The organism is Martinezella sp. CNPSo 3732 (genome assembly GCF_057784515.1).
Window position 1 is genome coordinate 115,343 of record NZ_JBXSOO010000004.1, and the last position, 230,686, is coordinate 346,028.

A 230,686-nucleotide genomic window follows, 5' to 3' on the forward strand; every position below is an offset into this window, starting at 1 on the left:
GGCCGCGCCGAGTTCATGCGCCGGAACGGTCGCGAATGCGCCGTTGAACGAACCGACCGCAGTGCGGGCCGCGCTGGCGACGACGATGGATGAACTGCTCATGGAAGCCTCCTCACAGAATGAACACGTATATGAGGCGAAACTGTCAAAGCTTTGCTCCTGAGTCAAACAGCAAGAATTTTCATCGTGCAGATTTCACGAAGCTGTCACCGCCTTCAAAAAATCCAATCAAAGGAAAGGCCTTGCCGCATCGCACAAACCGATTGTCACCAAGCTTCTTTTGCGTCTACACTCCGGAGTGGAGGAATATTCCATACAATCAGACGGGGCCAGGAGACTGATAAATGGCAAAGAATGAGGGCCAGATCGTAATCAAGAAATACGCCAATCGCCGCCTATACAATACCGGCACCAGCACCTATGTGACGCTGGACGATCTGGCGGAGATGGTGAAGAAGGGCGAGGAATTCACTGTCCAGGATGCCAAAAGCGGTGAGGACATTACGCATTCGGTCTTAACACAGATCATTTTCGAACAGGAATCGAAGACCGGCAATACGCTGCTGCCGATTTCCTTCCTCCGGCAGCTGATCGGCTATTATGGCGACCAGATGCAGATGGTCGTGCCGAGCTTTCTCGAGCACTCCATGCGCGCCTTCACGGAGCAGCAGACCCAGATGCGCGAACAGATCAATCGCGCTTTCGGCGAAACGCCGCTTGGAAAGAATCTTCAGCTGCCCATGCAGATGGTCGAGGAGCAGGTCCGCCGCAATACCGAAATGTTCCAGCAGGCCATGCAGATGTTCTCGCCCTTCATGAAGCCGCCGGCGAAGGAAAGCCGCAAGGCCGAAGCCAAGGACATCGACGAATTGAAGGAGCAGCTCCGCGCCATGCAGAGCAAGCTGGATAGCCTTTAATACATGGCAATGCGCTAATGAATCCGTGGAGAGTTCCCCCTCCGTCACTGACGTGACATCTCCCCCACAAGAGGGAGATCGGTAATTCGCGGCGCCTCCCTGCCTCAGCTCAACAGCCGATCTGTTGAAACCGGCACGTAAGTTCACATTGGGATGAGCAGCATACTCCCAACAATCTCTCCCTTGTGGGGGAGATGTCCCGAAAGGGACAGAGGGGGGAGCAGTCTTTCGGGATACCATTAAGCCGCTTTCACGCATCCCAGCAAACCCCCATCAAAACAGAAAAAGGCCGGCGAACCGCCAGCCTTTTCATTCATTTCATCAAGGCAGCGCTGGATTATGCGCTTTCCTTCGGCGTCAGGACCTGGCGGCCGCGATACATGCCGGTCTTCAGGTCGATGTGGTGCGGGCGACGCAGTTCGCCGGAGTTCTTGTCTTCGACATAGGTCGAAGCCTTCAGGGCGTCAGCAGAGCGGCGCATACCGCGCTTGGACGGGCTCGTTTTTCTCTTCGGTACAGCCATTCTCGTTACTCCATGTACGGACGAAACATATCCACGGCCAGCAAGGCGGCCGAAACAGACATGCATCAATTTCGGAAATTGGGCGGGCTTATACATGGCTTGACGGGCTTTGACCAGTCCCCAATAGCATTTTTTACCCGTCGCACCAGATTCGCGGATAGTCGAGGCCGAGTCAGTCCTCATCCTCCGGCACGGTCCATGTTTCCTGCAATGCTGCTTTCTCCCATTTTTGCCAGGCAGGCAGCGCCTTCATGGCCGCCATATAGTCCCGCGTATCCGCCGCAACCGCGATGTCATACCGCTCCAGACGGCTGACGACGGGGGCAAACATGGCGTCCGCGCCGGAAAAATTCCCGAACAGGAAAGGGCCGCCAGAAAAGGCTCTCGCTTCGCGCCAGATGGTCTCGATACGCGCCACGTCCGCCGTCACTCCATCGGGCAGATTGCGGCGGGCGACCGGACGGCGCATGTTCATCGGGCAGGCGTTGCGCAGGGCACTGAAACCCGACACCATCTCCATGCTGTAGGATCGCGCGAGCGCACGCGCCTGACGATCCCTCGGCAGAAGCCCGGCATCCGGGAAAAGCTCGGCCGCATATTCGATGATGGCGAAGGATTCCCATACCTTGAAGCCGCCGTGAACCAGCATCGGCACCTTGCCCGTCGGCGACACCTCCCGAATGCGCGGATTTCCACCTGGAAAATCGAAAGGTATCAGCACCTCTTCGAAAGGAATGCCGCACCCTTCAAGAGCAATCCACGGCCGAAACGACCAGGACGAATAGTTCTTGTTGCCGATATAGAGTGTGAGCTTGTCCACGATCGCATGTTCCTTTTCAGTGCCGGACTCTGAAGGGAAAGAATTCTTTGAAGTAATTCATATCGCCCTTTCATCACGGTTAAGAATGCCAGAGGACGACAAGGCGATCGAACGACAAGTTCTGATATCAGTCATAAAGGCATTTGATGTATGCGTCGGCATTGCGCGCGCGGCGCTGGATCAGCGCGGCGAGCTGGCTGAGACCTCTTCCCGGCTTGCTTGCCACCCGGTCGATCGGGTTCGGCAGCGAAACGGCAAGAAGCGCCGCCTGACGTGCCGTGAGCTTGGAGGCCGGCACCTTGAAATGGTAGCGCGCCGCCGCCTCGATGCCGTAAATGCCTGGCCCCCATTCGGCGATATTGAGATAAATCTCCATCATCCGGCGTTTCGACCAGACGGCCGAGGCGGAAACCGCAAGCGGTAATTCCAGCGTTTTGCGTACGAAAGAGCGGCCGTTCCATAAAAACAGGTTCTTGACGGTCTGCATCGGGATAGTGCTGCCCCCGCGGGTGGATTTGCCGCGCAGCGTTTCCTGGACCAACGCGCGCATTTCGCCCCAATCGACGCCGCCGTGATAACAGAATTGTCCGTCTTCCGAGACCATGACGGATTTCACCAGCACCGGCGCGATTTTATCCAGCGGGACCCAGCGGCGGCCATATCCCTGAAAGGTAACGGCGTCGCCTATCATCAGGGTGGAAACGGGGTGGACGAATGGCAGCAGATAAAGGACGATGAAGAGATAGGGCAGAAGCAGGACGCCGATCACCACAAGGACGACGCGCTGCCAGATTGGCCTTGCCTTGAAGCGCGCCAACGGGGAGGAGCGTTGCGGCACCTCGGCTTCCTCCTCCTCATTATCAGTCGATATGTCCAAGTGCCTGACGTCCACGATCGCTCCATCCCGGTACAACCCCTTCATGCATCCGGGAAACGCTCTGATGCTCCATCCCGTCATACCGTCTACACAAAGCGATGACCAGAGTGCGGCGCAATTCCCCACCCCGCGTCGACAATTGTCATTGCCAGCAACGGGCTCTCATGCCAAACAGCGCCCATGGACAGCACCCATTCCTCATTCGAGAACCGCCTCAAGGACAATGCCTGCAAGACCGAGGCACTGCTGACCCGGCTTCTCGCCGACGACAACCTGAATGACGAGATCGTCCGCCCCGACAGGCTGCTGAGTGCCATGCGCCACGGCGTCCTGAACGGCGGCAAGCGGCTGCGTCCCTTCCTCGTCATGGAATCGGCCGCCCTTCTCGGCGGCAATGCCGAGGCGGCGCTCAGGGTCGGCGCCGCACTCGAATGCGTGCACTGCTATTCCCTCGTCCATGACGATCTTCCCGCCATGGACGACGACGATCTGCGTCGCGGCCAGCCGACCGTACACATCGCCTTCGATTACGCCACGGCGATTCTGGCCGGCGACAGCCTGCTGACCTATGCCTTCGACATCATCGCTGCCCCTGAGACGGAGTTGCCGGCGGATCGGAAAATGGCGCTCGTGCTGGCGCTGTCGCGCGCCGCCGGCATCGGCGGCATGGCCGGCGGCCAGGCGCTTGATCTCGCTGCGGAGAAAGAAACGCCCGACGAAAACGGCATAACGACGCTGCAGGCGATGAAGACGGGCGCGCTGATCCGCTTTGCCTGCGAGGCCGGCGCCATCATCGCTGGCGCCTCGGCCGAAGACCGCAAACGCCTCAGGACTTTCGGCGAAAAGATCGGCCTTGCCTTCCAGCTCGCAGACGATCTTCTCGACCTCACTGCCGATGCCGCCACCATGGGCAAGGCAACCGGCAAGGATGCCGGCCGCGGCAAGGGTACGCTGGTCGCCCTGCACGGCCAGGAATGGGCAGAAACGACGCTCGCAAAGCTTGTAACCGAAGCAGCCGGCCTGCTGTCCGCCTATGGCCGCAACGCGGATATTCTGATGGAAACCGCCCGCTTCGTCGCAAACCGCAAAAGCTGATCCCGAAGCGCCGTCATGATATTGCCCGAGATGAGCCACCCACTCGGCAGCAGCGACCATCCCGTGGCCCGTTCAGCCATGGCCATCCATTCGGCCAGGAAATGTCACCATCACAAGAATCCATGATTGCGCCGGATGATTTCCGCCGTGATCTATGACACATTCCCGTTCCGTATTGGCCTGTAGACGCAGAATTCTCCGCGCCGGCTGGACACCCCCGGGAAATCTTCCATGCACGAGACCCTTGCCTACCTGCCGCAGATCCTGCCGGCATATATCGCCTACATTATCGCCGTCGTTAGCCCCGGCCCCGCCATCATGGCCATCATCGGCACCTCGATGACCCATGGCCGCAAGGCTGGCATGACGATTTCGCTTGGCATTTTCGGGGGATCGATGACCTGGGCGATTGCCGCAGCGGCAGGCCTTGCGACGCTGCTGCAAACCTATGCGATGGCGCTGGAAATTCTGAAGATCTTCGGCGGCATCTATCTGCTGTATCTCGCCTACAAGGCATTCCGTGCCGTGCGTGCCAATGGCGAGCTGCAGACAGCCACGATGGAGCAGAAGACGCCTGGTTTCAAATCGCTGGTCCTGCGCGGCTACGGCATCCACGTCACCAACCCGAAGGCGATCTTCGCCTGGCTGGCCATCATCGCGCTCGGCATGCCGCAGGGCGCGCCCGCTTCCGTGGCGGTGCTAATCATCGCCATCTGCGGCACGACCGGTCTTCTGGCGTTCATGGGCTATGCGATCCTGTTTTCGACATCGCATGCGCTGAAAATCTATCGCAATGCCCGCCGCTGGATCGAGGGCGCCATGGCCGGCTTCTATTGCTTTGCCGGCATCAAGCTGCTGACGAGCAATATCTGATCCGGCCCAAGCAATTTCAGGAAAAGCGCAAAGCGGTTTTCCACCCGGAATTGCATCAACGCAAATGGAGAGAGAGGCTAGGGCAATCGCCTATGGATAGGGGAGCCCCTCAATCGTCCTCTCACAGTCCGCTTCGCTTGACTGTTCGAGTCCACCTTCTCCCCGTTTTAACGGGGCGAAGGGGCTTGGTGATGTCGCTCCCTCGCCCCGTCAAAACGGGGAGAGGGCTGGGGTGAGGGGCACTTATTCACATGCGATAGCCGATCACTCCGCCGCAACGTTCTTCTGGCCAAACCGCTTTTCGATATAGTCAGTCACCAGTGCCTCGAAGTCCGAGGCGATGTTCGGGCCGCGCAGTGTCATGGCCTTCTGGCCGTCGATGAAGACGGGAGCCGCCGGCGTCTCGCCGGTGCCGGGCAGCGAAATGCCGATATCGGCATGCTTGCTTTCGCCCGGACCATTGACGATGCAGCCCATGACGGCGACGTTCAGAGCTTCCACGCCCGGATATTTCTCACGCCAGACCGGCATGTTCTTGCGGATGTCGTTCTGGATGTTCTGCGCCAGTTCCTGGAAGACGGTCGAGGTCGTGCGGCCGCAGCCGGGACATGCCGCGACGACCGGGATGAACTGACGAAAGCCCATGACCTGCAGCAGCTCCTGCGCCACCTGCACTTCGCGGGTACGGTCGCCATTCGGCTCCGGCGTCAGCGAAACGCGGATCGTGTCACCGATGCCGTGCTGCAGCACATAGCCCATGGCAGCCGACGAAGCGACGATGCCCTTGGAGCCCATACCGGCTTCGGTGAGGCCCAGATGCAGCGCATGGTCGGAACGCTCCGACAGCATGGAGTAGACGGCGATGAGGTCTTGCACCTGGCTGACTTTGGCCGAGAGGATGATTCGGTTGCGCGGCAGGCCGATTTCCTCGGCAAGATCGGCCGAGATCAGCGCCGACTGTACAATGGTCTCGCGCGTCACCTGCCGGGCCGAGAGCGGCGAGCCTTCGGCGGCATTCTTGTCCATCAGTGCGGTCAGCAGATCCTGATCGAGCGAGCCCCAATTGACGCCGATGCGCACCGGCTTGTCATAACGGATCGCCATCTCGATGATCTCGGCGAACTGCTTGTCCTTCTTGTCCTTGAAGCCGACATTGCCGGGATTGATGCGGTACTTCGCCAGCGCCTCGGCGCAGGCCGGATGATCGGCGAGCAGCTTGTGGCCGATATAATGGAAATCGCCGATCAGCGGCACGTCCATGCCGAGACGCAGCAGCCGCTCGCGGATCTTCGGCACGGCAGCAGCGCTTTCATCGCGATCGACGGTGATGCGCACGAGTTCCGAGCCGGCTTTATAAAGTGCGGCGACCTGGGCGACGGTCGAATCGACATCGGCCGTGTCGGTATTGGTCATGGACTGCACGACGACGGGCGCGCCGCCGCCGACGATCACGCCGCCGACATCGACGGCAACGGAGGAACGGCGCGGTTTCGGATCGAAATCGGTGGCGGACGACATGGAAAGCTCTCGCAGGCCTCGAAAATGGGTGCCTTTCAGGTGGATCACGAAGCGGTCGTTGTCAACCGCTCCGGCGATCTCTTTTGATCGGACGGAGCTTAGCCGTTACCGAGCAAAAGCGACGAAATTAATGCTTGGCATCCCCGATGCCGTCAGCGTAGCGCGCCAGTGAGGAGAAGGCCAGCACGACGAGCAGCAGCACCGGCAGTGCCATCAGGACCGGCGAGAAGCCGACATGCTCGGCGGCAAAGCCGATCGCGGACGGCGCGACCAGCATGCCGGAATAGCCGAGCGTCGTGACGACCGAAATACCGATGCCGGGCTGCAGCCCCGGAATATTACCAGCGGCGGAAAAAGCGATCGGTACCATGTTGGAAATGCCGATGCCGCAGAGTGCAAAGCCGAGAATGGCGATCGCGGCGTTTGGCGCAAGTGCTGCCGTCAGCATGCCGATGATGGCAAAGACCGTACAGACGCGCAATGTCTTGATCGCGCCGAGCCAATCGCGGACGAAATCGCCGGCAAAGCGCATGGTCGCCATGGTGGCCGAGAAAGCGGCGAAGCCGAAGCCCGACAGCGCCACCGACGCCCCTTTTTCCTGACTGAGATAGAGCGCGCTCCAGTCGAGCACCGCACCTTCCGGCACCATGCAGAACAACGCGACAATGCCGAGGAGCCAGGGCAGCGGAATCATCGGCAGCCTCGCCTTCGGCTTGGCCTCATCATGATGCGGCTGATCGCTGAGGACCATCGGCCAGGCAACGACCAGAAAAACAACGGCGATCGCGGTCGAGGCTTCGGCGTGGCCAAGAATGCCCCAGCGCGAGATCAGCAGGCCGCCAATCGCCGAGCCTAGCAGACCGCCGAGGCTCCAGAAGGCATGGCAGGAAGACATGATCGCCCGGCGCATGGATTTTTCGACCGAGACGGCATTGGCGTTCATCGCCACATCCATGGCGCCGATGAAACCGCCAAAGAGGAAGAGCGCGACGGCCGCCGTCCAGACATTCGGCGTCAGCGTCAGCGCCAGAATCATCGGCAGCAGCAGCACCGCAAAGGCACGCACGACGACACGCGAGCCGCGCACCGCGATCTGAGCGCCGGCAAGCGGCATCATGACGAGCGAGCCGACGCCGAAGACGAGGATCATCAGGCCGAGCTCGAATTTCGTCAGCTGAAGCCGCTCGGCGAATTCGGGGATTTTCGGCGCCCAGCACCCAACCATGAAGCCGTTCAACAGGAACATCAACGAAACGGCCGCACGCGGTTTGGTGAAAAATCCACTCCTGCGCACCTCGAGACCCTCGAATCCAGCCCTGTCGTTCATCAAAATTCCCCCCAGATCGGCATCGCAGTCTATTTAAATCGATTGAAGTCGCAACGACCGAAACAGACCGCCGCAGTCACATTTCGTCTCCGTCTGTTAAAGCGGAGGCAAAGACACCACAACCCCGAATAAATCATTCATATGTGCACGCCATCGGCGAAATGTCCTATTGACGCGAAAAAAGTAGGCTCCTATCGGTTGAGGCCTGAAAGATTCTTCGGCCGGCCCAAGCCGGGTCATCCTCTGGTGCATCCTCGTGAAAAACTCCATCGGCTATGGCATCCTGCTTACGGTGTTTGCCTACATGCTGTTCACTGCGCATGATTCGGCGGTGAAGCTGCTCGTCGCCTCCATCCCGGTCTGGCAGGTCCTGTTCATCCGAAGCTGCACCATCCTTGCCGGCTGCTTCGTCTTCGAAGGCCCGGCGCTCGTTCACAAGGTGGCGCGCTCGCCGATCATCAAGCCGATGATCGTGCGCAGCGTCATCATCCTGATCGCCTGGATTTCCTATTATTCGGCGGCGTCCTATCTGCAGCTCGCCGAGGTGACGACGCTCTATTACGCAGCGCCGATCGTCGGCACTATCCTCGCGACCATCGTACTGCGCGAGAAGGTCACCGTCGCCCGCTGGATGGCGGTTGGCGTCGGCTTTTGCGGCGTCGTGATCGCCTCCAATCCTGTGGGGCTGTCGATTTCCTGGCCGGTCTATCTAGCGCTGCAGGCGGCCGTTCTCTGGGCATGCGGCATGGTGCTCCTGCGCAAGACGGCGCTGCACGAGAAGAGCCATATCCAGATGGCCGTCTCCAACATCCTGTTCATCATCCTGACCGCGGGCATGGCGATCATCCATTGGCACACGCCGACGCCGTTCCAGATCGTCCTGCTCGCCTTGACCGGCATCATCGCCGGCGCCGGCCAGCTCGCCCTTTTCGAAGGCATGCGCCAGGCTCCCGTCTCGGTGCTGGCACCATTCGAATACACCTCGCTCGTCTGGGCCTTCCTGCTCGGCTACCTGATCTGGGGCGACATTCCCGGCGCCAACACCTTCATCGGCGCCATCCTGATCCTGAGCGCGGGATTCATCATCATTATCAGCGAACGGATGAAGCGGCGGACCGCGGTGGTTTGAGACGGATCAATGCGCTTCTCTCGGGCGCAAACCAAGATTGCTTGGCGAGCGATGTTTCCGATGCGCACCGAGGCGCTGAATTTCACTCCGCCACGGCGGCAGTTCCCTCGACGAGCTGCGGCCGCCGCATCAAAAGAACCTGCATCGGCCGCTCGAAGAACTTGAGAAGCACCACCGAGATCCCGATCGTGCAAAGCGTGACCAGCGCCAATATTCCCGTCACAACGGGCAGGGAGAGGTGCTTGCCCAGCAATTTGACCGGAAGCTGAAACGTATAGGGGTGAATGAGGTAGAGCGAGTAGGATGCGTCTCCCAGCAGAACCAGAATGGCCCATAGTTTCCCGGACGGCATCCGCATGAGCAGGAAGCCAGCGACGAACAGGACCGCAAACAGGCTTGAGGCAAAGAGACTGGGACCGGCAAGTGTCACGATGAAGAAGTAAGCCCCGCATGCCAGGAGAACGAGCACGAAGGCGGCAGCATTCGATCCGCTCCTGATGGCGCTGTAAGCCGAATATGCCTTGTGAAGCATCATGCCGAGAACGAATTCGATCAATATCGGATTTGTATAGAAACGCCATTCGACAGATCCCGCGGGCCAAATCTCATGCAGCGCGATCAGGAAGAGGATGGCTGCGGAGGCGAACCAGGTTGCCCTGGCGCCAAAGATCAGGCAGGCGCCGTAGATCAGGTAGAAAAACACCTCGTAACAAAGCGTCCAGCCCAGGAAAAGGATCGGTTGTACGGCGCCTCCGCTTTTCTGATAAGGGATGAAAAGCAGAGATTTGATGACCGTGTCCACCGTCACCACAGTCGAATTGAGCAGGTTGGGCTTCACGAGCGCGATCAAGACGATCACCAGCGTCAGCAACCAATAGAGCGGAACTATTCTCGCAACGCGCTTGCGTGCGAAATAGACAAGCCCCCGTCCCGGATCGGAGGAGTAGCTGATGATGAAGCCGCTCAGAACGAAGAAAATGTCGACGCCGGCAGCACCCATGTCGAAATAATTGCGATCGACATGGTACTCGAGCACGAGCGTGCGTCCGAAATGAAAGAGAACGACGGAGAAGGCGGCGACAAACCGGAGAAACTGGAGAGAGTCCAATTGTTTCGAGTTTGACCGCCGAATGGAAAGCACCTGCTCGTTAACCATGACGGCCCCGATCCGCTTTGATTGCTTGTTCCAACAAATCCGCCATTGCCGCCTGGGTGCTGCGGCTCGGATGCCAGTTGCATCCAAAATCCTTCGGTTTGACGCGTAAATTCAGATATCGAAGGCGGCTTTCGCCTTTCGCGACGCTCGTCTGGACGACGGCCTTGATTGCTTTCTCGGCCGTATCGAAGTCCTTCTGAGGCATCATCGGACCGAGCGCGGCGTAAAGATACGCTTTTGGAAACTGATATCTGAGCCTGGAGAGAAGCTTGGCGTATTCCCCGCCGAAATCGTCGGGATTCTTGCCGTCCGAAAAGTCGTTCGTCCCCAAATTGATGACGACGGCGGAAACGCGCTCGTCAGGAAGACTAGGTGCGCCGCCTCTCAACAGCGTCCCATTGTCGATGACGTCGAGCATGGTTTTCGTGCCCTTGCGAGCGCGCGAAAGGCCGATTCCCGAAACCGCGAGCGTCGTAAGCTCCATTCCGAGGCTACGCGCTGCGACAGCGGCATATGTCAGATATTGATTTTCAGTTCCGGGTGTGAATTTACATCCGGGACCGACACCCTCAATGCCGTAGCCTGCAGTGATGGAGTCTCCTATTGCGACCATCTCTTCGGCAGATGCTTCCGCTGGAAGAAACGACCCGTCGGTTTCGGCGGAAACGAATGCGGTATCGCCGACCCATCCTTCGGTGCGACGCGTCGCGCGAACGCTATGGACGCCTCGCGGCAAGCCATCGGCAAGCTGGTATCGGTGCTGCCCCGCCTGCAGGTCAAGGCGCTGAGGAACGCCGTCCAATTCGATCTCCAGGCTGTTTTGTCCGGTATCAACGAGGATAACCGAGAGCGAGGTGCCTTCGAAACGAAGCGAAAAACCGCTGCCGGGCCAGCCAAATGCCGCATCGCTGGCCGCAACGCGGCCGATCCATTTCGATGGCCGCTCGATCGTTTCCGCCGCAAAGGTCGGCGGAGTGGTGCACAAACTCAGAATCAGAAAAAGAGACGCGACCGCGATATCAAGCCCGGTAATCGGCCGAAGCCGCCAGCGCGCATCGATAGGCAATTCGTTACCTCTCCGGCTGTGTCAGATAGATTCTTGTGTTTTTGCTTTGTGATAGAAACGCCATTTGATCGCTGCCGGCGTCTCGCAGCGAGCCGCCAGGACGCATGTTCGACGCACATGCCTTGCGCGAAGGATGCCGCACCGGGACAATAATCAGATGACGACATAGGGCGGTGTTGAGAATTGTCACCACGCCGCTCATGTCACGCGGCCGGCGATTCTTGACGATAAGCGGGAGCGGCGGCGCTCTTAGCAGCGTAATCCCGATCTTTTGAGAAAAATATTCGCAATTGCCCATTTATCCCGCAGTTTTCTACGCTTTCGCGATGCAATTTTTCTGCGATGTATGCGACATTGAATGAAACCGCTCCAGAAACGGAAGAGAACGATGAACTGGTTGAAGACTGTTGCCGCCGCCGCCCTCGTGCAGGCTGCGTTCCTGCTCCCCGCCCATGCCGGCGAAAACCTCAAGGCGATCCAGTCGGCCGGCGTATTCAAGGTCGGCACGGAAGGCACCTATGCGCCTTTCACCTTTCATGACGAGAGCGGCAAGCTGACCGGCTTTGACGTCGAAATCGCGGAAGCCATCGCCGGCAAGCTCGGCGTCAAGGCGCAGTTCCTGGAAGGCAAGTGGGATGGCCTGATCGCCGGCCTCGACGCCAACCGCTACGATGCGGTCATCAACGAAGTCGGCGTCACCGAAGCGCGCAAGAAGAAGTATGACTTCTCCGAGCCCTACATCGCCTCCAAGGCCGTGCTGATCGTCAAGGACAGCAACAGTGCCATCAAGGATTTCGCCGATCTCAAGGGCAAGAAGGCGGCGCAGTCGCTGACCAGCAACTTCGGCAAGCTCGCAACCGAATCCGGCGCCGAACTCGTCGGCACCGACGGTTTCGACCAGTCGATCCAGCTCGTTCTGACCGGCCGCGCCGACGCCACCATCAACGACAGCCTTTCCTTCCTCGATTTCAAGAAGCATAAGCCCGACGCGCCGGTGAAGATCGTCGCCCAGCAGGCCAATGCCGATTTCTCCGCCGTCATCATCCGTAAGGGCGAGCCGGAACTGCTTGCAGCGATCAATAAGGCGCTGGCCGATATCAAGGCCGACGGCACCTATGACAAGATCTCCAAGAAATATTTCGGCCAGGACGTTTCGAAGTAAGAAGGCATAGGCAGAGACATAAAACTGTGAAAAAGATGCGTCCGGGGTCACCTCCGGACGCATTCTGTTATCGAAAGGCTTCTCCTTGGAGCATTGGCTGCAACTGATGTGGGAGTCACTGGGCACGCTGCTTTGGGCGGGGCTCGTCTTCACCATCCCGCTCACCCTGATCACCTTCGTGCTTGGCCTTCTGCTCGGCCTGCTCACCGCCGTCGTCAGGCTCTTCGCCCCGGCGCCGTTCGTGGCCATCGCCCGCTTCTATGTCTGGGTGATCCGCGGCACGCCGCTTCTGGTGCAGCTCTTCGTCATCTTCTACGGCCTGCCGAGCCTCGGCATCCTGCTCGACGCTTTTCCGGCCGCCATCATCGGCTTTACGCTGAGCGTCGGCGCCTATACGTCCGAAATCATCCGCGCCGTCATTTCCTCCGTGCCGAAGGGCCAGTGGGAAGCCGCCTATTCGATCGGCATGAACTGGCGCCAGGCGATGAGCCGTACCATTCTGCCGCAGGCAGCCCGCGTCGCCGTGCCGCCGCTGTCGAACACCTTCATTTCGCTGGTCAAGGATACGTCGCTCGCCGCCGCTATTACCGTGCCGGAGCTGTTCCAGGCCGCGCAGCGCATCGTGGCGACGACCTATGAGCCGCTGATCCTCTATATCGAGGCCGCCATCATCTATCTCGTGCTCAGCACCTTTCTGTCGACGCTGCAGGGCTACCTCGAACGCCGCTTCGCCCGTTCGGGCGGCACGCTGGAGGCACAGGCATGATCGAGCTTTCGCATATCGAAAAGCGCTTTGGCGACAATGTCATCCTCAAGGATATCAGCCTGATGATCCCGGAAGGGACGGTGACGGCGCTTGTGGGCCCTTCGGGCGGCGGCAAGAGCACGCTGCTTCGCTGCATCAACCTTTTGGAAATCCCAACCGCCGGAACGATCCGCATCGGCGGGGAGACGGCCACCTTCCAGCCGGGCAAGAAGCCCTCCTGGCAGGACATCCAGAAGATCCGCCGCCAGACGGGCATGGTTTTCCAGAATTTCCAGCTCTTTCCGCATCAGACCGCGATCGGCAACGTCATGGAAGGGCTGACCACTGTGCTGCGCTGGCCGGCAGACAAGGCCCGCGCCCGCGCAGTCGAACTTCTGACCAAGGTCGGCATGGCGCACAAGATAGATGCCTGGCCCTCGACGCTTTCGGGCGGCCAGCAACAGCGTGTCGCCATCGCCCGCGCGCTCGCCCCCTCGCCGCGCGTGCTGCTCTGCGACGAACCCACCTCGGCGCTCGATCCGGAACTGGCGGCCGAAGTGGTCGACGTGCTGGGCAAGCTCGCCAACGAAGGCACGACCATGGTCATGGCAACGCACGATCTGCGCCTCGCCTCCAAGATCGCCAACAATGTCGTGTTCCTTGAGGCGGGCAACATCGTCGAGACCGGCTCCTCACGCAATATCTTCTCCAACCCGGCACAGGAGCGGACGAAGCAATTCATCTCCACGCTGAATTCCGGGCTCAGCTACGATATTTGAGCCGCCGGCCCGCATCGAAAAGCGATCCTGCCTTGGAGCAGGTCGCGCATTGACGCTGGGCCGCTTTGCGGTTAGCTCTAATGCCATGAACACGGCACTCGTTCTCGTAGTGGTAGGAAGGCGCATGGGCAGGATGGTGTAACCATCCGGCGAAAGCACCCATGCGCGGTAAGCAGGCTCCTGACGGGGCCTTTTTTGTTGCCTGGAATCCGGGCGACGCCTCGTCAAATCCCCCTCGACTTCCCCACACACGACGGACAAGGCCATGACGCGCGCAGAAAATCGCATCGACCATTCAGCCAGGCAAGTAACCGAAGACACGATAAACGAAAAAGCCGCCGCACAACCGCGGCTGATAACCCTCGTCCTGCTCTCGGGGCTTGCCGTGCTGCCCGTGAATATGATCCTGCCGTCGCTACCGAAGATCGCAGCGGCATTCCACGCCGATTTCGCTCTCGTGAACCTCTCGGTCGCCGGCTTTTCCATCGTCACAGCATTCCTGGAGGCTATCGGCGGCGCGATATCGGACCGGTTCGGCCGCCGGCCGGTCGTCCTGACCGCGCTTGCGATCTTCATCATCGCCTCGATCGGCTGTGTTCTCGCTCCGACTATCGCCATATTCCTGCTGTGCCGCATGATTCAGGCCTGCATCGGCCCCTGCTACTCCGTCGCCCTCGTCATCATCAAAGAAACATCCGACGAGCGCCAGGCTGCCAGCAAGTTCGGCTATCTCGCCATGGGATGGGCATTGGCGCCGATGGTCGGACCGCTGTTCGGTGGTTCGCTGGACGAGATTTTTGGTTGGCAAGCAAGCTTCATCGTCCTTGCGATCTTCGGTAGCGCCGCCTTCCTCCTGTCCCTACGCGAGCTGAAAGGATCGAAAGCACCCGCGTCCGCTGCACGCAGAAACTATCTTGCCTCCTACACCCTGCTTTTGCGTTCGGCGCGATTCTGGGCCTATACGCTCTGCATGGCCTGTTCGATGGGCGTGCTTTATATCTTCCTCGGCGGAGCACCGCTGACGGTAGGCGATACGCTCGGCGGTTCGAGCGCCAAGCTTGGCTTCTATATGGGCCTCGTTCCCGCCGGCTTCATTCTCGGCAGCTATCTCGCGGGTCGCTATGGCGCAAAAATCCCCATCGGCACAATCCTCATCATCGCGCGGCTGCTGACCTGCATCGGCCTGTCAATTGGGCTCGCCTTGTCGCTATCGGGCATGACTGAGGTTCTGGCGCTCTTCGGCCCCTGCATCTTCATCGGTATCGGCAATGGCCTCACCATGCCAGCCGCCAATAGCGGCGCCATGTCGGTCAGATCGGATATTGTGGGAATGGCAGCAGGGCTCGCCGCCGCCATGCGGATATCGGGCGGCGCGCTCATCGGCTCGATCGGTGGCCTGTTCATCGCGCGATCGCCAACGATCCATACGCTCTTCGTCCTGATGCTGGCATCGGCGGTACTCGCGCTGCTGGCAGCAATCTGGGCCGCCATCGTCGAGCGGCGTACCCGCAAGCCGGATTAAAAGCAACTCCGTCGCAAAGCCGGCAATAGCCAGGCTTTGCGACGGAAGACATTCCGTATTTTAGTCGGCTGCCAGGATTGAAAGCCGTCCTTTGCCGCTCAGGCGCCATAGACGACGAGCAGATCCTTGGCGTCGATCTGGTCGCCGGCGCGCACCAGCACCTCGGAGATCGTGCCGTCCTTTTCCGCGTGCAGTGCCGTCTCCATCTTCATGGCCTCGATGGAAACAAGCACGTCGCCGGCCTTGATCGCCTGGCCGGGCGAGACAAAGACGGTTGAGATGACGCCCGGCATCGGCGCGCCGACATGGGCGGCATTGCCGGTCTCGGCCTTGCGGCGCACCGCACTGCCGGAGGCCCCATGGGCGCGATCCGGCACCTTGATGCGGCGCGGCTGGCCGTTGAGCTCGAAGAACACGGTGACCATGCCCTTCTCGTCGGTCGCCGTCATCGCCTGGTTCACGATGACGAGCGTCTTGCCCTTCTCGATCTCGGCAAAGAGCTCATCACCTTCCTTGAGACCGTAGAAATAGGCCGGCGTCGGCAGCACCGAGACCGGGCCATAGGTGTCGGCGGCCAGCGCATAGTCGGTGAAGACCTTCGGATACATCAGATAGGAGGCGAATTCGAAATCGTCGACCTTGCGCTCGAGCTTCGTCTCGATGACCTTGCGCTCCGCATCGAGATCGGCTTCGGCAAGCAGCGAACCCGGTCGGACGGTGTAGGGCTTGTCGCCCTTCAGCGCCTTCTTCTGCAGCGCTTCCGGCCATCCCGACGGCGGCTGGCCGAGATCGCCCTTCAGCATGGAGACGACCGAATCCGGGAAAGCGATGTCCCTGGCCGGGTTCTCGACATCGGCAACGGTCAGGTCCTGGCTTACCATCATCAGGGCCATGTCGCCGACCACCTTGGAGGACGGCGTCACCTTGACGATATCGCCGAACATCTGGTTGGCATCGGCATAGGCCTGCGCCACCTGGTGCCAGCGGGTTTCCAGGCCAAGCGAGCGGGCCTGCTCCTTGAGGTTGGTGAACTGACCGCCCGGCATTTCATGCAGATAGACTTCCGAGGCCGGTCCCTTGAGGTCGCTTTCGAAGGCGGCGTACTGGTGGCGAACGGCCTCCCAGTAGAAGGAGATGCGGCGGATCCATTCGGGGTCGAGGCCCGGATCGCGCTCGGAGCCCTTGAGGGCTTCGACGATCGAGCCAAGGCAGGGCTGTGAGGTATTGCCGGAGAGCGCGTCCATCGCCGCATCGACGGCATCGACGCCGGCGTCGACAGCGGCAAGCACCGTCGCAGCTGCAATGCCAGACGTGTCATGCGTGTGGAAGTGGATCGGCAGGCCAGTCGCCTCGCGCAGCGCCTTGAACAGCACCTTGGCCGCAGCCGGCTTCAGCAAGCCCGCCATGTCCTTCAGCGCGATGATATGGGCACCGGCCTTTTCCAGCTCGACGGCGAGATCCGTATAATACTTCAGATCGTATTTCGGGCGGGCGGAGTTGAGGATATCGCCCGTGTAGCAGATCGCCGCCTCGCAGAGCTTGTTCTCCTCGGCCACGGCATCCATCGACACGCGCATGTTCTCGACCCAGTTCAGGCAGTCGAAGACGCGGAAGAGATCGACGCCGCCCTTGGCCGCCTGGCGGACGAAATATTTCACGACATTGTCGGGATAGTTGGTGTAGCCGACGCCGTTGGCGCCGCGCAAAAGCATCTGCAGCAGCAGGTTCGGTGCACCCTCGCGGATCAGCGCCAGACGTTCCCACGGATCTTCCGTCAGGAAGCGCATGGAAACGTCGAAGGTGGCGCCACCCCAGCACTCCAGCGACAGAAGCTGCGGCAGGGCGCGGGCATAGGTGCCGGCGACGCTGGCGATATCATAGGTGCGCATGCGGGTCGCAAGCAGCGATTGATGGCCGTCGCGCATCGTCGTGTCGGTCATCAGCACGCGCTTCTCGTTGCGCATCCATTCGGCGAACTTCTGCGGTCCGAGCTTGTCGAGCAGCTGCTTGGTGCCGTCGGGAATATTGCTGTCGATATAGGGCAGCACCGGCTCCGCGACCTTCGGCGAGGGTGCCGGACGGCCGCGTGTTTCCGGATGGCCGTTGACCGTAACGTCGGCGAGATAGGTCAGAAGCTTGGTCGCACGATCCTGGCGTTTGACCTGCTGGAACAGCTCCGGCGTGGAATCGATAAAGCGCGTCGTATAGCTGTTGTCGCGGAATTTCTCGTGCGTGATGATCGCTTCGAGGAAGGTGAGGTTCGTCGCGACGCCGCGGATGCGGAATTCGCGCAGCGCGCGATACATACGGGCGATCGCCTCCTGCGGGTTCGGCGCCCAGGCCGTCACCTTCACCAGCAGCGGATCGTAGTAACGGGTGATGATTGCACCGGTATAGGAGGTGCCGCCGTCGAGACGGATGCCGAAGCCGGATGCCGAGCGATAGGCGGTTATGCGGCCGTAATCCGGAATGAAGTTATGTTCCGGATCTTCCGTCGTCACGCGGCACTGCAGCGCATGGCCGTTGAGGCGAATGTCTTCCTGCTTCGGAACGCCCGATTCCGGCGTGCCGATGGCAAAGCCGTCGAGAATATGGATCTGCGCCTTGACGATATCGATGCCGGTGACGACTTCGGTCACCGTGTGCTCGACCTGGATGCGCGGATTGACTTCGATGAAGTAGAATTTGCCAGTGTCTGCATCCATCAGATATTCGACCGTGCCGGCACCGACATAATTCGTCGCCTGGGCGATCTTCAGCGAATAGGCGGCCAGCTCCTGGCGCTGCGCTTCCGCGAGATAAGGGGCCGGCGCACGCTCGACGACCTTCTGGTTGCGGCGCTGCACCGAACAGTCGCGCTCGAACAGATGCACGACATTGCCATGCGTATCGCCGAGGATCTGGCTTTCGACATGCCGGGCGCGTTCGACGAGCTTTTCGAGATAGACCTCGTCCTTGCCGAAGGCGGCCTTGGCTTCGCGCTTGGCTTCCGTCACTTCCTTGGCGAGATCGGCCTCGGAGCGGATGACGCGCATGCCGCGGCCGCCGCCGCCCCAGGAGGCTTTGAGCATGACCGGATAGCCGATCTCGGCCGCCATCTTGGCGACTTCGGCCATATCGTCAGGCAAGGGATCGGTTGCCGGCACGACCGGCACGCCGACCGAAATCGCGAGATTGCGAGCTGCCACCTTATTGCCGAGCTGGCGCATCGTATCGGCGCGCGGGCCGATGAAGATGATGCCGGCGGCATCGCAGGCATCGACGAATTCCGGGCTTTCCGACAGCAGGCCGTAACCTGGATGGATCGCGTCGGCGCCGGAAAGCTTGGCGACGCGGATGATCTCGTCGATCGACAGATAGCTCTCGATCGGTCCGAGATCACGGGCAAGATGTGGGCCGCGGCCGACCTGATAGCTCTCGTCGGCCTTGAAGCGATGCAGCGCGAGTTTGTCTTCCTCGGCCCAGATGGCCACCGTTTTTATGCCAAGCTCGTTGGCGGCGCGGAATACGCGAATGGCGATTTCGGAACGGTTGGCAACCAGGATCTTGGAAATGGGCAATGCTGTCTCCTCACGGCATCGAAACGGGCAATGCTGCACCCGCGAAGAGAATTCTTAACTTCTTGTCACAGGAAGTTCAATTTCTCCTGCGACATCCGACATCAAAATAGTTGCCGTTACGGAATAAGTCCGTTTCTGAAAGCGATGGCAACGATGTGCTGCCGATTTCTGGCTTTCAGCTTGTCCTGGATGCTGTTCATATACCAATCGACGGTATGATTGGAGATGACAAGCAGCCGGCTGATCTCGATCGACGTCATGCCGTCCGCAAGGTGGCTGAGCACCTCCATCTCGCGCTTGGTCAGCTTCAGCTCGGCCGTTCCCGCCCCCTCGAACGATTGCGCCTCGTCACGCAGCTCCAAAAGTCGCCAGAAGATTTTTCTCGCGACCGCGTCGAAGACGGAGATCTCCGTCGGAGAAAGATCGACCGCCTCACCACCGATCGTCATGCTTCCAAGCAAGCCGTTGCGTCCATGAATCGGGAAGAGATAGCCATCGACAAGCCCATTGGCACGGGCATCCGCCATCATCTGCTCCATACGCCGCCGCAGCGGGTCCTTCTTCAGCGCCGCCACGGCATCGCTCCAGCGAAAGGGGCGCTGTGCCTGGCCGGCATAGCGCGCAACCGGGTCGACGAGCATGTACCTCTTGCGGACATAGGTCAGCGGCCATTGATCGGGCCAACGGCCCGCCAGGATGAAATTCGCGACATCGACACTCGGTCGCGTCTGTTTCAATACCCCATAGAAATCGAACTTATAGGAGCGGAGCACGAGTTCCAGTTCGGCCACGACGTCCTTGGCGAGCTTGCATTCTTCGATGACCACAAGCAATTGTATTAGCGAATGGATATTCACATTTACCCCTCGGCCTCGCAGCCTGAATTGTCGGCAGACGAGCGTTGCAACCCTGCTCGCCAGGCCCCATAGCGCGCTTAATCGCCGGCAACATACTCAGGCCGGCGCAAAATTGAACGCCTTTGGCGATTTTTTTGCCGTTCAACCCTGAATGGCCGCCTTCGGCGTGACTTAATAGTAACGGACGATGTGGCGGCAGGGTCGTCCCCAAATTGTCACATTTCTGCGGCGACCGATAGCACCTCGCTGCGGCAGCACGCGCCAGGCGGGAAATTCTCCTGAAAAAACAGCTTCAGATTCCGTTAATCGCCGGTTCAGGTACCGATCTGTAGTGTCGCAGCATTCCGAGTTTTGCTGATGCACAGAGGGTGCCTGACGTGTCACTGTTCAAAGTCTATGCAAGAGCCCTGAAGTATCTTGGCGCGTATCGATACCGCGTTTGGATGGTCGTAGCCGCAAACATCGCGCTTGCGATGACCACCATCTATGAGCCGGTTCTGTTCGGCCGCATCTTCGACGCCATTGCCAAGAAAGAAGCCGTCACGCCGACCATGATGCTGTGGGCCGGCTTTGCCGTCTTCAGTGCTGTCGCCTTCATCGTGGTGTCCCGCGAGGCCGACCGCCTTGCGCATGGCCGCCGCGCCTCCCTGCTAACAGAAGCATTCGGCCGCATCATCTCGATGCCGCTCTCCTGGCATAGCCAGCGCGGCACGGCGAGTGCGCTGAACACGCTGCTTCGCGCCTGCGAAGCGCTGTTCGGCCTGTGGCTCGAATTCATGCGCAACCACCTCACGACCGCCGTCGCGCTCGTCGTCATGATCCCGACGGCCATGGCCATGGACCTGCGCCTATCCGCAGTCCTCGTCCTGCTCGGTGTCTTCTACTGGATCATCGGTCGTCTGGTCATGAGCCGCACGAAGGATGGCCAGACTTCGGTCGAAAGCCATTACAATACCGTCTTCTCGCATGTGAGCGACTCGATCAGCAACGTGTCGGTGCTGCACAGCTACAACCGCATCGAAGCTGAAACCAAAGCGCTGAAGTCGTTCACCGAACGTCTGCTGGAGGCTCAGTATCCGGTTCTCGACTGGTGGGCGCTTGCCGGCGCGCTGAACCGCACGGCCTCGACCGTTGCCATGATGGCGATCCTGATGATCGGCACCGTTCTTGTCCAAGATGGCAGCCTGAGCCTCGGCGCGCTCATCACCTTCATCGCCTTTGCCAACGTGCTGATCGGCCGCCTGGAGCAGCTGCGCAACTTCGCCAACCAGATTTTCGAAGCTCGCGCCAAGCTCGAAGACTTCTACACGCTGGAAGATTCGGTTCGTGACCGCGAAGAGCCGGCCGGCCTTGCCGAAATCAAGGACGTCAAGGGCGAAGTGGAGTTCCGCGATGTCTCCTTCGGCTTCGCCAATTCGTCGCAGGGCCTGCACGACATCTCCTTCAAGGTGAAGGCTGGCCAGACCGTCGCCATCGTCGGCCCGACCGGCGCCGGCAAGACGACGCTCGTCAACCTGCTGCAGCGTGTCTTCGATCCGCAGAAGGGCCAGATCCTCGTCGATGGTCACGACATCACCAAGGTGACCCGCAAGTCGCTGCGCCGCTTCATCGCCACCGTCTTCCAGGATGCCGGCCTGCTGAACCGTTCGATCAGCGATAACATCCGCCTTGGCCGTGAAGGTGCGACGCAGGAGGAAATGATCCGCGCCGCCCAGGCCGCCGCCGCCAACGATTTTATCGAAACCCGCGAAGGCGGCTACGATACCCGGGTCGGCGAGCGTGGCAACAAGCTCTCGGGTGGTGAACGCCAGCGTATCGCGATCGCCCGCGCCATCCTCAAGGATGCGCCGATCCTCGTGCTCGACGAAGCGACCAGTGCGCTCGACGTCGAAACCGAAAACCGGGTCAAGACCGCGATCGACAACCTGCGCCAGAACCGCACGACCTTCATCATTGCGCACCGCCTGTCGACGGTTCGCGAGGCCGACATGGTCCTCTTCCTGGACAATGGTCGCATCATCGAGAATGGCAGCTTCAACGAGCTCAGCCAGAGCAACGGCCGCTTCGCCGCCCTGCTGCGCGCCAGCGGTATCCTGACGGACGAGGAAGTCCGCAAGGCACACGCAACGGAAAACGAAGCCGCCTGATCTTCGCAAGGGGCCCAAGATCGAAGCCGGGAGAGCGACGCTCTCCTGGCTTTTTGTTGCCTGGAGCGCGCCCATTTTACGCGAGGTCAATCCGCGCGCCGTGAAGTCGTCGGAGCATTCTTGGGGTTTGAGAAACGCAACGATCTCGCCGACTGTGTCCCACAGTCCTTCGACGGTGCGCTTTGCTCTGGCTTGAAGGAGCGCTTTGAGCTTGGAAAAGGCATTTCGGTGGGGTTAAAAGTCCAGGCTATAGGGCGGGTGGTAGAGCAGCTGGCAGCCGGCCACTTCAATAGCCTGCCGCACGCCTTCGGCTTTATGCGCAGGCCGGGTATCCATCACGATAGGTCGCCGGGGATCAGTGTTGGCACGAGAACCTTTTCGACCTAGGTACGGAACGCTGTGGCATTCACTACGTCGTCGAGCAGCACCATAGCCGACGATCCGGTCGAACGGTATTCGCCATCGTCCTCTTAATCCAGCATCTTCCCTTCGACAATTGCGCGCCATGCGGCCTTGATCTCTTCCACATCCAGCGTCGCAAGGACCCGATCTCGATACCCTTCGGCATCGGGCCACGAGGAACCCAGTCATCAAACGTTGAAATACAAGCTGGCCGCGGCTTCCGCCCGGCTTACGGCGCCTTGGATGTTGTCGATAGGAACACTAGTCCGCGATAAACGTTGGCCGCGTTTTGGTAGTTGGCAATGTGACAGAAATTATTTAACCCACTTTGATGGGTTGAATAAATAAAAAAGATGCGTTAATTGATCCACTGAAAGGGTCATTAAATGCGCCTAACGCTCCAAACCCATTTAAATCGTGAGTGGCATTACGCTGCCACCCTAGAGCTAAAGGACGACGACGCCGGCTTTCAGGGCGCGTCCATCGTCGATTACGATCTCGACTACTTCGTTACAATGGCATCGGCGGAATTTGCGGCCGGAAAGACAGTTCATGACCATCGCGCCTTGTCGGTCCGTTATCCCGTAGATCTCGAAAATCGATATAGCCGTAGCTGGCCGCCCTTCCTCTTGGACCTTATGCCACAGGGCCATGCAAGGCGAAAGCTTGCCGAACACCTCGGGCTCGCGGAAGGCTCGCGCGCCTCCGATCTCCCGCTGCTTCTGCGATCAGCTACAGGTGGCATTGGCAACATCCGCATCAGGGAAGCGGCTGAAGCCGAAACGGAAAGATTGCGAGGTGTTGAGCGTCAAGGCGTTACAGAAGCGGAGATTCTTGAGCGCTCAGATCGTTTCATGGAAGTCGCTGATCGCTTTGGAATGCTCGCCTCTGGCTCAAGCGGCCTCCAAGGCGAATGGCCGAAGGTCTCAATGACCAAGGCGAAAGACGGGCTCTACTATCCTGACAGTTTCGTCACCGACGATGAGGCCATGCGCCATGTCATCGTCAAGCTGGTACGCAGCAACGAGCCTGTAGACCGCCTCATTCTGGAAGGCGAAGCCCTCTATTCGCGGATCGCCCAAGAGATTGGTCTGAACGTCAGCGAACCCTCGACTTACGCCGAAGGCGTCTTGATCATTCCCCGTTTCGATCGGAGGAAGATGGAACGCGGGGAAACAGTCCGACTGGGTCAGGAAAGCCTGGTATCAGCGGTTGGAGTGGCCGACTTCGGCCATGTCGGCACGCATGAGGCCTATATTGAAGTTCTGCGTCAATTTTCAGCCGATCCCTTCGCGGACATAGTCGAATACCTAAAGCGCGACATCGCTAACCTAGCGCTCGGCAATCCCGACAATCACGGCCGGAATTCAGCACTCAGCAAGCATCAAGACGGCACGGTCCGCCTGTCTCCGCTCTTTGACTTCGCTCCTATGCGGCTCGCCAAGGAGGGAATTGTCCGTTCCACCCGATGGGCCATGATGCGCGACGGTGGTCGCGACCATCTTCCGGATTGGAAACGCATTTGCACTGAACTGATGCCCGTTCCTGCCGAGCAGGAACTCCTAACGGCTTCGATCTGTGCATTTGCACAACATCTACAGCACGCACCAGAGCTGGCGAAGCGCATGGGGGCATCTCCAGAGGTGTTAGAGCGTGCCATGGGGCGCTGTAAGGAAATCGCGGATAACGTTGTGGCGGCATGCCAGTGATGCCTGAGGAATGTTAATGGCCCGATGGAAGAAGCCCACGAAGGAAGAAATTCTTGAAAACAGACGAAAGCTGGCGGAGCGTGCTCGACAAGGGGACCTTAGGCTGCCGGATGCTGTGATGGAGATACGAAAAGGGTTCGGAATGACCCAAGAGGAATTCGCCAAGACCCTGTCACTTACAAGGCGCCAAGTTGCCGAGATTGAATCAGGTATGGCAAACCCCACACTTGAAACCTTAGAAAAGATTGGTCGATTGTTTGGGTTCGGAATTGGCTTTGTTCCTAAAAGCAGTTGAATCGCTGCCTGTTCCAGGAGTTTTCGGTGCTCGTCCCACATATGCGATAGCTCTGCCGCAGACGGGGTGAGGGTGAAGGGCCTCTACCTGCACGAACTTACGCCGGTCAAATACAGGCCAGCCAAAACGAAGAAAGACCCGGCGGGAAAACCGGGCCTTTCCGTTTCTGATCGGAGGTCAATACGGACGAATGCCGACTGGAGTTAGGGTCGGCACCCGACCGGCATCGGATCAGAACTTGCACTCGAAACTAAGCAGGCCGTCCGGTTGTCAGTGCCGATTCCCATGAGCCGGGCCGTCGCACGCTCGACAACGACGGGAGATCGACAGGCCGAACCGCGCAAGCACGCGGCGCGGAAGAACCCTTCAATGACGCTTTCCGAAATGAGCAGGCATTGCGATCGGTGCTGCAGGCGCCTTCGCCGCACGCTGGCCGGCAAGCTCAAGCCGCTTGTGCTCGAGATGATAGGCATAGAGGAACTGCACAGCGATGCCGAAGACGACATAGACAGCACCGACGACGGGGCTCTTGTTGGTCACGTAGAGAAGGACCTGGCCTGCCATGGCAAGGATGGTGCCGGCAACGAAGATGTTCAGCGAATGCCGCCCGAGGATCGTCAGCGGGTGATTGGCCGAGCGGCGCAAGAACGCGGAAATGGCGGGGATGCTAACGATCAGATACGCGAGCGCCAACACATGCAGCAGCCGCGGCAGGGACAGGAAGGTCTTGTCGAAGCCGGAGACGACGGTCGGCAGACCGAGCGTGGCGAGATAGTCGCCGAGTACCCATAGCTTGTCGGTCACCCAGATGAAGGACACGAGCACATAGGCACAGGCCAGCGCGATCAGGACCGGATGAACAGGAATTTGCCCGCCGCGCTTGACATGCATGCTGGCGACGAAGCCGATGACAAAAAGCAGCTGCCAAGATAGCGGATTGAGGAACCAGAAGCCGTCAAGCAATGTCGTATGCGGCGCGATGTAATAGATGCCGGATACCAACCAGACGGCGACCGAAATCGCGAGCAGAAGCAGGGGGCTCCTTGCCTCCAACAGCATGATCAGCGGCAGCATCAGGAACAGGGCGCCGTACATGGGCAGAATGTTATTGTAGCCGATCTGGTGCCCGAGCGTCAGCAGCGCGGGAATGCCGCGCGCCGGGTCCATCAGCAGGGCAAGGATGTTCACTTCGCAGAGCAAGCCCTTTTGGTGGAAAATCCACGCGCCGGAAATGAAGAGTACCAGCGTCACGAAGGTTGTGATCATATGCGCGGTATAGAGCGTGAAGGCGCGCCTGACCGCTTTCCAAGCCATTGTCAGCCGACTGCCCGGAAGAAACTTGGTTCCGTAGGCAAGACCGACGGAGATGCCGGAGATCAGCACGAAAGCCTCGGCGCCGTCGGAGAATCCGAAATTCTTCGACGTGAAATCCTCGAAGATCTGCCCCGGCACATGGTTGATGAAGATCATGATCAGAGCCAAGGCCCTGAGAACATCCAGTCGAGTATCCCTCTGGGAGACCGGCTTCGGCAAACTCACGCGTTGTGCCAGCACCGGGCTCATATTCGCCCTCGAATTCATAAAACTCTCCTGTTCCGACACTCAAATGCAATCGGGGCCAAAGAGTTCCCCTTTTGGCCCCGATCGTCGAAGCGAAACAGTGCAAAACGCTACTGTCCGACCGGATAGCCCTCTTCGGGATGGGCGATCGCCCTGTCATTGATGGTGACCGAGTATGTCGCTGCATCGGGCGCTTTTGAGACGGAAATACGGTAATTTCCGCTCGGCAGTTCGATGTCCGCCGCAAAGCCGTCCCAGTTCGAAGGCGGGGGGCCGGCTTGACGAAGAGCCGGCCGTTTTTCACGCGGATACCGAGAATGCCTTCGACAACGACGCGATACAGCGAGCCGGCGGAGCCTGTGTACCAGGTCCAGCCGCCACGGCCCGTCAATTGTCCTTCGCCGTAGATAGCAGCAGCAACCACAAAGGGCTCTACACGATAGGTATCGGACTGATCACGATCGCGTGCATGGTTGATGGGGTTCAGCATATCGAAGCAATTGCCAGGCATCCCGCCGGGATCCATCTCCGCCAGCGGCATGACGACCCAGATGGCCGCATGGGTATGCTGGCCGCCGCTCTCCCGCACACGAGGCGGTTAGGACTTGATGTAGCGCGGATCTCGCGCCGACTTCGCGAAAGGTGGCGTGAACAGCCGGATGATCCGGTTTCGTCATCGACGAGCTTGTCGGGCACGGCATTCATCGCCTTCTCGACGCGCCCTGTCGCCTTCGCCGGAGAGAATGTTTGCCAATGAAATGAGATCGGAAGTTGCACGAGGAGAAAAACGGCCAGACTTGATCGACCGGACCCGCAAACTTGCCAATTTTCAAGAGATGGGCCGCATCGGCCTCACATCAGCAGCGGAACAAGCCGCCGCCCGCCAAACGTCGCCTTAAACAACGATACCGCAAACAATGGCCGCAACGAAGAGGAATGCAGCCGAAAACAGGACGACATGAACAGCCGTTTGAATCTTCTGCCGCGTCTTGGCGGCACGCTTGGAACCACCGAACTGATTCACATGCGTATTCGAAATACCCAAATTCGCCATGTGTCGCCTCCGTTCGTTTCTTATATGTCTCTCAGGCCAAGCCTGGGACAAATATTCATATATTTTCTATCAACTAGGTAGAGATGAATTTCCGTCCAGAGCATCAGCTGAGAAAAATTAAACCACTGGATTTCGAGGACCCGAAAGATCGGCAATGCCACTTCAGCAAAGAATGCGGCGGGCCCAAATCAAGCTGCGCTCAATGGCGCTGGCATCGGCCGTCTGCTCTTCGGCAGATCCGGTCTGGCGGCGGCTGTTTTCGTCAGAAAGAGTAGCGGACCGTGCACCTTCTCGTTTCGCCGGAACCGGCGGATGAAGATAGCCCATGGTCATGCCACCCATGAAAAACATGCCTGCCTCCACTTAACGTGTGACCCCTCATCGGGATCACGAAAGTTAACTGCCATTAACGAGATCATGACAGAATTGCGGCAGGTGTCAATAGTCTATACGATTGGTCGTGTTTAAGCGGCCCATTCGTTAACGCGCCGCTAGGCAAAAGTCGCCCCCTCAGGCGCGGACAAACCCCTTGCTGGCGACCATCAGATTGCGCGTGTAATCTTCCTTGACATCGCCGGCTGCCAATTCTTTCGCAGTCAGCCTCTCGACGACCGCACCGTTGCGCATGACGGCCAGGCGCTCGCACATATGGGTGATGACGCCGAGATCGTGGCTCACCATCACGAAGGTCAGATGGCGGTCCTTGCGCACCTGCTCGAGAAGGTTCAGCACTTCGGCCTGCACGGAAGCATCCAGCGCCGAAGTCGGCTCGTCGAGCAGCAGAATGGACGGTTCGACGATCAGCGCGCGCGCAATGGCGACGCGCTGGCGCTGGCCGCCGGAGAGCTGGTGCGGATAGCGGAAGCGGAAGCCCTTTCCGAGGCCGACTTCGTCCAGCGCCCTGGCGATACGGGTCTCCGTATCGCCGATCCCGTGAATCGACAAAGGCTCCAGCAGCAGCCGGTCGATCGTCTGACGCGGATGCAGGGAGCCATAGGGGTCCTGAAACACCATCTGCACCTGACGATAGAAGGTCTTGCTGCGCCTGGCGCCCTTCAGCTGTTCGCCGCCGACCTGGATCTTGCCGTCGGTGACGGGCGCAAGGCCGGCAACGGCGCGCAGCAGCGTCGATTTGCCGGAGCCGGACTCGCCGACCAGACCGAAGGATTCGCCCTTGTTCACTTCGATGCCGACGGCATCGAGCGCATAATAGCCATCATAGACGACGCTGAGGCCATCAACTGCGAGCGCTGTCGTCATGCCGCCCACTCCGGCTTGCGGTCGAGCACCGGCAGCGGATGCCTGTTTTCACCTATGACTGGCATGCAGTTCAGCAGGCCGCGCGTATAGGGGTGCTGGGCATTGTTCAATTCGGAAGCCTTGAGCTCTTCCACCACCTTACCTGCATACATGACGATCACGCGGTCGCAGAAGGACGATACCAGCCGCAGGTCGTGCGAGACGAAAATCAGCCCCATGCCGCGCTCCGACACGAGCTTGTCCATGATCTTGAGCACATCGAGCTGAACGGTAACGTCGAGCGCCGAGGTCGGCTCATCGGCAATCAGCAACTCCGGCCCGGCGATCAGCATCATGGCGATCATGACGCGCTGGCCCATGCCGCCCGAGACTTCATGCGGATGCAGGTCATAGACACGACCTGGATCGCGGATCTGCACGGCTTCCAGCATGGCCATGGCACGGTCCCGCGCCTCGGCCTTGCTGATCTTCTCATGTGTGCGCAGCGTCTCGGTGATCTGCTTGCCGATGGTCATGACCGGGTCGAGCGAATATTTCGGATCCTGCAGTACCATGGCGATGCGCTTGCCGCGCAGCGACCGGCGTTCCCCAGCCGAAATCGACAGGAGGTCGATGCCGCTGAAGTCAAGCTTGTCGGCGGTGACGATGCCATGCGGCGGCGTCAGCCCCATGATGGCACGGCCGGTCTGCGATTTGCCGGAACCGCTCTCGCCGACGATGCCGAGCCGCTCGCGGCCGAGCGTGAACGATACGCCGCGCACGGCATCGATGACGCCGGTGCGCGTCGGATAGCGAACCCTGAGGTTCTCCACGGTCAGAAGCGTCGTCATTGCCCGCTCTCCTTCGGATCGAGCGCATCGCGCAGGCCGTCGCCGAGTAGGTTGAAGCCGAGGCTGACGATGAGGATCGCAATGCCAGGCATGGCCGCCACCCACCATTGATCGAGATAGTATTTGAAGCCGCTTGCGATCATCACGCCCCATTCCGGCAGCGGCGGCTGCGCGCCGAGCCCTAGGAACCCGAGGCCGGCGGCCGTCAGGATCACGCCGGCCATGTCGAGCGTGACGCGGACGATCACAGAGGAGATGCAGAGGGGCATGACATGCCGGAAGATGATGCGCAGCGGCGAGGCACCCATGAGCTGCACCGCGGCGATATAGTCCGAACGCCGCACCGTCATCGTCTCGGCCCGCGCCAGGCGCGCATAGGGCGGCCAGGAAGTGATGGCGATGGCGATGACGGCATTCTCGATGCCCGCGCCGAGCGCGCCGGCGAAGGCAAGCGCCAGTACCAGCTTCGGAAAGGCAAGGAAGATGTCGGTGATGCGCATCAGGATCACATCTACCCAGCCGCCAAGATAGCCCGACACCATACCGATGATCAGCCCGATCGGCGCCGAGATGATTGCGACCAGGACGACGATATAAAGCGTCCAGCGCGACCCGTAGATGAGGCGCGAAAGGATGTCGCGGCCGAGATCGTCAGTGCCGAGAAGATAGCCCGGCGTGCCGGGAGGCTTCAGATAGGCATTGGTCAGGTCGCCAATAACGGGCGAATGCGGTGCGATGACATCGGCAAGTGCTGCCACGAGCACGAGCGCGATAATGATCAGCAGGCCGATGACGGCCAGGCGATTGGCTGAAAACTGGCGCCAAGTGACATAGGCACGCCCTAACCTCGCCTGCCGGCGCGACTGCGGCCGATCGGAGAGCAGCCAGTCCCTCAAGCTGGGTTGGGTGGTCTCGACTGTCATTTACGTCGGGTCCTTGGGTCGAGCGTCCGATACAAAAGATCGGAAATCAGATTGATGCCGATGAACACGGTACCGACGACGATCGTGCCGCCAAGAACGGCGTTCATATCGGCGTTGCGCAGCGAGCTGGTGATGTAGAAGCCGATGCCGGGCCAAGAGAAGACGATCTCCGTCAGCACGGATCCCTCAAGCAGGCCGGCATAGGAAAGCGCGATCACAGTGATCAGCGGGACAGCGGCACTGCGCAGCGCATGCCCCCAGATCACCCGTGTTTCGGAAAGGCCCTTGGCACGGGCAGCGACGATATATTCCTGGCCCAGCTCGTTCAGCATGAAACTGCGGGTCATACGGCTGATATAGGCGAGCGAGAAATAGCCGAGCAGCGATGCTGGCAAGATGATGTGGCGAAACACGTCCCAAAAGACGTCCCATTGCCCCTGCATGGCGCTATCGAGCAGGAAGAAGCCTGTGATCGGCGTGAAAGTATATTCATAAGCGATGTCGATGCGGCCGGGATAGGCGACCCAATTCAGCTTCGCATAGAAGATAACGAGCGAGACCATGGCCAGCCAGAAGACCGGCACCGAATAGCCGACGAGGCCGATCACGCGGACTATCTGGTCGATGAAGCTGTTGCGACGCACGGCGGCAAGAACGCCGAAGGGCACCCCGAACACGGCGCCGATGATCGTACCGACCGTCGCAAGCTCCATCGTCGCCGGGAAGACGCGCCTGATGTCATCCATGACCGGATTGGTCGTCAGCACCGACGTGCCGAAATCGCCGCTGAGCGCGCTCACGAGATAATAATAGAATTGCAGATAAAGCGGCTGGTCGAGATGCATCTCGCGCCGCAGGCGCTCCAATATCTGCTGCGGCGCGTGATCGCCGGCGATCGCCAGCGCCGGATCGATCGGTATGACGCGCCCGATGAAAAAGGTGACGGCCAGAAGACCCAGATAGGTGGTGACGGCCACGACGAGGAATCGCAGCAGCCCCATGAAAAAGGGAGCGGCACGGCCCTTCTTGGGCCGCACCTGCATTTTCCGTTCGACAGTGCTCAAAGATCTAGTCCTGCCGGATCATCACTTGGAGATCGGCCAGACGAAGTTGTTGTCGAAGCTCGGACCAAGCTTGAAATCCTTGATATCCTTGCGATAGCCGGCGACTTCCGTCTGCTGATAGAGGATGATGAAGGGGCTTGCTTCCAGAAATTTCTTCTGAATGTCCTGATACATGGCGCCGCGCTTGGCCGCATCGCCTTCGAAGAGCGCAGCCTTGGCGAGCTTCTCCAGTTCGGGAGTGGTCCATGTGTTGCGCCAGACCAGCGTCTTGTTGCTGCTGGTATCGGAATTGTCGTCGTTGGTGGTGAAGGTATCGGCGTTGGAATGGGGGTCCCAATAATCCGGGCCCCAGTTGCCGAAGTAGATATCGTGATTGCGGGCACGATACTTCGTCAGCTTCTGCTTGCCGTCACCGGGGATGATCTCCACCTTGATGCCGGCTTGGCCGAGCGTCTGCTGGATCGCGGTTGCAATACCCGTATCCGGCTCGATGCTGCGCACGTCCATGGTGATCGAGAAGCCATTGGGCAGGCCTGCCTTGGCCAGCAGTTCCTTGGCCTTGGCGACGTCGAGCTTGAACGGGTTTTCATCGAGCGAGCCAAGCATGCCCTTCGGTTCGAAGGTCTGGTGGATTTCGCCGATACCCTTGATCAGCGTCTTGCCGATGGCATCGTAATCGACCAGATACTTGAACGCCTGCTGCACTTCCGGCTTGGCCAGGTTGGCGTTCTTCTGGTTGAGGCTCATATAGTAGATGGTGCCCTTCGGCGCGCTGGTCGAAGCGAGCTGCGCGTTCTTCTCGACAGCCTCAAGATCGGTCGGCGAGAGATTGCGGGCGATATCGATATCGCCGTTTTCAAGCGCCAGACGCTGTGCCGAGCTTTCCTTCATGAAGCGATAGATGACGCGGTTCAGCTTCGCCTTTTCGCCATAGTAGTTGTCATTGCGCTCCAGCACGACAGCCTCGTTGGCGCGCCATTCACGCAGCTTAAACGGACCGGAACCGGCAAAGCCAGTCTTCAGCCAGCTGTTGCCGAAGTCGTTGTCATATTTGTAGTCGGCGGTCGGCGTTGCCGGCTTCACATGCTGCAGAACCAGCTTCTTGTCGACCACTTCGGCAACGGTTGCCGTCAGGCAGTTCAGCACGAAGCTCGGCGCATAGGGCTTGTCGACAGTGAAGGTGAAGGTGTTCGCGTCGGTCGCCTTGGCCTTGTCCGTGACGTTGTCGCCCGTGATGCCGAACTGCGTGAGAATGAAGGCCGGGCTCTTGTTGAGCTTGACGACGCGCTCGAAGGACCAGGCGACGTCCTCGGCCGTAATCGGGTTGCCGGACGCGAACTTCAGACCGGGCTTAAGCTTGAACGTGTACGTCAGGTGATCGTCGGAAACAGACCAGCTCTCGGCAAGGTCACCCTTGATCTTCGAGGTATCGTTGATGTCGAGACGGACCAGCAGGCTATAGGTGTTGCCGGTGATTTCGGCAGCCGACAGTTCATAGGCTTCGGCCGGATCCATGCTCAGAATGTCGTCGAAGGCAAAACCCTCGACCAGAGTGTCCTTGGGCGTCGCAGCATATGCGTTCGGCGTCGCCATCAGCAGAAGCGAGAGAGCCACGCCGGCAGACAGTGCGCGCAAACTGCGGTTCATCTTGGTCATCATCATTGTTTTCATTCCCCTTTTTTAAACTCTACGCAATATTCAGTACGCACTCTAACGGCTGCCTTCCTTCCAAGCGAACGCGAGGACGCGGAGCCAGTTCTCCCTGCACAGCTTTATAAGATCGGCTTCACCATAACCAGCGCTCCGAAGAGCGGCAATCAGCTTTTGGTTACCGGCTGCATCGCCGATCTCAGCCGGAATCGTGGCGCCATCGAAATCCGATCCGAGGCCCACGCAATCGATGCCAAGGCGGCTGATGAGATGATCGACATGCCGTACCATCGCCTCGAGCGGCGTATCGGCATCCGAGCGGGCATCGTCGCGCAGCATCGCCGTCGCATAGTTGAGGCCGACGATGCCGCGGCTCTCCTTGATGGCATCGAGCTGCTTGTCGGTGAGGTTGCGCGCGACCGGCGTCAGCGCATGCGCATTGGAGTGGCTCGCGACCAGCGGCTGATCCGAGGTCTTCGCCACATCCCAGAAGCCTTTCTCGGTGATGTGGGCGAGATCGACGAGGATGCCGAGCTGGTTGCAGGCGCGTATCAGTGCAAAGCCGGCGTCGGTGAGGCCAGGTCCTGTGTCCGGGGAGCTCGGATAGGCGAAGGGCACACCATGGGCAAAGACATTGTTGCGGCTCCAGACCGGGCCGAGCGAGCGCAGGCCGGCTGCATAGAAGGTTTCGAGTGCGACGAGATCGGCGTCGATCGCTTCGCAGCCTTCCATGTGCATCACAGCCGCGAAAATTCTTTTCTCTATGCAATCGCGGATCTCGGCAGTGGAACGGCAGAGCTTCCAGGCGCCGGCGCGGTCGAGCCGCAACGCGATCGCCGCCATATCCAGCGCGATGTCGAGAGAAGGCGCCCGCTCCAGCGGAGCCGCGAGCGGCGTCGCATAATGACCGTTGCTATCGGGATCGGCAAAAACGAGATCGCCCGACGGAATATAGATAGCGCAGAGGCCCCCAGCTAGGCCCCCGGCCAGCGCGCGGGGCGCATCGATATGGCCGCTAGACGTCCCGTCCCGGAATTCGGCAACCGGATCGGCGCCGTCGCGCGCGTGATGCCAGAGCCTCAGGAGAACGTCGTTGTGACCATCGAATACGGCTTGCATTGTCTATCCCGGATGAAGCGCTCGGGTGAGCGAATGGAAAGCGGCCAGAATAGAAAAGCTGACAGGATTCGCCATACCAAAATGAAAAAAATTTGCATTTGCATGGAACTGCATATTCGAATGGAAAAAGGCGGGGCAAATACCCCGCCTTGAAAGCATGCTTTACAACGCTGATGATGTGTCGGGCATTCAGCGCTTGGCCCGCTTCTTCTGGCGGTAAACGTCGATGGCAACGGCCGCGACGATGATGAAGCCCTTGGCGATTTCCTGGTAATAGGCATCGACGTTGAGGAAGGTGAAGCCGGAGATCATGACACCGAGGATGACGGTGCCGATCACCGTGCCGGCGATGCGGCCGACGCCGCCGGTCAGCGACGTGCCTCCGATGACCGCAGCCGCGATCGCATCCAGCTCATAGTTGACGCCCATGCCGGCCTGCGCCGTCTGCACGCGGGCGGCGGTGATGATGCCGGCAAGGCCCGCCAGAAGCCCGGCAATCGCATAGACCTTGACCAGATGCGCCTCGACATTGATGCCCGAGACGCGCGCCGCCTGCACATTGGCGCCGATCGCATAGGTGAACTTGCCGTAGCGCGTGTAGCGCAGCACGATGTGGAAGGCGATTGCGATGATCAGGAAGACGATGACAGGCCAGATGCCGGAACCGATGAAATTGAACTGGTCGGTGAGGCCCGAAATCGGCTGGCCCTTGGTGTAGAGCTTCGACAGGCCGCGGGCCGAGACCATCATGCCAAGTGTCGCGATGAACGGCGGAATCTTGGTCTTGGTGATCAGCTGCCCGTTGATGTAGCCGGCAAGAAGACCGATCAGCAGGCCGATGCCGATCGGCACGAAGAAGGGCATGTCGGTCAGTGCGGGATAGACGGCCCGCGCCCATGTCGACGACTGGGCAAAGCTCGCGGCAACCATGGCCGTCAGGCCGACTACGGAGCCCGACGACAGATCGATGCCGCCTGTGATGATGACCTGCGTCACGCCGACCGAAATGATGCCGATAACCGAGACCTGAAGGATCATGATCTTGAGGCGCTGCAGGTTCATCAGGAAGCTCTGTCCGACGAAGATCCAGCCGAGGATCTCGCAGAGGAGCGCGATGCCGATCAGCACCAGGAAGATGCCGAGTTCAGGCGGCACGCGGCGACGTCTTGGCCGTGTGACTGCCGGGGCGGTCGCCTCTGCAACTTTGCTAACCATGGTTCAGTCCTCCCTTGCGATGATTGGCGGCGTCACTGCGCTGCCAGCTCCATCACCTTCACTTGAGTTGCGTCCGCACGATCCAGGAATCCGGTGACACGTCCCTCGTGCATGACCATGATGCGGTCGCTCATGCCGAGCACCTCGGGCATTTCCGACGAGATCATGATCACGGCGACGCCGTTGCGCGCCATCTCGGTAACGAGACGATGGATCTCGGCCTTGGCGCCGACATCGATGCCGCGCGTCGGCTCGTCCAGGATCAGAATGCGGGGATTGGTGAGCATCCACCGGCCGATCAGCGCCTTCTGCTGATTGCCGCCGGATAGATTTTCGATGCGTTCGTCGAGGTTCGGCGTCTTGACGCGCAACTTCCTGGCCATTTCCTCGCAGGCCTCTTCGATCGCGCCCTCCTGCACGAAGCCGCCGCGCACGAACTTGTCGTGCAGCACGGCCACCTGCATATTCTCCAGCACGCTGAGGATGAGAAGACAGCCCGTATCCTTGCGGTCCTCCGTCAGGAAGGCCATGCCTTGACGGATGGCGGCGGCCGGCGAGGAAATCTCGGTCTTCTTGCCGAAAAGTTCGATCGTGCCGGACGAGGCCGGCGTCACGCCAAAGATGGTCTCGGCGACATTGGACCGGCCCGATCCGACAAGCCCGGCCACGCCGAGAATTTCGCCGGCCTTGACGTCGAAGGACACGTTGGAGAAGACGCCGTCGAGGCTCAAATCCTTGACCGACAACACGGTGTCGCCGATCGGCACCTCCTCCTTCGGGAACATCTGCGTGATCTCGCGGCCGACCATCATGCGGATGATGTCGTCGCGGGTCACGTCGGTGGAAGCATGGGTGCCGATATATTTGCCGTCGCGGAACACCGAGAATTCGTCGGCGATCTCGAACAGCTCATTCATCTTGTGAGTGATGTAGACGATGCCGATGCCCTGGGCACGCAGGTCGCGGATGATCTGGAAGAGGTGCTCCACCTCGCGCTCGGTGAGCGCCGAGGTCGGCTCATCCATGATCAGCACGTCGGAATTATAAGAAACCGCCTTGGCGATTTCGACCATCTGCCGGCTCGCGACCGAAAGCTCGCGCACCTGGATTTCAGGATCGATGGAAATGTTGAGGCGCCGGAAGAGCTCCTCGGTCTTGCGGCTCATTTCCGCATGGTCGACGAGGCCAAAACGGTTCTTCGGCTCGCGGCGGATCCATATATTCTCCGAAACCGTCATGAAGGGCATCAGGTTCAATTCCTGATGAATCATGGCGATGCCGTTTTCCAGTGCGTCGAGCGGTGACTTCAGCCGGATTTCGACACCCTTGAGGCGCACCTCGCCCTGATCGGGGATATAAATGCCGGCAAGGATTTTCATCAGCGTCGACTTGCCCGCGCCGTTTTCGCCCATCAGCGCATGCACCGTTCCACGCTTCAGGCGGAAGGAAACGTCGTCGAGGGCGACTACGCCGGGAAATTCCTTGCGGATGCCTTCGGCGCTCAGCAGATAGGCGGCATTGGGAACAACGCCGCTGGCGCGCACCGCCGCCATGGTGGATGGGCTCACAACCATTTTTCCCTCCCGGGCAGATCGGATTTCAAAGGATGCGGGCTTTCGAGCCCGCATCCGTCGATCATTTCGTCCTCAGTTCTTCTTGACGAAGTCCTTGACGTTGGCCGGCGTGACGAGCTGGAAGGGGATGTAGACCTTCTTCTCGATCTTATCGCCCTTGGCGAGCTTGAGCGCGGCGTCCACGGCACCCTTGCCCTGGCCTGCAGCATCCTGGAACACGGTGACCTTCAGGTCGCCGGCCTGCATGGCGGCAAGCGCATCCTGCGTAGCGTCGACGCCGGCAACGATGATCTTGTCGAGCGGCTTGCCGGCCGCCTTCAGCGCTTGGATGGCGCCGATAGCCATTTCGTCGTTGTTGGAGATCACGGCATCGAATTCGATGCCGCTGGAAAGCCAGTTGGTCATCAGATCGGCACCCTGGGTACGCTGCCAGTTGGCGGTCTGCTCCTGAACGATCTTGATGCCCTTGCACTCATCGGTCGCCACGACATCATGGACGTCCTTGGTGCGCATGCGGGCAGCCTGGTTGGAAAGCTCGCCCATCATAATGACGGCCTTGCCCTTGCCACCCAGCAAGCGGCAGACTTCCTTGGCTTCCAGCGTACCGGATTCCTGCTCGTTGGAGGCGACGAAGGCCTGCTTATCCGGAAGGCTGTCGACGTTTGCCGGCTCGCGGTTGACGTAGACGAGCGGGATCTTGGCATCGGCGGCGAGCTTGGAAATCGCAGCCGTCGCGTCGGTATCGACCGGGTTCACGATGATGGCATCGACCTTACTGGCGATGAAGTTCTGGATCTGGCTTTGCTGCTTGGCGATGTCGTTCTGGGCATCTTCGACCTGCAGCGTCACACCCTTGTCCTTGGCGTAGTCCTGCATACCGTTGCGCAGAACGGTCAGGAAATTGTCGTCGAATAGAGCCATCGAAACGCCGATGGTTTGGGCGTGGGCAGCGGTCGACAGCAGGAGAGCCATCGCAGAGCCAAGGATAAATTTCTTCATGTTTTCCTCCCAGATAAGGTGCCCGGCCACACCCCTCCTAAATGCCGGAGCCCCCAGTCTCGACTGCGGGGCCTCTATTCAATTCAGCCGCCACTCCCATGGCGGCCACATCGAAAACGGAACAAACAAACCGTAAAATTCATTATGCGGAATATTCATTCCATTTTTCAGAACAAAGGTCAACAGCAAAATCTGGGCGCATCGCCGGACCGGGAAAGACGAGTTTTCTCGTCGCTACCGCTGCAAGATGGGAAGATCAAACCTACATACGGGCGCCGGCACCGTGGAACGGTTATTCCATCGACATGGGAACGGAATAGAATGTCGGCGAACCAACCGGCCGCGCCGCGGCCCGCAATGGAGAATAAGCATGCCCTCGATGTACAGTTTCTCGGTCCCGATCTTTCAACGCGGCCTGCAAAACCTTTCGGCCTATCTCGACAAGGTCGAAGCCTATGCGGCGGAAAAAGGCATTGCGGCGGAAGAACTCGTTTCCGCGCGCCTGATCGACGACATGCTGCCGCTCTCCGGCCAGTACCAGCGGGCCTCCGATACGGCGAAGCTCGCCATCGCCCGTCTTGCCGGCATCGATGCGCCACGCTTCGAGGACAATGAAGTTACCGTCGCAGACCTGCGCGAACGTCTGAAGAAAACGCAGGATTTCCTGGCAACGATCACCTCGGTTACGATGGAAGGCAGCGAGACGCGGGAGGTGACGATCTCGCCGGGAGGCAACAAGATCACCTTCAAAGGCGAAGATTACCTGGCGAAATTCGCGCTGCCGAACTTCTTCTTCCACGTGACGACGGCGCATGACATCCTGCGCAGCCGTGGGCTGTCCGTCGGCAAGATGAACTATCTCGGCTCGTTCGCCTAAAGAGCAATGCCAGGAAAAGGGCGCAACGATTTTCCGTCCGGAATTGCATAAAAGTAAATGACAGAAGCCGATCAGGGCCGACGCGAAACCGGCCCTTTTTCCGTCAGCTCCGTATAAGCGAGCGTCTGGTCCAAATGCTCCGCCCGAAGAGAAAGGAGCTTTTCCGCATAGGCAAGCCTGATCGCCAGATAGGCGCCGTCTTCGGCGACGTTGGACAGCTCCGCCGGATCCTTCTCAAGGTCAAAGAGCAGCGGCGGAAGCCCGGCGCAATGGACGTATTTGAATCGCTCGTCGCGCATAACAGCCAGATTGCAGGCATTGGACCGCAAGCCGAAATGCCCCTCCGGAATACCCTCGGCGATATCGCGGAAATCGAACTCCCAAAAAGCCGCATCGCGCCTGTTTTCCGGTTCGGACCCTGCAAGGAACGGCAACAGGCTTTCGCCATCGACATGGTTTGCCGGCGCGATGCCAAGCCGGTCGCATAGGCTCGGGAAAATATCCGCGGCACTGGTGAAACGCTCTACCTGTCGGCCATGCATTGCGGGTTGACCGGGATCGCGAATGACGAGCGGAACATGATAGCTGCCATCGAAGAAACCGCCCTTCCCGAGCATCCAGTGATCGCCCATCATCTCCGCATGGTCTGATGTAAGGACAATCACCGTATTGTCCCAGGCACCGGCATCCTTCAATGCTTGCCAGATCCGGCCAAGCTGCGCGTCGACCTCGGCGATCATGCCGTAGTAAATCGCGCGGATGGCCGCAAAATCCTCGGACGTCCACTCATCGATGGAGCCCTTGCCGCCATAGATGAAGCCGCCTTTGCCGATCAGCGGCAGGCCGAAGGCAAGCAGCGGATGCGACGCCATCTCCGTCTCGCGATCGGCCGCGCGCGCAAAAGCCGGGCCGTCGGCGGCCGAAAACATGCGGTTATAAGGCTCCGGCACCGAGAAAGGCGGATGCGGCCGCAGGAAGGAAACATGCGCGAACCAGGGCTGATCCTGCTCTCCGAGCCAGCGGATGAACTCACCCGCTAAAAAGGCCGTCTGCGTCTCGTCCCTGGAATAGGCAGGCGCATTGCTGGAAATCTCACCGGGCTCGGCGCCGACCGGAATATGAATATCGCGGCTGACGGCATCGGCATGGCCGCGCGACCGCAGCCAGGAGAGCCACTGCTTCTCGTGCTCGGGCAGAAGCTGCCGCGCCGTAAAGCCGGGCAGCACGCCTTCGTAAGTCGTCAGATGCGGATCGTGGGGATCTCGGCTGCGCGGATCCGGCGCCGTATCCGTATAGCCGAACAGCGTCGGCTCGTAGCCGGCCCGGCGTGCGGCAAGCGCGATATTGTCGAAACGCACGTCCAGCGGTGAACCATTGCGGCAAACACGATGGTTCATTTGATAGAGGCCGGTATAGAGCGTCGCGCGCGCCGGCGAACAGGGGGCCGTTCCGGCATAATGCCGCCGGAACAGGACGCCTTCCTCTGCCAGCGCGTCGACGTTCGGCGTCTTCACGCATTGATGCCCGACGGCGGAAAGGCAATCTCCGCGCCACTGGTCGGCCGAAATCAGCAGGACGTTCGGGCGTTTGCCCCCAACAACTGAGGAACGCCGTTCAGTGCTGGTTGGACTTGGCATGCCAATTCCAGGCGGATTGGATGATCTCGGTCAGATCATATTGCGGCGACCAGCCGAGGATATCGCGCGCCTTGTCGTTATTGGCGACCAGCGTCGTCGAATCGCCCTCTCGGCGGCCCACATACTCGACCGGGAACGGCCGATTGGACACTGTCTCGATCGTGCCCAGCAGTTCCTTCACCGTCGTTCCCGTGCCCGTGCCGAGATTGAGCGCGACGGAATCGCCGCCATCAAGCAGATATTCCACGGCGCGGACATGGGCATCGGCGAGATCGAGCACATGGATGTAATCGCGCACGCAGGTGCCATCGCGCGTGTCATAATCGCTGCCAAAGACCTTGAAGCCCTGGCGGCGACCGAGGGCGGCATCGATAGCGAGCGGGATAGCATGGGTTTCCGGCGTATGCCACTCACCGATGCGCCCCTCGAAATCGGCGCCGGCAGCATTGAAATAGCGCAGAATGACGGAGCGCAGCCCCTTGTACTGGTCGTAATCGGCGAGCGCCTGCTCGACGATATATTTCGTACGGCCGTAAGGGTTGATCGGCACCTGCTGGTGGCTCTCGTCCAACGGCACGCTCTGCGGCAGACCGTATGTTGCACAGGTCGAGGAGAAGACGAAAGCCTTCACACCGGCCGCCTGGGCTGCTGACAGCAGGGTCAGCGTGCCGATAACGTTGTTTTCATAGAAAGAAACCGGATCCTTGACCGACTCGCCGACCTCGATCAGCGCGGCGAAATGCAGGATGGCGGTAGGTTTGTGTTTGGCCAGCACCTCATCGAGACGGGCGCGATCGCGGATATCGCCTTCCTCGGCCGGACCCCATTTGACGAACTCGCGATGACCATTGGAGAAATTGTCGTAAACGACAGGCTTGAACCCCTTGTTCGCCAGATCCAGACAAGTGTGCGAACCGATATATCCGGCTCCGCCGACCACAAGCACCGTTTCTCCTGCCATGACCATCCCTTCTTAACTCACAAGGACTTGCCGCCTCAAACGCGGCGGACCGGTTCGATCCGACGCGTACACTTAGAGAGCTGTAGCCGACTTGCAAGGCGGGAGGAAGGAGCAAGATTGGCAGTATCGAGAACGGGCTGAGGCGAAAACCTAAGCCGGCTTCACCTCCGCCTTGCCGGCATGCATGAGAATTCCGGCAAGCGCCAGCACCGGAGGCAGAAGGAAACAGGCCATGCCGACAAACAGAAAAAGGGCCGCAGCCAGCGCACAGCCGAAGGCAAAGCCGCCAACCGAGACGCCCATGCGGCGAAGCCGCGCCTTCATCGCCGCCTTTTCTTCCGGCTTGGCACCATGGAGCAGGTCGGCGATATCGATCATAATCTGCGTTGTCGTGCCCGTCATCATGGTGGTCGGTGGCGTCGAGCCGAGATGAATGCGATGTGCCGTCGTCTGGATGGCCATGGCCGCCACAAGCGTCATCCCCGTTAGAAGCGGCTTCCAACCGTCCCCGTCGCCGAACAGGCCGAAGCGCATGGCCAGGATCGCGGCAAACACAAGTAGCAGCAATTTCAGCGTAAGGATGATCTGCAGCGTCGGCAGATTGCGCCGCGAGAGATCGCTACCAATGAGACGGGCGAGAATGACAATAACGCAGAAAACCGGCAGCGCGAGAAGCTTAGCCAAAGCGCCAGAGGTTCCGAGCGCCAGGGAAGCGCCGAGCGTGACGAAATTACCCGTCACATGCGCCGTGAACAGGCCGTGCAGGGCAAGAAAGCCGGCGGTGTCGACATAGCCGCCATTGATGCTCAGAAGGGTAGGAAGACTTGGCCTCATCGCTTTCTCGTTCGCTTATCGTCTCCGACCTTATCGCGCGGAATAGCTGCTGATGTCGAGATGCTTGCTTGGCCGGGAAACCAAACATCCAGCATCAGCAAAAGGAAACTGCCTGTCGCTCTTCTTAATTGAAAGGACTACATGTCCTTGTTATGCAACAATAATAGCGCATCCTAATTCAGTGGAATCGCTCAGGATCAGTAGAATTTTAGCCTGATTTGTCGGCGGCTCTCCCAATGTTACCGCCTGTATGGTCGACGACCACATCGCTTACATCGCGACGACGGAAGGACGCGATCTGATAACGAGAATGTTGCTGCTTTCGCCCCGGGCTGAAGGCGGGTTGTTTCGCTTGTTGGAGTACTCACCGAGGAATGACGTCTGAACCGCAACTTGGAAAACCGGCTGGAAGCAACTACTATATCTTGTTGAAGCCGTTTTACCCGGCACCTTTTTGGAAGGTGAGCGAGCAACATGAAACAGATCAACTTTGTGCTGAACGGCCTGATTCTGATATTAGGGTTTTGCGCGATTTTCTTTTTCATCGGCGCTATCCTGCAATTTCTACAGCTAGATGTCGGCATGGATAGCATTTGGCGCGGCACCATTTTCTCTTCGACCTGCGCGATATTATTGGCAGGCGCCGCCATCTGCCTTGATAAGGCAAACCAAGCGCTCGCTCGAGGATCGAAGCGCACTTGAGTTCACGGCACCCCGGCCGACGGCTGGGGCACTGCGAGTATTGTGGTCATTCCCAGGGTATGACCGCCATCGACTCTTCGTCATCCTGACCGGGACAGCGACCAAGGTTGGCGTTAAGCCTTCCATAGCCAGTATTGACGGAGAGAGTGAAATAGTCGCCTCCATTCTGATTCTTTTCCAGATGCCGCCGATCTTGACGCGTTGCCACGTGGGCTCTTGGCGGAGAGGCGATAGACGGGGCTTTGGCGTTGAGACCTCGCCTGAGATGTCGAAATCGTAGGCGATCGAGGCAATGTTCCCGTCCCAGTGGGCTTACGGCTGTTCCTGCCCGAGAGTTGGACCAGCGATCAGGATCGGATGGCTGAGGCTGATGTTCCCGAGGAGATGCGGCTATCCCGCACCAAACCGAAGATCGCACTCAGCGAGATCGATCGGCTGATTGCCGCGGGTGTGCGGTTTGGTACCGTGCTTGCCGATGCTGGCTATGGTCTGTCGGCAGCGTTTCGCCAGGGGCTCAGTGCACGCAATCTCACCTGGGCTGTCGGTATTCCCAAGCATCAGAAGGTTTATCCTCATGATGTTGCATTGATCTTTCCGGTCGCCGGCCATGGAAGGCCACGCAAGCTTTCGATCCACGACACCCTTTCGACCGCAGCCGCATCGGCCTGTCGCCGAGTAATTATGTCCGATATCGCCTCATCGGACGTATTTGACACAGCGCCGCCTTCACGGTAGAAATCGATAAAAAGGTAGAATATCGGAGTCTCCCATGTCTCTTAACATCAAAAACCCGGCCACCGTCGCGCTTGCCGACGAACTCGCCCGCCGTCAGGGCATCAGCAAGACCGCCGCCATTCATCAGGCCCTCACCGAACGCCTACATCGCCTGGGATACGGTGATGTGGCGCAGGAGCGCCTGCTTGGCGACTTGCGCGCCATCCGCGAACGGGTGGCGCGATTGCCGGACCTCGACAATCGCAGCGATGAGGACATCGTCGGCTATGACGAGCACGGAATTCCGAACTGATGGTGATCGATACCTCCGCCATCGTCGCGATACTACGCAACGAGCCTGAGGCTTTGCGGTTAGAACGCTCGCTGGTCGCTGATCCGATCCGTCTGGTGCCTGCGACTTGCGTGCTCGAGGCCCGCATGGTTCTCATCAGTCGGCGCGGTGAACACACCCTGGCCGAGATCGACCTTTGGCTGACGAAAATCGAAGCGGAGATTATTCCGGTCGACGCCGACCTGGTGGATCTGGCAACGCAAGCCTGGCTGACCTATGGCAAGGGCCGCCATCCGGCCAGCCTGAATTTTGCCGATTGCTTTTCCTATGCTCTGGCCAGACGCGCCGATGAAGCCCTGCTCTTTATCGGCAACGACTTTTCCCAAACCGATATCGAGGCAGCGTGATGACCAGCGACACGGAGCGCGAGGATGATCGAACCGATTACCTCCCCTCCCCCGCCGCGCAGCCGACATCCAGCCTACCCGCGCACCTGCAAGAACTCACCGACCGCGCCCGCACTTACGTCGAGGCGGCCAGCTCCGCCAACACGCGCAAAGCCTATGCCAGCGACTAGGAGCATTTTTCCGCCTGGTGTCGGCGCTCGAACCTGACGCCCCTTTCAGCCGATCCACAAATCGTCGGCCTCTACATCACCGCTCGTACGTCCGGCACCGCCGAACGTGGTATGAAGGCCAACTCTGTGTCGACCATCGAACGGCGGCTGTCCGCACTCACCTGGAATTACACGCAACGCGGCATGCCGATCGATCGAAAGGATCGCTGTCGCTATCTCGCCACTACTCATTACCAGCCCCAAAACCCGTATCTTCGCTTTCGTTGGATTGTCCAAAAAAGCTCCTAGACAACGCATCCGGGTATAAGCCTGCCGTTTTCCTTTGGAATCTTTGGACGTTCTCAGCGATCAACACCACGGGCGCGGTTAATCGTTCGACGTTGGCGCTCGGCGATAATCTCTTCTGCCCTATCTAAAGCGACGGCACGTTGGACTGTGCGCAATTGACTAAGCATGGCTTTGAAAACCGTTTGCTGAGACTTCGAGACCATGTTGGCAACATCAGCCTCGTTGCGCAAAATTGCACCCGGTCCAAAGCGAGCATCAAGTGCCTTACTGACCACAGAAAATTCCTGGCGGACATCTGGTGACAACGACTGGACCAATCGTGCCAGCTCGCGCGGGTTCTTCTTCGTCTCGGACGTGATGTGCCGCAGCTCATTCTGGGCAATTCTCGTCAGCCCTGGAATAGCTATGGCCATCCGTTCCCGCTCTATCATGACCGCCGATTTTTCGGTCTCAAAGGCGCTCAAGTAATATCGACCAAGAGAGTGAATGTCGGCACCAACCGCGTTAGCCGCCTGCAATGCTTTCCTGCGCTCCCGGCCACCAGCGAGCAGCCTATCGATCATCCTGCCGCTACCGCGCAAAGGACCATAGGCCGTTGGCTCTGTGGCAACGGCACGTGCAACACGCTCAGGGTCGAGCAGCTTGATCACCAGATCTTCGATCATCCTCACAGCTGTTGCGGGATCGCGCCAGATCACGGATCCAGTCGCGGCGAGTGCTGCTCTCACCTGTTTGTAGTGCTCAGTCTCGGTCACACGCATTCGCGCCTCCTCGTCGAGGCTTGCATTGAATTTCGTGACCGCCGGCAACATTGCAGGAGATGCGAGTTGGGCGAGACGCGCCTCTTCTGCAATCGATTGGGTAAGGGAGTTCACCGCGGGTAGTAGATCGGAAGCATCCGCCGTCGGAGCGGGCAAGGCGTCTTTATCGCGTGTTGCGTGAATAGCAGCATTCCGCCCTGAAGTTTCGACTGCGACCCCGAAGGGCACGTTCGCCCGTTGCCAGAGCCGCGCCACATGATCACTTTGTACGGTGAACCAATTGGATAGGCGCTCCACCTGTGCCTCGACGGCGTAACCATACTCCGCGATAGTGTCGATGCCGCGCCGCCGTGCGAAATCGAAAGCGGCGGATCGATAAGACGCCTCGTTTTCGAAATCGAGCGTCGTCGTCTTTTCGCCAGGGCGCGACAGCCGTTCAATCAGTTGCGCAAAGAGCGTCGGGGGGCGATGTTCGGCGGCAAGTTGCTCCATCCGAGCCTCGGCCTTATCAATTGAATATGCCGTCCAAATGTTGCGGTCGACAACGCGATCCTCAAAATGCCTCGCTCCCGTTTCCTCATCAACAACGGGGACTTTAACGGTAACTTTTTCAGTTCCCTCCTTGCGCATGGCCACTGTATCGCCGACCCCGACGCCGGCCTCCTCAATCGCCTTGGGCAGATTGACGCCCCAAAGGCGATGCGTGGTTCCATCGTTCGTTCTGACGTCAACATAAGGAGAAGGACCGGAGTCGTCCCGCTTGCGAAAATTCGCAAGCCCGATTTCAACAAGCTCGCCGCTAATGCCCGCGGCATGCTCGACGCGCGCCGTCTTGCCCCGTTCGAACTTTGGCTGAAAATCTTCCCTTGCCGCATAAAGATCGACACGCTCGCGATGACGCGTCATGGCAACATATGTCAGGTGCCGGTCCATCATGCCGGTTGCCAGCACGAAAGTGCGATCGAAGGTCGATCCTTGGCTCTTGTGAATCGTCGCGGCGTAGCCATGGTCGACATTGCGATAAGTGTCTTCCGCGAACATGACATCCCGTCCACTGTCCAACCGAACGAAAAGAAATGGTTCCCCTCTTCGACCCGCCGTCGATACGACCGTTCCAAACATGCCGTTTTTGACATGCTGAACAGCGAGGTGAGAGGCCTTGGGTTCGACGAATCGCGCATTTTCCAGGAAAATGATCCGGTCTCCCTTGCTAAACTCACGTATGCCGCGCTCTGTGCGAAAGGACCTGCCTTCGCCAAGCGCATCCTGTTGTGACATGACCGCACGGATCGCGTCGTTGAGGCGTCTCACGTCACTGTTGGTGTGGGCGAGAACCATCAACTCGTCGCCACGCAACTTACGACCTTCGACCTGCGCCTTGGCAATGGCATCGAGGCGAGCGCTCGCCCAGTCGGATACGATGCGTTGAACCGCATCATTACGCGTTTCACTTTCGAGGACATGGCCATGGGCGCTATAGGCGTTCAAGGCTTCCTCAACATTTCCACGGGCAAACAAACGGGACGCCTCTCGCGCCCATTCGTGTCTCTGGCGGCGAACGCCGACCAATTCGGCAAAGCCTATGCGCTCGACGATGACGCGGAAGGAAGCCCCCGCCTGGATCGGCTGAAGTTGCATCGCGTCGCCGACAAGAACCGCTTTCGCGCCGGCATCCTCTACGCGTTTGAGAAGACGCGCCATCTGTTCCGATGAGACCATGCCAGCCTCGTCTAGAACCAACACGTCGCCCTTCTGCAGGAGGTCATGGTTGTTTTTCCAGGCAAGCTCCCAAGCGGCAATCGTACGAGAACGGATCCCGGAACTACCAGTCAATGCCTCCGCCGCCTTGCCGGCAAGCGCTGCTCCGAGGACACGCCTGCCATCTCCTTCCCAGGCGATACGTGCCACACTCAGCAATGTCGATTTGCCAGCGCCCGCGATACCAACGACTGCGGCAATGCCGCTATCGGCCGTGATATGTCGAACCGCATCGACCTGCTCAGCATCGAGGCAAATGGCCTTGTTTGGCGCTGCCTCAATCTCAACGATCGCAGCATCAACTTGAGATGGCGATACCGCGAAGCCACCGATGTTGGAGAGATTCAATGCCGAGCGCGCCATGTGGAATTCGGTTCTGATCGTCGCGCGCGTCGTGAAGACTGCCGGCAGCTTGACCCCACCAGTTTCCGCACTGACCTGCTGCGGTCGCAGCATTACCAAATCATCCGACGCCATCAGTTTCGCGCGGATGTTGGCAAAGGCGATTGGATCATCAACGTGGCGGTGCAGGGCACGAGCGATCTCGGTTTCGTCGAAAGTCGAACGCTCGTTGCTGAGTTGCCGAAGCAATAGACCGGGATCGGCAGCGAGGCGATCCGCAGTCTCGTAACGCTGCGCCAATGCCGCAGGGGCGAAATGGACATCGGCACCTTTGCGTAGAAGCGCCGTGCGGGCAGGACCGAGATTGTGCTGCCCCACTCCCCGCAACCCCTGCTCCTCATAGGAGCGGCCGTCTATGCGGATATCGTGACCGGCAAGTGCCAGATGGTGCGTTACCGTTTGAGCCCAGGCAAGCTTCCACTCCTCCATCGTTTCCTTGTTGCCCGCCCACCGACGGTAAATAATTATTCCTTTCGGCTTATCGGGGGTTTTGAGCCGCAATGGCTCGCCCCTGTCGTCGACGATAGCGACTAGCTTGGGCCCAAACCCTTCCGCGGTCAGCGGACGCAGCGTGGTCATAACGTGGACGTGCGGATTGCCCTTCTTGTCGTGATAGACCCAGTCTGCCACCATTCCGCGCGACAACAGGTTCTTGCGAACGAAGTCGCGTACGAGGGCGATATTCTCCTTGGTGCTGAGTTCGTTTGGAAGTGCAAGGATGAGCTCGCGGGCCAACTGTGCATCACGCCGGGTCTCGAAACAATCGACAGCATTCCAGAGCGCTTCGCTGGCGCCAGCAACCGATCGTCCGTCAATTAAAATTCGCAACCATGCCGGCGTATCGTCGGGCAGAGCGAGTTCCTCATGGATAAGTTCGTCCGCCCTTGCCGGGTAGCGGAACTTAATCCCCACCTGCTCATCCATCATCTTGGTCCGATGACGATAGGCTGCAGCCGAGACAATGCTCTGTCCCGCTCCGCGGCTGATCAATTTCGCTCTCAAAAACATAATAGCCAAATTTGACTCTATCCTTTCTGGCACCTCGGCACCATGCAGATATCGAGATACCTTGGCGAAAAGCCTGAAAAAGAGTAATTTTCCCAGGATGAATTCCACTTTCCTATACTATTTCAGTCCATTTGACTACCGTATTTAATGCAGTATAAAAGATGCCATCAGAATTGATCCTGATGAAAGAAAGGACAGGCATGCGTGCAAGAACCACGACTTCCGAGATCGAGCAGCTCAGGGAGAAGCGCAAGAACATGGTCGCCAAGGCCAATGAACGTTTCGCTAGCGCGGCACGGAGGGCAGGTCTCGCGGAACTGGACATTTCGGACGCCGAGCTCAATGAGGTTCTCGCCGAAATCACAGAGCGATTTCGCGACGGCGAAAAAAGGAAAACGGGCGCATCCACTTAAGAGGCTAGATCAGCGGATTATGCTTCTCGAACGCAGGCAGCAGCGCGACATGATAAAAGATCGCAAGCACGAAACGCGCGAAAAGATGATCTTCGGCGGATTGATCATCAAGGCTGGCTTGAGAAAAGCCGATCGCGCGTTCCTGCTCGGCGCCTTGATCGAAGCCAGCCGGATCCCGCCAGATACTGCGCAGTACCGTGAGCTTCACAAGATTGGTATGGAAGCGTTCCGAGCCGATGCACGCATGAATAATTCGGAGAGCAAGGATCTAGATGTTTGACCCAGGCTTTGATCCCGCCGACGATACCCCCTCTGACACGTTCGTCTTTACATCGAGGCCTTTGCCTCGCTCGGTCTTGGGACGATGATAGGGGGCAATAGCTTCGCGCGTTGAATCCGCTGAAAAACAGCATGGTTCGCCGAAGCGGACGTAGCCGCCGATCATGACCGCGCACCGCTGATACTTCCCGCAGTTGCCGTAGCTTTACACGTCAGCAGAAAGGGACTTGCCATAACGGTGGAGCAGCTGCGCGACGTCGCTTTGCATGGCAGACAGGGGATGCGTCGCCTTCGCCTCGAAGGCGATCGGTTTGCGCTCGAAGACCGCGTAGCAGACCTCGCTGGGATCATGCCGGGACAGATAGGCAATCCCGTCCGGCTCCTCCGGATGATCCCAGAGCGCATCGGCCCATGCGCCGCATGGCTCATAGGGGCCGGTGGAGATTGAATTATCCGTGCCGAGGATCTGCAGCCCGGCGCCGTGCATCGTCACCATGCGCAGAGCCGTCCGGCTGGTGAGCGCCGTTACCGACCGGGTGACAATTTCGCGTTCTGCAACCATCAGCCGTTGCGGGTTGAGCAGGATCGTCTCGGCGAACGCGCCTGCGAAGGCGTGGCCGATATAGAGCACGCCGAATCGTCCACTTGCGCTATCGAATCGATAAATTGGATCGTGGCCGGCTCCCGGTCCGAAAAACACCGGATCAAAGTTCGATCGGTGAATCCGATGCAACACCGATCCGGCCGGAATGGTCGTGATCGGTAAGTTCGCATCCTTCAACCAATCGGGCGGCGGCACCGCCGCCCCGGACGGTCCTCGCACCGGCGGGACCATCAGGCGAAGCCGTCGCCGGTATTGGCGCGGACTAGCCGCTCGACCGCGCCGAGATCACCCTGGCGCAAAGCCTCCAACGGCGACCGGCCGCCGAGCGCGCTATCCTGCGCAAGCAGGAAATCGAGCGTAGCCCAGGCGCCTTGGTCTGCGAGACCGCGAACGACCTCGGCTATCCCCGGCAAAACCTCTCCGTCCCGGAACTGGCAGGCTGGATATTTCCAGTCGCTTCCCTCCCGGACGCCAAGGATCGCGTTGCCCCGACGCCGCTTGTCGATCGCTTGGCGGGTGATGCCGGCAATTTTGCCGGCTTCTTCGGCGGAAAGGACGCCGCCGGCACGCAGGAGCAGTTGGTTCCGATGCTCGAGATTGCGCGCGAGCGCCGAGACCATCGGGTCGAGGTTGCTCACCGCCTCCCCGATAAACTCGGGATGGCTGAGGATTTGCGCGAGCGTTCCTGCGCCCGTCGGCGCGCCGAGAGCCGCCGTGAGCGCCTTCGACGGTGTTGTCGCGGCAATCCGTTCGAGTGCCGACATTGCACGACGCAGAAATGCGGCCTGGACGGAATCCGGGTCGGTCTGGAAACTAAGCACGAGCTCAGTTGAATGCGGGGCGCGAGGCATAGTGGCCTCCTCTGTTGTCTTAGGATTTATATAGTAACGAAAACTACTGCGTCAACTCGCTCCATGGGGTTCTTTACATCACTGACGAGAAACGAGGGCTTCGTCTGCATAAGTTAGGGGGCGATCCCTCTTCAGGGCGCGGCTCTACTCGCGTCCTGCCGGTCACTGCCAGAGCCCGCAAGCGGTCTCCGCGCATGCGGTCACGCTCCTCTCGCGGGGGTATGATCAGCGGGCGGCGAGCGTCCGGCAGGGCTCGACGAGTGCTCATGACGAAGCGTCTCCTGCCTATGGCGGTCGCCGGAGTGGTCGCAGCGCCGGCGGCACGGTTTGGCGTTGAGCGGCGCCGGGCGACCGGGAGGGCCGAGGAAGTGCGGCCGGGACGAAGCGGTGCATTGCCCGCGGTGAAGACGATCTGCTCGTCGGCCCGCATCCGCAGCACTTCATGCGGCTGGATCAGCGGCCGCGCTGCAAGCTGCTTCGATCGCGTGCGCGACGAACCCGACGCCTGCGACGACCGGCTGACCTGGTCGATCTCGACCGTGGTCGTGCCGCAGCGCTTCGAGATGTAGTCGGCCGTCTCCGGATCATTCACTTCCGCGAAGCTAATCCAACTCGCGCTCTCGAACCATTTGCTGGCGGCATCGCCCCGGCCATAGGTTTCGCGCATCTGGCCGATGCTCTGAAACAACAGCAACAGCGTGATGCCGTACTTGCGGCCTGCCTCGCGCGCCGTCTCCAGGAGCCGCATGAAGCCGAGACGCGCGACCTCATCGAGGAGGAACAGGTGCAATCTTACTCGCCGCGCTCAGCCTCGAGAGCGGCAATTTCGTCGGAAATTTCCGCAATCCGTTGCCGGAGCTCTGCTTCGGTACCGTCGTCCACCTCGCCTTCGCCGAAACAATAGCGCGCTATATGCAGCTCGAGCTTGGCTTCGAGTTGTTCGCGCTGGGTACGGAGTTGCTTAAGGTAGCTGTTTCGCATCGCGAACCGCTCTTTCAGAGAAAAGAAAATAGGTCTCATCAAATAAATGGGGTCGAAACCGGAAAGTTTCGATAGGCATCCTCTGCGTCTGCGCCAACGCTGTATCGCAACCTGCCACAAGGCCATAATTTCCAAGCCATGGCGAAGCGGCTGACCGGTCATCACATTCATGCGACCCACACCTAAAATGATCCGCAAGGCAAATATTAGACGCTGACATCAGCTTCGAATTCGGGCTAATTCAGGTGAAGTGTTCGAGGTATGTTGTGTTGAACGAAAAAATTGCCGTCATTGGCCTCGGTTATGTGGGCCTGCCCGTCGCGATCGCGCTTGCTGAAAAATTCCATGATGTGGTCGGCTTCGACATCAAGGCCTCCCGCGTCGCCGCGCTAAAGGCGGGCGAGGACGATACCAGGGAGATTTCTTCCGAGCGGCTGCGGTCGAGCGGGTTGCGCATCAGCAGCGAGATCGAGGATCTCAGGGATCGCGATATCTTCATCGTTGCCGTCCCGACGCCGATCGACCGGAACCGGCAGCCCGATCTGCGGCCGATGATTTCCGCCTCGCGCATGGTCGGCAGGGTTTTACGCAAAGGTTCGGTCGTCGTCTATGAATCCACAGTCTACCCCGGCGTTACCGAAGAGGTCTGCGGCCCGGTGCTGGCCGAAGTTTCCGGGCTGCGCCAGGGCGAGGACTTCCATGTCGGCTATTCGCCGGAGCGCATCAATCCCGGCGACAAGGAACACACCTTCGAGCGCATCGTAAAGGTCGTCGCCGGCGACGATGCGGAAACGCTGGAAAGGATCGCCGCCATCTATGGCGCCGTGGTCGAGGCCGGTATCCACCGCGTCCCCAGCATCAAGGTGGCCGAAGCCGCCAAGGTGATCGAAAACACCCAGCGCGACGTCAATATTGCACTGATGAACGAGCTTTCGATCATTTTCGAGAAAATGAATATACGCACGGCCGATGTGCTCAAGGCGGCGCGGACGAAATGGAACTTCCTGCCCTTCACCCCAGGCCTGGTCGGGGGCCACTGCATCGGCGTCGATCCCTATTACCTGACGGCCAAGGCCGAGGAACTCGGCTATCACCCGGAAGTTATCCTCTCCGGCCGCCGCATCAATGACGGCATGGGCGCCTTCATCGCCCAGAAGCTCATCAAGATGCTGGTCACGGCGAAAAAGCCAATCAATGGCGCCCGGATCGGCATATTCGGCCTGACCTTCAAGGAGAACGTGCCCGACCTGCGCAACAGCCGCGTGCCCGACATTATAAGCGAATTGCATCAGTTCGGCCTGGAGCCGCTGGTGCACGATCCGATGGCGAGCATCTCGGAGGCTGAGGAAGAATACGGCATAAAGCTCAGGGAGTTGCAGGACTTCGGCAAGCTCGATGCCGTCGTGCTTGCCGTTCCGCATAAATCCTATCTGGCGGAAGGTGCAGCCGGTATCCTCGATCTCTTGAGCGAGAACGGCGTCGTCGTCGACGTGAAGGCAGCCCTTGATCGAACCAATCCTCTACTGGAAGGTCATTCGGTCTGGAGCCTGTAAGGCTGAAAGGCCAGTTCAGCGCGCCTTTGTCACCGCACTGGCGACCGTTGCCGCCAGCCCTTCTTCGACCGAGTAAGGCGGCGACCAGCCGGTGACCGCCCGCGCCTCGCCGATATCGACCTGAAGCGAACCAAGCAACCGCTGCGCGGCGGCTCGACGTCCCAGAAGCGCGGCGAGTCCCTCGAGCAGCGCAGGAGGCACCGGCAGCATCCAAGCCTTGCGCCCCGTCGCCAGGGATAGTTTGGCAATCAGCTGGCCAATCGAAAGATCTTCGCCGTCGCTGACCAGGAAAACGCGATTGCCGACAGCCGGATGGCTGGCGCAGAGCAGCATGAAATCGACGAGATTGCCGACATAAACGAGCGACCTGCGGTTTCGAATCATCCCGAACGGCCAGGGAAACGGCCGGGAGGCCCATTTCATCAGGCTCGCGAAATTCGCCTTGACGCCGGGACCATAGACGAGCGGCGGGCGGATGATGACGACCTCCATGCCCGTTTCCGCTGATATCGCGAGCAGGGCCTCCTCCGCCTCCAGTTTCGAGCGGCCATAGGCATCTTCCGGATGCGGCACATCCGAAGCCCTGAAGGGCCTTGCCGCAGACGTCCCTTCGCCATTGACCTTGATCGAGCTCAGGAAGATGAAGCGTTTTACGCCCGCGGCCGCGACTTGTCGCGCCAGGTTGACGGTCGCATCGACATTGACGGCTCGGAACGCGGCCAAGGGATCGGCGGCGCTCTCGTTCATAACATGGACGCGGGCCGCCAGATGCATGACGACATCGACGCCGGCAAGCGCATCGGTCCAATCCGTATCGCGATCCATCGTCCCGATGGCGACGAAGCCTGGGCGGGAGTTGCGGCTGACCGGCCGATACTCCATTCGCCGGCGGGAAAGGTCCGTGCACAGAGCTTGTCCGACAAAACCCGTCGCACCCGTCACCAGGATCATCCGCCAGCTGCCTCCACATTTCCGCACCATGATTAACTGAGACATGCTTTGCACGGGATGTCTGCTTAGAACAAGGGCGGGAAATCTTACCGGGAATGGTTGTGCTTGAAATCGCGATATGAGATGGACGGAGCACTGACGACCTTGATCACCCTCAGAATAAAGGGCGATGCAACGACAAGAGAAGATGTTTTATACGATCGCCAAGCGCCTTTTCGATTTTCTCGCCGCTCTAGCCGCGATCGTCGTCTTTTTCATCCCGATCCTGATCGTCGCACTTACAGTGCGTCTGACCTCGCCTGGTCCGATCCTCTATTGGTCGGATCGGGTCGGCCGAAAAAATAAGATCTTCCGCATGCCGAAATTTCGAAGCATGCGTACCGATACGCCGGCGGTCGCGACCCATCTGCTGAAGGACCCCAATATCTATCTGACGCCGATCGGCTCCTTCCTGCGTAAGTCGAGTCTCGACGAATTGCCGCAGCTTTGGTGCATCCTGAAAGGCGAGATGAGCATCGTCGGCCCGCGTCCGGCGCTGTTCAACCAGCACGATCTCGTTGCCCTACGCACGGAACGCGGTGTCGACGCGCTGCTGCCAGGCTTGACTGGCTGGGCGCAGGTCAACGGCCGCGACGAACTGCCGATCCCCGAGAAGGTGGCGCTGGACGAGGATTACCTGCGCCGACGCTCTTTTTTCTTCGATCTCAAGATCATTTTCCTGACAGCCTTGAAAGTGGTTCGACGCGACGGAGTTGCCCATTAACAAACAATCGGCAAAATCGACATCGTTGACGCAACGGCATGCGAAAATTGCCGTATTCCTGCCCCTTTGCGACCATAGGGGCCGTCATGGGAGCGAGAAATGCCGGATGATGAACCGATTCTGGACGAAGGCGGATGACGACATTGGACGACTCGCGCATCAACAACCCGCATGCTGACCTTGCAGCCGAGCCGATCGGCGTCACAAAGGCTGGAAGCAGCATGGCAAAACCGCTTGCGATCATCGGCGGCATTCTCTGGCTGCTGGTCGCTTCGCCAACCGTGGTTGAGAGCGATGCTTATCGCTACGCCACCGCGCTCCTCTCTCTAATCGCGCTCTACTACTATATGAAGGCGCCTATACGGCCGCGCACGGACTGGATCGGCTGGCTCTGCATGGGCTGGGCTTTCTATGTCATGGCACGGTTCTTCATCACCTTCTGGCTGACGCCGCAGCACGATATCGGCGCCTCGGACTGGCTCTATGCCTTCCCCTTCTTCTTTCCCATCATGGGCGTCGCCTTCCTGCTGTACGAAGAGCTGATGGAGAAGATCGTCGCGGCTTATTTCGCGGTAGTCCTCATCATGCTGGTCGCCACCCAGCATCTGCGCGAGGTCTTTGCCGGCGAAACCATCCGGCCGCTGATCATGAACAACCAGATCCACGGCGCTGTCGCCTGCGGCATGATCCTGATCTTCACCCTGTTCTGGCTGCTGCACTACCTCACGGACAAATCGAGCGACCGCCGGATCGCCCGCTTCGCCTATATCGTTTCACCCTTCATCTTCGCGTTCTGTTTCATCGCCATTTACGGCGCCAAATCGAAAGGCGTCTGGTTGGCACTCGGCATCACCCTGCCTGTCCTGGCGCTTATTACGCTGACCTATCTGCGCCTGAAAAGCGGCGTCATCATCATCATCGCCGTCGCAGCCCTGTTGATCGCCGGTATCTATGGCGTCAGGCACAATCTCGACAAGACGGCCGGCCCGACTTTGTCGGCAGCCATTTCTATGGTCGAAAATGTGGCCAACGGCCATGAGATGGAGGGCGTGGTCTCGAACGCCATCAGCTCCACCAATACGCCGGTATCGATGGACGAACGCCTGCAGCTCTGGTCGAACAGCTGGGAGGTCTTTTCCTCCGCGCCGATCTTCGGCTGGGGCAACCGATGGTTAGAACGCTGGGCCGAGACGCGCTATTCCCACGTCCAGTACACGCTGCTACACAACGGCTACCTGGAAATCCTGGTGCGCTACGGCCTCTTCGGCGCTGCAATCATGGGCTTCATGCTCGCCACCTTCATCCGCGCCGTCTGGCGTGCCCGCAAGGCGGGCATTATTCCGCGTGCCGCATGGCACGCCTACATCGCCTGCCTTTTCTTTTTCTCATTGACGCTCCTCAGCAACTCCAACAACCGCCTGGCGATCGGCGAAAGCCTGGCCTTCGCAAGCTCCGCCTTTGCCTGCTGGTGCCATATGCGGCTGAAGGGGGAGTATTTGACGATGGCGAAGGTGGAAAGGAAAGAAGCGACCGTGAGAGCCTGATCATGATAGTTGCACGACCGCCTCGACAGCAACACAAAGAACCCCATGATCGAATCTAGGATGGTTTGTCCTTCTGGAGCACTGATTGTGATGTTCGCTGTTTCGAAGGCTGAGTGCGACCGTTAAGTTTCATGTCCTTTTCACCTGTTTGCCGATTCCAAAGGTCACAGGTTCGAATCCTGTCGGGTGCAGGGGAAGGTTTTCCCATATCCGGTCGCTTTTCGCTCATATAAATATGAGCGAAAGTTATAAAATTGCTCATACATGAGTGAGCGAAGTTTATTGTTTTGCTCACATATATATGTTAGAGATCGCCCGAAACGGACACATATATATGAGCGACAAACAAGCGAGACTCGCCCGAAAGAACCTTGATAAACGGCTCTCTCCCCTCAGAGCCGACCGCATTGTAACGCCCTCGCGTGGCTGGACGAAAGCCATTCGGGAGGCCCTGAGCATGACAACGCGCCAGCTCGCCGAGCGCATGGGCGTGGCTCCCTCTCGCGTAACGACGATCGAGAAAGCGGAAGTCGCGGGCGCGATCACGCTCAAGACCTTGCGCGAGACGGCCGAAGCGCTCGACTGTCAGTTCGTCTATGCCTTTGTCCCGACCAAGCCTCTCGACGACATTCTCTACGATCAGGCCGAGCGCAAAGTACGGAACGAACTTGCGCATCTCAATCACACGATGCGTCTCGAAAATCAGGCTGTGAACGCGGAAGACCTTGAAGGGCAAAAGCGTCGCATCGTGGCGGACTACCTCGCGCACTTTTCGCGGAAGCTGTGGGACAAGGAATGAGCGATCCGCTTTTTGAGGGAGACGACGACGGGAACACACCGCTCGAAGCCGAGCAGCGCGAACAGCTCATTCCTTCCTACATCACGACGCGCGAGGAGCTGAACGAGGCGGAACTTGCCAACATCGCCGACGCCGTTCGTTGGGTCGGGCGGCGAAAGCGCAAGGTGCTCGACCAAGGTTTCCTGAACGAGCTGCACAAACAGATGTATGGCGATGTGTGGAAGTGGGCTGGCACGTATCGCACGACGGCACGCAACATCGGCATCGACGCCTATCGCATCCCGGTCGAGTATTATCAGGCGATCGACGATGCGAAATATTGGGCCGAGCACTCGACGTTTCCGCCGGATGAAATCGCGATCCGTTTCAGCCACCGGGTTGTTGCGATCCATCCCTACCCCAACGGGAATGGCCGCTTCTCGCGCATGATCGGCGACCTGCTTGCGATCGAACTCGGCCAGCCGCGGTTCACCTGGGGCCAGATCAATCTTGTCGATCCGTCCGCAACCCGAAAAGAGTATATTGCGGCGTTGAAGGCCGCCGACGCGGGCGATTACGGCCCCTTGCTCGCATTCGCTCGCTCGTAATGCTACCTGGTTATCGACAGAAGGAGGAAGTTTACCGCACGGGCGATGATCCCTTTTCCGATCTTCCGATGACCATATGCCACATCGAAACCGCAAGTTTCGCATCGAAAATCGATTAGAATCAGGGGTCGATATAGAAATCCAATTAGAATCCCTTCGCGACTGAGGAACTCGCCTTTTCGCTTAACAACGCACGAAAAGCGTCATACCAAGTTGATGATGCTGCGACCAACGGTCCACCACCGCGAAATTCAAATATCTGTACGCCAATGCCCTCTATTTTCGTCGCATAATCCACCGGCAACTACGAGGCCGTGCGACGAAAGAGGGCATGCGGCCCTGGAGAGCGCTCACGTATCTCGGATTTCGCATGCACGTCAGCCATTTTCCGGCCCAGCTTTCCGATGAACGACGCCGTTCGCCCGAAGCGGAAGAAGACGAAGCACCGGATAAATCTGGTTAAACCTGTTTTCCGTTTACAAGGAACCTCGGCTGAAGCGACCAAACCAAAATGCAGGAACCAATCATTTCTCCGCTCGATCACGGCTTGAAATAAATCTCGCTCACCCGAAACCGCCCATCGATCCGCTTGCACTGGACAATGATATCGATCGCGACCTTGAGCAAATTCCGAACATCGCCGCGCTCAAGGTCACGACCTCCTTCCGACTCTTTGACGAGCAACGTCAGTTGCTCGAATGCCAGCGCCGCGGAATCGGCATGCACCGTTGTGATCGATCCAGGGTGTCCTGAATTGACATTACGGATGTAGTAGAAGGCTGAGCCGTCGCGCAGCTCCTGTAGAAGAATGCGATCGGGTCGCATCCTGAGGCACGATTCGAGCAAATCTTTCGCGCTGATTTTCGCCAGCCCCTGCCCTCCTTTCGAATAGAAAAGCCTGACATGATTGGGCTGCGAGATGATCAGCTCTGGCGTATCCTCGATCGAGATTATCCGCTCATGCTCCGGGATATGCCGGATCAATGCCTTCGACAAGGTGGTCTTGCCCGATCCGGTCGCGCCCGAGATGATGATATTCTTGCGCGCAAGAACCGCCGCACGCAGAAACGTCGCGTAATTGCCGGCCTTGAGGATCTTGTCCAACCTCGTATTGGAGGATTCGCTATGACGGTTCGGCGAGGAGATATTGGAAAATAATCCGCCCCTTTCAAGATCATCCAACGTCAACGTCACCGACGGCGGCTTTCTGATCGTGATGCTGACCGTGCCCTTGCTCGTTGCAGGTGGAACAACGATCTGAATCCGCTCTTCATCTGGCAAAGAGGCCGACAAGACCGGCCGGGCCTCGTCGATTGCCTGGTTCGAATAGCTTGCAATGGCTCGGGCCAGACGCATGAGCTTCTCGAAGCTAAGATCCGGCAGTGCATGATGCTGCCATCCCTGCGTTCCCTCGGTCAGGACTTCACCCGGGCGGTTGACGACGATCTCATACAGCGACGTGTCCTTCAGGAAGCGAGACAGCGGCAAAAGCAATTCACGCACGACACCCGCATCTGAAGCTTCCGCCATCTTCCGCCCTATTTTGTCACGAGCGTCGATCGGGCCCTGAAATCCCCCGATACCGCCCGATCGAGGATCCTGTTGCGGGGTTCGGTGACACGCAGGCTATAGACGTCGGAAAAATCGAGATCGCGAGCGACAAAAATTGAGACGAGTTCGCCTTGATGCTTTGTCAATGTCGGCACAATATTGATGGATTGCTCGACGGCGATCGCTGCTGCCTGCTGGCCAGCCGTCGTCGTATTCTGCGCTTGAACGTCACTATCCTGCAGCCGGCTGCCGGCATAGGTCGTCGCGTCGCCAACGACGGAGAGCAGAATGGCGCTGCCGAAGCGCTCCCACCAATGCGTGTCGACATAGCCATCCATGCCCGCCCGCCCGAGCGCGTCGGTCGCGGGTGAGGCGAGTGTAATAATCACACCTTTTGGCGTCTTTGCCCGGTTCCAAAGCACGAACAGACGCTTCTGGCCCCGGTTCAAGCCGCCTCGATATTCTCCGACGATCTGTGTTCCTTTCTCCATCAGAACCACGCGGCCGTTGTCGGAAAGCACATCGCGATTGATGACGCAGCTGGCGAAGCCCGGCTGGTCGGAGGCGAGCGCCGTCTCCAGCACGCACGGAATGGAAGTTCCCATAGCGACAATGAAGTCGCGGTTGCCGAGCGTGCCGGCGCGTGATCCCTCCAGATGGGTCGGCGTCAACATCCTATTGAAACGCTGGCCCTCGGCTTCAGATTGAGCGCCCCCGAGGCTGCCGGGAACAGGAAGGTAATTGGAACCGGAGTCTTGCGACATGGCGGCTGCCGTGTCGCGGCGTTGCGATGAGGATTGCTGTCCATTATAGGCCATGACAGGCGCACGGCGGGCGGAATCCAACAAAGTGTCCTCGGCAGGTGTGACCTGCCCCTTTGGCATGGGCGTCGGTAGCAGCACCTCGGGAAGCGGTGGAGCCGGCTTTGCCTCTTCCTTCGCCGGCTCGAAGTCAGCCGTCTGGCGAATAACGACAGGGTCGGGCTCTTTCGTCTCAGTCTTTTGCCGGTCACGCATCGACCACAGCGAAAACCCAACAAAAGCGACCATCGCCAGAACCACGGCACCGCGCTTCAGGAATGGACTGGCCTCAGTCCGCAAGTTGACATCCGTCTCGGCGCGCTCACCTGGGATACGGTCTTCCGCCTCATCCACCATGGGCTCCTCCTGTTGCGGCACCAGCCGTCTGCGCTTTCATGACGCGCTCGACCGAAGGCGATGTCGTATTGGTGTTGGAATCGATGCCCGTCGGATCGTAGGCTTCGTTGAAGATGCAGAGCACGTCTCCTCCCCGCCGCAGAATGAATTTGCGACCGATCGCATGAACGAGCACGAGATCACCGGCCACCGACTTAGGTACCAGGCTCTCAGTGCCGTCGGAGTTTTCCATATAGATTGCCGGGATTTCCTGATTGCCGGTGAAGGCGATGGTCGTGATCTTGCCGTTGTCATAAACAGCGTTCGGTTCCAAGGCGCCTGATCCCTGCGCCGAATAACGCCAATTGCGCGGTCCATATTGCTCGTGCAAAGCCAGCACTGTGTCGGCTTGTCCGGCTTGTGCTGCCTGGGTTCGCGCGAGCGCCTCCTGACGACGGCGTTCGGCATCATCGGCTGGATAGCGATATTTGACATAGAAGTAAGTGTCCTGGCCGGCGGCAACCGAACCGTCTCGGACCGTCAACTCCATCTGGTAACTGCGCATCGAACCGTCACGACGTGTCGTGACCACGGAGATGTTGGTGACCGGCTGGTTCTCTCGCGCCTTCAGAAAGAGGATATTGCCGGCGGGCGCCACTTCCCAAGCGACCGTGTTACCAAGCGCCACATGGGCAATTTCCTCGTCGGCGGCAAACTCCACCTGGACGGAGGAGCGCAACGAGCCCACGATCCTGGTAATATTGTAAGGCTGATAGTCGACGAAGCGAACCCGACTGTCCTGGGAGGCGCCGCGCGGCGTTTGCAGCGCAAGGGCTGCCGATGGCCAGCTAGCAATCAGGAGCAGTACGATCAAACAATGATGTTTCAGATGTTTCAATTGATGGCCTCCGGATCGGATCGATAGTCGCTGACGGCGAAGCCGAGCGGATTTATCAGCCGGTCGGTCGAGGACATTGGAGCATTCACATAGGAGAAGGTAAGCGTTGCCACCCAATGGGTCGTATGGGTCTCGTCACCGCGGGTGATGGTACGCATATAGCGAACAGACAGTACATTGGCGTTGATCAGCGAGATGGAAACGATGTTGATCCGCGATGTGGCGCCGCGACCGTAGATATTTTGCGGGGAATCTGGATTGCCGCCGCGATAAATAGCGGCAAAGCGGGTCTGTTCCGGCGCAGTTGAGAGCATCGAAACCGTGCGAAAATTCTCCTCCGCCTCGCTCCAGACATAACCTTCGCGGGCACGAACATAGCGGGCGGCGAAATATTTGGTCACCGCTTCGTCGTAGGTGCCAGCGGTCGACGTGAGTGCCGAAACGACATCGACAATACCGGTGGAATTGTCGACCCTCACCACAAAAGGCTCGACCGTCTTTAGCGGTGTCAAACCTGCGACGGCAAGGGTCGAAATCGCCGCAAGAATGCCGGCCCCGCTAGCTACGAACCAGGCAATCCGAGCCGAACGTTCCATCTGGATCATGCGATCCTGGTCGAAGCGCCGGGCCTTATCGAAATAATCCTTGAGACTGTCCGTCGTCACCATCACCGCTGCCCTCCGCATCGGCGATAGGAGTGGCCGACATCAAAATGCGCGAAAGCAGCGGGAACGATATCTGGCTTTTCCTCGACATAGGCGGGTGGCTTGCCGCCGGACTGTGCCGGTGGAGATTGAAGAGGTTGCGGCGTGGACCGACTATCGCCGTCCCATTGCCACATGGCGCGATTGAGCGGCCGGCGCGAATAGCCGTCGCATTTGGGCAGGGGATAGGAATGGGACGCGCAACCGCCGAGCGTCGATGCCACACAAAAAAGCACGAATATTCGGATCATCGTGAACCAGCCATCTTGTTGTTTGTTTGAAGTTTCAGATCAGCCGGTTCTTTCGGAACGAAAGCTGCGGCCAACGGCACGTGCACCCCGACCAGTCGCTCGCGCCATGTAGGTCGCACCTCGGGCAAGCGCGCCTTCATGCGCGTCGCGTGCCGCGCCATAGCCGTAGGTGAGCGACGCTCCGCCCGCGGCTAGTGCCGAGGCGATGCCCGGAAGCTGGTAAAAGACGTAAAGGGAGGCAAGGCAAATGGCACCGAGCGCAACGGGTCGCATGAGCACGTCGCTATAGCTCTCGATCATCGTGAAGGTGGAGTCGATACAAGTAATGAGTAGCGAGCCAACCGCCACAACCAGTACCTGCAGGATCACGAAGTTGGCGAGTTGCCCGATCCAGGCTTCGGTAAAGCGGCGGGTCGAGCGGAACATGGCGAGCGCCACGAAAATCGGGCCGATAGCGAGCACGATTGCCAGTGCGAGACGGGCATAGAGCGAGACAATATAACCGATCGCGGCAACCACGAAACTTGCCAAGATGACCAGCATGCCACCGAAGCCGGTAACGATATCGACACCCCATGAGGCCCGCGACCAGATTTCCTTCGCGCATTTCTGGCCTTTATCCAACAGGCTGTCGAAGGTCGAGGCGCTTGGTATCGTGCCGGAGTTCAACGCCTGTGAGATTTCCTTGGGCAAGGTGTCGAAGAAGACACTCCCGACATAAGTCTGATACTCGCCAGCATGCGTGACCAACATCAGGATGATGGCAAGCTTCATTGCCCGAAAGGCGAAGTCCATGATCGGTTCGTGGACTGATCCACGCAGAATCAGGAAGCCGTAGAGAATGACATAAAGGGTCAATGCCGCCGTCAATGGCCCGGTGACCCAGCTGGCGATATTCGACGTACCTGACGATATGAAATTCTCCAGCGGCGCCTTGAACTGCCCATCGACGAAGGCAAAGATCTGATACATGCCTCAGCCTCCGAGTGCTTTGCCCATGCGTTCCATGCGGGATTTCCAATCAGCCGCCTCGGCATTCACGCAATTCGGCGTCGCTCGCAATTCGCCGGGATTGCTTTTGCATTTGGCGATGAGATCCGACAGCAGCGTCTGGTTGGCTATCAACTCATCGACCGAATAAGTGCGCTCGGGCTGCTTCGAGCAGCCGAACAAAGAGACACCGAGTGTGAGGAGAACAAGAAACTTCATTGAAGGGCCGCTCCCATTGTGTCCATGCGCTTGCGCCAATCCTCGGCCCTGCGCTGTTCATCGACCTGAACCTGGGCCTGCTGCACCATCTGCAACCCCTGCATCCTGAGCATATCGGTCTGGAGAAAGGCCGTTTCGGCCTGCAGCCGTGCCTGCAGATCGGCGATATCCTTGGCGTCGCTCGCCGATGAGATTTGCCGGCGTAATTGATCAATCCCGTCGATCCGCTTGGTCGCGGTATCGTAGATTTGCTGGCCGAGACTCATCTGCCCTGCATTCTTGTTCTGAAGACGCGACAGTTCTTGAGCATAAAAGTCGTTAGCGCTCGTTTTGTAGGTCGAATTGTCGGTCAAGAACTTGGAGGCGGCATCGCCAAGCGTGCCTGAAGCTGATCCCTTGAGCAGGCTTTCGACGGTAGAAAAGTCCCCAGGCAATGCCTTGCGGATCGCCGGATCGTTCAGCAGGCTGGCGACGTCGGCCATATTGGTCAGCTTGTTTAGCGAGCCGTAGAGCTGCTGGGCCTGCTGGAGTTGCTGGTTCAGCGCATCGAGCTGCGATTTCAGTTGAGTTATACTTTCGATCTGCTTGGCAATCGCAGTCTGGTCGATCACAGGGATACCCTGCGCGTCGGCGGCGTGGAAAGAAAGGAACAGTACTATCGCTGTCATGGGAATCGTTCTGCTCTGCGCCATCAGCTTGCACTCCTTGTCTGTTGGAATATCCGCAGCCATTCGTCCCGGTCATCGCCAAGCTCCGCCCGGATCGCCTCGGCAAGTTCCACATTCGCCGTTCGCCCGGAAAGGATTGCGAGCTCATCGCCGAAACCGTTGAGATTGAGCTCGGCGACGACGCTGTTGTGACCCTGTTTAACGATAAAGCGCCGGCTTTCGGCGGTGAGCTCGCGGGCAACCAGCTCGAATTCGCGTTCGGTGAGCTTGAAGCCACTGACGTAGTCGTCTCGATCACCGCGGGAATTCGGCAGGAAAACCTGTGTTGGGCACTGCTCGATGATTGTGTGCGCGATCGGCGAGTTGATGGCGTCTCGCGGGCTTTGCGTGGCAAAGAGCATCAAGCCGTTCTGCTTGCGAATGGTCTTGAGCTTATTCTGGGCAAGATCAAGAAAGCTCTCGTCCTGCAGCGCCTTCCAGAACTCGTCGATAACGATGATGATCCGTCGGCCATCGATCAATTGCTCGACTCGATAGAAAAGATAAGCCATCAAGGGATTACGGATTTCCTCGTTGTCGAGAAAATCGGTCATGTCGTAGCCGAGAAATTTGGCGCCGATACCGATCTCATCGACCTCGTTGTCGAAGACCCAACCAAGCGGCCCACCTCTTTCCCACCGACGCAGGCGCGCGGCGATCCCTTCCGGATCGGTATTGTTGAGAAAGGTGCGCAAAGCGCCGATCGTGCGCTGATTTTTCGGCAGATCGGCAAGGCCATCGATCGCCAGCGCGATATCGCTGACATCGCTGACCGAAAAATCACGCACCGCCGCACCGGCTAGCTTGGCGATAAATCGTGCCAGGAATATCTTGTTCTCCGGTGTCAGCTCTAAGGCTTTCAGCGGTGCGCATCCGGTCGGCAGCCCGTTCTTCAGCGGCAAATAGGTACCGCCGGCAGCCCGGACGAAGAGGTCGGCGCCACGATCCTTGTCGAAGAAGACCATGTGCGGGTCATGCTTTTCGAGTTGCGATAGCATGAAATTGAGAAGTACGGTCTTGCCAGCACCCGACGGACCGCAGACGAAGGTGTTGCCGAGATCGCCATAGTGGAAATTGAAATAGAACGGCGAGCCCGACGCCGTCCTCAGCATGGCGACGGCCGGCCCCCACTCGTTGCCATCCTTCCTACCCATGGGATAGGAATGAAACGGAGAAAGCGCTGCAAAATTCCGCGAGGTGATCGCACCGGAACGGGCCCGATACCGAAAATTACCGGGCAGTTGTGCCCACCATGCAGCTTCGAGCCCTAGATCCTCGCGGGCCACGACAGCGCCGCCATTGGTCAGATGCGAGCGCGCCTTCGCAAGATTGTCAGCAAGGTCTTTGACAGACGAAGCGAAGACCCCGAGGGTGAGATGGTGTTCGCCGAGCACGAAACGGTTCGATTCTAGCTCGTCCATTGCCGCATCAAGCTCTTCAATCTGGGAGGCTGCCTTGTCGGCCGCACTCACCATTTGGTTCTGCTTGCGGCCCATGATGGTGCGGGCATCGGTTTTGGACCTGAACGCGAAGGACTGAGTGAGGATCAGTTCGAAAGGTGCCGTCAGGATGCCGTCCAGCATACCGACGCGGGTTCTCGCCGGATATTCCTTGAAACCGAACATGCCGGCGTAACGGCTTGTCCCTTCATCACGGATCTCGACGGTCTCGCGCCCGAAGATCACACGATCGGAATAGATCGCCGAGGAGATCCTGCCTTCCGTCAATGGGATCGGTTCTCGGCGGCCGCCGATCAACTGATGCAGCACCTCGCTTGGTTCGGAAAACAAGATGCCGTTCTGATCGTAGAGCGACAGCACACGGGGGCCGAAGCGTCTCAGTCCGGCAGTGACATCGGTTACCTTGTCCCGCAGATGCTTCAGGCTGTCCTCATCGAGCTCGACCGCGGCTCGTTGGGCCTTACGAAGCCGTGACAGCAGATTTGCAAGCTGTTCGACCGGATCCCGTCCCGGATGCCAAAGCAGGGTGAGATAGAGATCGTTGCGAAACAGGTCTTCGCTTACCATCCGCTCGCGATATCTGCCGTTCAATGCTGCCGAGAAGGGATTGGTGAATTCACCATCGGGATAGGTGTTGTCGCGCCGGCGGATGAGATGGGTCCAGATTGCCAGACGCTCGTCCGCAATGTTGCGGTAGAGCGTGTTGAGATCGCGCTGCAGGCTGTTCAAATCAATAGGATCGATTGTCTCGAACGATACGCCCTCCACGGCGATCATCGCTAGCAACGCCCTGGATTCGAGTGCGATCACGGTCTCGTCCACGTGCCGGACATAGGGGATGAAGGTTTCCGGCTCGAGTTCACGGGATTTGAGACGGGACACATTAGGCATGGCCAAGGTCCCTTTCGTCATAGTGTCGCACTAGCCTCAATGGCGTCAGCGAAGCACCACGCCAATAGGCGCCGTTGCGCGAACGACCACGGGTTTCGATCCAGGCCAGCAGAATGCGGAACATGTTGTGGTCATGCTTGACGAGCGAGCGAAAAATGAAATGAAAGACCACACCGACAAGCCCATAGGCAATCGAGCCAGCTACAATGTAGAGGATCGTCGTCAGTATAATGTTGACGCCCATAGCCTCCATCGTCACCCCAGCGATCATCGCCGGCCGAGTGCAGGCCAGGAACAGGGTATCTTCCTCAAGCGAGACCCTCTCCACCATGATCTCAGCCCCCGGAAATCGTGCTGACGATCTGCGAGGAGCCAAAGAGAATGCCGATACCAAGCACGACATAGGCGGCCTTGCGAAGATCGAGATAGCCGAACATCCAGGCGATACCGACGATGATGACGGCGATCGTTGCCAAGAGCTTGGCGACGTTGCCAGTGAGCAGGGTGACGATATTCTGCAGAACCGTCTCGATCCCGCCGGCGCTCTGCGCGAAGGCTGGCTCGATCATGGCGATCGAAAGAACAGTTGCCATCGCAACGGTGGCGCCAAATGCACGAATATTGATCCTCGACATCATTCAGACTGCTCCGGTTGATCATTTTGGAAGACCAGCGCAGATGATTGCCGCGCTACATGGAAGACATCCCAAGACGGTGGTTTCACCGACCGTTCGGACAAAGACCCTTCCTCACCGTTCAAGGACGGATCACCGGCCTGGGATTCGGGAACCGTCGGCCGCCCGACAGTCCGCCCTATCGCTAAGGCGGACAGCGCTTTCGAAAGCCGTTTGGCCTCACTTTGGACCTGATCGTCATACTGGGCCATCTTTCCGACCGAAGGATCGGAGCGCCCGTAGTAGGATTGCAGCATCACGCGCTCTGCTTGCTGCAATGTCGCGCCGGCGCGCACGGCCAGACGATAATAGCCATCGAGCAGTGTCGCCGTTGCCTTGAGGTTGAGGCACGGATCGAAGGCATCCGCGATACTGAGATCAAATTTGCGCAATTCGGCGATGCCAATGCCGCCAAGCCCTAGCTGGACATCTTTATGTTCCGCCATCAACACCGTTGCGGTTTCGACAGCTTCGGCTTTGTTCTTTGGCTGTTCATGGAGAGATGAACTTCCTCGCACACGAATATCAAAAGGCTGGAATTGGCTTTCGAGACTGACAACCGCTGCAAGCGTTTCGATCGCAATCGCCGGCGCACAGGTCTGGGCAAGATCGGTGAAGAAGACGGCCATGATCAGTACCACACCCGCTGGCTTCCAACGCCGTCGATGGTCACATCGACATAATGGGGCTCGGATCGCACATTCGGCCGCGTCGTCGGATAGCCCATGCACTGAACGTGCCGGCCATCCCGCTGCCAACGCGCCGATATCACCAACCCATCGTCTTTAGCGACGCTATTACGACCGGAGGCGCAATAGCCGCCATCAACCTTGGAAAGGGTTCGCGAAACGCAGGTCTCCTGTTGGCCGCGCTCACCGTAGCGTGTCGTCAGGCGATAGTTGTCACTGCAGAAATATGGCTCGTAACCAGGACGCGATGACCGGAAGCCGACACCGCTGCAGGTGGGAAAGGAATGCCCCTTGGCAAGCTCCTGCCAGAGCTTGCTGATCGGCGGACGGCAGGCTGCATATTGTGTCGGTCCACCCGGATTGGAAAGGCACAGGATAACCTGACATCCCCAATCATCGGCGCGCGCATGCCGCTCGGAAATGAGATATAAAGGGCTGCAGCCGGCAATGGCGAAGATTGTTCCAACCAGAAGGCGTTTCATCAGCATGATCCTTCGATGTGGCGATATCAAACGATCCGTCCGGCGACGAATCTGGCGTCGTTCGTAACTTATACTGATTTATATAATGCAGTTAAAAAGATGACAAGTACCCTAACCACGCAGTGGCACAGTCTTTCGTTTGCAGCCTTCATCCTGCATGAGATCATGGATAATCCGCAGGAGGACGAGACACCGCAATCCCGGCTGAAACAGGTCGGCATGATGAGTGTTCTTTACATCATGAATCAAGCTCATCAGGCGCTAACTATCTCAAATATAGTCGAAATTACGAAGCTTACACGCATGGGCGTGACGGAGACAATCGAGCCGCTGGTAAAGCGCGGGATCCTGACTGAGACGTTCGTGAAGAATTCCATGGGGCGCGGGAAGGCCCGTCAATTTGAGATCGCGCCAGAGATTTTCGAGAAGCTGCGGAGCTTTCAGGCGCGGTGATTGATCACCTTCGCGGCCGAATCAAACTGAATTAAAATAATCAATAAAAACCCAGAAACGTCCAAAGAAAGCGACTATACTGATCTACCTGATCCGCTCTTTCGCAAGCCTCGTGGCTTGAACACATAGCCGGCTGCATGGACGGTGCGAATGGCAGCATCACATCCGGGCAACTCTCCCAGCGCCTTGCGCAAGCGACCAATGTGAACATCCACCGTTCGCGGCGTGACTTCGGCGGAAGCCGGCCAAGCCGAAGCAATCAGTTCGGAACGGTTGCAGAGCTGTCCCTCCCTGTTCATCAGGTGACGTAGAATATTGAACTCGATGGGTGGCAGCGCAAAGTCGCGACCGTTGCAGTGTATTCGGCGACTGTCGACATCGACTTCCAGGTCAGCAAGAGCCGGTGACGCAACCATTTTCGAGTTGACCGTTTCCATGGCCTCTCCCGTCGCCTGCCTGAGAGATGTCAGCAACTTCTCCGGTGAAAGCGGCCTGAACAGGCAGTCATCAACACCGGCTTGCAGCAAGGCCAGATGAAGCGGCTGCGCTTCGCTTCGCAAGATCGCAATAAGACGGACCTCGTTGTCGTGTGTTGTGGATCGCCTGATTTCGCCACATATGGAAACGGCATCCTGGGTTTCGTGGGTGCAATCGAAAAGGATGGCACACGGTAAGCGTTTCGCGCACGAAGCCAGAACATCGTTGGCACTGCAAGCCAAAGAGGGAATAAAGCCTTCCGTCTTCAGAATATAACTAAACGGCAGGAACAGCTCTGCATCGGAGGTCCAGATAATGACTTCGTTGCAGGTCGCCACTTCGAGCTTCGCCGCCGCATCGGAGCGCTTGAAGTTGGACGCGCCGGACCGTGTTACGGCTCTAGGCTGGCGCATATTCGCCGCCGTTGATATCAAGGATTGCCCCATTAACGAAGCCCGCTTCCTCTGACGCCAGGAAAGCAACGGCAGCGGCGATATCCTCCGGCGTTCCCAATCTGGCAGAGGGAATGCGTGCAACCGCGTCCCGATTGGCTGGCGTATTGGGATCGCCAATCAAGGGCGTCAAGATCCTGCCGGGCGCCACGAGATTAACCGTTATGCCGAAAGGACCACACGACCCGACAAGCGCGCGCATCAGGCCGGCCAGTCCTGCCTTGCTGGCGGCGTAAGCGCCACCGGCGATGCGAGGGCGCGTGCGCCCAGCGAGCGATCCGATCAAAATGATGCGTCCAAATCCCGCGTCTCGCATTCCCCTGACGACTGCCTGACAACATAACATGGTGCCGGTCAGATTCACGGCCAGCACTTCGTTCCATTCCTCCAACCCGATATCCTCGAACCGCCGTGGACCAGCAAGGCCCTTGGGCGATATCCCGGCGTTGCAGACGAGAATTTCGGCTACTCCCCAGTTGGATGAAAGCTCTTCGAAGAAATTGGCAATAGCCACAGGATCCGACAGATCGACCACTCGGCCTAAGACCCGTCCAGATCCGAACTCCGCGGACAGCGTGGCAGTTGCGTCAGTCACAGTTTTAGCGCTGTGACTGAAGACGGCGACGCGATGCCCCGCCGCCAATAGCTTCCGCGCCGTCGCCAATCCGATACCGCTCGTCCCTCCTGTCACGACGGCGATGCGAGACGGCTCTGGCATCACGCAGCCTCATCCAGGCCGGCAAACAAGGACAAAGCGGGATGAGCTTCAGGATCTGTCATGACCTCGATAAACAGCGGCCCCTTGCCGGCCAGGCCACCCTGTAGATGAGCCGTGAGCTCGGCTGGATCCTCAACGCGAACCGCCGGGCATCCACAGGCTTGAGCGATCTTCATATGATCGACAGGCGCAAAATGGCACGCCGATGTGAAGCGCCCGAACTTCACGGTCTCGGCATCCCGCTGGAAACCGAGGATACCGTTATTGAGAAGGATGATGGTTATGGGAAGATCGGAGCGAACCATGGTTTCCATCTCCGCCCAACTATGGGCGAACCCGCCGTCGCCAATGATGGCGACCACCGGATGCTCGGGTCTAGCTGCCTTTGCGCCAAGAGCCAGAGGCAGGCCCCATCCCAGCCCCGCAAGACCGCGCGGCGTCAGGAATCGCATTCCTGAGTCAAGCGATCGCAATTGGCCGACGACCCACATCGATGAATAGCTTGCATCCGCAACGACGGTCGTCTGCGGTGTCAATGCTGCCTGCAGCTCTGCCATGATGCGTTCCGGGCGGATCGGCGAGGCAGTAGCATGCACGAGCTGATGCCGATCCTTATCGAACTGCCGCCAGCACTCGGCTATGCGATCGGCAACAGCAGTCCGCTTATCCTGACGTTGGGATAGATCTTGCCCGTTTAGAGCATGAACAAGCTCTCTGAGGGTCTCACGCGCATCCCCGACCAGGCGCAGCGCTTGATAATTGCGGCCGATTTCCTGAGGGTCGACATCGATGTGGATCACCTGAGCACCAGCAGGAATTTGCCGCCAGCTATCCGTGCCATTCTGATTGGTTCGCGTTCCAATCAGAATAACAAGGTCTGCGTCACCGACCAAAGCTGCCGTATGGCGCCCGAGTGACCGCGGCCCTACGAGTGAACCTAACACGCCGGCCGAAAGCGGATGATATTCATTCACCGCACCCTTGCCCATGTTGGTGGTCAAAATTGGGAGTACAGCCAGATCCTGCAACGTGGCCAGTTCATGGCAAGCATCGCTGCCGAGGACACCGCCACCTGCGATGACTACGGGATTGTGGGCATTCGCGATCAACTCCGCCGTCCTTTGCAAACTCGCGCGATCAGGGCACGAGCGATCAAGCGGCCAATGGCCGAGATTCAGAGATCGTGATGGCGTTTTGAGATCAAGCTCCGAGCGCAACAGATCGGCGGGCAACAGCAACGCTACCGGCCCGGGTCGACCGGAGGCAGCAGCAGTGAAGGCGGCATCGACATAGTCCTCGATTCGCTCCGGGACTATGACCCTGCGCACCCATTTCGTGCAGGATTGGAAGAGCGCGATATGGTCGAGCTCCTGGAACGCGTTCCGATCCATCTGATCGCGCTCGACCTCCTGCACGAGTGCTACGATCGGAACGCTCGCCTTCAGCGCTTCGGCCATGGGGGGCACGAGCAGCGTGGCGGCTGGACCATTCTGGGCGGCCACCACGCCGATCTTTCCGGATCGTCGAGCATAGCCGTCGGCCATGGCACCGCCCATATTCTCCTGACGGTAGGCAACCTGGCGAATGCCTGCAGCTTCGGCAGCCAGGATGAGCGCTGATGGTAGGCTCTGGGCAAATATATGGGTGACGTCATGGCGCACCAGCGACCGAGCCAGGCATTCGGCGACAGTTTCCAAGGAATTCGTGGTCATGCGATTGCTCCAGCAAAATCGGCTTCGTGGGTTTCGAGGAAATCGCCGAAGACTTCGACGATCAAATCGAGATCGGTATTTGTCATTGCCGTGGAGAGGCACGCGGCGGCTCCAAAGGGCAGGAGGATATCGTGCTGACGGAAGTGGCTTGTCAGATTGGTCATCCAACTGTTCTGTTCCGGTGTCGGGAAGGCCTGCCGATAGTCACGGGGAACCTGCCGCTTCGGGTGGATGCGGAAAAGCGAAGCCGAACCGGTGACGATAAATGGGGCGTCGTGACGCACGATCGCGGCAGAAAGGCCATCGCGCACACGTGCCCCCATTTCATCAAGACGCTCGAAGCTTGCCGCGGTCATTGCCTCCATGGCCACTCTTCCTGCAACCATTGACACCGGATTGGCCGAAAAGGTGCCGCCCTGGGGCACCGCCGGCCTCGCGCCCAAGCTTGAGAACACCCCCATCACCTCCTTACGGCCACCAACCGCGCCGACCGGAAAGCCGCCGCCGATGATCTTTCCGGCAGCAATAAGATCCGGCACGAGCCCGAAACGCGCTGAAGCACCACGATATCCCTGCCGAAGATTCAGCACTTCATCTGCCACGACGAGAACGCCATATTGTCGGGCCAGATCGGAAACGGCTTCGATGAAGGCTGGGTCAGGCGCGAGCAAACCCGCCCTGCTCGGCATGGGATCAATCAAGATACAGGCAAGATCGTTGCCCGACGCGGCCAGCCTTCGCTCCAGGCCTTCAACATCATTGAAACGGATCACATCGACCTCTTCGGCAACGCTTTGGGGGGCGCCGGCATAAGAGGTTGTGGATGCGGGGCCGTCGGCTGGTCCCCAAGATGCAGGCGACGCGCCCTGGCTTACCTCGGCCCAATCATAGGCACCGTGATAGGCTCCTTCGACGCGAGCAATACGCGAGCGCCCTGTAAAGGCGCGTGCCGCCTTGATAGCGAACATGACGGCCTCGGTGCCGCTATTGACGAAGCGGATCTGCTCGATCGCGGGAATGCGCTGCACAAGCAATTCCGCCAATCCAAGCTCGTGCTCCGTTGGATTGGAAAAGCAGGTTCCTTTCTGCAGGAGATCTGCGATTGCGTCAGCGACCGGCAGGTAACCGTGACCATGGATCAGCGTTGTGAAATTGTTATTGAGGTCGAGAAGCCGATTGCCGTCGACATCAATCAGATAGGCACCCTCGCCACGAGAAATATACGTCGGCGAAGGATCGCGTTCGACGGTGACGCGCGTGGTTCCATCGGGAAACACGATCTGCCCTCGCTCGAAGAAATATTGCGAGCGCGATCTGAGCGCCGCCCGTCGAAATAATGGAAAATCCTGATGTAGCATGCCTTGCCCTCTCCATGGACAGATGCGCGTTCGCATCCCGTTCACATTTTTGTTGCAACAAAAAAACACGGAGAGAAGGAAAGTGCAACATAATTATTCAGCGGCGACAGAGATTCCCTTGATCGCGGTCTGCGGTGATTTTCTTCATCTGGCGAAATCCATCACGAATGTCGTTCTCGATGGCAGCGCGCGCAGCGGCGGCATCCTTTTCGACAAGCGCCTCTATCGCGGCACGATGGTTGCGAGCACCGTGGCGGGTCTCGGAAAATTCTGGGTAGAGGCCATTAAATGACGCACCAACCCGCAGCCAAAGGGTCTCGATCGTCTGCAAAAGATAGGGCATACCGCTCAAACGGTAGATCGCAAAATGGAACTCCTTGTTATGCCAGAGGGCGTCAAAATAACGCCTTTCATCCAATGCAGCGTCAATTTTCGCCTGAAGTAGCTCCAGTTCTTCGATCGTCGCCTCGCTTGCGGCCTTGACGGATAGCGCCGCCGCAAGCCCTTCCAGGGCCAGGCGCATTTGCGTGATCTCCTCGAGATCCGACAATCTTAAGTGAGGAACGATAACGGTTTTCGGGCCGGAATAAATGAGCGCCCCATCAATCACCAGGCGGTTGATGGCATCACGAGCGGGCGTCGTGCTGACATCCAGCATGTCCGAAACCGCACGGATTGTCAGCTTATCTCCAGGGGAAAAAGCGCCTCGGATCAGTCGCTCCTTCATGTTGTCATAGGCCATTTCGCCCAATCGATTGGGCTGATGCCGATGGTATCCTTCGTCTTCCGGCGCGACTTCCATTGAAAATTTCTCCAATTTCCTTTGACAAACGTTTATTTTGTTGCAACAAAAATGAAAAGTGACGTGCTTGCAAACATTATGTGACATTAAAAATCATAACACGTTCGCAAATTTCCGTCTTCCCAAAGTTCAATTCGGGAACCGGACCAAAAGCCAAGCGATCGGTGAGCGAGTTGCAGCGCCGGCGCAAACGACAACGTTTCATAATGACAACAATAAGGAGAGGGACTTTGATTGGTGAAGCACTTACGCTGCAAGGGCTTGAAAAGCGATATGACACATCGCTTGCTGTGGATGGCATTTCGCTGGCCATCCGGGCGGGTGAATTCCTGTCGATCCTTGGTCCTTCGGGCTCCGGCAAGACGACGCTACTAACGATGATCGCCGGCTTCGAGAGCCCGAGCAACGGCCAGATAATGATCGGCCGTCGTGACGTTACCTACATGGCGCCAAACAGGCGCAACATCGGTATGGTGTTTCAGCGCTATGCCCTTTTTCCGCATCTGACGGTGGCAGCCAACATCGCTTTTCCGTTGCGCATGCGCCGAATGGACAAAGATCTCATCAGCCGCAAGGTCGAGGCGGTACTGGCGCAGGTACATCTCGACGGCTATGGCGATCGATATCCCCATCAACTCTCCGGAGGCCAGCAGCAACGCGTCGCCGTCGCTCGGGCAATCGTCTTCGAGCCGCCCGTTCTCTTGATGGACGAACCACTTGGAGCCCTCGACAAGAAACTGCGCGAGGCGCTGCAATTGGAAATCAAAAGCTTGCAGCAACGCCTTGGGGCGACCGTCGTCTATGTGACGCATGATCAGGAGGAAGCACTCACCATGTCTGATCGCGTTGCAGTGGTGGCAGAAGGCCGACTGGCTCAAGTCGGAGCACCGCTTGATCTTTACCGTTCACCTGTCTCAGCCTTTGTCGGAGACTTCATTGGTCGCATGAATTTTCTCGACGGCGAGTATCTCGGTCAAGATAACGGGAAGTACATGGTACGGCCAAAAGGCGGCAACGTCGTTGCTACGGCGGCTGCCGAAGACGGGCCAAGCCTCTTTGCCCCTGGCCAAGCCGTCAGTATCGCGGTTCGCCCCGAACGGTTGTCGCTAGCGCCTCATGGTCGCGACCGCGGCGCCATTCTGACGGGCACCATAGATGCAACCGTTTTCGCCGGTTCGTTTTTCCTCTTCTTCGTGCGAACCCAGAACGGCGATGACCGCCTCCTCCAGATCCAGATGCCCGTCGGGCATGTGGCGGCAGGCCTTCATCAGGGAGACTTGGTTGACATTATTCCAGAAGCGAACGCCTTGCGGCTGTTTGCAAAAGCGGGGGTCTAACCCATGGCGTCATCCCTCGCGAGACAATCGACCGGCACTTTCCGCAACTGGATTCTCACGGGATCGAGCCGACATTATTCGCCACTGTTGGCGATCTTGCTCATCCTACCGCTGCTCCTCCTCTTGGCGGGAGGCTTCGTCTATCCGGTGGTCAGGCTTATCGGCATCAGCCTTTCCGGTGACGCTCCGCTTGCCCCCTACCAGCGTGTCTTCGACAGTCCACTTTATATTCAGGTCCTGCTCCGAACCTTCCGCATCGCGGCGATCGTGACCGTTGCCTGTTTTGCAATCGGATATCCGACCGCCTATGCGATCGCGCGGATGCGCGGCAAGTTGGTAAAGCTCGGAACGGCATGCTTATTCATTCCGCTATGGACCTCGGTGCTTGTCCGGTCCTATACCTGGATCGTGCTGCTCGGTCGCAACGGCATCATCAACGACGGGCTGATCCAGCTCGGTGTTATCTCGGCACCCTTGAAAATGCTCTATACGGAGGGCGCTGTCATTCTCGCGATGACGCATGTGCTGATGCCCTTCATGATCCTGCCGATCCATTCGGCCTTGCGTTCGGTGCCAAGCGCGTACGAGCAGGCGGCACGAAATCTCGGCGCGAGCCGGATCGTCGCCTTTTGGCGCGTGACCTTTCCACTCAGCCTATCGGGCGTCTTCGCCGGCTGTGTGATATGTTTCATTCTCGCCATCGGGTTTTACATCACCCCCGCCCTAGTCGGTGGACCCGGCGCGCTGATGATGGCGACCCTGATCGGCCAGCAGACAATCGTCCTTCTGGATTGGCCATTTGCGGCCGCCCTGTCAGTCACCCTGCTCACCGCGACGTTGCTGCTGGTGCTGCTCTTCCGCCGCGCACTCTCTTTCAGCAAAGGTTTGAACAGTGTCCATTGAATCTGAACCCTTTACGCAGCGATTGGCAACACCGTCGTCCGAGGCTCGCCGGTATCGTTCAGTCTGGCCATGGATGGCGCGACATGCATCCAATTTAGTGATTGCGGCGGTGCTGTTCTTTCTCGTCCTTCCGACGCTGCTGGTAATACCGCTGGCACTCAGCGACGCCTCCTATATCACCTTCCCGCCGCAGGGACTGACCCTGCGGTGGTTCGAAGCGTATCTGTCCGATCCCGACTGGCTGCGGTCGACCATTTTCAGCCTGCAGATCGCCGCACTAACCACCGTGGTAGCGACGATCATCGGGACGATGGCGGCGGTTGCTCTTGTACGTGGCAAACTACCGGGCAAGGCGCTGCTCCAGGCCCTCTGCCTTGGGCCGATGATCGTGCCGGCGATCGTCTTCGGCGTGGCGCTCTATTTGGTCTTCTCGCCTCTACAACTAACAGGAAATTTGACCGGATTCGTCCTTGCCCATTCGGTGCTGGCGGTACCTTTTGTCGTCATCATCGTTTCCGCAGCGTTGGAAAGAATGGACCCGTTGCTGGAACTGGCGGCCTTGAGCTGCGGAGCGGGGCGGCTCAGAGCCTTCTTTGCCGTAACACTTCCCAATCTGGCGCCGGCCGTCGCGACGGCTGCGGTCTTCGCTTTCCTGACCTCCTTTGACGAAGCGACCGTGGCTTTCTTCATCTCTGATACCGGCGGAAAGACGATCAGCCGGAAAATGTTCGAGGACATCGATTTCAACCTGACGCCTGTCATTGCCGCCGTGTCGGTCATCGTGGTTGCCGTCTCGCTGCTTTTGATGGGTTCCATACATCTCCTGAACAGCCGCCGGGAGCAACAATAGCGGCAAAAACACCCGCTGCAGGCGGGACAATAAGAGGGAAACATTGATGACAATAAGAGCAGCCATCCGGCTGAGCAGTATTGCTATGTATTGCGCAGCCATTCTTCTGGGAGAAACACCCAATCCAGCACTTGCCAGCGAGCAGGTCGTGATCGCTACGACCGGCGGCGCCTATGATGCGGCGCTACGCAAATGGTGGTTCGAGCCGTTCACCGCTAAGACTGGTATTCAGGTCGTTTCCGTGGCGGCAACCAACGCAGAGATGCGCGCCAAGGCGACCGCGATGGTGAAAACCGGCAATGTCAGCTGGGATCTCTACCCCGATGGAGAAATCCAGGTGAGCTCAAAGGATCATCTCGCGATTTCCGAACCGCTTGACGGTTTTTGCGCCCAGTTTAAGGACCGCCAGGATCTTGTTCCCGATGCCTGCATCCCGGCCGGCGTGCGGCTGTTTTCGACGGCCACATTGATGGCCTACGATCCGCAGGCTTTCAAAGGCAACCAGCCCGTGACTTGGGCGGATATGTGGGATACTTCAAAGTTCCCGGGCGGACGCTCGTTTCCGAATTTCGATGATCCGTGGCGCGTCATGGCGGCTGCCCTTTTGGCAGATGGGGTCAAGCGCGAGAACCTGTTTCCGCTCGACGTCGATCGCGCCCTTAAGAAACTTGACGCATTGCGGCCGTCCATCTCGCTCTGGTGGAAAACCGGGGATCAGAGCGTCCAGGGGTTCCGTGAGAACGATTACAGCATCGGGCAGATCTGGCTAACGAGGGCAAGCGCGCTTAAGGCAGAAGGACGCTCGATCGCCTGGTCAAACAAGGCGGCATTTCTGGTGGGCGATCGCCTCACGGTTATCAAAGGGGCGCCCAATCGCGATAATGCTCTGAAGCTCATCGCCTTCTGGCTAGATTCCCGGGACATCCAGGCCAAGGTTTGCGAGGCATTATTGTGCACGCCACCTAGCAGCGCAGCGATTATGATGATGCCGCAGGCCGTTCGTGACCAGATGCCGAGCGCCGAAGACGTTCGCGACAGTATCGTCATTCCAGATGCCAAATGGATCAACGAGCATGCCGCGGAGTTACTGGAGAGGTGGAACAACTGGGTTCGCTAAGGCAGGATAACGACGTGAAAACATTGGGTATGATCATGGGATGCCACGACGTTTGGAGGATAAGCGATCAGCGATCGTTCATTGAATGAACGCTTAACGCCGACGCACCCCAATACCTTCTGCAGGAGGTCCGCCTGCGAGCAGAAATGCTCGAAGCGCGGCGGGCTTCCTTGCCCAATGACGCTTCCCTAGGATTCAGAAATTGCTCTTGTTTGTCGCGACGCGAAAGACTTCGGCAAACGGACATTTCGCAAGACACCGGCTCCCTTGGATTCTCTGAGGGGAAAATGTCCGCAAGTTATTTGGTTTTATCGGCGGCATTTATTAGATGTAGCACCACCTTAATGCTCAGAAGTCAAACTTGACTTCTCATTTGCAATATAAGAACATAAAGGGAACGTTCGGCCTTTTCCGTGGCCTGCGCAGAGCAGATTATTGAGCAGGCGCCCTTGAAATCCGAATTCGAGCGAAGGGCCGAAGATCTCTTCTGATACCCTATCCGCCCGGCATAGAATCAAGATCGGACTGGCGTTGTAGTCGGATCGTACCTACAACTAGAATCATCAGAAAGGGTCCCGCTTTCCATGAAGTTCAGCCTCGATCATCTGCCGGAACGCAAACGCTTGGAATTGTCGCGAATTGTCGAGATTGTGCATGAGGAATTCGAGGATGCGCTGAAGGAAGGCACAGCCGATTTCAAGAAGAAGGGGCGCATCCTCAAGATCATTCTTTTCGGCTCCTATGCTCGTGGCAATTGGGTCGATGAAGAGCACACCGGCAAAGGCTATAAGTCTGACTACGATCTGCTGGTAATCGTCAACAATCGCAAACTTACAGACTTCGGTTCATACTGGCGCAAGGCGGCCGACCGCTTTCCCCGGATCGTCAAGCCACCGGTGAGCCTTGCCGTGCATTCGCTGCGTGAGGTCAACACAGCACTGAAACTCGGCAATTATTTCTTCAGCGAGATCCGTCGCGACGGCATCGTTCTTTACGAACTCGACGACGAGGAACTTGCCGAGCCAAAGCCGCTCACGCCAGCGGAAGAATATCGTGCGGCCCAACAACATTTTAAGAGATTTCACAAAAGCGAGAAATTTCTTAAAGTTGCTCGCTTTTCCACAAGTGAAGGCGACACGGATGAAGCAGCATTCCTCCTCCATCAAGCGATTGAACAGGCATATTCGACTTTACTGCTGACATTGACGAATTACAGCCCTGCCTCACATAACCTCAACCATTTAAGGACACTTGCCGAAGGCCGCGACCAGCGGCTTGCAGAGATCTGGCCACAAGATCGGCAACGCCGCCATACTGCCTGGTTCAACATTATCAACCAAGCCTATGTGAAAGCCCGCTATTCCGAGCATTTCAAGATCACCGAAGAAGCGCTGGTCTGGCTTGGCGAACGTACGGGCGCACTGCAGCAACTGGTAGAAGCGATCTGCGACGAGCATATCGAAAAGCTGCGGCAAAAGCTCTAAGCGCTGTTGGCAAGCCCTGGTGAACCCTTCCTACCATCGGCCAGCCATGCCGCCGTTTTTCTCAGGGCAGCTGGCACTTATCGGGTCACCATCCCCGTCGCTCCGCCACCTCGGACCCCCTCTATCCGCACTCGCATCGCTTAGCTTCGGGTCGATACCCGAGCGGTGGGGCGTTACCGAGAAGTACAAAGATATATCGGTTCTGCCCGACCATTTGTGGCCACGGAAAACCCAATTTAGTTTGCCGTCTACGTTACTGAATCCGCGTTGCGTCAGCCGAAAAGCCCCGTCGCCTACGTTTCGCCGGCACGCAGCAGGCAAAAAACCTTGAACCAGAAATGGCTGTCGGCAGCTCGTCCATCCACCTTCGCGCCTAAAGCGCACCAAGCCACAGCAAGCGTGGCATCGGGGCCATAAGCCGCCTTTGCGGCCAAGACCGCGGCTGCCGGATTCTTGCCACACCAAATAGAGATGTCATCATCCGAAGACGGCGCCTGGCGATGTCTTGACGTATCCGCAAAAGTCATAGGAAGCTCTCCCGTGAACGTCCGGCACGGGACGAAGTTTGGCCGGACTTTGTTCTCACAAGTGAGTCACGACCGCGGATGCCGCATATGTCGTGTGATCCCTGGCCACTTCCTATTTCATTCAAGATCCACCAGGCGCATATCCTGGGCCAGCCGACTAAACTCGCTCGGGAAGCCCTCCCTTTTGATGCAACAAAATTGTGATCAAATAGATATATTTTTCCCCCTTTACGTGCAATACGAAATTATGACAGATAAATAATTGCGATTTTCGGTAGCGATAGGCAAGTCATGATCAATCTCAGATATTTTTGTTGCATCAAAAATGTCTGAGACGGCGCGGAATCTCAAACTATCTCATCTTCCGCGTGCTACCGCCCACTGATCGAAAGGTTATCATCAATGAAGCCACTCGTCCTCATCTGCTCCACGGATTACGAATTCTACCTTCTGCTCGCCCAGATCCTCAATATGGGAGGTCTTGAATCTTCGCTGGTGGAAGGGGCGGAGGAAGCCTTAGCTAGCGTCAAATCCCATGATTTGATCGCTGTGATAATAGACTCTAATAGCGATGCCTTCCGTATCGGCGATCTTGTCAGCCAGATCAGGAAGACGCTAGCCGACAAAACACCACCGATCGCGGTCTTCGTGGGAGCAGGCAATCAGCAACTTTATCTCGAAGTGCTCAAAACCGGCGTGAGCGAGATTTTCATGCGCCCCTTCAACCCCGAGCGTTTTCTATCTTATCTGTCAGACTTATCGCCAGATGAGAGTGCGAAATCTTGCATAGAAAGAACCTCCGGCAACACGCTTGTTTATGCGGAAATCACGATGCAACTCGATCGCATGCGCGTCGATTGCGATGGCATAAACGTCCAACTCAGTCCGATTGAATTTCGCCTTCTTCAGCATTTTCTACAAAAACCAGGCTACGTCTTCACCCGAAACGCTCTCATCGAGGCTGCATGGCCGCAAGGTACCTTTGTGGAGCCTCGCACCGTCGACGTTCATGTCGGCCGCCTTCGGCGGGGCATTAGACGCGTGTTAGGTCGCGATATTATCCGCACGGTGCGGGCTACGGGTTATGCGCTCGATGAGCGTCAAAATGCAGAGCGGGCTTCGTAAGCACTGAGATCACGGAGAAACTCCGTTGAGCATCAATGTGACGTACCGCCTGCTGTGTTTATCAAGCCTTTCACTTTCGAAATATTGGCGTCACAGAACCTTCAGGCAATATTACCGAAACGATCGTTGTTCGCAGACCCATTCCACGGCAATAAAATAGCATCGCGTCGCCAATGAGATGCGATGTGCTGCGGCAGATGTCCATTTTCTGCTGTGTCGCTGTTCCGCTACCAACAATTTGGATATTCCCATGAGCGATGATCATCATTTGCCCACCGCTACGGCTGTGTCGCGATCCTACCGCAATACACTCAGCATGATCGTTTCCGCCGATCAAAATCTTGCTGCCGCCGAGCAGGAGGGAGTCATGGCGATTTACGCGGACCCGGATAAGGATCGCTCCGTCCTGTTGCCAACGGTGCGCCAGAAGAGACAAGTGATTGACTTCGTTCGCTGCTCTTATCTGGGTCTCGACAATCATCCGCTCATCCTGGAAGGCGCAATAGAGGCGGTGCAGCGATACAAGGCGCTCCATTGGTCCTGCGCTAGAACAAGGCTTAATTTCAGCTTGCTGGGCGAACTGGAAGAAGCGCTCTCCGACTTGTTTGCGGCACGGGTTATAACCTACACGACCGTCCTCGCCGCGAATATGGGAGCCCTACCGCTCCTCGCCTCCGGATACCTTACTGAGAACAAAAGACCGGCGGTCGTTTTCGACCGATTGGCACATGCGACGCTTGCGTTTCACAAGCCAGTCCTGGCCGATGAAACACCGGTCGAAACGATTGCTCATAACGATCTGAACGCACTTGAAGATATTTGCCGGCGCAACGATCGCGTAGCCTATGTGTGCGATGGCGTCTATTCCATGGGCGGCAGCGCGCCGATTGCAGACCTCCTAGCACTCCAGGATCGGTACGGCCTGTTTCTTTATATCGACGATGCCCATGGCATTTCCCTGTTCGGGAAGTCTGGGGAGGGATTTGTACGATCCCAAGTCGGCGCAGCCCTTGGCGAGCGTACAATCGTTGCCGCATCGCTCGGCAAAGGCTTTGGAGCATCGGGCGGCTTGCTAATGCTCGGCACTGCTCGGCAGGAAGAATTGTTCCGGCGCTTCTCGATCGCCTACGCCTTTTCCGCGTCGCTTAATTTAGCGGCAATCGGTGCTGCCATGGCGTCTCAGGCGCTGCACCGCACCGATGAGATCAAGTTGCGCCAGGAGGCGCTTGCGGATCGGCTAGCTGTTTTCGACAGGATGGTTGCCAGCGAACAGGCAGGCTCAAAGCTACCAATCCGCACCATAGAGTTCGGCGACGAAATACAATCCATTCGTGCCGCGGCCCATATTCTCGACAAAGGCTTCTACACCTCGGCGATCTTCTTTCCCACAGTCGCAAAGGGCAAGGCCGGTTTGCGGGTCTGCCCTACCGCCAGGCACAGCATTCGGGAAATTGAAGGGTTGGGAGGAGCGATCAACGAGGCGCTCGCCGAACGAGGAGCAAATCCATGATCGACTCAGTCGGCGTCATTCTGAATGACACCCCCGAAATTAGCCGAAGGGCCAACTTAAAGGCCGATGAGATCGATATGCCGAAATATATCGCCCAAGCCAACGTCCCCTTACCTGATTCCGATATATGGCTTGAGCAGATTTGTCGACACGCTGCCGAGCTATGCCCCTCAATAATCTCCGACCTGCGAGAAAAAAGGTTCGAATGCGAGCAAGGACACGCGATTAGCAGCACCATGGATAATTTTGCTGAGAGGGCGTGCTCGCAAATCTGGTTTGGTAGCCGATCTGCAGTTACCGAAGGAGCTGTCAGGTTTCTGAACTTTGGCGACGGTTGCGCCATCATACGGCCGACCAACGACGGTTTATTTGTTCGCATTTTCGCCCGAGACCTCGTCATTTTTTACGGAATTCGAACGCTTCTGGAAGGTACTCTCTCGAAACTCGCGGCCATCTCCAATGAGGCAATCGAGTGGTTCCCTGCTGAATGTGAACCGCTTCGCTTGCCTTCACATAGACCGCTCGGCGCCTTCCTGGAATTGGTGAAGGCATCCCGGAACTCGGACAAATAGCGCCGATTGAGCGAGCTGGAAGGACAGGGTTCAAAGTGCCCTTACCGCGACCCGGAAACACTACCCCGAGAAAGGTTTCGTAATGGCGCTGAAATACAGAATACATCCGAGTTTGCTTCTCATCCTCGTGCCGATGGCCGTGACAACGCTGACACTCTGTATCACTGGATGGCAGTGGCAGGATTTGGCGATCGGCATGCCAGCAAGAATCGCCTATTGGTTCTTGCGAGCGGATCCTCTTCCCGATCTCCTTCTCGGACCTATAGCCTCACTTCTGACGGTTTCGGCGTTGCCGCTGCATCGCCGCCTGCCGATCGCTTTTGCGAGCCTTCTTTGCTTTTTATGCGTGGCGGGCTTTTACATCTTGCGGGAATATGGCCGTCTGGTTCCATGGGTGGAGAATGGCGTCGTCATATGGAGCGAGGCGCTCACTTATCTCGACACCTTTGCGGTTGCCGGGACCATTGTCGGATTTGGTATTGTCGCAATCTCCGCGCGCATCTCGATCGTCGTTTCCGATCCGATCAAGCGCGCCAAGCGCGGCATTTTCGGCGATGCCGATTGGCTGCCCATGCCGGAAGTGGCTAAGCTCTTCCCTTCGGACGGAGAGATCGTTATCGGCGAGCGCTACCGCGTCGACCATGATCGCGTGCATAAGTTGGCTTTTGATCCGAATGATCACGGAACTTGGGGGCAAGGTGGCAAGGCGCCACTCATGACCTTCAATCAGAATTTCGATTCCACCCATATGTTATTCTTCGCAGGCTCCGGCGGCTTCAAGACGACCAGCAATGTCATTCCGACAGCGCTGCGCTACAAGGGGCCGCTGATCTGTCTCGATCCATCAACTGAGGTCGCGCCGATAGTTCTCGAACATCGTGCCCATGCGCTCGGTCGCGAAGTCATGGTACTCGACCCCACCAATCCAGTCACGGGTTTCAACGTTCTTGATGGGATCGAGCGATCGACACGTAAGGAAGAGGACATCGTTGGGATCGCCCACATGCTTTTGTCGGAGAGCCTACGCTTCGACACCTCGACTGGCTCCTATTTCCAGAACCAGGCGCACAATCTGCTAACTGGGCTTCTAGCACATGTGATGTTATCGCCGGATTATGCCGGCCGCCGCAACCTGCGTAGCCTGCGCCTGATCGTTTCCGAGCCAGAACCTTCGGTGCTTGCCATGCTGCGCGACATCCAGGAAAATTCCACGTCCGCGTTTATCCGCGAGACGCTCGGCGTCTTCACCAATATGACGGAGCAGACCTTCTCCGGTGTATATTCGACCGCATCCAAGGATACGCAATGGCTGTCGCTCGACAATTATGCCGCACTGGTCTGCGGTAATGCGTTTAAATCGAGCGACATCGCTTCCGGACGGAAGGATGTCTTCCTCAACATCCCTGCATCGATCCTGCGTTCCTATCCAGGAATTGGCCGGGTGATCAGCGGGTCGCTGATCAATGCCATGATCAGGGCTGACGGCGACTTCCGCCGCCGCGCGCTCTTCATGCTCGACGAGGTCGATCTGCTGGGTTACATGCGTATTCTTGAAGAAGCGCGCGACCGCGGGCGTAAGTATGGCATCACACTGATGTTGATGTACCAATCCGTCGGCCAGCTCGAGCGTCATTTCGGAAAGGACGGAGCGACCTCCTGGATTGAAGGCTGCGCTTTCACGTCCTACGCCGCCATCAAGGCGCTCGATACAGCACGCAATGTCTCCGCCCTATGCGGAGACATGACGGTCGAAGTCCGGGGACGTTCGCGCAACCTCGGCTGGAGCAATTCCAATAGTAGTGCCCGCAAATCCGAAAGCCTTAGTTTCCAACGCCGACCGCTGATCATGCCGCACGAAATCACGCAGTCGATGCGCAAGGATGAGCAGATCATCATTGTCCAGGGCCACAGTCCCATTCGCTGCGGACGAGCAATCTATTTCCGTCGCAAGGGGTTGGATGAGGCGGCAAAGTTCAATCGTTTTGCGAAGTTCTAGGCTTTGGCGACGAAGCTGAAGCCTAGCGGATTCTAGCCGAGAGGAAAAGTCGACAGCCAGTATTTGAAATTGGCGGACCAATTGGGCAGCAACTATCCGTCCCAAAGCGCAATGTTTGCGACGGCATATAACGGTATGCGCTTTTAACTTAAATGTGAGCGCAATGAATGGCCCGCGGCTTTTGTGATGGACTAAAATAGGTTTCTGGCTCTGAGTCAGAACTTCTGCTTTGCCCGCTTCGGCATAAAAACAGGTTCGGATATTGACGAGTGCTTCGGCGACGGGAGCACCATCCTGTTGCGTCGCTTTCCGCTTTACCCGCCTAACCCACGCTGTCTGCCGTCCGGCTTATCCAGCCATACATGCCGAACGTCTCAGGCCTGCAGCCTCCCGTTAATAGATCAGGGTGCAGCCGGGCGATGATCGACGGGGCATTTGCCTCCGCTGCGTCAACCGTCCGCCCGTCCAGGCCGGGCGCACCCCTGTCGCGCACTACGCTCAGCAACGCCTTGGCAAAATTGCAGCACACCATTTCTTCATACAGCCGCCTGGTGTCGGCTGCGCCGACGACAGGATTTGTCGGCTTCTTGCCCCCGCTTTATGCAGCAGGAAGCTTCGCCGGACGGAAGCGTCCGACGGCTCGGTCATCCCGCCCCCGGACGGCGGTCGGCGAAAGTGAGGTTCAATTGTCTTGCCCTGTTCTTCTCGATCCAACTCCTTCTTTGCTCTGCCGGCTTTTACCGGCTTCCTCGCTGCCACGAGGAGATCTGACTTCTGCATGGGCATCGTCCTGTTGTCGTTGCCTTCTTCGGATCTACCGCTCGCGCGGCCAATGCGGACCTCCCCGGGTAAGGTGCGGTGAATGTCCCGCCGCTCCCATTTCCATTACCGCTCCGACCTCAGTTGGATTTTGGCCGTCTCGTTCAGAGGCACCCTCACCCGATCGGCTCGGCCAGTTCAGGACTTCACTTTCATTCCGTGCTGCGGTTCCCTCGGGCTTCTTCCCCACACGGCCTCGCGGCGCCAGGAGGAGAACGTCTTTCGCCATTTCCTCTCATGCGTGCGGGTGCATCTGGCTCACGATTGCGACCGACTCGCTTCGCGAAGGGCTGTCACCTCCAATTCAGTGCCCACGCCGAGTAGGCGGGGTCGTTACTGAGCCCTGCCCCACACAGATCCGGACGTGTAGATTTCCCGCATCCGGTTCCTCACAGTCCAGTTTCGCTCAAGGACGGCTCCGCTGATGTACGATCTGAGTTGAAGGCAGGGGAAATCGGTCAAGGAGCTGCGCTATCCGGGTCCTTTCGGCCTTCGGATCGGCTGTGGCACGAGAGCCAACTTTTCCAGATGCGCGCCATCTCAGAAGCCGTCCGTTGCCGTGATCCCGTAATAGGCATAGTGGCCTTGCATCATCCGGGTCAGATGTCGGTGCTGAGCGGATATCTAACTTTCGCGCTTTGGCGATCGTCATGCAAATCCTTGAAATGAAGCAGGAATAAGACCACTTCCGCCAGAGCCCCATCGTTACAGCCTACTTCCTCCATCCCCTTTATTTGGTTCCTCATTTGGTTCTTGCGGGTCGGCTGTGAACGCGTCCTTGAAGCTCAACCGACCACTATAAGCATATTTTCTCTGGATTTAAGATAGAAGCTCGTATAGACACCCGCGACAATCGCCTACATTTTAGGCCCCAATAACATTGTCCGAGACTATGATTCAAAGAGGAAGCCGATATGACTAAGAGTGCTCTGATTACCGGAGTGAACGGGCAGGATGGAGCGTATCTAGCGCAGCACTTGCTCTCGCTCGGTTATCGCGTAATCGGAGGCATGCGTAGGTCTTCGACGCCAAACTTCTGGCGATTGGATGAGCTCGGTATTACAAGACAGATCGAATTCGTTCCCCTGGATGTTAGTGATGCCTCAAACTGCACCGACATCGTTCGCCGGTACAAGCCAAGAGAGGTTTACAATCTTGCCGCGCAAAGCTTTGTGGAGGCATCCTTTCATCAGCCTTATTATACGCTGGAAGCGGACGGCAGTGGTCCTCTGAATCTGCTTGAGTCAATCCGTGTCGCGTCCCCAGATTCTCGATTTTATCAAGCGTCTACATCTGAACTGTACGGCAAGGTTCAAGAAATTCCTCAGACGGAAAGCACGCCATTTTACCCACGCAGCCCTTATGCGGCTGCGAAATTGTATGGCCATTGGATTACGGTGAATCACCGTGAAGCATACGGTATGCATGCATCGTCTGGCATTCTTTTCAACCATGAAAGCCCGCTCCGCGGGCCTGAATTCGTTACGCGCAAGATAACAATGACGTTAGCCTCCATCGCGCATGGCCACACAGATTGCTTGATGCTTGGTAACATCAATGCCAAGCGTGACTGGGGATTTGCAGGCGACTATGTAAAGGGCATGTACCTCATGCTGCAGCAATCCAGCCCTGGAGATTTTGTGCTAGCGACCAACGAGACGCACACCGTTCGGGAGTTCGCAACAATTGCCGCATCGCATATGGGAATTGATCTCATTTGGGACGGAGAAGGGCTCAAGGAGATCGGCGTCGATCGGAAAACGGGCGCTACGGTTGTCAAAATTGATGAGCGGTTCTTCCGTCCGTCCGAAGTTGACCTGCTCCTCGGAAATCCGCAGAAGGCAAACGCGGCATTCGGTTGGAGTCCATCGACCAGTTTCGGTGAGCTCGTCGAAATGATGGCTAAGGCGGACTACGACCGTGTCGCGCGCGGCGTACTGCAATAAGACTCGGAGAAGGCTCATGACGGATAATCGCAAAGTATATAGCGTCGAGGGTAAGAAGATTTGGGTAGCTGGCTCAACCGGCATGGTGGGGAGCGCCGTAGTTGATACGCTCAAGGAACGTGACTGCGAAATCATCACGTCAACTTCGAAAGATCTAAACCTGATTAATCAGCATGACGTTCAGGATTTCCTGAGCGACCGTAAGCCGGATTGCATTATTCTGGCGGCGGCAAAGGTTGGCGGCATATTGGCCAACGATAGCTATCCGGCAGAGTTCCTCTACGAAAACCTTATGATTGAGTCGAATATCATTGGAGCGGCAAACGGGCTAGGCGTAGAGAAACTGTTATTTCTGGGTTCGTCTTGCATATATCCCAAACACGCTCCGCAACCTATAACGGAGGACTCTTTGCTCACTGGTTCGCTTGAACCGACGAATCAGTGGTATGCAATAGCGAAAATCGCGGGTCTGATGATGTGTGACGCTTTCAGGCGTCAATATGGACGTAGCTATATTTCTGCTATGCCGACAAATCTGTACGGCCCAAGAGATAACTTCCACCTCCAAAACAGCCATGTGATACCGGGAATGATGCATCGCTTCCACAATGCGAAGGCTTCAGGGCAGCGCAGCCTCGAAATATGGGGATCAGGCAAGCCGCTCCGGGAATTTATGCACGTCCATGATTTGGCTCAAGCAGCAATATTTCTGCTGGAGCATTACGACGATGAGGGGCCCGTCAATATTGGAACGGGTCGCGAAGTCTCGATCAGTGAACTTGCTCTTATGGTGAAGGAAGTAGTCGGCTTTGACGGTGAGATCGTCTACAATACCAACAGGCCCGACGGTACGCCGAGGAAACTTCTAAGCAACGAGAAGCTCATGAAGCTTGGTTATGAACCAAAAATCAAGCTGGAGGACGGCTTAAGGAGCACGTACCAGTGGTTCCTCGACAATATCAACGCTTTGCGAATTGGATGATCGCGTGAGCGGATTCCACCAACAGTCCGTGTTAATCCTCGGCTTGAATAGCCAAGATGGTTGTTATCTTGCCCATGCGCTGTCTCAGAACGGAGCGAAGGTGGTTGGTACGGTAAGATCAGCAAAGGACTCACTGGCGCGCATTCAAGCGGCAGGACTACTTGATGTTGCAGGAATTGGCATCGAGGTCCTCGATGTCGCCGTAGGCTGTGAAAATCGATTGAAAGAATTGCTTCGCTCGACGAAGTTTGATGCGATCTACAACTTCCTCGGACAAAGCTCAGTGGGAAACTCTTTCGGCCGGGCGCCCGAGACTTTACTGACAAACAGCTGGTTTGTGTCGCAGTTAATAGAAGCTGTTTCGCAGATCGCACCTGATGCACGCCTTTATCTTGCCTCCAGCAGCGAGATCTTTGGTCCTGGCAGCAAGGATAAAGTATTTACCGAGAAGAGTTGTTTTGACGCCCGATCCCCATACGCTATTTCGAAGGCCGATGTGGTTTGGCAGGCACGGAATGCTCGCGCGCAGGCCGATATTTTCGCTAGCGTGGGTATAACATGTAATCACGAATCCCCTCTCCGTGCCCGAAACTTTGTAATCCCGAAGCTGATTTCTGGCTTGATTGAGAGGAAGGAAAAGGGCGTTGACACCCCAATTGAACTTGGCTGTGTGAACGTTGTACGCGATTGGAGCTTCGCGGGGGACATCATCAACGCGATTATCAGATGTGTGCATCATCACGAAGCAGATGATTTTATATTCGCGTCCGGAGTATCAAGTCGGCTGTCTGATGTAGTAACAATAATAGCGGAAATTTTGGGCTGGTCTATCGAGTGGGAAATTCACGGCGAAGAACAACTATTGATCGACAGCGCCACGGGAAAGCCGCTCCTGCGAGGAAGCACCAATCCTGTTCGCCAGTTTGATGCACTGTATGTCGGCGTGGATCCGAGACATGCCCAGCAAACCCTGAACTGGAAAACGCAACTGACACTGACGTCTCTTCTCGAGTTTCTGGTCGATTCCGCGCGCGAGGTGGCTGAGGGCCGTCGGCCAAAGCTTGCGCCACCTAGCTTCCAGTTCTATGTGTAGTGCTATGCTTCTAAACTATGTTTTTGCTAAAGAGACTGGCATCGTCTTTTCGCGGGATGTGCTTGCAGCGGAATCTCAACAGCGCGTTTTTGCAACAGTTGATAGTTCATCGCCGGTCTTTGTGATTACGGATCCCAATGTGGATCGATTGTATGGCGACAAAATTTCGGCACGGCTTTCACGGGAGGGTTTTCAGAGCCACCGGTTTGTCGCGCCGCATGGCGAAGTCGCGAAGTCTATTAAGGTGTACGATGATGCCGTATCATTTTGCATCGAGAAAGGCGTTAACCGGCAGTCAACAATCGTTGCGTTCGGCGGCGGCGTCGTTGGGAACCTCGCAGGGATGCTCGCAGCAACGATATATCGAGGAATAAACTTCATAAATATTCCGACGACACTGCTCAACCAAACCGATGCTGCGATTGATTTCAAACAAGCCCTCAATACATCACGCGGAAAAAATCTCATCGGCATGTACTATCCTCCAAGCGCTGTACTAGTTGATACAGCGTTTCTCCAAACCCTGGATAAGCGCTATTTGATTGACGGTATGGCCGAGGGCCTCAAGCACGGACTTTGCCATGATAAGGAATTCATTTTTGAGTTTTCGACAAGGTTCCGCACATTTGATGATTCCGTCTTTCTTGACTGGTTCGTTCAGCGCTCGGTGGAAAACAAAATCAAGACCATGGGGTCCAGCGGAAAAAGCCTCGCGCAGGAAGCAATAAAGCAATACGGCCATAGCATCGGACATGCCATTGAGCATCTCAACTATCCCGATTGTCTGCACGGTGAATCTATTGCCATTGGCATGGTTTGCAGTGCGATAATAGCCGATCTGCTTGGCGTCGCACCCGCATCGCTCATAGATTTCCATCGCAAACTTTTTAAGAGCGTCGGATTACCAACATACGTTCCCTCGGCCAGGCAAATACCTGAAATCCTGGATGTGATGAAGGTTGACAAATATAATCTAAACGGATTGCCTACAATGGGACTTATTCGCGATATTGGAGCCATGGCGGCTGCACCCAATCCAAGCGGTTTCAGCATTACATGGGATCTTGTCGAAAAAGCATTGCTACTTAATGTTGACCCGAGCGAAAATGGTTCTTGATGGAGGTCCTTTCCTTGCGGTGATCGTTCCCACGTTCAACCGTCAAGAGATGCTCGAAAGCTGCCTTAAGTTATTGGCGCAGCAAACTTTCACTCAATTTCTTGTTATAGTTGTGGATGCGGCCCAGTCGGCCACTGCGCAAGAGCTGTGTGCCCGTTCTGGTATCGCCAAATATCTGCCCGTTTCCTCGGAAAACTTTTGGACGGGGTCGATAAATGCAGGCATAACCGCGGCTCTGCAATCGCGGTGCACGCATGTGTTGCTGCTAAATGATGATAGCTGGTATTCGAACAACTTTCTTGAAAGCCTCGTACAAGCGGCGTTTCGGGGCGCAGATATTGTAGCTCCGCGTGTTGTGCTACGCGAAACAGATACTGTATTTTGTGATGGCGGTTTATTTTACCAGGCTGGGCCACACATCTATCAATGCAATCGCTTCTTACAAAGTCGCCCCCAATTCACCGAAGATGTATACACGAACGGATTATTAGCCGATTCCAATTGTGGCAATGGCGTGCTTTTCTCCAGGGCGACATTGGAAAAGAACATGCCGTTTGATGAAAAAAATTGCCCTCAGTACCACGGCGATAGCGAATTCACTCATCGTTGTGTGCGGAATGGAGCGACGCTTCGTATATACCCCTCGATAGAAATTCAAACCGAATACGGCAGCCACTTTAAGAAGATGCACGATTTTGGCGCAACCGTAAGACGCGATGACGCATCGAAATCAGAGCTCCGAAAGATCCTGAACTTATTTTGCCGCTTTTATGCGCTAAAGAACGACCCAAGGGGGCTGGTTTACTGGCCATCGCTGAGAACTGCCGTGGGCTTCAACTCAGGGGTTCTTAACAGTATATCGGCAAGGATTTCATTGTATTATTTAACTTTTCTTGCGGCGGCAACTGAGGGGGACGAAATGTTTCACTTCTGTCGGAAACACCAAGTCGAGGCTATGCGTGAAAAATACTCGCATATTTCATCGCGGCTCTTTTGGTCAGTTAGCAAGATATTTGAGAAATACGTTCTCAAAAACTTTGACGAGCAAATCCCACAATGACGTTGATTCATAGTATATACCGGATTTTTCGAATGGAACTAACTACTACTTCGTAGTCGAACTCGCAAATCTTAAGGGGTGAACTCAACCGTGCGTGTGACGTATTCGACCTATCCCTGGGCATACGAGACTCCTGGCGGAGGGGAGGCCCAAATCGAAGCCTACGTTCGCTGGTGTGATCGGAGTCGCGTGAGTATTTCTCGACACAACCCATGGCAGCGCCAGTTCGACTCCACGGATATCTTGCACCACTTCAGCTGCATTTCCGGAAGTCAGTATATTATGAGCTATGCTGCCTCTCGGGGGGTGCCCGTCGTTCTTTCATCCAGTCTCTGGCTGGAGGAGGAGTCGCTAAAAAATTATCCTCTTCCTGATATAGAACAAATACTCGGCTTTGCGGATGTCGTTGTTACTAACTCAATCTCTGAGCAGTCTATGCTCGATCGGTTCTTTCCGGGCGTCGGTGCAAAGTGTAGGCCTGTTTATAACGGAGTTGATCTCGATATTATTGATCACGGCGTCATATCCGATGAGGTATATGCATGGGGCAAACAGCTACCTGATCGATTTGTCCTTTGTGTAGGGAATATAGAACCTAGAAAAAACCAGCTCCTCTTGGCGCAGGCGATGGAAGGACTCGATATCCCGTTAGTCCTTCTGGGACATATTCGCGACCAAAAATACTGGGCGCGGGTTCAAGAGGCTGCAAAGTGCGAACTTAGGTATCTAGGTGGTTTTCCTTTTCAAGCGCCTGAAATATATCTCGCGATGCGCAAGTCCACGGTTTTTGCAATGCCGAGCACGCTGGAGACGCCGAGCTTGGCTGCACTCGAGGCGGCCGCCTTAGGTGTCAAACGCATTGTGATTACCTCGATCGGCAGCGCTTTTGAATACTTCGGTGATCGGGTGCTTTACGTCAATCCGGCATCGGTAGAGGATATCCGCAACGGGCTTGTCTCGTCACTCGCAACCGAGGGGAATTCAATGCTCCGGGATCATGTTCGAACTAACTTCGGCTGGGCGAAGGTGTGCGAACACTTGGTAGGCGTATATACAGAACTACAGCAAACGACGGCCTCACTATGACGGTTATTCGTGTCGTAGCACGGGATATCCGTGAGCATGATGCTGTGGGACGTTTTGCACTCCACACCGCTCGTCGGCTTAATGAACTCGGAGCGCGAGCAGTCTGCTACGCCGAAAACACGGTGTTTCCTGATTCATTGGTGCGGCCAATCCAGCGTCTGGGTGTCGATCTGGCTCCCGAGGATCAAATCCTCTTCCACTTCTCCACTTTTGATCCCGTATTAGAAGAGATATTGTCTTATCCGCTTCGCAAACATTGTTACGTTCACAATATTACTGATCCCGCCTATTTCAGGGAATGGAACCCGTCCGAATACGGGAACGTTCTACTCGGATATGGACAGTTCCGGCTTCTCGGTGGCTTTGACAGTCTTGCAGCGAACTCAATGTTCACAGCTGACGTGGTAAAAGAGCATGTCCCTTCAGAACCAAAGGCGGAAATTGAGCTAGTTCCCCCGATTGCTGATATTCGGTCATGGAAAAACATGACATCGCATCGACCTGCCATAAACCTGAACCCCGCAGAGCCTCTCCTGTTGTTTGTTGGGCGCAGAGCTCCAAACAAAAATATAAGCCGCCTCCTTAGGGTTGTTGCTCGACTGCAAGAAAGACAGCCACAATTTAATCTCGCGTTTGTGGGTAGAGCGGTTGTTGAAGCGTATGAGGATGATATCCGGAGCACCATCGCATCTAGTGGTTCGGCAAAGCAAAAATGGCATGTCTTCAATGAAGTATCGGACGCTGAGCTCCGTTGGCTATACGAACGGGCATGCGCTTTCGTCACGTTTTCGACGCATGAAGGGTTTTGTATCCCCGTGGCCGATGCCTTTTATTTCGATCTTCCTGTCTATGGCTATGCTCAGCCGGCGGTCAACGAGCTTTGCGTTCGTGCGGGGGGGAACTATCGACTAACCGAACTAGACGACGACGGATTGGTTGCGCGAGATCTTGACGCGTTTCTGGAACGTCATGCAGAGATCGAAAAAAAACCGTTCACAAACAATGTTCCGCGAAGAGTTGAGGAGTATTGCAATGGGAACAGGGTAGACCGGTGGCTATCGGGAATTATGTCCTTGCAAGAGCGCACGGTCGATTGAGATGGACTTGGATATCTAATAGCGATGAAAGATAAATTACGAATTGCCGTTGAATGCTACCATCTTCTCGCCCGCGAAAAAGGCGCGGGCGGCGCGGGGGAATACATCCATGGGCTGCTTGAGCTGCTGCAGCACAAGTCTGATCTCACTATAATATGCAGTGAAAGCAACTACGAATCACTACTGTATTACAGCAGCGCCAATTGCATCAAACTTGCAGAGCTGACTTCGGAATCGGTTAATAAGATTTTGGAAACAGCTGACATATTCTATGATCCGTTAAATGGAATGCACGTACCCAATGTGCGAACGGATCGCCCCGTCGTATGTTCGATTTACGATCTGCAACACTCGGTTCACCCAGAATTTCTCGGCCCTGAAATGGTTGCCGCTCGAGATGTCGCATATGGGTTCGCGATCGAGCGTTGTGACAAAGTTGTGACCCTCACCGATGCTGAGGTTCGCAATTTTCGGCATTACTGGGGTGCCTCGAATGTCGATTATGTCTATCTGGCGCCGTATACATGGTACCATTACAGGCCGGCCGCTAATCAGCAGGTTCTGCAGGCCGATTTTAACAGTGGCGCTGGATACATAATTTACCCGGCAATCCCATGGCCCCACAAGAACCATACATCCCTTATTCAGGCCTATTCCCTGTTATTTGAATCTCTGGGGCCGGAAAATTGCCCGCATTTGGTTCTAACGGGCGCTGATCACTCCTTGTCTGAATCACTACCGGCGCTACAGTCGTTGCAAGACCGAGAGGTTCGAAAATATATCCACGCGTTGGGCTTTGTTAGCTCCGAACACCTAGCATCGCTCATGAAGAATGCAAAGGCCATGGTATTTCCTTCCTTATATGAGGGGTTCGGTATTCCAGTAGTGGAGGCATTGCAGTTTCGAACACCCGTCATCTGCAGTCCGCTCCCGGCACTGGAGGAAATTTGCGGACAGAGTGTAGCTTATTTCAGGGATCCGAAGGATCCCCAGAAAATCTCTGAAGATATTGCCGTGGTCCTGTCGAATCCATTGCGGGGAGGGAAATCGCCGTTTAGTCGCGAACGTGTGTTAGACGATGCGCTTGCCCTATTTATGCGTGTCGTAGAGGACTTTTCGGTCAACAAGCAGCCGGAATCCTTGGCTTTTCGCATGGCTCTTGCCGAGGATGTCGCCACGTTACACCATCCCTCTCCGGCTCCTGAATATGTGCCCGCTCGCGTATTGAAGAAGGAGATTTCCGGCGGCGTCATCGACGCTATTTTTGCCGGAGACGTGATCGATTTGCCCCACCTAGTGGAATTCGCCAAGCTTTCGGTAAGCCCAGGGAAACAAACGCCGTTTCATGTGATTATCAATCCGTCGGCGAGCACGATCGATTGGCGGAAAGTGCAGATCGCTATCGCCCATTTGCAGCTGAGATCTCATCAACATTCGGCAGCGCCAACTGAGGCCGCATTCATTTTTGGCGTTCAGCATGAAATCGATACAATATCGCTCGCCTCGCCATCTGCACTTAAACATAGTGAGCCTCCGAGCGTGATAGTCTATCGAAACGCTTCGAGCTTCGACGAAAGAAACCAAGTCCTGGTGATATGACCATGCCCAGCAAAATTGCCGTTATTACTCCTGTGAGGAACCGCCGTGAAAAGTCGTTGCGCTTTTTGGATGTTCTTTATTCGCAAATCAATGTTGATCTCTCAGTTTATATTGTCGACTCCAATTCGACTGACGGTACCGCCGATGGTATTTTGGAGAAATATCCAACTACCACGATTGTGCGGGCAACGGACGATGACTACTGGACCGGGGCTACCAACAGAGGCATCCAGCAGGCCCTCGATGAGGGTGCAGACAAGATTCTGACCATCAATGATGATGCCATTATAGATAATTCGTTTGTGGGCGAGTTGGACCGCATATCGAATAAATATTCGACAATGATCCTGGCCGCTCGGCAAGACTTTGAACATGACCGTGGATTAATTTGGTCGATTGGGGCTTACCATGACTGGAATAAAATGAATCTATTTCAGTTACGGTTCCACAACATGAGATTTGAAGAGCTTCCGCAGGAAGTGAAGGGTCGCGATATTATTGAGGTAGATTTCGCGGCGGGCAATGGCGTTCTCATCGACCGAGCTGTATTTGAGAGGATTGGATTGTATGATGAGGTGAATTATCCTCATTATCATGCGGACTCTGAGTTCCTACTAAGAGCGCGAGCGAATGGGGTCCCTAGTTACGCGACTGTTCACGCGCCTATACTCTACAATGACATTTCGGATCATCTTCGGAAGCACGAGCAGGACGAGCGAGCGCGGCGTGAAATACAGTCTTCACCGCCTAGCGAACTGGACCGTTTCAAGTTGCTTTTGGAATCCTACCTGGCGCTTCGTGGCTCAATAAAAAGCAACTTCTATGGCCCAACGGTCAAGCATCACATCTGCAATTATGGCGGCGGTGGTGACGCTGAATATCTAAGGAATAGCGTTATTCTGTTGGATCAGTTATTGGAGGCCGATAGTCCTCTTCGCAACGTAACTCTCGACACGGCCATTAAATGGCTGAAGGAGGGTATAGTTTGAGCGCGGTCTGTCAAATAGGCTTCGTCTATTAGGCTGAGATTTTCCGCGAATTTCAGAGCTAATTCTGGCTCATCTGCCTGAAGATCTTCGAGAAAAGCTCTTCAGAAATTTCACTCCAGTTGGCCGGCTTGATTTCATGCGTACCTGGCTCCAGCGGCGATAACTCCATGACATGCCTCATACGCGTCACCAGCTCATGTACAGAATTCGGATTGAAATAGATCCCCGATTTTCCCATGATCGATCGGAATACTGGAATATCGGAACAAATAACGTGATTTCCGAGCGCCGCACCTTCTATCAATGGCAGACCGAAGCCCTCAGCGAAGGAGGAAACAATTAAGCCGAGGCTCCTTGTTAGAACATAGCGGATCTCAAAATCTGATGGAAAATGTAGAAAATGAAGATGTTGCGGGTACTTGTGCAACAGTTCTTGCAGCTTAAGAAATTCGAAATCACAGTGCCATCCGAATTTTCCCATAACTATAAGCTTAAAGGGCTTGCCTTCTTGCGCCAGAATTTCGACGGCGCTTAAGACACTCGCGAGATTCTTGCGGGGCTCGATTGTCGATAACCACGAAAACACTGGCTGGTTTGCACAGGTTATCGCTTCCCAAATGGGTCGCCGGACTTGCAGTAGATCGCCGATGGGGACAGGTAGAAAATCTGTCCCCAATTTGAAGTGGTCGATTCGCGGACGCGCTTCCGCAGTGTCATCCAGCAACAATAAACTTTCGATGGATTCGATAGAGTCTTGAGAGTTGGTCAAGATCAGATCAGATCGACGAGCAATGATTTCGAAGTATTTCCGAAAAAGAACCGCCATTTCCGCCTCGAAGTAAGCCGGACTCGTCATAGGAAGCACATCAGGCAGGAATGTCGCCATAAACTTCATTCTCCGACCCCAACGGGCAATCTGGCGAGCCTTTTTCTCCGAGAAGTCGAGTGTGAGATCGAGATTGAAAAAGCCAAATTCGCCCGAAACCTCCAACGGGTTCCCGTCAGTATCGGCAAAATGGTATTGCCCCTCGGCATCCAAAAAGCCCAGAATTACATTGGCAGAAAATCTCTCTGGGATGGTAGAAATGATATTTTGCACCACCCGATGAACACCGGAGTAAGTCACGCGACGCTTGATTTCAGAAATATCGCAAATCAGCAATGGCATTCACTCAATCTCCGGAACGTGCGGGAGGCTGACAAAGCCCGCCCGTATCTTGCTGATAAACGATGTGGCAAATTGCGCTTCCAGTGGACGAAATGCTGGCAAATCGTTCAGGTCTGAACGGAAAAAATAGCCAAACCTCTCGGGTAGATCCACATTGGCCTGAAAGAATTTCAGGTAAAACTCCTCCATGGACCTGTCATCCTCCAGTGTTATTGCATTCGGCACCTGCGCGTCCGAAGTAAGAACGAGCAAATGATTTGCATGGTGAACCGCTAGAAATTCAAGGATCAATCTCAACCGGTTAGCGCTGACCAACTTCAAAAGATCAAGTCTCGCCACTAACACGTGTGAAGCATAGCCACCGTATCTGGTCGCCGCTGACGTTGCACAGCCCCATAGCTTCGGTGCGCCATAGTACACGTTTATTCCTCGCAAGGCTGACTGGAGTACACCTGCTTTCCACTCCATGGCGCGATCCTGGGGCCAAACAACCGTAAATTCGACCTCCCGATCGATAGAAGCCCTGAATCGTGTTATTTCCTGCGCAACTACGTCAAATCCATAGGTGTCACCGCCAACCAACACCACACGGAGGTCTTGAGATGCGGCATCCATGCGAACGAAATCAACAACGGGACTTGCGAAACGTTGCGGCTCTAGTGTCGCGTCTTCAATCACTTGAAAAAGTGACCTTCTGGATTCTTCAGGGGTATAGTTCAGACTATTCTGCCTACCTTCTTCCAGAATGCCGCGCGACAGAGGAGTCTCCAAAAGAGCGATAATGTCGTCGGCGATCGCACGACTGTCTTGCGCATCGCTGAAAAAGTGCCCGCTCTCGCCAAGGACTTCAACAGAAACGGCGTTCCTCGCCGCGATCACCGGTGCACCCAGTCTCTGCGCCTCTATTAGAGGCAATCCGAACCCTTCATAGAGGGAGACGAAGGGCACAAGCTGGCAGTTGCGATAGAGTTCGACTTTCGTAATCTCATCAACAAAACCCAATTGCACAATGTCGTTGGCGAAAGGCGACGCTCCGCGCCTTTCCTCTATCAAACTAAAATCTGTATCGCGCTGGTAACCCCCACTGAGGACGAGTTGTAGAGGTGTTGCACGAGAGGACTTCACAAAATCAAAAGCTTCGTACAATCGAAAGTGATTTTTATGTGCCCAATTAAGAGCGGGGTAAAATAGGAACGGCTTAACTGGAATTATACCATTGACAATTCTTTCGAGGGAACCAATGGCATTGAATTGCTCAGAGATGTTCGTATGAAGGCGCAAGCAACGGACATTGGCCGTTGGGTAGAGCCGCAAAATCGCATTTCTCTGCGCCTCTGATATAGTTATCACAACATCTGAATGCGCGACCGTGCGCTGAAAATCAACGTCGCGTTGATTTCGTATATGGCTTGGTAAGAACTGCGGAGCATCCTTGTGTTGGACATCAAGAATGATTCCAAATATCAAACACTCATGCGGAATTGGTGGCGTATCGAGGTTTCCGTTTGTGAGCGAAAAGTAGAAATCTGGTTTCCAACGGAGCAGTGTATTATCCGACGTCTCTACCAGATAATCGACGCCAGGAATGTTCCCGAACGCTTCTTTGTCAAAATTGGAGCTGACCAAAAGTTTGGTGTCGTAGCGAGCCGCAATTTCTTTCGCGATCCAGCTAAAGACCCAAAACGCGCCGCCTGATCCTGATTGCGGTGTACGGGCCTCGCGCAAATCAACAACTGCTCGATATAGACTGCGAGGTTCTGTAGGCAAAATTCTCACTCCAAACGCAAAGGGGAATTGCGCGCATTAGGAGCGCCGCAATTGAACTAGAAATCGCGACGCTATTAATTAAACCCCACGCTCAGCTGACGTTAGCCAACGTTGTTATGCATGAGCCAATCTCTTCCGGAGATTCTTCCCGCTGCGGGCGATAGTAGGAAAACAATCAGTGCGGCAACATCCGTCGGAGAGTTCATCTGTCGCATCTCAATATGGTCCTCAACGTATTTCCGATAGACCTCTGGAGAGACGTCCTTTTTTCGTGCGAGTTTTTCGATATCGAGCTGCGTCATCTCGGTCTCGACCCACCCCGGACAGACAGCGTTCACAGTGATTTTTCTTGTGCCAAGTTCTTTGGCCCAAGTTTTTGTCAATCCTATCAGTGCAAACTTGGTCGCGCAGTATGCGCCGAAGTCCGCACGACCCTCGATACCGAGCTGGGAGGATATGTTCACAATACGACCGCCATCCGCAATCATCGGCAAAAGTAGTCGAGTAAGGTGAAATACCCCCGTCAAATTGGTGTTGATCACACGATCAAATGTGTCGCGGCGCGAATCAGCAAGGCTTTCTTGCTCACAAATGGCTGCGTTGTTGACCAAGCCGAAGAACGGACCCTCGAGTGTCCTAGGAAATCCACTGTCATTCTCTGCTATTAAGCTTTGATCGTATTCATGGACGATCACATGTGGATGATTCAAATGTCCTGCAGATGACGTGGGGTTTTGATGCGATCGCACAAGAGCATGCACCTCGTAACCTGCTTCTATCAACGCAGCAGTTGTCGCCTTGCCAATCCCGCGGTTTGCTCCGGTTACCACGATCCGCTTTAACCGCTTGGAACTCACATAAGTACTCCAAAAATTAGGAAGAGGCTTGCGAGGATATCTCCGTCGGCTATGCCAACTGTAAAGAATCCAGCGCAACTTCGACCTGCGTTAACCGAACTCGGCGTTAGAGATACACTATTTAGCTCGATGAAATATTGACAATATTGCCGTGCTCCAACGTAATTGTCTTGTTACAAAACCGCTCGATTAAACTTTGGTCATGCGACGCAAGCATAAGAATGCTTGCATCGTTGACAAATTTATCAAGGCGAGCGCGCATCTTCTGAATGAATCCGGCATCACCTGCACCAATACCTTCGTCAATCAGCAAAATGTCCGGCTTGATTGAAGTCGATATTGCAAATGATAAGCGAGCAAACATCCCCGCCGAATAAGTTCTCAGTGGCAAATTGATAAAGTCACCCAACTCCGTGAACTCAACGATTTCGTCAATCCGCTCTGAGATTTGTTTCGCACTAAGGCCCAGCACGTATCCGCGAAGGTAAATATTCTCGATTCCACTTGAATCCGGATCCATACCGGCACTCGGATCAATCAGTGTTCCAATGTTTCCAACTGTTCGAACTGTGCCACTCGTCGGTCTATACAGCTCCGCAAGCACCCGCAACAAAGTGGACTTTCCGGATCCGTTATGGCCAATCAAGCCGATGCGCTCGCCGTCGAATACCTCAAGGCTAATCTGATTCAAGGCGCGAACTTGAACGTGATCGCCCTTAGCCGAGCTGATACGCCCCCCCGTGGCTTGCGAGAGAATGCGTTTTTTCAAAGAGCGCGAATTTGTCCCGTAGACGTTAAACTCGACACTGAGATTCGTAATAGATATATGCGGCATCCACAGTATCCTTAGACCCAGTAGGGAAGGCGTCCATATGCCCTCCGATAAACAACAAGAGCCGCAAAGCTACCCGCGACAGCCATTACACTGCAGACAATCCACGACGTGTATTCCGGGGTTTCCCCAAGCAAAGGCGCCCGGACGATTTCCAATAAATGATAGGCCGGATTGAGGTCTATTACTGCCGGCCGCTTCGGAAACTGCCGGACTGACCAAAAAACAGGTGTAACAAAGAATACGATTTGTATCACGCTATTGATCAACTGCGGGATATCTCTGTACCTCGTCGAAAACAGCGCGGCGAGAAGCGATAGCCATGCAAGGTTAAGCAAGAAAAGCAAAAAGCCGGGTATAAAGAGAAGATAGTTATAGTTCAGGGAGTGTCGAAAATAGATAAAAACTAGCACATAGATCACCATGTTATGCGCCAGGACAATCGTGTTCCGTGCAAACGCTCTATAAAAATGAACTATGAGTGGCATAGGAACATTTCTTATGTATCCCTCACGTTCAATGAAAGCCACACACCCCTCTGTGATCATTGACGAGAGAAATGTCCAATAGATTAAGCCGGTCGCAACATAAGGCACGAAATCAGTCAAGTCCCGACCAAACAAACTGCCAAAGACCACGGATAAAGACCCAATCATCACGCCGGTACTTAGTGTTATCCAAAATGGCCCCAATAGAGATCGACGGAAACGTTGCCTAATATCGTGAAGGGCAAATTTGAGCCAAAGATCGCGTTTCAGAAATCCGACTAGAAGATCATGTTGCGCCAGAGCCGCCATGTTTTCTCCGCTTACAATCCGCTCAGGCTCCGGATTTCCTGCGTCGGAATTTACAGACGGCCTTTCATCTTGTGCACCTATTAAAGTTGTCAAACTCTACGTCTCCATCGTCAGCGATCCGAGCGCCTGCTTATCAAAAGAACATGGCCGAATCTAGGGCTTGTTGAGATTCATCGAGAGTTTATGACAGCAGCGTAGGCATAGATCATTGTGGAGAAATTTCTGTCGGTTTTATCGCTTCAAACGGCGATGGTGTTGAACTCCTTGGGCTTGCAGAAGAAGTTTTCGATCAAGCGGCGCCATTTATAGACTCCCCTGTCGATTTCGATGGGCTTCTTGCGTTTGGAGCGCTGGGAAATGATGATCCAGTTGGTGTAGAATGCCTTATCGGCAGGGATCGCATTGAAATCGGTCCCTTCGATCAGAGCAGCCACGCTGATCGTGTCGTATAACGCTAGCCAGGCAGGAGATGGAACCGCACAGGTTCAACAGCATCGGTCAAGGCGAGGTTTTGGTTGTCCAGCCGCTTTTCGGTTGTCCGATCGCCTGATTTTGAGTCCTCCTTTTGCGCCGTGTCCATGGCGATGAACCGGAACAATCGTCGCGTCGATCATGGCACATTCCATGTCAGGATCATCCGAGACGGCTTCGAATATCCGCTCGAATACGCCCTTCCTCGACCAGTCGTCAAAGCGTTTGAATACCGTATTCCAGTTGCCGAAGCCTTCCGGCAATTCCCGCCAAGGGCTGTTGGTACGCGCTTTCCAAAGAACCGCCTCAAGAAAGAGGCGGTTATCGCCGCCACTGCGGCCGGGATCGCTGTCCTTGCCGAGGCAATGCGGAGCAATCTTCTCCCACTGGCTATCCGTCAACACAGTCCGAATCATCTCAAACTCCTCAAAAGGAGTTTGAATCATCCTTCGCCCCAAATGGAAATCCTGAATCTCAACAAGCCTTGGCCTGGGAGTCTTGCACTGTAATTCTCCGACGTACCTGATCTTCACAAACGCATGGCGAACTGGAATGTCGGCTGGGTGCTCCATCTCGTCATTGCGCGTCGATGATCGGAACCAGACGTTGCATCATCCTGTCCAAGCGCGCGTTCCAACTGAAATTTGCCAGATCTGGGTGACTCAATGCTATCGGTTCGGGAGGGGACGCGAGTATTGTTGTTACCGCCTCCACCATCTCTTGCGGGGTATCAATGATGCTAATTTGCTCTGCCAAGTCTGACAAAGCTGCTATTCTCGTCCCTACTACGGGCTTGCCAGCCGCAAGGTACTCATACAGCTTCATCGGGAATACTCCCGACATATAACCGGATGTTAGATTAGGGAGTAGAGCGACATCAACCCCACGCAGGTAATCAGGCAAGACATCATATGTTTTGTAGCCTAGGAAATGTACATTCGACCGCTCCGCCAAACGAGCAATAATCGGATTAGCTTGGCGTTCTGGTTCTTCGCCTATGAACACCCAATTCCAATCTGGACTTAATTGGACGCATTTTTCGATAAAATTGAGATCCAGCTTATAGTCTGAAAGCACACCTACATAACAGAGTTTCGGACCGATTATGCGCCCCAGGTCATCCGGAATTGAGCCCTTTTGCCGGGCTTGGGCAAAGTGCTCGATGTCCGCCACGTTTCTCTCATAGATTGCTCGCGATCCAGCGATTCTTGCGCAATGATCCTGCAAATATGGGCTTGTTGTAAACACCAAATCCGCCCGAGCTAACAGATCATCTTCCATCATTCTAAAGATGGCGGCGTCTACACCAGGAATTGCTGCCAGATCGTCGACGCAGTGATAGACCATTGCGGCCGCGGGAATGGTTTCGATAATGCCGCTAACATAAGGATGATAAGTCCATATAACTATATCTCCCACAGAACTTTGAGAGCACCAATTCTCTATTGCTCGGCGCAAAAGCCAACCATTTAGCGTCCTGACGATCGCAAATCTGTGACCGAGCGGAACTGTGAGCGGCGAATGAACCCATAGGTTTCCGCGCCTTTCGGTCGGCGGCGAAAAACCCCGCCGCAGCCTGGCTAATATTCGCTTGATATCCTGGACATTTCCTCTTGGGGGCCGAATTCCAGGAGATTCGATATAGAGAACCCGGTGACCTCTTTCGGCAAGGCCTTTCGCTACATGTTGCTTGTTCGTCCAATATGGCGCGAGCCAATCAGCGGTCGAGAACAAGACGAAGGTCAGCCGGCGCTCGCTCAAAACGTCACCGGGGACTCTTGTGAAAGAATCTCAACTATTCGAGACGCTGCTTTTCCATCTCCATAAGGGTTTGGACGCCCCTCGAGCTGCAAGCGTCGTTTCTCGCGGAGCCAACGTGCTGCAGCTGATACGATCTTGTCATGTACAATAGGGACCAGACGCGCGAAACCCGCCTTCACCCCCTCAGGACGTTCCGTCGTTCGACGAAGTACGATAACAGGCGCTCCAAATGATGGTGCCTCTTCCTGGAGCCCACCGGAATCGGTGAGGACCAACTCTGCTGCCGACAAGCAGTGAAGGATATCAGGATAACTGATTGGATCAGATAAAACTATATTTTCGATGCCTGAAAGCGCCGGTACTACTATCGAGCGCACATTTGGATTCAAATGGACCGGAAAGAAGAACAAGCGATCAGGAAATCGTTTTGCCAATGTCCTCACGGCTGCCACAATGGTGTGGAGATCTCCGTCTAAGCTTTCGCGACGGTGAGATGTTATAAGTACAAATCGCCCATTACTGAGGGAGACAGCGTTGTTTACCGCTTCACTGACAGCTTGTTGATACCCGGATTGCCGAAGCTCCTCCAACGCGTCGACAACCGTGTTGCCCGTCACAAAAATCTTGGAAGCCGCAACACCCTCCTTATGTAGTTGTCGAGCCGCACGTTCCGTCGGAGCGAAGTGTAATGTGGCAAGGGACGCTAGAAGCCTCCGATTCATCTCCTCTGGAAAAGGGTTGTAGCGATGGTATGTCCGTAGCCCGGCTTCAACGTGCCCGACAGGGATCCTATTGTAATGTGCGGCTATGGCGGCACTCAAAACTGTTGTTGTGTCGCCTTGAACAAGAACCAGATCCGGCCGAGCAGTTCGGAAGACTTCGTCACACGCCGAAATTGCCCAACTGGTTAGGCTTGTTAAGGATTGACTAGGTTTCATAATTTCCAGATTGACGTCGCAGGAGAGATTAAAACTCGTCAATGTCTGTTGCAACATCTCGCGATGCTGGCCCGTCGAAACAAGAGTGCACCTCAGTGTGCCGGCCCGTAATTGTAGTTCTCTAACGACGGGAGCCATCTTGATTACTTCTGGGCGTGTACCGACCATGACCATTATATGACGTTCACTCGCCATCAACGATCTCCGAGAGAGGTATGTTCCTGCCGCGCCAGCTAACTTCAAATTCGAGATTGCGTTCAAGGGCAAATGCCGTGCCCTCAGAGACTTCAAATCCGCGTTCGGTTTTACGCAATGACAACTGCATTTTTGCGGAAATCCAGTCTAGGGCATCCACTTCATTAAGCCACAACGTGCTTTGATCTTGCCCTGCGTTTTCAATATAGTTCAAGAAGTCCGTATGCATTGCCAAGCGTTTTTCTTCAGTACCCCATCCGTATTCATATCGCGGCGAGAACGGATGATCGAGATAACCAAACATAGATTTGGCTTTGCGCGCGGCATCAAATGCTTGCTTGTTAATTGCCAGTGGATCCCCCTTACTGAGGAGGCAGTCGCCATGCAGCATACATTGTTGGCTATGAGTTATTAGACCAGACGAATCTCCAGGTATGGTCCCCCCGCGCGCCAGCAACATTTCCGGATCATTCGCTATGATGCCGCCTACGAACCCTTGAAGGCCGGCCCGGCGCAGTGCCGGCGGCACATAACTTGGATTCTGGTGAAAGGGCGAAACAGCATACCGAATGGTCACATCTGGGAGGCGCTCCTCCAGCCAATCGGATGACGTTCGCGCCTCAAGGAAACATGCTTCTTCGGAACCACCCCATTCGGGTGCGTGCGTGACAGAATGAGACAATACCGCCCCTCCTGCATCAACTATGTCTTTTAAAAGGGCGACATGAGCGTCGCCTTCCTGCTGTCCCGTCTTAACTGCTACCGAAAAAGGCAAGCCGCGGCTTCTGTATAACTCAAAGAGTGGTCGCGCGGACGCGATATCTTCATCGCAATCAAGACGCATCGTGACGACGCCATCGAAGCCACGGGGTATCTCGCTCACCACAGGAACACACGGGAAAACCTCGTGTCGCCAGCCGGCTAGGAATGTCTCTACAACAACCCACTCAGGGCTATCCACTCCACCCGTCGCGCGATTCCACCAGAGCAACGAAGACGTCTCAGTTTCAAATAGCGTGACAAACGGCATTTCTTCGCTGTTGGCGGCAGTAAATGCGGTTGCAAGTACGGTAGCTTGAGAGGCCTCCACAGCCATCGAAATGGACCACGGTCCTCCATCCGCTGCTATCCGACCATATCCGAGATTGTTCCACTCGTTAGCAAAGTCAAAACGAAGAAAGGGACGAGAGCGGAAAGGGGAAAAAGTTGCTAGTGGATGTGAATGCCACCGCACAACCGCCCTGGACTCAGCATATTCATAAGCGCGCGCCGGTTGGCACATTGCTGCCTCCAACCAAGGAGCCGGTATTTCACCAACGCCCGAAAGGCCACACAATGAGGCAATGTCGGTAGGCATAGATCCAAAGATCAAGATCTTGGAGTTCAGGCTAAGCGCCTTCTCGATTTGGCCGTATCGACTATGATCTGGACATACAAAAACGAAGACACCGCCATCGACAATTATCGAAGTATCATCTGATGTGCTGACTGTCACCATGCCGCGAGTTGCGGAGCGCCGCAGCGCTTCAGTGATAACATCGGAAGCCAATTTATTAGTTAAGTCTGCAAAAATTGTAATCATGAGCGAGATGCGCTTTCCGGGAGAAGGTGCCGGAATTTTTGCCGAACCCCCACCAACTTGATTTCGGCCAATGAAATGAACTCGACTTTGACCTTGTCTGACCACCACGAGTAAATGCGGTCTCTGACAACCTTTTCATCCACCTCAGCTTCAAGCACTAACCGAAAAATGGGAATACCTTCGCGCATTTCGATCTGAAACTCGCGAATTCCCCCAACACGGTCGAGCACATCTTGAATATAATGTGTGGGAAGCGGGGTTCCGGCAATTGTTATAACATCATGAATACGACCGACCATGTGGGAGATTACTAGGCCATCCACGTCCTCGGCTATAACGACGTTGTCACCTGTCCTGTATCGCAACAGCGGCATCATCCTGTTGAAAAGGGGAGTAATGACAAGCTCGCCGCTTCGGGAACCGTGAATTTCCGGAAGGCCGCTGTCTTCTGTTGAACGAACTTCTGGCCAAGCGTAAAACTCATAAAATCTCATGTCGGTAGACGTGGGCTGAAGCTGATAAGCGATGACCCCTGCCTCCGCCAAACCATAGCGGTTAATCACTCGACATTGAAGGACCTGTTCTATTCTCTCCCGCTGACGTGGCTCTAACAGCTCACCGGATGACTCGAATACCTCGAAAGCTCGATCCCGTCCGCGCGTCGCTTGAACATGCCCCGCTAGCTGATAGGCCGTCGATGGATGCGCATGAGCAAGATGTGGCCGTATCCGTTTGATCTTGCGCCAAATGGCTTCCAATTCTTCATTTGAAAACGTAGCGAAGAAAATATTATCGCGGTTCATAGCAAAGCACTTTACGTGTTCGCGCCATCGATCTCGCCACGGAAACACTTCGGGAAATCTTGAGGCAAAATGCAACTCGCTTCGCCAGTGCGGGCTGCCGACATATTGACGGCTGGCCTGTGTGACGGCGGATGACCAATCAACGGCCTCCTGATCGTAATAAATCATTGCGGAGGGTCCAGTTGAACCTCCGGTTTTCGCTCCGTGCAAACGAATGCTCGCATAATCTTTGCGAAGAAGCCGTACCCCTTGTTCTCGGATTATATCTTTAGTCATGTAAGGAAGATCCTCTATATATCGAGGATCTTTGCGGATCTTGGTAGGATCAAATCGCCTCTCGGCGAAAAGATCCTGGTAATAGGGCACCATCTCACCCGCGAAAACCACCATTTCGGCAAGCCTGGAAGCCGCACGTGACAGTCGTTCGGCCGGTGACCGGTCGAACTCGTCGCGGACCCACTTGGTCTTGCTGCGGACATCGCGCCCTTCAAAGTACTCAGCAAACGGATAAACGATTGAGGTAGCGAGGATCCCTCGAATTCCATTCCGGAGCGCACTCAAAATCATAATTTTTTCCACGTCAGCGCTGTCTTCAGCAGGTGCTAATGCGGTCGCGCCATTCTTGTCAACCAATATCGATGGACAATCACTGGAATAGTCCGCGGTCCTGCAGCCGAGCTCCACAAGCGTTTCTAAGCACGCACCACACCTTTGCTCAGCCATCTGCAGATGATTGGTAGCACGTGCCGGACAGCATACAGTTCGGGCCAGTCACAGGCTGCGGGCGCTAAGGGGACTTATAAGGAGGCTTTTGGTCGCTCACATGGCACGGACGCCCACTTGGCTTTGTGCTGAGGGGTGGCGAAACGTCCGACTATCTCGCTGTTCCAGATCTCCTGACGTGGTCAGGCCGATCCAGGTGCCAACCGAGCGCAACTTTCTGAAGTTCCGGATCCTCGATCGTTGCAACAACGGGGCACGCCGTCACAGCGCCGGCCCGGAATTGACGCAAGGAGTCGGCATTGCGCCAACCACCTTTCCAATGCATCCAGGCCGCACCCGGCGTTCCCGATCCCGCGATTACCTTATGTAACTGAAATCCACCTCGGATGTATACGACTTGTACCAAGTCCTTGCTCAAAGCGATATCTCAATATCTCACAGACACGCCGCATCTCCAATCTCTCCGTAGGCATCCCATTCCTTCCTCGTCACCGTCAAAAGAAGAAATTTCACGCCGGCAGACCCACCGTTGCCAGATGCCTCAAAGGCGGAGACATCATTTCCGAATCAGGGAGCGGATTGCCTCGGAATTTGCAGGCTCACTTCTCGGTGGAAAAACCGGCTCAGTTCCGCGCCAATCTGGTTCCTAATCGAAATCAGGCATGTATTACCGAACTAAGCCTGCCAACTCGCAATAGAGACGATAATATTGTGAACACATCTTCTCTGCCGTAAAACATGCAAGATAGCGGTCACGCGCCGCTGCACCCAGCACAGCAGTCTTCTGCTCGTTGTCCCAGATGGACTTCATAGCGTTCGACACAGCGTCGACATCGTTGGGCGGCACTACGAATCCGGTTACTCTGTCTAGGTTGACATAACTCGTCCCCGTGCCGATTTCGCATGAAATCATCGGCTTGCCAAACATTGACGCTTCGACGAGAGAAAGTCCGAAGGCCTCAGAGCGGAGATGCGAGGGGAATACGAACCCCGCACAAAGATCGAGCAGAGCAATCTTGTCGTCGTCCGATAAGGATCCGAGAAAATGGATATAATGCGGATTTTGCCCGGCAGCCTGCTTTAATTCAGCCTCCATCGGCCCATCGCCGACGATCACGATATCGAGGCCATTGCGTTTCGCGGCCTCCAGCAGGATATGAACCCCCTTGTAATATCGCAGGACACCTACGAACAGAAAGAAGCGATCCGGAAGTCTGCCGCGCCAGCTGGCTAGCGTCGCTTCGTCCGCCTTCGGATAGTCTGCTTCATCTAGGCCCAGCGGGATCACCGTCGTCTTGGATTTGAACCTTTCCAACACATCACTCGACATGAGGTAATTGGGAGACGTCGCAACAATGCGGTCGACATTTTTTAGAAAGCGAAACATCAAAGGCTTGTAGAATTGCAGCAGAACCTTCTGCTTCACGATGTCGGAATGATAGGTCACGACGGTCGGTTTGCCGTGAGGAACGCTCAGATGGACGATATCCATCACCGGCCACGGAAAGTGATAGTGGACGATGTCCGCCTTCTGGCTCAATTTCCGAAATCGTTCAAATACCTCGCGCGAAAAACCGGTGGATGCGAATTCGAAATCGAGCTTAGCCTTGTACGCCATATGACCGTCGAATTCGACGCTGTTTTCCAACGGTGTTTTGCTAAGTGAGAGAACATCTGATTCTACGCCATATTTGGCGGTGCCCTTGGCGATCGCGTGGATGGTACGCTCAACCCCGCCAAATGTGTCGGGCCAATATGTTTTGAAAAAATGTAAAACGCGCATTCCACTCCTGTATCGAAAAGCAATTGCTACGTCACCATAAGCATCGTTCTCTCGGACAAAACATCAGAAGCCTCGAAATTTCCAGACCGATGGCCGGTATATTCCGCTCGCATCGACGTCGACCGCGCGGCCGCCGGCTAATTCCGAACTGGCGTGCTTAGGCAAGTCAGATAACAACACAAAAAAAGGCGCTTTTGTAACCATTAGCAGAAACCCCTTGCTCTGCCGGCTTCAATGAATTAATCGCCCGCGTTATTTCCAGTCGAGCGGTCGCCGATTGGCTTGTCGTAAAGGAAATCTGAATGAAGTCGGGAAGCTTATACAAGGTTGGTGACAACGATCAGCGTCCTTGGGGCACATGGCATGTGCTCGATATTGGTGATCGCCATGTCGTCAAACGCATTGTCGTAAACCCCGGCGAGCGCTTGTCGCTGCAGTATCACAACCATCGCTCTGAGCGTTGGACCGCCGTTTCGGGGCATGGCGTTGCCGAGATCGACGGAGCGGAACACGCGCTTCAGCTCGGGCATACGGTCGATATTCCGCTGAAGGCGACGCACCGGGTTTCCTGCACCAGCGATATGCCCCTAGTTTTCATCGAGATTCAATATGGCGATCTTCTCGATGAAAATGATATCATCCGGCTCAGCGACGACTATAATCGGATCTGACACCGCGGGCAGGCGGCTTTGAGCCCCTGCCGGCTCCCAATGGTGGCAATGTAAACGCTCCCCTCCGAGATTGCTTTATGCGTGTCAGCGTCGAGCCATGCATAGATACAACCACAGAAGATAATCCAACCACCCGGCACTTAGATGGTGCGCGCCGACATCGGTTATTTTCAGCTCGCCTGATGGCGAAGCTTCGCAAAATCGTGCCGATAGAAGATATTGTCATCCAGTATCAGGGCCGATGGGCCGCCATCCAGCAACTCCTGACCTATCAGAAAAGCTTGGGCAAGCTCGCCCGAGCTGGCTAACTGCATAGTCAAGCTTCATGCCCTACTACTGACTTCCGTCTTACAGCAATGGCTCGAACGGAGGCGTATCCTGCGGCGTCGAAAAAACTTTCATGAGAGGATTTGGCTGGGAAACCTGGATTCGAACCAAGATTAACGGAGTCAGAGTCCGCTGTTCTACCATTGAACTATTTCCCAATAGCCGCCGGGCGTTGGATGCCCCTGCGGGGAAAGCAGGGCCTCTATAATCGAATTTGCCGCGGATGCAAACACTTTAACGCAGGGAAATGCGATTTTTTGAAAGTCGCGCCGGATCGCCATGATCCACACGAATCCGCCTGCTGCCAGCAGATTTTCCATGCCGCGCTGCCCAATGGCCCAAAGCGGCTGCCCGGCGAGCGATCTCGCCAGATTTGCGGTCACGCCTTCCACCGCGTCACCAGCGCAACAGGCGCTTGCCGAGGAGATATCCGACAGCCGTCACCATGGCGATCGCGATCGGGTACCAGAGCAGGACGAAAAGCGGGCTGTCGTCCGTGCAGTTAGATGCATAGAAGGTCGCCGCGATGCCGCTGGCGGCAAGACCGGCGACGGCGCCGGCCGCACCCGGTTTTTCCGGCGCGCCCTGGCGCAGGGCGAACAGGAAGCAGGCGAGCGGGCCGATCGACAGCAGCGGGATGAGCGTCAGGCAGAAACGCGCATTGTGGCCGATCATCCGCGCACTCCAGCTGTCGGCCGGCATGACGGCCATTTCGACGGCGGCGGCGGCAAGCAGCAGGATGGGCGCCAAGAGCAGCGTCCAGCCCCAGAGGCGTAGCGATGCGCCCGGTCGCCCGATACGGAAGACGACGGCGCAGGCGGTTGCGGCAAGGGCGATAGTCACGACGAACTTGAACAGAAAACGGACGGTCTCCATCGCTGTATCGATATCGGCTCGAAAGCCGATCATAGCGAAGAAGGTACCGCCGCTGATCAGGATACCCGCGACGACCGCCAGGGTCAGGACCTTGCCGATCCGCATGCGGACCGGCGCGTCCTGCGCCAGAAGATTGATGAGGTCATCGGTTTTCACTGGTCTCACTCCGATACAAAGCCGCAAGCGCCTTTAACGCGCGGTGCAGCGCCACGCGCACCGCCCCTTCCGTCATCTTCAGCCGGTCCGCCGTTTCCCGCACGCTGCTTCCCTCGACGGAAATCGAGCGCACGATCGTCTTCTGCGGGTCCTTCAGCAGCTCCAGCATACGATCGACATCGAACCGGTCCAAGGCGTCGGTGTGCTCTTCTGCCTCCAGGAAATCGATCACATCGTCGATCGGTACGCTCATATGTCGCCCGCGCCTTCTCAGGCTGTCGATCAGCTTGTTGCGCACGATCGTCGACAGCCAAGGCCCGATCGGGCGTGATGAATCCCAGGTGCCGCGCTTCAGATGGATGGCCAGCAGCACTTCCTGAACCACATCCTCGGCCTCGCTTACCGGCGCACCCAGCTGGTCGCAGCGCCGGCGCGCCATGGCGCGCAGATGCGGTGTCACAGCGGTGAGGAAACGGTGATAGGCCTGCGCGTCGCCGCCGATAGCGGCGCGCATCCAGACTGCCCATTCCTCTTCACGCGCCGAATGATTCATCCGACATCTCCTCTACGCGGAACCGCAGGCTTTCGTTACCGGCAACGGCAGTTATTTTTCAAGCCTTTTCGTTTCCGAGGCAGGTTCTGCCCCAGATGTCCCCACCACCCACGGGCCTCCATCCGTGCGCCGTCAGCTTCACCGCGCCGCACCTACCGGGCTATCGGCTGTCAGAAGATAGCCGGCACAATATAAATGACGCCCTCTCGAAAAAAATTGCGACGCGGCTGTAACATCCGCTCGAGACGCTCCGTAGACCTCGATGCAAGCCAATGACGGCTCGCATCCATCTAGGAGACAGATCCATGAAGAACAGCATCCTCACCCTGGCCATTGCTGGCTCGATCGCATCGGCACTTGCATCCGTCGCCGTCCCGGCTTCGGCCGCCGATACCAAGGAAAAATGCTACGGCGTCGCCCTCAAGGGCCAGAATGATTGCGCCGCCGGCAAGCATGATTGCGCCGGCAAGTCGACCATGAGCTACGACAAGATGTCCTTCAAACTCGTTCCAACGGGTACCTGCACCTCGATGAAGACCCCGAAGGGCCACGGTTCGCTGACCCCGGCCTGATCCGAAGCCGGATTGATCGTCAATCATCTCTCGTAAGGAGTTTGTCATGAGTAAGATGTCTGCACTCGCCCTGGCCGCATCGGTCGCAACGGCGGTGACGCTGGTGGCCGGCGCAACAACAGTATCCGCCGCCGATGCCAAGGAAAAATGCTACGGCGTCGCCCTCAAGGGTCAGAACGATTGCGCCGCCGGAGCCGGCACGACCTGCGCCGGCACGTCGAAGGTCGACTATCAGCGCAACTCGTGGAAGCTGGTTCCCGCCGGAACCTGCGAGACGATCAAGACGCCGAACGGCCACGGCACTCTGGTGCAGGGTCCGGCGCCGATCTGACCCCGCCCTGACGAGACAGCGTAAACACGTGGGCGGCGCAGCCTTTCACAAGCGCCGCCCCCCTTCCGAACGCAAACCGCTTCGTAACTTTGCTGGAATTACTCTCACCCGGAGGCCTGCAATGAAACCGTCAGAACTTCCCCGCCACGCCGGCGTCGGCTTCAAGCCGGAGCATTTTTCCGCGATCAATGCGGCCGCGCAGCCGATCGGCTTCTTCGAAGTCCATGCCGAAAACTATATGGGTGCCGGTGGTCCGCCACATGCACAGCTCGGCAAGCTGCGCCAGGATTATGCCTTGTCCGTCCATGGCGTCGGCCTCTCTATCGGCTCGATGCAACCTTTGGATAGCGAGCATCTTGCCCGCCTGAAGATCGTCTGCGATCGCTACGAGCCGGAGAGTTTTTCGGAGCACCTCGCCTGGTCGACGCACGACACGACCTTTCTCAACGATCTCCTGCCCCTGCCCTATACCGAAGCGACGCTCGCGCAGGTCTGCACCCATATCGATCAGGTGCAGACAATCCTCGGTCGCCAGATGCTGCTCGAGAATCCGGCTACCTACCTGCTCTTCGAAGAGAGCACGATCGAGGAAACGGAATTTCTGACCGAGGTCGCCCGGCGCACCGGCTGTGGCCTGCTGCTCGACGTCAACAATGTCTTCGTCGCCGCCACCAACCACCACATGGATGCGCGGGCCTATCTCAAGCGCTTCCCGGTACAATGGGTGCGCGAGATCCATCTGAGCGGCCATTCGGAAACAGTCGACGATGCCGGCGCGCCGCTTTTGATCGACAGCCACGATACGCCGGTAAAAGATCCCGTCTGGGCGCTCTATGAAGAGCTGATCGGTCGCACCGGGCCGATAGCCAGCCTGGTCGAATGGGATAACGACGTGCCGGAATGGCCGGTTTTGAGGGCCGAGGCCGAAGCGGCCGAAACCATCCTGAAGCGCGCCGCCGCACGCCGGGCAGCCTGAGGAGGGATCGATGTCTCTCGCCACGCAAAGCGAATTCGCCGCAGCGCTCGTCAATCCCGATCTCGCGGTGCCCGATGGATTGACGGCGTGGAACCGCCCACTGCCCCCACGGCGTTTCGGCGTCTATCGCAACAATGTCGCCATCGGCCTGATCAGTGCGCTCGCCTCCCGCTTTCCGGCTGCGGAAAGGATCGTCGGTGAGGAATTCTTCGCCGCCATGGCGCATGAGTTCATCCGCCTGCATCCGCCGCGCTCGGCCCTGCTGCTTGCCTATGGCGATAACTTCCCCGATTTCGTCGAGAGTTTCGAAGCAACACGGGAAATCCCCTATCTGGCCGATGTCATGCGATTGGAAGCGCTGCGGGGACGGGCTTATCACGCGGCGGACGCCATACCGCTCGATGCGGCGATCGTGGCAACTATCGAACCGGCGGGCCTTGCGGAGCTGACTTTCGTGCCGCATCCTTCCGCATCCGTGGCGCGTTCCATCTTTCCGGCCGTCACCATCTGGGCGATGAACACTGGCGAAATCGAGCTTGCCGATATCGACGATTGGACGGGCGAGGATGCTCTCGTCATCCGCCCGCAAATGATCGTCGAGGTGCATCGCTTGCCGCCGGGTGGCGCAACCTTTCTGGAAGAGCTGTTTTCGGGCACCGCCCTTGGCGAGGCCTATGAGAGGGTTCTCGCCGAAGCCGCCAATTTCGATCTTTCCGCCAACCTCGCCGGCGCGTTCACGGCAGGCGCCTTCATGGCCATTCGCTGAACGCCAGGGAGAACCAAAATGCAGAATCAGACGATGACGGCCGCTCCGGCCGAACGAGAAACCGTGGCCCAAAGGCTCTATGGCGCCCTAAAGCTTCTCGACCATATCCCGCATGACCTGATCGCACTTATCGCGCGGCTGTCTATCGCCGCAGTCTTCTGGCAATCCGGCCAGACCAAGGTGGACGGCTGGCATGTGACCGACAATGCCGTCTATCTCTTTCAGACCGAATACAAGCTGCCGTTGGTCGACCCCTGGATCGCCGCTCATATTGCCGCCTTCAGCGAGCACCTCTTCCCGTTTCTGCTGGTCATCGGCGTCGCAAGCCGGCTCTCGGCACTGGCGCTTCTCGGCATGACGCTTGTGATCGAGATCTTCGTCTATCCTGATGCCTGGCCGACGCATGGCACATGGGCGACCTGCTTTCTGGTAATCATAGCGGGCGGACCTGGCCGCATCGCGCTCGATCATCTGATTGCCAAGCGTTTTACGCGCTCGGCCTAACGCCGAGCAGACGGGAGCGCCACGTACAATTGGCGCTCCATGATACTAGCAAGATGCGCCCATTATTCGCGCATGTCGTTGTCGCAAAACCGCTGCGCGCTTTTGCGCGGCCCACACTAGCGCAGGACGGGTTCGCCGTGGAAACGGCGACGCGACGGCTTCGAAACGCCAAAGCCCACCTCCATCATCAGCCGCGGCTTGTGCGTGGGAACCGTCCCCATATGGAAACCGAAGGGATCTTCGACAAAGCCGGAGCCGGCTTTTCCCGTCAGTGTCAGCGCATTCGCTTCGCCATAATAGTCGAGCACTTCGTTCGCCGGATGCCCGACAAGCAAGGTCAGCTGATGACGGACCCGGCGCCGCCTGTGGCTTCCCTTGACGAAAACATGCGGACCAGTGCCCTCATCCACATCGACAAGATTGAAGAAGAATTTCAGCATCCGCCAATCATCGAGATCGAAATGGTATTTGTCGAGCGAAGCGAGGCTTCGGTCGGCTTCGGAAGCCTGGGTCGGGAAGCTCCACCAGATGCGGGTGGTGATCACCTTGGCCTGGCCGCCGAGATATTGCCGGGCGACGTCGATCAGCAGCGGATCGCGCTGGACCGCCATGACAGCCTCGCAATCGAGCGAGCGCTCGAAGAAGTGTCCGCTCAGAACCGGCCGCCCGAAACGCCCCTCCGCTTCCTTATGTTCGCCTGCGAGGAATTCGAGCTTCCTGTTGAAATTGCCGAAGCAGGCGGTGTTGGCAGCAAATTCAGCGATTTCCCGATGAATATGGTCTGGCAGCATCAGGCTCGGATAGATGCCATCGGTCCGCAGAGCGTTGACGACGGCGCTGCGATCGGTGCCCGCAAACATCGAGGTGCCGGAAATTGGGAGCCTGACGGGGTGCTTGGTGGCGAACCAGTGTATCCGCCGAAACGGCAGGGTTCGGGCCAGCAGGAACATAGGCAGCCAGGCCGGGTTTTCCTTAAGATCGGTCAGGTAGGTGGGTATCCTGACAGCCATTCGCTTGAATCGGCCGCCCTGTCGGGCGATAGACTCCAAGTCTCCTGCCGGGGGATTGTGCATAGCGATCCTTTCCACGCATTTAAAAGATCCGTGACAGCAGGCCCCCAACCCGCTGACGATAATTCATTGAAACCTCAACATTATCCGCTCTCGCGAATGTCTGTTGCATCGCGGCAAATAGAAGTCGGCCAGCCTTGGTCAAGAGGGTGAAAAATCAAAACCTGATTGAATTGGTAGAAATTCCTGCAGAAACACGCAGCGCTTTTGAAAACTTCGACGAATTCGCCCGGAACGGTTGCTTTTCCGGGGTGGCAGGCGAAACCGCCGCAAGGGGTTGCAACAATGGCGCATCGCGTTTGCCGTTGCTTAGGACAATGGCGCTAAAAATTTGATAGGAGCAAATAGCAGAGGAAGTTGCGGCTAGGCAGCCGCGGTCTATGTCGGCGACAATTTCCATTGTCTTCTAACAGTCATATTCCTGTTCGCATTATTGGCTAAATGAGCGCGAAAACGTCAAAGAAGGCCCCTTAGATGACAGAAACGAAGAGCTTTGAGCCGGCGGAAGGCATCGTGGATTTCGACGCGGGTGAAGGCGAGAGCCCGACCGTGGTGGAGATGGACGATTATACCAAGAGCCTTGCCCAGGCTAAGGCCAAGTCCGTCAAGCTGATCGACGCCATCACCGGCCAGGTGCTGAAGAAAAAAGACGCCGTTCACGTCGACGACCTCCGCCCCTCGCTGGCGGATTTCATGCGGCTAAAGCATCCGGAGCTTCGTGCTGACGATTATATCAGCCGCAAGGTCATGGACGATTATCGCGCCCAGTATATCGCCGAGCTACTGACGGTGGAGCGCGGCGAGCTTTCCAACCTTGAAGACGAGGTGGTTGAGAGCCTGAAGACGCACGATACGCTGGCGGAAAACATCGAGGAGGACTACGAGGACCACCGTTCGATCGGCGACCGCATGGCGGATGGCGTCGCGTCCTTCGGCGGCAGCTGGACCTTCATCATTTCCTTCTGTCTGTTTCTCGCCGTCTGGATGGCCATCAATCTCGTCATGGGCGAAAAGCAGGCCTTCGACGCCTATCCGTTCATCCTGCTAAATCTGGTTCTTTCGACGATTGCAGCCCTCCAGGCGCCGATTATCATGATGAGCCAGCGCCGCCAGGAAGAGAAGGATCGCCTGCGGGCTCTCAACGACTACAAGGTCAACCTGAAAGCCGAACTGGAAATTCGCCACCTGCATGAAAAGGTCGACCACCTCCTCAATCGCCAATGGGAGCGCCTGACCGAAATCCAGCAGATCCAGATCGAGATGATGCTGGAACAGGCAAAGGCCGCCACCCGCGCGATCAAGGCCAACAAGGCAGCGAAGGCGAAGACCAGCGCGCTGAAGAGCCTCTTCACTAAGGTTAAGGACGCCGATCCAGACGATTCCGTCAACTGAGCATGGGAAAAGCGCCTAGGCTTGCGCGCGAAGTAAAAAAGTCCATGGTCCTCACCTCTTTCTTCTTTGAAACGTGAGACGACATCGGCGAGCGGCGGAGCAAGCTCCCTCGCATGATCGGCGGTCAGCGATATGATTTCGCCAGACGCGCGCCATCGCCCGGCGATGTCGAAGCTTGAGCCTGATACAGGTGTGCGGATATATGAGTGAGCCAACGTGGTGGAATAGGTAGACACGTCGCCACAGCGATCCCGAGTGGAATGCTTGGGTGCAGGTTCAATCCCTGCCGTTGGCCCCCTGTTCCGAAGACGCGGGAACAGCCTTCGACTCAGCTTGCACAGCCATTGGCTGCGTTGATAAGAGTGAAATGCTCTCAGCCAAGCCGGGAGGCTAGACTTGGCGAGGGGAAAAGCTGGGACTCCGAAAGGAGTAGATGGGTTGCTCCCGCCCTCCCAGCACCAAACGCAGGCGATAGCTTCACGAACTTTGATGTGTTACCCGATGTCAATTTATGCGTTCACTAAAGAGAAACTCCTCATTCATGGCGTTCATAACTCGGCGAATGGTCGAGTAATTTTGAACGACAAACACCTTTTTCTTTTGTTCGTGAAGCTTGAGCGAGCACGAAGGCTGGCCGACTTTTGCGCAGTTCATTCTTGCGTTGAAGAGATCGCGTCCTATACCAAGAAGATTGGAAAGGTCCATCTCCTTATGTTTGCGTTTTTGTATATACGATTTGCCGAAATTACGCCTCGCGTCATTCATCGTAGCGAACAGCTCGATAACGGCGATGTGCGATACACAAAGGACTATAGACGCGCCCTTTCTCAGCAGCAGATTGCAATCGGCGAGTGGGCAACGGCGATATATGCAAAATACGCACGCTACTTTTTTAGAGCCATCTATTCCAACGGCAAAATGTAAGAGCCGAACTTAGTCTGTGGCGAAGACGCTGGACGAGCCTTCGACAATAGGTCAGAGGCCCTTTGACGGTCGCGAAGGCTTGCAACCTACCTGGGATTTTCCCAACCGTTTGATCGACTGGCCGGAGCAGTCATCATTCCGCGTTCCGGTTCTGCTGGTGAAAGCAGCCGTTCGGATCCTTCAGAATGTTCTAGCGGGGCGCGAAATCGCATCCCGCGAAAGCCCTATGCAAGAGGCAGGTGCCATCCTTATTTTAACAAATGCGATGTGTATGGATGGCCGGCATGATGATGCTCCCCCTCAGCCCCGAAAAACTGATCGAAGAGTTGACCGAGCTTGCCCGTACCAAGTCAGCGAACCCTCTTCCGAACGCTCCGCAAGATCATACGCTCGAAGCAGATGCGGCGGCGTTCATCAACTCCGCTGCGATTTTCCTTACTGACCTGGTCGCCGACGGCGGCCAATCGGCGGAGCGCGCCCTGCGAATCCTGGATCGTCTGGAATGATGCCAATCACTCACCTGCTTTTGCTGTTTAAGAGCGCATCACGGATTATGAGCTGCCATTCAGCGCGAATTTGAAATCCAGCTCGCCCAGCAGGCGGCTTGGTTTGAAGCGTATGACTGGTCCACCGGAGAGGTTCGCTCCAACGCATTAGTTCTCAATGGAAATCAACGAGCTGCGCCAGGAAGGTAGAACATCGCTTCCGTTAAACTTGCATGACTGTGGGGGTCGGAATTCGACGGGCAAAGGGGCTTCGTCGCTTGCTCGTTAGCGATATTAACGGGCCAAACTTGATGATTAGTCGAGGTACATATCAATTCCGGCCTCAAAACCATCATTATGCTTACCGCCCGATGGCGAAAAGTCCAGAAATAGACGGCGGGATTCAAAGCTACCTGCGTCAGCTTGGGAGTGGCTCATGGAGAGGATCGGAATCCTAGGGAGCCCTGCCACCACCGTTGGCAAGTGGCAGCAGGGCACGTCGCCGACGCGAGGGCATGTGCGTCGGCGACTGGGCGTAAAAGCCATACCAGACAATCCATATGGCGAACTATCTTTTTCTTGGCGTCACGTCTCAGGCGTCAACATATTGGACTGCTCGTCGGCTAGAATGGTGGCGATCGCAGTGATCCGGTTCCGGAGTCGGGGCGAGAGGCGCAGCATGTTCTCGATCAGTTGCCTTCCATCGGTTGTCGAGATGTAAGCAAGACGTTCATCGATCTCTGCCGCCGCTTCGTGGATCTCTCCGGTGCCAGGATGCGGGAGGCCGTCAAAAAATCGCTCCGGCGAAACCTGCAGGAAGCGGGCGATCTCATAGAGCATCGAGGCACTGACGCGGTTCTTGCCGGTCTCATATTTCTGCATTTGCTGGTAACTGATGCCGACCCCTTTGCCCAAATCCCCTTGCGACAGGTTAGATTGAACGCGGAGAAGCCGGATCTGACGTCCGACGTGACGATCGACGGGGTGGATTTCAGCATCCGGCGGGACAACGATCCGTCGCGTGGCATTGGCTCTCATCTTTGACGACCTCAAGGTTGCGAAGAGGCGATGCTAGCCTAATCTCGGCGTTTCGACGTTCAAATTTGTGATACGTTCCGTCAGCTCTCCCGTCGAGGGACCGATCCATTAAGGTTCACACCGTCCCCAGGGGTTGTCGCCACAGACACGAGATCGATATCGGCCACCGTCGGCAGCATTGCTCAGCGGATTGTCCGATCACTTTTCGTCGGCAATTCTGAAGCTGGCGTCAACCTCTCCCTTCAGAGCATTGTCAACGCACTTTAGCCAATCCTGCCAAATTCCCGCGTCCATAGGCTTTCCGTCCGCCAATAAGCTCATACTTCCTAAAAGAGACCCGACATCATCAGATCCTGTTCGGCTATAATATTCCTCTAGAAGCGAGAACATTGCTTTAAAAGCCTGTTCCGATGTCATTAATTTTCGTGCCATTTTCTACCTCTGAAGCCCAACTCCGGGGACAAAACGTTCTCGGTATTTGATTCACTCCGCCGTTTTGAATTATCCCATTTCGCGCTTGAGCCCAAACCTGACTTCCATCCGTTTTGGTACTTATGAAAATATCATTTCCGTATTTATCCTGCCCAACTCTGTTATTCGGATTATTCACCCGAGCGTACTGCTGTCGCAATTTCGTTACTTTTTTGGACAGCAAATGTGCCTTAAGCCTGAGTTACCTTTTCCGTCCCCAGTTACTCTCCAGCCAAAACGTGCCAAATCGATTATCTGGCCACACAAGACGCACTGAGTGGGCCAGCCATTTCTGCGCCAAGTTGCAACCTCTTGTAACGTCGCACCGTGTGCGTAGGCCGTCCATTCAATATTTGTAAAGCCGAGCCTGCTTTTAATCTCTGCCGCCAAAGGACTATCGAGCATTTGTTCCAGGATTTCTTCTGCCTGCTCAGCCGTTATCGCGTTATGCGACAGCTCTTCAAGAAGATCGCGCTCGATCATAGTTTAATACTCCGTCCAGGTACCGGTGGCTTATACATCTCTCCCGTAGTTGGATTCATGGAGCCAAGATGTTTTCCCTTATTGTTGTATACTTCAATATCGTTATGCGTGTAATCCCATTCATAGTAGCGGGTACTGGAACCACTTCCGGACTTCTTACGACCTTTGCCCGCATTATCCAGGTCTTTCCATACCTCGCTTTCCCCCTTAGTCGGATTTGCTACTCGCTCACCTCCCGCATCACCGGTTTTCTCGGCATCGTCGGAGTTCTCGCTGTCTGTTGAACTGCCCTTCTTATTATAAACGACCTCCATCCTGCCATCGCGAGACAGTTGATCCGCAACGGTTGAGAGCAGATCCGGCACCATTCCCGTGCCGTTATAGGTGCCAGAAACCAGGTCGCAGGTTGTCGAATAGCAGTTGAGTACAACCGATATCAGGGCGTTATCCGGCGTCGTTATCGTCGCAACACGCCTGACCTCTGATGCCTGCCCTGTAATTTGTACGACAGTTCCATCATCGAGCTTCCTAGAGGTGTTGATTGCCTGCCCCGCCGTTCCAGGGGTCAAAAGCACCATGATCGAAGCCAGTGCCGCCGTGGCCGCAGCGGTATCTCCCAGCACAGCGCCGGTAGAATTCCGGAATAACGTATAGCAATTCCACGCTCCGTCCGGAGTAATCAGATATGTTCCGGAAGCAGTCGTAATCGAGCAGGAAACCGTATCAGCGTAAGCGGGCGTCACCAGCCAATCGAAGAAGTGATACTCGTTTTCGCTGTGGTTCGCTCCGCAGCTGGCAAGCTGCGCCAGCACCTTGGGGTCCTTGGCATAGGTGGCGAGCGCGACGGCGGCTTTTGAATCCTGAGGCGTCAGCACACCGGCTGCCGTCATTCTGGTGATCGCATTGTCGATTGCCTCGGCAATAGTCTGTCCGGCAATTACAGCCCCTTGCAGGCTCTGCACCGAGACGTAAGGCTCAAGATCGATATGCTTGTCTTTGGTGATGACATTCTGCTGTGCCGGATCGGTGTTGATCTGATCGACCGGTCTTGTCTGCCCGCTCTGCTCAAGCGAGGCCTGCTGACCGGGATTGCGGACAGTAATGTTCCCCGCCGCGCCGCTACCGCTGATCGTCGCCTTGACCGACTGCTCAACATCATCGAGTTGGTACTTGCCGCTGGCGCTGGAATTGTTCCTGGTTTGACCGTTGGCGTCTGTGCCGGAATAAAGGTCGATGTTGGCGTTGACCTCATAGCCCTGGTATTTCTGGGTACCGACGAAATCGGACCAGGTGAGCGTGCCGGTATCGAGATTGACCTGCCCGTCAGTGGAGATCAGGCCGCCGGCGGCCAGATTGGTATTCTTGCCGACGATGATATTCTGGTCGCCGGTGGAATAGAGACCGGCGGGCGTATCGATCCAGTTGGTCGAACCCTTACCAGAACCGAAGCCCGGCTGCACGCCGCCTAGCATTAGACCACCCAGGGCCGTGCCGACATTGCCTGCCGTCAGCAGATCCTGGCCAGCGCTGCTGCCGATCGTCGGGCCGGTGAACGAGAAGCCGAGCGAAGCCGAACTATCGGATTGGCTACCGGTATTCGGCGTCGAAACGATATTGAGATTGCCGCCGACATTGCCATCGATCGTGTCGGCGGAGAACACGGTGTTGTTGAGTGTCGTGTCGCCCTTCGAGACGAAGGTAATATTGTTCGTCGCGCTGACTGTGGAGATCACCTGCGTCGTCGACGAACTCGACGATTTCGACTGGCCGGCCGAGACGCTGGCCGTCGGCGTGATGCCTGTCGCGCCGCCCATGCCCACGCCAACCGACACGCCAATGCTGGCGCCGGCAGACTGGCTGCGTGACGAGGCATTCGACGTCGCCTGAGCGCCGGCCATGTCGATGTTGTTGGCGGAAATCTTTACGCTGCCATTCATCGGATCATCGGCATGATCGGCGCTGGCCGTAGCCGAGATCTGCGCGCCACGGCTCACAAGATCACCATCGGTGGAGATATCGACCGAGCGCCCCGAAATCGTCGGCAGGACCGGTGTCGACGTCGAAACCGAGGTCTCGTTCTTTGAATAGCTAAAGCCGGCTGTCAAAGAGACCGAGGCGAGGTTGCCGGCATTGATGCCATCCTTGAGGCTGGACAGTGCATCGTAAGCTTGCATGCCGGCAAAAGCGACATTGGCGGCCGAATAACCGTCCGTGACCTTGCCAATCTTGGAAGCAAGGTTCTCGATGCTCTGGCCGGCGCCGACGAAGCTGGAGGAGACGCCGACGCTGACGCCGGCAAAGAAGCTGGTCGCCACCTCATCGAAATTGGTGATGTCATTGCCGGAGAGGATGTTGACGCCGTTCTTCCCGACGATGGTGACGCCACCGCCGGCGGCGATCTGGCCTGCCTGATCGTTGAAGGTGTCGCCGGCCTTAAGCGTGATGTCTCCGCCGGCCTTTATAGTGGACACCGCATTGGTATCGGCGCTCTGGCTGACTTGATCGGTAAAGCGCCCGACGCCAATGCCGATCGAGGCACCCCCACCGCCGGTCGAGACCTGAATACCGAAGCCGGAGCGCTTGTCGCTCTTCGAGGTGTCGTCGCTCTCATGGCCCGGCAGGATGTTGATATCGCCGGTTGCCTTGCCCGTGACATCACCGTTTGTCGCCGAGATCGACGAACCGATTATATTAAGGTCGCCCTTAGTGGCATTGAGGGTGATGTTGCCATTGGCGGCAGACAGCGTCGAGCCGACATTGTCGCTCGAACTTTCGCTGATCGTCTTGTCATGGCTGCCATAGATCGAGATAAACCCACCACCGGAACCCACGCCGATGCCCGACTTCTTAGTCTGCCTGTCGCTCTCGTGTTCCTCCTGAGCCCCCATGACGGTGACCGTGGAGCCGGAGAGGCTGAGATCATTGCCCGCAGCTATCTCCGAACCCGAGACAACAGCCTCGCCACCGGCGTTGACGGTGATATTGCCGGATGCGGAAATCGAGGAACCGACCGTATTCTCGTCGTAGGTATGGGTATGGGTCTTCGACGACGAGAGGAAGCCGCTCTTCTTGCTGTCGGACGTGGTCTCGTCGGTGTTCTTGCCGGAAGCGATAACAATGTTGCCGGTGGCGCTGATGTTGGCATTGGCCGTATGAGCCGCATCACCAGCCGTGACATCCGAAGCCGAGATCGTGACGTTACCACCGCTGGAGGCGATATCGACGCCGGTCTGGCCCGAGATCGACGAACCGTTCGCGGTGGTCGTCGCTTCGGTTGCCTTTTTCGAACCGTATTTGCTGGACGACGACGCGCTATCGGTTGCTTCACCAATGGTGATGTCACCCTTGGCGGCCAGGTTGGCGGTACCGCCCTTGGCATCGATATCCGAGCCGATGACGCTGATGTTGCCGGCGTCGGCCTGAACCGTCACGTTGCCATTCTGCGAGGTGATCGAGGAAGCGTTGTTGGTAACGGCGGTCGAGGAGGACTGGCCGCCCTTGTAGCCGGTCGCGACACCCGCGACGGTCTTCGAGCTCGAACTCGTCTGATCCTGCGAGGCCGTGATTGCGATATTGCCGTTCGTCGAGACGATGCCGAGGTTACCGCCAGCGTCGAGCGTCGAGCCGCCGATCAGCACACCCTGGTTACCCGATACCAGCATGGCGCCGCCGGCAATGAGCGACGAGCCCTGCTGGATCTGGCTGGTTGTGGTCGTGATCGTGCCGCCCTGCGAGAGGTTCAGCCGGTCCTTGGTGAGAACGGTGTTGTCGACGCCAGCCGAGATGATGCTGACCAAGCCGCTCGAGGAGGCGATGGACAGGTCACCGCCGACCTTGGCAGAGCTGGCGATGATGTTGACGCCGTTGGTGCCGGCAATGCTGAGATTGCCGCCTGATGTCACGGTGGTCCCAACCAGCGTCTGCACGCCGCCATTGTCCTGCTTGACGGCGCCGATCGTGACGGTCTGGCCGGAGAGTTGGGCGCTGCCACCGGCGGCAACCTTCGTCCCGCTCAGTGTCAAGCTGCCCGCGGCGGCATCCATCTTTAGATTTCCGCCGGCCGTGACGCCGCCATTGGCGGCAACCACGGTCTGTCCGCCGATGTTCATGGTCTGGGCGGCGAGCGTGATGCCGTTCTCGGCATTGAGGTTCATATTGCCGCCGGCAAGGAAAGCGCCGCCATTGGCCTTGATGCTGCCCGCGTTGATGGTCATGCCGTCGGCCGCGGCAATCGCGCCGGAATTGTCGACTGAGCCGGCATCGATGCTAACCGTATTGCCGGCGATTATGGCCGCGGATGTGGTTTTGGCGCGATCCGCGGCCGAGAGATAGACGACCGGCACCAGCACGGGCGCGCCGTCGACGACCTCTGTCTGATAGATGACCATGGATTGCGTCAGCGATGCGGCCTGCGCGGGCGTCAATGCCTGCCCGAGACCAAGACCGTTCGCTTCGGCATAGGCAACGCCATTGTCCAGCAGCGCCTTTATCTGGTCGGTGGCGTTATCGCCAGGAACGAAGGACCCCGCGCCAAGACCATTGCCGACCAGTTGCCGCATCTGCTCGTCGATGAGCTGGTTGTCGAAATAGGCATCGCCGAGGAAGGGAACCTTGGTCTCGGGCGTGTAGCCGATCCGATCTATGAAATAGGCCGAGCCGTAGAACTTCGACACGTCAAGGAAGGCTGCTCGCGTCTCGAACAGGAAGACCTGGCCCGGGACCGTGCCACCGACACCGCCCGATTGCGGCTTGGCAAGCGAGGCGAGCTGCGTGCCATTTGTCTGCAGTATCTGGGCGAGATTGCCGCTATTGCCGATCGCGGCAGTGAGCTTGCCCATCAGGCTATTCGGGCTGACCGAAGCGCCGGCAGCCATCAGAGTGTTGCCGCTAATCGCAGTTCCGTTGGATGCAGTTACACTGTTGCCGCTGACCGCAACACTGTTGCCCACAGCCAGGTTGCCGCCACTTATCGAAGCGCCGCCGCTGGCCCGCAGATTGCTGCTGCCGATCGCCGGCCCCGAGCCGATCATCGGGCCGCTAGCGGCAAGCGATGGGCCGCTGCCGGCGCTAGCGCCGCCATTAGCTGCTACGTTTGAAAGGATGGGGTTGACGCTGAACAGCGCGCCGCCGGCGGTCATGCTGCCGAGCGCACCAAGCGGATTGTTCGCCGTCGCCGGAGCGTCGATCGCAACCTGGCCAGCGATCGAACCGTTGGACGCGACATTGTTGACGGCACCGCCGCCATTGATGGCGAGAGCGCCGCGTGCCTGGATAACGCCCGAGATGGCGCCGACCACCTGCACGCCGACCGTGGAGCCGGAGTTCAGATCGCGCGACGGATCGCGCGTGCCGTTGGGATTCCGTGAATAGGTGAGCGTCGGGTCATTGCTGCCAATGCAAGGACGGTTGGGACCGCTGCAATTGAGGCCGCCTTGCGTGGTGTCGGAGGAGACGACATCCGGGTAGTATTGGCATGGGGTGCTGCTGTCGCAGATCGTTTGCGTGACGCGGTTCAACGTCGCGCCATCATTGGTGAGGGTGCCGGCGACGGTGAGAAGCATGTTGCCGTCGGACTTGATCGAGCTGTAGCCATTCCACAGATTGGTCGCATTGATGGTGAGATCGCTGCCTGCTCGGATCTGCGCGGAGGCGCCGGCACCGCTGATCAGCTGATCCTGCGAGACGATCTGGCTGACCAGGTGATTGACGGTTTGCGTCCAGGCGTAGGTCTCTTCATGGTCGCCTGAACCGGTTCCGCAACGCGTTTCGCAGCCATAGGTCCTGGTGATCACGTCGTAGGCGCTGAGGATGGCGTTGGAAATCTGCACATTGCGCTGGATGGCCGGCGCCGAGGCCGTGACGTTGCTCAGGCCGTTGGTCAGGATCGACATGGTGCCCCCGGACTGAATGAGACCGGCAGAGTTGACGACGGCGCCGTTGCGCTGACCGCCACCAGGCCCTGCTATGGCAAGACCGTTGCCGGACAGGATAGCTCCCTGATCGTTGGTGAGCGTGCCGCCGGCGAAGAGGTTGGCATTATTGCCCGCAAAGACGAGACCGGACGGGCTGTTATAGAAGTCGGCAGCGACGTTGAAGGTCAGATTGTTGCCGGCCGCCAGCTGCCCGGTATTGCCGAGCGACGGCAGGTTGAGCGTCAGGTCGTGCGCGGCGAGCAGCGAAGTGCCGGAAGTCGTGGCGAGACCCGTGGCGGAGATGGTTATGTCACCAGAACCGCCGGCATTGGTAACGGTGCTGATCTGCGCGTTGGAAAGATCGGCGCCGCCGGAGAGATTGAGGCTGAGGCCGCCAAAGACGAGATTGCTTCCCGAAAGATTGGCGGATGAAGCGTTGACGATCAGCGTGCCGCCGGCGGCAATCCGGCTACCCCTGCTGCCCGAGAGATCCAGTGCGCCGGTATTGAGCGTCAGATTGCCACCGACACGAGTGGTGCTGGTATAGGCGATAGCGCCGGGGCTTGTGAGCGCAGTGTTCCCCAGGCTTTGCAGGCTGTTGTAGCTGATATTTTGCGTCGCCGTGGCGGAAAAGTTGCCGCCCGAGAGCAATGAGTTCGCGCTGATGCTGCCGTTCGAGGCGGCAAGCGTCATGGTGCCGGCGCGACGCAACATCAGGCTGCGGTTGCCTGACGCGTTGGTGGCGGCAAAATCGACGCCGGAGACCAGCGTATCGATCGAGATCGACCGGGCGCTGAAATTGATATTGCCGGTCCCCAGCGATTGGCCTGTCAGCGTGATCGCGTTACCCGCGGTGAGCGACAGATCGCCATGGGCAACGGCATTGGCGCCGATATTGTTCGCCGCATTGGCGGTAATCGTCCCTGCAGCAAGGAGGCTGTTGAAAGAGATGTCGCCTGCCGTGGCTGCGAGCGTGACATTGCCGTCCTGGCCTAGAATGACGTTGCCGGCGCCCGATTGGTCCATCGCCGCAAAATCGACACCGGCCGCGATGACGTTGCCGCCGACGGCAGATCCGGTGACCGAGACGTTGCTGGCGCCCAGGAGCTGGCCGTTGATCCTGACTGCGCCGGGACTGGTGGAGGAACCGATCGCGACGGCACCGTGGCCCGTGATGTTGCCGCCCGTAAAGGCACTCGCGGCCACGTTGAGGTTGCCTGCGACGATCAGCGTGCCGGCCGATGCACTTGCGGCGTTAATAGTCAGATCGCCGCTTGATCCGAGAGCGATGGCGCCGTTCGATGAACGCGCAGTGGCGGCGAAATCGACGCCGGTAACTGCCTGACCGAGTTGGACGGTCGAACCGGAGAGCAAGACGTCGCCAGCACTGAGGAGCTGACCCGAGACATTGACGCTGTTGCTGGTGGTCAGGGTGACATCGCCATGCCCGGTCACGGCATTGGCCGTAATCGCAGACGCACTGGCATTGATAGCGCCAGCCGATAGCATGGTCTGCGTCGTGATGCTCGCGGACGCGGTCAAATTCATATTGCCGGCAGTTCCGAGCACTATACCGCCGCCGCTGGCGTTGGTGGCGGCGAAATCAACACCCGAAATCAAGACGGGTGCACTGATGCTACCGCCACTTATTGTGAGATCGCCTGCGGAAATTACCTGACTGGTAGCTGCGAGATTGCCGAAAATATCGACTTTGCCATGACTGGTAATGCTGGCAGCCGTCAGATTTGTGGCTCTTGCCACGAGATCGCCGGCAGAAAGGATCGTTCCAGCCGTGATATTGCCGGTGGCCGTCAGATCAGTGCCGCCCGACGATGCAAGCACGATATTGCCGCCCGCGGCATTGGTGGCGGCAAAGTCGATGCCGGAGATCAAGGTCGGTGCGCTGATGCTGCCGCCGTTGATCGTGAGATCGCCTGCGGCCAGGATCTGGTTGCTGACATCGACATTGCCGATAATGCCGACATTGCCGTGGCTTGTGACGCTACCCGCCTGGAGATTGGCCGTCTTTGCCGTGATATCGCCCGCCGACAGGATCGTGCCGGCCGTGGCATTGCCTGAAACGGTGAGGTCCGTCTTACCGGCCCCTCCAAGCACGATGCTTCCGCCGTTGGCCGCGGTCGCCGCGAAATCCACGCCGGAGACCAGAAGTCCGGCGTTGAGGCTGGCTGCATCGATCGAGAGATTGCCGGCCGATAGGACTTGGTCACTGACGTCGACACGACCGCTGGCCGCCAGATCGGTCGTGCCGTGGCTTGTGATGCTATTCGCACTCAGTTCGCTCGCTTGCGCGGTCAAATTGCCTGCCGACAACAGCGTGCCGACCGTGAGATTACCGTTTGAAGCCAGGGACATATCGCCACTTGATGTCTGGACGATATTGCCGTTGGCGGCCGCGGTGCCAGTGAAGTCGACACCGGAGACGATTGCGCCTGCGGCGATGCTCGGGCCTGAGATGCTGATGTTTCCGCCACCAAGGACTTGGCTATGGACGGTCGTCGCACCAGCAAGCGCGACATCTTGGTGCCCGGTGATGGTGTCGGCCGTCACGCTGGCGGCATTGACGTCGATGGTGCCAGCGGCCTGCATCGTCGATGCCGAGAACCCGCTATTGAGCCGAGCGGTCAGGTATCCGGCTGGACCAAGAACGATATTGCCGCCAGACGCGTTGGTAGCAGCAAAATCGATACCAGCGACGACAGATTGGGCCGAAAGGCTCTGGCCATTGATCAGGATGTTGCCGGCGCCGAGAACCTGGCCGGCAACGCTGGTCGCGCCACTAAGCATGATATCGCCATGCGCTGTGACAGCATCCGCAATCACGGTCGCGCCGCTAGCCGAAAAAGTACCGGCCGAGAGCAATGTGCCAGTATTGATCACACCGGTCGAAGCAAGCGTCAGGTTGCCGCTTATCGTCTGGACGATGGTCCCGCTAGCGGCGGCCGTTGCGGCAAAGTCGACACCCGAGACGATAGATCCTGCCTTGATGCTTGGGCCGGAGATGCCAACGTTACCGCCGGAAAAGAGCTGGTTGGCGACATTCACGCCTCCGACTGCGGTTCCGGAAAGTGTGACGTCCTTGTGGCCAGTAATCGAAGCTGCTGAGACGGATGCGCCACCGACGTCGATGGCACCCGCAGCCTGTATAGTCGGGGCCGCAACGGCGCCATTGACGTTCACTGTCAAATCGCCGCTTTGACCAAGGACGATATTGCCGCCAGCTTCGTTGGTCGCGGCGAGATCGATGCCTGCAACAAGAGTCTGCGCCGAAAGGCTTTGACCGGTAATCGATATGTTGCCAGATCCCAGGATCTGGTTTGTGACGCTGATCGCGCCGCCGAGCATCACGGCGCCATGTGCCGTGATGCCGTCAGCGGTGATCGTCGAACCGGAGACGTTCAAATTGCCAGCTGAGAGCAGAATGCCGGCGTTGACGATGCCCGCGGAGGCAAGCGTCAGGTCACCGCTTGCCGTCTGAGCGATATTGCCGTTAGCGGCTGCAGTCCTAGCGAAATCGACACCGGAAACCGCAGTCCCAACCTTGATGCCTGGACCGGAGATGGCGATGTTGCCTCCGCCAAGGACTTGATTGGCGACGGTGGTTGATCCGGATAAGGTAATGTTGCTGTGGCCGGTGACGGCATTGGCATTGATAGTCGCGCCGCTCACATCAATGGTGCCCGCCGCCTGCATTGTCGGCACCGCCACCGCGCCATTGACAGCCATGTTCAAATCGCCGCCCTGTCCAAGCACGATATTGCCGCCATCGGCGCTCGTCGCATCGAAGTCGATACCGGAGACGACGGTTTGAGCGGTCAGGCTCGGGCCGGTGATGGAGACGTCGCCTGAGCCGAGGATCTGGTTTGTGACATTGATCGCGCCGCCGAGCGTCATGCCACCATGGGCCGTGATCCCGTTCGCCGTAATGGTCGAGCCGGAGGCGGTCAAATTACCTGCCGATAGTAGCGTGCCAGTGTCGATTATGCCGGCTGAGGTAAGCGTCAGATCGCCGCTTGTCGTCTGGAAGATGTTCCCATTAGCGCCTGCAGTTGCCGCGAAATCGATACCCGAGACCGCGGTACCGACCTTAATGCTCGAGCCGGAGATGCCAACATTACCGCCTCCAAGGAGCTGGTTGGCGACATTCACACCTCCGACTGCCGTGCCGGAAAGGCTGATATCCTTATGACCGGTGATCGAAGCTGCTGCCACGGACGTGCCGCTGATGTCGAGGGCACCCGCAGCCTGTATGGTCGATGCCGCAACGGCACCATTGACGTTCACGTCCAAATCGCCGGTCTGACCAAGGACGATATTGCCGCCGGCGGCGTTGGTGGCATTGAAGTCAATGCCGGCGACAAGCGTCTGTGCCCACAGACGCTGACCCGAGATCAGCACGTTACCGGCACCCAGGATTTGGCCACTGACGCCGATCACGCCGCCAAGCGTCATGTCGCGATGCACGGAAATATTGCCGGCGGTGATCGATGCGCCCTTCGCAATGAGATCGCCCGCTGACAACAGCGTTCCCGCGCTGATCGCGCCTGCGCTCGTCAATGTCAGATTGCCAGTTCCCGCGGTTGTCGAGCCAAGGGTGATGCGCCCGCCTGCCGCATTGGTGGCGGCAATATCAACGCCTGAGACAATGGCATCAGCCGCGATGCTGGAACCGGCGATGCCGACATTGCCGCCGCCGAGCACCTGGCCGCCGATCTTCACGCTGCCGCTTCCGGCGGTCGCATTGGTGGCGCCGGTCAGCGTGATATTCTTGCTGCCGGTGATCGCATCGGCAGTGATGGTCTGACCGGTGGCGTTGATCGCTCCGGCTGCCAGCGCGGTTCCCGCCTGGATGGCGCCTGCGCTGTCGTTGATTGTCAGATCGCCGTTACCCGCCAGCACGATATTGCCGCCGACGGCCTTGGTCGCGACAAAATCGACCCCAGACGCAAGCAGACCCGCACTGACACCATTGGCGTTGCCATTGATGGTGATATCGCTGGCTCCAAGCAATTGGTTGGCAACGCGCATGCCGCCGTCGATACGGACGTTGCCGTGACTGGTGAGATTGTTAGCCTGCAGCAAGGAAGCCTGGGCCGTCAGGTTACCGGCCGACAGCAACGTGCCGACCGTGATACTGCCGGCGGCAGCTTTTAGATCGAGTGCGCCGGCTGAACCCAGGACGATGTTGCCACCGGCGGCGTTGGTCGAGGCAAAGTCGACACCGGACGCAATAGCGGTCGCCTGAATGCCAGCCCCGGAGATCAGGATATCGCCCGCCCCCAGAATCTGACCACTTGCGTCTATCGCAGCGTTGACGGTCAGCCCACCATGCGAAGTAACATTGGCGGCCATGAGCGAAGTCGCGGTCGCGGTAAGATTGCCGGCTGATTGAATATTCCCCGCCGTGATATTGCCGGTCGCACTGGTGTTGAGGCTTCCAGCCGACTGCAGATTGCCAGTGGCTATCGTGCCGCCGGTTGCCGTCAGGCTCAAGTTGCCTGCCGAGCCCGCGACAATCGCGGGCGATTGCGCTGAGAGAACGACATTCCCGCCAGGATCGGCACTGGTGGCAGCAATATTGATGCCGGAAACAACCATGCCGGTGGAGATTGACTGCGCAGTGGCGCCGACATTGCCCTGCGCCAGGACATTGCCGGAAACGGCAAGACTATTACCAGCGGTAAGAGCTAGATTGTTGTAGCTCAACAGCGAGGCGGCAGAGATCGAGCCGGCCGTGGCAGTCAGGGTGAGGTCGCCGGTGCTGTTGGCAGCGCCGGCAATTGCGATATCGCCTGAGGTCGCGGAAAGCGTTGCAGCACCGTTGCCGGCGGTAACGCTGCCGGCCGCAATCCCGCCGCCTGAACTCATCTGGGTGGTCGCGCCGCTGTTCACGTCGCCGGAGACGCTGAGCAAGCCAGTTCCGTTTGCAAGCACGATATCGCTATCCGCTGCGACCGATTGCAGGGTGATGCCTTGGTCGGCGCTAATCGCAACCTTCTGCCTTGAGGTCACTTTGGCGGCGGTGACCTTCTGTTTCGACGTGATGGTCACGCCCTGGCTGCCCGACGCATTGCCGATCGAGATCTTGCCGTCAGCAGATAGCGACAGTTCGCCCGTGTTGGCGGCCATGTCGCCGCTCATCTTCACGCCGGCGCCCTTTTCGGTGACGACGACCTTGATACGGTCCGCCTGCGTCGCACCGAGCGCTGTGCCGTCGATCGCATATTCGGGGGTGCCCGAGGTGGCGGTCAGCGCCGTCGCCTCGCCGGTGGCGTAGTTGTATTGGCTGGCGCCACCAGTCAGGCGCACGGTCTTGCCATAGATCGGCGCGTTGACATGGATCTGGCGGGAGACGACGTCGAACAGATCGACAGCGCCCGGAGCAGCCGCGAAATTGCCACCTGCCCCTTCGAAGGTGACATCACCGCCATTGACGGTAAATCCTGTCAGGCTGCCGTCGGAGCCGATATTAGGAACACCGGTCGTCAGCGTCGCATGCGGCGTGTTGATGAAGCCGCAGCCCGCGCAGGTGATCCCGTTAGGATTCGCGATGATGACGTCAGCTCTGCCGCCATAGACCTCCGTTGGGCCATTCAGGGCCGAGCGATTGCCGAATGTGACCTCGTTGAGAATGACGGAAGCCGGGTTCGAGGCATTGAGGTTCGGATTGCCTGGCGTCACCCCGCCGAGGTTCGAGGTGCCTTGCTCGCCTTTGAAATTATTGAGGATCAGACCCTGGGTGCCGACGTTGAAATTGTCGTACTTGTTATGCGACAGGCCGGCGGCGTTCGGTGTGACGATATCGATAAGCGGCACACCGTTCGGTGCAGTACCGACGCGGGGCTGATTGGCAACGGGTGCCGATCCGGCAGCGGAAACGGATTGCGCGTTAGCAATCGCTGGCTGCAGGAACAGAAGACCACTGAGAGTGACGGCAAGCGACTGCCGACCGAGGCGCATAAACCATGCTAGGCAGCGGCCTGCGGCTCTCTTATCCCCGGTTGCGAGTTTCGATCCACGTGACTTGATCTTCCTGCTCATTTTAAGCCTTCACCATTATGTGCGCGGCAAACCAATCTCGCCGTAGTTGTAACTGGCTGATCGAAAACGACACCGGTGCTACGAGACCGGCGTCAATTGCGGCTTCGGTTGAGGTAAACCTATTCCAAATAAGATGGGTCGCTTACGATGCTCATTGCTGCGGAACCTGCGCCATGGCCGGCCTTGCCGCTATTTCTTCGTCAGCAACCACTGCTTGACCTGCTGAGTGAAGGCGTTCGACAGCCGTTGCGCCAGAATATCGTCGGGCCCTGCGGCCGAAGCTGCGTTGACAGCCATGGCCACAAATATGCCGAGCCCCTCGCCGCGCATGCCGCTGTTACCTGCCGCAACGGGCTGCTCGGCAATGAGATGACCCGTCTTGGCGTCTTCCAGCCTAGCTATTCCCGAAATTTGGCTGTCGCTGTGAATGAGAACACGACCAACCTTCGTAGCCAGATCGACCACGTGCAGGCTAACGACCAACCGCGCTCGCGTTGGACCGCCCGGTAACCCGATCAGCTCCTTCTCCATGGTCCCTTTCAAGACGCGAACAACCGTGGCCAATTGTGGATCGGGTTTACCTTCCGTGAAAAGGCCTGTCATTTTGACATCAGGTGCTGTCTCGATGCGGATTTCGCGCACGGAGGTCTTTTGAAGAGCGGCCACGAGCCTTGGGTCCGTTGTGACGCAGGATGCAAGCAACATCGCGAGAACAAGGGCGATACTGCCGGAGATATACCGCATCAGCTGAGCCCCCAAGGCACCGGTTACAAATATCAAGCGCAAATCCATCTTCATCTTCTCAGCCGCCTCTTGTGGCCGGTGTGGTCTTCACGCCGCCGTCGAGTTTTTTGTAAAGTTCGCCCAATTGAGATTTCGGCGCCGCGCATCCTCTCGAACGCGCAAGATCCGTCAGCACCTGATTGCGATTGCGCAAGGCGTCGATCTCGATCTTCTCCGGCGATTTAGGATCCATGAAAAACAGGGCCGGCCAGAACAGAAGAACACCCGTGGCGCCGAGGATGACATTCTTGCCCTGGGCCTGCGAACGCTCCTTGACGGTCGAGAGTATCTGACGTTCGTTCGCCGCAAATTCGCGATTGATGCCGCTGCACTGCAGTCCGGTATCACCCGCAGTGGTCGATGCGATCGGATGCGCCTCTCGGCCACCACAACCCGACAGTATGATTGAACAGCTCAAAAGCACTGCGGTGGATAGCGCGAGAGCCTTTCGGTCTTTCATCATTGTGAAACTCATGATTTTACCCTGTTACACTTTTACCAACGTATTGAAGTACTTACGAAAAGAAGTCCGAAGTCGCGGCGGTCGACCGTGCCGCCGAGAACATCGGAATAACCCATATCGAAATTGACATTGCCGCCGGCGAGCTTGGCCCCGACCGTCCAGCCGAACATGTCGCCGCCGGCAATCTGATAGCGGGCCTGGCGGGCAATCCGACCGTAGTCGAGACCGACATAGGGCCTGAACTCTCCGAGAATCTTTGCAAGCGCGGCATTGTCGGCAAAAGGCTGCGTCCGCCAGACGAGATCGTTGCGGATGAAGAAGCCGTTATTGCCGTAAAGCATGGTTTCGCGCGTGCCGCGCACGGAGGAATAACCGCCGACCGAGATCTGCTCTGCTCCAAACAGATTGTCGGCGGAATATTGCCCGGTGACGATCGAATTGATCTCGAAATGCTGCTCCGCCACATCGAAGGGCCGCGTCATAGTGATCGTGCCTGAAAACTTCGAGAAGCGGGGATCGGCATTGCCTGCACCCGCATCGCCAGGAGCGACGGCATCGAAGAGATTGAGCCCCTGGCTGTAGGAGAGATCGAAGACCCAGAGGCCGCCGAGCATACGGCGCGAATGCGAGACACCGAGATCGCCGACCGTGTATTTGCGGCTGCCAACCTCGATCCGGTTGCCGAGCAGGAAATTGTTGGTTTCCTTGTAGGTCAGGCCGCTGTTGAAGGTGGTGATCGAATCCTTGTCGCGGAAGATCACCCGATCGGCGCCGACGCTGACCTGCTTGGAATCACCTGACGTATTGAGCGGCCCGAAATTACCCGGAACGGAACTGTCATATTCATACCAAGAGCCGTTGGCGGAAAAGGTCCAGTAGCCGTAGGGCACGCTGACATTGCCGGAATAGCTGTTGCTCTTGCCATGGCCATCCTTGCGCCAAGGATAATCCGGGCCGGTATGCTCGTAGCCGAAATTCCACTGATCGTTGATGCCGAAAAGATTGTCGTAGCCGATCGAGGCCGAGCTTTTGGAATAGCCGGTCTGCTCCTGGCCCAGATTGCTGTTGCCGAATGACAGATGCCAGGGCTGGCTGGGCTTGTTCTCTATATTGAGGATCGAGGTGCCGTCCGTCTTGCCCGGCAGCATCGCCGTCTTGGCATTGTTGGAGGTCAGGCGATTGATCTGGTCGAGACCCTGCTCGATATCGCGCAGATTGGTGATCTCGCCCTTCATGCCGGGAAAGGCCGTGGCGATCACGCCGGAGCCTGCGGCACGGGGACCCGAAACCGGTTTACCGTTGATGTAGATGTCAGAGAGTGTCCCCTCGACGGCAACGAGGCGCAGCACCTTGGTCTTGGCGATATCCTGCGCCGGTACATAGACGCGGGAGTTGACAAAACCTTTATCGAGATAAAGATGCGTAAGGTCGCGCAAGAGCGCATTGATCTCGCCGACACCGACACAGCGGTTCGCGTAAGGAGCGGTGACCTTGTCGATCGCGCCGGCCGAAAACTGTTTGACGCCCTCGACCTCGATACGGGTAATGGCAAAGCACGGGCCAGCCTTGCCGCCACCGGCCTTCTCCGGCTGCTGAACTTCGGCCGGAGAAGGCTTTGGCGTCATCTGACCCAGGCTCTGCAGCCGCTGCTGTTCCGCTTCCTGCGCCTGGCGGCGCGCGAAGTCGTCGTTCGGCGATTGCTGCGCGACAGCCTGGGCCGATACCAGGATCACCGACAGCAACGCGACGGCAAACGCCGCAAGAGATGACGACTTCGAAAAGCCTCGCCCCCTCCGCGCGGGAGGCGACCCTAAAGCCAGTGTCATGAGCTATTCCCGCCGTCCGCTTACTTCGAGGCAGGCTTTTGCAGTGCGTCCAGAGCCGCCGACAGGCCCTTCAGCGAGAATTTGATGTTGACCTTCTGGCCATTCATCATCTGGACGTGCCCGGTGCCATCAGCAGCCTTGGAAAGGGCCGACACCATCTTGGCATCCAGCTTCTGCTGTGCCCAGCAGCCAGCCTGGTTGCAGTTGCGGTAGGCCAACTGCACGACCGGCTTGTCGCTTGCATCGATGCTGATGCCGGCCGGCAGATACATATTGAGCGGCACCAGCGTGGTCAGCACCAGTTCACTGGCAGGCTGCTTGGCCGCCTTCTTGTCTGTTGCGGCCGGCGTCTGCAACACCTTGGCAACCGCCAGTGTCAATATGTTCACATCCTGGTCGCCCTGCTTGACTGTCGCGATCTGCGCGACTTCGCAGCTCTCCGCTGCAGCGCCATCCGCTGCCTTGCCGTCGATGCAGCGATAGTACCAGTCGTCGAATTTCTGAACGCGTGCCTGCGGTGCTGGCTGCTGTTCGCTTGCCTGCGGAGCTGTAGCCTGAGCAGCTTCGCTGCCCGTAGTCGTGTTTGCGGCCGGAGCGGGCTGCTCCTGCGCCGCCGCCGAAAATGCAAGCAACGCCGAAGAAAGAAAAACTGCTGGAGTCAGGGTCTTGAAGGAAAGGGTCTTATTGGCGGGGGACATACGAATTACCCAAAGTCAAAGCCATTCGCTTGGGCAAGGTGTACCTTGCTCAATCGGCATATCGGTCAAAAATCAGGAAGATTCACCACAGGGTGGCGTAGCCGATCATGGGCCTGATCCGCTCAATAGCAGATTTCTAAAAAAGTACAGCAAAAAGTAGCAAGCACATAGGCAATTCACACGCTCGTTTTCAGATATGCGTGTAAAATCTACAACACCGACGTTCAGCAATTGAATAAAATTGTTGCTTGCGCTTGAACGCACCTCTCCCCAGGGCCGATCGGCGGAGCGCGCCCTACCAATCCTAGATCGTCTGGAATGATGCCAATCATTTACCTGCTTTTGCTGCTTAAGAGCGCATCACGGATTATGAGCTGCCATTCAGCGCGAATTTGAAACCCAACACCAAGCAGGCGGCTTAGTTTGAAGCGTTTCGATGGCCCAGCTCGAGAGATTCATGTATGGACGGCCTCCCTTGGTAGGGGACTTTGGTGTGACAGCGACTTGGTGGGGCACAGGCACTGTAACTATTTCCTGGTCGCGAGCGGGAAGAAAATTGGGGTAAGGATCTTCGGTAATCGGGTGCTTTTCTGGAGATGGTATTCCTGGCAGCTCGGCTCCCTGTGATAATAATATTCGGTCTTCCGATTCAAGAAGAGCGGACAGCCTTCCTCGACAGAAGGTCAATGGGCGACCTTAGCGTTACTTTAAAGAAACTGTGCAAGGATGCAGGTCTGTCTCAAATACCGGCAACCTAATGAAGTTTCGAAGAAATCCAAAGATATTGCGCGGCTTCGCGAGTTCTGTACTGAACCATACTAGCGCATTTGCTCCGGCATTATTTGCGACGATCATCGCAGTAATCGTCGTCTATGTTGCAACCAACTGGCGGTTGGAGCGATCACTAGCCGACGAACGGGCAGTCGTTGCCGGCGAACTTGCCTCCATATCATCTCGGCTTCAAACGAACCTCAACGGCAATGTGAAGCTGCTGCAAGGCCTGGCGGCAGGTATCGCCGTCAATCCGACGATGGACCAAAAAGCCTTCTCCAAACTCGCCGGGGAGATTTTGCAGCCAGATTCACAGTTGCGAAGCTTCGCCGCAGCCCCCGGCATGGTGGTCAAGTGGGTTTATCCAGAAAAACCAAACCAAAAAGCGATTGGTCTCGACTATCGAACGAACGAAAAGCAACGCGATAGCGCAATGCTGGCGCGCAATACTCATAATATTGTCCTGACGGGCCCTGTGGACCTCCTTCAAGGCGGAAGGGCTTTTGTGGTCAGATGCCCAGTTTATATCACGGACGGAACAAGCCAGATCTTCTGGGGTCTTGTTTCTGGGATTGTAGACATACCGAGGCTCTACCAAGATAGCGGTCTGGGATCCACCGATCTCGAGATTGCCATCAGCGACACACCGGAACCGACGGTGCAAAAGCAAGTTTTTCTCGGCGACCTGGATACTTTTTCGAAGAATCCGGTCGTGGCATCCGTGGATATGACTTATGGCCGATGGACACTTGCCGCAGTACCTAGGGACGGATGGGGCCAAAACAGGGGATTGGCCACTTTCGAGCTCTATGCTTGCTTATTGTCCGTGTGTGTCCTTGCACCGATTGTCTGGATAGGCTTTCTGACCAAATCACGCCAAAGAACCATCGAAAAGCTTCGCCTTCACAAGAAAAAGCTTGTTCGAGCACGGCAACGGCTCGAGCACCTGTCTTTGCACGACGCCCTGACGGGCCTTCCCAATCGCCGATTTATCGACCAGATGATCTCACAGCCGCCGAGGCCCGGTCCGAAAGATTGTCTAATACTGATTCATATCGACCTGGATCGATTTAAGGAGATCAACGACACCAAAGGACATGCCGGAGGTGATACGGTCTTACAGGCGGCGGCTTTGCGTCTTGTCAACTTGGCCGGCCCAAACGACGTGGCGGCTCGGATCGGCGGAGATGAGTTCATCTTCGCTAGCTGGAGCGCCGATCCCACGCCTAGGGCAATCGAATTGGCTCAACAGATTGTCGACACACTCAAGCTGCCCCTGTTCGTTGACGGTTTAGAGTGTGTGGTTGGAGCAAGCGTCGGCGTCGCCTGGGAGACTGAAGGTGTGCAGCAAGATCTCAGTCAGCTGCGTCTCAATGCCGATTTGGCTCTCTACGAAGCGAAGAAGAGGGGTCGGGGCCGTGCGGCCATATTCACCGAGGAGCTTCGCAGTGCTGCAATCCATACGAAGGAATTGGCGGACGAATTCAATCATGCGCTCGATCGCGATGAACTGGTTGCATTCTTCCAGCCGCAGTTTCATGCAGACACATTGGATATCGCGGGCGTCGAGACACTTGCCCGTTGGGATCACCCGCAAAAAGGTCTGCTCACCCCGGATAAATTTCTCGCCGCCGCGGAAAATTTGGGACGCTCCGGCGATATGGATCGGCTCATCCTGCAAAAGGCGCTGTTCGAGCTTACAAGATGGGACAGCTTGGGAATGCGCATCCCGCGCGTCTCGGTCAATATTTCAGCACGTCGACTGGCGCAGGCAAATCTGCTTACCGAACTGGCTGGGCTTCCTCTAGCCAAGGGTCGCCTGTGTTTTGAGCTGCTTGAAACAATCTCTTTCGACGATCTTCAACCAGCTCTCGATGAGATAATTCCGGCCGTCAAAGAGCTCGGTATTGAAATCGAGATCGATGATTTCGGCACCGGACATGCCAGTATCGTCAGTTTGCTTAGATTTGAGCCACGAAGGCTTAAAATCGATCGGGAAATTATAAAACCGATCGTCACGTCTCCATCCCAGCGCCGCCTGGTCTCCTCGATTATCGAAATCGGCCGATCGCAGAATATCGACATCGTTGCTGAAGGCGTAGAGACGATGGAGCATGCGAAGATCTTGAAAGAGCTCGGCTGCCATTTGCTGCAAGGCTACGCGCTGGCACGACCAATGTCCTCAAAGCAGTTGATCGAATTCTGTCGCACGAAGGATAAGGAACTCACGCGGGTGGGATAGCCCCGCCTATGAGGAAGACTCCAGCATATCGGCATGGCGATGGATGAGCTTCCACTCCCCTCCGCACGTCGGAAGACCTCCGTCACGCGCAGCGACATTGGAACCTCGCCGTATCAGGGCAGACTTCCTGACTTAAGCGTGCTGACCTCCTGTCCGAAAGCCCAGGTTTCCATCCGACGGGGATTGAAGGACTTCGAAACTGCTCGTGCTTTCCCCTTAGCGAGGCGCCCCCTTTTTCGAAGCGTTGACCGCCGCCGCGCCTTCGATCCTATCCCCGAGGAAGGAAAGAGTGCACGGCAGCGCCATCGATGAAAAGCGTTGCTTCCAGATATTCGTTCCGACACAAAGCCGTCAGGCGCCGGCGGTCTGCGCATGGGTCGCAAGCTGCTCCTCGTGATTGTTGAACAGCACGTGGACCGCATCGTGGCCCGTCGGCGCGTAGTTCTGCAGCGTGGCGACCACATGGGTCTCCGAACCGGTGTTGACGCTGATCTTCGTCGAATTCGCTGCAGTATCGACCTCGGCGGTCATCGACGCGACCGCGCTCGCCTCGGTCATGCCCGGATGTTCGCCGACCAGCGCATTGAGCAGGTTCGAGACATCCAGCTTGTCGCCATCTCCCTTCGGGCTGAAGTCGGTGATGACATCCGCCATGTTGAGGTTGTGCAGGGCCTTGGCATCGAGAACGAAGGTATCCGCACCAGCGCCGCCCGTCATGATGTTGCCGCCGCCGCTTGTCAGCAAATCGCTTCCGTCAGTGCCATAAAGGTGGCCGATCCCGCTGAAGTCGATCTCAGCGGATGTGCCGTCATGACCGAGCGAGAAGTCACTGGCCGAATAGTCGCCCGTGAGACCGATGGAGGCGGTGTGGGTGCCATCGGTGACGGTCAACACGCCGCCGGTCTTTGCTGCATTCTCCGCATAGGAGAAGCTGGCGGTCGCGGCCGAAATGTCGCCGAACCGCAAGGCGTCGTTGCCGTCGAGACCGGCTATCGTGCCGGTGAAGGCGGCCGCGTGGTCGATCGTGATCGTAGCCTGAGCGTCCTTGCCGAGCGTGATCGCCTCGTTGAACGAACTGCCGATTTCGAGGTTGGCATGACCGGACAACAGCACGGTGCCGGTACCGCTGACATTGCCGTCGAGCTTGACGTCGCCGCCATTCGCCCACAGCAGGCCATTATTGACGACATCGCTATGGATATGGAGACCACCTGTCCCCGTCGCCTCCAGCGTGCCGGTGTTGCTCACCGCATTGACGCCGGTGTCGATGACAAGCGCGTGGCTGCCGTCGGCAATGATCGTGCCCGCGTTGACCAGCGTCAGGTGGCCGTCGCCGATCTGGCCGGCGCCGGAGATGGTGTTGTCGACATTCGTCAACGTGACATGGTCGTCGCTGCCGAAAATGACATTGGATGCGCTATCGGACAGCGTCACCTTGCCGCCGCCGGTCAGCGTGAGACCTTGCTGGACGATTTCGAAGTCCGTCTCGCTGCCGGCCGAAGAGATATGGATGCTGCCGGTGTTGTCGAGCGTACCGCTGAAGGGCATCAGCGCACCGTCGGCAACCACCATGTCTCCGCTATTGTGCGTTACAACCGCTTCGTTGAAGAGGAAGTCGTCCGTGGTCAGCGCTGCGGCGCTGACACCTGCCAGGGTGATGGTCTCGCCATTGCCGAGCGTGATGACGGCATTGCCGGAGGCATCGCTGGACAGATGGGCCAGAACATCGGCGAAGCTGTTGAAGCCCGCAAAGCCGATCAGATCGATCTTGTCATGCGCCACATCGAAGTTGTGCACGACATCGGTGCCGATGGTGTTTGCAAAGACCAGCATGTCGCTGCCGCTCGATGCTGTCAGCGTGTCATCGCCCGACCAGGCAAAGATCGGCGAACTCTTGGCATAGGCTTCGACGTTATCGGCCACGGTGGCCATTCCGGTCGAACCATCGGGATTGGTCCAGGTCTCGGTAACGTGTACAACCACCGCACCGGTCGTCCCATCGGGCGAGGTCGCCGTCAGCAAGGACGGATTGTTCGTCACCACAGTCCAGGTGCCATCGGCATTATGCGTGCCTTCGTTGAGCACCCAACCGACCGGAAGGCCGGCGACACTCACCGTGACCGCGCCGACGTGATGTGACGGATCTGCAAGTGCAAGGTTGATGGCCTCTCCGGACGTGCCGGCAGGCTTGTTCGTATAGTTGACCGTTACTTGGGCTGCAGCTGAAATCCCGCCGTCACCATCATCGATAGAGAAAGTAACTATCCTGTTACCAGCCGTGCTGGAGCTCGAGCTATATTGAATACTCTCAAGCAATGCCGTTACTGCCGTCGGAGTAGCATTCGAATTAAATGCAATCGTCAGGCTTGATCCATTGTTCGAGTAGGAGCCAATTGTTTTGCCATTGTAAAACACACTCCCATTACTGCCATTCACGGTGAAACTTATCGGGCCTTGAGACTTGATGCTCAACTTATCCGAAGAACCTGACGAACTGATCGTGAGACTTCCATTGGCGAAATTGGCTGAGTCAACATCCGTGACAAAGGCATTCGTCGCCAAGATAATAGCGTTTGCGCCCTTTGTGTAATTGACCGACGCATTAACACCGCTCATGGAGCTACCGTTTAGGTCCACAACTGGCGCATCATTCGTCCCGTTGATCGTTACAACGATATCCTGAGAGGCTGTCCCGTCTACCGACGTCACGGTTAATTTATCCGTGACAGTCTGACCTCCAGTCAACGCCTGCACATTTGCGGCCGAACTATTGAGCGTGTAGCTCCACACGCCGCTATTCGCATCGAAACTGAATGCGCCGTATGTTCCCGACAGCGAAGACGGGGTCTGGAAATGATTCTCGCCGTGGTCGACATCGGCAACCGTAAGCGTGCCCCCAGCCGTCAATTGTCCGTTTTCGGTGACCGTGCCGGTCGCCGCGCCGGAGATCGAGGCTGCGTCATTCGTACCATTGACCGTTACGACGACATCCTTCGTAACCGTTCCACCGTGACCATCACTCAACGTTAGCATGTATGTCTGATTAATATGATCATTGGCCCCTAGCGACTGGATGGCACTGTCATTGACACTGAATGTCCAATTTACTTTGTTATTCGCATTATCAACGCTTGCCGCAAATGTGCCGTAGTAATTGCTTCCGGCAGGTACCGTGTAGCTTACGGTGTGGGTATAGGCCGTATGGACATCGTTAAACGTGATCGCCCCCGATGTCGTTTCAATACCCGGTGTTCCCGCGATCGCCTTTACCGAGACATCATCGATATTGAATGAGCCAAACGGCTGGTAAGGAGACCAGAATTTAATGACGGTGCTCGAGCCCGTTGCAACGAAGTTGACCGTATAGAGTAGGTAGGGGCTACTGCTGGAGTTAGAGTACGTATAGCTGATGGCCTGCGTTTGAGATCCTGTCGTAACATCGAAAATTGCCGCTGCCCCGCCGGGCAGACTAGTGGCAAAATCCTGCATGTAAAAGTTGAGCTGATATGTCTGTCCAGCAACCGTCGATATTGTCTGCGAAAGCGAGTTGATGGAACTGGTATTTGAGACAAGCATTGCCGACGTGGAATCAAGCCGGCCGCCATTCACATCGTAGACTGACCCGGTGAGTGACCAGTTGGTTGGATAGCTGTGAATTCCGGAGAAGTAATAACTCTGGAAACTGCCGTTCGTTATCAGCTCTGGACCTACGCTGTAAGACGCATCCTCCGTCACCGACCCCGTCGTCGTTCCCGTGCCAAACACCGGTGGGTTATCGACGCCCGTAATCGTGACGGTAACGTTGTGCGGCGTTCCGTCGGCCGAGGTGAGGGCCAGGGTATCGGTCAGCTTGGCGCCAGCCGTCAGTGCTTGAACCGCCGTGTCATTGTTGTTCAGCGCATAGGTCCAAGTTCCAGTCGCGGAACCATCATTGGTGAAGGTGAATGTCCCGTGTGCGCCCGCGATCGAGTTTGAAGACGCAGTCGTGAAGGAGCTTTGGTTTGCATCGACGTCAGAGACGACGATAGCGCCGCTGATGGGAGCAGTACTCCCCTCCAGAATGCTTCCGGTATCGCCGGTAAATGTCGGCGCATCGTTGGTGCCGTTGACCGTCACATCGACCGTCTGCGTCGTGACGCCGCCATGGCCGTCGCTGACCTGCACCGTGAAGACGTCGTGCTTCTGATCCGACGCCGTCAACGGATCGGCCTTCGACTGATCCAGAACATAGGTCCACTTGCCAGTCTGATCGACGCTCAGCGTGCCATAGGCTCCAACCTCGGAACCGGCGCTGTTGGCGCTGCTTTTCGGATCGACAACCGACCAGGTGACGGAGGTGTCGTCGACGTCGCTCGCCGTCATGGAGCCCGAGACTGTGCCCGCGCTCACTGCGACGTTGACGCCGGCTTCCGCGACCGAACCGGTTGTCGCGCCTTTGATTACGGGTGCATCATTCGAACCATTGACGGTGATGTTGACCTGCTGCGTCGCGATGCCGCCATGGCCATCCGCGACTTCGACCGTGAAGCTGTCGATCTTCTGATCGCCGAGCTGGAGCGAATCGGCCGCCTTTTCGTCGATCGTGTAGGTCCATTTGCCGGAGCCCGCATCCATCTGCAGCGTGCCGTAGGCGCCATGCACCGAGGACGCAGTCGTCTGGCCCGAGGCGATCGACCAGGTCGCGGTATCGCCATGATCGACGTCACTGCTTGCCATAATGCCCGAAACCGTCGAGGTCCCAACCGCATGACCGTTCGCATCCAGGCCCTGCTCGACGACCGAACCGCTTGTCTGGCTCGATGCCAGGATAGCAGGCGCGTCATCGGCCCCCGTGACAGTCAACTCGTAGACACCGGAGGTGACACTGCCATTGCGATCCGTCACTTCGAAGGGAATGCTGATCTTGGCGATTTCGCCGGCGCCAAGTGCGTCGAAGGCAGTACCCGGGGTCACTGTGATAGTCGAACCATCAAAGCTCAACTGCGGCACGCCGAGAGTGATGCCCTGGGGAGCAGAGATCACCGCATGCGTGGTGTCGAAGGTGAGCGCACCCGTGGCGCCTTGACCATCGGCGCCGTAGTTGAACTGAGCCGAGCCGAAAGTGAAACTATGGGTATCGTTCTCGTTCATCGCATCAGCGATGACTGGCAGCGAGGTTGCCGATGCGGCGGTCAGCGAGACGTTCGCGAGATAGGTGCCGGTGTTGTCGCTGGCAGTGCCGACCTCGACGAAGGAGATCGTATTGTCGCTGCCGTGTGCCGTCAGCGGCAGAGTTATGGTCGACATAGGCCCGGCGCCAGGTGTCGGGGTGAGCGTATCGACCAGTTCTCCATTCCACCAGACCTGGACGGCTGCGGTGCCGTTGGCGGGCGTGCCATACTCGAAGCTTAGAACGTAGCTTGCGCCATCGGTCAGACCGTGAACGGTCTGCGAGATCGCGATATTGCCCGGAGAAGCGCCGAGGTCGACCATCGGCGCGCCGTTGGACGAGGTAACGCCGTTATAGTTGCTGGCAATTTCTTCAAGGCGCACGCCGGTCTGGCCCGGCTCGGTGCCGGAAATCGTCCAGCCAGTGCCTTCGGTCGCCCAGATGAAGCCGCCGCCATTCGTCCAGGCGGACGCCGTGGCGTGGGCGAAGTCGCCGTCGACCAGAAGGTTCGAGGCAACGGCATGGCCTGCTGCGTCCTGAGCGCCGATGATGACCGGGAAGTCGTCGGAACCGTTGATCGTCACCGTCAGCGTCTGGGTGCTGGTGGCGCCGTGATTGTCGGTGATCGTGAAGGTGAACGTGTCGGTCAGCGTCTCGTTCGGGATGAGATGCTGCACGGCGGGAGCGGCATTGTTCAGGACATAGGTGTATTCACCGCTGGTGCTGTCCCAGGTCAGCGTGCCGTAGGTGCCGGCAACGCCTGCATGGCCGTCGGTAACGTCACCGACCTTGGCAACCGAAAGGACGTCCAGATGGTCGACGTCGCTGGCCCCCGCGAGAAGGCTGCCAGTCGCCGTGACTGCTGTGTCCTCGATCACCGAAGCCGCCTCGGCAACGGCGATCGGCGCATCGTTCGTGCCGATGACATTGATCGTGATCGTCGCGGAGCTTTGGACGCCGTGGGCGTCCTGAACGGTATAGTCGAAGACCTCCTTGACATGTTCGCCCTGGCTGAGGGAGTTGGTTGCATTCTTCGTGTCGTCGAGCGTGTAGCTGTAAGTGCCGTCGGCGTAGATGGTCAGTTTGCCATAGGTGCCGTCAACAACGGTCGGGTCGGAGCCCGCCACATGGGCGACGGCAGATGGCGTCGTTCCCGCACTGATGCCGACAACCGTCAGCGTATCGAACTTGTTGGTGTTCGCATCCGTTGCATGGTTGCCGTGCAGAATGAAACCTTCGACACTCTCGGTGGAGCTGTCTTCGGTTACCGGGCTCAAGGCGGTGAAGTTGTTGGCAACAGGCGCGACGTTCATTAGCTGGCTAAGCGACAGCGTACCGCCGGCACCGCCGTTTTCACCCATGAAGGTGAACTGCTCGACGTTGGTGACGGTGATCGTCTCGGTGCCATTCGTCAGCGTGTAGCTGCCGGTGCCGTCGTCGATACCAGTGTGCGTAACCGTCCAGTCGGCCCATTTGCCGGCGAGCTTCAGCGTGTCGGTGTCGCTACCCGCGGCTGCAACGGGATCGCTGTCGTTGACGACGATGTGGACATTGCCGGTGAGGCCGGTCATGTCGAACGTATCGTTGCCGTTGCCGCTGTTGACGATGATCGTGTCGGGCGCCAGCGCCGTATCGCTGACATTGCCGAAGACAACCGTGTTGCCAGCGCTGCCGCCAAGATCGAGGTACAGGTCCTCGATACCGTCGGCACGGACACTGCCACCGCCGCTGATGCCGATGGTCAGATCGGCATGATCGTCAGCCGACACGATGTTGCCGGTATCACTCAAGGCGATTTCGCCAATCGTGTAGGTGTGGCCGTTGCCATCGCCAACGATATGCAGTTCGTCGGTGTCGGTTTCCTTATCGCCAACCAGGGTCGCACCGGCATCGATACGGTCATTGCCGGAGCCCACAGTGTAGTAGATCTTGTCGCTACCGGTACCGCCGAGGATGGTGTCGTTGCCTGTGCCGGCGACGATGATGTCGTTGCCAGCGCCGCCGATCAGTGTGTCGTTGCCAGCGCCACCGAAGATGACGTCGTCACCCGCACCGCCGTCGATAGTAACGCCACCGCCGACTGCATCGCTCGTATAAGTCTTTGAGACCGCAATCAGGTCGTTGCTGTCGGTACCAACGATGTGTTCGACGCCCTGGAGCTGCAGGCCAGAGGTTGAGCGGTAGTCGAGGACGTAGCCGTTCGAGCCGGAACCCTGCAGATAGAGCGTATCGTTGCCGGCGCCGCCGTTGACGCTGTCGCCGGTGCCGGACATGTGGTCGAGCGAGACATCGATCTTAATGCCAGAACCGAGGTCGAAACTGCGCGGACCATAGGCCGCCGCATCGGCAATATCGGCAGACAGATATATCTTGTCGTTGCCGGCGCCGGCATCGATGGTGTCAGAGCCGGTGCCGGCCCTGATGATATCGTCGCCAGAGCCGCCGATGATGGTGTCGCCGTGGTTCGAACCGACCAGGGTTACGCCGGTTGCATTGCCGGCATTGGTCAGTGTCCAGCCATTGCCGCTGGCAGCCAACAGGTCGATGTTATGGCCGTTGGCATTGATCGTTGCCGTCCCGCTGTTGACGGTGTCGCTCGTTGCGGTCCAGTCGCCGGTGGCGGTGATGGCAGCGGTCGCGCCGTTCAGAACCTTGACGATGTCCTTGTCGTGAAGATCGGTGACGGTGACCGTTCCGCTGGCAGCCACGAAGGTATCGTTGCCTGCACCACCCGTGAGTGTATCGCCGGCGCCGCCGATCAGCGTGTCGTCGCCGCTGGTGCCGATGACATGCGTCATACCGGCCACATTGTCCCTGCCGACAACATGGGTTGCGCCGGCATCTGTTGCCATGTTGGCGGCAATCGTCTGCGCGCCTACCGTCTGGCTGACGTCGGACAGATTGACAGTAACGCCGGTCGAGATGGCGGAATAGTCGATCGTCTGACCTGTTACCGTGCCGGCCGCGTTCACTTCGACCGTGAAGCTGCCGCTTGCCGTATCATTGTCGCCGTCCGTCGCCGTGTAGCCAAAAGTCAGGTCGATCGCATGGCTGCCATTGGCAGCAATAGCGCCGGAATGATCGAGCGGCTGGAGGAGCGTGAACGTATACGAGCCAGAGCCTGCGGCCACAAGCGCCACGGTGAAGACGACGTTGGCCGCGTCGGCCGCCGTCGGCAGCGATCCGGTATAGGCCACCAGCAGGCTGCCGATGAAGGCGTAGGCCAGCGGCTTACCGTTCGACGACAGGCCGCTCGGACCGGTCACGTTGCTTGCGGCGGATGCGTTGCTAAAGGCGACGCTCTTTGTGCCGTCGGCGCCGAAGCTGATCGCCAGCGAGCCCGTGGCGGACGGATGCGTCGTCGCCAGGCCGTTTTCACCGACGCCGCCGATGCTCACGCTTCCGATGCTCGGAACGTCGTCCTTGAAGGTGATGACGCCAGACAGGTCCGCAGACTTGCTTGCCGTATCGCCGTCGCCATCCGTCACCGTCACCACCGCGCTCAGGGAACCGGTTGCAAGGTTCAGGTGGTCGACCGGGTTGTTGTTGACGATGTCCTTCAATGCGACGTTTTCGGTGACGCTGAGTGCGCCGCTGCCGGAGTCCATGGAGATCGTGAAGGCAATGTGCGTCTTGCCGTCGGAGCCGGTGTAGACGCCGTTGACCGTCCCTGCCGACTGTTGCTGCAGCGTGATCGCATGATTGTCGATAGTCGAGAGGCCAGAATTCCCATTGTTGCCGACCTGCAGGGAATAGACTTGCGAGGAAAGGCCATCGGCGCCGGCATTGACGACCGCCGTGACGATCGAATGCGTTCCGGTCGTGGCGCTGACCGGAGAGGAAGCCGTCAGGCCATGTTCGTCAACAGTGATCGCCTGGGTCTTGTCGACCGCGAAAGACGAGATGGACGGGCCGTCGTCGGTGACATCGACCGAGAAGCTCTGCGTTGTCTTCGTGGTATCGCCGTCGCCATCATGGCCGGCAACCTGGAAAGTCAGCTTGATATCCGAGAGGTTGGTTTGGCCGTTGACGTCGTCGAGCCCCTTGTAAAGCGTGAAGTTGTAGGCGCCGCCGGCGTGGCCGCTGTCCTGGGACAGGGCAACCTTGAACACCCAGCTCGACTGGTCGGCGGCGTTGCTGCCGGTATAGGCGATCAGCGTCATGCCGTCACTGCTGACCGAATAGGACAACGCATGGCCGCCGGAGCTGAGCTTGGTCGCGTCAAGTGTCTGGTTGTTGCCGTAGCTTGCGGTGAAATAGCTGCCATTCGAACGGGCAACAAAGGTAATGGCATGAGCAGCCGGGCCATCGGCGCCGAAGGCGAAATTGAGCGCAACCGCGCCGGTGCTGACGCCGGAAGGCGAGATCGTGCCCGAATTCGTGACAAGACTGTGCTCGGCAAGTGTCTTCGTTGCGACGGCGTTGCCGATCGACGGGCCGTCATCATCGAAGCGAATGCTGCTGCCGATGGAAACGGACTTGCTGACAGTGTCGCCGTCGCTATCGGTCGCGCTCAGCACTGCGGAAAGCTTGCCTGTGAGATCGACCGTATCGCCGTCCGACTTCGACGTATTCGGGTTGGCAAGCGCCATGTACTGGGCGATGCTGACCTTGCCGCTGTCATCGATGTGGATCGCAAAGGCGATCTCGCCGTCCGCGATCTTGCCGACAACCGTGCCGTTGGCGAGCTGGGAGAGCGTGATCGTCTGACCTGCCGTCGTCGTTAGGCCGGAGTCGGCGTTGTCGATATGGAGTGTCAGGCTGCTTGTCGCACCCGTCGCATCGTCGGCGCCCATCGAGACCGACGGAGAGACGATGCCATGCTGCGCGTAGACCGGCGACATATGAGAATCGTTGCCGCCCGTGATGCCGGCAAACAAACCTCTGATCGAATTACTGGCGCTGACGTCGTCATCGCCTCTGCCGCTCTCATCGATCGTGATCGAGCCCGTCAGGCCAAGACTTACCTTCGGTACGTCGTCAACGATCGTGACGTTCAGGGCACCCTTTAGCGTCACGCTGTCGCCATCACCGTCGGTCGCCTGGATGACGGAGCCGAAATCGATGGCCGAGATCGAACCATTGCCGGAGCGCAGGTCGTTGCCGGGGCCGGCGACATTGTCGAGCTGGTCGTACTGCTGGAAGGTGAAGCTGCCGTCGCCTGACAACGTCAGCGACAGGACTGGCCGGTCGAAAAGCGGATTGAAGCCGCTATGGTGATCGTTATCGACATAGCCGATGATCACATTGTTCACGACGGCATAGGAGAGCGCTTCGCCACCCGAAGTCAGATGCAGCGCGGCGAGCGTCGATGTCGCGTTGGAGGTGAAGCTGAAGCCGCCGCCGACAGCTGCGCCGTCGGCACCGAAGGAGACGGTGGACGCAACGGAGCCAGATACGGTGGCGGCAAAGCCGAGACCAATCAGAGCGGGCTGCGAGGACGATCCGTCATGCGTGCCGTCGAGCGGGCTGTTGCCCTGCGACAGGGCGTTGTAGATATCGCCTTCGTCTGCCCTCACCGAGATGGTCGTGCCGGAAGCAACCGGGACATCGTCCGTAATGGCAATCGCCAGCGAACCCTTCGCTGCATCGCCGTCGCCGTCCGTGACGGTGAAACCGAAATTCAGCGTCAAGCTATCTTCGGTGGTCGACGAGGTCGAATGAACGAGCGGCGCATCCGCGGTGAAGCTGTAGGAACCGTCCGAGCCAACCGTCAGAACTGCGACGGTGGCATGGCTGGAGGTGCCGGTGGCCGTCCAACTTGTCACGCCGTTCGTCGAAGACGACGCCCACGTCACGGATTCCTGGTGGCCGATGCCATGGCTGTCGAGATAGATCGCCTTCAGCGTCGGGAGGCTGTCCATCGACACGCTCTTGACGCCATCGGCGCCAGCGGAGAACAGGGCTCCTGCATTGCCGTTGATCGTGTTGACGTCCGCGCTGCCGCCGTCGAGGTTGCCATGTCCCTGTGCGTCGTCGTTAAGTGGCGTCGAGGTGACATCAACCTTATAGGCGATCGGTGCGTCGTCCTTGACGGTAACCGTGAGCGCGCCGCTGGCCGTATCGTTGTCCCCATCGGTAACAGTGAAGTTGAAAGTCAGATCCTGCGTATTTTCCGCAGTCTGGCTCGCGCCATGAGCAATCGGTGCACTCAGCGTGAAACTGTAGGAACCATCCGTGCCGATCGTCAGCGTCGCGACCGTCTGGCCACTGTCCTTGCCCGTCGCGACCCAGATCGTCTCGCCGCCCGCCGCTGTCGTCGGGCTGCCCCAGACGACCGACTCAACATGGGCAAAGCCGTCCTTGCCGGTATAGATGGCGCTGAAATCCGTCGTTGTTCCGAGCGTCACCTGATGCACGCCATCCGCGCCGCCCGTAAAGAGCGTACCGCTTGCGCCGCTGACCGTATCGGTATCAGCTACGCCGACCGTGTCGAGGTTTCCGCCCTTCAGCGCATCGTCATTCAAGGTCACGCTCGTGACGGTGACGCTGTTTGCGAGCGGCACGTCATCCGTAACATGCAAAGTCAGCGAGCCGGTCGATGTATCGTTGTCGCCATCGGTCACCGTGAAGGTGAAGGTCAGCGGCAAGCTTTCCTCCGTCGTGCCGGAGGTCGGGTGGACGAGCGGAGCACTGGTGCTGAACGCATAGGAGCCGTCAGCCTTGATCGTCAGCGTGGCGACGGTCTCGTGGTTGGCGCTGTAGGCAACCCAGGTCGTCGCACCGCCGAAGACCGTCGGCTTGCCCCAGGTCACGTCTTCCTGCTGCGCGAAACCGTTGGCATCGACGTAGATCGTCTTCAAGGCCGGTAGGCTGGACTGATCAATCGAGACGCTGGCAAAACCGTCGGCGCCGGCGCTGAACAGGGCGCCGGCAGCGCCCGACACGCTATGGGCATTGGCGTCGTTGGCGTCCAGGTTTCCGCCGGCCTGCGCATCGTCGTTGAGCGGCGAAGCGGTGTTGTCAACCGTGTGAGCAATCGGCACGTCGTCCTTGACGCCAACTGTCAGCGAGCCCGTTGCCTTGTCGCCGTCGCCATCGGTGACGGTGAAGTTGAATGTCAGGGACAGGGTCTCTTCGGCATCTTGCGAAGTCGGATGCGCGAGCGGCGCTCCGGTGGAAAACGTATAGGAGCCGTCGGCATTGATGGTCAGCGTGGCAACGGTCTGATTATGCGCGCTGCTGGCGATCCAGGTCGTGCCGCCATCGGCGACCTGGGCTTTGCTCCATGTCGCGGCTTCCTGATGCGCGACGCCATTTGCGTCGGTGTAGATCGTGGTCAGCTTCGGCAGATCCGAATGAGCGATCGCAACACTTTTGAACCCATCCGCCCCCATATTGAACAGGCTGCCGACGTTGCCGCTTACGCTTTTATTTTCATCGGTCTGGTCGGGATTACCGCCTGTCAACATATCGTCGTTGACGAGATGCTCAGCCGTGACAGTGTTAGCGACCGGAAGATTGTCGGCGACGTTGAGCGTCAGAGAACCCGTCGCCTTGTCTCCATCACCGTCGGTGACTTCGAAGCCGATCTTGAAGTTCTCGTTGTCGGAGCCCTTGGCATCGGCAAACGCGCCCGATTGGACATAGGTATAGCTGCCGTCGGCATGGACGGTCAGCGTGAAGATGATGTGGCCGGAATCCTTGCCGGTCGCGGTGTAGATCGTGTCGCCGGAGGCGTCCCTCAAGGTGCTGTAGGATAGGCTTTCCTTGTGAGCAACGCCGTTTTCATCAATGTTGATCGCCTTGAGACCGGTTGGATTGGTGAAGGTCAGTCGCGCGAAGCCATCGGCGCCGGTCGTAAACAGGCTGCCCGCTGCGCCGCTGACGGCGTCGCTCTTGGCGCCATCCGGCGGTGTCGAGCCTTCGCTCGGCTGCTCGACAAGCAGCTGGACGGGGAGCGGATTCGCCCCCGAGGAGGTCGACGTAGTGTCATGGAGGCTGCCCGGTTCGACCGTCACATTGTTGGCGGCCGGAAGGCTGTCGGCGACGTTAAGCGTCAGCGAGCCTGTCGCCTTGTCGCCATCGCCGTCGGTGACTTCAAAGGAGATCTTGAAATTCTCGTTGTCGGAGCCCTTGGCATCGGCGAATGCACCGGATTGCACGTAGGTATAGCTGCCGTCGGCACCGACGGTCAGAGTGAAGAGAACCTGGCCCGACTCCTTGCCGGTTGCGGTGTAGATGGTGTTGCCCAGATTGTCCGTCGTGGTGCTATAGGACAGGCCTTCCTTGTGAGCCACACCGTTGGCATCGATGTAGATGCCCTTGAGGCCGGTCGGATCCGTGAAGGTGACTTGCTGAAAGCCGTCGGCGCCGGCCGTAAACAGGCTGCCCGATCCGCCGCTAACGCTGTCGGCGGCACCTTCCGACGGCGACGACCCCTCGCTCGGCTCGACGAGTGGACGGAGCGGCATCTGCTCGGTCGGTGTCGTGTCGTAAAGGCTACCCGTGCCGACCGTGACGTCGCTGGCGACAGGCTTGTCGTCGGCGACAGTGACGGTGAAGCTGTTCGTGGCGGTATCGCCATCGGAATCGGTGGCCGTGTAGCCGAAGGCCAGCGTGATGGCGTCCGAGCCCTTGGCGTCGTCGAGCGACTGAACCAGACTGAAGTTATAATGACCGTTGTCGGTGTCGGAAACCGTCGCATAGAAAACGATGTTCGAACCGATCGCACCCTTTGCATCTACGACAGCCGTCGGAGCAACATCACCGGTGTAACCGACCAGCGTACCGTCAGCGAGCAGTGCCGTGTGAACGGCAAGACCGTGTGAGCTGAGCGTACCGTTGTTCTCACCCGTCGCCGCAACCGTGGCATCGGTGAAGGCAACCGAGCGGTCGCCGGCGCCACCCTGATTGGTGTTGGCGTTGTCGGCGCCCCAGGAGATGTTGAGCGAGCCAGTGGTGATGACATCGCTTTCGACATGCGGGTTCTCGTTGCCGCTTGCCAGCGCACCTTCGGTGACCGAGCCCGCATCGCCGGTCGATGCGACAGGCTTGTCGTCGGCGACAGTGACGGTGAAGCTGTTCGTGGCGGTATCGCCATCGGAATCGGTGGCCGTGTAGCCGAAGGTCAGCGTGATGGCGTCCGAGCCCTTGGCGTCGTCGAGCGACTGAACCAGACTGAAGTTATAATGACCGTTGTCGGTGTCGGAAACCGTCGCATAGAAAACGATGTTCGAACCGATCGCACCCTTTGCATCTACGACAGCCGTCGGAGCAACATCACCGGTGTAACCGACCAGCGTACCGTCAGCGAGCAGTGCCGTGTGAACGGCAAGACCGTGTGAGCTGAGCGTACCGTTGTTCTCACCCGTCGCCGCAACGGTGGCATCGGTAAAGGCAACCGAGCGGTCGCCGGCTCCGCCCTTGTCGGTGTTGGCGTTGTCAGCACCCCAGGAGATGTTGAGCGAGCCGGTGGTCGTCGCAGCGCCAGTATCATGGGTCAGAGCTGCGTTGCCGACAGCCAGAGCGCCTTCGGTGACCGAGCCCGCCTCACCGGTTGCTGCGATAGGCTTGTCATCAGTGACGGTGATGGTGAAGCTATTCGTCGCCGTATCACCATCGGAATCGGTGGCCGTATAGCCGAAGGTCAGGGTGATCGCGTCGGAACCCTTGGCATCATCGAGCGACTGGATCAGCGTGAAGTTATAGTGACCATTGTCGGTGTCCGAGACCGTGGCGTAGAAGACGACGTTGGGCGCGGAGGTTGCCGTCGGAGCCGCCTCACCGGTGTAACCAACCAGCGTACCATTGGCCAAAATTGCCGTGTGCACGGCCAGGCCATGCGAGGTCAGCGTACCATTGTCCTCACCCGTCGCCGCCACTGTGGCATTGGTAAAGGCGACCGAGCGATCGCCGAGACCGCCCTTGTTGGTGTTGGCGCTGTCAGCGCCCCAGGAGATATTGAGCGAGCCGGTGGCCGTCGCGGCGCCAGTATCATGGGTCAGGGCTGCGTTGCCGGCAGCCAGCACCGCTTCGGTGACCGAGCCCGCCGTACCGACGGCCGCAACCGGCACGCTATCGGTGATGTCGACGCTCGCGACAGCTGAAACCGTGTGGCCGCTCGTGTCGGAGACCGTGTAGCGAAATTGCAGTTCAAGCACATCGCTGGCCGAATTGGCACCGCGTGGATGGTCGAGGGCAGCCAGCTGGGTGAAGGTATACTCGCCGGTCGAGGCGTTGAATACCAGCGTGAAGACCGTGACGCCATTGGCAATGCCGGTGACTGTCTGGCCGTTTTGGGTGGCAACAACCGCAACTCCGCCGGAGGTCAAACCGGATAGCTGCTGCGTGCCGCTGCCGGTGATTTCTGCTTCGCCGACCAGCGTGACGGTGGTGATCGAGGCATTGTTGCCGCCGAAGCCGAAACGGCCGGTGCTGCTTGCAGTGAGGAAGGCGCCAGTGCTGCTGCCGCGCTCGACCAGTGAGGCAGTTTCCGTCGCCTGCGGATCGATGAAGGGAACTCGGGTCTGGGTGCCGGAGAGATTGCCGCCGTTCCCGCCACCGATTAAGTCACCAGGACCGAGAAGGCCGATCAGATTCAGCGGCGTGCGCGGATTCCCAGCCTGGCTGTCCGTGAACTGGTGGCCGGAGTCCGTGCTATTGCCGGCGTGAACCGAACCATCGGGACCTTCAGCGACATTGATGCCCTGCTGCTGTAATGCCGCCACGACGGCCTGCTGCGGCAGCGTCACTTCCCCGATTAGGAAGGTCGGAACATGCAGAGCACCGTTGATGATGACAATGCGCGTTCCATCGGCCTGGATGAGAACAAGGTTGCGTCCCTCGACATGGATGTCGTCGATAGACGTGTTCGGCGGCAGATGGACGACGTTGCCCTGATCCGGCACGATCTGGATCGGCGCCGAGGCGGGAGCATTTTGCGGCTCGTTCGCGGCTAGTCGCCCCGTCTTGCCATTCGCCTGTTGCTCCTCGGCTTGTGCCACCTCGAATGCAGCGACATCAGCATTCTGCGCCAACGGCAGCGAATAATCGGCGCCGATATCGGCTGCAATGCCCTCGTCCCGACCGCTTGATGCGAAATCATGCGAAGCAGCTTCGTGGTCTACGGTCGAAATGCGCAAGTCGTCCATGGGTCTGGCTCCCGGTGTCTCTCAATTTGCCGCAATCAATTACGGGAGCGGGATGATTGCAATACTTCGTTAACCTCATCGATATAGCCGGTTATGCAGCACTGCAGAATTATTTTACCGATGGTTAACTTAACCAAAGAACAAGTCGTTAAGTATACCGCTTGACTTTACGTCAGCCGCGGTGTGCAAATGCGGCCCGATAGGCTCTTGCAGCCTGCCATAAAGAATCGGGGAGTAATTGTGCCGTTTGCGATCAGCCTTTCATTGGAGCTTTTGACCGAGTGGCTGCCGCGCAGACTGCATCGGTTACCAACACGCGGTACAGCCCTCGTCCTTTGTGCCGGCATCGCCGGCTGTCAAATGGACGGTGTCGGACTTGAGAACAACAGCAAGAAGGACGACATAAAAATGCCGTCCACCGCCATTGAGGAGACCTATGGCGGCGATGGCGGCACAGAAATCACATTGCTGCTGCGCAAGGGCGCGGCCGGCCTGTATGAGGGCGCATCCCGCGACGTCCGCGATGGGGCGGTGCTTGGCGTCGGCGAACTCGGGAACAATCAGGTTCGGCTGCGCGTCAAAGATGTCGGTCCGGGTCTTGCTGGTGTTGCCGCACAGGTCGCGGCGGCCAAAGGCCGAAATGCTGCGTTGATCGTCAGCTATTTGCCACCGGCCGAGACTGCATCCATTGCTGCCATTCCTCCCGCCCAGCGCCCGCCGTTGCTTAATCTTGCGAGCGCGACCGCCACCACGGGCGGAGACGTCTTCAACCTCGCCTCGGGCGAAATCGACAGCGCAACCGAGGGCGTCAAGGCGGCGGGTCCCGGGGGTCATAAGAAGGTATCGGCGCTGGTGCCTGCGGATTTTTCTCAATCCGATACAACGAGATTAGGCAGCGCCATCTGGAACAGCGGCAACACGTTCATGGGCCTAGGCCGTTACGGCGCAAGCGATCAGACCGCCGATATCCTGACCAAGAACCGGCCGTTGATCCAGTCAGCCGAAATCGTAGTCATTCTCGGAAACACGTCGGAAATCGTCATGGCAGCAAGTGCCGTACGCAGTGCCACCATTCCCGGCCAGGCGCTGGTCGGCACCAACAACTGGCCGCAAGCGGTATATGCGGCTCCGGCTGTTGCTGGCGCGTTTGTCGCGACTGACGATACGCAGAGCAGCGGACTCATTGCCGAGCGTTATCAGCGCCATTTCAATCACCCGCTGACGACCTCCGGCTCCTATGGCTATGATGCTATGGCGATCGCCTCCGGCCTCATCCGCTCCCAGGGACCGCAAGCCGTCACTAGCGCCAACCTGACAAACAAGGTTGGCTTCCGCGGCACGACCGGACTTTTCCGCTTCAACACCTCCGGCATGGTGGAGCGCAAGATGGTGATCAATACGATCGACGGCGGCAAACTGAAGGTTTCCACACAGCCCTCACAATCGTTCTGAAGCCGGAGAATCTAATAGAGCGCATCGCGCGTCGTTCCGGCGCGTTATCGCCATCACGGTGGTGCCGTTTCATTGACCCGGCCTTGGGTGGTGGATCACTTTGGCGCCCTTCGCTGCATCATCCTTAATACTTTCCAACCGGACCCTGTAGAATTTTATACTTATTTGATCGCTTAATTTATACTTAATTTATCTACGTTTCCGAACACCATATTCAGAAATATCGCGCACTATTCTCTCAAACAGGGGAAATAGTGCGCCAATGGAACGCAAGAACAAAAAAAATATACTTGCAGCGCTTGCTGCAGCTTCCTTCGCTCTCGGTCTATCGTCACCGACCGCTAGCATGGCGGCGACCGGCGATACCGTCCGCCCTGTCGTCACGCTGCTTCAGGACCCGCTGGTGGATACGGCCATCGACCTCTTTGCGCCCACCATCGGAAACGCCGCAAAGGCGATCAGCGGCGTCGACCTCACTACACTGAACCAGAGCCTTGCCGTTGCGCCAGGTGGCCTTCCGCATAATGACCTGACCGCATCCGAGCCGGTACGTCCCGCAAAGCCAAGCAACGTTCCCTTGGGCGACTCGGTATTCGGAACCGTCGCCATTCCCTTCAAACATCTCGCCGCACTTAACAATTTCGCCGGCCCTCTCGCTGAAATCCGGTCGGGTAAATCGCTCGATTGCGGTGCAGGTAGATGCAACGCAGCTGAAACCGCCATAGCTGCGGCTGAAACAAAGATTGCTGGCGCCTCAATCCGCGACAAGATCAACACCATCAATTTCACCGTCAACCATGCCATCCGCTACGCCAGCGACATGCAAACCTATCATGTGGCGGATTACTGGGCGAAGCCGAGCGAGGCCCTGTCGCACCAGCAGGGCGACTGCGAAGACTATGCTATATTGAAGATGGCAGCACTCTACAATGCAGGCGTCGATCTCGACCACATGGCGCTGGTCGTTCTCTTCGATCAGCAGCGGCATTTCTATCACGCCGTCCTGTCGGTCTCCGTCAACGGTAACAACCTCATCCTCGACAACATGCGCGATGAGGTTTTGTCCGACAAGCGCATTGCAGAATATTTGCCGCTCTATTCGATCGTCGCTGGTCGCGGCTATCTACATGGCTCGCGCGATCCCCGCGCGCAAGCGGTTGCCGCCGCGATGCCGCTGGCCAAGGTGGTTCCCGGCGAAGGCGAGGTTCACTAACCGAACCAGCCATCCTGGTTTAGCAGGGCCGAGCGTCACGCATAATGAAAGCGATGGCGCTCTCAATAAACGGAAAGATAACCGATCAGCATCAACGCCTCGTGCGTCGGTGCCAACGCAAGATTGATCTGGCCCGTCAGCAATTGCGAGCCGAAACCGATCTTGAAGCCAGTGTTCAGCGTCTTGCCGCGATTGATTGATAGGACGGAGAGTACCTCTTGAACCTGGGTGTCAATTGACAGGCGTAACGTGCGCGCCGTCTGCTGGACATCATCGATCAGGGGCAGGCGATGGCGCAGCATCTTCAGGAAGGCATCGTTGAAGAGCTTGATCCCGCGCTCTTGCGTCAACACCACTGCAGGTGTCGGCGACGCCTGAAGGACGGCGTTGAGATTGGTCAACGATGCCACATGCTCGACCGCATCAAGACGGTTCAGCGCCCATTTGAAGCTCAGCACGCGCAGCAGGGATGTGAGGTTGCCGGTTTCCGGCATTTCGGCCGCCGTATTGGAAACCAGTTCACCAATGCTGATGCCGCCGGCTTCCGACATCCGCCCGAGACCATCCCAATAAATACGCTCCAGACGAATGCCGCGACGCTCGCCGCCGCCGGTTACGGCGCGGAAACGTGGCTCTAGCTCATCACCATCGACCGATGGCAACGCCTCCTCTCGGACTATCATAGCGGTTTCGTCTTTCCCGGCTCCTTTGCGCATGACCACCCTCACCGTTCCGTCAGCGCTTCGGAGCGCGCTTTGTTGATCGGCTTCATCAGATAGTCCAGGATGGTCTTGCGGCCGGTCATGATCTCGGCGGAAGCCACCATGCCCGGAATAATCGGATAGTGCTTGCCGTCGCGCTCCAGCGCCGATTTGTCGGTCTTGATGCGTACGAGGTAATAGGTCTCGTTCTTGTCCTTTTCGACAAGGCTGTCGGCGGAGACGTTGACGACCTTACCGTCCAGGGCACCGAAGATTGAGAAATCGTAAGCCGAGATCTTGATGACCGCCGGCTGGTCGATCCGCACGAAAGCAACGTCGCGCGGCGAAATCTTCGCCTCGATCAGAAGAGTGTCCGCTGTCGGGACGACACCGGCGATGACCTTGCCGGCATCGACATAGGCGCCGATCGTATTGACCTCCAGCGTATTGACGATGCCGTCGACCGGAGACCGGATATCCGTATGCTTGACCCGATCGGACGCCCCGCGGATCGTCTCATCCACGACGGAAAGTTCCGACAGTGCCTGTCCCTTGTCGGTCAACGCCTGCTGGCGCAGCTGCAACCCAAGGTCGGTCGCCTGTAATGTTGCCTCCTTGACGGCCGCCTGCAGCCGATCGAGGCTTTCGACATAGACTTTAAGCTGTCCTTGCAGGTCGACGAGGTCTCGCTGGACCTTGAGAACCTCCGTTTGGGCAACGAGCTTTTTCTCACCCAGCGGTTTCAGCAGATCATACTGCTTCTGGGCGCCCGCGATATTCTGCGTCAGGCGATCTATGTTGGCGTGGGCTTCGTCTAGCTCGTTCTGGTGTTGCTTTAGGCGCTGATCAAGAACATCAAGCTTGTTCTTGTAGGAAGCCCGATCCGCCTCGAAGAGCTTTTCCTCGTTGTCGCAGACGTTTTTTGCGGTAGCAAGAATATCAGCCGGACAGACGAACTGTGCGTCGAACGCACCCGCCTCCTCCAAAGCCAGACGCTCGACTTTGGCACCGAGCGCTCGAGCTTTGGCAACCGATTCCCCGAGCGTCGATGCTGTCGTCGTATTGTCGAGCTGGATCAGAATATCGCCTTTGTGGACGACCTGTCCGAGATTGACATTGATCTGCTGGACGATGCCGGGCTCGGACGATTGCACGATCTGAGTCTTCGATACCGGGATCACCTTTCCTTCGCCGCGCGCGATCTCGTCAATGTCGGCAAAGGCCGCCCAGGCAACGAACGCAACGATCATCGAGGCACAGAGGCCAAGAATCAGTCGGGCGAATAACGGAGGATTGTCGGGGGTATTGCGGTGAGAGGTACGCATCATTGCACCGCCTTGCGCTGCATCGCCTCGATCACTGCGTTTTTCGGTCCATCGGCGATGATGCGGCCCTTGTCGATGACGATCAGCCGGTCGACAAGCTCCAGCATGCTATGACGATGGGTTGCTACCAGCAGTGTCGTTTGCGGCCCGAATGCATTGGTCAGCTTGCTGATCAGATGGCGCTCGCTTGCCAAATCCATCGCGCCCGACGGCTCGTCGAGGAAGACGATCTTCGGCCGGGTCAGGAGCAGGCGGGCTATGGTCAATGCCTGCTTCTGGCCGTTCGATAGGTTCGCGCCGCGCTCGCCAACTGGCATATCGAAACCACGGGGATGCATGGAGACGAACTCGTCAACGCCGGTCATTCGGGATACCGCCAGAAGCTCATCATCGCTGGCATCGGCTCGGCCGAGCAGCAGATTTTCCTTCACCGTACCTGAAAACAGCTCCGACGATTGGCCGGCGACAGCGACGGCGGAGCGCACCTCCGCCAGGTGATACTGGCGTATATCGACGCCATCGATCAGTACACGGCCGCTGGCCGGCTGGAACAGCCCGTCGAGAAGCCGGCCGAGAGTCGTTTTGCCCGAACCAATGCGGCCGATGATCCCGATCTTTTCGCCGGGCGCAACGGTGAAGGAAAGCTGATTGATGACAGCCTGGTCGGAGCCCGGATATTGGAAGGAAACATTCTGGAAGCTAAATGCGCCGCTGCGAATCTCCCGGTTGACGAAACCGACGGTCGACGGTCGATCATCAGGCTGTTCCATGATCTTGTCGAGAATCCGCAGCGACATTGTGGCCTGGCGGAAGCGCGCCAGCGTCATCGCGATCTGCCCGAAGGGTGCTCCCGCGCGGCTCGCCAGCATGACGGTTGCGACGATCGCGCCCATGGCGATTTTTCCGTCGGCAAATTCGTACGTGCCTGCCACGACGATGAGTACACTGACCATCTGTTGCAAAAACATCGTCATGTTCATGGCGTTCGATGAGATGTGCTTGATATCCTCGCTGGTCCGGCTCGAATATTTCGTTAGCTCCTGCCAGCGGCGCAGCATTGTTGCCTCTGCGCGCAAGCTTTTTAGCGTCTCGATCGTTGAAATGGTCTCGACAAGCAGCGACTGGCGGCGCGAGGCTTCGTTCGTCGCCGTTGCCATGCGCTTGCCAATCTGTGCCTGGGCGACAAGACCGATCGTCACCGAAAGGACGAAAGCGACAGCCGGAATGATCACGAGCCAGCCGGCGATCAAATAGATGACGATCAGGAAGATCACGACGAAGAGGCTGTCGATCAGCACGCCGATCGTGTTGGAGGTAAAGAATTCACGCACGAATTCATACTGCGTGACGCGATTGGCATATTCTCCGGTCGACATCGGGCGGGACGCCAGCGTCGAATTCAGGATCTTGTCGAAGATCAGATGCGACAGCCGCAGGTCCGCCTTGCGGCCGGCATAGTCGATCAAAGATGCACGGGCTGTCTTCAGCAGAAAATCGAAGAGATAGGCCAGTGAGATGCCGGCGGTCAGCACCCAGAGCGTTGGGAACGCCTTGTTCGGCAGGACCCTGTCATAGACGTTCATGGTGAAAAGCGGTGAGGCCAACGCAATGACGTTGATGAACAGCGCCGCCAGCATGACGCGGGCGTAGGTGCGCCAATAAGGGACCAACGCCGTTGCCAACCAGTGCCGCTTCTCGATCTCCATGGCATGGCCGACGCGCGCTTCTTCGGACGAATTCTGATAGTAGAGGGTGAAGGCAAATGCCGATTGCGGGTTAAGCGCGGCAAGCTCCTCCCGCGTCAAACGGGTTACCGTGCCGGCGACCGGTACAATATCGGTGACATAAGAACCGCCTTCGGTCATTTCGAGCAATGGCAGAACGCCACCATCAGCAAAGGTGGCGATGGCGGGACAGTCGAAATTGCCGAGCCGGCAATCTCGTTCCGTATGCTTCAGGACTTGCAGACCGATGCGTTCCGACAACCGTTCGACATCGTCTAGCTCCATGGCTTCCAGAATTTCGTCCGGAACGCCTGAAAACAGTACAGTGTCCGAGTTCGGGCGACCGTAAAACGCAGCGACCGATTTGAATGCCGACTTGAAAGTCTGCAGCGAGACGCTCGCAGACACGTCAGGTGCTACGTTCAACATGAACTATCCAATTCGGATCGTAACGATTAACGAATCGGCTCGAGCAGATCCATCGGCAAGCCGGGCTTCTGATGCGAGTCGTATTTGGTATATCCGGGATCAGCCGTATTCGACGAAACAGCGAACTGATCACGGGCATAAGGCGTCGCCTGATCGACCGGCTTCAGCTTCATCGTCGACAACAGGCTACCCGAGGCTGCAAGGATCTTGTATTCGGCAAAGAGCGACGCCACCTCCGCCGTCTTGGCCAAAACCTCGGTGTTGAAGCGGGTGTTCTGCGCATCCAGCAGATCGAGCAACGAGCGCTGACCGACCTTGAATTGCTCGCGATAGGACGTTACGAGCTGAGCATTGGTCTTTTCCTGGCCGTCCAGGATATGAGCCAGCTGTCCCTGATTGGCGCGCTCGCTCCACGCTGAGCGGACAGATTCATCGACCTCGCGGTAAGTCTGGCTCAGTGCGAAGCGCTGTTCGGCGGCGCGACGAACTAGCTCCTGTTGATGGGCGGTATCGATGCCGCCATGGTAGAGGTTCCACTTGGCGACGACACCGACCTGGACGTCGCTTGTGTTACCCTTGTTGCCATCGACATCGTCACCGATGCGGGCGCTTCCGACGAGGTCGAGCCGCGGCAGAAATGCAGATTTGGAGCCGCGGACGTCGGCATCGGCAGCATTGACGTCAGCCTTAGCCGATGAGATCTGCGGATTGTTCTTCTGGGCGATGAAGACCGCGTCGTCCAACGTCTTAGGCAGGTAACGCGCAACGGAAGCGGGACGATTCGCATTGCTAATCGGCTCGCCGACGACCTGAAGGAAGCGGATCTTCGTCGCGTCGAGTTCCTTTTTTGCCTCCTGAAGACGGGCGTTGGCCGCCTGCAGGCGCTCGCCACCCTGAAGACGATCGGCATCCGTGAGCGCGCCACCCTTGATGCTGTCCTCGATGTTGCCAACCATCTGCTTGTGGAAGGCGACATTCTTTTCGGCAGCCGCAACGATCTCCATCTGCAGCTGATACTCAAGATAGTCCTGGGTCACTTCCAACGCCAAGGCTTCAGAGCGCTGTTGGACCCGAAAAGATGCACCGTCGACACGAGCTGCCTGCTTGTCCTTCTGCGCCTTGCGGTCACCGCCGTCAAACAACGTCTGAGTAATAGTCAAGCTTACATCAGCAGGATTCAGGTAATCGTGAGTACGCGACAACGCTCCGGATGTGACATCCGACAGTCTTCGGCGACCATAACCGGACTCGAGGTCGACCGAAGGCAGGTAAAGCCCTCTCGCCTGACGCAATTGAAACTCTGTTGCCTCCCGATCCTGCGCAGCCTGCATGATCTGAGGGTTGGTTTTCATTGTCTTGTCGATCGCCTGCTGCAATGTCATAGCGCCAGCAGAGCCACTCGATAAAGAATTCATGGCCATCGAAATGCCGATTGCCGCCATCAATCGCGTCTTATGAGACAAATCTAATATCCCTTCCCCAAACTATACTTTATAGATACACTTTATAAATCTTGTTCATCTACCGATGTAGACGAAATCACGTTTATTTGCAAAACGGATTCATACTTAATCTCCTGAAACAGTTAATATCTGAGAGCACAAGGCTTTGCACTGGAAATTCATTGACTATTTTTGGGATATTAACTGTCGCAATTTATGTGTTGCATGGTCGCAACAAGCATATTAGCCAACAAACGTGGAATTTACATAATTTTTCCAACCAAGCTCCATCACGATTACGCGTAAACACAAGTAATATTAGAAAGACCTTATTGGGCTACAGACCTCTCCAGCAGCAGGGGTGACGTTAAAGGGCGATTGATTACTCTTCGAAGACTGAGGGCCATCATATTCGCAGGAAGCGGCCGTGCCGCCGAAGCAGGAATCCGTGATAATTGATGTCGGCGTTCACCGCGGTTAGCCTCACTCGCGAATGTGAAGCGCCGTCACTCGCAGGACGTTCTGACAATTGTTCTTGTTTCTTTGAGCCTTATAACGCATTGCGTCGCGCTGTTCCGTCAACAACAGGCAGCGACTGGCCATCTACTGAGGACCAGATCAGGTCGATCAACAGGGTGAATGGCAATCATGTTACAAATTCCTTTGACACAGAAGGACTGGATAGACCGAGTCGTCCTACTGACTTTCACCGTCACGATCCTTCGATTGCCCCGAGGCTAAGGCCATTGATGTTAACTGTCGCCGTCCATTTTTGATCGGACTGCGATTTTTGGATCTATCGTGTTACGAGAACTTCGAAGGCATTCCCTAGCAGGCGAGATTCTTATTTCCGCAACGCAAGTTAGCATCAGTAACGATGTCATACCGGCTTCGGCTCGAGCGTCCGCGACAGGGGCCTAGAGCTTTTCCCTTGAGCCTCACGATCGGGCGGGCGGGTAGAATACAGCTATAGCGCATTGGGTCGCATGGAATGAAGGGCCTCTCTCGGAGGCCCCTTTTGGACATTATTCAAGAATGCGAACGACCTTACGCGTCTTCGGTTGGACGATGACACGTTTGTGGTTCACGACAGCATAGGCGTAGGTCGGACTATCCGGGATCGGTGTGACGACGACTGTTTCCGGGAGCGCGCGACCGGCGACGATATGGTCTTGCATAACAGCCTCGGAGGGAGGTAGAGGCTGCTCCTGAACGTAAGTGACCACTTTCTCCGGTGGCGGGTCGATGGCGCCACCGACGATCGCTCCGGTGACGCCGCCAATCGCAGCGCCGACCGGGCCGCCTACGACCGCTCCGGTCACCGCACCACCCGCGGCCCCGGTGACCGTGGAAGACTGCGCCAAGGCTGAACCAGCGAGAAGGCCGAAGGCGGCGGCTGAAACAATAAGTTTCGTTCTCATAGTATTCTCCTTTGCATCTTGGCTCTTGCGAGCTGAAAAGAGAATTACAGAGCCCTCAGAATGTTCCTCTTCAGTTACCATCCAGAGCCATCACGAGTTAGCCGCTACCGACAAACTTCGTGATCGGCAAGGATGCGGCGAAGGCTATAGGCTTCTCTCAGAGCGAGAGGTGCCCCCCTAATTGTCTGGCAGATTTCCAGAAGCCGGTCGCCTAATCATATTGTTCGCCATGACCGATCTGCTCGCGAGCAACATCGCTGATGGCGGGATCTTCGGCAGGGTCTGGATCGGCTTCGTTTGCGTCCTTGAGGAACCTTCCTGCCTCGATGATCGCGAGGACAATTTCATGCGTGCTCCAGCCAGCTGCGTTAGCCGCTACAACGAGACTGTCCAGAGCGTTCCATACGGCGGTCTGTGCCTCTTTGGCGCGGTCCGCCTCCATGTCAGTGGTCGGTAAAGGGAATACAGGTTTTGCCGCATTGGGACCGGCTAAGGGTTTCAACTCTTCACGGTCGGCAGTCCCGGCCTCACCGTCATGATGGGAGACCACGACATCGAGATCCTCCGAAAGTTCGGTCGCCTGGCTCGCGTTCATGATACCCATCGGCACCGCTTCGCCGTTGTCAGCCCTCACCTTCACTTCAACGATCTTCTTTTTCTCGGTCATGGCGGTCTCCTTCAAAGGGAAACTTCCCGCGCTCTCGTCGGTTCCACCTGGCGAAACCTGATCGGTTGCACAGCGTGGTCGTTGTCGGTCGTCCGGCAGGGGTTCAACGCGATCGAACGATCTCCACAGATCGTGGGGCACGTTTGCAAGTCTGCCATTCCTCATGTTCTCATTGCCTGAAGCAGCAGCCACTGCGAGGCGGAGACGCGCTTCTGCCTGGCTTCTGCGATGCTACCTGAAATTGTCTACTTGCAACCAATCCAAGCAGCAGCTAGTAGCCTCACGACACCAGTTCCAACTCTGATCTGCCATAGTGCTAGATCGTTAGAAGCTTGAAGGGGGATATCTTGAGACCTTTACTGACCGTGCCTGCATTTATAGCACTTTTTTCTCTGAGCGCGTGTGCAACTTCGTCCACACCCAACTCGGCAGCCGGCCCAACCTCTGATGCTTGCGGTGCCTCACGATATCAAAAGTTTGTAGGAGGCCCATCCTCTGCCACCGCGGGGCTGAAAATACCCGGAGATTCGCGACACTATGGAAGTGAAGAACGGGTTGCTACCGATACGCCTACGCGTTTGAATTTCGTCCATAGTGGCACCGCAGTCCAGTCCGTGACTGATCCGAAATCCAAGGTGATACGCGTATTTTGTGGGTGAAAGCCCATTAGAGCCAGAGCAAGGGTGCATCTTTGAATAGGCACGGCGGAATGCTCGCAACAACAATCTTTTGGCGCCGATCGGCGCCAAATCCTTTGCCGCATCACACTCCCACTCATTCAGGAATTTGCAATGCGCCGTCTGCTGCCCTTTATTGCCGGTATTGCTCTCATGGCTACTCTCTCCAGCTGTGTGACGGCGCCGCACGTAGCCTCCCCTCCAGCAGGTTGGAAGCGTTTCCATGCCGCTAAAGGCGCCTGCGCCATTGCTGTTCCGGATTGGATGAAAATAGCCGACGGGGTGGCGGGCTCAACTCAGACCCAGCCTGGTAATGTCAGCCGAATTACCGTTGTGTTTTTCTTGCCCGAAGTCGGCGACTATCAGCGCACTTCGAGGATCATGTCGATGGTCGATCCAAGCATGAAGATAATGAGCCAATCGGGCCGTGGGACGATCGGTGTAGTCAACACACCAGCGGGCAGCCTTTGGACGATCATTAGCAACACTAAGCCTGCCTGCAGTGTCAAGATTACCAGCTACGCGCCGCCCACCGGTGGGATTCCGGATGTAATTTCAACCATGGCAGCGCAACTAGGGCCAGAGTAAGCCCCTGTGAAGGCTGTGTCCTGCCCCATCGATGGCATCCAGCGCCTCATCCGCCGACCGCACGCAAAGCCACAGCGACTAGGCGAACCTCCACCTCCTGCTCCAGTTAAGAAAGGAAACCTCGAGCGCTTCTTTCGCCGTCACGACGTGATCATCATACGGCGCAACGTCAGGAATTCTTGCAGTCTTTGGCAAAGTACTCTCCCGTCAAGTTGAGGAACTATCGTAAGACCGTATGTCCGTCTTCGTGGCTGAGGTGGCTAGCCCCACACTGGTCTTCCGAGGGTTGCTCGGACAGGCCGAGCCGATCCTCATCACAGGAGGACGAGCCGTGGCGGATTATAGAGAAGCTTTTGTCGGAATCGATGTTGCCAAGCTGAAGAATGCAATTGCGATTGCTGAATCTGGCCGAAACGGAGAGATCCGCTATGTCGGCGAGGTTGAGGCATCGGATGTCAGCATGCGCCGCATTATCCAGCGTATAGCCGCAAAGTTTGATCACGTGCATTTCTGCTACGAAGCCGGTCCGACCGGATACGGCCTGCATCGGCTGATCCGGTCGCTCGGCCATGAATGTGTGATTGTTACTCCATCGTTGATTCCAAGGAAACCGGGCGCCAGGGTGAAGACGAACCGTCGAGATGCGCTTGCGCTCGCCCGGCTATTGAGGGCCGGCGAGCTCACGGCGGTGTGGGTGCCCGATGAGGGCCATGAAGCCATGCGTGACCTCGTTCGCGCCCGCGCCGCTGCTGTCGAGACATTACGGGTTCACCGGCAGCAGATAAGTGCCTTCATGCTCAAACATGGCCGTGTCCATCCACGCAAGAAAGGCTGGACAATGCGATACCTGCGCTGGCTGCAAGCGCAACAATTCGATCATCCGGCACATCAGATCGCACTGCAGGAAATGGTCGAGGCGGTTCGTGTCTCGAAAGAGCGCGTCGAGCGGTTGGAGAAAGTCATTGAGGAATTCATCCCGAATTGGTCTCTGGCACCGATCGTTCGAGCACTGCAGGCGCTATGAGGGGTCGATCTGATCGTCGCGGTCACCTTCGCCACGGAGATCGGTGATGTCACTCGCTTTGAAAGCCCGCGCCAACTGATGGGTTATCTCGGTCTCGTACCTGGTGAGCGGTCGACCGGAGAGACAACGAAGAGGGGCGGAATCACCAAAGCTGAGAACAGCCGTGTCCGGACGCTCCTTGTTGAAAGCGCCTGGACCTATCGCTTCCCACCACGAATTGGTGCGAAAAAACTTTATAAGCTGGAGAATGTGCCACCGCCGGTTCGTGAGATGGCATGGAAGGCGCAAACCCGGCTGACTGCGCGCTATCGCCTGCTGACCTTGAGAGGAAGGAAAACTACCGTAGTTTGCACAGCGATTGCACGGGAGCTCGCGGGCTTCATGTGGGCGGTTGCGAAAGAGGCTAAACCATCCGGAATGTAGCCATAGCCTGAATTACTCGCGCATTGGCGGGGGCGGGACAACGGTAGGGGAATTTCCGTCGCGCGCTTTGTGGCCGGCACGACCGACGCCCGCAGTAAGACAGGAACAGCCCCGGACGCAAAATCGGGAATGCGGTAACCAACCCGCGTATCAGAGCCTGATCACCGACGTCTATCAGTTCCGCCTCCACCAATGGGCGATTATCATGATCTGCCGATCATTTGAGCGGTCGGTTCCTCGCGTCCAAAGCATTGACAACGGACATCAGAGCGTCGTTTTGACCCCACCTTCCGGATCACCTTATGATTGACGATGTTGAGCCTGAACAGAGGGGACCCAGCGAACTAAACTGCAATCGCTCTACGGCCATCACGAGGTGCGGCGATAAGCTTGCTCTTGAAGGGTATCGAACTGACGGCGCCAGGGTCACTTGGAGCTCAAGGTAAAAATCTAAAGCTCTGAGGGCCACCGCTGATGAGCATGCATGATCGTAAGAATCTCTATGCTCTGCTCGACACGGTAGGGAATAATATAAGGAACATCCGCGAGCACCAGCTCGCGCGTGCCATTGATGCGACCAGCGCGACCGCTTGCCGGGAAACTGGCAAGCATATCCAGCGCCGACACGATTCGCGCGACCACCCGTGCAGCGGCGTCCGGATTATCCTTCTGGATATGTGCACCAATCTCATCAAGCCGTCGCAGCGCTCTCCTCGTCCACCGGATATGCTTTTCGCTCATGATTGATGAGCAGACTTGATGTATTTTCTGATGACTTTCGCCATTTCGCCGTCGCTGGCGAAATCGCCCCGGTTGGCTTCAGCCAATCCGGCTTCGATTTCAGCAATTTGCCACTCTTCGCGAGCAACGTAGTCCTCGATGGCCTGGGCTGCCATATAAGAGCGCGAGCGATCAAGCTTTTCCGCGATCTGGTCGAGTTTACTAGCGGTCTCGTCTGAAACACGCACGGTGAATGCAGTCATAATACCAAATCCTTCTTAGTTCAGAATGATTATCTGTGAACCATCATAGTTCGTCAAGGTTCAAGCTACCGACAGGGCTTACACGAACCGCAGATGGCTCGCTCTTGATGGAATCAGGACCTGCAACCCCATTGCTGCAATATCCATTTGTTCCAGTTCCAGTCTCGCACGTGAAGTTGGGCAGGTGAAATAACCGACTTGGGACCGGGAACAAGTGGCGAGTTCTCATGACAGAACATCAAATAGGCGACGTTCAACATATGCAATCGCCCTTGCTGCGACGGAGCGATCCCGCCCTGCCGCCTCGCCGGCACGCTCGCTGCGCTCCAAGATCGCGGGCGCATTCGGTGGTTCCGGGGCAACCGCAGCGGCAGCCGCATCCTGGGAAGAATTTTGACCTTGCGCGTTTCGGTCAATTTTGAAAGGTAGTGAGACTTCAAAATCGAAGACCGCCGGAGCATGTTACTGCTTCCGGCGGTAATCCTCACCAAATGCTGTTCGGTCGACCAGGTTCCATTTTTGGACGAGCCGAGAGCTCCGCGCTACACTGCAGGGAGTGACCACGAGAGATGCTAAGTGTTTTCCCGGTGCCGCAAGAGGATAAAAAGGGCGAACGACAAGCGTTTGCAGACGCTCTATGGATCGACCTCCTGAGTCCCACCACCGCCGAGCTTAGACAAGTCGAAGAGGTCGTTGGCGCTCCGCTCCCTTCCCTGGGCGCTCTTAGTGAAATCGAAACCCCCGCAACTGTTTGCATTTTGCTGACGGATCGCCTGGCAGATCGATACTGAGATAGCCAAAGATGAAAGAGTTGGCGGTAGCTGCGGTCACGTTGATGACAGGTTGATTGTGATAACGTGATCCGGTTTATGGCGTCCAACAGAAGAGGACCGAATGTATGGGGCGGTTGCTTTACGTCCTAACACTCTCATTTTCATTGATTTGCAATATCACTCAGGCTGCCTCGCTACCGGATCTCTCCGGCGCCATGGTGACTATCAAAAATGCACCTGTTGCCCGCGGTCTCTCTGACAGGCTACATGACCAGCCCAATGTACTCGACTACGGCGCCGTTTGCGACACCCAAGTGCTGCGTTGGACCGAGGTTTCCATTGGGATCGGAACCACCAGCCTGAATGTGGCCGATGGCTGGTTTCAGGCCAAAGATGCAGGCAAGCTTATTGTGATCGCCGGCGCCGGCACCAAGGGCGACAACCTGGCCACGCGCATCGTCTCGGTGCAGTCCAAGTCGCAGGTCACTTTGGCAGATCCGGCACTGGCTACAGTGAACAGCCACCACGGCTATGTCGCCTACGGGACCGACGACGCGCCTGCCATAAATGCCGTACTGGCGGGCCACTCCGACCCGTCATGGGATCTCGGCGAACTCCATCTACCCCATGGCGTATGCGGCGTTGGCTCGACGATCGCTCTGCCAGGCGGCCACGATGCCGGCGTGTTTGGTCACGGACAGATCTCGCTGCAGGGCGATGGCCGCGGCGTGTCCTGGATCGTGGCGCTAGCCCCGATGCGCGCCGTGATCCAGGAGCCCACCGGCGATCACAACCAGGCTAATCTTTACGATCTTGGCATTGACGGATCGGGGCTGGCGGACTTCGGTGCCGATATCCAGGGTGGCCACGGCGGCCTGCATCGTGGCGTCTATTACAACGACACCCGGATTGCCGGCTTGCATCTCGGCACGATCGCCGTCAACCCGGATGGAACTTTGACGAACCCGAAGTCATGGTACACCAATGTCTGGGAATTCATGGTCGAGCAAAGCACGATCACGGCGGACACTGAATCGGTGATGCCGCATGGCGCTCCTCTGTTCGGAATCCTCAACTCCGCGGGCGACAGCCATTTCAGCGACATTGTCGTGGCGCATGCCACAGTCGCCGGAGTGCGCGATACCGGGAGCGCGCATAACTTCTATAACGGCGTGCACGCCTGGGGAAATCCACGCTACGAGTTTTGGATACGTGGTGGGGTCCAGTTCAGCAATTGTGAAGTCGATGGTGCCACTGAAGCCGGTGTCCGCACCGACGCCGACGGCCTGGTGTGGATGGGAGGCGACATGATCAGCATGGACAAGGGAAAGCCGCTCGGTTTCTATTTTTCGGCTCCATCGAGCCATCACACGATCATGGGTCCGACAATCCAATCAATTCCCTCCTCAGCCTATGTCGTTACCGGCGTCGGCGCCACGCTCACCGACTCTGTCATACAGATCCCTGGCTGGTCCAATGTCATCGCCAAGCGTTAGGAGATGATCGTGTCCTTAGCGAACGTCGCTGCCCTGGCGGCAGTCTTGATATCGACCGCCGCCGTGGCCCAGAACGCACCCGAGGTGTGGCTGTCGCCGAACGATCCGACCCACGGCGGCGCATCCGACTTCTGGTACATGTTCACGTCCGACGTTGACTGGCGGGTGACCGAACGCCATATTCAGGTGGTGGAGATCGCGCAAAATCTGGTGACCAACGGGCCGCCCGACAGGCTGAGATCCTTCTACGCCTTTCTCAAGCAGCAGCACATCAAGCTCGCGGTCGGCATCGGCATGCTAACCTGGTCGGATAAGTGCGGCAAGCATATCGAGGGTTATGTGCCTCCAGGCGGGTCGCGTTATGTCGCCGAGCGGATCAAGGCGCTGGGCGGCGAGCTCAGCTATATCGATATCGACGAGGCGATGTGGTTCGGCCGCTATTATGACGGCCCGGGCGCTTGCCATGCCGAAATTAGCGCGCTTGCCCAGGATGTTGTTGGCAATTTCGGGGCCCATCAAGCGATCTTTCCCGAGGTGCGCCTGGGCGACACCGAGCCGCTGGGCCCGCCGCCGTCGGGCGACCTGAGCGGGCGCTGGGCGACGAATACACAGGCGTGGATCGACGGGCTTCAGGCGGAGAGCGGCATCAAATTGGCCTTCGTTCATGAGGACATTACCGACTGGAATCGGCCGCCAGCCGGCTACCTGCCAGCGGTCACCCGGCTTGTCCATAGCGACGGCATTCCATTTGGGCCCATCATAATCGCCGCAGCGCCGAAAGGCCCGGATGCCTGGGTCGCCAGCGCCCAAGGCAATATCGAGCGGCTCAAGGCGTCAGAGGCCTGGCCGCCCGACCATCTGGTCTTTGCCACCTGGCACACATATCCGACACACCTGCCGGAGACGGCACCGTCGACCTTAACCCATATTCCTTACGCATATTTCGGCGAAAGGTGACCGCGAGCAAGATTGTTTGTGTCGAGATTTCACCTAATTTTGCGTCTCATCGCAATCTTGCTCGAATGTCGATACAGCTTAAAACCGCAAAAGTGGAACAAAACGTAGTGAAAATTACAGCAGCAGTGATGAGTTCACCGCTGCCATGTATCAAGTCATTCAACCGGCTTGATAGAGGCGACAATTGCCTTGACTTCAGCATCGTGCTTGTCTTCTTCTCCCTTGTCTCCCCAGTAGGTCACCACGAGAGCGTTGTCAGCGCTCACCTGTACGATGAGCAAGCCGACGCTGACGGGGCCGTCTTCATCTTTACCATCCCATTCCAGGGTCGCCATCTGCATACCGTTGACCTCGGTTGCAGGGGTCTCCTTTTGAGTAGAGGGGTCGATCGTCACTTTGTTTTTTGCGAGAAAATCGATCGCGCCGGTAACGACCTTTTCCATAGATTTGTCGCTGGCGACCTCGGCTGAAAGATAGACTGCGGAATCGTCCGAGGTCCCCTGGACGCCACCGTCGGTTTCCTCCGGCTTCCAGCTATCTGGAATAGTGATACTTGCGACGGGCTTGTCACCGGGAAATGTCAGGGTCGCAGCGTGCACCGCGAGAGGAGACGTTAATGCAAGCAAGGCCAATGCAATGATTCTCTTCATGATATAATCCTTAAAGCTTAAAGCCGATGAATGGACGGCCATGAGATTTCTAAATACAATACGTTAAGATCGTCACCACCTGGCGAGCAAAGGCGCAAGATTAAGGCGAACAAGTCCAAAAGAAACATGCTGTTGTTACTAGCGTTCTCGGTCAGATATCAATCCGCAGCTGCAGTCCGTATCTTTGTGCTCGATTGTTGAGCAAGGATAGTTGGTCACCGATGATAGATTCGATATTAAATTCACCACGATTCCCATTTTTCCCGATCGCCTATAGGTCATTTCCCACGCAATCGCGCATCATCACGCGGAAGCGACCAACACAATCTCGACGTAAACGAGCGGCGCAGCGACCGTTGGAGAATCCTTACCGCAATCTCCAAGGTCGCGCCAAATCGTCTCTTAGTGGTGGGCCTCGGAGGAATTTTCCGATTTCGGGAGCGAGTCGGATCATGCGCTGGGGCTCTTGAACGGTTTGGAACCTATGCCCACTATTCGAGCTCCCTTTTGAAACCGCATTCTTGGGCAAACGACGTAGCTGGCCTAATTGCGATAACTGCTTCGCGGAGGCATGCGGAAGGCCCGCGGCCAGCACACCGTCATGAAAAACATCGGCCTCACGCAGATTAGGCTTTGCCGGCTTGCGGCGACCATCGCATCAGATGTTTCTTCTTCATGCGGGCATTGATGAGGCTGTTGGCGGCCCTCTCAGCCGGCATGGCGGCACCGCTTAAAATCGCTCAGCAACAGTATCGTCGAAAACTCCTGCGCTCTTTCAGGCATCCCCGGATTTTTTGCAACAAGAGTCGACGACAAATCATCTTCTGGAGACCAGTCAGCGGCTCGCAAACAAACTCACAACCAGCGTCATCGCCAAGACGACCGTTCCCCCAACCCACAAGACCGGGTTGAGCCCGGCGTAGTCGAAGACCACGCCACCCAGCCAAGCGCCGGCGGCTAGGGCGACCTGAAACGTGGAAACGAAGACCGCTCCAGCGACGTCAGGCGAGTTGGGAGCTGCTTTGAACATGCAGATTTGCAGCGTGACCGGAATACCGCCAAAAGCAAAGCCCCATGCAATGACCACCGCGACAGCCAAAATGAGCGAACCAGCTGCTAGTGGAGCGACCAGTAGAAGAACGCCGAGAAGAAGCCCAATCAGGACTAGAAGACGATGCGGGCTACGCTGTGCCAATTCTCCCGACATGATGTTTCCCAACAGCCCTGCGGCACCGTAAGCCAAAAGCACGCCGGATAGCGTTCCTTGGCCGGCACCGGCATCGCCCAGATAGGTCGCGACATAAGTATAGGCGGTGAATTGGCCAACGATAACAAGGGCTACCGCTGACAGCGCGACCACGACCTGGCGGTGGCGGACAAAAGCAGGCAGGGCTCGCAGGTTGGGACCCGGCGACGCTGGCAATTTCGGAATCAGTATTCCTTGAGCAAGAAGGCTCAGCCCACTGACAACCGTAGCGCCAAGGAAGGCAAACCTCCACCCGAAGAGGCCAGCAAGAAAGACTGCAAGAGGCAATCCGATGACGGTTCCTCCAGATATCCCAGCAAAAACCAGCGCGGTTGCACGCCCAGCGGCACTCGGCGCAAGGCGCCCGGCTGCAGCAGCGCCTACAGCCCAAAACCCGCCGACGCCGATACCGAGAATGATCCGGCCGAGGAGAAGCACCGTCAGCGTTGGCGCGACCGCGACGAGAGTGTTGGAGACCACAAGGATGGCTGCCAAGAGCAGTAGCAGCGTACGGCGGTCGAGCCGACCAAAACCACTCACGAGTAACGGTGCCGCCAGCGCCGCCACCAATCCAGGCCCGGTAACCGAAAGACCTGCAATACCAGGCGCTATGTGTAGGTCGGCGGCGATTTTTGGCAAAAGTCCGATTGGCAGGAGTTCGCTGGTAACAAGGGCGAAAGTGCCGAGCGCCAATGATGCGACAGCAGCCCAGGCATCCGATGTCTGAGCTTTGGCGACAATGTCAGAACTGCTCATATCGACGTCGCCTCCATGCCGCGGTCCATCTCCGCGCCATCTACCAAATTCGAAGCGTCCAAAGTGCAGAGAACAGGGCTTCGCCTCTGAGTGAAGCCGCGTGATATCTGAACAATCAGATCGCTCGTGTTGATGATAGGCACACTTCCTCGACGCAAATCAGCCATGTTGGCTCTCCTTCTGTGGGGTCAGGAGCAAATACGATGGGGAGTGTGCAGCAGCCACCCGGATCTTGCGCGCAGTCAGAAAGGTGAAGTCGTGCAATACCGCTCAATCGACATCGCAACCTGCTTCACCAACACAGAAACCTCTGTGCAGGCAAATATCCACGTTAAAGTTCGTATGCTCTTAGGGGGCGAGATCTCACCCGCGACTGGCTTCCTCGTTTGTTCGCGTCTCAGCTCCAACGAGGTCGGGTGCCTCGCCGTCGCTGGCCACTTGTCCCACAATCTCGTGGCACGCCAACGTTTTACAATACGGCGCGTAGCCCCGGAACACGCCGAGCCAGCAATCCGACGATCAGAAAGCTGGCGATCACGCCGACGAGGCTTGCCAACAGGAATTTCCATTGCGGGGCCATAGTCCAATCGTGCATCACCCTCGTCACGGCGATGAGAACAGGGGCGTGCAGAACGTAAACGCCAAAGGCATTCCGGCTGAGAAACCTCGTCACTGGGCCCTGGTAGTCGAAAAGGTCGCGATACAGCACAAGTAGTCCCAGGCTGAGTGAGGCGCACGTTGCCGACCGCCAAAAGTCCATGCCTGCTGCCTGCCAATGCCAACCCCCGCCGTAATCGGCCAGCTGGCCCTCAAGGGCTCCTCCGACTAAGACGATCGTTGCCCACAGTGCGATGCTCCCCAAAAGCCCGCAGATCAACCAGGACCGTCCCGCGGCGCTCGGAATCTGTCGCAGCCAATCGCCCCGCCACGCCGCGACCCCAGCGGCGAACATGAAGGGGTACTGCGGCGCGTCATGAATGTCGATATTGAGGATGGTAAGGCCCTCCGGTGCCAGCAGCCCCACCGCGAACGTCACGGCGCTCATCGCGAGGACAAAGCCTAACACGAGAGCGAGGTCGGGTACCGGCCCAGCGGAGCGCCGGTCGATCGGTCGCAATCGGCACAACAGAGCGAAGCAGCAGGAAAACAGCAGCAGCACCAGGCAGAACCAGAGCGGGCCGGAGCCGTCGAGAAGTTGGCCGTTGAAAAGGTGATGCAGCCAGTCCTCTGTGAAACTCCGCCGCGGCTGCGACCACCATGATCCCGCCACGTAATACTCCGTCAGCGGTCCAATTAGCCCGATATATAGGAGGAGGGGTATGCCGAGACGATATAGCCGTTCCCGCATGAAGCCGACCACGCCGCGGCGGACGACCATACCGGCGGCAAAATATCCAGCGATGCCGAACAGCAGTCCCATCGAGACCGCATGCTGAAACGACTGATAGGCCGCAAAAGCCACTTTAGTAACCAAGTCCAACGGCGGATGTTCGCGGTAGTACCAGCTTCCAAACGGCGAGTAGGTGACAGCGGCGTGCATGACGACGACCATGCTGATCGCCGACCAACGCAGATTGTCGATATAAATGAGCCTGTGGGTTGTCCTCGGTAGAGCGGGTTCCATCATATTCGCATCTCCTGTGGATGCGAATATGATGTCCGAGGCCCAACTAGTCCCGCCGAAAGTCGCACCCAGGATCGCCGAAACCTGCAAATTCGGCCGTTTTCGACAAATTCTGCGTCAGGCCAGTTCCGCCAGGGTTCGTTTGCGGAATTCGCTTGGCGTTTCTCCGGTTTGCATCTTGAACGCTCGATTGAACGGGCCAATCGATTCGAAGCCGGCATCGAGCGCAATCGTCAAGATCGGGACACGCGCCTGACCGGGATCGGCCAGGGCCGAGCGTGCCTCCGCCAGCCGGAAGGAGTTGATGAAGCGGGCAAAGTTGCCATACCCAAGCCGCTGATTGATGAGTTGACGCAATCTGTATTCCGGCGTGACGAGCTGTTTGGCCAAGCTCGCAATGGTGATGCTGCCATCGCGGTAAACCCGCTCCACTTCCATGGCCGCCTGCAAACGCTGATGCAGTGCAGCTTCCACCGCCGTCATGGTGAACGTTGATACGACCGGTTCCGATACCGGTAGCGCGGCGGCGATCGCGGAGATCGGGCTTACCCTGTGCAGGCGGAGCAACGCAGCGGCAAGGGCGACCCCCAGTACACCGGGAAGTGCCTTCGTCATCTCGACATTGCTTGCCCCAATCAGCGTGCAGCCTACGATCGCAAGGCCCAATCCCCATGCGAACAAGATCCGATCCCGACGACGATTTTCGATCAGGTCGTTGGTCCGGCCCAGCAGGACGCGACCTCCGGCGATTACCACAAGCGTCAAAGCAAAGACATGGGTTGCGAGCCAAACCCATGACAAATCGGTGACTACGGCAAAGATGGAAAGCAAGAGCATCAAACCCAAGGGTATCCCACGAGTCAACGGCCACCTGGCCGTACCGTCGAATACCTCCTCGCTCCAGAGAACAAAGACAGCAGCCGCCATATTGCTCGCCACCCGCACTAAGAGAATCCACACTGCGTGGCTGTCGTGAAATTGCGGAGCCGTCTCAATGAGAAACGCAATGCCACACAAGTTGAGAAGAAGGGTTATGCGGCCAAGTCGATTCTTGCGCAACCGCAGGAGGGCGTCGAGCGCAAGAAGCACTAACAAGGCGAGGGTTCCACTACGAAGACCTATGTCAAGAAGCATCTTCATCACCAAATTTGTCGACAGACTCGAACTATGATCCACGGGACCACTAGGGTCCATGGCAATTTGATACTTGAGGACGTGACGCTCGCAACTATCGTCGGCGTGGGCCTCGATTTCACCCGGATACCGCCGATGAACGCTCTGTTCTCGAGCGCGCGGTTATTGACGGAATTGCGGCGTACCCGTGATGGTTATCTTGATGCTAATTGCCTGCAATCAATCTGTGATGAAGCAGCCATTCGGGGCACCCTAAAATTCTTCGGTTGGGCATCCTGTGCGGCGATGTTTGCGGCTATCATCGGCATGGGCGCGACAGTCGTTAAGTAGAAGAGCATAGAAGTTCGGAGTTTGTCGGTGGTGGCGTTATCTGCAAGCTTCGAGACCTGAAGTAGCTGCGAGGAGCTCGATTGATTTCAGTCTGTACGGTTGCCCAAGAGGTCCAACGCTCATCTGCAGACAGATCCTTGCCGGACTCTCGCCGACAAATTGGCTCATCGATGTTTAATCAGCCGGCACTATTTGCTCCTCGGTTCAACTGAGGGAGTTCATTTTGAAGAATACAGTCATAGTCGGCCTCGACCTGGCCAAGAACGTATTTCAGGTGCATGGAATGGACGCCGATGGCGCTAAGACGTTCAACAGGAAGCTGCGGCGCGAAGAGGTGAAGGCATTCTTTAGGGACCTCCCGACTTGCGTCGTCGCTATGGAAGCTGGGAGCGCATGCCATTTTTGGGCCCGCGAGATCAGTGCGCTTGGACACCGAACGCTGATCATTCCTGGACAGCACGTAAAACCTTTCGTCAAGCGAGACAAAACCGACGCTGCTGACGCGCAGGCAATTGCCATCGCGGCCATCCAGCCAGACATGCAAAGCGTGCCATCGAAATCAACTGAACAGCAGGCGATGACGGTTCTCATCAAGACCCGCGCTCTCTTTATTCGCCAAAGAACCAAGGCGGTTCAGGCCTTGCGCGGGCATCTCGCAGAATTCGGCATGGTAACGGGGACTGGAACAGCAAGGCTCCACCGATTGCTGAACGAACTGCGGGCAGGTGCGATAGAGGGGATTCCATCGATAGTGCGGGATGCCATCCTGTCCATTTACGAGGAGATAGAAGCGCTCGACACCAAGGTCGCCCGCTTCGAGAAAGATCTCGCATTGCTTTCGAAGCGGGAGGACGACACTCGCCGGCTTTTGACCATTCCAGGGATCGGGCCGATCACAGCATCGACGATAAAAGCTTATGTGCCGGATGCCACGATGTTCAAATCGAGCCGTCAATTTGCTTCATGGCTAGGGTTAGCACCCAGAGCGCATAATAGCGGTGGCAAAAGCCGATCCGGGCGGATATCAAAACAAGGGAACCCCATTATAAGGGCCTTGCTATTTGTTTCAGGCATGACGCTGGTCAGGCAGGCTAAGGCAAAGGCGCCGGCGGCGGAAACATGGCTTACCAGATTGGTCGGACGACGGCCCTACAAGGTTGCTGCGGTTGCCGCAGCAAACAAGATAGCGAGAGTTGTTTGGGCCTTGCTGAACAGCGGCGACATCTTTCGCGCGCCCACTCAAGCGTAGTCGCAGTTTCGCGGCACGCAAGATCGACGACTGCAATTTCAAATAACGCCCATAAGAGACATTATAGGCCGTATATGAAGTTGTGCGCAAGCACGAGGTAGTTCAAGGCCGTTCTGTCCGCGCGTCATAGAGTGGCGTGTACTCAATACAACGCCGTCAATTTTCATGCAGGCGATGTCTGAAATTCAGCAAAACCTTGCGGGCCGCCGGGCCGCCCTACTTTAGGGCGGCCCATCAACAGCCTCGAAAAGTAAGTTCCTTCAATGTCAGGTCGCGAGGGATTGATAATAGTTGATAAGCGGCCTATTTTGCTCTGCATCACATCAGATGGAGGACCGCATGATCAGTGCCGATCTGGGAAAGCAGCTCGAAAGCTATATTCAGCAACTTGTCGAGACAGGCCGCTATGGTTCGAAAAGCGAAGTCCTGCGGGAAGGTGTGCGACTGGTCCAGGATCGCGAGACCCGGCTGGCTGCGCTGGATGCTTCAATCATGCGCGGCATTGCCGATGGGGATGCTGGCCGAACGAAGCCGGCGAGCGATGTCTTCGATCGGCTTGAGGCCAAATACAGCGCGATGACTGACAAGGCCGAAAAGTCGGCATGATTCTCGAGTTTTCCTACGAGGCGGAAAACGACCTTGAGCAGATCGCCGATTATATCGCAAGGGACAATCCCCAGCGCGCTCTGTCATTCATCCGAGACCTGCGCAGCAAGTGCGAGGATCTCGTCGACAATCCAAACGGCTACTCCCTCGTCCCCTGCTACGAGCACCATGGTATCCGCCGGCGCGTCCATGGCAACTATCTGATCTTCTACCGCGTCGAATCCACGAAGGTGGTCATCGTCCATCTTCTGCATGGCGCCACCGATCATGGCACCGTGCTGTTCGGTGAATAACTGCGCCGGTCGATCCGAAACGAACGCGTCTCAAACAGCGCAAATAGGCGGCTGCCCTGTGCGTCCTATCATCATCGTAAGCGCCCCTCGACCTCCGAGCACTCAACACCACCCTGCATGCGGTGATCCGAGCAGGAAGTATCCGCTGGCGAAGGTTGTACCTTCATTGATTTTCTCTCCTCACGATCAGGACTGCGCGCGATTACGGAAGCTGGCCGGTCCCTCACATAACCGCGCTCTTGATGGGAGTAGAGCAGCGCCCCCAGTTGTTAAAAAAGCCATACTTGGCCTTCGAGTGATCGCGGATTAGCGCGTAGCCTTTGGTACCGCGTTTGACGACGTGGCCGAGGACATGCCGAGCAAGAGTGCTACTCCGTACAAAAGTTCACGGCGCCTTGTGGGCGCCGTGGATAGTTCGCTGCTTTCGAAGCTCAATCTTGAGCTGCATCTGACAGACACTAGCTCGCGTGATAAGCCGCAATGATGGCCGCCACCTGATCGGTGTTCATCGCCGCTATCTGGGTCGACGTGACCGCTTGCACCTGATCACTCGAGAAGCTGCCTATGTCTGCCGTGGAGAGACCGGCGACAGCCGTCGTGCTGATAGCCGCAATATCGGCGGTCGAGAATGCCGCGATATCAGCCGTTGACAGGGCGCCGATCTGGCTCGAGGTCAAAGCCGCTGCTTGAGCGGAAGTCAACGCGGCAACCTGATCGGTGCTTAAGGTACCGACTTGGGCTGTGGAGAGACCGGCAACAGACTTCGCCGTAAGAGCGCCGATCTGGGTGGTCGAAAGGCCGGCGACATTGTCGGTGGTCAATGAACCCAACTGAGCTGCACTCAGCGTGCCCACCTGTGAGGTGCTCAGCGCACCGACCTGGGTCGACGTGAGAGCATGGACCTGCGAGGTCTTGAGGCTCGCCACCTGTGCCGTGGTCAAGGCGGCAGCCTGGTCGGATGACAGGGCTGCAACGTTGGTCTCAGACAGGCCACCGAGTGCTACCGTGTTGATCGCGGCGATATCGGCGGTCGACAGACCAGCAACCTCGGCGCTGCTCAAGGCCCCGATCTGACTGGAGTTCAGGCTGCCGACCTGAGCCGTCGTGAGTGCGGCGATATTGGCGGAGCCAAGAGCGCCAACCTGAGCCGTGGTCAGACCGGTAACCGACTTCGCGGAGAGTGCGGCAACCTGTGTGGTCGACAGACCGGCGACATTGTCGGTGGTTAATGAACCCAGCTGAGCTGCGCTGAGCGTACCCACTTGCGAGGCACTCAGAGCGCCGACCTGGGTCGAGGTGAGCGCATGGACCTGCGAGGTCTTCAGGACAGAGACCTGGGCCGTTGTAAGAGCCGCCGCCTGGTCCGAAGACAGGGCCGCAACATTAGCCTCCGACAGCCCGCTAAGTGCCGCCGTGCTGATGGCCACGATATCAGCGGTCGACAGACCGGCAACTTCGGAGCTGCTCAGGGCGCCGATTTGAGTGGAGTTGAGCGCCCCGACCTGAGCGGTGGTGAGGGCTGCAACATTGTCAGAACCAAGGGCGCCGATCTGGGCCGTGGTAAGACCTGTGATGGACTTTGCACTCAATGCGGCGACCTGGGTACTCGAGAGTCCAGCGACATTGTCGGTTGTGAGCGCACCGAGCTGCGCCGAGCTCAGCGTACCGACCTGCGAGGCGTTCAGCGCGCCGACCTGGGTCGAGGTGAGTGCGTTGACCTGCGTCGTTTTCAGAGCACCGACCTGGGCCGTGGTGAGTGCCGCTGCCTGGTCGGACGACAGCGCCGCGACGTTTGCCGTTGACAGTCCCGCCAGGGCCGCCGTGCTGATCGCGGCGATATCGGCGGTCGAGAAGCTGCCGATGTCGGCCGTCGAAAGGGCGCCGACCTGTGCCGAGTTCAGCGCGCCGACAAGAGCGGGGCTGAGGGCTGCGACCTGCGTCGAGCTCAGAGCCCCAACCTGCGCCGTCGATAGACCCACCACCGCCTTCGATGTCAACGCACCAATCTGGGTTGTCGACAGTCCGGCGACATTGTCGGTGGTCAGCGAGCCCAGCTGAGCTGCGCTGAGCGTACCAACCTGCGAGGTGCTCAGAGCGCCGACCTGGGTCGACGTGAGTGCATGGACCTGCGAGGTCTTCAGGACAGAGACCTGCGTCGTTGTCAGTGCGGCGGCCTGATCGGACGAAAGCGCTGCGACATTCGCCTCCGAAAGGCCCGCGAGAGCGGCCGTATTGATCGCGGCGATATCGGCAGTCGATAGACCCGCAAGCTCTGTGCTGCTCAGGGCACCGATCTGAGTGGAGTTGAGCGCCCCGATTTGGGCGGTATTAAGAGCTGCAACATTGTCCGAGCCAAGAGCACCGATCTGAACCGAAGTGAGGCCGGTAACCGATTTGGCCGAGAGCGCCGCAACCTGAGTGGTTGAAAGACCGGCGATATTGTCGGTCGTGATCGCACCGAGCTGAGCCGCGCTCAGTGCACCCACCTGCGAGGTATTGAGTGCGCCAACCTGGGTCGATGTCAGTGCATTGACCTGGGTCGTTTTCAGAGCGCCAACCTGAGCGGTAGTGAGTGCCGCGGCCTGATCGGACGAAAGCGCGGCAACGTTTGCGGTCGAAAGACCCGCAAGAGCTGCCGTGCTGATCGCGGCGATGTCGGCAGTGGAGAAGCTGGCGATGTCAGCCGTTGAGAGAGCACCGATCTGGGCCGAGTTCAAAGAGCCGACAAGGGCGGGGCTCAGGGCCGCGACCTGCGTCGAGCTCAGTGCACCGACCTGGGCAGTAGACAGACCCACCACCGCCTTCGATGTCAGAGCGCCGATCTGCGTTGTCGACAGGCCGGCGACGTTGTCAGTCGTCAACGAGGCAAGCTGAGCAGCGCTCAGGGTAGCGACCTGCGAGGTATTCAGCGCACCGACCTGGGTCGAGGTGAGTGCATGGACCTGCGAGGTCTTGAGGCTCGCCACCTGTGCCGTGGTCAAGGCGGCAGCCTGGTCGGATGACAGGGCCGCAACGTTTGTGGTCGAAAGGCCCGCAAGGGCCGCCGTATTGATGGCGGCGATGTCGGCGGTCGAAAGGCCGGCGATTTCTGCGCTGTTCAGCGCACCGATCTGCGTCGAGTTGAGAGCACCGACCTGAGCGGTCGTGAGCACGGCGACGTTGTCGGAGCCGAGCACGCCGACCTGCGCCGTGGTAAGACCGGCAATCGACTTGGCAGACAGTGCCGCCGCCTGTGTGGTCGACAGACCGGCGACATTGTCGGTGGTCAACGATCCCACCTGAGCTGCGCTGAGCGTACCCACTTGCGAAGCGCTCAGAGCGCCGACCTGGGTCGAGGTGAGAGCATGGACCTGCGAGGTCTTCAGGGCAGAGACCTGGGCTGTGGTAAGGGCAGCAGCCTGATCGGAAGACAGGGCCGCAACATTGGCCTCCGAAAGGCCCGCAAGAGCGGCGGTATTGATGGCCGCGATATCGGCGGTCGACAGACCGGCAACTTCAGAGCTGCTCAACGCGCCGATCTGAGTGGAGTTGAGTGCCCCGATCTGGGCTGTGGTGAGGGCTGCGACATTGCCCGAACCGAGCGCGCCAACCTGGGCAGTCGTGAGGCCGGTAATCGATTTGGCGGAAAGCGCTGCGACCTGAGCGGTCGACAGACCAGCCACGTTATCGGTCGTAAGCGCGGTCACCTGCGTCGCACTGAGTACACCGACCTGAGCGGTGTTAAGAGCTCCAAGCTGCGTGGATGTAAGGGCATTGATCTGCCCGGTCTTGAGCGCCGCCACCTGCTCGGTCCTCAACGCGGCGGCCTGATCAGACGACAGGTTTGCGACATTGGTGGTCGACAGGCCGCCAAGAGCCGCCGTGTTGATGGCTGCGATATCGGCGGTCGACAGACCGGCGATCTCTGCGCTGCTCAAGGCTCCGACCTGAGTTGAGTTCAACGCGCCGACCTGAGCGGTCGTAAGCGCGGCGACATTGGCAGAACCCAGCGCACCGACCTGCGCAGTGGTGAGACCGGTGACCGATTTGGCTGAGAGCGCGGCGACCTGGCTGGTCGAAAGGCCGGCGACGTTATCAGTGGTGAGCGCAGTCACCTGAGCCGCGCTCAGGGTGCCGACCTGCGAGGCATTCAACGCGCCGACCTGGGTCGAGGTGAGTGCGTGAACCTGCGCCGTCTTCAAGGCAGCGACCTGACCTGTCGTCAGAGCCGCAGCTTGATCGGACGAGAGCGCCGCCACATTGGCAGTCGAGAGACCAGCAAGCGCCGTGGTCGTGATGGCGGCGATGTCGGCGGTCGAGAAGCTGGCGATGTCATCGCTCGACAGGGCGCCGATCTGCGCCGAGTTCAATACACCGACAAGAGCGGGGCTCAATGCCTCGACCTGAGTGGAGCTCAACACACCGACCTGCGCGGTCGAGAGGCCGACGACGGACTTCGACGTCAGGGCACCAATTTGCGTGGTCGAGAGGTTGGCAACATTATCGGTCGTCAACGCAGTGACCTGGGCCGAGCTGAGGGTGCCGACCTGCGACGCGCTCAACGCGCCAACTTGCGTCGAGGTGAGAGCATGGATCTGAGTGGTCTTCAGGGCGGCAACCTGTGCCGTCGTCAGGACCGCGGCCTGATCGGACGACAGCGCCGCCACGTTCGCGGTCGAGAGACCAGCAAGTGCCGTGGTCGTGATGGCGGCGATGTCCGCGGTTGAGAAGCTGGCAATGTCATCGCTCGACAAGGCGCCGATCTGCGCCGAGTTCAAGGAGCTGATGAGGACCGGGCTCAACGCCTCGACCTGGGTGGAGCTCAAGGTACCGACCTGCGCGGTCGAAAGGCCAGTTACGGACTTCGATGTAAGAGCGCCAATCTGCGCGGTTGAAAGGCCCGCGACATTGTCGGTGGTCAACGCTGCAACCTGGGTCGAATTGAGACTTGCGACCTGCGCAGTGCTAAGTGCACCGACCTGCGTGGACGAAAGCGCATGGATCTGAGTCGTCTTGAGTGCGGCAACCTGCTCGTTCCGCAGGGCAGCCGTCTGATCGGAGGACAGGATCGCGATATTTGCGGTCGAAAGACCTCCAAGAGCTGTGGTGTTGATTGCAGCGATATCTGCCGTGGAAAGACCAGCAATCTCAGCACTGCTGAGCGCACCGATCTGGTTGGAATTCAGAGCTCCGACCTGGGCCGTTGTCAGTGCAGCTATATTGTCAGAGCCGAGCGCTCCGATCTGGGCTGTAGTAAACCCGGCCACCGACTTGGCGGAGAGCGCTGCGACCTGACCTGTCGAAAGACCGGCAATATTCGCGGTGCTGAGGGACGCAACCTGTGTCGAGCTGAGTGTGCCGACCTGCGATGCGCTCAGAGCGCCAACTTGCGTCGAGGTCAGCGCGTTGACCTGCCCGGTCTTCAGCGCAGCAATTTGAGCCGTGGTGAGCACGGCTGCCTGATCGGACGAAAGTGCGGCGACATTCGCCGTGGACAGGCCCGCGAGCGCTGCCGTCGTGATGGCGGAAACATCGGCTGTCGAGAAGCTGGCGATATCGTCCGTCGACAAAGCGCCGATCTGGGCTGAAGTGAGGACGCGGACCTGCGAAGTCGTCAAAGCACCGGCTTGCGACGAATCGAATCCGCCAATTTGATCCGCACCGAGAGCAGCGACCTGGTCGGTGCTCAAGTTTTCTATTTTTGACGTGTCGAGGACAGCTAATTGGCCGAGGCTTAAGCCCTTGATCGCGCTTGCGGACACCGCTCCCATCTGATCCGTCGTCAGCGCAGCGACATCAGCTGTGCTGAGTGCCTTGATCTGCGAGGAGGAGAGCGCCTTGATCTGTGTGGTGCTCAACGCGGCCACGTCATTGGTCGTCAAGGATGCGATGGTGGTGGTGGAAAGGGATTTGATTTGATTGACGGTCAAGGAAGAAATGATTGAGGTCATTGGTCGGGGGCCCCTAATGTTAACCTATAGCAGACGTCATTTCTCAAACGCCGACAGTATGAAAAGAGCGCACCATCTCTTGGACACGGCTTCAAACGCACGACGCGCCGAGACCGTGACACCGACATGGCCGGGCGCTGTTGCAGCCCATGCGACTTGGCATCCCGCCGAACGGAAAGAATGTTGTGAGAGAAACATGGCTCTCAGGAGCCGAAGCGTTGGGAGGGCTTCATGCATGCAGGGTCCGCAACGACCCTGATTCCAACGCCTGCCTTGCAAGCGTCTCGCTGTTGTCGAGCCGCTCGATCAAAACCGGACTTCAGCACAGGCTGATATTGCGCCATCAGCTCGTGTCTTACCGAAAGGACTAAATGGTGCGTCTTTAATTTCAGGTTAACGAAGCATTATTTTTCAAATAAAAATGCAGAAAACAACTATTAATGTACTTCGTATCTCGCACACGCGGCGATATAGGTTTTCATTAAAGGGTCAACTCATACTATTATTTGTATTCAATCAAATGTTGCATCCTCAAAATGGGGCAAGTTTTACATAAGCATCACCTCATACACCCGACGAAATCGAAATTTACGTTACGTCTTCCGATCATTTACGTATCCTAAAAACAGCATTTTACCGCATATCGAGATCCGAAAATAAAACATATTATATTTTCGATCTTTACAACTTTTTGTTTGCAAGTTTATCACGAATTATTTTGAACAATTGCCAATAAACAACCAGATATAGCCATTGTGTCAGTAATACAACTATTAGAAATTGCGCAAATTACTTTTGCGTCCCAGAAGACTGACAAGCCCAAAGCAAGCTAGCATCGATAAACGGGGCGACGGTCATGTTTAACCTCAGGACCACCAACACATCATTCGCCGCGGGATGCCTATGCCTTTTGATAATGCAGTTACCTCGGATACCTTGTCCTCACTTGCAGAGATCAAGATCAAGGCTCGAAATCAACAGCTACCCCTGAACGAGCTCTTGCAAACCGCCGAGACTCTTAGCGCCACCGGACAAACCGCCGTCGCGGCTGAGCTCTACAAGACCTGGATCGCGTTCAACGACACGCATGCCCTACTGCACATCATTTATTTCAATTACTCGGTCACGCTTCGACAGCTGGGTGATATCGCTGGCGCGATCAATGCGCTGCGCGCCTGTCTCAAGATCGATCCGCGCTTCGGACAGGCATATGTCAATCTCGGCCGCGCGCTCGAAGATTATGGCCTCATCGGCCAGGCGGTCCAGCAATGGCGCGGCTATCTGGAGGCAACAAACGATATCACCGCGGACCGGGCCGGCCATCGCTTGATGATGTTGCAGCATGTTGGCCGCGTGCTGGAGAATGTCGGGCGTTTTGAAGAGGCGGAGACTGCGCTGTGGCAAGCAATCGAATTACGGCCGGACAAGCTTGAATCTGCCCAGCATTGGACGGCGCTGCGGCAACGCCAATGCAAATGGCCAACGCTCGTTGGGTCAGAACACGTTTCTGCGCGCCAGCTTCTCGATGCGATGTCCCCCCTGACACTTTCCTGCCACGCCGACGACCCGCTCTTCCAGCTTGCCAAAGCCTATCGCTACAACAAGCAACTCGTCGGCCAGCCCGACCTGACGAATTTTCCACGCAAGCAACCATGCATGAAGACAGGAACCGGACGACGGCTCCGTGTCGGCTATATCTCCTCGGATCTGCGCGATCATGCGGTCGGTTTTGCGTTGAGCGAGGTTTTTGAATTACACGACAAAAGAAATGTCGAGATTTTCGCTTACTACTGTGGCGAGCCGCGAGCAAACGATGCGACACAGGAACGAATAAAGGTAGCCGTCGATTCCTGGCGCGATATTGCCGACTTAAGCGATATGGATGCAGCCTTATTGATCGCCACCGACGAGATCGATATCCTCGTCGATGTCAATGGATATACAAAGCACGCAAGAACCAAGATCTTCGCCTACAGGCCAGCCCCGGTCATCGTCAATTTTTGCGGTTATCCCGGCTCCATGGGAAGCCCGTACCATCACTATATCATCGCCGATGAACATATCATTCCATCCGGCAATGAAATCTATTTTACGGAAAAAGTATTGCGGATCGGTTGCAATCAGCCGGTCGACCGCAAGCGTCTGATCAGTTCTGCGCCTAGGCGCTCAGATGCCGGCTTGCCGGAGGAGGCGTTCATATTCGCCTGCTTCAACGGCATGCAGAAGATCACCAAAGCATCGTTCGCTCGGTGGATGACAATTCTTGCCGCCGTGCCAAATAGTGTTCTTTGGTTGCTCGGCGGCGAGGACGACGTCAATCAACGACTACGCCAGGCGGCAGAACAAGGCGGGATCGCTCCAGATCGACTTATTTTCGCGGCAAAAGCTGCCAATCCGGATCATCTCGCACGAATTGGACTAGCCGACCTTTTCCTCGATACCTTTCCCTATGGCGCCCACTCGACGGCGTCCGATGCGCTGACAATGGGGCTGCCCGTCCTCACCTTCCCGGGTAAAGGCTTTGCGGCCCGCTTTTGCAGCAGCATTGTTTCGGCCGCAGGTGTCGACGAGCTGATCTGCCAGGGACCTGAAGATTATGTGGCAAGGGCCATCGACTTTGCCCGCGACCCGCATCGACTCACTGCGATCAGAAGCGCATTGCAGCAGCGTCGAGACACGAGCGTATTGCGTGACATGCCGGCCACAGCCAGGCGTCTCGAACAGTTGTTCTGGCAAATGCAAGGTGAATGTGAGCGTGGTGAAACGCCGACGCCTGATTTGCGCAACCTCGATGTGTACTACGAGATCGGTGCGGAAATCGTCTTGGAGAACACCGAGTTCGAGGACGATCGCATCTACCGACAACGATATATCGACAAGCTGGCTGAGCGGCACGACCATGCGCCGATCTTAACGGACGGTCGCCTATGGGCAAATCCCATTGTTCCGAAACGTTAAGCGACATACCCACTTCAAAGCGAGAATTGTATGGCCCCCGTTATCCTTGTCACCTTCGCCGGCAGGCAGAAAAGAATGCAAATCCTGACCGACTACGTTCGTCAGGCTATGGCGCGCGGACTGATCGATGAATGGCATGTTTGGGATTTCACGCGTTCGCAAGATGACCACGAATGGGTTACCCGCGAATTCGGCCCGGTGCGCTACATGGAATCTGGCGCACGATACCAATTGGCCGGAACACTGACAGACCAGCGTTCCTTTCGCACAACCGCGGCAATCCGCAATGACTTTCACATCGCCATAGTTCCAAATGACGACAGCGACTATTTCTTCGAAATGGTCGTAGGCGGCTGGGACAATCAGTACACCGCACTGCGCAAACTTCCGCGAACCGACCTGCTGAGTTTCGAGCGCACGAACGAATCGGAAATATGGAGCCGGACGACACCTGGCATCCTGTCACCGGGCGTGGCCAACCAGATCGTGATCAAAAGCGGCGCGGACGGCATGCAACTCCATGTGAACCACGTGCATGTCGGGCACTGGAACGACCTCAAATTCCCATCCGGCGCATCGATCATGGTACGCGGCGGTTGGGGTGCAAATCTGGAGCTCGCTGATACGGGGTCCCGCATACAACGCTTCCTCGGTAATCCGGAGGAAAAGCCGCCCTACTTCCAGGCTTACAATTACTATGCGACACGGCTGAACAGATACTCGGAGGCGATATTCCTGAAGTGCGATGATGATATCGTCTACATGGACGTCGACAAGCTCGAGGATTTCATCGAGTTTCGCCGCAGCAATCCCCATTATTTCGTCGTCTCCGCCAATGTCGTGAACAATGGCGTTTGCGCATATTGGCAGCAGGCGGCCGGATCGCTTCCTGAAGAGCTCGGCCAGTTCGAACGGCCGCCCGGCGGCTTCGGTGGAAGTCTCTGGGAAAGCGGCAGGCGAGCAACCGCACTTCATGATCTTTTCCTGCAAAGTCCCAACAAGCAGCTATCGTTAGCCGCTAGAATCGTCGAGTGGACCGAACGTCAGTCGATCAACTTCATTGCTTGGCTCGGCAAGGATTTGATCCATATGGCGCTTCCCAAGGGCGATGACGAAGGCCTGCTGACGATCGATCTGCCGGCCCTTCTCAATCGTCCGACGGCTATTTTTTCCGATTTCATGGTGAGCCATCTCAGCTTCGGGCCGCAAGAGAGCGAGATTGACGCGGACAGGCTGATTGCCGCCTATGGCGCCCTGTTGGACGAAAAGAATTACGACCAAACAAACGCATAGGATGCCGCAGCAGTAGTTTCAATACGGCTCGGTCAGACAGCATCGCGACTATCGAATGACGTCGCCGATGATCATATTTGATATGAAGACCTTCAAGAGCTCAGGGTCGAAATGACCTCTTGAACGCAGCATGGTGTCGATCGCTTCGGATTGCGTCCATGCGCGCTTGTAGGGGCGTATGGTCGTGAGAGCTTCATACACATCACAAATTGCCGCAATGCGTGCAACGCATGGAATAGCGCTACCTGCAAGCTTTTGCGGATAGCCAGAACCGTCGAACTTTTCATGATGAAAAAGGCAAATGTCTAGGATCGCTTTCGGAAGTCCCGAATTTTGAGAAATCATCTCATGACCCCGCTCGGGATGTGTCCGGATGATTGCAAGTTGGTCATCCGTGAGAGAGCCGGGCTTTTGCAGTAGTTCGATGGGCAAGACCATTTTACCGATATCATGCACCAGGCCGCCCAGCCCTAGAAGTCTGACCACCTGTTCCTCCAACCCGAGACTACGCGCAAATGCAATCATCAACGCGCTGACCGCTAACGAGTGAAGGAATGTGCTCTCATCCTTGTCTTTGAGCCTGGCCAAACCGACCAGCGCCCCTGCATTGGTCAATGCCTCTGACATAACCTGTTCAACCACCTGGTTGGCGGCGTCAACTCGAAAAACCCGATGCAGTCGCGCCTGACTCAGGACAGTCCGGATGTATGGCTGCGTTTCCGCGATCGCTTTGCGAGCCTGCCCGATCTGCTCAGGTGTGAATTCAGACTTGATATAGCCATCGAATGCAACGCTGCCTATCATGTCCTCCGGCAGCACATCTGCCTAGATGTCAGTTCCTCGCGTCGAGTCGATGACGGCGCTCAGGGCGTGGCTTTGCGCTACCTTGTCAAGGTCGGCTTGCGAAGAGACGAGGAAACTGCCAATGACCGTAGCCGCCCGATTGGCGCTGATCTCCAGCTCTTCGATGAACATGCCCACTCGGAGCTGATGTAAACGGATCCTTTTTTCAATGCAAATAGCCGCTCTCTGATCCCAACGGACGGTCACGCATACGAATAGAAGCCGTGACCGTGGCATCACATGAACGTTCAAGAAAGTTAACACCGGCCTTAGGATTCTCGGACTGACAGTTTTATGTGCGCAAAATGGATAGAGCCTTCGCAGCTATCGTTGGAGCCCGCTCGAATATGGAAAACGTGGTCGTTGCTGTTTTTAAGTCCACATCGGCAGATGTGGCAGCATGGCTTCTATATTCTGGCGAGGATCATCGGGGAAAACAAAGCCCCCGGCTCGGCAGGGGATATGATCGATTCCAGGCGCCAACTTTAGATTGTTATCACGGAGACACCACTTTCCAAATCTGCCCTTGAGCTTGAGCCTGTCTGACGCTCCTGGCCGGACCCGCGCTGTTACTCGTACGGGCGTCCCTAGATCTACGCCGCCATGTCGCCATTTTACAGGGAATGATGGCTTGCTCCTGATGGGAGCAGAACCGACGACTCAGGTGTCACAAAAGTCATCATTGCCCTTCAAGGGACGCGGCTCTAAATACAGACCCTCGTACCGCATTCAACGAGCTGCTCGACGACATGACAGCAGATACGCCGACAAGGGCGTTACTCCTTACAAAAAGTTCACGGCTGTCGAGTTTCACGACCCTTTAGTCCGCATTTTCATTTGAGGCTGATCCATTCAGTCACGAGGAACTCATTAATGAAACGGCGATATCTATATCGGGCCGGGGTCATGACGAATTTAAAACTGGGTGAAGTCGCGGCGCAAATGAACACCCGGCGCCTAAGCGCAAACAGCGGTTCCGGATCCGTGTTCGACGACAGTTAATTCGTGAAAACAACTGTGCAAAGCAACAAATTTTACAGAATTTCTTAAGCCGGTTTTTTCGAGCCTCTGTTTAGCTGACACTGCATTATAGGAGGGGGATAACTCCGATATGATTCTACAACAGCGACATCCCTCTACCACCATTTTCAAAGCCTTGCGGGGGGCCACGCTCGGCGCGCTGTGCGCCGTGGTCGGCTCCGTTGGTCTTTTACTTCTACTAAACCTGCTGATTCCGGATCGGCCATTTTTGGTCGGATTTGTCGGTGTAGCGCTTACTTCCGCTTTTGTGGCCTTTCCGCTGCTTTTTTCCTTGCAGCTCAACAACAGCGCCATCCGCAAGATGCAGGAAAACGTCACCCAGGCGGCGCGCCACGACAGCGTCACAAACACGCTGAACGGAACCGCGTTTGCCGCAGCCGTCGAGCATTTTATCGATCGGCGCAAACATGCCGCCACCGATGCCGGCGGCATTGTCATCGCCGTCATCGTCGACACGCTCGACGAAATCGGTCGCCGCTACGGGCCGCAATGGGCCGACACCGTGATGCAATCGCTTGCCTTGATCGTCCAGTCCTCGGTTCGTCGTGACGATCTCGTGGCGCGGCTTGCGACCAACGAACTCGGTATATTCCTGCCTGGCGCCACGATCGAGGACGCCCGCGACATCGGTACCCGCGTCCGCACGCGCCTCTCCGAGGCCACCTTCAGCGCCGACGACGCGCCGCTTTCCGTCGCCATCCGCCTCGGTGGCATCTCCTTCAACGGCCCGGCCGACTTCAATCAACTCCGCCAGATCGCCGACCAAATGGCATTTCAGCACGGCGACGAAGAAGAAGACATTCCGATCAGCGTGCTGCCGGCCGCATGAGGCTGGCGACTCTAATCTAATCTTGGGGAAATTACCCGTGGCAGGTCACTACGAGAGCTGTACGCCACTCGACAGCTAATTAATCACGCGATTCAAGATAGCCGATTTTTCGATTGGGAAATGCCGACGCTGACAGGTATGACAGCCGAAGAGCTTAGGATCGTTGCCGACAAATTACCGCGTGAATAGCTGGCTGTGAAAATTTGGCGTGCTTCGATATCCGCGACCGCCATCAGATGATGGATACTTTTTTCCATGCAAGGAAGATTCAACCAAGTCTAATCGTCCTAGTCCGCGTGCACCTCAAAATCTTCTAAATTTGCACCGCTATCAATTTTATCTTTGAGCCACTGAGGCATTCGACCTCTGCCGCGCCATGAGTTTCCTTTGTCGTCTTTATAGATAGCCTTTGAACTAGGCACTTCTCTTGGGGCCTTCCCTAAGCCTGCTTTGGACAACTTATCAAGCTCGTTCAGCTCGGCGAGAAGCTGCGACCTGCGTGTCGAGATGATCTTGTTTCGAGCTGCGACTGCATCAGCAATGATTTCATTCAATTCTTTTAGCGTCGCCTTGGAAAAATCAATTTTCATCTAAACCATTCATTCGTTAATGTGTTTCCACTTTTGGCGTCGATTGCCTCAAGCAGCGTAATGCAATTAAAGCGCATCTGAGCGCTTCACGAGTGCCATTTCCTATAAGACGATTTGCGCTAAATGTAGAGTCTTGTTGGCAATGTTATTGGTTAAAGTTATTCAAATCCAAGATACCACGCTTGAGACACTTAAGAAGCGTTGGGAATCCGCGCAGATATCAGCGGACCGCTATGTGGAGGAACTAGGCCGCCGCGATTGTCCAACTTCGGCCAGCGAGGCAACCAGGCGCTCCCTGGTGGATCGGCTTTGGTCCTAAAGAGCCCAGCAGAGCGCGGTTCGAAAGAGCATTTCCGACAGGGGCGCAATGACCCCGAGGCCCAAACGCAACCATGGTTCAGTTATTGATTTTCGCATGTAAGAGTATCGACTTCTTATGAAGTGCAAACCTGCGCATGACGAGTAAACACTCCCCGACATCATCCCGAGCGATGCACCTATGGCAAAGGCGTGTCTTTAGTGCTATTTCTTGCACACTAAACGACACCGTTATACCAATTGCGGCGAAGTAGGTTTTTATGCAGTTATTTTTTGAAGTGAGAAGAGCGTGACGGAAACAGAAAAGCGACAGCTTGCGCGACTCATCATGATGAAGCTCCTGCTGATTTTCGGCGGATTAACCGCGTTCGCAGCAGTCGCTCTTTCAACAATAAACTGAGAGTCAAAAAGCATTTTTTGACGAGAACTAGACCGCTCCATACCTATGCAAGGCATCGATCTTCCTTGATGTCGGCCGTTCGCCGATGGATTGAGGCCGTCGCCGGTCAGCGTCTTCGGCGCTTAAAACAAAACTACGTCCGCGGGGTTGTGGTGGGCCGTTCAGAAGGGTTGGCCAACCACATGCAAAGGCTGGCTGATTTCAGATATCGCATGCATGAGATTGACGGAGTTGAATTGAGTTCACGCTACTCTAGGAAGCGCGGACCGAACGGCCATAAATTAACTCACTTGATCGCCCACAACTTCATGTGCGGCCTGTAATGTCTCAGTTGAGCGTCGCTGCGATTGCATGCATCATCTCTCGGCCTTGAAAGTGCGGCCGAGATCCGGCCCGGTGCCGAAATAATGTCGAAACACGTAAAATAGCGGGCTCCACCTGCTGGTATCAATATGACGGGTTCCGGCGATGACAATATCCTTGTGCGCGTGGACGCGAAGAACCTTCGCTTCGATGATGGAGAAGGCTTCGGCACGCTCGGGGGGCCATTCCGCGCCAGGAGGATGCGCAGCCACCACCTCCGCCTCGAACTGGATCGGACATTCGGCGATGCGCAGAGGCCGCACGAGGTCGGCTGCCTGCGGCGTGAAGCCAGCCGCATCGAATTTATCGGCTTCGAAACGATAGCCAATCTTTTCCTTGTGCGCGGGAACAGGATCGCGGCCCGTGGTCGGGGCGATCGCCTCGACCTTCGGCCACAGCTCCGGCGACGGGAAATTCAGCACCAGCTGGGGCTCGCGCAGGAGATTTTCGTGACCCTTGCTAGTCGATGTGAGGCCCAGAACGACACGGTCATACAGGGTCCAAACCGAGGACATCGGCGAAATATTCGTCGTGCCGTCAGGGTTGAGGCTCGTAATCAGCACGACGGGAGTGCCGATATAAAGCACGCTGGGCTTGATTTCGATATGCTCGCGATCGCTCTCGGCTGCGTTGAATTCGGCTGTGTTCGTCAACATTGCAACTCTCCTTTGAGAGTTCCAGTGTAGCCGTCATGGAGCTCGAAATAGTTCGGTCGCGGCCGAACTGTCGCTCGACGATGGGCGCGCCTGCCTCATTCCTCAGGCGGCGGCACTATGATCACCGTATCCTCCGCCATAAGCATCCGCCCATCCTGCGCCCGCAGTTCCAGCCGCCGCACCGGCAGCTTTGTAGCTCTGTCGACCAGTGTCACATGCGGCTCATTGGGATCGAAAAAGAAATCTTCGCCCCATTGGCGAAGCGCGACCAGCAGCGGAAACAAGCCCTGCCCTTTTTGCGTGAGCACATATTCCTGATAAGGGCTGCCATCCGAAGCCGGCACGGTATCCATGATGCCGTGAGCGACGAGATTGCGCAGCCGGGCCGAGAGAATGTTCTTGGCAAGCCCGAGGCTCTTTTGAAATTCGCCGAACCGGCGCAGCCCATCGAAGGCATCGCGGATGATCAGCAGCGACCACCAGTCACCGATCGCATCCAGTGGCCGCGCTACCCCACACATTGAATCCTTGTGGCTCACTCTCTTGGCCATGCTGCCCTGCCTTCGCCTGTTTTCATCTCTGCCGTCAAGACCGCGATCAAGCGCCTGTATCCTGAGCTCAATATATTGGTTGCAAACTAAAACCGCAAGAGATACTGAAAGCATGGTTTCAAATTAAAACCACATTAGGAGGACAACTGTGATTTCTGCCAATGAAACATTCGCCGGCACATTCCCCTTCGCACCACATTTCACCGAGGCACCCGGCTTCCGGATGCATTATGTCGACGAAGGACCTCGTGACGGCGAGATCATCCTCTGCCTCCATGGCGAGCCGACCTGGGGCTATCTGTTTCGCCACCTCATCTCGACACTTAACCGCACGCACCGCGTCGTCGTCCCCGACCACATGGGCTTCGGCAAGAGCGAAACACCCACTGGCCGCAGCTATTGGCTACAGGATCACATCGCCAATCTGGAGACCTTCGTGCTCGCACTCGGCCTCACCGACATTACCCTTGTCATGCATGATTTCGGCGGACCGGTCGGCATGGGCTTTGCCGCCCGCCATCCCGAGCGCATCCGCTGCATCATCTCGGCAAACGGCCCGACATCCTTTGGCCAACCGGATGCTGTCGATCGGGCGGTGGCGAACGCCGCCGTATCTCCATGGTTTCAGTGGATCCTCAAGGCCGAAGCCGACGGCACGCTCGAACCGGTGCTCAACAATCTCAGCTACAACATTCTCAGCACGCTCAAGCTCAACGGCTTCGAAAACAACGCCATCATCGACGACACCTGGCTCGAAGCCTATGGCACGCCTTTTGCCACCGCGGCCGAATGCCTTGGCGCGCTCGGCTGGGCCATGGGCTTTGCGACCGGCGCCCACCAATTCGAGATACCTGATCCGGCCGCCGAGCGCATCATCCGCAGCAAACCAGCGCTCGCTATCTGGGGCGAGGCGGACCGGACGCTGCATGCCGAGCATTTCCTGCCGCTCTTTACCGCACTCTTCCCGTCGGCGCCAATCAAGCACCTTCCAGGCGTCGGTCATTATTGCTTCGAAGATGCGCCGGAGACGATCTCAGGTCTGATCGCGGATTTCTTGCAACGGACATGAGGCCATCAGGTCAAGGCAATCGCGCCCAAAACAAGAGAGCGGGAAACCTTCCCGCTTGCGTCCCGTCCGATCTTGCCTCTTTCTTGCCCATGGCGCGCCCAGACAGGACACAAAGGGCAACCACAGACGTCAACAAGGTACCTATCCAATTGGCACTCTCGGCGCTTGTGACGCCGTTCCGCGTGGTTATTCATCCGGCGTTTAAGGCAAAATGACCACGATCGCAAGCCGTTGTCACGACAGCCGAGGACCGCCCGCGCGACGGATGAACGATCCCGTCAACGGCTCCATCTCCTCGTACACGCTGCTCCGCAGCGACATCATCCGCCATCGAAGCATCTGCGCCGCATCGCCGACTCGCCCCTCAATTTCGGGGATACCTGATTAGCCCGTAGGGAGCTATTTCTTACGAGGGAGCAAACTGACGGGAGACATGAATGTATAGCCCTGACGATGAAGCCCAATATCTGCTTGAGACGTTACTGTTCACGTTCAATGTGATCCTCGACAATGAGGAACACCGGCACCGGATCGCCCAAGGTTTTCTGGATGCGAAGCAACTGATAGCCACGGAGTATAGGGACGAGCCCAGAGCTCGACCGGCCGTAGAGGCATGCCTTAGAGAGTTCGCTACCCTCAAGGATGCGAATGATTTTGCTGCGGCAGGGTGGATGATGGCGGCGATCCAGGAGCGGTTGACCGAGCAGGACCTGCCGGAATGGGAAAAGCTTGAAAAGCTTGCAGACAAGGCGGTGTCATTCCTGCCCGTAAAGGAGCACAGTATCCAGTAGCGTAGTCGCCAACCTCATATCCAATGCCCTTTAGCGAAGAAGAAAAAGATACAGGGATGCAGCTATATGGCGAAATCTCGCTCTAGACATTCGCGTGGATTCAAGAATTATCTGGTCGGGGCCACGAAGGGATGACAGACGCGATGGACGAGGATCTTCATCACATTGAACCGGAATGGAAAAGTGCCTTGGCAATTTTTGCTCTGATGCTTGCCTGTATATTTCTGATTGCCGGTCCCTTTTGGCTCTGACGCGCCGTCTCACCCGCATATCCATGCCTTTGAATTTCGCAGCCGCATGAGAGTGAGATGCGGCGCTTTAATGCCCATTAAAGAATTCGGCGTGCAGGATAATTGCGCGAAACTGGCGCCTCGCCACCAAAGTTTCGTTTGAAGCGCCCTAAAATCTCTCTTTTAAAGAGAAGACAACAGAATTTGGAATCGTGCTCAGGGTGGCTTGGTTGTGTTATCATTTAGACAAACAGACCGGATGTAAATCGCGGATATGAGATTTGAATTCCTCGAATCACAAACGTCGAGGTATCCCGGATCTACACCTATGCTGCAGTTCCCCAGTGCAAAGGGCCCGGCCGAAGGCGGACCAAACGAGGGTATCGGCCGGGTCCTCTGAACCGCCGCTTTCGCAAAAAAAGCCCGATCTTAAGTCGGGCTAAGCTTGGTGGGAAAGTATCAAACTGTATCGCCTATCAAGGCTATAGTGGTCTGAAACGAATGCCCTGCCGGTGGGGCCAGGCAGGGCGGCTACGTAGCACTGTTGCGTGAGTCGGGGCCGAACTGGAGTTAGTAACCTGCGCAGAGTGAAAGTATCACCCTGTCGTCGCTTTGTGAATAGGAGAATAGCCTCAGCATAAAGGCAAGTATATCTCACATTACGACTCGCGAGGCAGAAACATAGTTTACATATTACTACGGGCGTTACTCGTTGTCTCACCGTCTGATAGACCCATTTAGATAAAGAGATTTTGACGGATCGCGATACCGTTGCTTCCGAGTGCCTTGGCGCGCTCGGCCGAGTCAAAGGCTATGATCGGCGCCCATCAATTCGAAATATCCGATCTCGCCGCCGAGCGCATCATCAGTAGCACGCCGGCGCTCCCCATTTGAGGCGAGGCAGACAGGAGGCTGCATGCGGAGCATTTCCTGCCGCTCTTTCCGCCCTCTTCCCGCCGGCGCCCATCGAGCGCCTCCTAAGCGTCGGCCCTTATTGCTTTGAAGTTCCCCAGAAATCACCTCGAGCCTGATTGCGAACTTCCTGCGGCGGAGCTGGGCGGCACGATCTCAAAAGTTGAAACTAAAGAGCGGAGGGCCATCCGCTCCGGCAGCCGGCAATGCCGTATCGGCACAGCCTCTTTCATCATGGCGGATCTCGCCCAACCACAAGCCGGCCGATACGGAACTTGGCAGCAGGCCGATTGACATTCGGTATCGTTGTGACACCGTTCCGCGTGATTGCCGACCCACCGTACCGAGGCAAAATGACAAAGCGATCGCAAGCCGTTATCACCACAGCCGACGAACGCCCGCGCGACGGATGGAACGATCCCGTCCACGGCTCCATCTCCTGGCACACACTGCTCAGCAGCGACATTACCCCCACCGACAGCATGAGCGCCGGCATAGCCGAACTAGCCCCCGGCGGCGAACTCAAGCTGCATCGCCACGACGCATCGGAAATCTACTTCATCTTCGAAGGAACCGGCATCGTCCGGATCGACGGCCAGGAAACAACGGTCAAATCAGGCACAACCGTTTTCATCCCCGGCAACGCCGAGCACGGCATCCGCAACGAATCGTCAGCCAATTTGAAATTTTTCTATGTGTTTCCGACGGGATCGTTTGCCGACGTGGTTTATCGGTTTCCGGGGAGTTGAGGCGTTTCGGGCTATTGCGGCTGCCTGTTCAGTTCGCTTGAAAGTGACCGATAGCCAAAATGGCGGAGAGGGTGGGATTTGAACCCACGATACCCTTGCAGGTATGCCGCATTTCGAGTGCGGTGCATTCGACCACTCTGCCACCTCTCCGGTTATGCTGGTCGGCGCTGTTCTGCGCGGAGGGCTACATAGCGAGAGACGAAGAGGATAGCAAGGGCGAATATGAAAGCTTTTCATCCTTTTGCCTTGACAGATCAGGGGCGCTTATATATCCCGTGCGACGCAATAGGTGTGGATAAGTCCGCGCCTTGCCAGCCCTGCTTCGCGCAGGGTTTCACCGGCAGAACTTTTTGAAGGCTCAAGCCTTTGAAATCCCTGCTAAGTTTCGACTGATAAAAAGACGGCCGCTCACCCTCAAGGCGAGAGAGCCGGAACGAACATGAAAGGATAAAAAATGTTCGCAGTCATCAAGACCGGCGGTAAGCAGTACCGTGTGGCAGCCAACGACGTGCTGACCATCGAGAAGCTCGAAGTCACCGCCGGCGGCACCGTAGAATTCACCGAAGTCCTCGTTATCGGCGAAGGCGCCGACGCTGCGATTGGTGCTCCCTTCGTCAAGGGCGCTTCCGTCAAGGCCGAAGTGGTCGAGCACAACCGCGGCAAGAAGGTCATCGCCTTCAAGAAACGCCGTCGTCAGAACTCGAAGCGTTCGCGCGGCCATCGCCAGCATCACACTGTTGTCCGCATCACGGACATCGTGGCTGCCAAGTAAGTAACGGGATCAAGGTTTAAAGGAGAACTCCAATGGCACACAAAAAAGCTGGCGGTTCCTCGCGCAACGGTCGCGATTCCGAATCCAAGCGCCTTGGCGTGAAGAAGTTCGGCGGCGAAGCCGTCATCGCAGGCAACATTATCGTGCGTCAGCGCGGCACGCAGTGGCATCCGGGTTCCAACGTTGGCCTCGGCAAGGATCACACGATTTTTGCGCTTACGGCGGGCAACGTGAACTACCGTACGAAGGCCAATGGCCGCGTGTACGTGTCTGTAATGCCGAAAGCGGAAGCAGCGGAATAAGCCGGTAGCGCTCTAAAACAGCCGGCGTCTCATCGACCCGGCTGACGCTACAAGGTTCAGTCAAGAAAAAAGGGGAGATGGGGCGCCATCTCCCCTTTTTCTTTACCCTCAATCAAGGAGGACTGAACCATGCAAGGCGAATTGTTAAGGGAAGACCAATCAAGGTCTCCCGAAGAACGGCTGAGGCCGGATAGGTTAAGGACCGATTGCCCCGTCTTACTGTCGGAAAGGCTCGTTCTGCGCGCGCCCCACGAAGAAGACATCGACGCCCTTGCCCATCTCGCCAACAACGCCAATGTCGCCACAATGGTATCGCGTATGCCGCACCCGTATACGACCGCCGATGCCGCCGATTTCGTGCGACGCACGAAGCTTGGCGAGATTGGCAAGTGCGTCTATGCCATTACCAAAGCCGACAACGGCGCCTTTCTCGGTTGCTGCGGGGTAGAGCCCACGGGCGATCCAAACACGGTCGAGATCGGCTACTGGCTGGGCGAACCCTATTGGAACCGGGGCTACACCACGGAAGCGGCCCATGCCCTTATCGACATGGTCTTCCGCACGCGTGAGAACGTCGCGCAGATCGATGCCCGTTGCCGGGTAACGAACGTTGCATCGAGGCGTGTCGTCCAGAAGTGCGGCTTCCAGTTCCAGGGATCCGGCCTTGCCGCGTCGCTGGCGCTCGGCAGCACCGTGCCGGTCGAATGGTACAGGCTCGACCGCAAGACCTGGATCTCGCTGCGCAGCTGGGGAGGCATGAGATGAACGCTCTCGCCCTCACCCGCCGTGACGCCAGGATTCTGATGCCTGGGCCAACGCCGGTCATCCAGACCGGCCGACTGACGCTGCGTCCGCACCGGCTCAGCGATGCCGATATGATTGCGGAATCGCTTTCGGATTTCGCCGTCACCCGCATGCTGGCCCGCGTTCCCGCGCCGTATGACAGGCAGGATGCGCTCGACTGGCTGGTCGAGCACACCTCTGGCCTCGGTGTCGATTGGGAGCTCGCCATCACCGAGCGGGATGATGCCCACATCGGCTGCGTCGGCATCGAGCTTCGCCACGACCGCTGGCACCTCGGTTACTGGCTGAACCGCTTCTACTGGCGGCAAGGCATCATGACCGAAGCGGTCAAGGCTTCGCTCGAACGTTTTGCCCGCCGCATGCCCGAAGTCGCCGTTCATTCCGGCGTCTTCGCCGACAATCCGGCATCCTTGAAGCTGCAGCAGAAGCTCGGCTTCGAGATCACAGGTTGCTCGGAGATCTACAGCTTTGCCCGCAACACCATGGTTCCGCATATCGAAACCGTGCTGAAACCGGGCGCGCTGCGGCTCTCGCATGCGGCCTAAGGCCCTGAAAATCGGTCATCGCCGGCCAAACCGGCGATGACCGTCATACCAATCATGCAGTTCCGCCCCTTTATGGCACTGGAGCAGCACGATATTCTTTGACCTCAGCCCGAAGCGCCTATATCGAAGGCGACATGACGGGCAAACGGCCGCCCGATGCGTCTTTTGGATGCAGAGCGAGCGGCACATATTGAAAAGAGCGCATAGGCTTTTGTGAATCCCATTCGATCCGAAGGGATATGCGCGACACCGAGTGACGGACGTAAGATGAAATTTCTCGATGAAGCAAAAGTCTATATTCGCTCAGGCGATGGCGGCGCGGGCAGCGTCTCCTTCCGCCGCGAGAAGTTCATCGAATTCGGCGGCCCCGATGGCGGCGACGGCGGCCGTGGCGGCGATGTCTGGGTCGAGGCCGTCAACGGCCTGAATACGTTGATCGACTTCCGCTACCAGCAGCATTTCAAAGCCACGATCGGCACGCACGGCATGGGCAAGAACCGCGCCGGCGCCAAGGGCGAAGATGTGACGCTGAAGGTGCCTGTCGGCACGCAGATCTTCGAAGAGGATGGCGAGACCCTGATCTGCGACATCACGCAGGAAGGCCAGCGTTTCCGCCTTGCCGCCGGCGGCAATGGCGGTTTCGGCAACGCCTATTTCAAATCCTCGGTCAACCAGGCGCCGGATTGGGCCAATCCCGGCCTGCCGGGCGAAGAAAAGACCATCTGGCTGCGGCTGAAGCTGATCGCCGATGCCGGTCTTGTCGGTCTGCCGAATGCAGGAAAATCGACTTTTCTCGCCGCCGTCAGCCGTGCACGGCCGAAGATCGCCAACTATCCCTTCACGACGCTGCATCCCAATCTTGGTGTTGCCACCATTGATGGCCAGGAGTTCATTCTCGCCGACATTCCCGGCCTGATCGAGGGCGCTCATGAAGGTGTGGGCATCGGCGACCGTTTCCTCGGCCATGTCGAGCGCACCCGCGTGCTGCTGCATCTGGTTTCCGCCCAGGAGGAAAAGGTCGGCAAGGCCTACAAGACCGTGAAGCACGAGCTCGAAGCCTACGGCAACAGTATCCCCGACAAGCCTGAAATCGTCGCTCTCTCGCAAATCGACGTGGTGGACGAAGAAACGCTGAAGAAGAAGACGCGCGAATTGGCGCGGGCCTGTGGCAAGACGCCCTTCCAGATTTCCGCCGTCACCGGCCGCGGCATGACGGAAGTGCTGCGCGCGCTGCGCGACGTCATTGTCGAAGCCAATGCCGGCGAAGCGGACAAGCCGGCAAAGTCGCCGAAAGTGCGGCACCGCGACATGCAGGCCGCCGACGATGAGGCCGCTGACGAACGTCTTAATGAAGACGGGGATCATCAGGGATGACTGCCCGCAAGCCGCTCGACCGCTACCGCCGCATCGTCATCAAGATCGGCTCCGCTCTCCTGGTCGATCGCAAGACCGGCTTGAAGAAATCCTGGCTCGACGGCATGTGCGCCGATATCGCCGCATTGAAGGCCAAGGGCATCGATATCCTTGTGGTTTCCTCGGGCGCAATCGCGCTTGGCCGCTCCGTGCTCGACCTGCCCTCCGGCGCGCTGAAGCTGGAAGAAAGCCAGGCGGCGGCGGCCGTCGGCCAGATCTCACTTGCCCGTGCCTGGTCGGAAAGCCTGTCGCATGACAATATCGTCGCCGGCCAGATCCTGCTGACGCTCGGCGATACCGAGGAGCGCCGCCGTTATCTGAACGCCCGCGCCACCATCAACCAGCTCCTGAAGATCGGCGCCGTGCCGATCATCAATGAGAACGATACGGTCGCGACCAGCGAAATCCGCTATGGCGACAATGACCGCCTCGCCGCCCGCGTCGCCACCATGACCGGCGCCGACCTTTTGGTGCTGCTGTCTGATATCGACGGGCTCTATACAGCGCCGCCGCATCTGGACCCACAGGCGAAATTCCTCGATACGATCGGCGAAATCACGCATGAGATTGAAGCTATGGCCGGCGGTGCCGCCTCGGAACTCTCGCGCGGCGGCATGCGCACGAAGATCGATGCCGGCAAGATCGCGACCGGCGCGGGCTGCGCCATGATTATCGCATCGGGCAAGACCGACCGGCCGCTGAACGCGATCGAAAGCGGCGCCCGCTCCTCCTGGTTTGCGCCGTCAGGCACGCCCGTCACCGCCCGCAAGACCTGGATTGCCGGGCAGCTACAGCCGGCCGGCGAATTGCATGTCGACGATGGCGCAGTCACCGCACTCGGCGCCGGCAAGAGCCTGCTGCCCGCCGGCGTGCGCAAAGTCGTCGGCCATTTCGGCCGCGGTGACACCGTCGCCGTCATCGGCCCGTCTGGCCGCGAGATCGCCCGCGGCCTCGTTGGCTACGATGCCGAAGAGGCGCGCCAGATCACCGGCCGCAAGTCGGCTGAGATCGAGGCAATCCTTGGCTATGCCGGCCGCGCCGCCATGGTGCATCGCGACGACCTCGTCATGACGTCATCCGTCAAGACAAAGGCCGAGAAATCGAAGAAGGACGAAGCTCATGCTTGATACTGTCGCCCAAAGCCCCGACATCGACGCGCTGATGAACGATATCGGTCGCAAGGCCCGGGCTGCGTCGCGACCGTTGGCCTTTGCTTCGACTGAGAGCAAGAACAAGGCGTTGAATGCCATGGCGGACGCCATTCTGGCCCGCAAGGATCACATCCTCGCTGAAAACGCCAAAGACCTGAAGGACGTCGAAGGCACCGATATGCTCGCCTCCTTCGTCGATCGCCTGACGCTGAACGACAAGCGCGTCGCCGAGATGGCCGAAGGCATTCGCGCCATCGCGGCCCTCGCCGATCCCGTCGGCGAAGTCATTGCCGCCTGGGACCGCCCGAACGGCCTGAAGATCGAGCGCGTCCGCACGCCGCTCGGCGTCATCGGCGTCATCTTCGAAAGCCGGCCGAACGTGACGGCCGATGCCGGCGCACTGTGCCTGAAGGCCGGCAATGCCGTGATCCTGCGTTGCGGCAGTGATTCGCGCCGCTCCTCGCAGGCAATCCATGAGTGCCTGGTCGAGGGACTGAAGGCGGCAGGCCTGCCGGAACACGCAATCCAGCTCGTACCTGTCAGCGATCGCGCCGCCGTTGGCGCCATGCTGCGCGGCCTCGAAGGCAATATCGACGTTATCGTGCCGCGCGGCGGCAAGAGCCTCGTGGGACGCGTCCAGACCGAGGCGCGCGTGCCGGTGTTTGCCCATCTCGAAGGCCTCTGCCACATCTATGTCGATGCTTCGGCCGATCTGGAGATGGCGAAATCCATCGTCGTCAACGCGAAGATGCGCCGCACGGGCATCTGCGGTGCCGCCGAAACGCTGCTGGTCGACAAGAAGGTCGCTTCCACCCACCTGAAGCCGCTGCTCGACGGCCTTGCCGTGGCAGGCTGCGAAATCCGTGCTTCGGCTGACGTGCTGAAGCTTGCACCCGGTCTGAAGGCGGCGACCGAAGAAGACTGGACGACCGAATATCTGGCCGCAATCATCTCGGTGGCGCTGGTTGACGGTATTTCCGGCGCAATCACCCATATAGACAGATATTCGTCGAACCATACCGAGGCGGTGATCGCCGAGGATCCGGCCGTTGTCGAACGCTTCTTCACCGAGATCGATTCGGCGATCCTGCTGCACAATGCGTCGACGCAATTTGCCGATGGCGGCGAATTCGGCATGGGCGCGGAAATCGGCATCGCCACTGGCAAGATGCATGCGCGCGGGCCTGTCGGCGTCGAGCAGCTCACTTCCTTCAAATATCGCGTTCGCGGCACCGGACAGATACGGCCCTGACGTGCTGAAAGAAGAGATCGATCAACGCTATCTGCGCATGCCCCATGCCGAGCGCGACATGGTGGTCGGTCTTTTCGGCGGCTCGTTCAACCCGCCGCATGAAGGCCATGCACTCGTCGCCGAGATCGCCATCCGCCGGCTGGGCCTTGATCAGCTCTGGTGGATGGTAACGCCAGGCAACCCGCTGAAGAGCCGCAATCATCTGGCGCCGCTTGCCGAGCGCATCGCGCTCAGCGAGCAAATCCTCCACAATCCGCGCATCAAGGTGACAGCATTCGAACAGACGCTGGGCATGAGCTATACGGCCAATACGCTGGCGCATGTGAAGGCGCGCAACCGCCATGTCCACTTCATCTGGATCATGGGCGCCGACAGCCTGAACACGTTCCATCGCTGGCAGAAATGGGAAGAGATCGCTCGCACTTTCCCGATTGCCGTCATCGACCGGCCGGGATCGACGCTCTCCTATCTCTCGGCCAAGATGGCAAAGACCTTCCACTACGCCCGCGTCGATGAGGATGATGCCCGCGTGCTCTGGAAGAAGCGGGCGCCGGCCTGGACCTTCATCCACGGACCACGCTCAACGCTCAGCTCGACCGCCTTGCGAGCCGCACAATAATTCCGCCAATTTTTCGGGAAGCCTGGAAAATAAAAAGCCCGACGCGGGAGGAGGTGCGTCGGGCTTTTGAACCTGATCAGCAACTGGGAGGAGGAGAGTTGCTGATCCATATCGAACGGCATTGGGAGGAGGAGATCGCCGTTTCGATGATTATGTTTTACCAGATTTTACCGAATGATAAATGGGCGATTGCGCAATGCAGCAATGCATATGACGCATGACTGCGGAAATTTTCTGCCCAAAAAACGCTTCTTTTGCGGATTTCTCCCTGTCTGATTTTCAGTGTGGGACTTAATTCGGCGAAAGAATGGCGCGAGATCGCACGGATCGTAACGTTACGTCTTGCTTCGTGAGCGTTCGCCAATCCGCTGGGCAAATTCAGTCATGCATTTTTGTAATGCCCCAAACCGTTCATATGCGCTGCGCCACGGAAAATCCATAGAATTCGTAGGCTTACGCGATCATATCGCGATGTATTTTTGCAAATACATCCCCTAGCCAAGCCTCACGTGCCGTTATATCTCTCAAAATATGTCGACATCCTTGGGGAGAATTAACATGACCACCAGCCGACGCCAATGGATCAAGCTTGCAACCGCCGCAGCATCAGCCGCATGGCTCGGCCTTTCAATCATTCCGACGCCGGCCTTCGCCGCGGATAAGATCGTGGTCTTTGCTGCCGCCAGCATGAAGAACGCGCTCGACAATGCCGACGCCGCCTTCACCAAGGAAACCGGCAAAGAAGTCACCGTCTCCTACGCGGCGAGCGGACCGCTTGCAAAACAGCTTGAAAACGGCGCGCCGGCCGATGTTTTCATCTCCGCCGACACCAACTGGATGGATTATGTCGCCGGCAAGAAGCTGATCAAGGACGACAGCCGCGTCAACCTGCTGGGTAACAAGCTCGTTCTCGTCGCCGCCAAGGACAAGGCGAAGCCGATCGAGATCAAGCAGGGCTTCGATCTGGCTAACCTGCTCGGCGACGGCCGCCTGGCGATCGGCCAGCCGGAATCGGTTCCGGCGGGCAAATATGGCAAGACGGCACTGGAAAAGCTCGGCATCTGGGCTTCCGTCGAAAAGAAGGTTGCCGGCGCTGAAAGCGTGCGTGCTGCCCTCGCTCTAGTTTCGCGCGGCGAAGCGCCCTATGGCATCGTCTATCAGACCGACGTCTCGGCCGATCCGGGCGTTGCCGTCGTCGGCACCTTCCCCGCCGACAGCCACCCGCCGATCGTCTATCCGATCGCCATCACCAGCAGCAGCAAGAACCCGGACGTACAAGCCTATTTTGACTATCTGAAATCGGCTAAGGCTGTTCCCTTCTTCGAGCATGAGGGCTTCACCATCCTGAAGCAGTGAGCGTCATTGCCGTTGATTGGGCAAGGAAGGTTCAATCCTCAGGCTCGCCGGCCGTGGCGAGCCTGAGATGTTTAAAGGGGCGGAATTTGGACGCGTTGGGTTTGAGCAGCGACGAATGGACAGCCATAGAGCTGAGCCTGCGCGTTTCCATCGTCGCCATGCTGGTGAGCCTGCCCTTCGGCATCGGCGCGGCACTTCTGCTTGCCCGCGGGCGTTTCTGGTGCAAATCGATCCTCAATGGCTTCATTCACCTGCCGCTGATCCTGCCCCCTGTCGTCACCGGCTTCATCCTCCTCATCCTCTTCGGCCGCAAGGGACCGATCGGTGCATTATTCGAGCAATATCTCGGCCTCGTCTTCTCCTTCCGCTGGACGGGCGCCGCGCTTGCCTGCGGCGTCATGGGCTTTCCGCTGATGGTCCGAAGCATTCGCCTGTCGGTCGAGGCAGTCGACCGCAAATTGGAGGAAGCCGCCGGCACATTGGGCGCCAGCCCCATCTGGACCTTTGTGACCGTGACGCTGCCGCTGATCCTGCCCGGCATCATCGCCGGCATGATCCTCTCCTTCGCCAAGGCCATGGGCGAGTTTGGCGCCACCATCACCTTCGTCTCCAACATTCCCGGCGAGACCCAGACGCTATCGTCTGCCATCTATACCTTCACCCAGGTTCCAGGCGGCGATGCCGGCGCCATGCGGCTCACGATCGTCGCCATCGTCATTTCCATGGCGGCGCTGCTCGCCTCGGAATTCCTCGCCTATCTTGCCGGCCGCAGGGTGGATTTCGAATGACGCTCTCGGTCGATATCCGCCACCGCCTCGGCGCCTTTTCGCTGGAGGCCTCCTTCACCTCCGATGGCGGCGTGACGGCCCTCTTCGGCCGCTCCGGCTCCGGCAAGACGTCGATCGTCCGCATCATTGCCGGCCTGACCCGACCCGATCACGGCCGCGTCAGCCTCGATGATACCGTGCTTGCCGACACCCACAGGCAGATCTTCGTGCCGCGTCACCGCCGCCGCTTCGGCTATGTCTTTCAGGAGGCACGCCTGTTCCCGCATCTATCCGTGCGGCAGAACCTCAATTACGGCCGCTGGTTCGCACCCAGGAGCGAGCGCAACGAGAGTTTTGATGGCGTCGTCGATCTGCTTGGTATCGCCGCCCTGCTCGATCGCCGGCCGGCAAAACTCTCCGGCGGCGAGAAACAGCGCGTCGCGATCGGCCGCGCCCTGCTCTCTTCGCCGCGGCTCCTGCTGATGGACGAGCCGCTTGCGGCGCTCGATGAAGCCCGCAAGGCGGAAATCCTGCCCTATCTCGAACGCCTGCGCGACGAGACGAAGATCCCGATCATCTATGTCAGCCACTCCATCGCCGAGGTGGCGCGGCTCGCAAACCGCGTCGTCGTCATGCGCGACGGCAAGGTCGAGACGATCGGCGCCGCCGTCGATATCTTCAGCCAGCTCTCCGGCCCGCTGGCGGCGGATCGCCGCGAAGCCGGCGTGCTGCTGGAAGGCCGCGTCGAGGCGATCGACGATAACAATCATCTCACGGTCGTCGCCCTGAAGGCGGCAAGACTGATCGTACCGGGAAAGGCAGCCGCGATCGGCAAAACGGTGCGTGTCCATATTCCCGCCCGTGACGTCATGGTGGCGACGACGCGGCCGGAGGGTCTCAGCGCCCTCAATATCCTCGACGGCGAAGTGCTGGGGATCGGTGCGGCCGCGGACGGAACGGCAGAGATCAGGATCGATTGCGGCGGCGACGCGGTGCTTGCACGCATCACGCAATTCTCCGCCGAGCGGCTGGGATTACGCATCGGCCTGCCGATCCATGCGGTCATCAAGACCGTGGCGCTCGAACATTGATCAGGATTTTTCCTGGGAAGCCTTAGCGGGGTTGCGATTGGCTTCGAGCCAGTTCAGGTCATCGGCGATTGCCGCCCGCAGCGTCGTTTCCATGCCACGGAAACGCTGCAGCAACTCCTCACCGAACGGCGTCAGGGCCGCGCCGCCACCCTTCTGCCCACCGCGCTGCGACTCCACCACAGGCTCGCGGAACATATGGTTCAATTCGCTTATGAGCAGCCATGCCCGGCGGTAGGACATGTCCATGGCGCGGCCGGCGGCCGAGATCGAGCCGGTCTCCTGAATATGTTCGAGAAGCTCCATCTTGCCGCGCCCGAGCCGATCCTGCCCCGAAAAACTGATGCGGAGGATGGGCTTCAACGATGGCTGCGGAGTGTCGGTCATGGCACCTGTAACGGTTTGGTCTCAATGGTTTATAGGCGGCTTTCGCGCGCCTGTACATGCCGGGGAGAATGGACGGAAGACGGTAGCGGCCTATCTGATTTCCAATACAACAGCGCACTCCAAACAGGAGTGGCGCGATCTCTTGATCATCGCATGGATGGGAAAAACGATGCCAGCCTATATCATCTCCGATGTCACGGTGAGCGATGCCGGGGCTTTCCAGACCTACCGGACCCGCGCAGCCGCTTCCATAGCCCAATATGGCGGCCGTTATCTCGCTCGCGGCGGCCCGATCGAGCAGTTGGAGGGTGATTGGTTGCCGCAGGCGGTCGTGATCGTGGAATTTCCCGATATCGAGCAGGCAAGAGCCTGGTATCGCTCGCCCGAATATGCACATGCGCTCGACATTCGCGATGAGGCGCTCAGCCGCAACCTCATCCTCGTCGACGGAGTAAACCCGAAGAGCTGATTTTTGGCCATCGCGACGGATATTCACCCATATCTGGTGCAAAAGAGCGCTATTCAGGCACAAATCCTTGTCTTGAACGCCCGAAGTTGAGCGTCTCCGTCTTGAAACCTTAATGCTTTGATGCCTATCTTTATAACGTGATCGACTCAGATCACTCACGTGCATGTTCTGTTACTCAAGGAAGGAAGAGCACTGACAACAGTACACGCCAAGGGAAGAACGCCTGTCGTTATCCCGAAGAGCTCGGAACGTGGCGCCGATGCCGCTGCCCGCGCCCTGCAAGCCGTCCTCGCAAGCCTCGAGGATTCCAAGGCCGAAAATATCGTCACCATCGACATTGCTGGCAAGTCTGCGCTTGGAGACTACATGGTCGTCGTCTCCGGCCGATCGAACCGCCATGTCCTGGCGATTGCCGACCATCTCATGACCGATCTCAAGGACGAGGGCTTCGGCAATGCCCGCGTCGAGGGTCTCGATGGCGGCGACTGGGTGTTGATCGACACCGGCGACATCATCGTTCATGTCTTCAGACCCGAGATCCGTGAGTTCTACAACATCGAAAAGATGTGGGCAGCACCCGATCTCGACGAAGGCACGCTGCACTAGCGGAGCGACCGCATTTTCGGGAAAGCGCGCAGGCGGTTTTCCGTCCAAAATGCGGAATAATCCAAAGGCGCCTTCCCGGCTCCTCTGTGTGCAGGTTTACTGCGCAGCTTTTTGATCGCCGGAGATGAAGCCTCCGGTAAGAGTTTGGTTTTGTGCCGCCATGACGGCGGATATGCGTGGGAGCGGGAATGCGGATAGGTCTTTTTGCGGTGGGACGGCTGAAAGCCGGCCCTGAAAAGGATCTTGCGGCTCGTTATCTCGACCGTTTCGCCAAGGCCGGGCCGGCCATCGGCCTGGAAATGGCACGCATGACCGAGGTTGGCGAAAGCCGCGCCTCCAATAGCGAGACCCGCAAGCGCGAAGAGGCGGGCCTGCTGCAGAAGGCGCATCCCGAAGGCGGTGTCCTCATCCTTCTCGACGAACGCGGCAAGGCGCTCGACAGCGAGGCCTTCGCCGCCATGCTCGGAGCATACCGCGATCAGGGCAAGCGCGACCTGACGATCGCGATCGGCGGCGCCGATGGCCTCGACCCTGCCCTCTACGACAAGGCCGACATGACCATTTGCCTGGGCAAGCTGACCTGGCCGCACCAGCTCGTGCGCATCCTGATTGCCGAACAGCTCTACCGCGCCGTGACCATCCTCTCCGGGCACCCCTACCACCGGGTGTGATTGCTCCACCTGTTTTGAAAACAGTTTGGCTTTCGCCGTTTTTGCGTTAACGAAACGCTCACACAGGCGTGTTTTGATTCCCGCCCTGAAAATGACGATGCTTCCTGGAGCATTTCCAGGAAAAGTGCGCAGCGGTTTTCCGTCCGGAATGCGTAGAGAAACAAGAACATAGAGCGTTTTCGCGATTCGAAGAAAAGCAGAAATGCCCTAGATGATCGCGGCAAATCAGCTTATTTTCGCGTGATCCGAAGGACCAGGCCGAACCGACTGGATGAGAAAAGCCCCGCCCATGCTTTCGCGTATCGTGCTGCCAGCTTTGGCGGCAACGCTCGGCATGGGCGTCTATATGGCAGGCCCTTTCTCTCGGGAGGACGTCGCCGTCGCCCAGGAAGCCGATGCCATCGCGCCGCAGGCACCCGATGATCGTACTTCGAGGACGGCTTCGATCCCGCCGTCCGCACAGGAGGCGCCTGATCCGGCGGCAGACCTTGCACGCAAACGCGACGAAACCCGCACGCAGCTCGATGCACTTTCCAAGACGATCAGTCTTTCCTCCAGCAAGACGAAGGAGCTGGAAGACAGCATCGCCTCGCTCGACAAGAGCACCGCCAGCCTGCGCCAGGCACTGATCGACAGTGCCGCCCGCCGCAAGGATTTGGATCGCAAGATCCAGCAAAGCGAGAAGACGCTAACGAACCTTGCCGTCAAGGAAGGCAAGATCCGCGCTTCTCTGCATGATCGTCGCGCCCTGCTCGCCGAAGTGCTGGGCGCTCTCGAGCGCATGGGCCGCAACCCCCCGCCGGCATTGCTGGTAACGCCGGACGATGCGCTCGCCTCGGTGCGCAGCGCCATTCTTCTCGGCGCCGTCGTGCCCGGAATGCGTAAGGAGACGGACAAGCTCATCGCCGATCTGACCGATCTCAGCAAGTTGCAGGCCGATGCCGCCGCCGAAAAAGCGAGCTTCACCGCCACCATGACCAACAGTCTGGAGGAGGAGCGGCGCATGGATCTGCTGATTGCCGAAAACGACAAGCACAGCAAGGAGAATGCCGCCCAGCTCGAGGCGGAGCGCAAGCGCGCGGAAGAGCTGGCGGGCCAGGCAACCAGCCTGGAAGGTCTCGTCGCCTCGCTGGAAAGCCAGATCGGCTCGGTGCGCGACGCCGCCGCTGCTGCCCGCGCGGAAGAGGCGCGCCGAGCGCAGATGAGCGAACAGCAGCGCGAGCAGGCGAAGGCCCTTGCCGAGAATGGTGTGCCCGATAAAAACCGCATTACGCCCGCATATCCCTTTTCAGACCTGAAGAAAAAGTTGGAGCTGCCCGTGGCGGGCGATATTCTCCGCCAGTTCGGCGACGACGATGGCACCGGCCACACAGCGATGGGACTGACCGTCGCGACCGGCCCTGAAGCACTGGTCACGGCTCCCGCCGACGGCACGGTCGTCTATGCCGGCGCGTTTCGCAGCTACGGACAGATGATCATCTTGGATACGGGCGACGGCTATCACATGGTGCTGTCGGGCATGGACGCGATCAAGACGCGCCCTGGCAGATTCGTCTTCGCTGGCGAACCGCTTGCCACAATGGGCCAGAAAAGAGTCGCAAGCGCGACCGCATTGGCGCTGGAAACAGATCGGCCAACGCTTTACATTGAATTCCGAAAAGATGGAAAACCAGTCGATTCTCGGCCCTGGTGGACCTCCAAAGACACTGGAAAGGCACGCAATGATACGTAGGGCTTCTCTTGTTCTCGTTGGCGCATTGATGGGTGCGACCGCGATGGGCGTTATCTACTCGGCGGTAGCGCCGGCGGAAGCTGCTGGCACTTCCACCTACAAGGAGTTGTCGATTTTCGGCGACGTCTTTGAGCGCGTCCGCGCGCAGTATGTGACCCCTCCCCAGGAAGACAAGCTCGTCGAAGCCGCCATCAACGGCATGCTGTCTTCGCTGGACCCGCATTCGAGCTACATGAACGCCAAGGATGCGGAAGACATGCGCACCCAGACCAAGGGTGAATTCGGCGGTCTCGGCATCGAAGTGACGATGGACAACGACCTCGTCAAGGTCATCACCCCGATCGACGATACGCCCGCTGCCAAGGCCGGCGTCCTTGCCGGCGACTATATCACCGCCATCGACGGTCAGTCCGTCCGCGGGCTGAAGCTGGAAGACGCCGTCGAAAAGATGCGCGGCCCGGTCAAGACGCCGATCAAGCTCACCCTGATGCGTAAGGGCGTCGACAAGCCGATCGAGCTCACCGTTGTTCGCGACGTTATCGCCGTTGCCGCCGTCAAGTCGCGCGAGGAAGGCGGCGATGTCGGCTATATCCGCATCATCTCCTTTACGGAAAAGACGACGCCGGATCTTGAAGCCGCGATCGCTAAGATCAAGAAGGACATTCCGGCCGACAAGCTGAAGGGCTATGTCCTCGACCTGCGCCTCAACCCGGGCGGCCTGCTCGACCAGGCGATCAACGTTGCCGACGACGTGCTCGAGCGTGGCGAGATCGTTTCCACGCGCGGCCGCAATCCGGACGAAACCCGCCGCTTCAACGCCACTCCCGGCGATCTGACCGACGGTAAGCCGATCATCGTGCTCACCAACGGCGGTTCGGCCTCCGCCTCGGAGATTGTCGCAGGCGCCTTGCAGGATCTGCGCCGCGCCACCGTTCTCGGCACGCAGTCCTTCGGCAAGGGCTCTGTCCAGACGATCATTCCCCTGGGCGACGGCAACGGCGCTCTGCGCCTGACGACGGCGCTCTATTACACGCCGTCGGGCCGCTCGATCCAGGGTACCGGCATCACGCCTGACATCAAAGTCGACCAGCCGCTGCCGGATGATCTGAAGGGCAAGCTGACGGCGGAAGGCGAATCCAGCCTACCGGGCCACATAAAGGGCCAGAGCGAGACCGACAAGGGCTCCGGCTCTTCGGCCTACGTGCCGCCGGACCCGAAGGACGATATCCAGCTCAACTACGCGCTCGACCTGCTGCGCGGCGCCAAGACCGATCCGGCCTTCCCGCCGAACCCCGAAAAGGCGGTTTCCTCCAAGTAAGGATTGGCGCCGGGCTGGAAACAGACCCGGCGCTTTCATGATAAGGGAGCGGGATAGGCATATCGTTCCGCGCTTCCTCGATCAGCCTCTGAATCCGACGTCGTTCTGAACAGTTTTGTTCATGTTTTAACGCTTTGAGTGCCGCGGGCATTTTTCCGCTTCGCCTTGAGCGATACGCTCTAGGCCAATAGAGTTTTCCGCTTGGGGTGGATTGGAACTTGGGAACGGACTTGCATGCACCGTTGGGACAAAATCGCGGCCCCGGCCGCCAGCGGCGCTCCATCCCCTTTGGACGCATTCTAGGCGGCTTCTGCCTGATCGCGATCGCAGGCTTTTCGCTCTATTCCGCGCTGATGCGCGATCCCCTACAAAAAACTCTGCCGGCCGAAACGGCAAAGAAGGAAGACCCGGCACCTGCAGCCGAAGCCAAACCGGGGAGCACCGAACAAGCCGGTCAGGCCGGATTGACTCAAGTCGATCCGCAATCCGGCGCCAATACCACGCGCGTGGTGACCGGCGATGGTTCGGTCGTCACCATGTTCAGCCCAAACAACCGTGATGGCAGCGGCCCGATCCTGATCAATGCCAATCAGGTGGGCCAGGACCCACGCATGGCGGCAACGCCGAATGACAGCCTGCTGGAGGATTCGCCCTTTGGCAAACTGCCGATTATCGGGCCAAGCGGCCTGCGGCCGATGGATCAATATGCGCGGCCCTGGTCCGGCGCGCGGGGCACCCGTGTTGCCATCGTCGTTAGTGGCCTTGGGCTGAGCCAAACCGGCACGCAGCGCGCCATCGAAAAGCTGCCGGAGGACATCACGCTCGCCTTTGCCGTCAGCGGCAACAGCCTGCAGCGCTGGATGCAGGAAGCAAGGCGCGGCGGCCACGAGATCCTCATCCAGGTGCCGTTCGAGCCCTTCGACTATCCCAGCAACAATCCCGGCCCCGATACTCTGCTGACCTCTCTTTCGGCGGCAAAGAACCTCGACAACCTGCACAAGGCGATGGGCAAGATCACCAATTATACCGGTGTCATGAACTATCTCGGCGGTCGTTTCCTCGCCAATCCCGGCGCCATGGAACCCGTGCTGCGCGACATCGGCAAGCGCGGCCTGCTGTTCCTGGATGACGGCTCTTCGGCACAATCCAAATCCGGAACGCTCGCCAACACGCTGGAAGTGCCGCATGCTTTTGCCGACGTGCAGCTCGACGGAGAACTGCAGCAGGACGCCATCCTCAGGAAACTCGACGAGCTGGAGCGCATTGCCCGCCGCAACGGCTCCGCGATCGGGGTGGCCTCCGCCTTCGACGAGAGTGTCGATGCCATCGGCAAATGGAGCGAGGAGGCCGCCATGCGCGGCATTGAAATCGTCGCCGTCTCGGCGCTTGCCGACGACCCGAAACATCCCTGACCCCCTTGGCCTGTTCCCGGGCCTGATCGCTGGAGAGAGAAATGAGCACGCCCCACGCGCCCGTAAGAGCCGAAGACCTGCCCTACCGCCCCTGTGTCGGCATCATGGTCCTGAATCGGGAAGGCCTGGTTTGGGCCGGGCGTCGCATTCCGGATGGCAATTCCGAATATGACGGCTCGCCGCAGCTCTGGCAGATGCCGCAGGGCGGTATCGACGAGGGTGAAGATCCGCTAAAGGCAGCCTATCGCGAGCTTTACGAGGAAACGGGCATGAAAACCGTGACCCTGCTGGCGGAAGCCTCGGACTGGATCAATTACGATCTGCCGCCGCAACTGATCGGCATCGGGCTCAGGGGAAAATACCGCGGCCAGACGCAGCGCTGGTTCGCCTTCCGCTTCGACGGCGATGAGGGTGAAATCGCCATCAATCCGCCGCCGGGCGGTCACGAGCCTGAATTCAACGCTTGGGAGTGGAAGCCCATAGCCGAGCTTCCCGATCTGATCGTTCCCTTCAAGCGATCGGTCTACGAGCAGGTGGTTTCGGAATTCAGCCATCTGGCCGGCCTGAAGGCCGAGGACTGAATAGGGGAGAACCGGCCGCTTTCGCGGCCGGTTCTGCAAGATGTCGATTATTCCGCGGAATCAGCCGAGTCGGCATTCAGCTGACCGTATTTGGCTTCGCCGATCTTCCCGAGCAGTTCGAGCTGGGTTTCGAGGAAATCGATATGGCCTTCCTCGTCCGCAAGAAGCTCTTCGAACAGCTTCATGGAAACATAGTCGCCGGCATCGTGACAGATATCGCGGGATTTCTTATAGGCCGTGCGCGCATCATATTCGCCGGCCAGATCGGCTTCCAGCACTTCCTTGACATTCTGACCGATGCGCAGCGGCGCGAGCGTCTGCAGGTTCGGATGACCTTCGAGGAAGATGATGCGGGCAACGAGGCGATCGGCGTGCTGCATCTCCTCGATGGATTCTGCGCGCTCTTTCTTGGCAAGCTTCGTGTAGCCCCAGTCTTCGAGGAGTCTGTAGTGAACCCAATATTGGTTGACTGCGCCAAGCTCGAGGAAGAGTGCCTCGTTAAGCCGCTCGATGACTTTTTTGTCGCCTTTCAATGTCCGCTCTCCTGTTGTCTTCATGGAATTTTTTCAGGCGGGACATGAAATCAAATATTTCCGCTTCCGTCGAGTGGCGACGGGCATGATAATCTTGGGTTGTCTGTATAATGATATCAACGACATTCGGGAAGCAGCCGCAGCAACGACCGCGCTTTTCCATCGCATGATAAACCTTGGCGGGAACGATGAGCTGCCAACAGTCCTGATCAAGGAACTCGTTGATAACGTCCCGGATTTCTTTGTCGGTGATGTAATTACAACTGCAAACCAGCATTCTTCGCTCAGCCCGTCAAACATGACATCCGCTGTCTTGTTATCTGCTAAAGAAGACGCTCTTTGTCAAGAAAGAAACGATTCGAATCTCGTCCGCTGGCCGAGTTCCGAGGCTTTTGCTCGATACGAAGCTTGCAACCTCAATGAAAATTGCGGCCTCGCGGCATGACTCTGGCTGTTTCGGCACCATGGCTGCGGCCTTCTTTCGCTGCGCCCGCACCGGATGCGCCTGGCGGCAAGGCTGAGGTCTTCTGCCTGTGATCCATGGTCGGCCGCAGCGCCTCATCCGCTCGTTCGCTGACGCCGAAACGCCGTGCCTCGCGCTGAAGAATGCCAAGCGCCGGCGTCATGTCCTCGATATGATCGACCACCACATGGATGACGCCGCTCTCGCTCTGCAGCCGGCCACGAATCTTCACCAGTCGCGCCCCCATGACGATGGCGCGGTATTTCTCGAACTTCTTCGGCCAGACGATCGCATTGGCGACACCGGTCTCATCCTCCAGCGTCATAAAGATCACCCCCTTGGCCGAACCAGGCCGCTGGCGCACCAGCACCAGACCGGCGATCGTCACCATCCGCCCATTCGCCACCTTTGGCAGATCCCGGCTTTGCACGATGCCCTGCCGCGCAAAATCGGCGCGTAGGAAGGAAACCGGATGCGCCTTCAGCGACAGCGACAGATAGCGGTAATCCTCGATGACCTGCTCGCCTGGCAGCATTTCCGGCAGCGCAACCACCGGCTCGACCTGCAGCTCCGCATGGTCGTCGAGATCGAAGAGAGGAAGCTTTTCGGCAGCGCTGCTGGCGTCGAGCGCCCGCACGGCCCATAGCGCCTCCCGTCGGCTCAAGCCGATAGAGCCGAACGCATCCGCATCCGCCAGACGCTCGATCTGCGCCTTGGCAAGACCGGAGCGCAGCCAGAGATCGCGCACCGACCGATAGCCATCGCTACGACGCTCGACGAGCTGCTTCATCTCGTCTTCGGACAGACCCTTGACCTGCCGGAAGCCGAGACGAACGGCACATTGCGTCTTGATAATCCCGCGCATCGATGCGTGGCGCGGCTCGACCACATCCTTATCGAAGCGTCCCCGTTCGAGCAGGCAATCCCAGCTGGAACGATTGATATCCACCGGCCGCACCTCGACGCCATGCTCGCGTGCATCGCGCACCAGCTGCGCCGGCGCATAGAAGCCCATCGGCTGCGAATTCAGGATCGCCGCACAGAAGACATCGGGATAATAGGCCTTGAGCCAGGAGGAGGCGTAGACGAGCAGGGCGAAGGAGGCCGCATGACTTTCGGGAAAACCATATTCGCCGAATCCTTCGATCTGGCTGAAACAGCGTTCGGCAAAGTCCTGAGGGTAACCGTTTGCGGTCATGCCCGAGACCATATCCTGCTTGAATTCGTCCACCTTCCCCGTTCGCTTGAACGTCGCCATGGATCGGCGCAGCCGATCGGCCTTGGCGGGCGAAAATCCAGCCGCAGTGATGGCGATCTGCATCGCCTGTTCCTGAAATAGAGGCACTCCTAGCGTTCTTTCCAAGACCGCCTTCAATTCCGGACGATGGTAATCAATCGGCCGATTATGAAGAACGTCATCCCGCCGCTTGAGGTAAGGATGGACCATATTGCCCTGGATGGGACCGGGTCGGACAATCGCCACCTCGATGACCAGATCATAGAATCTGCGAGGACGGAGACGCGGCAGCATGCTCATCTGCGCCCGGCTTTCGATCTGAAAGACGCCGATCGTATCCGCGCGGCAGATCATGTCATAAACCGGCACGCCATCAGGGTATTCATTGCTTCCAAGATCGGCGAGCGCCTTCTTCACGTCGTAATGCAGCAACAGCAGGTCGAAAGCCTTGGCAAGACAGGTCAGCATGCCGAGTGCAAGCACGTCGATCTTCAAGATGTTGAGATTGTCGAGATCGTCCTTGTTCCACTCGATCATGTAGCGATCATCCATCGCCGTATGCATGATCGGCACGACTTCATCCAGCCGATCCCGGGTGATGACGAAGCCGCCGACATGCTGGGTCAGGTGCCGCGGAAACCCCATCAGCGTAGAGGCATAGGAAAGGACGTTCCGTGTCGTCTTATCCTTGAGATCGAGGCCGGCAATCTTCGCCTCGCGCTCGGACAGCTCCTCCGTCGACCAGCCCCAGACGCCGCTCGCAAGAGCCGACTGCACATCCTCCGACAGACCGAAGGCTTTCGCCACTTCGCGGCCGGCCGAGCGCGCCCGATAACTGGTGACCGCCGCCGTCAGCCCGGCATGCTCCTTTTTGTAATGCCTGTAGATGAACTGGATGACCTCCTCCCGCTTCTCGTGCTCGAAATCGACATCGATATCAGGTGGCTCCTCGCGTTCCGTCGAGATGAAGCGCTCGAAAAGCAGGCTTGTTATTTCCGGATTGACCTCGGTAATCCGGAGGCAATAGCAGACCGTCGAATTGGCCGCCGATCCGCGTCCCTGGCATAGGATATTCGCACTGCGGGCAAACTCCATGATGCGATGCACCGTCAGGAAATAAGGCTCATATTGCCGCTCCCGGATGAGCTTGAGCTCATGCTCGATCTGCATCGAGATCTTTGGGGGAATCCCTTCAGGAAACCGCCATCTGGCGCCCTCCCAAGTCAGTCGCTTCAGCGTCTCCGCAACAGTTTCGCCCTTGGTGCTTTCGTCGGGATAGTTATGCTTCAGCTCATCCAATGAGAAAGACAGCCGGCTAAAAAACTTCTGCGTATTGGCGATGGCCTTCGGATAATCTCTGAAGAGACGCGCTATCTCGGCAGCGTCTTTCATATAGCGTTCGGCATTGGCCGCCAGCCTGAAGCCGGCTTCGGCGATCGGCACATGCTCGCGGATCGAAACGACGATATCGGCAAGCGGCTTGCGTTCGGTCGCATGATAGAGCGGCTGGTTGCTGGCGATCAGCCGCACGCCATTGCGCTGTGCGATGATGGAGAGCGTGGCGAAGACCATCCGGTCTCGCCCGTCATAGGCCGGCGACAGAACCATGTGAAACTTCCGGCCGAAGCGCATCCATAGCCGCTTCAGGCATTGCTCCAGCTTTTCCTGCCCCTCCTGCGTCTCGACACTTGTCGCATCGGGAATAAGCGCCAGCATCATCTCGTCGCCCCATTCCGCCAGATCGGCCTCTTCGAGCTGGCAGGAACCCTTCTCGGCTCTGAGATTGCCGGCACTCAGCAGCCGGCAGAGATGCGCCCAACCTTTTCGGTTTTCTGGATAGGCAAGAATGTCAGGCGTGCCGTCCGAAAACACCAGGCGCGCGCCCGGCTGGAAAGGAACCGGCTCCAAAAGAAGCTCTGCCGGCTCACCCTTGGCACGCAACTCTAGATTTTTCTTAATACCCTCTTTGTATTTCTCCCGGAGAAGCTTGGTATATGCATGCGCCTTGACCACACCGGCAACCGAATTGCGATCGGCAATCCCAAATCCGGAGAGCTTCAGGAGGGCGGCCTGTGCCACCATTTCCTCCGGATGCGAGGCTCCCTCGAGAAAGGAGAAATTCGTTCTCACCCCGATTTCGAAGAAGGGTACGGGTTCGTGGAAGCTCGGGCGCGCGTTCATGCGAAGACCCCATGCATGTACCAGTCCGGCGTCGTGCCGCCTCGGCCATAGAGCCCCTTGCGGAACAGCCAGAAACGATGGCCCTCCTCATCCTCGACCTGGAAATAATCGCGGGCAGGCTCTTCCTTTTCCCTTTCTTCGAGCCACCATTCCGCCGAAAGCCGCTCCGGCCCTTCGGCCCGGCTGACCCGATGCATGACCCGCCGCCAGCGGAATTGCCGGGGAGGGCCATCAGGCACTTCGGCGGCAATGGTTTCGACCAGCTCCGGCATGCGAAACAGCCGCAACGGCCGTTCGCCCCGGAAAAAGCCGGACCCGGCATCTTCCTGACCTGTCCGGCGCCGGGAAGCGAGAAGCCCCATGGCCGGCATCGGCCGCACGGCCCGCTCGGGGGTATGGCTCTCCCGCAGCTCAAAACCCTGCAGGCAATCCGGCCCCAGCCGCGCGGCCACGCGATCGACAAAGGCGGCAAGCGAACCTTCCTGGCGGTCTTCTCCGACGAAATCGCCCTGGATTGCATCGAAAGACGCATGCTGAAGCACATTGAGGCGGACGATTTCGAAACCATAGCCGACATCGAGATCGTCATGAATGGCGCCGAAGCGCTCCGTGAACAGGCTGGCGATCCGGCTCGGTTCCCGCAACGGCTGCGACGCACCGGCCGCGATACGGAAAACCGCACCATCCACCCGGAAGAGCAGGAGCTCGAAGGAACGGCCACCGATGCCGCGCGCCTCCAGCCCTGGCTTCAGTGTTTCGGCAAGCTGGCGGGCAAGCTTAAGAATATCGTCTTCTGCCTGCACCGGCTCGGCCAGCCGTCGCTCGGCCGACAATTGCGCGACCGGCCGGCGCGGCGAAATCGGCTCCTCGACGAGGCCGACGGCCTGGTCGAGCCGTAACAGCAGCTGTGCGCCGAAACGGCGGGCAAGCGGCGCCCGCGGCGCGGCTAGAAGATCGCCCACCTGCTTCAGGCCCATCTTCTGCAAGGCCGCAACAGTCTCGTCGCCAAGCCTTAAGGAGGCGACGGGCAGCGGCGCCAGAGCTTCTTCCATGGCTTCCGGCGGAACGATGCGGCTATCGTCAAAGCGGGCAACGGCCCATGAGAGGCCAGGCGCCGAGGAAATGGCGCCGCGCACATCGAGGCCCAGCCGGGAAATCCGGATCAAGATGTCCTCGAGCAGCGCCTCTTCGCCACCGAAGAGATGGGCGCAGCCGGTAATATCGAGAAACAGCCCATCCTTACCATCGATCGCCACCAGCGGCGTATAACGGTCGCACCAATCGGCGATCGCTTCCAGAAGCTTGCGATCCGCGGCCAGATCCTCCTCGACGACATCGAGATCGGGACAGATCGCCTTCGCCTCGGCCACGCCTTGACCCTGTTTCAGGCCGATCATTTCGGCGCGCTCGTTGATGGCGGTCAGCCGCATGGCATTGTTCAGCTTGCCGGCACAGGCGAGCGGGGGCGCTTCAAGCCTGCCTGTCGAACGCCAGGACAGACCCCAGCGCTTGCGCGCGATGCGGTCGGTCGGCAGATGCGGGAAGGTCAGCGCCAGAATGCGCTGCGTGTTCGCCGGGAAAGGCAGGGCGTTGAGTGTCGAGGACAGGGGCAAAGCGGCGGTCATGGGCATTCCACTCCAGGGTTATGGAAAAGGGCGCCGGGTTTCGGCTCTTTTCCAAGGTCAGACGAAAGGCCGGGTGACCGATGCTGCCGCCAAGCACCGATCCGTCCGGCAGGGGCCGCGCCTGCGCCGGCGCGGGTTCGACGGAAAAGCGGAAGAGGGCGCTGCTTGCTTCCTCCTCGCCTCCCTGTCGCAACAGAAACAGGGGCCGCCCCGCCGCCTTGGCCCTCAGCGCCAGCCGCCGGCTTTCGGTCAGGCCGAAACGGGCGGGATTGCCGCGTACTTCGAGAATGACGACGGCAAAGGCAGCGCTGCCAAGGGCTGCTTCTGCTACCCAGAGCGCATCGTCGAGCTTGCGCGGCGACGCCTGCAGGAAAGCCTGAGGCTCCAGCCCGAAATCGCTGATGCCGATGGCATAGGGCAGGCCAGCCTCCATCGTCGCAACCGTATCGCCGATCCAAAGGACCGGAGACTTGACCGCGACCATATCCGATGCTCGCGCATGCAGCCGCGCCGCAAGCGCAAGGGCAAAGCCGCTCGCCGTCCCGGCATCACGCAGGCCGAGCGAGCGGATTTCGGTCAGCGCATCGAGCGGCAGGCCGCCTTGCAGCGCCGCATCGAGCTCATCGACGCCAATCGGAAGGAGCGACCGTTCAAGCATAGGCGAGGCGGGCAGGGACTTCGCAATACCCGCCGCCTCTTTCGCCGACCTGTCTGCCAGCGTCTCATGCGCCGCGGCTGCCAGGGCCGGGATAGGCCTTCCTTCCAGTCGGGCAATGGTTTCACGCAGGGCAAAAAGCGTTTCCCGCGCCACGGCAGCCTCGGCCATGACGTTCACTCCAGATCGATAATGTTCCTGTTATGTTCTTATGGTTCCAGAGCTTGGAGAAAGAGTCAACACCATTTAATGAGAAAATATTCCTCTGCCTCAATCTGCTCTCGTAAAAGCAGCGCAAAGTCTCTATATGACCAGCCAAGGAAGGAATATTCATGGCTCGCGTCGACCAGAGCGAAGATTGGCGGGATCGCCACTCGCCCTCCATCAGCACATTCGAATCCCTGGCAATGGAGGCCTACAGCCACCTGCCGGACGAATTCCGTTCGCTCACCGGTGATCTCGTCATCCTCATCGAAGATTTCCCGGATGACGAGGTATTCGAGGACATGGCGCTGGAAACGCCCTTCGACCTGCTCGGCCTCTTCGAAGGCCGCGGCATCTCGGAGCGCTTTACCGCCCAGACCGGCGACATGCCCAACAAGATTCGCCTCTATCGCCGGCCGATCATCGATTACTGGGCCGAGAACGAGGAAACTCTCGGCGACATCATCACCCATGTCCTGATCCACGAGATCGGCCACCATTTCGGCCTGAGCGACGAGGACATGGAGCGCATCGAGGCAAGCGCCGAAGAAGCGACGGATCGCTGAAGCATTTCACATGCGAAAATTGCTGGCTGGAAAGAAGGAAAATCCGACGATTTATTCGCCTGGATGAAGCCTTTGCTGGCGCCGATCATTCCAATCGTTGACGAACACGATTACCCATCCCAGCGCCGCGATGACAAAGGGTAATATAAAGAAAAAGAAGATGGCTGCGCTATTCATAGTTTCAGCCTCCCCAAAACGTGCCTTGCTGCCATATGTAATGTAAAAGCAGCAAAAAGCCAAATGATGCTGGAAAGAATGGCAATCCACGAGACTTGCAAAGCAGCGGCACCGTTCACCGCTGAAACCACGGGGGCAATCAGGCCCGCAGCAATGCAAGCGGTAGACGCCCGATCAAGTGCATTGGCCAATAATTTGGTGCGTTCGTTGTGGACGAGGGTCATGACGGCTTGTTCTGCTTTTCTTCCGCATCACTGCTCCGAAAGCTTCATCTCCGGATCGTAATCCTTACCGGCGACCTCCTTGACCACAGCCTGGCCGCACTCCATCCGACCGCTCGTAGAATTGAAGCCATAGGTCGGCGAGCCGTATAGCTCCCAGCCCTTGTTCAGCGCTGCGCTCACCTTGTGGCAGAAGGAAGCGTCATCGGGGCCGGTGAGGAAGCGGTAGAGTTTCATCAAAGCATCTTTCGTGTTTGGCCGGGCAATTCGACAGTCAGGCCTCGGTGCGAGGCGCCGCCGCAGCACCCGAAGAGCGCTGCTCGATCAGACGAGCTTTATGAATGAGTCTCTCCGCCTGGACAAGGTGCAGCCGCTCCACCATCCGCCCGCCAAGGTTCACAACATTCAGCGCGTTGGCGCCTGGCTCTGCGAAAGCGGCAATGATGGCTTCGGCCTCGGCGATCGCAGCCTCAGCCGGGCCGAAATGCCGGTTGGCGGCTTTGATCTGGCTCGGATGGATCAGCATCTTGCCGGCAAAGCCCATGGCGACACCCTGGCCGCATTCTGCCGCGAATTCTTCGGCATCCTTGAAATCGTTGAAGACGCTGTCGATCGCCTCGAGGCCGTAAGCGCTGACAGCCAATATCACCTGCATCAGCCAGGGCACGAGATAGGGGCGACCGGGCTGCGGCAGAACGCCCGTTTCCTTCCTGAGGTCGTTGAGACCGACGACAAAACAATCGAGCCGGCTGCCGGCGGTGCGCCCGGCCTCGGCGATCGCGGCCGCATTCAGGATGCCGCGCGGCGTCTCGATCATGGCCCAGATACGCAAATCCTCCGGCGCGTCGGCTTCCGCAAGCCGGTCACTGACAGCAGTCACGTCCTGAGGCTCGTCCACCTTCGGCAGCAAGACCGCCTCCGGCTCCAGTTCCGCAACCAGCGCCAGATCATCGGCACCGAAATGAGAGGAAAGCGCATTGATGCGGATGATCCGTTCCTTGTCCGGCAGCGGCAAAGCCGAAAAGAAGGCCCGCAAATTCTCCCGCGCCTCCGTCTTCTTCTCCGGCGAAACCGAATCCTCGAGATCGAAGATGACCGCGTCGCAATCGAGGCTCGAAAGCTTGTCCAGCGCACGTCGGTTGATAGCAGGAACGCTCAAGACCGAGCGGCGCAGACGGGCGGGACGGGAAGAGGGGTTTTGGCTCGCAGATTGGCTCATTGTGCCGTTTTGCCGCGCTTTTAATCGGCAGGCAAGTCAACAAAAAGCCATGCTCCTCTTGCAGATGACAGAGATGAGGACCACATTGCTCGGAGTAGAGAGGTCTCGACCATGCAGAATATCCGTTCCCTGTTCATCGCGCTTGCCGGTATCACCGTGTTTGCGGCCATGGCGTTGTTTACCGTTTCGGTCACGCTTGCCGTCGGCGCTATCCTGACCGTGCTGATGGCAGCCCGCGCGATTTCGCTGCGCATGAAGCCGGCTCCGGTGCGTGCCAAGGCGAAGACGAACGGTCAGCGCGAAATGCGCATCTGGAACGATGGTCGCGGCACCATCATCGATCTCTAGGATTGAAAGCAGGGCAGGCCGGTTTATCCGCCGGCCGATATGTCCGATTCAGGCCACGCCCTGAAGGGCAGGGCGCCGCATTTTAGGGCATTTCCAAGATTCTCCTTCATTTCGGGCCGGATTTGCTCTATTGGCAGGATAATTCGTGCTTAGACGAAAATGAAGGCAGGACCCCATGGACAAGTTCGTGAAGTTGACCGGTGTCGCAGCACCCCTCCCGGTCGTCAATGTCGATACCGACATGATCATCCCGAAGGATTATCTGAAGACCATCAAGCGCACGGGCCTCGGCAAGGGGCTTTTCGCGGAAGCCCGCTACAATGAGGACGGTTCTCCGAACCC

The 230,686-nt window shown here is 57.7% G+C and carries 186 protein-coding genes, 3 tRNA genes and 10 pseudogenes (2 of these 199 cut by a window edge); 92 read left to right on the plus strand and 107 right to left on the minus strand.

Annotation, left to right across the window (positions count from 1 at the left end; translation table 11 throughout):
* Positions 1-102, minus strand: the 5' portion of a protein-coding gene (locus AC13RM_RS11275; RefSeq protein ID WP_488554956.1) for an acetyl-CoA C-acetyltransferase. It extends 1,080 nt beyond the left edge of the window; the window shows 102 of its 1,182 coding nt (coding positions 1-102); its start codon is at positions 100-102; its stop codon lies beyond the left edge, outside the window.
* A gap of 242 nt (positions 103-344) precedes the next feature.
* Between AC13RM_RS11275 and phaR the strand changes: the two genes are divergently transcribed.
* A complete protein-coding gene (gene phaR / locus AC13RM_RS11280) occupies positions 345-917 on the plus strand; it encodes a polyhydroxyalkanoate synthesis repressor PhaR (protein WP_112341594.1) in 573 nt (190 codons plus the stop codon).
* A gap of 337 nt (positions 918-1,254) precedes the next feature.
* Here the strand turns inward: phaR and rpmF are convergent, their stop codons facing one another.
* The 3 genes from rpmF to mtgA form a co-directional block, all read right to left on the minus strand.
* Complete coding sequence (gene rpmF / locus AC13RM_RS11285) at positions 1,255-1,440, minus strand: 50S ribosomal protein L32 (protein WP_006724402.1); 186 nt, start codon at positions 1,438-1,440, stop codon at positions 1,255-1,257.
* Positions 1,441-1,612: 172 nt separating this feature from the next.
* Entirely contained in the window at positions 1,613-2,260 is a 648-nt protein-coding gene (locus tag AC13RM_RS11290) for a glutathione S-transferase family protein (RefSeq protein ID WP_488554957.1), read from the minus strand.
* 127 nt (positions 2,261-2,387) lie between these two features.
* Entirely contained in the window at positions 2,388-3,182 is a 795-nt protein-coding gene (gene mtgA / locus AC13RM_RS11295) for a monofunctional biosynthetic peptidoglycan transglycosylase (protein WP_488554958.1), read from the minus strand.
* A gap of 135 nt (positions 3,183-3,317) precedes the next feature.
* Here mtgA and AC13RM_RS11300 point away from each other — a divergent pair, with 135 nt between their 5' ends.
* Together AC13RM_RS11300 and AC13RM_RS11305 are read left to right on the plus strand one after the other, a co-directional pair.
* A complete protein-coding gene (locus AC13RM_RS11300) occupies positions 3,318-4,232 on the plus strand; it encodes a polyprenyl synthetase family protein (RefSeq protein ID WP_488554959.1) in 915 nt (304 codons plus the stop codon).
* A 231-nt stretch (positions 4,233-4,463) separates the two neighbouring features.
* The gene (locus AC13RM_RS11305; RefSeq protein ID WP_488554960.1) at positions 4,464-5,105 is read left to right on the plus strand and encodes a LysE family translocator; all 642 of its coding nucleotides are present in this window, start codon (positions 4,464-4,466) and stop codon (positions 5,103-5,105) included.
* 264 nt (positions 5,106-5,369) lie between these two features.
* Here the strand turns inward: AC13RM_RS11305 and ispG are convergent, their stop codons facing one another.
* Both ispG and AC13RM_RS11315 read right to left on the minus strand, forming a co-directional pair.
* Entirely contained in the window at positions 5,370-6,623 is a 1,254-nt protein-coding gene (gene ispG, locus AC13RM_RS11310) for a flavodoxin-dependent (E)-4-hydroxy-3-methylbut-2-enyl-diphosphate synthase (protein ID WP_075853470.1), read from the minus strand.
* A gap of 127 nt (positions 6,624-6,750) precedes the next feature.
* Positions 6,751-7,950 carry an MFS transporter gene (locus tag AC13RM_RS11315; RefSeq protein WP_488554961.1) on the minus strand — a complete coding sequence of 400 codons (1,200 nt, stop codon included), beginning with the start codon at positions 7,948-7,950 and terminating at the stop codon, positions 6,751-6,753.
* Between the two features lie 256 nt (positions 7,951-8,206).
* On the opposite strand from AC13RM_RS11315, the gene AC13RM_RS11320 reads away from it, so the two are divergent.
* Positions 8,207-9,079, plus strand: coding sequence for a DMT family transporter (locus AC13RM_RS11320; protein ID WP_488554962.1), 873 nt, complete (start codon positions 8,207-8,209; stop codon positions 9,077-9,079).
* 82 nt (positions 9,080-9,161) lie between these two features.
* On the opposite strand, the gene AC13RM_RS11325 is transcribed toward AC13RM_RS11320, so the two are convergent.
* On the minus strand, positions 9,162-10,235 hold the full coding sequence (locus AC13RM_RS11325) for an acyltransferase family protein (RefSeq protein WP_488554963.1): 1,074 nt from the start codon (positions 10,233-10,235) through the stop codon (positions 9,162-9,164).
* Positions 10,228-11,301, minus strand: a complete 1,074-nt coding sequence (locus tag AC13RM_RS11330; protein WP_488554964.1) for an SGNH/GDSL hydrolase family protein — start codon at positions 11,299-11,301, stop codon at positions 10,228-10,230. The genes AC13RM_RS11325 and AC13RM_RS11330 overlap by 8 nt, the downstream gene beginning before the upstream one ends.
* Before the next feature lie 388 nt (positions 11,302-11,689).
* Here AC13RM_RS11330 and AC13RM_RS11335 point away from each other — a divergent pair, with 388 nt between their 5' ends.
* From AC13RM_RS11335 to AC13RM_RS11350, 4 genes are all read left to right on the plus strand, one after another.
* A complete protein-coding gene (locus AC13RM_RS11335) occupies positions 11,690-12,463 on the plus strand; it encodes an amino acid ABC transporter substrate-binding protein (protein ID WP_285176312.1) in 774 nt (257 codons plus the stop codon).
* Between the two features lie 85 nt (positions 12,464-12,548).
* Positions 12,549-13,229, plus strand: coding sequence for an amino acid ABC transporter permease (locus tag AC13RM_RS11340; protein ID WP_015341657.1), 681 nt, complete (start codon positions 12,549-12,551; stop codon positions 13,227-13,229).
* Positions 13,226-13,987 (plus strand): amino acid ABC transporter ATP-binding protein, encoded by a 762-nt coding sequence (locus AC13RM_RS11345; RefSeq protein ID WP_113231317.1) that lies wholly within the window; start codon positions 13,226-13,228, stop codon positions 13,985-13,987. The genes AC13RM_RS11340 and AC13RM_RS11345 overlap by 4 nt, the downstream gene beginning before the upstream one ends.
* A gap of 265 nt (positions 13,988-14,252) precedes the next feature.
* Positions 14,253-15,509 carry an MFS transporter gene (locus AC13RM_RS11350; RefSeq protein WP_488554965.1) on the plus strand — a complete coding sequence of 419 codons (1,257 nt, stop codon included), beginning with the start codon at positions 14,253-14,255 and terminating at the stop codon, positions 15,507-15,509.
* A gap of 98 nt (positions 15,510-15,607) precedes the next feature.
* On the opposite strand, the gene pyc is transcribed toward AC13RM_RS11350, so the two are convergent.
* Positions 15,608-19,069, minus strand: a complete 3,462-nt coding sequence (gene pyc / locus AC13RM_RS11355; protein ID WP_488554966.1) for a pyruvate carboxylase — start codon at positions 19,067-19,069, stop codon at positions 15,608-15,610.
* Between the two features lie 116 nt (positions 19,070-19,185).
* A complete protein-coding gene (locus AC13RM_RS11360; protein WP_488554967.1) occupies positions 19,186-19,926 on the minus strand; it encodes a helix-turn-helix transcriptional regulator in 741 nt (246 codons plus the stop codon).
* A gap of 377 nt (positions 19,927-20,303) precedes the next feature.
* On the opposite strand from AC13RM_RS11360, the gene AC13RM_RS11365 reads away from it, so the two are divergent.
* A complete protein-coding gene (locus AC13RM_RS11365) occupies positions 20,304-22,073 on the plus strand; it encodes a glucan ABC transporter ATP-binding protein/ permease (RefSeq protein WP_113231312.1) in 1,770 nt (589 codons plus the stop codon).
* A gap of 90 nt (positions 22,074-22,163) precedes the next feature.
* Here the strand turns inward: AC13RM_RS11365 and AC13RM_RS11370 are convergent.
* Positions 22,164-22,534 (minus strand): annotated as a pseudogene (locus tag AC13RM_RS11370) (transposase); the annotation flags it as partial.
* Positions 22,535-22,861: 327 nt separating this feature from the next.
* Between AC13RM_RS11370 and AC13RM_RS11375 the strand changes: the two are divergent.
* The gene (locus AC13RM_RS11375) at positions 22,862-24,184 is read left to right on the plus strand and encodes a type II toxin-antitoxin system HipA family toxin (RefSeq protein ID WP_488554968.1); all 1,323 of its coding nucleotides are present in this window, start codon (positions 22,862-22,864) and stop codon (positions 24,182-24,184) included.
* Positions 24,185-24,200: 16 nt separating this feature from the next.
* Positions 24,201-24,479, plus strand: a complete 279-nt coding sequence (locus AC13RM_RS11380; protein WP_440478882.1) for a helix-turn-helix domain-containing protein — start codon at positions 24,201-24,203, stop codon at positions 24,477-24,479.
* A 366-nt stretch (positions 24,480-24,845) separates the two neighbouring features.
* Here the strand turns inward: AC13RM_RS11380 and AC13RM_RS11385 are convergent, their stop codons facing one another.
* The 13 genes and pseudogenes from AC13RM_RS11385 to AC13RM_RS11445 all read right to left on the minus strand — a co-directional run bounded on the left by AC13RM_RS11385 (position 24,846) and on the right by AC13RM_RS11445 (position 37,727).
* The gene (locus AC13RM_RS11385; protein ID WP_488554969.1) at positions 24,846-26,042 is read right to left on the minus strand and encodes an OpgC family protein; all 1,197 of its coding nucleotides are present in this window, start codon (positions 26,040-26,042) and stop codon (positions 24,846-24,848) included.
* Between the two features lie 367 nt (positions 26,043-26,409).
* Positions 26,410-26,580 (minus strand): annotated as a pseudogene (locus AC13RM_RS11390) (hypothetical protein); the annotation flags it as partial.
* Between the two features lie 354 nt (positions 26,581-26,934).
* On the minus strand, positions 26,935-27,093 hold the full coding sequence (locus AC13RM_RS11395) for a hypothetical protein (protein ID WP_167078058.1): 159 nt from the start codon (positions 27,091-27,093) through the stop codon (positions 26,935-26,937).
* 162 nt (positions 27,094-27,255) lie between these two features.
* Positions 27,256-27,435 carry a hypothetical protein gene (locus AC13RM_RS11400; protein ID WP_488554970.1) on the minus strand — a complete coding sequence of 60 codons (180 nt, stop codon included), beginning with the start codon at positions 27,433-27,435 and terminating at the stop codon, positions 27,256-27,258.
* Between the two features lie 168 nt (positions 27,436-27,603).
* On the minus strand, positions 27,604-28,353 hold the full coding sequence (locus AC13RM_RS11405) for an ABC transporter ATP-binding protein (protein WP_488554971.1): 750 nt from the start codon (positions 28,351-28,353) through the stop codon (positions 27,604-27,606).
* Positions 28,350-29,183 (minus strand): ABC transporter ATP-binding protein, encoded by an 834-nt coding sequence (locus AC13RM_RS11410; protein ID WP_488554972.1) that lies wholly within the window; start codon positions 29,181-29,183, stop codon positions 28,350-28,352. The genes AC13RM_RS11405 and AC13RM_RS11410 overlap by 4 nt, the downstream gene beginning before the upstream one ends.
* On the minus strand, positions 29,180-30,106 hold the full coding sequence (locus AC13RM_RS11415; protein WP_041677726.1) for an ABC transporter permease: 927 nt from the start codon (positions 30,104-30,106) through the stop codon (positions 29,180-29,182). Before AC13RM_RS11415 ends, AC13RM_RS11410 begins: the two co-directional genes overlap by 4 nt.
* Positions 30,103-31,170 (minus strand): ABC transporter permease, encoded by a 1,068-nt coding sequence (locus AC13RM_RS11420; protein WP_488554973.1) that lies wholly within the window; start codon positions 31,168-31,170, stop codon positions 30,103-30,105. The genes AC13RM_RS11415 and AC13RM_RS11420 overlap by 4 nt, the downstream gene beginning before the upstream one ends.
* 21 nt (positions 31,171-31,191) lie before the next feature.
* Positions 31,192-32,832, minus strand: a complete 1,641-nt coding sequence (locus tag AC13RM_RS11425) for an ABC transporter substrate-binding protein (RefSeq protein WP_488554974.1) — start codon at positions 32,830-32,832, stop codon at positions 31,192-31,194.
* Positions 32,833-32,880: 48 nt separating this feature from the next.
* Positions 32,881-33,939: a dipeptidase gene (locus AC13RM_RS11430; protein ID WP_488554975.1), complete on the minus strand. Its 1,059-nt coding sequence runs from the start codon at positions 33,937-33,939 to the stop codon at positions 32,881-32,883.
* Positions 33,940-34,128: 189 nt separating this feature from the next.
* Positions 34,129-35,154 (minus strand): ABC transporter permease, encoded by a 1,026-nt coding sequence (locus AC13RM_RS11435; protein WP_374824246.1) that lies wholly within the window; start codon positions 35,152-35,154, stop codon positions 34,129-34,131.
* Positions 35,155-35,186: 32 nt separating this feature from the next.
* Positions 35,187-36,728: a sugar ABC transporter ATP-binding protein gene (locus tag AC13RM_RS11440; protein WP_488554976.1), complete on the minus strand. Its 1,542-nt coding sequence runs from the start codon at positions 36,726-36,728 to the stop codon at positions 35,187-35,189.
* Between the two features lie 72 nt (positions 36,729-36,800).
* A complete protein-coding gene (locus tag AC13RM_RS11445) occupies positions 36,801-37,727 on the minus strand; it encodes a sugar ABC transporter substrate-binding protein (protein WP_113231302.1) in 927 nt (308 codons plus the stop codon).
* A gap of 370 nt (positions 37,728-38,097) precedes the next feature.
* Between AC13RM_RS11445 and AC13RM_RS11450 the strand changes: the two genes are divergently transcribed.
* Positions 38,098-38,604: a DUF1993 domain-containing protein gene (locus tag AC13RM_RS11450; protein ID WP_488554977.1), complete on the plus strand. Its 507-nt coding sequence runs from the start codon at positions 38,098-38,100 to the stop codon at positions 38,602-38,604.
* A 71-nt stretch (positions 38,605-38,675) separates the two neighbouring features.
* On the opposite strand, the gene AC13RM_RS11455 is transcribed toward AC13RM_RS11450, so the two are convergent.
* From AC13RM_RS11455 to AC13RM_RS11465, 3 genes are all read right to left on the minus strand, one after another.
* Positions 38,676-40,241, minus strand: a complete 1,566-nt coding sequence (locus tag AC13RM_RS11455) for an alkaline phosphatase family protein (protein ID WP_488554978.1) — start codon at positions 40,239-40,241, stop codon at positions 38,676-38,678.
* On the minus strand, positions 40,219-41,202 hold the full coding sequence (galE, locus tag AC13RM_RS11460) for a UDP-glucose 4-epimerase GalE (RefSeq protein WP_285177487.1): 984 nt from the start codon (positions 41,200-41,202) through the stop codon (positions 40,219-40,221). Before galE ends, AC13RM_RS11455 begins: the two co-directional genes overlap by 23 nt.
* 150 nt (positions 41,203-41,352) lie before the next feature.
* The gene (locus tag AC13RM_RS11465; RefSeq protein ID WP_488554979.1) at positions 41,353-42,036 is read right to left on the minus strand and encodes a YoaK family protein; all 684 of its coding nucleotides are present in this window, start codon (positions 42,034-42,036) and stop codon (positions 41,353-41,355) included.
* Positions 42,037-42,510: 474 nt separating this feature from the next.
* On the opposite strand from AC13RM_RS11465, the gene AC13RM_RS11470 reads away from it, so the two are divergent.
* From AC13RM_RS11470 to AC13RM_RS11490, 5 genes and pseudogenes are all read left to right on the plus strand, one after another.
* Complete coding sequence (locus AC13RM_RS11470) at positions 42,511-42,738, plus strand: hypothetical protein (protein WP_285177481.1); 228 nt, start codon at positions 42,511-42,513, stop codon at positions 42,736-42,738.
* 285 nt (positions 42,739-43,023) lie between these two features.
* Positions 43,024-43,395, plus strand: a pseudogene (locus AC13RM_RS11475) (transposase); the annotation flags it as partial.
* Between the two features lie 112 nt (positions 43,396-43,507).
* Positions 43,508-43,765 carry a type II toxin-antitoxin system VapB family antitoxin gene (locus AC13RM_RS11480; RefSeq protein WP_106999493.1) on the plus strand — a complete coding sequence of 86 codons (258 nt, stop codon included), beginning with the start codon at positions 43,508-43,510 and terminating at the stop codon, positions 43,763-43,765.
* Entirely contained in the window at positions 43,765-44,151 is a 387-nt protein-coding gene (locus tag AC13RM_RS11485; protein WP_488554980.1) for a type II toxin-antitoxin system VapC family toxin, read from the plus strand. The genes AC13RM_RS11480 and AC13RM_RS11485 overlap by 1 nt, the downstream gene beginning before the upstream one ends.
* A pseudogene (locus AC13RM_RS11490) lies at positions 44,151-44,528 on the plus strand (integrase); the annotation flags it as partial. The gene AC13RM_RS11485 and the pseudogene AC13RM_RS11490, both read left to right, overlap by 1 nt.
* Before the next feature lie 134 nt (positions 44,529-44,662).
* On the opposite strand, the gene traA reads toward AC13RM_RS11490, so the two are convergent.
* A complete protein-coding gene (gene traA, locus AC13RM_RS11495; protein WP_488555126.1) occupies positions 44,663-48,547 on the minus strand; it encodes a Ti-type conjugative transfer relaxase TraA in 3,885 nt (1,294 codons plus the stop codon).
* A gap of 191 nt (positions 48,548-48,738) precedes the next feature.
* Between traA and AC13RM_RS11500 the strand changes: the two genes are divergently transcribed.
* Both AC13RM_RS11500 and AC13RM_RS11505 read left to right on the plus strand, forming a co-directional pair.
* Positions 48,739-48,951, plus strand: coding sequence for a TraC family protein (locus AC13RM_RS11500; protein WP_488554981.1), 213 nt, complete (start codon positions 48,739-48,741; stop codon positions 48,949-48,951).
* A 49-nt stretch (positions 48,952-49,000) separates the two neighbouring features.
* Complete coding sequence (locus tag AC13RM_RS11505) at positions 49,001-49,231, plus strand: conjugal transfer protein TraD (RefSeq protein WP_285177500.1); 231 nt, start codon at positions 49,001-49,003, stop codon at positions 49,229-49,231.
* Between the two features lie 204 nt (positions 49,232-49,435).
* Here AC13RM_RS11505 and AC13RM_RS11510 read toward each other — a convergent pair whose 3' ends face one another.
* The 4 genes and pseudogenes from AC13RM_RS11510 to AC13RM_RS11525 all read right to left on the minus strand — a co-directional run bounded on the left by AC13RM_RS11510 (position 49,436) and on the right by AC13RM_RS11525 (position 51,666).
* Positions 49,436-50,065 carry an RES family NAD+ phosphorylase gene (locus AC13RM_RS11510; protein WP_488554982.1) on the minus strand — a complete coding sequence of 210 codons (630 nt, stop codon included), beginning with the start codon at positions 50,063-50,065 and terminating at the stop codon, positions 49,436-49,438.
* Entirely contained in the window at positions 50,065-50,685 is a 621-nt protein-coding gene (locus AC13RM_RS11515) for a DNA-binding protein (protein WP_285177473.1), read from the minus strand. The genes AC13RM_RS11510 and AC13RM_RS11515 overlap by 1 nt, the downstream gene beginning before the upstream one ends.
* Positions 50,686-51,055: 370 nt before the next feature.
* Positions 51,056-51,469, minus strand: a pseudogene (locus AC13RM_RS11520) (type IV secretory system conjugative DNA transfer family protein); the annotation flags it as partial.
* Positions 51,470-51,477: 8 nt separating this feature from the next.
* Positions 51,478-51,666, minus strand: coding sequence for a hypothetical protein (locus tag AC13RM_RS11525; protein ID WP_106999540.1), 189 nt, complete (start codon positions 51,664-51,666; stop codon positions 51,478-51,480).
* A 266-nt stretch (positions 51,667-51,932) separates the two neighbouring features.
* Between AC13RM_RS11525 and AC13RM_RS11530 the strand changes: the two genes are divergently transcribed.
* The gene (locus AC13RM_RS11530) at positions 51,933-53,219 is read left to right on the plus strand and encodes a nucleotide sugar dehydrogenase (protein WP_488554983.1); all 1,287 of its coding nucleotides are present in this window, start codon (positions 51,933-51,935) and stop codon (positions 53,217-53,219) included.
* A 15-nt stretch (positions 53,220-53,234) separates the two neighbouring features.
* Here AC13RM_RS11530 and AC13RM_RS11535 read toward each other — a convergent pair whose 3' ends face one another.
* Positions 53,235-54,170 carry a UDP-glucose 4-epimerase family protein gene (locus AC13RM_RS11535; RefSeq protein ID WP_488554984.1) on the minus strand — a complete coding sequence of 312 codons (936 nt, stop codon included), beginning with the start codon at positions 54,168-54,170 and terminating at the stop codon, positions 53,235-53,237.
* A 187-nt stretch (positions 54,171-54,357) separates the two neighbouring features.
* On the opposite strand from AC13RM_RS11535, the gene AC13RM_RS11540 reads away from it, so the two are divergent.
* From AC13RM_RS11540 to AC13RM_RS11555, 4 genes are all read left to right on the plus strand, one after another.
* A complete protein-coding gene (locus tag AC13RM_RS11540; protein WP_488554985.1) occupies positions 54,358-54,933 on the plus strand; it encodes a sugar transferase in 576 nt (191 codons plus the stop codon).
* Positions 54,934-55,067: 134 nt separating this feature from the next.
* The gene (locus tag AC13RM_RS11545) at positions 55,068-56,477 is read left to right on the plus strand and encodes an O-antigen ligase family protein (RefSeq protein WP_488554986.1); all 1,410 of its coding nucleotides are present in this window, start codon (positions 55,068-55,070) and stop codon (positions 56,475-56,477) included.
* A 334-nt stretch (positions 56,478-56,811) separates the two neighbouring features.
* Positions 56,812-57,276 carry a mobile mystery protein A gene (locus tag AC13RM_RS11550; protein ID WP_488554987.1) on the plus strand — a complete coding sequence of 155 codons (465 nt, stop codon included), beginning with the start codon at positions 56,812-56,814 and terminating at the stop codon, positions 57,274-57,276.
* On the plus strand, positions 57,273-57,863 hold the full coding sequence (locus tag AC13RM_RS11555; RefSeq protein ID WP_488554988.1) for a mobile mystery protein B: 591 nt from the start codon (positions 57,273-57,275) through the stop codon (positions 57,861-57,863). The genes AC13RM_RS11550 and AC13RM_RS11555 overlap by 4 nt, the downstream gene beginning before the upstream one ends.
* Before the next feature lie 540 nt (positions 57,864-58,403).
* On the opposite strand, the gene virB11 is transcribed toward AC13RM_RS11555, so the two are convergent.
* Genes virB11 through AC13RM_RS11620 form a run of 13 tightly spaced genes read right to left on the minus strand, consistent with a single transcriptional unit; the run spans position 58,404 to position 68,515 of the window.
* Positions 58,404-59,393 carry a P-type DNA transfer ATPase VirB11 gene (gene virB11, locus AC13RM_RS11560; protein WP_488554989.1) on the minus strand — a complete coding sequence of 330 codons (990 nt, stop codon included), beginning with the start codon at positions 59,391-59,393 and terminating at the stop codon, positions 58,404-58,406.
* A gap of 8 nt (positions 59,394-59,401) precedes the next feature.
* Positions 59,402-60,571 (minus strand): type IV secretion system protein VirB10, encoded by a 1,170-nt coding sequence (gene virB10 / locus AC13RM_RS11565; RefSeq protein WP_488554990.1) that lies wholly within the window; start codon positions 60,569-60,571, stop codon positions 59,402-59,404.
* On the minus strand, positions 60,561-61,439 hold the full coding sequence (gene virB9, locus AC13RM_RS11570) for a P-type conjugative transfer protein VirB9 (protein ID WP_488555127.1): 879 nt from the start codon (positions 61,437-61,439) through the stop codon (positions 60,561-60,563). Before virB9 ends, virB10 begins: the two co-directional genes overlap by 11 nt.
* Positions 61,440-61,444: 5 nt before the next feature.
* Positions 61,445-62,116 (minus strand): VirB8 family type IV secretion system protein, encoded by a 672-nt coding sequence (locus tag AC13RM_RS11575; protein WP_488555128.1) that lies wholly within the window; start codon positions 62,114-62,116, stop codon positions 61,445-61,447.
* The gene (locus tag AC13RM_RS11580; RefSeq protein ID WP_488554991.1) at positions 62,116-62,403 is read right to left on the minus strand and encodes a hypothetical protein; all 288 of its coding nucleotides are present in this window, start codon (positions 62,401-62,403) and stop codon (positions 62,116-62,118) included. Before AC13RM_RS11580 ends, AC13RM_RS11575 begins: the two co-directional genes overlap by 1 nt.
* Before the next feature lie 39 nt (positions 62,404-62,442).
* On the minus strand, positions 62,443-63,375 hold the full coding sequence (locus AC13RM_RS11585) for a TrbL/VirB6 family protein (RefSeq protein WP_488554992.1): 933 nt from the start codon (positions 63,373-63,375) through the stop codon (positions 62,443-62,445).
* Positions 63,376-63,378: 3 nt separating this feature from the next.
* On the minus strand, positions 63,379-63,612 hold the full coding sequence (locus AC13RM_RS11590; RefSeq protein WP_488554993.1) for an EexN family lipoprotein: 234 nt from the start codon (positions 63,610-63,612) through the stop codon (positions 63,379-63,381).
* Positions 63,609-64,304, minus strand: coding sequence for a P-type DNA transfer protein VirB5 (gene virB5, locus AC13RM_RS11595; protein WP_488554994.1), 696 nt, complete (start codon positions 64,302-64,304; stop codon positions 63,609-63,611). Before virB5 ends, AC13RM_RS11590 begins: the two co-directional genes overlap by 4 nt.
* Entirely contained in the window at positions 64,304-66,670 is a 2,367-nt protein-coding gene (locus AC13RM_RS11600) for a VirB4 family type IV secretion/conjugal transfer ATPase (RefSeq protein WP_488554995.1), read from the minus strand. The genes virB5 and AC13RM_RS11600 overlap by 1 nt, the downstream gene beginning before the upstream one ends.
* Positions 66,663-67,001 (minus strand): VirB3 family type IV secretion system protein, encoded by a 339-nt coding sequence (locus AC13RM_RS11605; RefSeq protein ID WP_095433291.1) that lies wholly within the window; start codon positions 66,999-67,001, stop codon positions 66,663-66,665. The genes AC13RM_RS11600 and AC13RM_RS11605 overlap by 8 nt, the downstream gene beginning before the upstream one ends.
* A gap of 4 nt (positions 67,002-67,005) precedes the next feature.
* Complete coding sequence (locus AC13RM_RS11610; protein ID WP_488554996.1) at positions 67,006-67,308, minus strand: TrbC/VirB2 family protein; 303 nt, start codon at positions 67,306-67,308, stop codon at positions 67,006-67,008.
* Positions 67,305-67,973 (minus strand): lytic transglycosylase domain-containing protein, encoded by a 669-nt coding sequence (locus AC13RM_RS11615; protein WP_488554997.1) that lies wholly within the window; start codon positions 67,971-67,973, stop codon positions 67,305-67,307. The genes AC13RM_RS11610 and AC13RM_RS11615 overlap by 4 nt, the downstream gene beginning before the upstream one ends.
* 2 nt (positions 67,974-67,975) lie before the next feature.
* A complete protein-coding gene (locus AC13RM_RS11620) occupies positions 67,976-68,515 on the minus strand; it encodes a hypothetical protein (protein WP_488554998.1) in 540 nt (179 codons plus the stop codon).
* A 99-nt stretch (positions 68,516-68,614) separates the two neighbouring features.
* On the opposite strand from AC13RM_RS11620, the gene AC13RM_RS11625 reads away from it, so the two are divergent.
* The gene (locus AC13RM_RS11625) at positions 68,615-68,968 is read left to right on the plus strand and encodes a helix-turn-helix domain-containing protein (protein ID WP_095436095.1); all 354 of its coding nucleotides are present in this window, start codon (positions 68,615-68,617) and stop codon (positions 68,966-68,968) included.
* Positions 68,969-69,042: 74 nt separating this feature from the next.
* Here AC13RM_RS11625 and AC13RM_RS11630 read toward each other — a convergent pair whose 3' ends face one another.
* From AC13RM_RS11630 to AC13RM_RS11650, 5 genes are all read right to left on the minus strand, one after another.
* The gene (locus AC13RM_RS11630; protein WP_488554999.1) at positions 69,043-69,858 is read right to left on the minus strand and encodes a winged helix-turn-helix transcriptional regulator; all 816 of its coding nucleotides are present in this window, start codon (positions 69,856-69,858) and stop codon (positions 69,043-69,045) included.
* Entirely contained in the window at positions 69,845-70,615 is a 771-nt protein-coding gene (locus AC13RM_RS11635) for an SDR family oxidoreductase (RefSeq protein WP_488555000.1), read from the minus strand. The genes AC13RM_RS11630 and AC13RM_RS11635 overlap by 14 nt, the downstream gene beginning before the upstream one ends.
* On the minus strand, positions 70,615-72,327 hold the full coding sequence (locus AC13RM_RS11640; protein ID WP_488555001.1) for an acetolactate synthase catalytic subunit: 1,713 nt from the start codon (positions 72,325-72,327) through the stop codon (positions 70,615-70,617). The genes AC13RM_RS11635 and AC13RM_RS11640 overlap by 1 nt, the downstream gene beginning before the upstream one ends.
* Complete coding sequence (locus tag AC13RM_RS11645; protein ID WP_488555002.1) at positions 72,324-73,685, minus strand: aspartate aminotransferase family protein; 1,362 nt, start codon at positions 73,683-73,685, stop codon at positions 72,324-72,326. The genes AC13RM_RS11640 and AC13RM_RS11645 overlap by 4 nt, the downstream gene beginning before the upstream one ends.
* Before the next feature lie 97 nt (positions 73,686-73,782).
* Positions 73,783-74,487, minus strand: coding sequence for a GntR family transcriptional regulator (locus AC13RM_RS11650; protein ID WP_488555003.1), 705 nt, complete (start codon positions 74,485-74,487; stop codon positions 73,783-73,785).
* A 230-nt stretch (positions 74,488-74,717) separates the two neighbouring features.
* Between AC13RM_RS11650 and AC13RM_RS11655 the strand changes: the two genes are divergently transcribed.
* The 5 genes from AC13RM_RS11655 to AC13RM_RS11675 all read left to right on the plus strand — a co-directional run bounded on the left by AC13RM_RS11655 (position 74,718) and on the right by AC13RM_RS11675 (position 80,178).
* Positions 74,718-75,824 (plus strand): ABC transporter ATP-binding protein, encoded by a 1,107-nt coding sequence (locus AC13RM_RS11655; protein WP_488555129.1) that lies wholly within the window; start codon positions 74,718-74,720, stop codon positions 75,822-75,824.
* A gap of 3 nt (positions 75,825-75,827) precedes the next feature.
* A complete protein-coding gene (locus AC13RM_RS11660; RefSeq protein ID WP_488555004.1) occupies positions 75,828-76,727 on the plus strand; it encodes an ABC transporter permease in 900 nt (299 codons plus the stop codon).
* A gap of 73 nt (positions 76,728-76,800) precedes the next feature.
* Positions 76,801-77,577, plus strand: a complete 777-nt coding sequence (locus AC13RM_RS11665) for an ABC transporter permease (protein WP_488555130.1) — start codon at positions 76,801-76,803, stop codon at positions 77,575-77,577.
* An 85-nt stretch (positions 77,578-77,662) separates the two neighbouring features.
* On the plus strand, positions 77,663-78,694 hold the full coding sequence (locus AC13RM_RS11670) for an extracellular solute-binding protein (protein WP_488555131.1): 1,032 nt from the start codon (positions 77,663-77,665) through the stop codon (positions 78,692-78,694).
* A 584-nt stretch (positions 78,695-79,278) separates the two neighbouring features.
* A complete protein-coding gene (locus tag AC13RM_RS11675) occupies positions 79,279-80,178 on the plus strand; it encodes a nucleotidyltransferase and HEPN domain-containing protein (RefSeq protein WP_488555005.1) in 900 nt (299 codons plus the stop codon).
* 293 nt (positions 80,179-80,471) lie between these two features.
* On the opposite strand, the gene AC13RM_RS11680 is transcribed toward AC13RM_RS11675, so the two are convergent.
* The gene (locus AC13RM_RS11680) at positions 80,472-80,705 is read right to left on the minus strand and encodes a hypothetical protein (RefSeq protein ID WP_488555006.1); all 234 of its coding nucleotides are present in this window, start codon (positions 80,703-80,705) and stop codon (positions 80,472-80,474) included.
* Positions 80,706-81,107: 402 nt separating this feature from the next.
* Here AC13RM_RS11680 and AC13RM_RS11685 point away from each other — a divergent pair, with 402 nt between their 5' ends.
* From AC13RM_RS11685 to AC13RM_RS11745, 13 genes are all read left to right on the plus strand, one after another.
* Positions 81,108-81,830 carry a winged helix-turn-helix transcriptional regulator gene (locus AC13RM_RS11685; protein ID WP_488555007.1) on the plus strand — a complete coding sequence of 241 codons (723 nt, stop codon included), beginning with the start codon at positions 81,108-81,110 and terminating at the stop codon, positions 81,828-81,830.
* 250 nt (positions 81,831-82,080) lie between these two features.
* Positions 82,081-83,340, plus strand: coding sequence for an 8-amino-7-oxononanoate synthase family protein (locus AC13RM_RS11690; protein WP_488555008.1), 1,260 nt, complete (start codon positions 82,081-82,083; stop codon positions 83,338-83,340).
* Positions 83,337-83,912 (plus strand): SMa0974 family conjugal transfer regulator, encoded by a 576-nt coding sequence (rctB, locus tag AC13RM_RS11695; RefSeq protein WP_488555009.1) that lies wholly within the window; start codon positions 83,337-83,339, stop codon positions 83,910-83,912. The genes AC13RM_RS11690 and rctB overlap by 4 nt, the downstream gene beginning before the upstream one ends.
* An 82-nt stretch (positions 83,913-83,994) precedes the next feature.
* On the plus strand, positions 83,995-85,908 hold the full coding sequence (gene traG / locus AC13RM_RS11700; RefSeq protein ID WP_488555010.1) for a Ti-type conjugative transfer system protein TraG: 1,914 nt from the start codon (positions 83,995-83,997) through the stop codon (positions 85,906-85,908).
* Between the two features lie 1,733 nt (positions 85,909-87,641).
* The gene (gmd, locus tag AC13RM_RS11705; protein WP_488555011.1) at positions 87,642-88,673 is read left to right on the plus strand and encodes a GDP-mannose 4,6-dehydratase; all 1,032 of its coding nucleotides are present in this window, start codon (positions 87,642-87,644) and stop codon (positions 88,671-88,673) included.
* Positions 88,674-88,689: 16 nt separating this feature from the next.
* Entirely contained in the window at positions 88,690-89,655 is a 966-nt protein-coding gene (locus AC13RM_RS11710; protein ID WP_488555012.1) for a GDP-L-fucose synthase family protein, read from the plus strand.
* 4 nt (positions 89,656-89,659) lie between these two features.
* Complete coding sequence (locus AC13RM_RS11715; RefSeq protein WP_488555013.1) at positions 89,660-90,748, plus strand: GDP-mannose 4,6-dehydratase; 1,089 nt, start codon at positions 89,660-89,662, stop codon at positions 90,746-90,748.
* Between the two features lie 4 nt (positions 90,749-90,752).
* Positions 90,753-91,865, plus strand: a complete 1,113-nt coding sequence (locus tag AC13RM_RS11720) for an iron-containing alcohol dehydrogenase (RefSeq protein WP_488555014.1) — start codon at positions 90,753-90,755, stop codon at positions 91,863-91,865.
* Positions 91,855-92,925 (plus strand): glycosyltransferase, encoded by a 1,071-nt coding sequence (locus AC13RM_RS11725; protein ID WP_488555015.1) that lies wholly within the window; start codon positions 91,855-91,857, stop codon positions 92,923-92,925. The genes AC13RM_RS11720 and AC13RM_RS11725 overlap by 11 nt, the downstream gene beginning before the upstream one ends.
* Positions 92,926-93,207: 282 nt before the next feature.
* Entirely contained in the window at positions 93,208-94,011 is an 804-nt protein-coding gene (locus AC13RM_RS11730) for a glycosyltransferase (protein WP_488555016.1), read from the plus strand.
* Positions 94,008-95,108, plus strand: a complete 1,101-nt coding sequence (locus tag AC13RM_RS11735; protein WP_488555017.1) for a glycosyltransferase — start codon at positions 94,008-94,010, stop codon at positions 95,106-95,108. The genes AC13RM_RS11730 and AC13RM_RS11735 overlap by 4 nt, the downstream gene beginning before the upstream one ends.
* 24 nt (positions 95,109-95,132) lie before the next feature.
* Positions 95,133-96,707 carry a glycosyltransferase family 4 protein gene (locus tag AC13RM_RS11740; protein ID WP_488555018.1) on the plus strand — a complete coding sequence of 525 codons (1,575 nt, stop codon included), beginning with the start codon at positions 95,133-95,135 and terminating at the stop codon, positions 96,705-96,707.
* 2 nt (positions 96,708-96,709) lie between these two features.
* On the plus strand, positions 96,710-97,696 hold the full coding sequence (locus AC13RM_RS11745) for a glycosyltransferase family 2 protein (protein WP_488555019.1): 987 nt from the start codon (positions 96,710-96,712) through the stop codon (positions 97,694-97,696).
* A gap of 58 nt (positions 97,697-97,754) precedes the next feature.
* Here AC13RM_RS11745 and AC13RM_RS11750 read toward each other — a convergent pair whose 3' ends face one another.
* The 10 genes and pseudogenes from AC13RM_RS11750 to AC13RM_RS11795 all read right to left on the minus strand — a co-directional run bounded on the left by AC13RM_RS11750 (position 97,755) and on the right by AC13RM_RS11795 (position 109,500).
* The gene (locus AC13RM_RS11750) at positions 97,755-98,864 is read right to left on the minus strand and encodes a glycosyltransferase (protein WP_488555020.1); all 1,110 of its coding nucleotides are present in this window, start codon (positions 98,862-98,864) and stop codon (positions 97,755-97,757) included.
* The gene (locus tag AC13RM_RS11755; protein WP_488555021.1) at positions 98,865-100,589 is read right to left on the minus strand and encodes a glycosyltransferase; all 1,725 of its coding nucleotides are present in this window, start codon (positions 100,587-100,589) and stop codon (positions 98,865-98,867) included. It abuts the gene before it with no gap.
* A gap of 143 nt (positions 100,590-100,732) precedes the next feature.
* Entirely contained in the window at positions 100,733-101,488 is a 756-nt protein-coding gene (locus tag AC13RM_RS11760; RefSeq protein ID WP_488555022.1) for an SDR family NAD(P)-dependent oxidoreductase, read from the minus strand.
* 121 nt (positions 101,489-101,609) lie between these two features.
* Entirely contained in the window at positions 101,610-102,323 is a 714-nt protein-coding gene (locus tag AC13RM_RS11765) for an ABC transporter ATP-binding protein (protein WP_488555023.1), read from the minus strand.
* A gap of 11 nt (positions 102,324-102,334) precedes the next feature.
* A complete protein-coding gene (locus AC13RM_RS11770; protein ID WP_488555024.1) occupies positions 102,335-103,210 on the minus strand; it encodes an ABC transporter permease in 876 nt (291 codons plus the stop codon).
* A gap of 77 nt (positions 103,211-103,287) precedes the next feature.
* Positions 103,288-104,004: pseudogene (locus AC13RM_RS11775) on the minus strand (IS5 family transposase).
* Positions 104,005-104,164: 160 nt separating this feature from the next.
* Positions 104,165-104,935, minus strand: a complete 771-nt coding sequence (locus AC13RM_RS11780) for a glycosyltransferase (RefSeq protein WP_488555025.1) — start codon at positions 104,933-104,935, stop codon at positions 104,165-104,167.
* 410 nt (positions 104,936-105,345) lie between these two features.
* Entirely contained in the window at positions 105,346-106,482 is a 1,137-nt protein-coding gene (gene wecB / locus AC13RM_RS11785) for a non-hydrolyzing UDP-N-acetylglucosamine 2-epimerase (protein ID WP_488555026.1), read from the minus strand.
* Positions 106,472-108,064: a polysaccharide deacetylase family protein gene (locus tag AC13RM_RS11790; RefSeq protein ID WP_488555027.1), complete on the minus strand. Its 1,593-nt coding sequence runs from the start codon at positions 108,062-108,064 to the stop codon at positions 106,472-106,474. The genes wecB and AC13RM_RS11790 overlap by 11 nt, the downstream gene beginning before the upstream one ends.
* The gene (locus AC13RM_RS11795; protein ID WP_488555028.1) at positions 108,061-109,500 is read right to left on the minus strand and encodes a phenylacetate--CoA ligase family protein; all 1,440 of its coding nucleotides are present in this window, start codon (positions 109,498-109,500) and stop codon (positions 108,061-108,063) included. The genes AC13RM_RS11790 and AC13RM_RS11795 overlap by 4 nt, the downstream gene beginning before the upstream one ends.
* Before the next feature lie 132 nt (positions 109,501-109,632).
* Between AC13RM_RS11795 and AC13RM_RS11800 the strand changes: the two are divergent.
* Positions 109,633-109,766 (plus strand): annotated as a pseudogene (locus AC13RM_RS11800) (IS5 family transposase); the annotation flags it as partial.
* 491 nt (positions 109,767-110,257) lie between these two features.
* Here the strand turns inward: AC13RM_RS11800 and AC13RM_RS11805 are convergent.
* A complete protein-coding gene (locus AC13RM_RS11805) occupies positions 110,258-111,373 on the minus strand; it encodes a glycosyltransferase family 4 protein (protein WP_488555029.1) in 1,116 nt (371 codons plus the stop codon).
* A gap of 302 nt (positions 111,374-111,675) precedes the next feature.
* Here AC13RM_RS11805 and AC13RM_RS11810 point away from each other — a divergent pair, with 302 nt between their 5' ends.
* Positions 111,676-112,044, plus strand: a complete 369-nt coding sequence (locus tag AC13RM_RS11810; RefSeq protein WP_488555030.1) for a phosphomannose isomerase type II C-terminal cupin domain — start codon at positions 111,676-111,678, stop codon at positions 112,042-112,044.
* Positions 112,045-112,214: 170 nt separating this feature from the next.
* Here the strand turns inward: AC13RM_RS11810 and AC13RM_RS11815 are convergent, their stop codons facing one another.
* The 5 genes from AC13RM_RS11815 to AC13RM_RS11835 form a co-directional block, all read right to left on the minus strand.
* Positions 112,215-112,358: a hypothetical protein gene (locus AC13RM_RS11815; RefSeq protein WP_488555031.1), complete on the minus strand. Its 144-nt coding sequence runs from the start codon at positions 112,356-112,358 to the stop codon at positions 112,215-112,217.
* A 97-nt stretch (positions 112,359-112,455) separates the two neighbouring features.
* Positions 112,456-112,529: transfer RNA gene (locus AC13RM_RS11820), tRNA-Gln, on the minus strand.
* Positions 112,509-112,754: a hypothetical protein gene (locus tag AC13RM_RS11825; protein WP_488555032.1), complete on the minus strand. Its 246-nt coding sequence runs from the start codon at positions 112,752-112,754 to the stop codon at positions 112,509-112,511. The genes AC13RM_RS11820 and AC13RM_RS11825 overlap by 21 nt, the downstream gene beginning before the upstream one ends.
* Before the next feature lie 13 nt (positions 112,755-112,767).
* A complete protein-coding gene (locus tag AC13RM_RS11830; protein ID WP_488555033.1) occupies positions 112,768-113,403 on the minus strand; it encodes an NrsF family protein in 636 nt (211 codons plus the stop codon).
* Positions 113,390-113,956: a sigma-70 family RNA polymerase sigma factor gene (locus AC13RM_RS11835; protein ID WP_488555034.1), complete on the minus strand. Its 567-nt coding sequence runs from the start codon at positions 113,954-113,956 to the stop codon at positions 113,390-113,392. Before AC13RM_RS11835 ends, AC13RM_RS11830 begins: the two co-directional genes overlap by 14 nt.
* A 305-nt stretch (positions 113,957-114,261) precedes the next feature.
* Between AC13RM_RS11835 and AC13RM_RS11840 the strand changes: the two genes are divergently transcribed.
* The 5 genes from AC13RM_RS11840 (at position 114,262) to AC13RM_RS11860 (ending at position 117,105) form a co-directional block, all read left to right on the plus strand.
* The gene (locus tag AC13RM_RS11840) at positions 114,262-114,528 is read left to right on the plus strand and encodes a BufA1 family periplasmic bufferin-type metallophore (protein ID WP_092718462.1); all 267 of its coding nucleotides are present in this window, start codon (positions 114,262-114,264) and stop codon (positions 114,526-114,528) included.
* Positions 114,529-114,574: 46 nt separating this feature from the next.
* A complete protein-coding gene (locus AC13RM_RS11845) occupies positions 114,575-114,859 on the plus strand; it encodes a BufA1 family periplasmic bufferin-type metallophore (protein WP_488555035.1) in 285 nt (94 codons plus the stop codon).
* Between the two features lie 121 nt (positions 114,860-114,980).
* Positions 114,981-115,835, plus strand: a complete 855-nt coding sequence (gene bufB / locus AC13RM_RS11850; protein WP_488555036.1) for an MNIO family bufferin maturase — start codon at positions 114,981-114,983, stop codon at positions 115,833-115,835.
* A gap of 10 nt (positions 115,836-115,845) precedes the next feature.
* The gene (locus tag AC13RM_RS11855; RefSeq protein WP_488555037.1) at positions 115,846-116,601 is read left to right on the plus strand and encodes an HvfC/BufC family peptide modification chaperone; all 756 of its coding nucleotides are present in this window, start codon (positions 115,846-115,848) and stop codon (positions 116,599-116,601) included.
* Positions 116,602-116,619: 18 nt separating this feature from the next.
* Positions 116,620-117,105 carry a DoxX family protein gene (locus AC13RM_RS11860; protein ID WP_488555038.1) on the plus strand — a complete coding sequence of 162 codons (486 nt, stop codon included), beginning with the start codon at positions 116,620-116,622 and terminating at the stop codon, positions 117,103-117,105.
* 116 nt (positions 117,106-117,221) lie between these two features.
* Here AC13RM_RS11860 and AC13RM_RS11865 read toward each other — a convergent pair whose 3' ends face one another.
* Together AC13RM_RS11865 and AC13RM_RS11870 are read right to left on the minus strand one after the other, a co-directional pair.
* Positions 117,222-118,178, minus strand: a complete 957-nt coding sequence (locus tag AC13RM_RS11865; protein WP_488555039.1) for a phytanoyl-CoA dioxygenase family protein — start codon at positions 118,176-118,178, stop codon at positions 117,222-117,224.
* 154 nt (positions 118,179-118,332) lie between these two features.
* A complete protein-coding gene (locus AC13RM_RS11870; protein ID WP_488555040.1) occupies positions 118,333-118,575 on the minus strand; it encodes a hypothetical protein in 243 nt (80 codons plus the stop codon).
* Positions 118,576-118,649: 74 nt separating this feature from the next.
* Here AC13RM_RS11870 and AC13RM_RS11875 point away from each other — a divergent pair, with 74 nt between their 5' ends.
* The 4 genes from AC13RM_RS11875 to AC13RM_RS11890 all read left to right on the plus strand — a co-directional run bounded on the left by AC13RM_RS11875 (position 118,650) and on the right by AC13RM_RS11890 (position 120,997).
* The gene (locus tag AC13RM_RS11875) at positions 118,650-119,567 is read left to right on the plus strand and encodes a DUF1003 domain-containing protein (RefSeq protein ID WP_488555041.1); all 918 of its coding nucleotides are present in this window, start codon (positions 118,650-118,652) and stop codon (positions 119,565-119,567) included.
* A 210-nt stretch (positions 119,568-119,777) separates the two neighbouring features.
* Positions 119,778-119,862: transfer RNA gene (locus tag AC13RM_RS11880), tRNA-OTHER, on the plus strand.
* A gap of 101 nt (positions 119,863-119,963) precedes the next feature.
* A complete protein-coding gene (locus tag AC13RM_RS11885; RefSeq protein WP_488555042.1) occupies positions 119,964-120,491 on the plus strand; it encodes a hypothetical protein in 528 nt (175 codons plus the stop codon).
* A gap of 284 nt (positions 120,492-120,775) precedes the next feature.
* A complete protein-coding gene (locus tag AC13RM_RS11890) occupies positions 120,776-120,997 on the plus strand; it encodes a hypothetical protein (protein WP_488555043.1) in 222 nt (73 codons plus the stop codon).
* A gap of 564 nt (positions 120,998-121,561) precedes the next feature.
* On the opposite strand, the gene AC13RM_RS11895 is transcribed toward AC13RM_RS11890, so the two are convergent.
* The 7 genes from AC13RM_RS11895 to AC13RM_RS11925 all read right to left on the minus strand — a co-directional run bounded on the left by AC13RM_RS11895 (position 121,562) and on the right by AC13RM_RS11925 (position 139,709).
* Positions 121,562-122,014 (minus strand): helix-turn-helix domain-containing protein, encoded by a 453-nt coding sequence (locus AC13RM_RS11895; protein WP_488555044.1) that lies wholly within the window; start codon positions 122,012-122,014, stop codon positions 121,562-121,564.
* A gap of 636 nt (positions 122,015-122,650) precedes the next feature.
* Positions 122,651-122,968 (minus strand): hypothetical protein, encoded by a 318-nt coding sequence (locus tag AC13RM_RS11900; RefSeq protein ID WP_488555045.1) that lies wholly within the window; start codon positions 122,966-122,968, stop codon positions 122,651-122,653.
* Positions 122,965-135,858 carry a two-partner secretion domain-containing protein gene (locus AC13RM_RS11905; RefSeq protein WP_488555046.1) on the minus strand — a complete coding sequence of 4,298 codons (12,894 nt, stop codon included), beginning with the start codon at positions 135,856-135,858 and terminating at the stop codon, positions 122,965-122,967. Before AC13RM_RS11905 ends, AC13RM_RS11900 begins: the two co-directional genes overlap by 4 nt.
* 270 nt (positions 135,859-136,128) lie before the next feature.
* Entirely contained in the window at positions 136,129-136,683 is a 555-nt protein-coding gene (locus AC13RM_RS11910; RefSeq protein ID WP_488555132.1) for a hypothetical protein, read from the minus strand.
* A gap of 58 nt (positions 136,684-136,741) precedes the next feature.
* Entirely contained in the window at positions 136,742-137,182 is a 441-nt protein-coding gene (locus AC13RM_RS11915) for a hypothetical protein (RefSeq protein WP_488555133.1), read from the minus strand.
* 35 nt (positions 137,183-137,217) lie between these two features.
* Positions 137,218-139,011 (minus strand): ShlB/FhaC/HecB family hemolysin secretion/activation protein, encoded by a 1,794-nt coding sequence (locus AC13RM_RS11920; RefSeq protein ID WP_488555047.1) that lies wholly within the window; start codon positions 139,009-139,011, stop codon positions 137,218-137,220.
* 20 nt (positions 139,012-139,031) lie between these two features.
* Positions 139,032-139,709: an invasion associated locus B family protein gene (locus AC13RM_RS11925; protein WP_488555048.1), complete on the minus strand. Its 678-nt coding sequence runs from the start codon at positions 139,707-139,709 to the stop codon at positions 139,032-139,034.
* 757 nt (positions 139,710-140,466) lie between these two features.
* On the opposite strand from AC13RM_RS11925, the gene AC13RM_RS11930 reads away from it, so the two are divergent.
* Complete coding sequence (locus AC13RM_RS11930; RefSeq protein ID WP_488555049.1) at positions 140,467-142,722, plus strand: bifunctional diguanylate cyclase/phosphodiesterase; 2,256 nt, start codon at positions 140,467-140,469, stop codon at positions 142,720-142,722.
* Between the two features lie 351 nt (positions 142,723-143,073).
* Here AC13RM_RS11930 and AC13RM_RS11935 read toward each other — a convergent pair whose 3' ends face one another.
* The gene (locus tag AC13RM_RS11935; protein ID WP_488555050.1) at positions 143,074-158,964 is read right to left on the minus strand and encodes a beta strand repeat-containing protein; all 15,891 of its coding nucleotides are present in this window, start codon (positions 158,962-158,964) and stop codon (positions 143,074-143,076) included.
* Positions 158,965-159,204: 240 nt separating this feature from the next.
* Between AC13RM_RS11935 and AC13RM_RS11940 the strand changes: the two genes are divergently transcribed.
* Positions 159,205-160,416: a type 1 periplasmic-binding domain-containing protein gene (locus AC13RM_RS11940; protein ID WP_488555051.1), complete on the plus strand. Its 1,212-nt coding sequence runs from the start codon at positions 159,205-159,207 to the stop codon at positions 160,414-160,416.
* A 262-nt stretch (positions 160,417-160,678) separates the two neighbouring features.
* Positions 160,679-161,629 (plus strand): transglutaminase-like cysteine peptidase, encoded by a 951-nt coding sequence (locus AC13RM_RS11945; protein WP_488555052.1) that lies wholly within the window; start codon positions 160,679-160,681, stop codon positions 161,627-161,629.
* 62 nt (positions 161,630-161,691) lie between these two features.
* On the opposite strand, the gene AC13RM_RS11950 is transcribed toward AC13RM_RS11945, so the two are convergent.
* The 6 genes from AC13RM_RS11950 to AC13RM_RS11975 form a co-directional block, all read right to left on the minus strand.
* Positions 161,692-162,312 carry a ribbon-helix-helix domain-containing protein gene (locus tag AC13RM_RS11950; RefSeq protein WP_488555053.1) on the minus strand — a complete coding sequence of 207 codons (621 nt, stop codon included), beginning with the start codon at positions 162,310-162,312 and terminating at the stop codon, positions 161,692-161,694.
* Between the two features lie 41 nt (positions 162,313-162,353).
* Positions 162,354-163,658 (minus strand): HlyD family type I secretion periplasmic adaptor subunit, encoded by a 1,305-nt coding sequence (locus AC13RM_RS11955; RefSeq protein WP_488555054.1) that lies wholly within the window; start codon positions 163,656-163,658, stop codon positions 162,354-162,356.
* The gene (locus tag AC13RM_RS11960; RefSeq protein WP_488555055.1) at positions 163,655-165,808 is read right to left on the minus strand and encodes a type I secretion system permease/ATPase; all 2,154 of its coding nucleotides are present in this window, start codon (positions 165,806-165,808) and stop codon (positions 163,655-163,657) included. Before AC13RM_RS11960 ends, AC13RM_RS11955 begins: the two co-directional genes overlap by 4 nt.
* Positions 165,809-165,834: 26 nt before the next feature.
* Entirely contained in the window at positions 165,835-167,190 is a 1,356-nt protein-coding gene (locus tag AC13RM_RS11965) for a TolC family outer membrane protein (protein ID WP_488555134.1), read from the minus strand.
* A 1,085-nt stretch (positions 167,191-168,275) separates the two neighbouring features.
* On the minus strand, positions 168,276-168,671 hold the full coding sequence (locus tag AC13RM_RS11970) for a DUF1236 domain-containing protein (protein ID WP_488555056.1): 396 nt from the start codon (positions 168,669-168,671) through the stop codon (positions 168,276-168,278).
* A gap of 211 nt (positions 168,672-168,882) precedes the next feature.
* Positions 168,883-169,338, minus strand: coding sequence for a hypothetical protein (locus AC13RM_RS11975; protein ID WP_488555057.1), 456 nt, complete (start codon positions 169,336-169,338; stop codon positions 168,883-168,885).
* 791 nt (positions 169,339-170,129) lie between these two features.
* Here AC13RM_RS11975 and AC13RM_RS11980 point away from each other — a divergent pair.
* Together AC13RM_RS11980 and AC13RM_RS11985 are read left to right on the plus strand one after the other, a co-directional pair.
* Positions 170,130-170,603, plus strand: a complete 474-nt coding sequence (locus AC13RM_RS11980; RefSeq protein WP_488555058.1) for a hypothetical protein — start codon at positions 170,130-170,132, stop codon at positions 170,601-170,603.
* A gap of 331 nt (positions 170,604-170,934) precedes the next feature.
* Positions 170,935-172,050, plus strand: a pseudogene (locus AC13RM_RS11985) (IS110 family RNA-guided transposase).
* 450 nt (positions 172,051-172,500) lie between these two features.
* Here AC13RM_RS11985 and AC13RM_RS11990 read toward each other — a convergent pair.
* Both AC13RM_RS11990 and AC13RM_RS11995 read right to left on the minus strand, forming a co-directional pair.
* Positions 172,501-172,791, minus strand: a complete 291-nt coding sequence (locus AC13RM_RS11990; RefSeq protein ID WP_488555059.1) for a type II toxin-antitoxin system RelE/ParE family toxin — start codon at positions 172,789-172,791, stop codon at positions 172,501-172,503.
* On the minus strand, positions 172,788-173,036 hold the full coding sequence (locus tag AC13RM_RS11995; RefSeq protein WP_488555135.1) for a CopG family ribbon-helix-helix protein: 249 nt from the start codon (positions 173,034-173,036) through the stop codon (positions 172,788-172,790). Before AC13RM_RS11995 ends, AC13RM_RS11990 begins: the two co-directional genes overlap by 4 nt.
* Before the next feature lie 985 nt (positions 173,037-174,021).
* Between AC13RM_RS11995 and AC13RM_RS12000 the strand changes: the two genes are divergently transcribed.
* Positions 174,022-175,302 (plus strand): hypothetical protein, encoded by a 1,281-nt coding sequence (locus tag AC13RM_RS12000; RefSeq protein ID WP_488555060.1) that lies wholly within the window; start codon positions 174,022-174,024, stop codon positions 175,300-175,302.
* Between the two features lie 9 nt (positions 175,303-175,311).
* Positions 175,312-176,259, plus strand: a complete 948-nt coding sequence (locus AC13RM_RS12005; protein ID WP_488555061.1) for a hypothetical protein — start codon at positions 175,312-175,314, stop codon at positions 176,257-176,259.
* 155 nt (positions 176,260-176,414) lie between these two features.
* Here AC13RM_RS12005 and AC13RM_RS12010 read toward each other — a convergent pair whose 3' ends face one another.
* From AC13RM_RS12010 to AC13RM_RS12025, 4 genes are all read right to left on the minus strand, one after another.
* Positions 176,415-176,909 (minus strand): histidine kinase, encoded by a 495-nt coding sequence (locus AC13RM_RS12010; RefSeq protein WP_488555062.1) that lies wholly within the window; start codon positions 176,907-176,909, stop codon positions 176,415-176,417.
* Positions 176,910-177,744: 835 nt separating this feature from the next.
* Positions 177,745-178,911, minus strand: a complete 1,167-nt coding sequence (locus AC13RM_RS12015; protein ID WP_488555063.1) for an MFS transporter — start codon at positions 178,909-178,911, stop codon at positions 177,745-177,747.
* 469 nt (positions 178,912-179,380) lie between these two features.
* Positions 179,381-180,538 (minus strand): acyltransferase family protein, encoded by a 1,158-nt coding sequence (locus AC13RM_RS12020; protein WP_488555064.1) that lies wholly within the window; start codon positions 180,536-180,538, stop codon positions 179,381-179,383.
* 114 nt (positions 180,539-180,652) lie between these two features.
* Positions 180,653-181,669 carry an AraC family transcriptional regulator gene (locus tag AC13RM_RS12025; RefSeq protein ID WP_488555065.1) on the minus strand — a complete coding sequence of 339 codons (1,017 nt, stop codon included), beginning with the start codon at positions 181,667-181,669 and terminating at the stop codon, positions 180,653-180,655.
* Positions 181,670-181,750: 81 nt separating this feature from the next.
* Here AC13RM_RS12025 and AC13RM_RS12030 point away from each other — a divergent pair, with 81 nt between their 5' ends.
* From AC13RM_RS12030 to AC13RM_RS12045, 4 genes are all read left to right on the plus strand, one after another.
* On the plus strand, positions 181,751-181,999 hold the full coding sequence (locus AC13RM_RS12030) for a hypothetical protein (protein WP_488555066.1): 249 nt from the start codon (positions 181,751-181,753) through the stop codon (positions 181,997-181,999).
* A gap of 223 nt (positions 182,000-182,222) precedes the next feature.
* Positions 182,223-183,248: an IS110 family RNA-guided transposase gene (locus tag AC13RM_RS12035; RefSeq protein ID WP_488555067.1), complete on the plus strand. Its 1,026-nt coding sequence runs from the start codon at positions 182,223-182,225 to the stop codon at positions 183,246-183,248.
* A gap of 339 nt (positions 183,249-183,587) precedes the next feature.
* Positions 183,588-183,854, plus strand: coding sequence for a type II toxin-antitoxin system ParD family antitoxin (locus AC13RM_RS12040; RefSeq protein WP_488555068.1), 267 nt, complete (start codon positions 183,588-183,590; stop codon positions 183,852-183,854).
* On the plus strand, positions 183,851-184,147 hold the full coding sequence (locus AC13RM_RS12045) for a type II toxin-antitoxin system RelE/ParE family toxin (protein WP_488555069.1): 297 nt from the start codon (positions 183,851-183,853) through the stop codon (positions 184,145-184,147). The genes AC13RM_RS12040 and AC13RM_RS12045 overlap by 4 nt, the downstream gene beginning before the upstream one ends.
* Before the next feature lie 458 nt (positions 184,148-184,605).
* On the opposite strand, the gene AC13RM_RS12050 is transcribed toward AC13RM_RS12045, so the two are convergent.
* Complete coding sequence (locus tag AC13RM_RS12050; RefSeq protein ID WP_488555136.1) at positions 184,606-188,904, minus strand: beta strand repeat-containing protein; 4,299 nt, start codon at positions 188,902-188,904, stop codon at positions 184,606-184,608.
* A 69-nt stretch (positions 188,905-188,973) separates the two neighbouring features.
* Positions 188,974-190,077, minus strand: a pseudogene (locus AC13RM_RS12055) (beta strand repeat-containing protein); the annotation flags it as partial.
* A gap of 903 nt (positions 190,078-190,980) precedes the next feature.
* On the opposite strand from AC13RM_RS12055, the gene AC13RM_RS12060 reads away from it, so the two are divergent.
* Both AC13RM_RS12060 and AC13RM_RS12065 read left to right on the plus strand, forming a co-directional pair.
* The gene (locus AC13RM_RS12060; protein ID WP_488555070.1) at positions 190,981-193,035 is read left to right on the plus strand and encodes an O-linked N-acetylglucosamine transferase, SPINDLY family protein; all 2,055 of its coding nucleotides are present in this window, start codon (positions 190,981-190,983) and stop codon (positions 193,033-193,035) included.
* A gap of 30 nt (positions 193,036-193,065) precedes the next feature.
* Positions 193,066-194,328 carry a DUF6250 domain-containing protein gene (locus AC13RM_RS12065; RefSeq protein ID WP_488555071.1) on the plus strand — a complete coding sequence of 421 codons (1,263 nt, stop codon included), beginning with the start codon at positions 193,066-193,068 and terminating at the stop codon, positions 194,326-194,328.
* Between the two features lie 48 nt (positions 194,329-194,376).
* On the opposite strand, the gene AC13RM_RS12070 is transcribed toward AC13RM_RS12065, so the two are convergent.
* Positions 194,377-195,132: an HD-GYP domain-containing protein gene (locus tag AC13RM_RS12070; protein ID WP_488555072.1), complete on the minus strand. Its 756-nt coding sequence runs from the start codon at positions 195,130-195,132 to the stop codon at positions 194,377-194,379.
* Positions 195,133-195,153: 21 nt separating this feature from the next.
* Positions 195,154-195,408 carry a DUF3391 domain-containing protein gene (locus AC13RM_RS12075; protein WP_488555137.1) on the minus strand — a complete coding sequence of 85 codons (255 nt, stop codon included), beginning with the start codon at positions 195,406-195,408 and terminating at the stop codon, positions 195,154-195,156.
* 874 nt (positions 195,409-196,282) lie between these two features.
* Between AC13RM_RS12075 and AC13RM_RS12080 the strand changes: the two genes are divergently transcribed.
* Positions 196,283-197,041 (plus strand): GGDEF domain-containing protein, encoded by a 759-nt coding sequence (locus AC13RM_RS12080; protein WP_488555073.1) that lies wholly within the window; start codon positions 196,283-196,285, stop codon positions 197,039-197,041.
* Between the two features lie 287 nt (positions 197,042-197,328).
* Here AC13RM_RS12080 and AC13RM_RS12085 read toward each other — a convergent pair whose 3' ends face one another.
* The 3 genes from AC13RM_RS12085 to AC13RM_RS12095 form a co-directional block, all read right to left on the minus strand.
* Positions 197,329-197,631 (minus strand): H-NS histone family protein, encoded by a 303-nt coding sequence (locus tag AC13RM_RS12085; RefSeq protein ID WP_374823903.1) that lies wholly within the window; start codon positions 197,629-197,631, stop codon positions 197,329-197,331.
* A gap of 1,074 nt (positions 197,632-198,705) precedes the next feature.
* Positions 198,706-199,368 (minus strand): flavin reductase family protein, encoded by a 663-nt coding sequence (locus tag AC13RM_RS12090; protein ID WP_488555074.1) that lies wholly within the window; start codon positions 199,366-199,368, stop codon positions 198,706-198,708.
* Positions 199,369-199,463: 95 nt separating this feature from the next.
* Positions 199,464-199,919 (minus strand): winged helix-turn-helix transcriptional regulator, encoded by a 456-nt coding sequence (locus tag AC13RM_RS12095; RefSeq protein ID WP_488555075.1) that lies wholly within the window; start codon positions 199,917-199,919, stop codon positions 199,464-199,466.
* A 148-nt stretch (positions 199,920-200,067) separates the two neighbouring features.
* Between AC13RM_RS12095 and AC13RM_RS12100 the strand changes: the two genes are divergently transcribed.
* The 3 genes from AC13RM_RS12100 to AC13RM_RS12110 all read left to right on the plus strand — a co-directional run bounded on the left by AC13RM_RS12100 (position 200,068) and on the right by AC13RM_RS12110 (position 203,670).
* A complete protein-coding gene (locus tag AC13RM_RS12100; RefSeq protein ID WP_488555076.1) occupies positions 200,068-200,988 on the plus strand; it encodes an alpha/beta fold hydrolase in 921 nt (306 codons plus the stop codon).
* Positions 200,989-201,425: 437 nt separating this feature from the next.
* On the plus strand, positions 201,426-201,779 hold the full coding sequence (locus tag AC13RM_RS12105; protein ID WP_488555077.1) for a hypothetical protein: 354 nt from the start codon (positions 201,426-201,428) through the stop codon (positions 201,777-201,779).
* Positions 201,780-203,211: 1,432 nt separating this feature from the next.
* Positions 203,212-203,670, plus strand: a complete 459-nt coding sequence (locus tag AC13RM_RS12110; RefSeq protein WP_488555078.1) for a cupin domain-containing protein — start codon at positions 203,212-203,214, stop codon at positions 203,668-203,670.
* Between the two features lie 60 nt (positions 203,671-203,730).
* Here AC13RM_RS12110 and AC13RM_RS12115 read toward each other — a convergent pair.
* Positions 203,731-203,820 (minus strand) — tRNA-Ser (locus tag AC13RM_RS12115).
* A 304-nt stretch (positions 203,821-204,124) separates the two neighbouring features.
* Between AC13RM_RS12115 and rplU the strand changes: the two genes are divergently transcribed.
* The 11 genes from rplU (at position 204,125) to modC (ending at position 213,742) form a co-directional block, all read left to right on the plus strand.
* Positions 204,125-204,442, plus strand: a complete 318-nt coding sequence (rplU, locus tag AC13RM_RS12120) for a 50S ribosomal protein L21 (RefSeq protein ID WP_004127263.1) — start codon at positions 204,125-204,127, stop codon at positions 204,440-204,442.
* Positions 204,443-204,474: 32 nt separating this feature from the next.
* Positions 204,475-204,744, plus strand: coding sequence for a 50S ribosomal protein L27 (gene rpmA / locus AC13RM_RS12125; RefSeq protein WP_004127267.1), 270 nt, complete (start codon positions 204,475-204,477; stop codon positions 204,742-204,744).
* 129 nt (positions 204,745-204,873) lie between these two features.
* Complete coding sequence (locus AC13RM_RS12130; RefSeq protein ID WP_374823979.1) at positions 204,874-205,509, plus strand: GNAT family N-acetyltransferase; 636 nt, start codon at positions 204,874-204,876, stop codon at positions 205,507-205,509.
* A complete protein-coding gene (locus tag AC13RM_RS12135; RefSeq protein ID WP_488555079.1) occupies positions 205,506-206,093 on the plus strand; it encodes a GNAT family N-acetyltransferase in 588 nt (195 codons plus the stop codon). The genes AC13RM_RS12130 and AC13RM_RS12135 overlap by 4 nt, the downstream gene beginning before the upstream one ends.
* A 267-nt stretch (positions 206,094-206,360) precedes the next feature.
* On the plus strand, positions 206,361-207,467 hold the full coding sequence (obgE, locus tag AC13RM_RS12140; protein WP_488555080.1) for a GTPase ObgE: 1,107 nt from the start codon (positions 206,361-206,363) through the stop codon (positions 207,465-207,467).
* The gene (gene proB, locus AC13RM_RS12145) at positions 207,464-208,633 is read left to right on the plus strand and encodes a glutamate 5-kinase (protein WP_488555081.1); all 1,170 of its coding nucleotides are present in this window, start codon (positions 207,464-207,466) and stop codon (positions 208,631-208,633) included. Before obgE ends, proB begins: the two co-directional genes overlap by 4 nt.
* Entirely contained in the window at positions 208,626-209,909 is a 1,284-nt protein-coding gene (locus AC13RM_RS12150; protein WP_488555082.1) for a glutamate-5-semialdehyde dehydrogenase, read from the plus strand. Before proB ends, AC13RM_RS12150 begins: the two co-directional genes overlap by 8 nt.
* A 37-nt stretch (positions 209,910-209,946) precedes the next feature.
* The gene (locus tag AC13RM_RS12155; RefSeq protein ID WP_488555138.1) at positions 209,947-210,528 is read left to right on the plus strand and encodes a nicotinate-nucleotide adenylyltransferase; all 582 of its coding nucleotides are present in this window, start codon (positions 209,947-209,949) and stop codon (positions 210,526-210,528) included.
* 558 nt (positions 210,529-211,086) lie between these two features.
* Positions 211,087-211,884, plus strand: coding sequence for a molybdate ABC transporter substrate-binding protein (modA, locus tag AC13RM_RS12160; protein ID WP_488555083.1), 798 nt, complete (start codon positions 211,087-211,089; stop codon positions 211,882-211,884).
* A gap of 86 nt (positions 211,885-211,970) precedes the next feature.
* Complete coding sequence (gene modB, locus AC13RM_RS12165; protein WP_488555084.1) at positions 211,971-212,672, plus strand: molybdate ABC transporter permease subunit; 702 nt, start codon at positions 211,971-211,973, stop codon at positions 212,670-212,672.
* A complete protein-coding gene (gene modC / locus AC13RM_RS12170) occupies positions 212,669-213,742 on the plus strand; it encodes a molybdenum ABC transporter ATP-binding protein (RefSeq protein ID WP_488555085.1) in 1,074 nt (357 codons plus the stop codon). The genes modB and modC overlap by 4 nt, the downstream gene beginning before the upstream one ends.
* On the opposite strand, the gene AC13RM_RS12175 is transcribed toward modC, so the two are convergent.
* Positions 213,743-214,126: a winged helix-turn-helix domain-containing protein gene (locus AC13RM_RS12175; RefSeq protein ID WP_488555086.1), complete on the minus strand. Its 384-nt coding sequence runs from the start codon at positions 214,124-214,126 to the stop codon at positions 213,743-213,745.
* 169 nt (positions 214,127-214,295) lie between these two features.
* On the opposite strand from AC13RM_RS12175, the gene AC13RM_RS12180 reads away from it, so the two are divergent.
* The 7 genes and pseudogenes from AC13RM_RS12180 to AC13RM_RS12210 all read left to right on the plus strand — a co-directional run bounded on the left by AC13RM_RS12180 (position 214,296) and on the right by AC13RM_RS12210 (position 220,915).
* Complete coding sequence (locus AC13RM_RS12180) at positions 214,296-214,595, plus strand: DUF1330 domain-containing protein (protein WP_488555087.1); 300 nt, start codon at positions 214,296-214,298, stop codon at positions 214,593-214,595.
* 163 nt (positions 214,596-214,758) lie between these two features.
* Positions 214,759-215,201: pseudogene (rsfS, locus tag AC13RM_RS12185) on the plus strand (ribosome silencing factor).
* Between the two features lie 188 nt (positions 215,202-215,389).
* Entirely contained in the window at positions 215,390-215,872 is a 483-nt protein-coding gene (rlmH, locus tag AC13RM_RS12190; RefSeq protein ID WP_113232775.1) for a 23S rRNA (pseudouridine(1915)-N(3))-methyltransferase RlmH, read from the plus strand.
* Between the two features lie 289 nt (positions 215,873-216,161).
* Entirely contained in the window at positions 216,162-217,604 is a 1,443-nt protein-coding gene (locus AC13RM_RS12195) for a murein hydrolase activator EnvC family protein (RefSeq protein ID WP_488555088.1), read from the plus strand.
* A complete protein-coding gene (locus AC13RM_RS12200; protein WP_113232777.1) occupies positions 217,594-218,922 on the plus strand; it encodes a S41 family peptidase in 1,329 nt (442 codons plus the stop codon). The genes AC13RM_RS12195 and AC13RM_RS12200 overlap by 11 nt, the downstream gene beginning before the upstream one ends.
* 218 nt (positions 218,923-219,140) lie before the next feature.
* A complete protein-coding gene (locus tag AC13RM_RS12205; RefSeq protein ID WP_488555089.1) occupies positions 219,141-220,334 on the plus strand; it encodes a divergent polysaccharide deacetylase family protein in 1,194 nt (397 codons plus the stop codon).
* 41 nt (positions 220,335-220,375) lie between these two features.
* Complete coding sequence (locus AC13RM_RS12210) at positions 220,376-220,915, plus strand: RNA pyrophosphohydrolase (protein ID WP_488555090.1); 540 nt, start codon at positions 220,376-220,378, stop codon at positions 220,913-220,915.
* Positions 220,916-220,962: 47 nt separating this feature from the next.
* Here the strand turns inward: AC13RM_RS12210 and bfr are convergent, their stop codons facing one another.
* The 5 genes from bfr to AC13RM_RS12235 form a co-directional block, all read right to left on the minus strand.
* Complete coding sequence (gene bfr, locus AC13RM_RS12215) at positions 220,963-221,448, minus strand: bacterioferritin (RefSeq protein WP_069611399.1); 486 nt, start codon at positions 221,446-221,448, stop codon at positions 220,963-220,965.
* Positions 221,414-221,725 (minus strand): (2Fe-2S)-binding protein, encoded by a 312-nt coding sequence (locus AC13RM_RS12220; protein ID WP_081598395.1) that lies wholly within the window; start codon positions 221,723-221,725, stop codon positions 221,414-221,416. Before AC13RM_RS12220 ends, bfr begins: the two co-directional genes overlap by 35 nt.
* A 139-nt stretch (positions 221,726-221,864) precedes the next feature.
* Positions 221,865-225,329 (minus strand): error-prone DNA polymerase, encoded by a 3,465-nt coding sequence (locus AC13RM_RS12225; protein WP_488555091.1) that lies wholly within the window; start codon positions 225,327-225,329, stop codon positions 221,865-221,867.
* The gene (locus tag AC13RM_RS12230) at positions 225,326-226,759 is read right to left on the minus strand and encodes a Y-family DNA polymerase (RefSeq protein WP_488555139.1); all 1,434 of its coding nucleotides are present in this window, start codon (positions 226,757-226,759) and stop codon (positions 225,326-225,328) included. The genes AC13RM_RS12225 and AC13RM_RS12230 overlap by 4 nt, the downstream gene beginning before the upstream one ends.
* 40 nt (positions 226,760-226,799) lie before the next feature.
* Positions 226,800-227,780, minus strand: coding sequence for an ImuA family protein (locus tag AC13RM_RS12235; RefSeq protein ID WP_488555092.1), 981 nt, complete (start codon positions 227,778-227,780; stop codon positions 226,800-226,802).
* Positions 227,781-227,941: 161 nt separating this feature from the next.
* Between AC13RM_RS12235 and AC13RM_RS12240 the strand changes: the two genes are divergently transcribed.
* A complete protein-coding gene (locus tag AC13RM_RS12240) occupies positions 227,942-228,379 on the plus strand; it encodes a metallopeptidase family protein (protein ID WP_069611396.1) in 438 nt (145 codons plus the stop codon).
* 173 nt (positions 228,380-228,552) lie between these two features.
* Here the strand turns inward: AC13RM_RS12240 and AC13RM_RS12245 are convergent, their stop codons facing one another.
* From AC13RM_RS12245 to AC13RM_RS12255, 3 genes are read right to left on the minus strand one after another with little or no spacing between them, the layout of a single operon-like run.
* On the minus strand, positions 228,553-228,780 hold the full coding sequence (locus AC13RM_RS12245; protein WP_113232782.1) for a hypothetical protein: 228 nt from the start codon (positions 228,778-228,780) through the stop codon (positions 228,553-228,555).
* Positions 228,781-228,807: 27 nt separating this feature from the next.
* On the minus strand, positions 228,808-229,014 hold the full coding sequence (locus AC13RM_RS12250) for a DUF1737 domain-containing protein (RefSeq protein WP_113232783.1): 207 nt from the start codon (positions 229,012-229,014) through the stop codon (positions 228,808-228,810).
* A gap of 37 nt (positions 229,015-229,051) precedes the next feature.
* Positions 229,052-229,996: an HpcH/HpaI aldolase/citrate lyase family protein gene (locus AC13RM_RS12255; protein ID WP_488555093.1), complete on the minus strand. Its 945-nt coding sequence runs from the start codon at positions 229,994-229,996 to the stop codon at positions 229,052-229,054.
* Positions 229,997-230,107: 111 nt separating this feature from the next.
* On the opposite strand from AC13RM_RS12255, the gene AC13RM_RS12260 reads away from it, so the two are divergent.
* Both AC13RM_RS12260 and leuD read left to right on the plus strand, forming a co-directional pair.
* The gene (locus AC13RM_RS12260; protein WP_075853379.1) at positions 230,108-230,344 is read left to right on the plus strand and encodes a hypothetical protein; all 237 of its coding nucleotides are present in this window, start codon (positions 230,108-230,110) and stop codon (positions 230,342-230,344) included.
* Positions 230,345-230,519: 175 nt separating this feature from the next.
* On the plus strand, positions 230,520-230,686 hold the start of the coding sequence (gene leuD, locus AC13RM_RS12265) for a 3-isopropylmalate dehydratase small subunit (RefSeq protein ID WP_113232943.1). The gene runs 442 nt beyond the window's last position; only the first 167 of its 609 coding nucleotides appear in the window; it begins with the start codon at positions 230,520-230,522; its stop codon lies off the right edge, out of view.

Excerpts from the sequence above, each read along its gene's own strand:
- AC13RM_RS12090 (WP_488555074.1), bottom strand. The coding sequence starts at position 199,368 with ATGTTGACGAACACAGCCGAATTCAACGCAGCCGAGAGCGATCGCGAG.
- AC13RM_RS12175 (WP_488555086.1), bottom strand. The coding sequence starts at position 214,126 with ATGACCGACACTCCGCAGCCATCGTTGAAGCCCATCCTCCGCATCAGT.
- AC13RM_RS11615 (WP_488554997.1), bottom strand. The coding sequence starts at position 67,973 with ATGGCCGTCTTCTTCACCGATCTTGCCCAGACCTGTGCGCCGGCGATT.
- rplU (WP_004127263.1), top strand. The coding sequence starts at position 204,125 with ATGTTCGCAGTCATCAAGACCGGCGGTAAGCAGTACCGTGTGGCAGCC.
- gmd (WP_488555011.1), top strand. The coding sequence starts at position 87,642 with ATGACTAAGAGTGCTCTGATTACCGGAGTGAACGGGCAGGATGGAGCG.
- AC13RM_RS12075 (WP_488555137.1), bottom strand. The coding sequence starts at position 195,408 with ATGCCACGGTCACGGCTTCTATTCGTATGCGTGACCGTCCGTTGGGAT.
- AC13RM_RS11630 (WP_488554999.1), bottom strand. The coding sequence starts at position 69,858 with ATGCGCCAGCCTAGAGCCGTAACACGGTCCGGCGCGTCCAACTTCAAG.
- AC13RM_RS12245 (WP_113232782.1), bottom strand. The coding sequence starts at position 228,780 with ATGACCCTCGTCCACAACGAACGCACCAAATTATTGGCCAATGCACTT.
- AC13RM_RS11840 (WP_092718462.1), top strand. The coding sequence starts at position 114,262 with ATGAAGAACAGCATCCTCACCCTGGCCATTGCTGGCTCGATCGCATCG.
- AC13RM_RS12040 (WP_488555068.1), top strand. The coding sequence starts at position 183,588 with ATGATCAGTGCCGATCTGGGAAAGCAGCTCGAAAGCTATATTCAGCAA.
- AC13RM_RS11735 (WP_488555017.1), top strand. The coding sequence starts at position 94,008 with ATGACGGTTATTCGTGTCGTAGCACGGGATATCCGTGAGCATGATGCT.
- AC13RM_RS12105 (WP_488555077.1), top strand. The coding sequence starts at position 201,426 with ATGTATAGCCCTGACGATGAAGCCCAATATCTGCTTGAGACGTTACTG.
- AC13RM_RS11425 (WP_488554974.1), bottom strand. The coding sequence starts at position 32,832 with ATGATGATGACCAAGATGAACCGCAGTTTGCGCGCACTGTCTGCCGGC.
- AC13RM_RS11525 (WP_106999540.1), bottom strand. The coding sequence starts at position 51,666 with ATGCGAAACAGCTACCTTAAGCAACTCCGTACCCAGCGCGAACAACTC.
- AC13RM_RS12065 (WP_488555071.1), top strand. The coding sequence starts at position 193,066 with ATGGCCCCCGTTATCCTTGTCACCTTCGCCGGCAGGCAGAAAAGAATG.
- AC13RM_RS11640 (WP_488555001.1), bottom strand. The coding sequence starts at position 72,327 with ATGACCACGAATTCCTTGGAAACTGTCGCCGAATGCCTGGCTCGGTCG.
- AC13RM_RS11620 (WP_488554998.1), bottom strand. The coding sequence starts at position 68,515 with ATGAAACGCCTTCTGGTTGGAACAATCTTCGCCATTGCCGGCTGCAGC.
- modA (WP_488555083.1), top strand. The coding sequence starts at position 211,087 with ATGACCACCAGCCGACGCCAATGGATCAAGCTTGCAACCGCCGCAGCA.
- AC13RM_RS12235 (WP_488555092.1), bottom strand. The coding sequence starts at position 227,780 with ATGGCCGAGGCTGCCGTGGCGCGGGAAACGCTTTTTGCCCTGCGTGAA.
- AC13RM_RS11485 (WP_488554980.1), top strand. The coding sequence starts at position 43,765 with ATGGTGATCGATACCTCCGCCATCGTCGCGATACTACGCAACGAGCCT.
- AC13RM_RS11445 (WP_113231302.1), bottom strand. The coding sequence starts at position 37,727 with ATGAAGAAATTTATCCTTGGCTCTGCGATGGCTCTCCTGCTGTCGACC.
- AC13RM_RS12220 (WP_081598395.1), bottom strand. The coding sequence starts at position 221,725 with ATGCTGGTTTGCAGTTGTAATTACATCACCGACAAAGAAATCCGGGAC.
- AC13RM_RS12015 (WP_488555063.1), bottom strand. The coding sequence starts at position 178,911 with ATGAGCAGTTCTGACATTGTCGCCAAAGCTCAGACATCGGATGCCTGG.
- AC13RM_RS11920 (WP_488555047.1), bottom strand. The coding sequence starts at position 139,011 with ATGACACTGGCTTTAGGGTCGCCTCCCGCGCGGAGGGGGCGAGGCTTT.
- AC13RM_RS12020 (WP_488555064.1), bottom strand. The coding sequence starts at position 180,538 with ATGATGGAACCCGCTCTACCGAGGACAACCCACAGGCTCATTTATATC.
- AC13RM_RS11870 (WP_488555040.1), bottom strand. The coding sequence starts at position 118,575 with ATGGAAATTGTCGCCGACATAGACCGCGGCTGCCTAGCCGCAACTTCC.
- AC13RM_RS12260 (WP_075853379.1), top strand. The coding sequence starts at position 230,108 with ATGCAGAATATCCGTTCCCTGTTCATCGCGCTTGCCGGTATCACCGTG.
- AC13RM_RS11300 (WP_488554959.1), top strand. The coding sequence starts at position 3,318 with ATGGACAGCACCCATTCCTCATTCGAGAACCGCCTCAAGGACAATGCC.
- AC13RM_RS11385 (WP_488554969.1), bottom strand. The coding sequence starts at position 26,042 with ATGAGCCCGGTGCTGGCACAACGCGTGAGTTTGCCGAAGCCGGTCTCC.
- AC13RM_RS11955 (WP_488555054.1), bottom strand. The coding sequence starts at position 163,658 with ATGATGCGTACCTCTCACCGCAATACCCCCGACAATCCTCCGTTATTC.
- AC13RM_RS11345 (WP_113231317.1), top strand. The coding sequence starts at position 13,226 with ATGATCGAGCTTTCGCATATCGAAAAGCGCTTTGGCGACAATGTCATC.
- rpmF (WP_006724402.1), bottom strand. The coding sequence starts at position 1,440 with ATGGCTGTACCGAAGAGAAAAACGAGCCCGTCCAAGCGCGGTATGCGC.
- AC13RM_RS11710 (WP_488555012.1), top strand. The coding sequence starts at position 88,690 with ATGACGGATAATCGCAAAGTATATAGCGTCGAGGGTAAGAAGATTTGG.
- AC13RM_RS11410 (WP_488554972.1), bottom strand. The coding sequence starts at position 29,183 with ATGACGACGCTTCTGACCGTGGAGAACCTCAGGGTTCGCTATCCGACG.
- AC13RM_RS11405 (WP_488554971.1), bottom strand. The coding sequence starts at position 28,353 with ATGACGACAGCGCTCGCAGTTGATGGCCTCAGCGTCGTCTATGATGGC.
- AC13RM_RS11635 (WP_488555000.1), bottom strand. The coding sequence starts at position 70,615 with ATGCCAGAGCCGTCTCGCATCGCCGTCGTGACAGGAGGGACGAGCGGT.
- AC13RM_RS12240 (WP_069611396.1), top strand. The coding sequence starts at position 227,942 with ATGGCTCGCGTCGACCAGAGCGAAGATTGGCGGGATCGCCACTCGCCC.
- AC13RM_RS11665 (WP_488555130.1), top strand. The coding sequence starts at position 76,801 with ATGGCGCGACATGCATCCAATTTAGTGATTGCGGCGGTGCTGTTCTTT.
- AC13RM_RS11730 (WP_488555016.1), top strand. The coding sequence starts at position 93,208 with ATGAGCTATGCTGCCTCTCGGGGGGTGCCCGTCGTTCTTTCATCCAGT.
- AC13RM_RS12045 (WP_488555069.1), top strand. The coding sequence starts at position 183,851 with ATGATTCTCGAGTTTTCCTACGAGGCGGAAAACGACCTTGAGCAGATC.
- AC13RM_RS12000 (WP_488555060.1), top strand. The coding sequence starts at position 174,022 with ATGGTGACTATCAAAAATGCACCTGTTGCCCGCGGTCTCTCTGACAGG.
- AC13RM_RS11970 (WP_488555056.1), bottom strand. The coding sequence starts at position 168,671 with ATGAGAACGAAACTTATTGTTTCAGCCGCCGCCTTCGGCCTTCTCGCT.
- AC13RM_RS11765 (WP_488555023.1), bottom strand. The coding sequence starts at position 102,323 with ATGCCGCATATATCTATTACGAATCTCAGTGTCGAGTTTAACGTCTAC.
- AC13RM_RS11550 (WP_488554987.1), top strand. The coding sequence starts at position 56,812 with ATGAGCGACAAACAAGCGAGACTCGCCCGAAAGAACCTTGATAAACGG.
- AC13RM_RS11690 (WP_488555008.1), top strand. The coding sequence starts at position 82,081 with ATGAGCGATGATCATCATTTGCCCACCGCTACGGCTGTGTCGCGATCC.
- AC13RM_RS11645 (WP_488555002.1), bottom strand. The coding sequence starts at position 73,685 with ATGCTACATCAGGATTTTCCATTATTTCGACGGGCGGCGCTCAGATCG.
- AC13RM_RS11575 (WP_488555128.1), bottom strand. The coding sequence starts at position 62,116 with ATGGTGACGACGGACAGTCTCAAGGATTATTTCGATAAGGCCCGGCGC.
- AC13RM_RS11895 (WP_488555044.1), bottom strand. The coding sequence starts at position 122,014 with ATGAGAGCCAATGCCACGCGACGGATCGTTGTCCCGCCGGATGCTGAA.
- AC13RM_RS12200 (WP_113232777.1), top strand. The coding sequence starts at position 217,594 with ATGATACGTAGGGCTTCTCTTGTTCTCGTTGGCGCATTGATGGGTGCG.
- modC (WP_488555085.1), top strand. The coding sequence starts at position 212,669 with ATGACGCTCTCGGTCGATATCCGCCACCGCCTCGGCGCCTTTTCGCTG.
- AC13RM_RS11945 (WP_488555052.1), top strand. The coding sequence starts at position 160,679 with ATGGAACGCAAGAACAAAAAAAATATACTTGCAGCGCTTGCTGCAGCT.
- AC13RM_RS11415 (WP_041677726.1), bottom strand. The coding sequence starts at position 30,106 with ATGACAGTCGAGACCACCCAACCCAGCTTGAGGGACTGGCTGCTCTCC.
- AC13RM_RS11965 (WP_488555134.1), bottom strand. The coding sequence starts at position 167,190 with ATGACATTGCAGCAGGCGATCGACAAGACAATGAAAACCAACCCTCAG.
- AC13RM_RS12225 (WP_488555091.1), bottom strand. The coding sequence starts at position 225,329 with ATGAACGCGCGCCCGAGCTTCCACGAACCCGTACCCTTCTTCGAAATC.
- AC13RM_RS11930 (WP_488555049.1), top strand. The coding sequence starts at position 140,467 with ATGAAGTTTCGAAGAAATCCAAAGATATTGCGCGGCTTCGCGAGTTCT.
- wecB (WP_488555026.1), bottom strand. The coding sequence starts at position 106,482 with ATGGCGAGTGAACGTCATATAATGGTCATGGTCGGTACACGCCCAGAA.
- AC13RM_RS11890 (WP_488555043.1), top strand. The coding sequence starts at position 120,776 with ATGATGATGCTCCCCCTCAGCCCCGAAAAACTGATCGAAGAGTTGACC.
- AC13RM_RS11910 (WP_488555132.1), bottom strand. The coding sequence starts at position 136,683 with ATGCGGTATATCTCCGGCAGTATCGCCCTTGTTCTCGCGATGTTGCTT.
- AC13RM_RS12070 (WP_488555072.1), bottom strand. The coding sequence starts at position 195,132 with ATGATAGGCAGCGTTGCATTCGATGGCTATATCAAGTCTGAATTCACA.
- AC13RM_RS11810 (WP_488555030.1), top strand. The coding sequence starts at position 111,676 with ATGAAGTCGGGAAGCTTATACAAGGTTGGTGACAACGATCAGCGTCCT.
- AC13RM_RS11400 (WP_488554970.1), bottom strand. The coding sequence starts at position 27,435 with ATGGGTGGCATGACCATGGGCTATCTTCATCCGCCGGTTCCGGCGAAA.
- traG (WP_488555010.1), top strand. The coding sequence starts at position 83,995 with ATGGCGCTGAAATACAGAATACATCCGAGTTTGCTTCTCATCCTCGTG.
- galE (WP_285177487.1), bottom strand. The coding sequence starts at position 41,202 with ATGGCAGGAGAAACGGTGCTTGTGGTCGGCGGAGCCGGATATATCGGT.
- AC13RM_RS11720 (WP_488555014.1), top strand. The coding sequence starts at position 90,753 with ATGCTTCTAAACTATGTTTTTGCTAAAGAGACTGGCATCGTCTTTTCG.
- AC13RM_RS11315 (WP_488554961.1), bottom strand. The coding sequence starts at position 7,950 with ATGAACGACAGGGCTGGATTCGAGGGTCTCGAGGTGCGCAGGAGTGGA.
- AC13RM_RS11510 (WP_488554982.1), bottom strand. The coding sequence starts at position 50,065 with ATGGTCCCGCCGGTGCGAGGACCGTCCGGGGCGGCGGTGCCGCCGCCC.
- virB10 (WP_488554990.1), bottom strand. The coding sequence starts at position 60,571 with ATGGTGGATGAGGCGGAAGACCGTATCCCAGGTGAGCGCGCCGAGACG.
- AC13RM_RS11915 (WP_488555133.1), bottom strand. The coding sequence starts at position 137,182 with ATGAAAGACCGAAAGGCTCTCGCGCTATCCACCGCAGTGCTTTTGAGC.
- AC13RM_RS11725 (WP_488555015.1), top strand. The coding sequence starts at position 91,855 with ATGGTTCTTGATGGAGGTCCTTTCCTTGCGGTGATCGTTCCCACGTTC.
- AC13RM_RS11535 (WP_488554984.1), bottom strand. The coding sequence starts at position 54,170 with ATGATCCTGGTGACGGGTGCGACGGGTTTTGTCGGACAAGCTCTGTGC.
- AC13RM_RS11435 (WP_374824246.1), bottom strand. The coding sequence starts at position 35,154 with ATGGTTAGCAAAGTTGCAGAGGCGACCGCCCCGGCAGTCACACGGCCA.
- AC13RM_RS11305 (WP_488554960.1), top strand. The coding sequence starts at position 4,464 with ATGCACGAGACCCTTGCCTACCTGCCGCAGATCCTGCCGGCATATATC.
- rctB (WP_488555009.1), top strand. The coding sequence starts at position 83,337 with ATGATCGACTCAGTCGGCGTCATTCTGAATGACACCCCCGAAATTAGC.
- AC13RM_RS12135 (WP_488555079.1), top strand. The coding sequence starts at position 205,506 with ATGAACGCTCTCGCCCTCACCCGCCGTGACGCCAGGATTCTGATGCCT.
- AC13RM_RS11555 (WP_488554988.1), top strand. The coding sequence starts at position 57,273 with ATGAGCGATCCGCTTTTTGAGGGAGACGACGACGGGAACACACCGCTC.
- phaR (WP_112341594.1), top strand. The coding sequence starts at position 345 with ATGGCAAAGAATGAGGGCCAGATCGTAATCAAGAAATACGCCAATCGC.
- AC13RM_RS11805 (WP_488555029.1), bottom strand. The coding sequence starts at position 111,373 with ATGCGCGTTTTACATTTTTTCAAAACATATTGGCCCGACACATTTGGC.
- AC13RM_RS11540 (WP_488554985.1), top strand. The coding sequence starts at position 54,358 with ATGTTTTATACGATCGCCAAGCGCCTTTTCGATTTTCTCGCCGCTCTA.
- AC13RM_RS11455 (WP_488554978.1), bottom strand. The coding sequence starts at position 40,241 with ATGCCAAGTCCAACCAGCACTGAACGGCGTTCCTCAGTTGTTGGGGGC.
- AC13RM_RS11905 (WP_488555046.1), bottom strand. The coding sequence starts at position 135,858 with ATGCGCCTCGGTCGGCAGTCGCTTGCCGTCACTCTCAGTGGTCTTCTG.
- AC13RM_RS11505 (WP_285177500.1), top strand. The coding sequence starts at position 49,001 with ATGATAAAAGATCGCAAGCACGAAACGCGCGAAAAGATGATCTTCGGC.
- AC13RM_RS12080 (WP_488555073.1), top strand. The coding sequence starts at position 196,283 with ATGATTCTACAACAGCGACATCCCTCTACCACCATTTTCAAAGCCTTG.
- AC13RM_RS11675 (WP_488555005.1), top strand. The coding sequence starts at position 79,279 with ATGAAGTTCAGCCTCGATCATCTGCCGGAACGCAAACGCTTGGAATTG.
- AC13RM_RS11500 (WP_488554981.1), top strand. The coding sequence starts at position 48,739 with ATGCGTGCAAGAACCACGACTTCCGAGATCGAGCAGCTCAGGGAGAAG.
- AC13RM_RS11745 (WP_488555019.1), top strand. The coding sequence starts at position 96,710 with ATGCCCAGCAAAATTGCCGTTATTACTCCTGTGAGGAACCGCCGTGAA.
- AC13RM_RS11450 (WP_488554977.1), top strand. The coding sequence starts at position 38,098 with ATGCCCTCGATGTACAGTTTCTCGGTCCCGATCTTTCAACGCGGCCTG.
- AC13RM_RS11590 (WP_488554993.1), bottom strand. The coding sequence starts at position 63,612 with ATGAAGTTTCTTGTTCTCCTCACACTCGGTGTCTCTTTGTTCGGCTGC.
- AC13RM_RS11600 (WP_488554995.1), bottom strand. The coding sequence starts at position 66,670 with ATGCCTAATGTGTCCCGTCTCAAATCCCGTGAACTCGAGCCGGAAACC.
- AC13RM_RS11430 (WP_488554975.1), bottom strand. The coding sequence starts at position 33,939 with ATGCAAGCCGTATTCGATGGTCACAACGACGTTCTCCTGAGGCTCTGG.
- AC13RM_RS11865 (WP_488555039.1), bottom strand. The coding sequence starts at position 118,178 with ATGCACAATCCCCCGGCAGGAGACTTGGAGTCTATCGCCCGACAGGGC.
- AC13RM_RS11790 (WP_488555027.1), bottom strand. The coding sequence starts at position 108,064 with ATGATTACAATTTTTGCAGACTTAACTAATAAATTGGCTTCCGATGTT.
- AC13RM_RS11650 (WP_488555003.1), bottom strand. The coding sequence starts at position 74,487 with ATGGAAGTCGCGCCGGAAGACGAAGGATACCATCGGCATCAGCCCAAT.
- virB5 (WP_488554994.1), bottom strand. The coding sequence starts at position 64,304 with ATGGCGCAGAGCAGAACGATTCCCATGACAGCGATAGTACTGTTCCTT.
- AC13RM_RS11990 (WP_488555059.1), bottom strand. The coding sequence starts at position 172,791 with ATGAGCGAAAAGCATATCCGGTGGACGAGGAGAGCGCTGCGACGGCTT.
- AC13RM_RS11325 (WP_488554963.1), bottom strand. The coding sequence starts at position 10,235 with ATGGTTAACGAGCAGGTGCTTTCCATTCGGCGGTCAAACTCGAAACAA.
- obgE (WP_488555080.1), top strand. The coding sequence starts at position 206,361 with ATGAAATTTCTCGATGAAGCAAAAGTCTATATTCGCTCAGGCGATGGC.
- AC13RM_RS11750 (WP_488555020.1), bottom strand. The coding sequence starts at position 98,864 with ATGCCATTGCTGATTTGCGATATTTCTGAAATCAAGCGTCGCGTGACT.
- AC13RM_RS12250 (WP_113232783.1), bottom strand. The coding sequence starts at position 229,014 with ATGAAACTCTACCGCTTCCTCACCGGCCCCGATGACGCTTCCTTCTGC.
- rlmH (WP_113232775.1), top strand. The coding sequence starts at position 215,390 with ATGCGGATAGGTCTTTTTGCGGTGGGACGGCTGAAAGCCGGCCCTGAA.
- AC13RM_RS11625 (WP_095436095.1), top strand. The coding sequence starts at position 68,615 with ATGACAAGTACCCTAACCACGCAGTGGCACAGTCTTTCGTTTGCAGCC.
- ispG (WP_075853470.1), bottom strand. The coding sequence starts at position 6,623 with ATGTCGTCCGCCACCGATTTCGATCCGAAACCGCGCCGTTCCTCCGTT.
- AC13RM_RS11670 (WP_488555131.1), top strand. The coding sequence starts at position 77,663 with ATGTATTGCGCAGCCATTCTTCTGGGAGAAACACCCAATCCAGCACTT.
- bufB (WP_488555036.1), top strand. The coding sequence starts at position 114,981 with ATGAAACCGTCAGAACTTCCCCGCCACGCCGGCGTCGGCTTCAAGCCG.
- AC13RM_RS11350 (WP_488554965.1), top strand. The coding sequence starts at position 14,253 with ATGACGCGCGCAGAAAATCGCATCGACCATTCAGCCAGGCAAGTAACC.
- AC13RM_RS11740 (WP_488555018.1), top strand. The coding sequence starts at position 95,133 with ATGAAAGATAAATTACGAATTGCCGTTGAATGCTACCATCTTCTCGCC.
- AC13RM_RS11835 (WP_488555034.1), bottom strand. The coding sequence starts at position 113,956 with ATGAATCATTCGGCGCGTGAAGAGGAATGGGCAGTCTGGATGCGCGCC.
- AC13RM_RS11375 (WP_488554968.1), top strand. The coding sequence starts at position 22,862 with ATGCGCCTAACGCTCCAAACCCATTTAAATCGTGAGTGGCATTACGCT.
- AC13RM_RS12010 (WP_488555062.1), bottom strand. The coding sequence starts at position 176,909 with ATGAAGAGAATCATTGCATTGGCCTTGCTTGCATTAACGTCTCCTCTC.
- AC13RM_RS12150 (WP_488555082.1), top strand. The coding sequence starts at position 208,626 with ATGCTTGATACTGTCGCCCAAAGCCCCGACATCGACGCGCTGATGAAC.
- AC13RM_RS12255 (WP_488555093.1), bottom strand. The coding sequence starts at position 229,996 with ATGAGCCAATCTGCGAGCCAAAACCCCTCTTCCCGTCCCGCCCGTCTG.
- AC13RM_RS12095 (WP_488555075.1), bottom strand. The coding sequence starts at position 199,919 with ATGGCCAAGAGAGTGAGCCACAAGGATTCAATGTGTGGGGTAGCGCGG.
- AC13RM_RS11960 (WP_488555055.1), bottom strand. The coding sequence starts at position 165,808 with ATGTTGAACGTAGCACCTGACGTGTCTGCGAGCGTCTCGCTGCAGACT.
- AC13RM_RS11380 (WP_440478882.1), top strand. The coding sequence starts at position 24,201 with ATGGCCCGATGGAAGAAGCCCACGAAGGAAGAAATTCTTGAAAACAGA.
- AC13RM_RS11845 (WP_488555035.1), top strand. The coding sequence starts at position 114,575 with ATGAGTAAGATGTCTGCACTCGCCCTGGCCGCATCGGTCGCAACGGCG.
- AC13RM_RS11440 (WP_488554976.1), bottom strand. The coding sequence starts at position 36,728 with ATGGTTGTGAGCCCATCCACCATGGCGGCGGTGCGCGCCAGCGGCGTT.
- AC13RM_RS12060 (WP_488555070.1), top strand. The coding sequence starts at position 190,981 with ATGCCTTTTGATAATGCAGTTACCTCGGATACCTTGTCCTCACTTGCA.
- AC13RM_RS12085 (WP_374823903.1), bottom strand. The coding sequence starts at position 197,631 with ATGAAAATTGATTTTTCCAAGGCGACGCTAAAAGAATTGAATGAAATC.
- AC13RM_RS11480 (WP_106999493.1), top strand. The coding sequence starts at position 43,508 with ATGTCTCTTAACATCAAAAACCCGGCCACCGTCGCGCTTGCCGACGAA.
- rpmA (WP_004127267.1), top strand. The coding sequence starts at position 204,475 with ATGGCACACAAAAAAGCTGGCGGTTCCTCGCGCAACGGTCGCGATTCC.
- AC13RM_RS11875 (WP_488555041.1), top strand. The coding sequence starts at position 118,650 with ATGACAGAAACGAAGAGCTTTGAGCCGGCGGAAGGCATCGTGGATTTC.
- AC13RM_RS12155 (WP_488555138.1), top strand. The coding sequence starts at position 209,947 with ATGCCCCATGCCGAGCGCGACATGGTGGTCGGTCTTTTCGGCGGCTCG.
- AC13RM_RS11680 (WP_488555006.1), bottom strand. The coding sequence starts at position 80,705 with ATGACTTTTGCGGATACGTCAAGACATCGCCAGGCGCCGTCTTCGGAT.
- mtgA (WP_488554958.1), bottom strand. The coding sequence starts at position 3,182 with ATGAAGGGGTTGTACCGGGATGGAGCGATCGTGGACGTCAGGCACTTG.
- proB (WP_488555081.1), top strand. The coding sequence starts at position 207,464 with ATGACTGCCCGCAAGCCGCTCGACCGCTACCGCCGCATCGTCATCAAG.
- AC13RM_RS12195 (WP_488555088.1), top strand. The coding sequence starts at position 216,162 with ATGCTTTCGCGTATCGTGCTGCCAGCTTTGGCGGCAACGCTCGGCATG.
- AC13RM_RS11780 (WP_488555025.1), bottom strand. The coding sequence starts at position 104,935 with ATGGTCTATCACTGCGTCGACGATCTGGCAGCAATTCCTGGTGTAGAC.
- AC13RM_RS11975 (WP_488555057.1), bottom strand. The coding sequence starts at position 169,338 with ATGACCGAGAAAAAGAAGATCGTTGAAGTGAAGGTGAGGGCTGACAAC.
- AC13RM_RS11580 (WP_488554991.1), bottom strand. The coding sequence starts at position 62,403 with ATGATCCGAATATTCGTGCTTTTTTGTGTGGCATCGACGCTCGGCGGT.
- AC13RM_RS11980 (WP_488555058.1), top strand. The coding sequence starts at position 170,130 with ATGCGCCGTCTGCTGCCCTTTATTGCCGGTATTGCTCTCATGGCTACT.
- AC13RM_RS12210 (WP_488555090.1), top strand. The coding sequence starts at position 220,376 with ATGAGCACGCCCCACGCGCCCGTAAGAGCCGAAGACCTGCCCTACCGC.
- AC13RM_RS11585 (WP_488554992.1), bottom strand. The coding sequence starts at position 63,375 with ATGTATCAGATCTTTGCCTTCGTCGATGGGCAGTTCAAGGCGCCGCTG.
- AC13RM_RS11685 (WP_488555007.1), top strand. The coding sequence starts at position 81,108 with ATGAAGCCACTCGTCCTCATCTGCTCCACGGATTACGAATTCTACCTT.
- AC13RM_RS11860 (WP_488555038.1), top strand. The coding sequence starts at position 116,620 with ATGCAGAATCAGACGATGACGGCCGCTCCGGCCGAACGAGAAACCGTG.
- AC13RM_RS11470 (WP_285177481.1), top strand. The coding sequence starts at position 42,511 with ATGAAACAGATCAACTTTGTGCTGAACGGCCTGATTCTGATATTAGGG.
- AC13RM_RS11545 (WP_488554986.1), top strand. The coding sequence starts at position 55,068 with ATGACGACATTGGACGACTCGCGCATCAACAACCCGCATGCTGACCTT.
- AC13RM_RS12230 (WP_488555139.1), bottom strand. The coding sequence starts at position 226,759 with ATGCGGCTGACCGCCATCAACGAGCGCGCCGAAATGATCGGCCTGAAA.
- AC13RM_RS12130 (WP_374823979.1), top strand. The coding sequence starts at position 204,874 with ATGCAAGGCGAATTGTTAAGGGAAGACCAATCAAGGTCTCCCGAAGAA.
- AC13RM_RS11515 (WP_285177473.1), bottom strand. The coding sequence starts at position 50,685 with ATGCCTCGCGCCCCGCATTCAACTGAGCTCGTGCTTAGTTTCCAGACC.
- AC13RM_RS11815 (WP_488555031.1), bottom strand. The coding sequence starts at position 112,358 with ATGCAGTTAGCCAGCTCGGGCGAGCTTGCCCAAGCTTTTCTGATAGGT.
- AC13RM_RS11855 (WP_488555037.1), top strand. The coding sequence starts at position 115,846 with ATGTCTCTCGCCACGCAAAGCGAATTCGCCGCAGCGCTCGTCAATCCC.
- AC13RM_RS11950 (WP_488555053.1), bottom strand. The coding sequence starts at position 162,312 with ATGATAGTCCGAGAGGAGGCGTTGCCATCGGTCGATGGTGATGAGCTA.
- AC13RM_RS11610 (WP_488554996.1), bottom strand. The coding sequence starts at position 67,308 with ATGATGTCGAGGATCAATATTCGTGCATTTGGCGCCACCGTTGCGATG.
- AC13RM_RS12180 (WP_488555087.1), top strand. The coding sequence starts at position 214,296 with ATGCCAGCCTATATCATCTCCGATGTCACGGTGAGCGATGCCGGGGCT.
- AC13RM_RS11335 (WP_285176312.1), top strand. The coding sequence starts at position 11,690 with ATGAACTGGTTGAAGACTGTTGCCGCCGCCGCCCTCGTGCAGGCTGCG.
- AC13RM_RS11660 (WP_488555004.1), top strand. The coding sequence starts at position 75,828 with ATGGCGTCATCCCTCGCGAGACAATCGACCGGCACTTTCCGCAACTGG.
- AC13RM_RS11395 (WP_167078058.1), bottom strand. The coding sequence starts at position 27,093 with ATGGCGAATTTGGGTATTTCGAATACGCATGTGAATCAGTTCGGTGGT.
- AC13RM_RS11925 (WP_488555048.1), bottom strand. The coding sequence starts at position 139,709 with ATGTCCCCCGCCAATAAGACCCTTTCCTTCAAGACCCTGACTCCAGCA.
- AC13RM_RS12025 (WP_488555065.1), bottom strand. The coding sequence starts at position 181,669 with ATGCTTCTTGACATAGGTCTTCGTAGTGGAACCCTCGCCTTGTTAGTG.
- AC13RM_RS11935 (WP_488555050.1), bottom strand. The coding sequence starts at position 158,964 with ATGGACGACTTGCGCATTTCGACCGTAGACCACGAAGCTGCTTCGCAT.
- AC13RM_RS11900 (WP_488555045.1), bottom strand. The coding sequence starts at position 122,968 with ATGATCGAGCGCGATCTTCTTGAAGAGCTGTCGCATAACGCGATAACG.
- virB11 (WP_488554989.1), bottom strand. The coding sequence starts at position 59,393 with ATGGCGGAAGCTTCAGATGCGGGTGTCGTGCGTGAATTGCTTTTGCCG.
- AC13RM_RS11465 (WP_488554979.1), bottom strand. The coding sequence starts at position 42,036 with ATGAGGCCAAGTCTTCCTACCCTTCTGAGCATCAATGGCGGCTATGTC.
- AC13RM_RS11605 (WP_095433291.1), bottom strand. The coding sequence starts at position 67,001 with ATGGTGGAGAGGGTCTCGCTTGAGGAAGATACCCTGTTCCTGGCCTGC.